This window comes from Shewanella eurypsychrophilus, from assembly GCF_007004545.3.
Classification (GTDB): domain Bacteria; phylum Pseudomonadota; class Gammaproteobacteria; order Enterobacterales; family Shewanellaceae; genus Shewanella; species Shewanella eurypsychrophilus.
Genome location: NZ_CP045503.2, coordinates 4437176 through 4667861 on the forward strand (window position 1 = coordinate 4437176; position 230686 = coordinate 4667861).

Sequence of the window (230686 nt, forward strand, 5' to 3'; positions counted from 1 at the left end):
TTATGAATGCTGTGCTCTAACCAGCTGAGCTATATTGCCACAACAACCAGTGTATACGTTTAACCGTATAAAAATGGCTGGGGTACCAGGATTCGAACCTGGGAATGCCGAGATCAAAACCCGGTGCCTTACCGCTTGGCGATACCCCAAAATCTTTTCAGATTAATGAAGCGTAAGAAATGGCTGGGGTACCAGGATTCGAACCTGGGAATGCCGAGATCAAAACCCGGTGCCTTACCGCTTGGCGATACCCCAATCTTTTCTTAACACTTCGAACATTAGACATAGTCTAACATTCAAAATAAATGGTACGGGAAGAGAGACTTGAACTCTCACACCTTACGGCACCAGAACCTAAATCTGGCGTGTCTACCAATTCCACCACTCCCGCACTGCATCAGTTTTACATCCTGATTAAGATGTTAGTATATGAGAGATAAATCTGGCATGTCTAATATCAACACCACCACTCCCACACTGCATCTAGTTTTACATCCTGATAAAAGATGTCTCGTTTTACATCTAGAGAAAAGATGGTAGCAATAGCGGGACTTGAACCTGCGACCCCAGCATTATGAATGCTGTGCTCTAACCAGCTGAGCTATATTGCCACTGTTTTAAAGTTCCTCTTGGTGAGGAACGGGGCGTATTATGCTTATTCAGCGTGATCAGGTCAACCGCTTTTTTTAGCAAATATAAACTAATTTCACTGTTCGGCTATAACTTCACCAAACTGAGCAGCAGATACGCAATTAAAGCTAATATTTGTTGATTTAGCCACAAAAACAACTGCGAATCTACTCGACTAACAAACAAAAAGGCTCAATGGATCCCATTGAGCCTTTAAGAACGTCATTAAGCTAATGACGTAAATACCACATTAAAGCCATTAAATAACTAAATAGTACGTTTACACGTTGAAAAGGAAATGCATCACATCACCGTCTTTAACGACGTAAGTCTTGCCTTCTACGCGCAGCTTACCGGCTTCTTTAGCGCCAGCTTCGCCTTTATAGGTAATGAAGTCATCATAAGCCATAACTTGAGCTCGAATGAAACCACGCTCAAAATCAGTATGAATAACACCAGCAGCTTGTGGCGCTGACGCCCCAATAGCGACAGTCCAAGCACGCACTTCTTTTACACCAGCAGTGAAGTAAGTTTGAAGTGTAAGCAAATCATAACCAGCACGGATAACGCGATCAAGCCCTGGCTCTTCAAGACCTAAGTCAGCCATGAACTCTTCACGGTCTTCAGCATCCATTTCGGCAAGTTCAGATTCAATCGCTGCACATACTGCAACAACGACCGCATTCTCTTTAGCTGCTATCTCACGCACTGTGTCTAAATGAGGGTTATTTTCGAAACCATCTTCAGCTACGTTTGCGATGTACATAGTAGGTTTGAGCGTAAGGAAGTTAAGGTAAGCAACGGCCGCCTTCTCTTCTACTGACAAGTCTAATGAACGAAGCATAAATCCTTCGTTCAATGGCTCAAGCATTTTCTCAAGAACAGACACCTCAAATTTAGCATCCTGATCACCGCCTTTAGCACGCTTTGCCTGACGCTGAATAGCTCTCTCACATGAGTCGAGATCTGCCAGTGCAAGCTCGGTATTGATCACTTCAATATCAGCAGTAGGACAAACCTTATTAGCAACATGGACAATATTTTCATCTTCAAAACAACGAACAACATGGCCAATCGCATCGGTTTCACGTATGTTCGCGAGGAACTTGTTACCTAAACCTTCACCTTTCGAGGCACCAGCAACCAAACCAGCAATATCAACAAACTCCATTGTTGTTGGTAGCACACGTTCAGGATTAACGATTGCAGCTAATGCATCTAAACGGCTGTCAGGTACAGGAACAATCCCTGTATTAGGCTCAATTGTACAAAACGGGAAGTTTGACGCTTCGATGCCGGCCTTAGTTAACGCATTAAAAAGAGTTGATTTACCTACGTTTGGCAGGCCCACGATGCCACATTTAAAACCCATATTTTTACCTTTAATATCAATAATAAAATTATAATGACGATAAGCATCGCACTATAATTAAGTTCTCTATAAGAGGTGATTCTATCAATCACCTCATCAAATTTTTATGCAATCATTGCAGTTACTCTGCTTTGTATGAGTGCAGCCTATGCATGGCTTTCGCCATATCTTCATTAAATAAAACTTCTGTCGATCTCACAGCTTCATCTATTACATCTTCAATCAGCACCTGCTCCGCAGCAGGGGCTTTGCCAAGTACATAATTACTCACTTGACTTCTATCGCCGGGATGGCCAATACCAATACGCAGTCGATAAAAACCTTTGTCATTCCCAAGACTCGCAATAATATCTTTTAAGCCGTTGTGTCCACCATGACCTCCACCAAGTTTAAACTTAGCAACTCCAGGTACCATATCCAGCTCATCATGGGCCACTAATATTTCATCGGTATCGATACGAAAAAAATTAGCCAGCGCACCGACAGACTTGCCACTTAAATTCATAAAAGTGCTAGGAATAAGCAAACGAACATCTCGGCTATGCAAAGTCACTCTAGCTGTTAAGCCAAAGTATTTACTGTCAGCGACTAACGTCGCACCACAAATCCGAGCCAGTTCTTGAACATACCAAGCACCCGCATTATGACGAGTTTGCGCATATTTCTCACCTGGATTGGCAAGACCTACAATTAGTTTTATATTGCTCATTGAGCCCATTATTTCCTTCAAGGCGCGATCTAGCTATTTATTACAACTAGCAGATAAAGGACGCGCAAAATAAAAACGCGGCATTTTAACACTCTATGGACGAGGCAACAAATTTTAAGCGGAAATGAGTGGAGCCAAATCGAATTATTGGCGCCACTATCTTAACAGAGTGGTCATTTATGAATGATTTTTTCTATAAAAATCAGCGCTATTTAAGACCCATCGCGTATTTCAAGACCTGTTTTTTTATTGGAGTATCAATATTGGCCAGTCTCAGCGCTGCATTACGTATTAGTTTCAGCGGCAGGAGGTCATTACTGAACCCGGCATAAAACAGATCCATCGCTGACATCATCAGTAAGTTTTCTTTATATCGGCTTGATTGATATTTCGCTAATGTCGCGTTATCCCACCAGCGCTCATTTGACGTTATCGCATGAGAAAGTGTTTGAACCAATGCTTCAACATCTTTAAAGCCGATGTTAACCCCTTGGCCAGCAAGTGGGTTTATCGTATGAGCAGCGTCACCAAGAATGACTAAGTTATCACCAAAATAAGTATGTGCATGACGGCGGGTTAATTTAAAACTTCCCTTTTGCAACACCTCAAAGCGCCTGTCTAAACGCTGAGGAAAATGCAGCTTAATCTGCTGTGCTAATGCTTTATTGCTTAACTGAGACAATTGACTTATTCGACTGGCATCATCGTACCAAACCAGCGATGCCTGATTTCCAGGCAAAGGCAATAAAGAGCGTGGCCCCTTAGGAGTAAACTGCTGCCAAGTGACATCTTGCTGCCCAAGCTCTGTCTCAATATTGATCAACATGGCTGATTGCGCATAATCCCAACCGGACAGGCCGATCCCCGCCCATGTTCTTACTTGAGAGTTTGCCCCATCAGCGCCGATAAGTAACTTAGCAGTGAGCTGTTGGCCATCATCTAGCTTCACGATGACGCCATCAACATCTCGCTCAAACTGTTCCACCTTGCTCGGACAAAAAAGCTCAATATTGTCGTAGGACGTAAACTGTCCCCATAAAGCGAGCTGTATAAGACGGTTTTCAACAATATGTCCAAGATGTGAAGCACCGACTTGTTCGCTATGAAAACGGGTGATAAAACCTTCTAACTCCCAAGTTTCTAGACCTAAGTAAGCTGCACGTCGCATATTAGAGATTGCGTCCAAGGCCCCAAAACGTTCCAATAAACTCTCAGAAGCGGCACTGACAGCTGAGACTCTAAGATCGATCGCTTGCTCTTGTTGATAAGCATTAGGTTTAAAAGCCTCGATAACCGCAACGCTCAGACCTAATTGAGCACAACCAATTGCCGTTGCAGCACCCACCATACCGCCACCGACAATGACGATATCTTTCTCTACTCTTTTTACTTGCGACTGACTCACTAAGACTTATCCCATTAAACTATGATGAAATGACCAAAGCACCAATTTACTGGCTCAAATCGGAGCAAAAGATATTACAAGATCCCATGATACGTATGTAAATGTGACTAGATCGGCATTGGCTCATATCCACTTACAAACTGAACACTTTTCACACGACTTTCTACTTTACACTCACTCTTAAAATACAAACCTATGGATTGAGTGAGAACATTATGAAATTATTAACTACAGTTGTCTTAATCTCAGCAAGTTTACTCCCCTTAACCGCTTCTGCCGGAATGTCTGACAACAAGCCGATAGAAAGGATCACTGTAAACTATAAAACACCGTTTGATTATGCCCTATATCAATATACGACGGAACTTTTGGTGCAATTCAGACAAGAAATAGCCAGTGATATATACCTGCAAGCTAAGGCAAGTTCATCTTTAATGGCTCAAGAGCATTCTAGATTAGCCCATTCTGCCAGCATTGCTTCTCGTCAAATGATGAATATAACTGATAGCGATGTGAGCCTGCAATAATCACTCTGAAGTTTACCGATAGGTGGTAAAATGCTGTATTTCATTGAAAGCCATTTAAGGTCAATACCTATTAATGGCTCAATTTCAGCATACCCTGCTAAATGACATGCCCTTTTGTCTTTTCGCACCTAAAGACATGTCAGAAGACTTTGGCAAAAGCTTCATGTTCGAAGATAAGATTAACGTCTGTTTTAACTAATTTATATTCTTCCTTAATGAGTATTTTTTAATATTAACGCCCAAAAGCTGGTCAGTTGCTGCTTCTAGAGGTAAAATGTCGCGCTGTTTTTCCCGTGGTTCCAAGAGTGACATAAACTGATGAGCAAAAAACTCCATATTAAAACCTGGGGCTGTCAAATGAATGAGTATGACTCATCTAAGATGGCCGATCTGATGGATGAGTATAAAGGCTATACGTTAACTGACGAAGCTGAAGAAGCTGACGTATTGTTATTGAATACCTGCTCTATCCGTGAAAAAGCTCAAGAAAAGGTGTTCCACCAACTTGGACGCTGGAAAAAACTCAAAGACAAAAACCCTGATCTGATTATTGGCGTTGGAGGCTGTGTCGCCTCACAAGAAGGCATGGTCATTAAAGAGCGTGCTCAATGTGTTGATATCATTTTTGGCCCTCAAACCTTACATCGCCTTCCTGAAATGATTGACCAAATTAAGCAAGGTGGCAAAGCCGTCATCGATATCAGTTTCCCTGAAATTGAAAAGTTTGATCGATTACCAGAGCCTAGAGCCGATGGTCCAAGTGCCTTCGTTTCGATTATGGAAGGATGCAGTAAATATTGCTCTTTCTGTGTTGTGCCTTATACCCGTGGTGAAGAAGTCAGCAGACCTGTAGACGATGTGATTCTAGAGATCGCGCAACTTGCAGAGCAAGGTGTACGTGAAGTAAACCTTCTAGGCCAGAACGTCAACGCGTTCAGAGGCGCCACCCATGATGATGATATCTGTACTTTCGCTGAATTATTGCGTTATGTAGCCGCTATCGATGGTATAGACAGAGTACGCTATACCACCAGCAACCCTATTGAATTCACTCAAGATATCATCGATGTTTATGAAGACACGCCAGAATTAGTCAGCTTCTTGCATCTACCGGTTCAATCAGGTTCAGACCTTATTTTGACCCAGATGAAGCGTGGTCACATGGCTATCGAATATAAATCAATTATTCGCCGCTTACGTAAAGCGCGTCCGGATATACAGATTAGCTCAGACTTTATCATTGGTTTCCCTGGTGAATCCAAGCAAGACTTTGCAGATACCATGAAACTGATTGAAGATGTAGCATTTGATCATAGCTTTAGCTTTATCTATAGCGCACGTCCTGGTACGCCTGCTGCAGATTTACCTGATGATGTAACGCTTGAAGAGAAGAAAGAGCGCTTAGCTATCTTGCAAGAACGTATCACTATGCAAGCCATGCGTTATAGCCGTCAGATGCTTGGGACCGTTCAACGAATCTTGGTTGAAGGTCCATCGGTTAAGAACCCAATGGAACTTAGAGGCCGCACCGAAACAAGTCGAGTGGTCAATTTCGAAGCCGACCCTAAGCATATTGGTAGCTTCGTTGATGTAGAAATTGTCGACGTGTACGCCAACTCTCTTCGCGGTACGTTTATCCGTGGAGAAGATGAGATGGATCTACGTCGCTCGCTACGTCCATCTGATATTCTGGCTAAACATAAACAAGATGATGACTTAGGTGTTACTCAATATATCCCCTGAGTTCGTTAATACATTGATAAGGCGGCATTTACCGCCGCCTTATTTAATCATTTTTATTTAGACTTTTAATACATAAATACCATTAGCATTTCTGTCTCAGGGCTCGTAAAATGAGACTAATAGCAGCATTATGACAATAGCCATTTGGAGCCATTCTTGTCTAACAAGTTAACGACACTAAATCTTTATCTTGAGCCTTCCGATATTCGCCGCCTAGCTTCGCTTTGTGGACCATTCGATGACAATATCAAACAACTAGAACGACGTATTGGTGTTGAGATCAGCTATCGTAATAATCATTTTCAGATTGTAGGCCAAGCAAGAAACTGTCTTACTGTGAATAACTTGCTCAAAACTCTGTATGTAGAAACAGAAACGGTCAGAGGCAACACTCCTGATCTTGAACCCGATACAGTGCATCTAGCCATTCAGGAAGCTGTATCTTTAGATGCTGAAGCTCCGCGAGATGAGAAAGAGCTGTACATCAAAACCAAACGGGGCGTGATTAAGCCTCGTAACCCAAACCAAAGTGATTACGTTAGCAATATCATGAAACACGATATCACCTTTGGTGTAGGCCCCGCTGGCACAGGGAAAACCTATTTAGCTGTTGCAGCTGCCGTCGATGCACTAGAAAGACAAGAAGTACGCCGCATAATGCTCACCCGTCCTGCAGTGGAAGCCGGTGAAAAATTAGGTTTCTTACCTGGAGACTTGAGTCAGAAAGTCGACCCCTATCTGCGCCCTCTATATGATGCCCTCTTTGAGATGCTTGGCTTTGAAAAAGTTGAACGGTTAATAGAACGTAATATCATCGAAGTAGCACCGCTCGCATACATGCGTGGACGAACACTCAATGATGCCTTTATTATTCTCGATGAAAGTCAAAATACCACGGTTGAACAGATGAAAATGTTCCTAACCCGTATCGGATTTAACTCTCGAGCGGTCATTACTGGTGATATTACACAGATTGACCTTCCCAAGAGCCAAAAATCAGGCCTACGCCACGCCATCGAAGTGCTCAGTGAAGTAGAAGAAATTAGTTTTAACTTCTTCCAAGCAAAAGATGTCGTCCGCCACCCCGTAGTGGCCAGAATAGTTGAAGCCTATGAAGACTATGAACAAAAGCAACAACTTGCAAAAGCAAAACGCGATAGCCAATACAAACTGCAGGAAGTGAAAGGCAATGAGTAATCCAATCTCCACAATTGAACTCGCACTCGATCTGCAAATTGCTATCGAAGATGCCACTTTACCCTCTACAGAAAATTTTGAACTTTGGGTAAAAACAGCACTCAGAAATACCATGAAAGAAGCTGAATTGACCATTCGTATTGTCGATGAAGCCGAAAGTCAGCAGCTTAATAGTGACTATAGAGGAAAAGACAAACCGACCAATGTATTGTCCTTTCCTTTTGAAGCACCCGCTGAAATTGAGATCCCTCTGTTAGGCGATCTGGTGATTTGTGCACCAGTCGTTGAATTAGAGGCGAAACAACAAAACAAAAGCTCACAAGCACACTGGGCTCACATGGTTGTACATGGTTGTCTTCATCTGCTAGGGTATGATCATATTGACGATGAAGAAGCTGAAGAGATGGAGTCATTAGAGATCCAACTCATTGAAAAGTTAGGTTATAACAATCCATATAAGGAAGCGTAAATGATCATTCATCTATCTTTTAAGATAGTTGTTTGGATCGAGAAAAATTATGAGTGATGACATCCCCCCGAGTACCAGCGCCCAAAAGAAGGGCTGGTTTGAAAAAGTAAGTCAGTTATTCCAGGGCGAACCCCAGAGTCGCGATGATCTTGTTGACGTAATACACGATGCAGAGCAACGTGAAGTTATCTCTGAAGATACCCGAGAAATGATAAAAGGTGTTTTAGAAGTCTCAGACTTAAGGGTTAGGGATATCATGATCCCACGAGCTCAAATAGTCGCACTTCAAATTGACAATAGCGTAGAAGAACTCCTCACTACCGTTATTGGATCAGCACATTCACGCTTTCCGGTCGTAAACGAAGACAAAGATCATATCGAAGGCATTTTACTCGCTAAAGATCTACTTCAATACGGCTTTAAAAACAACGAAGAACCTTTCTCTCTCAGGCAAGTTATACGCCCGGCAGTCGTTGTCCCTGAAAGCAAGCGAGTCGATGTTTTACTCAAAGAATTCCGCTCTCAACGTTATCATATGGCTATCGTCGTCGATGAATACGGTGGCGTATCAGGCCTTGTCACCATTGAAGATATCCTCGAAGAGATTGTGGGTGATATCGAAGATGAGTTTGTTCATGTATCGGCGGAAGAGACTGAGATCCGTAAGGTCGGAAAACAGGTCTATATGATCAAAGCTTTGACCCCTATCGAAGACTTCAATGAAGAGTTTAAAACTCAATTTAGTGATGAAGAGTTTGATACTGTGGGTGGCTTAGTTTCTCATGCTTTCGGTCATTTACCAGAGCGAAATGAGAAAGTCACTATCGATGGCATCGAGTTTAAAGTCATCAGTGCCGACACCCGTCGACTGCTGCAACTTAGAGTAAAACTTCCCGATCCAAATGCCGCAGAGAAAATAGCCTAGTTCTAGGCTTATCCACAACGGCTGTTTTATATGATGAGGCTTAAATGCTGAATAAACTTCGGGCATTTGCCCATCATGAAAAAATACGTCTGGTACTGGCATATTTTGCCGGTGCCAGTACGGCCCTCGCTTTTGCCCCTTATGGTTTATGGCCCACTTACCTGCTAGCACTTACATTTGCCCTACATCAAAGTCGCAAATTATCAGCAAAGTCTAGTCTCTACTATTGGCTTAGCTTTGGGTTTGGTTGCTTCTCAGTTGGGATCAGCTGGGTTCACGTCAGTATGGCAACTTATGGCGGAATACCATTAATCGCTTCGATGGGCCTAATGGCTGTCCTCGCCTTGTACCTTGCTTTGTACCCCGCATTAACGGGCTACTTATTACAAAAACTGTCATCAAGATCATCAGCATTAAGAAATCTAATACTCTTTCCGGCTCTATGGACAATAACTGAATGGTTAAGAGGATGGGTGTTAACAGGCTTCCCCTGGCTTTGGGCTGGTTATTCTCAAACCGAAGGGCCACTGAGAGATCTGGCGGCTGTTATCGGTGTCCTAGGACTGAGTTTTGTCCTCGCTTTACTTGCTGGCACGTTAGCTTTGCTGTTACAAAAACGTTGGGTTAGCAGCGCTGTAGCCATTCCATTAGTGGCAATCATGACCTTCTTGTCTCCAACACTTTCAACCGTTACTCCCACTGGTGAAACCCTCAAAGTGGCACTGGTACAAGGTAATATTCCACAGAGCATGAAGTGGGAGCCAGAAGCGCTATGGCCAACCATGAGTAAATATATGGACCTTTCCCGTCCTATGCTCGATGCAGACATCATTATCTGGCCAGAAGCTGCAATCCCAGCACCGGAATATATGGTGTCTGAATTCTTGGATAATGCCAATAAAGTCGCCAATCTAAATAATAGTGCCATCGTCACTGGGATTATTAGCCATCAACAAGACAGTTTCTACAACTCCCTTATCGTGTTGGGAAACCATAATACTAAAGAGCAGCCACAAGCGGATTACACTGGCGATGGGAAAAATGAATTTAAGAAGCACCACTTATTGCCAATTGGCGAATTTGTACCACTAGAATCACTTCTCAGACCGCTTGCACCACTTTTTAATTTACCTATGTCTTCCTTCGCTCGTGGCGAATACCAGCAGGAAAATCTCAATGCATTAGGCCATCAAATAGCACCTGCTATCTGCTATGAAATTGCTTTTCCGGAGCAATTACGTGCAAATGTAAATAGTGGTACAGAGCTATTATTAACCGTGTCTAACGATGCCTGGTTCGGAAGCTCTAATGGCCCACTACAGCATATGGAAATAGCCCAAATGCGTTCAGTTGAAATGGGCAGGCCATTAGTAAGGGCCACCAATAATGGTGTTACAGCCGTTGTTGACGAACACGGCAATATTACTCATCAACTACCTCAATTTGAAACAGGTGTATTAGTCGCGGATATCCCTTTAGTGCAAGGACAGACCTTGTTTGCCAAGTTAGGACAGTGGCCAATATTAATCCTCAGTGCTCTATTACTTATGTTTTCGGTTATCAGGCGTTACTTTTCGGCTAAAGCAGAAGCATAATACCAATCGGTACAAGCCTTTATCCTAGCCAAAAAAATACCCGCTATAGGCGGGTATTTTTCTATTTAGTATGTGAACGTTAGCACATCATACAATAAACTGATTTAACAGCTTTTCTTGCTCTTTTACTTGCTCTAGCTGAGTCCTCATTGCTTCACTAGCCAATTCAGAATTACTGGCAACCTGCATAGATAAATCTCTTATATTGGACGTATTAACATTCATCTCTTCCGCCACCTGGCTCTGTTCTTCTGCAGCACTGGCAATTTGAAGGTTCATATCAGTGATCTCTTCAATGCTATTGCGAATATCATTGAGCGTTGCGTTTGCAGCTTTGGCTTTTTCAACTGTAATTTCAGTTGTGCTACGGCTCTCGGCCATGACATTAACAACCGCAGCAACGCCAAGCTGTAACTTATCTATCTTCTCTTTAATCTCCGACGTTGACTCTTGGGTTCGCGCCGCTAAACTTCTCACTTCATCGGCAACGACAGCAAAGCCTCGACCAGACTCGCCAGCCCTTGCAGCTTCAATGGCAGCATTCAATGCCAGTAGATTTGTCTGACCAGCTATTTCATTGATCACACTCAATATTGATTCGATACTTACGGTATCCGTTTCTAGCTCTTTAACAACGACCACAGCATCTTCAATCTGACTTGCAAGGTGTTCTATCGACTCAGTGGTAGTTTGAACGGCTAACGCTCCCTCACTCACAGCATTATCAGCCTGCTGAACCGCATAGGCAGCACCTTGAGCATTATTGGCAACTTCAGAAGCTGTCGTCGCCATTTCATGCATTGCTGTCGCTAACTGCTCCACTTCTTGTGTCTGAAGTCCCATTGATTCCGTAGCTTCTATTGCACCACGCGCAGTAGCCTCTGTCCCGACACTCACTTCCTTTCCGATTAGCTTAACTTGCTGGATTAAGTTCTGAAGTTTGATAGCAAAATTATTAAAGTTTCCAGCTAACGTCGCAAACTCAATGTCAGAGTCAGTATTTAAACGACGAGTTAGGTCGCCTTCGCCGGTTGCCACATCTCTCATTGCCTCGTTAAGGATTTCTAAGGGCCTCATCAAACGACTGATGATCCAACTCATCACGAGAGTAGCAATAACTAAAGATAAGATGAGATAAAGAATTGCGTCACGTCTCAATTCATCAGCGGCAGCAAATATAATGCTGTCATCTAAAACGATGCCCAAATTCCAGCCTAAACCTGACAATGGACTAAATACTACCGTGTGCATTTTCCCATCGATCTCTAAACGAGTCCTATCGCTATTCGTACTCAAATCCCGACCAAACAGTGTCGCCATAGGCCGTCCATTATTTTCCGCATCGGGATGAGCAATAAAATTACCATTGGCACCAACGATAAATGCATAACCAGCACCAAAAAGACTGACCTGATTACTAATATCAGCTAATCCCTTGAGGCTGATATCTGTAAACAATGCGCCTTTAAATTGGCCATTGATAAAAAGAGGGGCTGCAGTAGAAACTAAGATTTCACCACTTGCCGCATCTGCATACGGTTCAGTAACCAACTGCTTTCCTAGGCTTTTAGCTTCCTTATACCACATTCTCTGTCTAGGATCATAGCTTGAACCTGGATTCCAATTTTGATCATTACCAACAAAATGACCGTCTTCGAGCCCCATCCCAGCTAAAAGAAAGTGCTTTTTAATAACTGCTCGACCCAAGACTTCATGAAAGTGTTCATCTGTCAGATCAGACTGCAATAACGAAACAGCGTATGCGGTTAGATCGGACTTTTCATCAATAACAGCTTGAATATTGCTATTCATAGAGCCAATTAACTCTGACACGCTGCTATTCACTTGCTTTTCGATCTGCTGTTTCACTTGTAGATACTGATAGCCAGATAAAAATCCTAACGACAGCAGCAAAATCAAACTGACAGCAATGACGATCTTATGTACGAACTTCATACCTACTCCAATATGAGAATATTAATCGCTCGGCTATAACCCGTGGCGAATCTCAAAACAAAACACCAAAACATCACGAGATAATCACAACAAAAACCCAAAACTACAACTTTTAATATAGCAAATTTAAAAAAATACGGTTGATAGCACCAAAAGTATCCAAAAAGTAGTGAAAACTTACTTTAACCTCAAGCCTATAGTGACTGCACAGCGTGATAATTCGGGAGAATGGTGTCAGAACAGAGCAAGATTTTGATAACAAACCTTAGGCAACGAATTGCCACGACACTATAAACGGCCATTTAGCACTATATACACTATGCTCTAGCTCATAATGAAAATTATTACCTATTTTAGATATAAAAAAGGCTAAAACATTTCTTTAATACGCAGCTTTTAATTTAACTCCAGCTAATCATCTTTTAAAATATGCTTCCCCCCCATAAAGACTAGGTACTATGCTAAATCAAAGTTGCAAGGCTGCAGTGATATCAAAAAGAATCGAACAAAGGAAAAATCAACTTGGGATCAGTAACTCAGAAATTGCTCATGACTGTGGAGTGACGGTTAGAACAGTGGTCAACTGGACAACAGGGGTATCTGTACCCTCAATAACTAAGCTTGTGCCACTTAGCTTTCTACTAAAGAAGCCAATAAGCTGGATTGTGACAGGAACTGAAGACTTACCTCAATGGTTAAGTATCAGTGTCGCTGAACTTATCGAATTTCATAAACAACTAGCCAAGTACACGCCATCTGAGCGAAAAATGCTATTCAACTCCATTAGTACCTTAATGAATAGTTTTGATTATATATTAGAAAGTAGGGCTAAGTAGTATTCGATATGTTTATCACCACCTCTTACATTTTAGCCTCATACTAGTGCTAGATTGCTTTTAGCTTATATGTTCAGTCGAATCATTTTCACGTTTAAATAATTGGACTAGCTCATCGAGCGGCATAGGCTTGAAGAAATAATATCCTTGAATTAAATCAATCCCATTTTGCTTCATGTATTCCAGCTCTACTTTTGTTTCGACACCTTCCGCAACTATTTGAAGCTTAAATTGTTTTAACATTTCGACCACTGAAGAAAAGTAGGACGAACAATCACCACAATATTCTTTATTGAGGGAAAGCAGCTCTTTATCGAGTTTAACGCAGTCAAAGGGAAGTAAGGCTAAATGCTTAATCGAGGAGTTACCCGTCGAGAAATCATCAAGGGCAATAGTAAAACCTAGCATTTTCAAGAAATTTAAATTTGCAGCAATATCGAACTTATCCTGCAAGAGCTGTGTTTCAGTGACCTCAATTTGAAGGCTAGATGGGCAAACATCATAACGGTTGATGATATCGAGTAAGATGTTTATCGTTGCTGGATCTGCAATAGTATCTAACGAAAAGTTAAAGCTGGCTTGAAAATTTAAAGGTAAGCTTGTAGTACCTTCAAGCACACTTACCGCAGCAATAGTCAACTTCGCAATATGCAGGTCTAATTTTTCTATGAGCCCGAGCGTTTCAGCCACACTGATAAACTCTACGGGACCAATGAGTCCATATTTATCAGTTTGCCACCTTGCCAGAGCTTCGACGCCCACAATTCTCCCTGAACCGTTATCAACTTTTGGCTGTAACACAATTGAGAGATGGTCGTTGTTGATGGCTTGCTCTAAATTAGACTCAATAAATTGATTGCGCATATAACTTGCAGCCACTTTACTATCAAAATAGCTTATCTTGCCTTTACCTAGAGACTTAGAGGCATACATGGCCATATCAGTCTTATCGTACCAGTCAGACTCTATTGCGGGTTTACAGTAAACCCCTGCACTAAAACTGAACTTAGGTAGCCTAGAGTGGCCGCGCGCACCTAATTCACAGTGACCGAGTAACCTCTCTAATTGCCCTTTAACACAGAGGGTTTCTTTCTCAATATAAACAAAGAACTCATCACCAGATAAACGGTATGTACACCCTTGAGTAAAGCTATTGCAAAGTTCCTGAGCAAAGTAGATCAAAACCTCATCCCCCACCTTGTGTCCATGGTTATCATTAAGGGATTTAAAGTCATCAATATCGATGATAATGCAGGTACCAGACATCTGACTAATGAGCTTTTGACGCTGGTAGAAACTTCTTCGGTTTCTAACATTGGTTAAAGGATCGTAAATGGCATGAAGCTTACTTTTACTGTGGAAACGATACAGTACATAACTGAGAGAGAATAGGAGTGATATGATTAATAAATATAAATATCCTTGTAGCTTTAAGCGGTTATTTTCTTCAATAAGATGCCGATCAAGACGACTACTGTTAATGGCAGCCTCCTGAATAAACTCTTCAGAAAACTGTGAGGAGTTATTTCTATAGAGCAATAATTCGTCAATTGCATTAATCAACTTATGATTTGAAGAGGCGAAGTAGATGTAGTCCCTAGCGAGGATTCGGTTAGAGCTACCATAATAAAGCTCATTAAATTTTGAATTATGAATTAATGCATCAATCTCACCATTATCATAAGCGGACTTCAATGCCCTCACACTAGTATAAAGTTTCAGGCTATAGCCAAAATCTTGATAGTTATCGACAAACTCGAGACCGATATCATGGCCAGCATCAGACTCTATCACCCCAATACGTAATGCATCTTCATATGACGTGGATTCATGCTTAAAAAGTGCAATATCTAACGGGGCTAAAGGCCGAGAAATATGTAAATTCGAAGCCCTTACTTTTGCACCACTCACTAAGACTAGATCTGCAGGATTTGATTCAAAGTCATCAATAATTAAGTTCCAGTTCTGCTCGCTCGCTTTACGCTCGATAACATTCAACCCTCCAGTAAAGTAACTGCCTAATTGATGGACAGTTTGTACTAACAGACCTGAATGGTGCTGATTGGTATCGCTCCAAAAACTATACGGTGCATAATCACTGTCGACTAGGATATAGAACTTATCTTGAATCACTTGACGAGATGCTTTACTCAGTTGGCTTAGTACTCTGACTCGCTTAAGATCTGCTAATGATTCACTGCTAAACTTAAAAAGCTCATCCCTTAACTTACCCGTTTTTATTAACCGATTAAGTTGAACTTCTAGATCTGGTCGCTGAAGGGATATTCCAAAAACAACTTCACCTAAAAAACCAAGTTCAAGCGCATAATACTTTTCCGCAAATTGAAATAGCTTACTGCTCGACGCCACAATTAAACAGTCAGGCTCAGAGGTTCCACTCATAAAAAGATCGCCTAAAGAATCTGTCTCCTCTACTTTTGCAGCGATTTTATACGAGCTCAAAAAATGCTCTAAGAATTCTTTGGTCGGGTTCCCCCTCTCCACAAATAGTGTCTTATCAGTTAGTTTAGTTGGCTCTCTAATCGCTTCATGGCTATAAACGTAAGCTGACTTTTCGTAATATGGAATACTGAAATGAATATTATCCTCTCCATTTGGTATCAGATCGGGTACTAAATCAATATCACCACGAGCCAGTGCCTGGGTAGCATCAAGCTTACTTATAAATAGCTCTACTTCAATTTTGTAGGGTAAAGATTCCTCTAGGTGGGTTAATATAAACCGTTCTAATGATGTCCCTTTTTGCCCATGCTCTCCATGACCGATCAATCCAACACGAATAATCGATTCTGCTGCATATACTTGATGATTATGGCTGGCAATGATGACTAGGGTTATAAAACACAAATATAAAAACATACAAGGTAACTTTCTCAACAAAAAACCAAGAGAAACATTATATAAAAACAATACACACTCCAACATAAAGCGATTAAGGTTATAGAGTAATAACAATAACAAGACTCGATTAACTCAACACTAACACTGGATAGAGCACAACAGTATAAATAGCCTCAACAGGGAATTGTTTTACCCATTAACAAACGTATTACAAGAAAACTTTTTCCTTCCCTTTAAAAAATAACCACTATGTGATTAAATAATTTTAACGTGAGAACAAATCCTTATTAGAGTTTAAAGTAAATATGCACCAACACTCTAGCTACCATGATTACATCGATAAATACGTTAGAATTAAATCCTTGTCCTTATCACTATTACTAAGCATGACAATTGTCATTAGCATTTTTTCCTTAGCACTAATAATAAACTTTCAAAGGATATCATCGATTAATGAGATGATAAGTGCGATAGCAGACGAGATTTTAACTAAACCAGATGAAGCTTCGATACCGGATGAGTTAGCGCTGCAGCTGAAACGTAACTACCCACCAATTTATGATGTAACAGTTACAGCAACCCACCCCGACCAGAGTGAGCGTTTTCACTTTGTTATTGAGTATAGCAAGCTAGGAATTGAACTGAACCTCATCATTCAGTCAGACAAAACAGTCAAGATAGGCCTAAAGAATAATTGTGTAATGACTTGGATGCAAAAAAGTTTACTATTTGATATTTACCTTCCTAACAGTCCGCTTGAAACGTCAATTGGAATGTCTCATCGTCTCAGTTTTTTGCTTTCATCGAGTAGCAAGGGGTTTAAATTTTCAAATAGTGGTGGGATTTACTTTAACCAAGATGGAGTCATAAAAGTTTTAGCAATGCTCATTTTTTTATGGCCATCACTATTTATACTAATGAGATTATATTTTAAAAACAGAGTGCCAAATTCAAAACATAAAAAGTTTTCTAATTTATACTTATCAAAAATGATAAGCCAGAAATCAATCAGCATTAAATTCCAGCCAGTTATAAACATTACCAATAACCGACTAACATCTCTAGAATGTCTTTGCAGAGTTAATAATAATGACCGAGCTCCAGAGTGTATACAACATCTGGATAGTAGTATGTGCTTTAAGCTACTTGTCTTCTCCCTAAATACCATACAGCAATATAATAACAAAGGTATTTACCTAAGGAGCAACACATACAGTATTAACGTGCTACCGGAAACAATCATTGAATATGTGACACATAATATCTGGAAGCAGCATGCATCTATGAATAATTTAAATATTATTATTGAAATCTCTGAGTCTAAACTGACGAACAATGTCAGAAGTGCATTAAATGAAGCTATTCTTCAGCTTAAAAAGATAGGTTTTAGATTTATGATAGATAGGTTTGGTAGTGATCAGGCTAGCATTTACGACGTACTAACACTGCCAATTGACTACATAAAAATAGACAGGAGTATAGTTGAAGGCGTGACACTCAAGAAAAACCATGATTTTCTAAAAAGTGTCACTCATTTCTGTAGAAATAATAAGATAGGGATTGTCGCTGAAGGAGTCAGCAAAGAAATCCATCGAGATACTCTTTGCAAGATAGGAATTATTTTTCAGCAGGGCTTCTTGCATGGAAAAGCTCAACCCTTATCAGTGCTGTTCAAAGAAGATAAACGACAAGACTTTTATACCTTACCCTTTACTTAATAACCCCAACGACTTCTCACCTAACCAAAGTAAAAGCAAGCCTAAAGCGCTCCCAAAGGAAGTGTTAAACCACTTCCAAACAGGTGGTGTGGGCTTGATGGCCTATGAAATTAAGGAGCTAATGCCTCACGAGTAAACTCACTTTTATCACATTGAGGGCAATCAGGGATAATGCCAGGAAATTCAATTTTCATCTCATGTCCGCAGTGAGTACACACCATAGTACCTTGATTCACGACCTCACCACTTTGATAAAGTCCTTGATGCTTAAAGTCTTGTAAAACCTCATGCCACTCTATCTGACTTCTGTCAGTAATACTGCTTAACCAGTGCCATAGTGTACTCTCAGCAGTGATCACCGTCGGGCTGTGACTTAAGTCTGTATCATTTTTTTGTTGAAGATATGCCGCAATGTCACGTTTTAAAAATTGTTCGACTAAAGCAAGCTCATTCTCTTTAGCCCGATCTTTAATTGAAAGAAATTCAGCCCTGTTTGTGACTATTGAGAATAACTCCTTTACTGTCATCGAGTTATCGTCAGAATAATCAGATTTAACTTGCGCTAATAGCGCCTCGTAAAGCGATAGTAACTCAGTACTTCTCTTACTCATCTTAAATACTCCTCATCCGAACCTTTTTAATGACTCACTTCTAGTTTATTCTATGCAGATCTAACTCGCGTATAAAGTGCGCAAGATCAAATAATGGGCCCGATGGCCGGGAAATATTGATGCAAGAGCAATATCAACCTTCAGAAATTGAAGCTAAAGTGCAGCAGCACTGGCAAGACAAAAAAACCTTTGAAGTCACCGAAGATGAAAACAAAGAGAAATTCTACTGTCTCTCAATGTTTCCTTACCCTTCAGGCCGTCTACACATGGGTCATGTACGTAATTACACCATAGGCGACGTTGTCGCTCGTTACCAGCGATTACAGGGAAAAAATGTTCTGCAACCTATTGGTTGGGACTCATTTGGTTTGCCTGCTGAAAATGCTGCTATCAAAAATAATACAGCCCCAGCGCCATGGACCTATGAAAATATCGATTACATGAAAAACCAGCTAAAGATGCTGGGATTCGGGTATGACTGGAGCCGTGAAATCGCAACCTGTACCCCAGAATATTACCGTTGGGAGCAATGGTTCTTCACTAAGTTATTCGAAAAAGGCTTAGTCTATAAGAAGACAGCTTCGGTTAACTGGTGTCCTAATGATGAAACTGTATTAGCAAATGAGCAGGTTATCGATGGCTGCTGCTGGCGCTGTGATACCGTAGTTGAGCAAAAAGAGATCCCACAGTGGTTTATTAAGATCACTGAGTATGCCGATGAGCTACTGAAAGATATCGACCAGTTAGATGAATGGCCAGAGCAAGTTAAGACCATGCAACGTAACTGGATTGGCCGCAGCGAAGGTATCGAAATGACCTTCCAAGTTGCCGACAGTGAACAGTCATTTGACATATATACAACGCGCCCAGACACTGTGATGGGGGTTACCTATGTTGCTATTGCTGCCGGTCATCCACTTGCTGAGCAAGCTGCTGCCAATAATCCTGAACTGACTGCATTCATTGAAGAGTGTAAGAACGCTGACACTACCGAAGCTGCTATGGCCGCAATGGAGAAAAAAGGTGTTGATACCGGTCTTAAAGCTATTCACCCTCTTACAGGTGAACTCGTTCCAGTTTGGGCTGCTAACTTCGTATTAATGAACTACGGTACTGGCGCAGTAATGTCTGTACCAGGTCATGATCAGCGCGACTACGAGTTTGCTAATAAGTATGGCCTTGAGATAAAAGGCGTGATCAAGCCTACCGATGCTGAACTAGATATCAGCGAAGAAGCATTCACAGACAAAGGTATAGTGTTTAATTCAGGTGATGCTTTCCCTGAGCTTGATGGCCTTGACTTCCAAGCGGCATTCGATGCTATAGACGCTAGACTAACCGCTGAAGGTAAAGGTAAGCGTCAGGTAAATTTCCGTTTACGTGATTGGGGCGTTTCTCGTCAGAGATACTGGGGAGCTCCTATCCCTATGGTCACCCTTGCCGATGGCACTGTGGTCCCCACTCCAGAAGATCAACTTCCGGTAATCTTGCCTGAAGATGTGGTTATGGATGGAATTCAAAGCCCAATCAAGGCCGACAAAGAATGGGCTAAGACTACATATAACGGTGAAGAGGCCTTTAGAGAGACTGATACCTTCGATACCTTCATGGAGTCATCTTGGTACTACGCACGTTACTGTAGCCCCCACGCAGATGAAATGTTAGATCCGGCCAAAGCAAATTACTGGTTACCAGTGGATCAGTATATTGGTGGTATCGAACATGCCTGTATGCATTTGCTTTACTTCCGCTTCTTCCACAAACTGCTACGTGATATCGGCTTAGTTGACTCAGATGAGCCAGCTAAGCGACTGCTTACTCAAGGTATGGTACTAGCTGATGCTTACTACTATAACAACGAGAAAGGTGCCCGCGTTTGGGTTGCCCCGAGTGATGTAACCGTTACCGAAAGCGATGATAAAGGCCGTCCAGTTAAATCTGTCGATAGCCAAGGTAACGAGCTGATTTACACAGGCATGAGCAAGATGTCTAAATCAAAGAACAACGGCATAGACCCACAAGAGATGGTCAACAAATATGGCGCCGATACTGTGCGTTTATTTATGATGTTTGCTGCGCCTCCAGAGCTCACTCTTGAATGGCAAGAGTCGAGTGTTGAAGGGGCTCACCGCTTCATTAAACGTCTGTGGAAAGTTTCCCATGACCATATAGCTAAAGGCGTCGACTCTTCACAACTGAAGGCTCTCGATGTCAAAGCACTCGATAACAAGCAGAAAGAGCTACGCCGTGAGCTACACAAAACCATAGCTAAAGTCAGTGATGATATTGAGCGTCGTCAGATGTTCAATACTGCTATTGCTTCTATTATGGAATTGATGAATCGTCTTCAGAAAGCACCAACTGAGTCAGAGCAAGATCGCGCTTTGATGCAGGAAGCACTGTGTGCTGTAGTACGTCTGCTCTACCCTATCATTCCGCACACCAGCTTTAACTTGTGGAATGAACTAGGAAATAGTGACGATATCGAAGAGGTTCTGTGGCCAGAAGTTGATAAATCAGCACTTGTTGAAGACAGCAAGTTAATCATAGTCCAAGTTAATGGCAAGCTTCGTGCTAAGATCACTGTTCCAGCTGATGCTAGTAAAGAAGCAGTTGAAGAGCAAGGTCTTGCAGATGAAGGCGTGCAAAAGCACACCGAAGGCAAAACTATTCGCAAGGTCATCTATGTACCGGGCAAGTTGCTCAACATAGTGGCTAACTAAGCACAAAATAAAGGAAACACAGCCTAGCTTATGCTTATTAAACGCATATGTTTCGCAATAGTAGCACTGAGCATCTTGCTCAGTGCTGGTTGCGGCTTTAAACTTCAGGGTAACTACTCAATTCCTGAGCAGCTACAAACCCTAAACCTGTCCAGTAAGGATGAGTATAGTGAGTTAACTCGCTTGGTCCGTGAACGCCTGCGTTTACATAGCATTAAGTTAGTTGATGCTGCCGACGATACGCCCACACTACGTATTTTACATGACTCATTAGAAAGAACGACCTTGTCACTTTACCCCACAGGTAATGTTGCCGAATATGAACTCACTTATCATGTGACGTTTGCCGTTCGCTTACCTCAAGGTGAAGCTCAAGAGTTCGATGTCGATATTCATCGTGATTACCTCGACGATCCTCGCACCGCGTTAGCCAAGAGTCGTGAGATGGAGCTCCTCCTCAAGGAGATGCGAAATCAAGCCGCCGATCAGATGATCCAAACTTTAGCTTCATTAGAGGTCGAGTAATGCCGTATTCAGCCACTAAGCTGTATACCCAGGCAAGCCACCACTTATCAAAAATTGAGATATATTGATGCGGGTCTATCAAGATCAACTCTCTAAACAGCTTTCACCACTGAAGCAGTGCTATATGATCTTCGGTGATGATCCTTGGCTATGTGAAACCAGCCGCAGTCAGATCCTCAAGCATGCTAAGAAACAAGGCTTCGACGAAAAAATACAGTTAATCCAGGAAACTGGCTTCAACTGGAATTCACTCATTGATGAATGGCAGGCAATGAGTTTATTTTCAAGCCGAAGAGTGATTGAATTAACTTTACCTCAGGCAAAGCCTGGAGCCGAAGGTGGCGCCATATTTCAAAGCTTGATGAAAATGGCCAATCCAGATGTGCTATTAATCATCACAGGGCCAAAACTCGCCGCAGAACAGACAAAGAGTAAGTGGTTTAAAACCTTAGATAACCATGGCGTTTACATTCCTTGTGCTACACCAGAGGGCCAACAATTTCAACGCTGGCTAGATACCCGTATTCAGCACTTTGATTTGACGCTAAGCCGAGATGCTAAAGAGATGCTATTCAGCCTCTATGAGGGGAACTTACTCGCGGCGGATCAATCTCTACAACTGCTCCAACTCTTGAGCCCTAACCAGCAGATAAGTAGCCAAGAATTGACACGTTACTTTGAAGATCAGTCTCGCTTTAATGTGTTTCAGCTAACCGATGCGATGCTGAATAACCAACAAGATAATGCGCAGCATATTCTGTCACAGTTAAAAGCCGAAGGCGTTGCTATGCCCATTTTGCTGTGGGGGATCTTTAAAGAGCTAGGTATTTTACTGCAATTGAAATCAGCCCTTGAGTCTCAACAATCTCTGCAATCACTTTGGGGGAAATTAAGGATTTGGGATAAACGTAAGCCACTTTATCAAGCAGCCTTAAATCGCCTTACGTTAACGCAAATAGAAAGCTTACTTGCTAGCGCCTCTGAATTAGAGCTCAATCTCAAACAGCAAGGTATCGAAGATTGGACGGGATTGAGTCACTTAAGCTTACTTTTTGATCCTAAAGCACATTTAGCCCTGTCTCATATAAAACTTAACCATTGGAACTAATTGAGTGAAACGCATAGGTATATTAGGTGGCACCTTTGACCCTATCCATTTTGGCCATATCCGTCCGGCACTTGAGGTCAAGGTTCAGCTCAACCTGGATTCGATTTGGCTTATGCCCAACCATATTCCTCCACACAAATCTTCGACAACGGTGAATACTGAGCAACGCCTTGAAATGGTAAATCTAGTCTGTCAGGAGTATGACTGCTTTCAGTTATGTGATGTTGAAGCTCGTAGAGATGAGCCATCTTATCTGCTCACAACGCTTAAAGAACTTCATGAAAGTCATCCTCATGATGAGTTGTTTTTCTTAATAGGCACTGATTCGCTTGTCTCTTTGCCAACTTGGTATCAATGGCAATCTCTGTTTGATTACTGTCACTTTGCCGTTTCGGCTCGTGACGGCTGGCAAGTCACTCAAGACATGCCTATTTTTGAAGAGTATGAACAAAGATTAACGAGTGCAAGCCAAATAAGCACTCCTAAAACAGGCTGTATATTTGAGGTTGATGTTACGCCTCAACCTTATTCATCGACACAGATCAGGCAACAATTAGCACTGGGGAAAAGCCCAGTTGATGCCGTCCCCAGACAAATTCTACATTTTATAGCTAAAAAAAACCTGTATCAAACACAAGCTTAATCCCAAGTTATCTATTTGCTCTCAGGTTAATTACTTTTGTGCGTCCTCAATAGCTTGATAACCTGTTATACTACTGCGCTGTCAAAATTTATTGAGGTATCACGCGTGGAAAGCGCTAAACTAAAGCAGTTTGTAATCGACAAAGTCGAAGATTTAAAGGCCAAAGACATTGTTACTTTGGAAGTTTCTGAGCTATCAAATCTAACTGATTATATGGTGGTTTGTTCTGGTACATCTAAAACACACGTAAAAGCGATTGCTGAAAATCTTGTGGTTGAATGTAAGCGTGCAAATTTGAAAATAATTGGTGTTGAAGGCCGTGAGGGCAGTGAATGGGTACTGGTTGATCTTGGTGATGTGATCCTTCATGTTATGCAAGACAAGACTCGTGACCTTTATGAGCTAGAAAAGCTCTGGTCAGCCAAACCAGAATAATGAAATTACAGTTAGTTGCTGTTGGCACTCGCATGCCAGATTGGGTTACGACAGGATTTGGGGAATATCAACGACGATTCCCCAGAGATATGGCACTCGAACTGGTTGAGATCCCTGCAGGGAAAAGAGGCAAAAACGCCGATATAGCTCGCATTCTCCATAAAGAAGGCGAACAGATGTTAGCGGCTATCCCTAAGAGCAACCACATTGTAAGCTTGGATCTTCCAGGGAAGACCTGGAAGACGCCAGACTTAGCTTCACAGCTCAGTCGATGGCAACTTGATGGACGGGATGTCAGCCTACTAATAGGTGGACCCGAAGGTCTTTCTCCCGCCTGCAAGCAAGCAGCATCGCAAAGCTGGTGTCTATCTGCTTTGACTCTGCCCCACCCTTTAGTGAGGATAGTGGTTGCCGAAAGCCTATATCGAGCTTGGAGCGTCAATAACAACCACCCTTATCATAGGGAATAGTAAAGTTCGGTCTATCCGAACTTTTTTTCGTTAAGGATCAGGCTAAATGCCTACAGCTATGTCGGAGACCGTGTAAGTGGCGCCAAAAAAGCGAGTAACGATGCATGACCACGCTGCTGAAGCATCGCTTTTTAAACGAAGAGCCTTGTTTACCTTTGCTTGTGTTGTCATGCTATTAAGCATACTGCTAATCAACCTTTATCATCTGCAAATTCTTTCTTATACCGATTACGAAACTCGTTCAAACGATAATCGGATCAGGGTCGTTCCCGTAGCACCTAGTCGTGGCCTGATTTATGACCGACATGGAAAACTACTTGCTGAGAATCAACCTTTTTTCTCACTGGAGCTGATCCCGGAAAAAGTCAAAGATGTCCCAGACTTATTAAACCAATTGAGCAGTCTCATCCCTATAACGGCTGGTGAACAAGAAGACTTCATCGAATCTTTGAAGTATCACAGGCGTTTCAAACCTATCACCTTGAAGAATCGTTTAACCGAAAACCAAGTCGCCCTATTCAGTGTTAATCAACACAGATTCCCAGGTGTATCGGTTGTTGCAGGACTCAAGCGCCATTATCCGCATAACGGATTAATGACCCATGCCTTAGGTTATGTCGGCAGAATAAATGACCGAGATAAAGCTGCATTGCAGAGAAGTGAACAGTGGAAAAATTACGCTGCGACTAATGATATAGGTAAACAAGGCATTGAAAAATTCTACGAAAACCTACTACACGGTAAACCTGGTCATCTAGAGGAGGAGGTCAATAACCGTGGACGTACAATTCGTACCTTAAAATCGGTAGCACCAGAGCCAGGACAAGATATCTATCTCACTCTAGATCTTAAACTGCAGCAAAAAGCAGCTGAATTACTTAAGGGCAGAAGAGGTGCAGTCGTCGCTATAGACCCTCGAGATGGTGGCATTTTAGCGATGTTGTCGAGTCCAAGTTATGATCCAAATTTATTTGTACATGGCATAAGCAGCAAAGCTTATAACGGGTTACTCAACTCACGATCTAGGCCACTCATCAACCGAGCGACTCAAGGGCAATACGCACCCGCATCAACAGTTAAGCCACATCTTGCGCTGCTAGGTTTAGAAGATAAAGCTGTTACAGAAAAAACACGGATTTGGGATCCCGGCTTCTGGCAAATCCCAGGTGTTGAGAGAAAATATCGAGACTGGAAACGCTGGGGGCATGGCTGGGTAGATATAAATAGCGCCCTTATTCATTCATGTGATACCTACTTCTATGATTTAGCATACAAGACTGGCGTAGATAAAATAGCTCAATTCATGGGGCCCTTTGGCTTTGGAGAACGAACTGGCATCGATATTTTCGAAGAATCTGCCGGGATTATGCCCTCAAAGGACTGGAAACGCATGAGGTATAACCAGCCTTGGTACATAGGTGACACTATTTCTGTAGGTATTGGACAAGGCTATTGGACATCGACACCGCTACAATTAGCCAATGCTGTAGCGATAATGGCTAACAAGGGGAGGCGCTTCACTCCGCATCTGCTTAAGTCCATTAAGGACAGCACATCAAGAATAGACACACCTATCGATGAGCGTGCACCAATCGAACTTAACGATCCGAATAACTGGAACATCGTCAATAAAGCAATGCGAGATACTGCTCATAAGAGCCGTTTTAAAGATGCTAAATATACTGCAGCAATGAAGACGGGGACAGCTCAGGTTATTAGTGTTGCTGAAGATGAAAAGTACGATGCAGATGCCATTGAAGAGCGCTTCAGAGATAATGCATTAATCATTGCGTATGCCCCTTATGAAAACCCAACGATAGCCCTTGCTGTCGTATTAGAAAATGCGGGGTGGGGTGGAGCAAATGCTGGCCCAGTAGCCAGAGCCTTGCTTGATGAATATATGCTTAGAGACACCCTGGAGCAACTTCAATGAATTCGCAAAATCATCGTCCCAACATTTGGCAGCGACTTCATATAGACTTACCTCTGTTAATCGGCATTTTAAGCCTTATGGGATTTGGCTTATTTGTTATTTACTCGGCAGGCGGTGAGGATTTAGCCCTGATGGAAAGACAACTCGTTCGTATGGGTTTGTCTTTAGGTATCATGTTCATAGTGGCACAAATCAACCCAGAAGTGTTAAGACGTTGGGCTTTTCCCATATATCTTGCCGGTATAGCATTACTATTAGGTGTGCACTTTTTTGGTGAGATAAATAAAGGGGCTCAACGTTGGCTAAATCTTGGCTTTATGGAGTTTCAACCCTCAGAGCTCATCAAGTTAGCCTTCCCTATCACCATGGCTTGGTACATCAGTAAGTACCCTCTTCCCCCCAAGAAAAGAAATTTAGCCATGGCGGGAGTCATCTTACTGATCCCAACCTTATTGATCGCAAAACAACCGGATCTAGGTACTTCCATTCTCGTTGCTGCCTCGGGAATTTTTGTCCTATTCCTATCGGGTATGAGCTGGGCGATTGTAGGAACATTTGTCGGCGGCATACTCGCTATGCTACCTGCACTCTGGTTCTTCTTAATGCATGATTACCAGAGAACTCGTGTTCTCACCTTGCTCGATCCTGAAAAAGACCCGCTCGGCGCAGGCTATCATATCATCCAATCTAAAATCGCAATCGGTTCTGGTGGCGCCTTTGGTAAAGGCTGGCTCGAAGGTACCCAGTCGCAACTTGAGTTTCTCCCAGAAAGACACACAGATTTCATCTTTGCAGTCATAGGCGAAGAGTTTGGATTGGTAGGGAGTATCCTGTTGTTGCTTATCTATCTATATGTGATCGGCAGAGGCCTCATCATCGCCTCTAGAGCGCAGACTAGTTTTGCCCGCTTGTTAGCTGGCAGTATTACGCTGACTTTCTTCGTCTATATTTTTGTCAATATCGGCATGGTATCAGGCCTGTTACCCGTTGTTGGTGTCCCCCTCCCTTTAATTAGTTATGGCGGCACCTCAATGATGACCCTGATGACGGGGTTCGGTATATTAATGAGCATTCATACCCATAGGCGATTTATCGACAGGTAGCCCTTGTCTACCTTTCCCCTCTGGCAATGCAATGATTGATAGAAGAGGTTTAAGCTTGTAGGCTTAAACCTTGGCATTTTTATAAGCTGGTAGTTTCTTTCACGATATTAATACCTGATTAAAGAAACTAACGTATTTTAGCCATAGCCTAATTGATTTAACCCAGCGCATTATCTAGATACAGGGAATGGAACCAGTGAATATAAAGCAAAAAATACTTGCACCTCTATTTTTCGCAGCTTTCTCCGCGACGGCAAATACATCAATTCTAATTGAAGATTCAGCAGTGGTTCCTCTAAAGACTGAATTCTTGCACACCCAACAAGAGTTAGGTTTTACAAAACAAGAAGTGGAGCAGTTTCTCGGCAAGGCCAATTACGACCAGGCTGTTATAGACGCGATGACCAAACCCTGGGAAGCTAAACCTTGGCATAAGTATCACCCAATTTTTCTGACCGATAAACGCTTAAACGCTGGCTTGGCATTTTGGAATGAGCACCAAGCAACAATAACTAAGGCCTCTGAAAAATTTGGGGTTGCTCCCGAAATCATCATCGCAATTATCGGTATAGAAACCTTTTATGGCGGCTACATGGGCAATTACCCCGTTGTCGATGCTTTATATACTTTAGGCTTCTATTACCCTCCAAGAGCTGACTTTTTCAGAAAAGAGCTAAGTAACCTTCAAACCTTAGTTAAAGAAGAGCAACTCGATATTAATAACCTCAATGGCTCTTATGCTGGCGCCATGGGCTTTGGACAATTCATACCATCAAGTTACCGCCATTATGCCGTCGACTTTGATGATGATGGACGCCGAGACTTACTCAACAACCCAGTAGATGCTATTGGCAGTGTGGCTAATTATTTCCATCAACATGGTTGGAAAGAAAATGCCCCCGTCGTATTACCTTTATCTGTAGACAGTGAGCTTCCTTCACCACTAAAGGTATGGGCTGGAGAAAAGCTGCACTATCGTGCAGCAGATATTTTGTCTCCACAAGTGTCACTTGCAAAGGCCATTGACTTAGATATTTCTCAGCCGGCTATGATTGTTGAACTTGAGCAAGAAAATGGAAACGAATATTGGCTGGGCTTAAATAACTTTTATGTGATCACACGGTATAATCGTAGCCCATTATATGCCATGGCCGTGTATCAATTCAGTCAAGAACTGAAAAACGCATCGATGATGAAAGATGATTAAATACGTTCCTTAGTCATTAGCTTAAGACTCATGATTCTAAATCAAAAGTCTTAAGCTACCTCGCTACACATTAGGCAATAAAAGAAATTTTTATGAATCACAAAATCAAATTTACACGGATAGTTACACTTTGTTTTGCTTTGCTTCTTTCAGCGTGTTCAAGCTCAGATAAGGCTAACAATAGCCGTTATGAATTAGCCAATGATAAAGCCCCCAGTAGCGCACCGGACGTATCAAAAGTTGAAGATGCCCATCCCAGATATGAGCCCTATAGCCGAGGTGGTAATAAGTCTAACTACACTGTTCTCGGCAAATCGTACCAAGTACTGGATTCAGGAAAAAACTTCAAACAAAGTGGTAATGCTTCTTGGTATGGTTCTAAATTCCATGGCCACCTGACATCAAATGGTGAAACTTATGACATGTACTCTATGTCTGCAGCACATAAGTCCCTGCCATTACCCAGTTATGTCAGAGTCACAAATAAAAAGAATGGTAAGCAGGTTATCGTCAGAGTTAATGATAGAGGGCCATTTCACGACGGTAGGATTATTGACCTTTCTTATGCTGCAGCCCATAGGTTAGACATGCTAAAAACAGGTACAGCCAGTGTCGACATTGAAGTGATCTATATTGACAGTCCAGAATCAATTGCCCTAGCAGAACTTAAAGACACTAAGCTTCACTATATTCAAGTGTTAGCATCATCGGACAAGGCAAAATTAACGACGATTTCAAAAGAACTTGAAGGTAAATATCAAATCAAGTCTCGCCTGCTACCTACTAATAATCTATATAAATTACAAATAGGCCCAATTGGCCAGCGACAAATAGCCACCAAATTAAATGAACAATTAAAGGCTGATGGGTACCCTCAGAGTTATCTGATTTCTGAATAGCCCTTCAGCATCTAAACTGCAAATTGGAGCTGATAATTATTCCGATTTACAAAAGATTAATGAACCTTCACTGAATTAGAAAGTCTTCTAGTGATATACTGCGAAGAATTTCGATTTCCGATTTAAACCAAATAAGACGTGCCTTATTGATATGAAATTTTTAAACCCACCTTTAAAAACGTTTATTCTTGCGACCACAGTCGCTTGTTCATCAGCTTTTGCTGCACCAGTCGTTACGCCTAACGCACCAACGGTCGCAGCTAAAGCCTACGTCTTAATGGATTACAACACTGGGCAGATCATCGCAGAAGAAAATGCTTACGAAAGCTTAAACCCTGCGAGTTTAACCAAAATGATGACCAGTTATGTGATTGGTCACGAAATTAAAGTGGGAAATATCTCACTTGATGACCAAGTAACTATTAGTAAGAAAGCTTGGTCTAAAAACTTTCCTGATTCATCAAAAATGTTTATCGAAGTCGGTAAACAGGTTTCTGTGGACGATTTAAACCATGGCATCATCATTCAATCAGGTAACGATGCTTGCGTCGCTATGGCTGAGCATATTGCCGGAACTGAAGATGGTTTTGTCGACTTGATGAACTCTTGGTCTAAGCAATTAGGCATGAATGACAGCTATTTTGAAAACTCTCATGGATTAGATTCAGATAATCATAAGACAACAGCTTATGACATGGCACTACTTGGCGCTGCACTCATTCGCGATGTGCCAGAAGAGTACGATGTCTACAAAAAGAAATCTTTTACCTTCAATGGCATTAAGCAATACAACCGTAACGGTTTGTTATGGGATAAAAGCATGAATGTCGACGGTATTAAAACCGGGCATACTTCTGGAGCAGGATATAACTTAGTCACTTCAGCAACAAAGGACGATATGCGTCTGGTTGCCGTTGTTATGGGGACGAGGAGCGAATCGGCTCGTAAGGCTGAGAGTAAGAAAATTCTCAATTATGGTTTCCGTTTCTTCGAAACTATCACTCCGTATAAGGCTGGTGATAGTTTTGTATCACAAAAAATTTGGTACGGTGATAAAGAGTCTGTCGACTTGGGAGTTATCACTGACACTCCAATTACGATTAATCGCGGTCAAGCTCAAAACTTACAAGCTAATTTTGAGCTCACTAAAGAGCTCACTGCTCCATTAGCAAAAGGGGAAACTGTTGGCCGCATTTACTACCAGTTAAATGGTAAAGATATTGCTCAATTCCCACTTGTCACCCTACAAGAAGTTAATGAAGGCAGCTGGTTCAGTAAATTGATGGACTACTTTAAGCAGATGTTTGCAGGCTGGTTTAGCTGAAACCCTGTTAATAAGCAAATAATGAAGCCACCTTAGGGTGGCTTCATTGTTTCCCGTCCCCCTTGAAAAAACGTATAATGAACGCCATATAGAGCCTATTACATCGGCAAGAGAACTTAGATATGTTAGATACCAAATTTGATGAATTGATGGATTTCCCCAACTCTTTTCCCTTTAAAGTCGTTGGCGATGCTAGTGAAACCTTAGCTGATAGCGTTGTAGCGGTTGTACAACAACATGTGCCTGGAGATTATATCCCAAGCACTAAAGTATCCAGTAAAGGTACTTACAACTCGATAACCATCCGGGTAACAGTTCAAAGTAAAGAACAAGTTGAAACACTATATACAGAACTTGCCGCCATTGAAGGTGTAAAGCGTGTTTTGTAATCGTTTCAAATGAGTAACTTAGAAGTGTAATACCCACTAAAGATAACTGATGCTTCTAAATCGAGCATATATCTTCAATATTACTCATAGCTGATAAATGTGATCTAGCTTACATTTATCAGCTAGAGGAGTATAATGCCGCCATTATTGTTTAAGGGGAGAGGTTGCCCTTGTCTCAAAGCACATTACACGTTAGATATCTTGGTCAGCAAGATTACGAATCCGTATGGCACGCGATGCAGGAATATACCGATACCCGTGATGAATCCAGCCCAGATCAACTTTGGATAGTTGAACACGCACCTGTTTTTACCCAAGGCCAAGCAGGCAAGAGTGAGCATATTCTCAACCCGGGTGACATCCCAGTGATACAAGTCGATCGAGGTGGTCAAGTGACTTACCACGGACCCGGTCAGCTTGTGGCTTATCCTCTTATCAATATAAAACGATTAAAAATTGGTGTCAGAAAACTTGTCACTGATATTGAAAATAGCATAGTGCAGATGCTCGAAGGTTACCAAATAAAAGCCTATGCCAAAGCAGATGCACCAGGCGTTTATGTCGATGAACGCAAAATTGCTTCGCTAGGATTAAGGATCCGTAAGGGCTGCTCTTTTCATGGATTAGCCCTTAATGTCGATATGGATATGAGCCCATTTCAGCGAATTAACCCTTGTGGTTACGCTGGCTTAGAAATGGTGCAATGCAAGCCATTAGGTGGACCAAAAACTGTCGAAGAGGCAGGAGAGCAGCTCGTCAAAACATTTAGCCACAACTTAGGCTATCAGAATCTAGTTCATCATCAAGGGTTGTCACAGTCATATGAGTAGGCCAGAAAGATTACAAGCAGGTGTAAAACTGAGAGACGCTGATAAGGTCGCTCGTATTCCTGTCAAAGTGGTTCCCTCTGAACGCGCTACGATGCTACGCAAGCCAGATTGGCTAAGAGTTAAATTGCCAGCATCTAGCCAGCGTATAGACGATATCAAAAAAGCTTTACGCAAAAATGGCCTACACTCTGTCTGCGAAGAGGCATCATGCCCAAATCTTGCAGAGTGTTTTAACCACGGTACAGCAACCTTTATGATTTTGGGTGCTATTTGTACCCGACGCTGTCCATTTTGTGACGTAGCACATGGTCGCCCACTAAAGCCTGATGCAGAAGAGCCCAAAAAACTAGCTCAAACCATCAGAGATATGAGACTTAAGTATGTGGTTATCACCTCAGTTGATCGTGACGATTTACGTGACGGTGGTGCTCAACATTTCGCGGATTGTATCCGTGAGATCCGTGTGCTAAACCCAGAGATAAAGATCGAAACCTTAGTCCCAGACTTTCGCGGTCGAATCGATGCAGCACTAGATATTCTAGCAACAGAGCCACCAGATGTATTCAACCACAACCTGGAAACGGCTCCTATGCATTATCGTAAGGCAAGACCGGGCGCCAACTACCAGTGGTCTTTAGATCTGCTAAAGAAATTTAAAGACCGCCACCCTGATATTCCGACAAAATCGGGGTTAATGATGGGCTTAGGTGAAACTAACGAAGAGATAGCACAGGTACTTAGAGACCTACGTACTCACAATGTTGAAATGCTTACTCTGGGTCAATATTTGCAACCTTCTAAATTCCACTTACCTGTTGAACGTTACGTTCCACCGGCTGAGTTTGATGAATTAAGAGTTTTTGCTGAAGAGATTGGTTTTACTCATGCAGCTTGTGGCCCAATGGTGAGATCTAGCTACCATGCAGACCTCCAAGCCCAAGGTAAAGAAGTGAAGTAATACTAATTGCTTAATTACCAATTAGTTTGACCCCAAACGAAAAAACGTGCACTGACTTATCAGCGCACGTTTTTTTAGCATTAAAGAATGGAGTTAGAGAAGGTTCAACTCCATCAAAATAGCATCCTCAACACCCTCAGCCGTCCTGTAATACCCTTTTCTACAGCCAGCCCCTACGAACCCATATTGAGAATACAGCGCTCTAGCGGCAATACTGGAAGCTCTAACTTCTAGAAACAGGGTCTCGCCGGAAGCAGAGCGAGCACGGCTTATCACAGCTTCAAGCAAACGGCGGCCAAAACCTCGGCCTTGTTGTGATGGGCATACACAGATATCCATCAGGGTGGCGTCTTCAAAAATCTGGTGCAATATGGCAAAACCACACAACTGATCATCCATTATGCCAAATACTGAATACAAATCGCCAAAACAGCTCTGTATCGTTGCAAGGCTCATTGGATGTGTATGCGCTTGAGTAGCAATTAAGGACATTTTGCCAGCATCTTCAATTTGGAGCGATACTAACTTGCCAGGTTGCTCAGTTTTCATCTGTTTTGTCATTTCCAACACTATCAATATAGCAAGATAATTCATGCCATAGTTTACGCTTATCATCAGCGCTATTAGCAAGCTGAGCTATGGGAGAGGAGCTAAATTTAGAGTCCACGCTCGGGCGTTTAAGGCGGCGCATATCCCATAACACTTGGGTATTACTTCCCGAAACAGAATCTGAAATACTACAGTGAGTTGGCAGACAATCAGCAGAGGCTAAGACTGCACCAATTAACGGATGTACCTCAAGATTAGCATCGAACTTATCAACCAAAATCGTATATGCGCTGACAACTTTATCTGCACCGATCCAGCGAGTGATCCCCATAGCATCTAGATATGCACTTTTATCCACGATTACCAACACCTTTCATCTATTAAGGTGAGTAGGATAACAGTTATCTTTGCTGGGGTTAATCGCGTGATTACAGATATATCAATATCGTAGTGTGTGAAGTATTGAAGTATTGAAGTATTGAAGTATTGAAGTATTGAAGATTTTTATACAGAGCAGAGAGTGTTATACCTACTTGCATGAAGATTAGAAAGAAGCAGCTTAAATGAGTAAACGAAATTCACTTTGCTTGAGATGCAAAAAAGCCGAGCTAATGCTCGGCTTTTTCTTAATGTGGCAGGGGTGGAGGGATTCGAACTCTCAACATCAGGATTTGGAATCCCGCGCTCTGCCAATTGGAGCTACACCCCTATAAAACTTTAATCTTACATCTAAATATTTAACAGCCCCGATACTAAATATCGTGACTCGAAATGTGTGGCAGGGGTGGAGGGATTCGAACTCTCAACATCAGGATTTGGAATCCCGCGCTCTGCCAATTGGAGCTACACCCCTACATAATTTTGAGTATTAATTCTACTCAACCTCTGTCGAGGTCTCAATCCTATAAATCTACGGATTGAATGATATATCGATAAAATCGACATTTGGCAAATTTTATTGAATGGCAATGCCTATCAATTATAACTACAACCCTGTCGACGAAACGCATTATGCGTAAACTCCACTAAAAGGTAAAGTACTTTTATGCACAAATGGTTCAACTGCAGCATTTTCATCCATAACTGATACGGGTTAACTTTTCCAAATTAAATACTCAGTCAATATAATTAATTAACTGTAATCACTGCTGCAGTCATTGATACTTCGAATGCTTTTCCCACTCGAAATTTAAAACAGTTTAACTAGCAAAGCTAAAATTCAAAGCTAATCAATCACTGACAACATACAAAGAAACTAGGCATTAAATGTAAAATAAAGCACTCTCCCTATTCACCAGCGCTTGAGTCTATTATACAGTCTGTGCTAATGAGGGTGAAAAAACTGTACTTTGGATACACTGCAGTTAACTGTGTTGTAGCTTGAGTAACTTGTGACGAAGCTGGAGGCAAGCCACATGGCCCTCCACATGGCCTTTCCTTGGCATCCATGCCATCAGAAATTTGTTATTCCTAAACATCAGATGTAGTGAATATCATGAATACATAGGTGCAATTCATGACCAAGCTGATCAACGGGCAACAGTTATGAATGACGCAAATGTCGATATTGAACGACTATATGGATATAGGAGGTACGAGGCCAAGGAGGACAAAAGTAAAATAATGCGAGCTGTTACCGAGGGCATTCATCGACCGACTCTTTATAAACCAAAGTAAGCATTGCACGTACGTGCTTAAATGGATAAGTCACCTGCATACATTGAAATTGGATAAGCAGTTTTGTAGCCTGCAACTAAGGCGCCTTCCAATGGCATAGCTTTGAATGGACATGATACTTGCCGAAGGCCGAACACATAGGGGCGAAAAAATCAGTTTTTTGGATGCGCAGCATTCAACTGTTTTGTAGCGAGAGGCGACGTAGTCGTCGAACTGAGGGGCTGACCGCCAGAGCCCCTCATTGGCATCCATGCCACTGGGGCATTTGTTAATCCTAAACATCAGATGGCGGAAATGCCCTTAATGCACGACTATATGGATATAAGGAGGTACGAGCCCAAGGATGGGTGAAGGTAGAATAATACCATTCCATCTTAATATTTAGTCATTCTTGCCCAATCCCTTCGACATAGTGACATCACTCTTTTTGTATCACTAATGAAGCTATTCCAGGCAATCGAACAGGCATCGACTATATCTTCGTATCCTTTAAAGCTGCGATTAGCCAGATGACGTTGCCGTAACCAACTCCAAACTTGCTCTACAGGATTTAGCTCTGGTGAGTACGGGGGTAATTTTATAATGCTAAGGTTGATAAACTCATCAGCTATATCATTGGTATGCCAACCAGCACCATCCATTACAACTACAGCGTGCCGACCAGGCTTAGTTCTTTTGGCTATCAGCGACAGGTGCTGACGCATAATGTCTTTACTTAAATAGGGAGCAATTATTGCCTCTGTTTCTCCTGTTTCAGGACAAACTGCACCAAAGAAATGAACATACTCAAATTGCTGCTGACGAACTGCTCTAGGGCGCGTTCCTTTTCTTGCCCATAAGCGTGTCGTGCTGTTTTGTTGTCCGAAACGAGCTTCATCCTGAAACCAAATGTCGACCCGATCGAGGCCTACACTACCAGGGATGTTAAGGATCGTTTCCAGTTGAAACTTTTTTAAAAGCCATTTGGGCCTCAGCTGATTGCTTTGGGTGCATAGAGCGACTGGTTATCCAGCTAAAGTTCAACGTATCCAGTAGCTTATAAATTGCATTCGGATGGTAATCAACATTAAATTGAAGCTGGATATATTTTAAGATCGCATCCCCTGTCAACCGACCTCCAGAGGTTCTCATGCTTTGTGCTTCTATATATTCAATTAATTGCTGCTTTTGCTTTGTAGTGAGGTAGCTATCTCGCCCTTTATTTCTTTTGGCATCCAACCCTTTGAGCCCGTAAGTAAGATATTTCGAGACCCATGCATTTACACTAGCACGGGCTACTTTAAGTCTCTTGGTCACTTCCGTTCGATTATGACCTTCTAGAAATAGAGATACTGCCAGTAATCGGATACGTTTACGGGGATCTTTTTCAGCTCTAGATAAAGCTAAGATCTCTTCTGCTGTGTAGTTTTTCAAAGCAAGGTACAAGTTATTGATGGTGACCATATTAGATCACAACTCATTACTGATTGGTATAATGCACGATTGTATGGATATAGGAGGTAGAGCATTGTCAGGAACAAATGCCGAGGAGCTATTATCGAGAGCGAAGCAGGGCGAAAATCATAAAATGATGGCTTTTAAGCGAGAGACATGGAGGTCGAACTGGCCTTTTAACAAGGATGTTATTGCCAGAGCCGAGGAGCAATTTACGCCACACTGCGTTAGCAGCTTAGGGCTGCATGTGAAGTAGGCATTGCACGTACGTGCTTAAGTAGATAAACCACCTGCCTACATTGAAGTTGGATAAGTGGTTTTGTAGCCTGTAACCAAGGCGCCTTCCAATGATCCTGCTTGGAATGGTCATGATACTTGCCGAAGGCCGAACACATGGGGGCGGAGAAGTCGCGCTTTGGATGCGTAGCATTCAGCTACTTTGTAGCGAGAGGCGACGTAGTCGTCGAACTGAGGGGGCTGACCGCTCAGCGGCGGAATAGCTTCGAAGCAGGAGCTTTTAAAACCTTAACAAAGGCGCCTGTCATGGCCAGCTATGCTAAAGCTTCGCGCTCATAAGCACATCGCTATTGCGATATTCGCCCTACTATCACATGAAATGAATCTCACTGCGTTCGGACTTTCTATTTCCCCATGCTCGAGTGGTCATCTTTCCAGGCTAAAAACGAAAAAAGCCCATTGCGTTAGCAATGGGCTTATTCGTTATTAGGCGCCTGGAAATGACCTACTCTCACATGGGGAGACCCCACACTACCATCGGCGCAATTGCGTTTCACTTCTGAGTTCGGGATGGGATCAGGTGGGGCCACAATGCTATGGTTTCCAGACTAATTTGGCAAAATTTCGAAAGCTGGCTATTCAGATGCATTAACGCGTCTAAATCGCAAAATAATTGGTCTAACTTAAATCAAATACGTATTCTTTTGTGCTTATGAAGTAATACACACACTAACTACACAAACCCATCTGGGTTGTATGGTTAAGCCTCACGAGTCATTAGTACAGGTTAGCTCAACGCCTCACAACGCTTACACACCCTGCCTATCAACGTCCTAGTCTCGAACGGCTCTTTAGAGGAATTAAATTCCTAGGGATGACTCATCTTAGGACTCGCTTCCCGCTTAGATGCTTTCAGCGGTTATCGATTCCGAACGTAGCTACCGGGCAATGCTATTGGCATAACAACCCGAACACCAGCGGTTCGTCCACTCCGGTCCTCTCGTACTAGGAGCAGCTTCCTTCAATCATCCAACGCCCACGGCAGATAGGGACCGAACTGTCTCACGACGTTCTGAACCCAGCTCGCGTACCACTTTAAATGGCGAACAGCCATACCCTTGGGACCGACTTCAGCCCCAGGATGTGATGAGCCGACATCGAGGTGCCAAACACCGCCGTCGATATGAACTCTTGGGCGGTATCAGCCTGTTATCCCCGGCGTACCTTTTATCCGTTGAGCGATGGCCCTTCCATTCAGAACCACCGGATCACTATGACCTACTTTCGTACCTGCTCGACGTGTATGTCTCGCAGTTAAGCTGGCTTATGCCATTGCACTAACCGTACGATGTCCGACCGTACTTAGCCAACCTTCGTGCTCCTCCGTTACTCTTTGGGAGGAGACCGCCCCAGTCAAACTACCCACCAGGCACTGTCCTCAACCCCGATTCAGGGGCCAGAGTTAGAACATCAAAACTACAAGGGTGGTATTTCAAGGTTGACTCCACAAAAACTAGCGTCTCTGCTTCAAAGTCTCCCACCTATCCTACACATGTAGGTTCAATGTTCAGTGCCAAGCTATAGTAAAGGTGCACGGGGTCTTTCCGTCTAGCCGCGGGTATACGGCATCTTCACCGCAATTTCAACTTCACTGAGTCTCGGCTGGAGACAGCGTGGCCGTCATTACGCCATTCGTGCAGGTCGGAACTTACCCGACAAGGAATTTCGCTACCTTAGGACCGTTATAGTTACGGCCGCCGTTTACCGGGGCTTCGATCATGAGCTTCTCCGAAGATAACCCAATCAATTAACCTTCCGGCACCGGGCAGGCGTCATACCGTATACTTCCTCTTGCGAGTTTGCACAGTACTGTGTTTTTGATAAACAGTTGCAGCCACCTGGTATCTGCGACTGCCAGCAGCTTAAGGAGCAAGTCCCATCACCGCCGGCAGCGTACCTTCTCCCGAAGTTACGGTACCATTTTGCCTAGTTCCTTCAGCCGAGTTCTCTCAAGCGCCTTGGTATTCTCTACCCAACCACCTGTGTCGGTTTGGGGTACGATTCCTACTAACCTGAAGCTTAGAAGATTTTCCTGGAAGCATGGCATCAACTACTTCATCCCCTTGGGGACTCGTCATCAACTCTCAGCTTTGCAATTTAATGCGTTCACCCGGATTTGCCTAAGTGAACAGCCTACAGCCTTAAACGCGGACAACCAACGCCGCGCTAGCCTAGCCTTCTCCGTCTCTCCATCGCAGTTAGTAGAAGTACGGGAATATTAACCCGTTTCCCATCGATTACGCCTTTCGGCCTCACCTTAGGGGTCGACTTACCCTGCCCTGATTAACATTGGACAGGAAACCTTGGTCTTTCGGCGAGGGAGTTTTTCACTCCCTTTATCGTTACTCATGTCAGCATTCGCACTTCTGATACCTCCAGCGTGGGTTACCCCTTCGCCTTCAACGGCTTACAGAACGCTCCTCTACCGCTTGCTAGTAAACTAGCAAACCCATAGCTTCGGTGTATTGCTTAGCCCCGTTAAATCTTCCGCGCAGGCCGACTCGACTAGTGAGCTATTACGCTTTCTTTAAATGATGGCTGCTTCTAAGCCAACATCCTAGCTGTCTAAGCCTTCCCACATCGTTTCCCACTTAGCAATAACTTTGGGACCTTAGCTGATGGTCTGGGTTGTTTCCCTTTTCACGACGGACGTTAGCACCCGCCGTGTGTCTCCCGTATAGTACTCATTGGTATTCGGAGTTTGCAAAGGGTTGGTAAGTCGGGATGACCCCCTAGCCTTAACAGTGCTCTACCCCCAATGGTATTCGTACGAGGCGCTACCTAAATAGCTTTCGAGGAGAACCAGATATCTCCGAGTTTGATTGGCCTTTCACCCCCAGCCACAAGTCATCACCGCATTTTTCAACATACGTGTGTTCGGTCCTCCAGTTGATGTTACTCAACCTTCAACCTGCCCATGGCTAGATCACTCGGTTTCGGGTCTACACCTTGCAACTAAACGCGCAGTTAACACTCGGTTTCCCTACGGCTCCGCTATTCGCTTAACCTTGCTACAAAATGTAAGTCGCTGACCCATTATACAAAAGGTACGCAGTCACGGTCTCAAGGACCGCTCCCACTGCTTGTACGTATACGGTTTCAGGTTCTATTTCACTCCCCTCACAGGGGTTCTTTTCGCCTTTCCCTCACGGTACTGGTTCACTATCGGTCAGTCAGGAGTATTTAGCCTTGGAGGATGGTCCCCCCATGTTCAGACAAGATGTCACGTGTCCCGTCCTACTCGTTTTCATCTATAGTTAGTTTTCATGTACGGGGCTATCACCCTGTGCCGCTGAGCTTTCCAACTCATTCCACTAACACCCTATAGACTTAAGGGCTAATCCCCGTTCGCTCGCCGCTACTAGGGGAATCTCGGTTGATTTCTTTTCCTCCGGGTACTTAGATGTTTCAGTTCCCCGGGTTTGCCTCACATACCTATGTATTCAGTATGTGATACTCACTTATGTGAGTGGGTTTCCCCATTCGGATATCGTTAGCTCAAATGCTTGTTACTAGCTCGCCAACGCTTTTCGCAAGTTACTACGTCCTTCATCGCCTCTGACTGCCAAGGCATCCACCGTATACGCTTAGTCACTTAACCATACAACCCACATAGGTCTAAACCAATGTAAATTGTATCGCAACTAATGGTGTTTACTTTCGCCAAAAGAATACTCTTGAAGTGCATTGCTGCACTTCGGCACTTGATTTAAGTGTTTGAGAACTCAATTATTTTATATTTCGCGCTAATGCTATAAACCACTGCAATTACCGAATCTTACGAATCAGCTTTCACAATAGTCCCTTTCACATTAACACTATCAGCTTTCCAAATTTTTAAAGAACAAACATCACCGTAAAGGCATGTTTCTCGCTCTAACAAGAACAAGTTATCTGTGTGAACACTCAGCAAATATTGAGTTAGTCGTATAGGTAAGGAGGTGATCCAGCCCCAGGTTCCCCTAGGGCTACCTTGTTACGACTTCACCCCAGTCATGAACCACACCGTGGTAAACGCCCTCCCCGAAGGGTTAAGCTATCTACTTCTGGTGCAGCCCACTCCCATGGTGTGACGGGCGGTGTGTACAAGGCCCGGGAACGTATTCACCGTAGCATTCTGATCTACGATTACTAGCGATTCCGACTTCACGGAGTCGAGTTGCAGACTCCGATCCGGACTACGACCGGCTTTGTGGGATTAGCTTGACCTCGCGGCTTTGCGACCCTCTGTACCGACCATTGTAGCACGTGTGTAGCCCTACTCGTAAGGGCCATGATGACTTGACGTCGTCCCCACCTTCCTCCGGTTTATCACCGGCAGTCTCCCTAAAGTTCCCACCATTACGTGCTGGCAAATAAGGATAAGGGTTGCGCTCGTTGCGGGACTTAACCCAACATTTCACAACACGAGCTGACGACAGCCATGCAGCACCTGTCTCACAGTTCCCGAAGGCACCAAGCTATCTCTAGCGAGTTCTGTGGATGTCAAGAGTAGGTAAGGTTCTTCGCGTTGCATCGAATTAAACCACATGCTCCACCGCTTGTGCGGGCCCCCGTCAATTCATTTGAGTTTTAACCTTGCGGCCGTACTCCCCAGGCGGTCTACTTAATGCGTTAGCTTGGGAGCCCAGTAACTAAGTTACCAAACTCCGAGTAGACATCGTTTACGGCGTGGACTACCAGGGTATCTAATCCTGTTTGCTCCCCACGCTTTCGTACCTGAGCGTCAGTCTTTGTCCAGGGGGCCGCCTTCGCCACCGGTATTCCTTCAGATCTCTACGCATTTCACCGCTACACCTGAAATTCTACCCCCCTCTACAAGACTCTAGTTTGCCAGTTCAAAATGCAATTCCCAGGTTGAGCCCGGGGCTTTCACATCTTGCTTAACAAACCGCCTGCGTACGCTTTACGCCCAGTAATTCCGATTAACGCTTGCACCCCTCGTATTACCGCGGCTGCTGGCACGAAGTTAGCCGGTGCTTCTTCTGCGAGTAACGTCACAGCTATAGTTTATTAAACTACAACCTTTCCTCCTCGCTGAAAGTGCTTTACAACCCGAAGGCCTTCTTCACACACGCGGCATGGCTGCATCAGGCTTTCGCCCATTGTGCAATATTCCCCACTGCTGCCTCCCGTAGGAGTCTGGGCCGTGTCTCAGTCCCAGTGTGGCTGATCATCCTCTCAGAACAGCTAGGGATCGTCGCCTAGGTGAGCTATTACCTCACCTACTAGCTAATCCCACCTAGACTCATCTAATCGCGAAAGGCCCGAAGGTCCCCTCCTTTCCCCCGTAGGGCGTATGCGGTATTAGCAGTCGTTTCCAACTGTTATCCCCCACGACTAGGCAGATATCTAGGCATTACTCACCCGTCCGCCGCTCGACAGCAAAGGTAGCAAGCTACCTTCCTGTTTCCGCTCGACTTGCATGTGTTAGGCCTGCCGCCAGCGTTCAATCTGAGCCATGATCAAACTCTTCAATTAAAGTTTTTTGTTCTCACCCGATTAAGGATGAAGAACGGCTCAACGAATTATACTGTTTTTCACAAACCCGAAGGTTTATGAAGCTTACATATTTTGCTTCTTAATCATTACTCTCTCGAAAGAAAACAAATCATAAGTTGCTATGGTCACTCAGTAGTTCATTGAGTAAATTTTTGATTGCCTACATTCCGAAGAACAGGAGGCAATTTCGAATAATTCAACACCTGTGAGTGCCCACACAGATTTCTTGTTTTGAATTGTTAAAGAGCGTTAGCATCAATCTTTCAGATGCTGCCGTTAGACGCTAGGTCGTTGGCTTTCACTTACTAACTAAGACGTTTCGTCTTGGCTAGGGAGGCGTATTTTACACGCTCCGTGGTTGGCGTCAAGGGCTTTTAAAAATTTAATTCCAATCGTTTAAAACGAAGAAAAAATCTAGCTTACTTGTTGCCCTGACTGCGTTTCAGCTTTCGTTTAAGAAGACTGGCTTGCCGTGTCAGTGGGTGCGCATTATAGGGATGTCAGCCCAGAGCGCAAGCGCTTATTTTAAAAAAACGACTAACTGGATAATTTTCCGACAATCCAGTTTTAAAAGCCGTAATTAGACACGTTTTCAAAGCTTACTTTGAGATTCATTAGCTAATACTCTTCAGCAAGGAGATTAAGTCTGGCACAATTTTTAGAGGCTGCACTAATACTTTTAGATTTATTTTAACCTTCCATAACTATACATGTAGAAAGTCTCCACCCTACTCTTACTTATCTGTATCTGTCTTTGAGGGAGCTTTCAATTTACGTATTCCACGTACGGTCAATACAGGCCCAGACAAGGCATAACAATAAAAAATCAGACATAAAATAAAGGCTGGCTCTAATGACACAAACACTAAGGCACCGACGATAGATAGGATCACCCAAAAATTAACTCTGCCACGCCAATTTAAATCTTTAAAAGATGAGTATCTGAAGTTACTCACCATTAATAAACCTAAACATAGGGTTATTACCATAGCTAACCAGCTAACGTTTCTACCTTCTATTCCATTTTGCGTTGCTAGCCAGATGCTGGCTGCGATAACAGCAGCAGCAGCGGGGCTTGCTAACCCTTGGAAATACCTCTTATCTGCGACTCCTACCTGAGTATTGAACCGAGCAAGTCTTAGCGCCGCACCAGAACAATATATAAATGCAGCTAACCAGCCTAATTTCCCCAACTCTGACAATCCCCAGTTATAGGCAATTAACGCAGGAGCGACACCGAATGAAACCATGTCGGCCATGCTGTCATACTCAGCACCAAATTGACTTTGGGTATTAGTCATTCTTGCTACCCGACCATCAAGACCATCAAATAACATGGCGACAAAGACAGCGATTGCAGCTGATTCAAATTGACCATTCATAGATGCAATCACTGAATAAAAACCAGCGAAGAGTCCTGCAGTCGTGAACAAGTTAGGCAGTAAAAAAATGCCTTTACGTTTAACCGATTCTTTATCAAACTTATTCATAGTATTCAAAAATAGGTATCGAGTATAAAAAATATACCATACTCTAAGCGTTGAATATTTCACAATGTCTTACTTCTAATCAATTAAGGTAAGCGCATTATGAGCCCATACTCTGATGATTCTCATTTCCAATGGAAGGTAGCATGTACGCAAAAAATTTAATTCTCTGCATATCATTGTTTCTTATCGCGCCTTCTTCGGCTACCGTAATATACAAGTGGGTAGATAAAGATGGTGTGACTCATTATAGCCAACAGATCCCAGAGAATACTGAACATCAGAGCAAATCTAAAAAATTATACAGTGAAGATATAGAGCCAAAACTAATTGGTACTATCGCTCCAAGTGTTCGTACAGAAGATAATCAGCAGAGCCAGGCTCAACAGGATGCTGCTAAGATTAATGAGCAAGATAAAGAACAAGCAAAAGAGATATGCAAGAACGCAGAATACAACCTTAATATTCTCGAAACCCACTCTAGACTGAATAGTAAAGACAATGAGACTGGAGAAGTAACAAGTATTACTGAAGAGCAGCGCCAAGAGAGAATTAAACAGCAGAAACAAAGAATAAAATTATTTTGTAAGTAATTTGGTTTCAAAATGATAAAAAACAGACTTAAGCAAGTCTGTTTTTTATGAAGATAGAATGCTATTACTCTCGCATGACTGTGCACATCAAACCAATTTAAGACAATTAAAACTTCATCTTCAAACGAAGCTTATTGCGTAAATGCTAATTCAGTTCCTGCGCATTCAATTCTGATGGTTTTCCCTGGTACTAAATCACCAGCTAAAATCTTCTGTGCAAGCGGATTTTCAACTTCTTGCTGCAAGGCCCTTTTTAAGGGTCTTGCACCATAAACGGGATCAAATCCAGCCCTAGCTATTAATGCTAATGCATCCTCGCTCAACTCCAAATCATAATCTTTCTCAGCAAGTCGCTTCCTAAGTAGCTCAATTTGAATCGTGGCAATATACGCAATGTGCTTTTCACCCAACGGATGGAAAACCACAGTTTCATCAATTCTATTTAAAAACTCAGGTCTAAAACTATGAACAACTACATTCATTACTTCAGATTTCATCTCCGAATAAGATAACGATGTGAATCTGTCCTGAATAATCTCTGAACCCAAGTTAGAAGTCATGATCACAACTGTATTTCTAAAATCGACAGTGCGCCCCTGACCATCAGTTAGCCTGCCGTCATCTAATACCTGCAATAAAATATTAAAAACATCAGGGTGAGCTTTTTCTACTTCATCTAAAAGGATCACTGAATAGGGCTTTCTTCTAACTGCTTCAGTTAAATAGCCCCCTTCTTCATAACCTACATAACCTGGAGGAGCACCGAGTAAACGTGCTACTGAGTGTTTCTCCATAAATTCTGACATATCGATCCGCACCAAGGAGGATTCAGTATCGAACAAAAACTTAGCCAATGATTTACACAGTTCAGTTTTACCGACTCCCGTCGGCCCCAAAAATAGGAATGAACCTATTGGTCGCTCTGGATCGGAAAGTCCAGCACGGCTTCTACGAATTGCATTGGATACCGCATCGACAGCTTCATCCTGACCAATAACCCGCTTGTGAAGTGCCTCTTCCATATGCAGAAGTTTCTCTTTCTCTCCTTCAAGCATCTTAGAGACCGGAATCCCCGTAGCCCTTGAAAGTACTTCCGCAATTTCAACATCTGTCACTTTGTTACGTAACAAGGTCATATCTTGCATTTCTGCTTGCGTAGCTAAGTCGAGTTGCTTCTCTAAGGCTGGAATTCGACCGTATTGAAGTTCAGACATGCGGGTTAGATCGCTAGCTCGTCTTGCAACATCCAGATCTAATCTAGCCTGCTCGAGGTCGGCTTTAATATGCTGAGTCCCAGCAAGGGATGCTTTTTCTGTGTGCCAAATCTCGTTTAACTCCGCAGCTTTTACATCAACCTCTTTTAGCTCTTTACGTAATATAAACAAGCGTCGAATACTGGACTCATCGATCTCTTTCGCTAATGCCTGTTCTTCTATTTTAAGCTGGATCCCACGACGCTCTAATTTATCGAGCACTTCAGGTTTTGAATCTATTTGTATTCTAATGCTTGAAGCTGCTTCATCAATCAGATCAATTGCCTTATCGGGCAGTTTTCGATCTGATACATAACGATTTGACATGCTTGCCGCTGCGACAATTGCAGGATCAGTTATTTCAACATGGTGATGGAGTTCGTAGCGTTCTTTTAGCCCACGTAAAATGGCGATAGTGTCTTCAACATTGGGCTCTTCCACTAAGACTTTTTGAAAACGTCGCTCCAAGGCTGCATCTTTCTCAATATATTGACGGTATTCATCCAACGTCGTCGCACCGACACAATGTAGATCACCACGAGCAAGTGCAGGTTTAAGCATATTGCCGGCATCCATCGCACCGTCACCTTTACCCGCTCCGACCATAGTATGTAATTCATCAATGAAGAGGATAACTTGACCTTCTTCTTGAGAAAGTTCATTGAGGACAGCTTTTAAACGCTCTTCGAATTCTCCACGATATTTAGCACCAGCCACCAATGAGCCCATGTCCAGAGAGAGAACTCGTTTGTTTTTTATACCTTCTGGTACTTCACCATTTACGATTCTTTGCGCTAAACCTTCAACAATCGCAGTTTTACCTACGCCTGGTTCACCGATTAACACCGGATTATTTTTCCTACGACGCTGCAATACTTGAATCGTTCGTCGTATTTCATCATCACGGCCAATAACAGGATCGAGCTTCCCTTGTTCAGCTCGCTCAGTCAGATCAACGGTAAACTTTTTTAAAGCTTGGCGTTGATCTTCGGCATTTGGGTCGTCCACAGTTTTACCAGCTCTGATCTGTAGAATGGTCTGTTCCATCAGCTCTTTTGTTGCGCCAGATTTCTTTAAGCTCTGTGCAAGTGGATCGTTGCCTTCAAGGGCTGCAAGTACAAATAGTTCACTGGAAATAAATTTGTCTTTGCGTTTCTGCGACAATTTGTCGCAAAAATTAAGCAAACGAATCAATGCTTGTGATAACTGAATATCCCCGCCGGTTCCCTCAACTTGAGGCAAGCGCTCTAACTCTTGGCTGAGCATAGAGCGAAGCGAACTAACCTGCATACCAGCCTGAGTTAGCAGTGGGTGTATAGAACCATTATCTTGATTGAGAAGAGCCATCATCAGATGGATCGGCTCAATAAACTGGTGATCTCGACCCAATGCTAATGATTGAGCATCAGAAATGGCAGTTTGAAACTTATTGGTCATACGATCGAGTCGCATATAGCCTCCAGCACAAAAAAACAGAATGAATCTAAACTAACTATATAGTTACAAGGTTGGGGTGTTTTGGAATAATTTCAAGGTGAGAACTGCATGACTTAGTCTAGGGAAGTAAAATAGTTTAATTTAGCCAGATAAATGATGCCATGCGACCAGTGACCCCATCTCTTCGAAAAGAGAAGTAGTCCGAATTTTGAGTAAAAGTGCACGCGTCAGCTTGATATACTTCATTAACCCCCGCGAGCTGTAACCTAAACTTGGCTAGGCCTTGTAAATCGGCCAGGTATTTACCTGCACGCTCGCCGGAAACGAAAAAGTCTGAACTGGCAGGGTGAAAAGCAATAAACTGCTCTCTTACTTCACGACCGACTTCAAAGGCAATAGGCCCAATAGCGGGACCCAAATAGGCAATGAGTTCTGAATTGTTGGCAGAAAACTGAGTTAAAGCAACCTCAATAATGCCATCACATAATCCCCGCCATCCAGCATGTACAGCTGAAACCTCTTTACCATACTTATCGCAGATAAGTACGGGTAAACAGTCAGCTGTCATGACGGTACAGACTTGTTGTCTCGTCGAAGTAAAACTTCCATCGGCAGTGCAAAGCTGCAGGTTATCAGCCTGAACAACCTTATTACTATGAATCTGTTCTAACCAGCAGGGAGATTGAGGCAAACCTAAGTACTCTTGTATGAGTGCTCGATTTGCCAATACATCTGTTTCTTCATCTCCCACATGCAAGCCTAAGTTCAAGCTTGCAAAAGGCGGCTTGCTGACACCACCTACTCGCGTTGAAAACGCAATATTTACTCCCTGAGGAATATGCCAGCCAGTCATCATAGTAAAGCGTAAGCCAATTTATAACACTGGAGGATTGTCTTCAGTGTCTTTTCTCAATCCCCTTGTCAAAGCCACCATATCTTCCGGCACAGGAGCCTGCCAACTCATCACTTCTAAAGTATATGGATGTGCTAACTCAAGCCTAATCGCATGCAGAGCTTGGCGTTTAAAGCCCATATACAATTCAAAAAACTCAGGAGAAATACCTTTAGGCGGTCTTGGACGGCCGCCATAAACAGGGTCGCCAACTAAGATATTACCAATATGAGCCATATGAACACGGATCTGATGGGTTCTACCCGATTCAAGCCTGAGCCTTAAACGCGTATGAGCTCTGAATTTCTCAGCAACGCGATAATGGGTCATCGCTGGCTTACCATTATGCACAACGGCCATATGAGTACGTTTAGTCGGATGACGATCAATTGGCTCATCAACAGTACCACCAGAAATGAGTCCACCCATCACGATAGCTTCGTATTCACGAACTATCTCACGAGCTTGCAAAGCTGATACTAAGTGAGTTTGAGCTTCAACAGTCTTAGCGACAACCATCAAACCTGTTGTATCTTTATCGAGTCGATGAACAATTCCTGCACGAGGTACTAGCTCTATGCCTGGGCAATGATGCAATAAAGCATTCATCAAAGTGCCATCTTTGTTTCCTGCACCAGGATGAACCACCAGTCCAGCTTGTTTATTGATAACCAAAATATGGTCATCTTCATAAACAATATCAAGATCGATAGCTTGTGCTTTAGCTGTCGTCTCCTCAACTAAGGTTGCACCGACGGCAATTTCTTGCCCTTCAAGTACTTTTTCTCGTGGCTTAATACATGCTTCACCATCGATAGTGACCACACCATCTAAGATCCACTCTTTAATACGCGTACGTGAGTAATCAGGAAACAAATCAGCCAAAGTTTGATCCAATCTTTGCCCGGTTTGTGTTGCTGTTATCTCGCTTTTTAGATTAATCTCTTGTGTCATAGGAACCGTCCCCGTTTTTCGGGGTCCAAAATTGTGAGCTATCTGTTACAATCGAATTGTTTCTATTTTATATCGAAATGGAAAAAATCTTAACTACAACTTTAAAAGAATCGAAATTAAGTATGCATAAATTTGTTAAAGGTGCTCTATTAGCCCTATTTTCAATAGCCATTACGGCTTGTAGTAGTAGCCCAGAAGATGATCTAAAGGTTAATAAATCATCGCCTGATGTATTATATTCTCAAGCTCGGACCTCAATGGAGCTTGGTAATTTCAGCAAGGCTGTACGTTCTTTGGAAGCATTAGACTCTCGCTATCCATTCGGACCACATAAAACTCAGGTTCAGCTAGATCTGATTTATGCTTATTATAAGCTAGATGACCCAGCTTCTGGTATAGCCAACATAGATCGTTTCATCAGACTCAACCCTACTCATAAAGATATTGATTATGTCTATTACATGCGTGGGCTTGTTAATATGCAGTCAGATAGTTACATGTTCCATGACATGCTAAATATCGACAGAACCGACCGAGATCCAAAGGTCGCACAAGATGCATTTAAAGATTTTGATCGCTTAATCAAATCTTACCCAAACAGCAAATATGCTCCTGATGCCGCCCAACGTATGCAATATCTAAAAAATCGTTTAGCTAAGTATTCAATCAATGTTGCCGAATACTATATGAAGATGAATGCTTGGAGTGCCGCAGCAATACGCGCTCAATCAGTTATGGAAACCTACCCAGGTACACCATCAACTGAGCGTGCATTAGAGATCATGGCCGATGCATATTATGAACTAGGTCAAGAAAAACTCAAAGAGAATGTGCTTACTGTAATGAAAGCCAATTACCCAGCGAATAAAAAACTGGTTAAGTAATTACTTTTGTTCTCTAATAAAAGCTCTCGCCTAAGCTAGGTTGGGAGCTTTTTTATTTCTATAAAAGCTAATTCCCCAATAAAACAGCCTAGCATAAAGCGTCTAGCCACCTAGCTAAAATATTAGCTCTAGTCAGGTCTACGCTAACTAATTTAGCTATAAACGGCTACGTAGCCTAAAAGTTATCCAAACAGGTAGCAAAAATCATTATATTGCAAAAAACGGTTGACTCAAATCCTTAAAAGCCTTTTAATGACGCCGTTGCCCGAATAGCTCAGTCGGTAGAGCAGAGGATTGAAAATCCTCGTGTCCCTGGTTCGATTCCGGGTTCGGGCACCATATTTCATTTAGGTGCCTCAAGCGTCTAAAATAAAAAAACCTCGTTTACGAGGTTTTTTTATGTCTGCAATTTGTAAACGCGCTAGTATCTTCCGATACTAGCGCCAGTTATAACGCTTTTAAATCTTAAATAAGCTAACAGCTTGCTGCAATGACTCGGCTCGAGATTTAACTTCACTGGATGCTTGAGCATTTTCATCAGCAGCTGTCGCTGAATCCTGAGCGATATCCCTAATGATCACCACATTTTTATTTACCTCTGATGCCACCATGCTCTGCTCCTCAATTGCCGCAGCTATCTGGGTGCTCATATCCATTATATTAGTCACATCGGTATTGATTTGCTGAAGCAGTGTGCCCGCAGAAGCTGCTTGCTCGGCACTTTCAGCACCTTGTTTTTGAGTCGACTCCATTAGCTGCACAATTGAGCGTGTTCTTGCTTGGAGTGTTTGAATGATACCAGCTATCTCTTCGGTAGACTCCTGGGTTCTCATCGCAAGACTTCGCACCTCGTCAGCGACCACTGCAAAACCACGTCCCTGTTCACCCGCTCTAGCAGCCTCAATAGCTGCGTTAAGGGCTAATAAGTTTGTCTGCTCGGCAATACCTCTAATCACGTCAAGTACGCTACCGATAGTTTCGCTGTCTTTCTCCAAGTCTGATACAACCTGTGCCGAACCATTCAATTGCTCAGCTAAAGACTGAATTTTCTCAATCGTCTGCTCAACACCTAGCTGGCCTTTCTGTGCATTCTCATGGGTATTACTGGCCCTATCGGCAGCAAGTTCTGTATTTTTAGCAATCTCATCAATGGTCGCCCCCATTTCGGTAATTGCGGTTGCAACCATATCAGTCTCATTGAGTTGCTGACTCACACCTTCAGAAGCTTTAGTCGCATTCATCGACAACTCACCACATGAATGGTTCATGATCTGAACCGACTCTATAACTTCATCAATCAGCTTCTGAAAACTTTCTACCATACTGTTAAAGTGCTGAGCAATTTGCCCAAGTTCATCTTCAGCAGTTGCATCACAACGTATGGTTAAATCTTTGTTTTTTTCGATATTAGAGATAGCACGGGTAATTCTTTCAACAGGATCCATGATGCTGCGAATAATATAAAAAGTAACAGCACTTAAAATAATGGCAATTAAAATAAATATCGTGATACCTAATGAAAATGCTGAATCTTCTGCATCTTGAATAGCACTGAGGGCTTGCTCTTTGAGTGTCACTGAATCGGCTTCAGCTGTGGTTATCGCGTCACGTAATGAGGCCATCTGGCCATCATCCTTGGTTAACCCTAGCGCCCTTTCTTTATTAACCAGTGCCATGAAGTCATTTTGATAACTAGACATGAGAGATGAAATTTGACTCTTTGCTGTCGCATCCAGCACTGATTGAGAAAGAATCTGCTGAAACTTTGCAATATTCCCATCAAATTTTTCGATGTAACTCATATTTCTGCGTAACATGAAATCCTTTTCGTTACGTCTCAGTTGTAACATATACACCATTAACTCAGGTTGATCGTGTTTCTTGACTAATGTTTCAACGTCTCGAACAGCTTGCCTCAATGCTCCGTATAAACCTGTTTTAGGTGTTAAACCAATCTCCTGTTGTAATTTTACCACTGACTCAAAAGATTGTTTATAGTGCTGCAGACTTTGCTCAAAACTGTCCAACGCATTCGTCGGTATATTAAAATACACAAACTTTTGTTTGAGCGTATTCATCACTGCTGCCATGTCACTTGAGTTTTGCTTATGCTTATCTAAATAGCCTAAATCAAGACGAGCAAAGAAGTCCTTCTCATCCTTTCTCAAACTTAGCACTTCATTTTCTAACTCGATAACATTATGTGCCGTTAGTGATAACTCACCCTGAACAGCACTTGAATATTGTTGCAAACCAAACATAGCAACTAAGGATATGATAGATACAGCAGCACTGAGCAGCAATTTATGACGAATGAGCATTATAGGGTTTCCTTAAAACAAGCACTCTTATAAAAATAGTCGTAAATCTCTATAAAGGTAAATAAAAATCAAGCCACAACGAAAGCGTTACACTATATTTACCCGCTATCGACCACAAAGCCAGAGATTTTAACTAATTTACATCACTTCAATCAAATTAAACCATTGCTAAATAAAGCTAATTTCAGTTAAAGACCTATTATTGTCATAAACATTACTTTATAAGTATTCAATCAGGGTATACAATATCCAAAAATAACTATGGAAAACAATATGCAGGTTATAGATGCTAAAACAGTTCATGCCATCTTAAACTTTGAGGAGCTCATCTCAGAACTCAAAGAAACATTCTCTAAACCTGCAGGCATGCCGCAACGACAAGTTTTTAATCTTGATGAAGGTTCATCTCATAGTGATGCATTTGCAGTGCTTCCCTCTTGGAATGACAAAACTATTGCAGTGAAAGCCTTTACTTACTTTCCTGATAATCCATCTAAAGATAGCGAACTTGAAAGCTTATATTCAAAAATAATGATCTTTGATCGTGCTACTGGCGCCCCACAGGCCCTTGTTGACGGCACGAGTGTCACCTATTGGCGTACAGCTGCTATCTCAGCATTAGGCAGTGAATTTTTAGCTAGAAAAGATGCCAGTAAACTGCTGGTATTTGGCACCGGTCGACTTGCATCATTTATGGCCCTTGCTCATGCTAGTGTTAGGCCTATCACTGAAATATCAATCTGGGGCAGAGATCCAAGCAAAGCGAATAAAATAGTCGACATGATCAACAAAATAAAACCCGATATAAAAGTGACTGTGTGTGATGATGTTGAAAACGCAGTTAAAGCTGCAGATATCATTAGCTGTGCAACGGGCTCACCAACACCACTTTTTAACAGCGAGTGGGTTCAGGCTGGCACCCATACTGATTTTGTGGGTAATCATAATAATGATAGACGTGAGTGCGACACCAATCTGATTTTAAAAGCATCTGTCTATGTCGATTCAAAAGTTAATGTGTTCGCTGAAGCTGGAGAAATCTTAATTCCCATTTCAGAAGGTGTTTATACGACAGATTCTGTTGTGGGGGAACTTGCTCAACTCTGTAATGGGCAAGTAAAAGGAAGAGTAAGTGATCAAGAGATCACTCTATTTAAGACTGTCGGTACAGCATTAGCAGATCTTGTTGGCGCACAATTAGTCTATTCTAAATTACAATCTTAGCAATTGCAGTCATAGCGCGAGTCAATATCAAACCTTTATACACAAGTTAATGTGGGGCTACTCAGCCCCACAGGCATCCCCCACAGATAAATCTCTTCCTTATCGTTCACTTAATCAGCTAAGTGATATACCTTTGTGGAGATTTTTTCATTTCCTTTTAAACCTTTTGCCAACTTGCCTCTGTCTAACTAGGTATCAATTCATTTTCATCATTACGTAACACAGGGAATGTTCAGTGAGTGTACAGATACAGTTCACCGAAGAGGGCCAACTTTCAGAGCCTGAACTGATAAACAAAGCGAAACTGGGAGATAAGTCGGCCTTTAAGCTGATTTATCAATTGCATCATAAACGTGTCTACGGTCTCTGTTTCAGACTTGCTGGTCAAGCAGAGCTTGCAGAAGAGGCAACTCAGGATACATTCATTCGTTTATGGCAGAAACTCCCCCTGTTTAACGGCGACAGCCAATTCTCAACATGGTTACACAGCCTTACAGTCAATCAGGCATTGACCTGTATCAAGAAGCATAAAAGTTTTTGGGCAAGATTTTTACCCATCACAGAGCATACTGACTTGGGTTATACCAACTTCGAATATGAACTACTGGATAAACTACTGCTAAATCTTCCTGAGCGGGCGAGGCTAGTATATGTATTATTCGAAATCGAAGGTTACAAACACCATGAGATAGCTAAGTTGCTAAACATAGCTTCTGGTACAAGCAAGGCACAGCTTCATCGTGCTAAAAAATTATTGCAGGAGATGATCTAATGAAAAATCAACAACAAGACTTAGAGCATTTGGTTTCACATTTATCAAAAGAACTCTCACCGCAGCAGGATCTCTGGCACAAAATAGAAAGCCGCTTAAATGTGCCTGTGGAAGAAGCCCCAAAATATAGCGAAATACACAACAGTAAACGCACCTTGCAGCTACTCGGTGCTGCCTCTGCAATGCTACTTGCCGTATTAATCGGTACTCAGCTACCTAAATCAGTACTTCCACCTGTAGAGCATCTCGCATTAATCACCACTATGGATGACATTCGATTAGCCCATCAACACCAGGTCTCAGAGCTAAAAAAGATTGACCAACTTATCAACTGGCAAACGAGTCCTTATAGCACTCCGGTAGAAACGGGAATCGAGCAATTAAGGCAAGCAGCACAAATGATATATCAAACATTGAAACAAAATCCTACCAATAGACAATTGTGGCAACTGTGGCTTTGGACACAACAAAGGGAAATTGAACTACTAAGACAAGGCCAAAAACTGCCTATTAAGCAACACTCACAAGGAGAGACCATATGAACAAGATAAAGTTGAGTCATTACTTACTCATTCCATTATTGCTTTTGAGTCATTTAACGTTGGCCGCACAAAGTATCGACAAGCAAATTAAAGTCTCTGGTGAACTTAGACTCAATGTCAAAGTGTTGAGAGGCGAAATCAAAATCAGAAGTTGGGATAAGCAAGAGATCAGCGTTCAAGGCACCTTAGACGAGCTCAGTGAGGGGTTTATTTTAGAACAGCAAGGGAATTCATTCACATTGGAAGATAAGATGCCACGACAATTCAGCGGAAAGAACAAAGATGGCTCATCACTGACCATTTTAGTTCCTAAAAGCCTCACTTTAAATGCTGAAGGAATATCATCGAATTATTATTTGTCCTCATTAGAAGGCGATGTCAGCGTTAATTCCGTCAGCGGTGATATTCAAGCAAAAGATGTAAAACGGTATGTGCTGCTCCACACAATTTCAGGTGATATCAATGTTTCAGAATTATATGGAAAAGTAAAATTAGACACTGTATCTGGCAGTATCAAGGACAAAAATAGTCATGGTGAAGTCAGCTATAAGTCGGTCAGTGGTAACATAGATGCAGAGTCTAATGCCACAAGCGTGTCAATTGAACAGATCTCAGGTGACGGTAAAGTTAAGCTACAACAACTCGATAATTTACAAGTTCGTAGCATCAGCGGCGATATAGAAGTTTCTTTTACAGCACTAAAATCCATGGCTAACTTGGAGAGTGTCAGTGGTGATATAAAAATTAAAATGCCTCAAATAATCAATGCTAGGTTCAATCTAAATGGTGGCCCGGGAGGAAAAATCCACAATCAATATAGTGATGATGTACCGACTAAAGAAAAGTACTCACCCACTTCATATCTAAAATTTCAAAGCGGTGAGCCAGAGGCAGATATCAACATCAACACCATAAGTGGCGATATTAAGCTGGTTAAAAGGATGTAGGCTAAAGATCTTCGATATGCTAGTTAGGGCCTGCAATTGAGGCCCTATTTCATCTGATAATGGTTAAACCGAAGCCACTTCCTCTGCGGTAAGATGGCGCCACTCACCAGGCTCTAGATCATCATCAAGGGTAATTTGACCGACACTTTCTCTGTGCAGTCCCACCACTTTATAGCCCACTGCGGCAAACATACGTTTAACCTGATGATATTTACCTTCAGTGATCGTTAAACGTGCTGTGTGGGAGTCAATAATTTCAAGTATCGCAGGCTTGGTCAGTCCATCTTCACTTTTGAGCTGAATTCCTTGCGCAAACGTGTCAATTAATGCCGCATCAAGTTCATCGTCCAATGTCACTAAGTAGCACTTACCGCAATCTTTCTTAGGTGAAGTAATTTTATGCGACCACTGTCCATCGGTCGTGATCAACACTAGACCCGTGGTATCGATATCGAGTCGCCCAGCGATGTGAAGATCATCTGGCTTTTCGATATCAAGCAAGTCGATCACAGTCGGATGTACTTCATCAAACGTCGCGCAGATAGTTTCAGCAGGTTTATTGAGCATCAAAAAGCGTGGGCCAACCACCGAGATAATATCTCCGGCTAAACGAACAACTTGGCCCTCTTTCACTTTAAAACTTGAGTTTTTAATGACTTCCCCATCACAGGTAACATCACCTTTATGTAACGCTTTCTTTGCTAAAGAGCGAGTTAGCTCGGTCGATTCACAGATAAATTTGTCTAAACGCACTTAGGTTTCTCAAGTTCTAAAATAAAGTGACGCCATTATGAAGATCTCTGCAGTAAAGGGCAAAACTTTAACGACCCTTGTTGATATAAACCCGGCATTATCCCTGATTGTATTAATGATGATCTAGTCAATTTTTAAACTTCTCGCTACAGTTTACGCAAGAGGAAACCTTTACTTACATATGTTGGCCGCTATCTTTGCCTCTATCTTCACTGCGCACCTTGTTTACACTAAGCAATTAGATTTAACATGTGTGTCGATTCGTCATCTATTATCGAAATCGTGATCACTGGGGATTTAGCCGTCAATAGGTAATATTTTCTCGGCAACCAAGGTCAGTGAGCACCGCAATACAGTAAAAAACAACACCAGTTAGTTGTATAAATATAAATGACCCAATAATGGGCAATAAAGGATACAGCATGAAGAAAGTACTCGTTGGAGGCTTATGTGCCTCACTCATTGTAGGCCTTGCGGCATGCAATAATAAGGAAGCAGAAGTAAAAGCTCCGGACACAAGCAAAACTGAAACTGCCGTCGCCGTTGAGAAGGCTTTAACTTCTGGTATTGATTTTGCGAACTTCGATAAATCAGTTCGTCCCCAAGACGACTTCTACGGTTACGTAAACGGTACTTGGCTAAAAGAGACTGTTATTCCAAGTGATAGAACCAGCACTGGCGCATTCTATGATTTACGTGAAAAGTCGCGTGATGATGTAAAAGCAATTATCGAAGAGGTCGCCGCAACGCCTAACCTTACAGCTGGTAGCGATGAGCAAAAAGTGGCTGATCTTTATCGTTCATTTATGGACACAGACACACTCAACCAACTCGGTACGGCTCCTATTCAAGCTGAACTGGATAAAATTGATGCCCTTAAAACTAAGGCCGATCTGGTTAGCTATTTCGCTCACAGCCAAATAATCGGCAGTGGTACGCCACTCGCTTTCTACATTGATGTAGATGCAAAAAACTCAAGCCGCTACGCCACACATATCTGGCAATATGGCTTAAGCCTTCCAGAGAAAGATTACTACTTCAACGATGGTGAGCGTTTCGTTAATATTCGTAAAGCCTATGTTGAACACATAGAGAAAATGTTTGCCCTAGCCGGTTTTAAAAACCCTAAAGCCAGTGCTGAGCATATTTTAGCGCTGGAAACCGCGATAGCCAGCAGACATTGGGATGTGGTAGAAACTCGCGATAGCACTAAAACTTATAACCTTTATCAAGTTAAAGATTTAGCCACTTTAGCGCCAGATATCGACTGGACAGGTTACCTAACAACATTAGGCGTCCAAGATCACAAAGATATCATCATTAACCAGCCAAGCTTTATCGAAGGCTTCAATGAAGTCCTAAAAGCCAACGAGCTTTCGACCTGGCAAACCTATATGAAGTGGCAATTACTAACTCATTTTGCTGGTGAAATGACTGGAAAACTCGATCACGAAAACTTTGAGTTTTTCTCAAAAACACTTAATGGTCAGGCTGAGCAAGAGCCTCGTTGGAAGCGTGGTGTAAGCACAGTCAACAGCGTACTGGGTGAAGTTGTCGGTAAAGTTTACGTTAAGCGTCACTTTGCACCAGAAGCCAAAGATCGCATGCAGATTCTGGTTGAAAATTTACGTGGCGCTTATGGTACCAGTATCGACAACTTAGAGTGGATGAGCGCCGGCACTAAGGTCGCAGCAAAAGACAAGTTGGCCAAATTTGATCCTAAAATTGGTTACCCAGATAGATGGGAAGACTATTCTAAGCTGACAATTAAGGCCGATGACCTTATCGGTAACAACATTCGTGCTAATGAGCTCGGTCATGAAAAAGAGCTTGAAAAGTTAGCAGGAGCAATCCGTAAGTGGGAATGGCACATGACACCACAGACGGTGAATGCCTACTACAACCCAACCATGAACGAGATCGTATTCCCAGCAGCCATTTTGCAGCCTCCATTCTTTAATATGCAAGCCGATGATGCAGTTAACTACGGTGGTATTGGTGCAGTTATCGGACATGAGATGGGCCATGGTTTTGATGACCAAGGGGCTAAGTTTGATGGCGAAGGCAACATGCGTGATTGGTGGACCGAACAAGACCTATCTGAATTTGCTACTCGCGGTAACGCATTAGTTGCACAATATGATGGTTATGCCGTATTTGACGATCTTAATGTAAATGGTGAACTGACCCTAGGTGAGAACATTGGTGATTTATCAGGTGTGACTATCGCTTATAAGGCATACAAGAAATCACTTAACGGTAAAGAAGCACCGGTTATCGATGGCCTGACTGGGGATGAGCGTTTCTTCATCGGTTTCACTCAGATCTGGCGCGCTAAGATCAAAGAAGAGTCTATGCGTAACCGTGTAGCAACCGATCCACATTCACCCGCTAAGTTCCGTTCGCTGGGCGCACTGTCCAACATGCCTCAGTTTTACACCACCTTTGACGTGAAGGAAGGCGATGCTATGTACATAGCGCCCGAAAAACGTGTAAAAATCTGGTAATTTACAAATAGTTTTTTATCTTTAAAAAGAGCGCTTTAAGCGCTCTTTTTTTATGCTTGTAAAATTATGAATGGATAATGAACAAAAGTTAATTTGCCGTTCAGCATAGATTAAGCACTTGGGGCATAGATTGGAGGCATCGTTTAGTTTTACTTCGTTTTTCTTTCAGGTAATGGAGCTAATTTGATGTTGATAAATAGTATGAATCGCTTATTCCGCACCTTCTTTATTTTCCTTCTTCTTCTGTCCACCCGGACAGGCTTTGCTGCCACCAACGACATTCAAACTAGCGTTAAAGAGAAGAGTGATAGCTATGCAGTTCGTCAAGCATTAAGTAAAAATCTTGCAGGCCTCACCTCAATAAGCAGTCAACAATACCAAGTTCCTAGGCAAACTAGCAGTGATTTAGATAGTCTATATAGCCAGGCTCAAGACGCACAACAAGAACTCAGTAACATCCTTAATGCAGTATCCTCTGAAAACTCACTAGAGATTCTGCTTCCCCCAATTAAAAGCTACAATAGAGCCGCAAGCAAGGTAGCCCATAAGCTTAATGGCGATGCCAGTCAGCTAACTGACCTTGCCAGAGCAAGCCTAGTAGCAGATAGCATCTATGATCTCGTTCATGCCTATGAAACATTAAGTACACAAAGCCAAATAATTAAGGTCAAAAACCGTTTCGCATCACCTAAGCAATCAGGTTATCGAGATCTCAATGTACTCATTAAATTGCCAAAATCTCAAATGATTGTAGAGGTGCAACTTCACCTCAGCGAGATTGCCAATATTAAGAATGGTGCTGAACATAAAGTCTATGAACAGATCCAAGCCATAGAAACCTTAGCCAAGAATGAAAGCAGAGACCTCAACGACATAGAGCAAGCCCGGATCACCCAACTTCGCCAAGTGTCCCATAAGCAGTACCACAAAGCCTGGTTACAATATAAACGTATCGATAACGCGGCCCTGATAACAGCGTCGGTGGCCTAACCCCTAACAAAAACCATTCAGAGCATATATAATGCCCCTATAAATAGATAACAGCGAACAGACGATGCACGAAATCATAGAGCAACTTCAGGAATTGAGTGAAACCGTTCCTATCCCTTTAGAACTGCCTACATTTGAACAAATTGTAGTCGTCGAAGAGGAAATTTTAATGCCTCTTCCTGCCGAGCTAAAGGAGTATTTACTCTATGCCAGCAATGTCATTTACGGGACGCTAGAGCCGGTAACCGCCAGTGATCCCTATTCCCACACTTACCTTGCCGAAGTGACGGCTTATGCTTGGTCAATTGGCATGTCACGAGAATATGTGCCGATTTGCCAACAAGGAGACAGCTTCTATTGCATCGATCAGGAGGGGCAAGTCATGCTCTGGAGTGATGATGATGATCCTGAGGGTGAGGGTGAGTTCTGGGAGTCCTTCTGGCAATGGGCTGAAGAGGTCTGGTTAAAGAGTTAACTCCTAGGTTCTAGCACAGCATATTTATCTATTCGAGCACGACTTTCTAAACACTAGTTTCCGAGTACTACATAGTGCGAAAGGTCTCGTATAGACATCCAAATTTGGAACAATCATGTCAAAGAATACCGGCTTAAACGCCATAGAAATGAAGTTTTTACGCCTATCTCTGGGTATCACGCCAGCTCAAGTGGCAGAGTTAAGCAAGTCTACCGAAGCAGATGTTATGGCTTGGGAAACGGGAGAAAAACCTGTATTGGGTCTTGCTGCAAAGAAACTACTAGAGATAGACGAGATCATCGAAATGCAGGTACTTAATACTTGTGATGGCATCGAAGCGTTATTTAGTAAAGAGCCTAAGCGTCAACTTAGTTTTGTCGTCTACTCAAATCAGGCTAGTTACGCCCAATACAACCCTGAATTTGTCGGTTCATTACCCTTGAGCGAGCTATATAACACTGCGGCTTGGCGGATAAAAAAAGAATGTAAATTAGTTCTCGAAGTTGAAGTTAGCTTAGTGGCACTCGATGTCGAAGCATACAAGGCTTACCGTGAAAAAGAAGGCTTGAAAGAAAGCCGTGAGATCCGTGCTAAGTGGGCTGCGACACAGCTTTAAGTTCGAGGTTCGAGGTTCGAGGTTCGAGGTTCGAGGTTCGAGGTTCGAAAAGAATAAATGAAAAAGCATCTACTATTTACTCATTATTGATGCTTTTTTCATTTAAATATTCAACAGTTCTACTCGGCCCCTGCCATCTCTTTCTCAAGCGCTCTGCTCATCGCAGGACGAGCGGTAACTCTATCCCTGTAAGCTGCAAGCTTAGGCGGAATATCTTGCTCAAAACGAGTCGCCCACAGTAAAGTATGCGCTAACAAAATATCGGCAACACTTAACTCATCACCAAGTAAGAAATCACTTTCAGGTAACCAGTTTTCGGCCAGTTCAGCCGCTTTATCAAACTCCCACTTAGCCACTGCAAACATGCTTTGTTGGCGTATCTCTTCGGGCAGTGCAAACTTGTGTTTACCTATGGTCCATAATGGCTGCTCAAGCTCACAAATGATGAAGCTCACCCATTTATGATGCAAAGCAGATGCATCACTAGCTGGGGCAGGCAGTAGTTTTCGATCGCCATACTTTTCAGCTAAAAATAAAATAATCGCCGCCGATTCAGTGAGCACTAAGTCACCATCAACTAATGCAGGTACTTTACCGCAGGGATTCACAGCAAGAAAATCAGGGCTACGGCTATCGCCTTTAGCAAAATTAATATATTGATACTGCCAATCCAGCCCTAGCTCCTCTAAAGTCCATGACACACGCAGTGAACGACTCCGGGGCACTCCATATAACTTAATCATTTTCACTCCCATTAATGACACGCTGATAAAAAGGTTACACCTAATACTCATAGGTATAGAAGATGTAGCCCCTAACAATATACTCAAATTAGCTGAACTTTACAGATTAAAAATTCATCGTTATCTTAATATAAACATATCGACCCAGGGGGTTATGAACCGCCTTCGCATAACCATAGAGATCATAATCGCAGTCACCAATGGCAAATGATGCTTCTTCATCAAACATGTTTTTCATCCCAACACTTATACCTGAACATGTCGTTGAAACGATAAGAGCCAGACATCTTTGACTAGGTCTCCAACTGGAGGAATAGCATGTCAGGTTTGGATCAAATGACCTTATCTTCGACGCTCACCATACTAAAAATGAAAAAGTGAATATTGTTGCGGTTTTATCTAAGCCATTTAACCGCAAAGAATTTAAGCAGCTTCTGTCTACTCATCTTCCTCGACAACTAAATAAGTGATTAAGCTAACCAGTGAAGCTTTCTATTAGCAATTATCATTTAATCTAAAAAACCTTTTAATTTCCATCCTATGCATGTCATATTCTACGGTCGCATATTTGATCGACGCTCATGATAGGGCTCATTAAATATGTAGCATAGCAGCGTAATTTAAAGGTATAGGGAAATGGAGTAGGTGATCAAAATATGAGTGCTGTGAATAAAGTTCAAATAGCTTCAGATGCAGAAAATAATAAAAACTTAGATGGCATTCTACATCGACTTAAACACTTATTCAGTGCTATAGGCCCAGGTCTATTAATGGCCGCTGCGGCCATAGGAGCTTCTCACCTTGTGGCCTCAACACGGGCCGGCGCCGAATTTGGCTGGCAACTTGCCTGGGTTATTTTAGCGGTTAATCTACTGAAGTACCCCTTCTTTGCAGCAGGAGCAAGATACACTGCAGCAACAGGAGAGAGCTTACTTCACGGTTATCAAAGACAGGGAAGAGGCTATCTTTTGCTTTTTACTTGTCTAAATACCATCGCCGCAGTCGCCAGCACAGCCGGTGTTGCTATGCTAACCGCCGCCATGCTGACCCTGTTTGTGCCTCTTTCTATCGATCTTCTCGCACTGATCGTTTTGTTATCTAGCCTCGCCCTACTCATCTTCGGTCATTACGCCCTACTGGATAAGCTCACTAAAGTCATCATGTTGTGCCTAACTACCACAACGCTTATTGCTGTCGCCTTGGCTTTTAATGCTCCGCCAATAGTCAACCCGGACTTCATCTCTCAATCACCCTGGCAATGGAGCTATATCGGCTTTCTTGTCGCTATGATGGGATGGATGCCCGCGCCCATTGAAGTCAGCGCATGGAATTCACTCTGGTTATTAGAGAAGAAAAAGACGGTTCAAGTAACCAAACAACAAGCCATCTTCGATTTTAATTTTGGCTACCTAACCACTGCGATACTGGCTATTGTATTCTTAGCCCTCGGCGCACTGGTGATGCATGGTAGTGGCGAGCATTTTTCAGCTTCTGGAGTCCAGTTTTCCAGTCAGTTGATAAACCTCTACAGCCAAGTATTAGGTAGTGAGGCGCGTTACCTAATCGGGATCGTTGCTCTTTTATGTATCTTCAGCACCACAGTCACTGTCATCGATGGCTATAGCCGTACACTCAATATGGGCTGGCATTTACTCGGCAATAAACAAGCCTCAGAAAAAAGCCTAGTCTTAGTCATGTTAGGTGTCAGTGCGATAGGATTGGCCATTATCTTGTTCTTTAAAGGCACGCTGCTACCGCTACTCGAATTTGTGATGATACTCGCCTTTATGACGACAGTGATTTTTGCCTGGCTTAACTATCGATTAATGACGAGTTCAACTTTAGCTGAGTCTGACCGCTACGGTTGGAAAATGAAGTGCCTGTCCATGGTAGGAATGACATATCTCATAGGCTTTGCTTTGCTCTACTCTTTATCTATTGGATGATGACAAAATAAGGAAATATATTATGACATTAAGAAGCATATTTTCTGCCCGCCGAGTAACCAAGAAGGGTATCGGTATGTTAGCGAGTTTATTACTTAGCCTGCTAGCTAGCCAGAACGCTTTTGCTGAATTTCCCTCCCCAAAGGATGAGCAGGAAAATAAACAAGCAACCACGAATACGAAGTCTGTTGAACAAATTCAGAGCATTGAAGTTGCAATCAAGAATGCCATAGATAAATCACTGCAACCCTTTAGTGGCAGCGTACTATTATTTCAAAATGGCAGACCTTTACTCAGTTTGAATAAAGGTAGAGGGGTTAATCAAAGAACCAGCTTCGTCATCGCCTCACTCTCCAAACAGATAACGGCCACACTCGTTTTACGTGCTGTTGATGCTGGCAACTTAGACTTAAATAACTCTCTCAATAGCTACTTGTTTGCAAACTCAAATGTATATGATCAAAACCAGCAAAATGAGACTGAAGAGAGCGAAGATTTTGATGCGAAATTTGAAACAGTGACACAAGAAGAAGACATCACCGAAACAGTTATAAACCCGGCAACAAATGAAATTAATGAACAAGAATTAACTGAATCTGCGAGTAAACAGCAGACTAACTGCCAACCTAGCCCCTCGACCATCTACGGCATAGATACAGAACTACAACAGACACATAGCCAGTTTAACCCCAAAAGGTACAATGAAAACATCACCCTACACCACCTTCTTAGCCATACATCTGGTGTAGATAAACTGGGTAGACCTAACCTTTTCGAACCAGGCAGTCAATTTTCGTACTCCAATTTAGGTTACTCCCTATTGGCTGAAGTGCTTGAACAGGTTAATCAGCAAAGCTTTGCACAGCAGCTCGCCGTGTTTTCACAGGCTAATGGTTTAGGCGGCCTTTACGCGGAGGTTGGCACCATAGACAATATTCGCCAGCGAGCCCCTTCCCTCGCAATCGGGCTCAATGAAGCGGGCAATACATTAACGCCATCGGGTCTGGAGATAACACCATCTTTACTCCCCGCTGGCGGACTCATTTCGACCGTCAAAGCCTTCGCAACCTTTCAGCAGAAACTGCACTCAGGTAAGTTGATGACCCCTCATAGTTATGAGCTAATGACCCGCTCCCATACCGGCATTAAATTTCTTTGGCCCGACATGAGCTATGGATATGGCTTGAGGATCAACAGAGAAGATAACATCACTGAATATAGCCACACGGGTTATCTCGCTGGTTACATGTCGATGACGCTGCATTATCCTGAATTCAATATGGATCTTGTCATGCTAGAAAATATCTCATTGAGCCTCAATGATCTCGACCGAGTGTTTGAACTGCATAACAAGATACGATCAATCATTAGACAGTCCCTCATTCACAGAAAAAGCCTTGAGAGTAAAAGCTCATAAACAAAATGGCTAGGATCAGGTTTACAAATTAAACCCGGGATCAGAGTAAAACTCAGCTATAATGGCCACCACAAGATCCCGCAGATGCGGAATCAACCAGAGAAAGATAAATAGCTATGATTAACAACGATATTTTACGCCGTATACGTTTCGTGTTTGATTACCAAAATGCCAAGATGATCAAAATCTTTGCCAAGGTAAAACATGAAGTCTCGCAAGAACAACTTATCGACCTGCTAAAAAAAGAAGCAGAAGAGGGCTACCAACCTTGTAACGATAAGATTATGTGTCTGTTCTTAGATGGCTTAATTATCGAAAAACGTGGCTTAAAAGAAGGCGCTGAAATCCCAGAGCCTGTCTCACAGATCAACAACAACCTTATCTTCAAAAAGCTAAGAGTTGCACTAGAAATGCGTGAAGATGACATTATCAGCACATTAGCTCTCGCAGACTTTAATATGTCTAAGTCTGAACTTGGTGCCCTATTTAGAAAGCCGGGTCATAAACATTTTAAAGAGTGTGGCGATCAAGTATTACGTAATTTCCTTGCGGGCCTTTCTCTTAAGCATCGTGGTAAATAATACGTTAGTTTTTTGAATAATTGTTCACTCGAAAAAGCACAGCTCAGGCTGTGCTTTTTGTTTTAAACGCTTCCACATTGTGAAATAAAAAAAAGAGCTAAAAAAGAGCTAAAAACAAGTTTGAAAACAGAACAAAGATCACATTTCATGATAATCTTCCTTCTCTGACAGTATCCATAATTACAATTATCAAAAGGTTACCAATGGACGATCATAAACGCCCCCTCTACCTCCCCTTTGCTGGGCCCGCTATTCTCGAAGCCCCTTTGATCAACAAGGGCAGTGCATTCACCGATGAAGAACGCATCTTCTTTAACCTTGAAGGTCTTCTCCCCCACGTTATTGAAACCATCGAAGAACAGGCATCTCGTGCTTATGATCAGTACACTAATTTTACTAACGACCTAGATAGACACATCTATCTGAGAAACATTCAAGATACCAACGAAACGCTCTATTATCGTTTGGTTCAAAATCATATTACCGAGATGATGCCTATTATCTATACCCCAACAGTGGGTATGGCTTGTGAGCGGTTCTCGAAGAACTATCGCCGTAACCGTGGTCTGTTTATCTCATACCCAAATAAAGACCGTATCGATGATATTCTTAATAACTCGACTCGCCAGAAAGTGAAGATCATCGTTGTTACCGACGGTGAACGTATTCTAGGCCTTGGCGATCAGGGAATTGGTGGTATGGGGATCCCCATTGGTAAGCTGTCTCTCTACACCAGTTGTGGCGGGATCAGTCCAGCTTATACGCTGCCAATCACCTTAGATGTGGGCACTGATAATCCGCACCTACTAGAAGATCCTATGTATATGGGCTGGCGTCATCAGCGGATCGGCGGTGAAGAGTACAACGACTTTGTCGAATCCTTTATGCAAGCAGTCAGTCGTCGCTGGCCTGATGCTTTGATCCAGTTCGAAGATTTCGCGCAGAAAAATGCCATGCCACTGCTTGAGCGCTATAAAGATCAATACTGCTGTTTCAACGATGATATTCAAGGGACAGCTGCAGTCACTGTTGGCTCACTCCTTGCGGCCTGTAAAGCCGCTAAGAGCAAATTGAGTGAACAGCGTGTCGCCTTCTTAGGTGCTGGTTCTGCGGGTTGTGGTATTGCTGAAGCCATCGTAGCTCAAATGATGGCTGAAGGTATTGATGAGACTCAGGCTCGCAGTCAAATTTTCATGGTTGACCGCTGGGGACTGTTACAAGACAACATGCCTAACCAGTTAAACTTCCAGCAAAAGCTAGCCCAAAAATCAGCAACGATTGCCAAGTGGAAGACTGACAACGACAACATAAGCCTGTTAGATGTAATGAATAACGGTAAGCCGACTGTACTTATCGGCGTGTCCGGCGCACCAGGGCTATTTAGTGAAGAGATCATTAAGGCAATGCATAAGCACTGCCCACGTCCAATTGTCTTCCCTCTGTCTAACCCAACCAGTCGCGTCGAAGCCACACCAAAAGATGTGCTTCACTGGACCAATGGCCAAGCTCTAGTCGCGACAGGTAGTCCATTTGAGCCTGTGGTTATTGATGGCGAAACCTTCCAGATTGCTCAGTGTAATAACAGCTACATCTTCCCAGGCATAGGCCTAGGTGTACTGGCCGTAGGTGCTAAACGCGTCAGTGATGAGATGCTGATGGCCTCCAGCCGCGCCCTTGCTGAGTGTTCACCACTGGCTATCAATGGTGAAGGTCCGTTACTGCCGCCACTGGAAGATATTCAGCGTGTGAGTAGGCACATAGCTTTAGCTGTCGGCAAGGTAGCCGTTGCGCAAGGCCATGCCCTACCCTGTACCGATGAGCTACTAGAACAGTCAATCGAAGCGAACTTCTGGACTGCTGAGTATCGACGTTACAAGAGAACGTCATTCTAATTCTTAGCTAAGAGTTAGGTCAGAAATTTGGTCTAATTCGAGGTTCGAGGTTCGAGGTTCGAGGTTCGAGGTTCGAGGTTCGAGGTTCGAGGTTCGAGGTTCGAGGTTCGAGAACAGATTAAAGCTACCAGTTAACCTTGGTAGCTTTTTTTTCCTTAAAATTAGAGCCTTGAAATTGCAGCCTTCGAATGAAGGCTGATGACATTTTCTGATTTAGCTTCTGGCTGAGTTGGTATTGGGAAGTGTGTTTATAACTTTTACCTTCATTGTTATCTATCGCTTGCAGCGGGCTTATATGCAGATGCTTCTGCGAGTCGCTGCAAGTCCATCCATGGAAGCTCTGCCAAATCATCCCTGATTTGGAAGCTCGCAGCCGCATCTACACCTGTTGATTACAAGAAAGTTATCTCTTCGATTTTGATTCACTTTAATGAGTTAATCAAAATTGCACTCTTTTATATTGAGCTCAGCATGAAAGATAAGACAGAAATGCATAACTTTGCCCATGCCTAATATTCCCTTATTCAAAATAGAAGTATCACCACGGAGCGTTTCGCTTACACGGAGAACACGGAGGTAAAGATGAAGAGTTCCAAAGTAGATAATTTATTAAAGTAAACGATTGAAAATCAGCGAACTTAACAGATACTAATAAAGCTCGATGAAGCATAAAGAAAATACTTAGAAAACTTGTGATTAGACAAGAGATAGAATAATGAACTTACTACATCTTCAAGCCTTGTTACTGGCAATTGAGACTGGCTCTATTTCTGCGGCGGCGCGGCAACTGGGTAAACGCCAGTCTCAGGTTAGCCAATGGATCTCCGAGTTAGAGATTGATTTGGGAGTGAGCTTTTTTGATCGCTCGGGCAACAAAACAAGCTTAAGTCAGGATGGCGAAAAGTTATTGCCCTACCTCACCCACAGCTTGAGCCAGCTGGATAAGTTTGTGCAAAGTGCCCAAGTTCTAGCTGAAAGTGAACCAAGCACACTAAGGATCGGCATGGAGAACTACATTCCTGATATCGCTTTTTCTCCTGCCCTGGCGTCTTTATTCGAGACGCCAAACCTGAGTATTGAGGTGTACCGAGAAAAAGTCACCCAACTAGAGAAAGATCTATATGAGGGACGTACAGATATCATTCTGACTCACGAGTCTGACACTCTCCATCACACTCAATTTGACTACTGCCGTTTAGGTTATTATCACGAAGAGCTGGTGTGTAGCCCTCTGCATCCATTGGCAGAACTCTCTAACATAAGCTTGCAAGATTTAAGTCAATACTGTGAATTAGTTTGGGGGGATATTGTTCATAGTGATGAAAATGGATTCAGTCCCCACTACGGACTATTTTCTGATATCAATACCCTCATCGCGATGCTAAAACGAGGAAAAGGCTTCGCGTTTCTCCCCCATGAATATGTGAGTTCGATGATTTCAGATAAGCAACTCATCCCCCTAGATTGCGATTTTGAGCCAGTAGGAATCAAGCGTAAAGTAGAGATCTGTTGGCGCAATGGTTTAACCTTGTCCAACAAGGGAGCCAAAGCAATTGATGCTTTCAAACAGGAACACCTATTGATGTAATGCCAGTTAAAAACACTCATTGCTGGCATAATCCATTGAGACCTCTGCCAGCGATAACTGTCATCTAGGGCACTTACATTAATAGTTATGGCTACAGGTTAGTGATCCTCAGCATCGAACACTGTTTTACCTTGCAACAGCGTCATAATGACCTCAGCGTAAACAATTTCTTCAACTGCTAATTGAGTAATATCACTGTCAATAATCGCAAAATCGGCAGATTTATCGACTTCAATAGAACCCGTTATGTCACTAATCCCAAGACTAGCGGCGGCATTGATGGTGTAAGCATCGATGGCTGTATCTATGTCAGGCAAACCTGTGGTCCCCATCTTAATACTGTTGGCAATGCCGACCAAAGGGTTGATATTGTGTACATTCCAGTCGCTGCTTAGTGTCACATTCGCGCCAGTATCAAAAATAGCCTTTAGGCTCATCAACAGGCTGCTACGCTTTTCACCAAGAAATGGTTCTGCCCAGCTATGATCGTGATGGACGACATAATCCGAGCCCACTTGGAAGTCAGCTGTCACGTCTAACTTAGCAAAACGTGGTACATCTTGAGGATTGACCAGTTCAACATGAGTTAAAGTATAAGGCCTGTTAACACCCTTACTGCGAACATATTCTACCGCATTAAGTGACTCCCTTATTGCCCCATCACCGATAGCATGAATATGGGCACCAAAGCCTATTTGATTCAGTTGATCCAACCAGATTGGCATCTGTTGCGGGGCAATATAGTTAATGCCCAAAGGCTCATCTGCAATATAAGTGTCTATATAGGGCTTGAGTAATTTTGCCGTGCCGTTGATAAAAATGCCATCGCTGTACATCTTCACTTGGTCGACGAGAAGCAAACCGGACTTATCGCTTGAATGTATTGTCTTGAGATATTTCAACTGAGCAGCCATAGAATCGGTGGGATAGATCCAGGGGCGAAGCGATACTCTTGCGGTTAAGTCATCATTTTTCTCCGCCGATCGCCATACCTCATACCAGCCTCGCTTCCAGTACAGTCGGCCATCACCTATGGTAGTAATACCATGAGCCGCGGCCTCTTCCAACCCAGATATAAGGCCCATATAGCTAGCATCAAACAGATTTTCTAAACTGTTCCACGCCATCTCCATCACCAGATCGCCGGCATTATCGAATAAAATACCATTGAGCTCGCCAGTTTCCTCGTCTTTCAGAATTTTACCACCTTGTGGTTCAATCGAATCTTTGGTGATCCCTGCAAGCCTAAGTGCTTGTGAATTCACCCACATTGAATGTGATGTTTGCTCCATGATGACAACGGGATGATCGGGGAATATACGGTCTATCACTTCAAGCGGTGTGCTATCGTTTTGCTCATTTAGCACAGCATCAATAGAGAAACCGTAGCCCATCACCCACTCATTATCATTAGCTTGTTTACGGCAGGCTTTCAGGTAGGGAACTTGCTCTGCCAGCGAGGCATCCATATTCAGCTCGCAGTTGCCACCCGCTGATGATGCAGCTTCAAACACATGATTGTGATTATCGATAAAACCCGGCATCACAAATGCGTGCTCCAAATCCATCATCTGAGTTTGAGCATTACGATAGCTATTCACACCATTTTCATTACCTATATAGATAATATTCCCATCATAGACTGCCAGAGTATCGGCACTCTTATGGCCATAAATCACCGCATTGGTCATGATCAAATCAGCCAGTTCAGTTGGCTCAGTAGACTCGGCTTTACAACTTGTAGCTCCCATGATTAAGCTCGCGATCAGTGCCAGTGAATACACTTTATTCATAAGTTCATCCTATTTCTCCCTGCTCTAAATGAGTATAGGGAATCTTGAGTTCAATTTCAGACAGGCTAGCCCGAAAGAAGAAATAGAGAAAAGTACTCACTATCTAAAATTTGAGATAGTGACATCTGGTATAAGAACTAGATACATTATTGTTCGACTAAATAAGTAGGACATTTAGATATGTCTTTTTACACCCACAACCTATGAGCCACAAAAAAGATACTTTGAACTTGTTATCCGGCAAGTCACCAACCAAAATCAAGGCATAAAAAAGGCCATGGAAACCCATAGCCTAAATCGAATAAACTCGTACACCTAGCGCTTAGCGGACAGGGTTAACATCTCACCCATTGGATGATTTACTTATCGCCGACGATTAACCTTCGACTATTTGTCCTAAACTATTTACCTTCAATGACCGCCTTGATGCTATTGAGCAAGGCTCTGTCGGTGCGAGCTTTCTTGAGCTTTTTGATACTTTCTTTGAGTGATTCGTCTGAAATTTTGGTGAATATACCGTTATATTCCTTCTCATCGATAGCTTCATCACTGTCAGCGGCATCTGAGATGTCTTGTGCGACACGACTCAACTGTAACCAGGCATTAGCGATATAAAAGCCATGAAAGTCAGTTTGAGGCAATAAGGCTCTAGCACTTTTTGGCTGCGCTTCCCAGCCCTTGATGAACTTCTCATCACTGTCTTCGAGTAATTCGTTACACAGGTTGGCATACGCTTCCAACAAGTTTTCAGGGATCTGATCCATTGGCATAACCACATTACAGACATTCAGTGACACTAGTTCGACACGCGCTTTGTACTCAGGAGTTATTTCTATCATGGTTTTGCTCTATAAATGAATAAATTAAAATTTGCTATTAACTATGGCTAAGCTTAAAACCCGCCACTGACAGAGAGGCCAGAGTTACCATTACCCGCTATCGGAGTCATGGTGATGTCTTTATACCTGTCCACTAAAGTAAAAGCAAAAAACATGACAGATAGGCTAGTGACCACACTTATGTGTAAGCCCTAAGATGCAGTATCTTATGCTAAATAATTGAATATATATCTGTACCGACTAGATATTGTTCTATCAAACTTGTGTATGCTACATAGGTAGATACATTTTCAAGGTAACGCAGTCAGATAATGATCCACCGGCAGTTATTTAAGGTCATCCAATTGAAGCAACCTCTTGTCAGGTTAACGCTTATATGGCGGACTTTGACTTGCCTAGCCATTCTCTCTTGTTCCCCATATACCTGGGCCGAAACAGTCGATAGCATTGAAGAGACCTTCGTTTTACTTGAAAGCGGTAAAGTCATTGCCCCGAAAGAATTACAGCAAAGACTGACCTACCTAAAGGCAAACATTACAGCAGATGACATAGTCAAATATCGCAGGTTGCAGCGAGCCTTATGCTGGAGTGCCGATGCGTTCGATCCAGATAAGCGCGCTGAAGGGCTAAAGTTCGTGCAGCAGCAGTTAACATCAGCGCTAATCACTCCTTCAGCAGAAACAATGGCAGATTTAAAGTTGTGTCGTGGCTGGTTTTATCAATTTTCGGGACAAGTAGAGCTCGCTTTAGAGGAGTATAACCAAGTCGTAGCGACAGCCTATCAGCTAGAATCACCAAGATTAATCGCCGATGCTCGAGGACTTAGAGGCGCGATGCACTCTTTTCAGGGTAACTATGCTTCGGCACTAGAAGATCTATTTACTGCTCAACAGCTCTATGAAAGCTTGAACTTGACGATTTGGAGTCAATATAACTTAGCAGAAATTGCCACCAGCTATCGTCGCTTTGGTGATCCGCAAACTGCCTATAAATATTATGAAAAACTAGCACTGCTATTTACTCAATCCGGTGATCTTGAACTAGCGGCAGGTATGACGACAGAAGTGGCCATTGCTTTGGATGAGCTAGGAGAAAATGAAGCGGCATTAGATAAATACCTGCAGAGTTATCATTACTGGCAACAACAAGGCGATGAGCTAGCCATGAGTTTTGTCGCTGTCAACTTAGCCGGAACACTAATCAAATTAGATCAAATAGATGAAGCTATTACTTATCTAGACTTTGCTAAAAACCATGTTGAACCAACCGAAGAAGCTTTTTATAGCTTTATGATGTTGTTCCGTGCCCAGATAAGCTTCTTAGACAAGAAGCCTCAAGCTGCACTTCCTTTCTTGCAACAAGCCAAATCGGCTTTCAAGCGTGTTAAAAATGATCGAGGGCTCTCCCAGCTTTATATCCTCGAAAGCCAGATCCACGCAAATTTAGCCAATTGGAAACAAGCATACTATTCACTTGAGCAATATATCGAGCTTCATAATCAACTCGATATTAAACAACAAAGCCATAGAACCACTGAGATGCGTACTCGTTTCAATACCAAGCAGATTGAAATTGAAAATACTCAGCTTATCGAAAAACAAGAGGTCAAAGAACGAGAGTTACAGATCCTACAGCAGAACCGCTATCTACAATTCACGGTTATTTTTCTGGCTATGATAGTCATCATCAATATCTCCTTCTTCGCTTATAAACAGGCGCAAAAATCTAAGTTGTTGGAAATATTGGCCCTAACGGATCATCTTACTCAACTGCCAAACAGGCGACATGCTTATACCTTAGGCGAACGATATTTTTCAGAATCTGCTTCGCTGTCACTCATCCTTTTTGATGCAGACCACTTCAAAAAAATTAATGACCGATTCGGACATGATGTGGGCGATCAAGCACTCACCTCGTTAGCCAATATTGCCAACGCCATGATGAGGCAGTCAGACCTAGTCGGTCGGGTCGGTGGTGAGGAGTTTTTAGTGCTCTTACCCAATACAAATCTACAACAGGCTAAGGAGATTGCAGAGCGATTAGTCAAGGCCATTGCCAAGTCAGACCTCAGTGAGATAAATACAGAATTATCAATAACGATTAGTGCCGGTGTGGCAAGTAGGGAGCAAGATAAGAGCTTTTCAGAGCTATTTCAACGCGCAGATAATGCACTATACCTAGCAAAATCATCGGGAAGAAACTGTGCTAAATCAGCTTAAAGCCATGACTCACTGAACAGCTAATTCTCAAGCCAAAGGATTTCAACCGAGTCAGAAACAGAGACGGAAATGTCACCAAAGTATTTAGCATGAAGTCGCTTAAACTTCCCTGATCTTTTAAAGACTGTTAATGCTTTGGCCCAGTGCTCTATCACCTGCTTATTGCTGCCTTTTGAGAAAGCTAAATAGAGTACTATTTTGTCGAAAGAAAATACCGACTTTACGCCTAGACTCTGTTTACCGACTTTCTCAAGCAAGCTAGCGACTGCGACATCTGCTTGACACCAAAGACGTATACGCCCTTTGAACAGCTGTTTCACTGAGTGCTCGGGAAAACTTGCTAATTGTAGATTCAAGACTCCGGCTTGTTTTAACAAGGCCTCACCGATAGTGCCCCGATAAACGCCAATAGTGCCAATGCTTTTCAGATCCTCAACGCTATTTATTTGAATCTCATCTTCAGTAAGCGCAAACAGAGATACATTGCTACTCAAGATAGGTCCGACAAAATGAAATTTTGCCCTACGCGCCTCATTGATCGACGTGGCAAATAACAGCACCTTGGGCGTTTTCTCGGCAATGGATATGGCTCTGGCCCAAGGCATGACTTCAATGTTTTCATTACTGCCTACAAAGTGCTGCAATTGATGCACTAGCTCTACTGCAAATCCTTTGGCTACCCCTCTCTCTTCATAGGACACTGGAGCCCAGGGTTCGGTGATAAGACGTAGTTCGGTGCTACTAAGGGAAGTAACGGTTTGATCGGCGCGAATGTCATAAGAGGATAAAATGAAAACACCAGTCACTATCAGTGTTTTCAGGATAAAGACGAACCTCATTAAACACTTTCCCATAACACCTCTTAATATGCTTACAGATAGCAAAGAATTGGGGTTCACTGACCTTAACATATACCAATTTAACTATAGCAAAAGTGACATATTGTATTTCCCCTGCCCCTAAGTTAATTGTCATTATCTTAACTCCCCCTAGACATCACATTCAAAATGAATATTCAGTGATGCTTGTTCATCTAGGAGCTTAGGATTTAAGGAGAAGATATGTTGATAAAAAAAATTAAAACTCACACCACTGCGATGGTGATAGCTGCAGGTTTAACACTGACAAGCTTAGGCTTAGCCAGCTACTCACCTCCTGCATTAGCTGTTGCAGAAGAGAGCTCGATCTACACTATCACGGTTTGGAAAATACACCCTGGTCAGCATATAGCATTTATCGAATATATGCAGGAGTGGGAAGCCGTCTACAAGATCATCAAGCTTCCCCCAATGAAGTGGTACAGAAAAATATCTGGTGACAGCTATGACTTTGTCAGTGTCAGTCCGCCATTTGACCGCACTGCAGAACATGAGATGGAGCGAGTTGGAAAAGAGCGAGGTCTGCCTATTGGTTATAACTACACATTAAAGCTCAACGAATTCGTCGATAGCTATACCAGTACCATAGTCGAAGGACCTCAATCTATGGCTGCACTGCTGAGTCAAATTGATAAATAATTTTAGGTCTCGAGTTCCTAGGTTCTAGATCCGAGGAACTCGGCGCTAGAGCCTTACAATGCCTAAAGAGGATGATATGACAGGCCGATATATGCCTGGCCCTTCCAAGTATCCAATACTAAGCTGACTTTTTCAGTTGCCTGCAACCACTCACTAAATAACTTATATTCCCCAATAGAAGTTAACTCACACAACTTAGTTCTATCTATACTCTCCAAAGGATTAATAGACAGCTCATTGAGCTTAGTTTCACCCAGTTGGGACACCACATCTATTTTTATCTGCTTATACTGGTCGACACAGGTTAATGAGTCTGCATCGACCGAGTGATAGAACAATACGTTTTTCAACTTGCCCTGCTCTGTAAACAAAAACTCTTGATGAAACTCAGCGCCAAACAGCTCACTCTCATAGGTCAATCGATTAACCTGCTCATCGCTTGGTTTTACAGCTTGTTCAGCTTTTATCTGCTCAAGTGAACGGCTCCAATCAATCGAAAGCGGCAGTTCACTATCCACTTTACTTTGGGCCAGTGCTTGAATCGTCATTTGATAAGAAAAGCAGGCTGAAATGGCAATAGCTGCCAAAGATAATCTTGATAACACTCTCATAGAAACTCCAATAACTCAGTTTCATTAAACCTACCATGCAGCAGTTTGTGAGTCTTATAACGGATCTCTGCCGACATAATGGAAAAATGTTATAGCAGTAAAAACTCAGAAGTAGTTACAGTGTTTAAAACTAGCCCCTAATTGCAAGCCCCTGAGATACTAGAAAACTATTTCAGACCCCTCTAGCCCTAGGGGTCATATCAGACCTATAACTTAGTCCCTAGAGCCTAGCTCCTATAACCTTCTCTTAAACCTACAAATTCATACAAAACACTTTAGTTTGGCTCATTTCACGGATGGCAAACTTCACGCCTTCACGCCCTAAACTGCCACGTTTCGCACCACCAAAAGGCATGGCATCGAGACGATAATCGGTTGAGTCATTGACCATCACGCCTGCCACATCTAGCTCTCTGGATACCTTCATCGCCGTATTGATGTTGCTGGTAAAAACTGCGCCGTGGATGGAGAAGTCAATATTGTTGGCTAAAACAATGGTTTCATCCAAATCAGAGAATGCAAACAAACTGACCACAGGGCCAAATGCCTCGTGGCAGACCAAGCTTTCACTTTCATCGACACACTCTAATACCGTTGGGTAGTAGCATGCGCCCTCGCGCTGACCACCAGCAAGTAAGTTTGCCCCATTGTTGATAGCACTATTGACCCAAGACTCGATTCTCCTCGCCTCTTTCTCATTGATCATCGGCCCAACATCGGTGGCATCATTGAGCTGGTTACCAACAGTCAGTTGCTTCGTTTGCCTAGCAAATTCGAGCTTGAAAGCCTCATATATTCCCTCTTGGATATAGATACGCTGCACACCGATACAGTTCTGACCCACGGCCCAGAATGAACCGGATACACACCCTTCGACGGCTTTTTGCAGATCGCAATCATCCATCACAATAACTGGCGAGTTAGCCCCAAGCTCCATGGCTAACTTCTTAATTCCGGCACTCTTGGCAATGATCTCACCCGACACTTCTCCACCGGTGTAAGTCACCATGGCGACATCTTTACTGGCGACCAAAGGCGTAGCAAAATCCCGTGCAGAGCCAGTTAACACATTGATGCGTCCAGCAGGCAAACCAGCCTCTAGTAAAACCTGAACTAACATCAAGGCAGATAATGGCGCCTGCTGCGATGGTTTTAATATCACAGAGTTCCCTGCCGCCAATGCTGGTCCTAGCTTATGTGCCGCCAGATTCAATGGATCGTTAAATGGAGTAATTGCAACCACAACGCCCAGTGGGACAAGATCGTAATGACCGATGCGATTCTCGCCACCAGCGAAGCTATCAAACTTAATCGTTTCACCTGTTAGACGTGTCGCCTCCTCCGCCGATAACATCAGTGTATTGACGCAACGTGTAACCTCTTTCCTCGAGGCGGTTATCGGCTTACCGGTTTCTTTAGCTATGGTCTGAGCAAACAGTTCCAGCCGCTCAGTAATCAAGTCCGCTGCGCCGCGAAGTACAGCCGCTCGTTCACCACTGCCTTGATGCTTGTAAGTCTCGAAGGCACGTTTGGCACTCGCAACAGCCAGCGAGACATGAGCTTCATCGGCGCAGGCCACATTGGCTAAGACTGAGTGATCAAATGGATTAACGATCTGCATGTTCTTATCGCAGCTTAACCACTGACCATCGATAAACAGGGTCGCGTCCGATAAATCGACTGATTTTTTATGAGCAAGTGAATTCATATTATGGTTTGTCCTTTCGAAGCACCAGCTGGTCATATTCACGTGAGTTAAGAATAGCCTCGACGATAACCGGGCCATCTTGTTCAAAGGCTGTATCTAAAGCGCTGGCAAACTCAGTGGTATCGAACGCTTTTATCACAGGAACGCCGAAGATGTTATCGCCGCCGATAGTGCCTCGTTCGCGAATGGGGGTACCGTAAATAGGATTACTCTTCTTTTCCTGCTTAATGCGAATGAGCGCTAAGTCATTATCAGTAAATAGCACAAAAACAATCTTAAGCTTCTCACGTACTGCTACGGCAAGCTCTCCAGCAGTCATCAAAAAACCGCCGTCGCCAATAACAGAACAAACTGGGAGATCTGGATTACACAGCTTAGCCGTGATCGCCGAAGGAATGGCAAAGCCCATAGCAGACCAGCCATTGGTCATGATCTGCTGACCAGACTTAGGCGTCGTCCACTTCTGCCCTATGAGATGAATATGTGCCCCAACATCACAGGTCATGATGCCATCTTGCGGCAACTTATCCCGTAAAATATCCAGCGCTGCACAGGGTCCAAAGGCACTACTATCTGGCGACATTCTATTCAACATATCTTGTTTACGCTCAGCTAGCGCTTGCAGATCCCAATCCTTAGCTTCACACTCGACACCCGCCAAATACTCCACCGAGTGATTGATATTACCAATCACGTCACAGGCTAAGGTGTATTCGCTAATATCTAAGTCCGTCGCGACAATATCGACACTGATCAGCGGCACATTCGGGATCCAATCCTCATAGTTAAACTCAATCTCATCGTAACCTATGCTCAGCACAAGATCGGCCTGCTGGTGAGTTTGCCCAACCACATCACTCAGTGCATGAAACAGCACCCCGACGTAATTGGGATGGGTTTCATTCATGATCCCTTTTGCCATAGGGGTGATAACCACTGGCACATTATGCTTCTCGGCAAAGGCGATAACCTGCTCACCCACATCGCTGGTGACCGCGCGCATACCAAGGGCGATCACTGGTTTCTTTGCATCAGCAAACAGCTTGTTCATCAGAGTTAAATCAGACAACTTCGCGCTTTTTTCACTCTCTATTTGCAGTGGCTTTGCTGAACTGACAGGCGTCACCTGAGTACTCATGCCTGCAGGCAATCCCACATGCACAGGTCCGGGGATGCCAGACAGAGCAACATGGGCTGCATCGAAGATGATCTCACGCACCTTGTCAGCTTCTAAGCGGGTGGTTTTTTTGGTAATAGGGGCAAATAGCGCTTGATGATCGATATTCATCTGTACGTTGCGGCTACGTTTATCGGCAGCGAATTCATCGGTAAGTGCAATCATAGGCGATCTATCTAGATAAGCACTGCCGACGCCCGTGGCTAAGTTAGTCGCCCCAGGGCCAAAGGTACCAAAACAGACACCGGGCACACCGGTAATACGACCGCATACATCGGCCATAAAACCTGCGCCCCCTTCATGGGTCGCCAATACAAAGTCAATTCCCTCTGTGGTACGCATCGCTTCCATATAATCGACCCAACCACCACTTGGCACACCAAATACATGCTTGACGCCAAGTTCGACCAAGGCATCGATCACCTGTTGGGCAACATTTTTACTTTCAATTTCAGTTTCACCGTTTTTGATATCGTTATTCGTAGAATTTGTCATACTGGCTACCATTAGTCTGTTTATATTTCTGCCACATCGAGTCAAGATCAACCGACACTCAAGTTTTATCCTGATATCCTCACGAGGCATTAAGCCTTGGCGTAACCCGCTGAGTTACTATGCGCCGAGCCATTTGTAGGCTCCAAACCTGCCATCTGTAAGAAGCTCAATACACTGTCGTTAAACTCTGTTGGTTTTTCGAAGAAGGCTGAGTGACCGCACTGATCAAACTCGACAATAAATGATCCTTCCACTTGCTCCTGTACCAGCCTTATTGCCTCAATGGGGAACAAGATGTCATCTTGTCCCGCAAGAAACATCGTCAGTACCCCTGTTTGTGCAAGCTGAGATGGGGTGAATTTATCTGTTGAATACTGGCCAGATAACGTCGAACGGTCAGTATTGTTGAAACTATTAAGCTGTTGATAGAGCAAGGCTTCGTCTTGATTTTTTTCAGCAAAGTCTTTCCCAAGTACCCGCTCTACTTGAGTCAAGTTAGCCGTGTCTTCACGGGCCTGACTCATTATGTTTGCCACCTCATCAGACTCAACTAACGCATGGAGAGAGTCAGCAATAATCAGGCCGCTCACACGCTCTGGGTGTTGACAGGTAAACGTAATGGCTGTGCCACCGCCCATAGACTGTCCAAGTAGCGCCGCTTTCTCGATATTGAGATGATCTAGCAGTGCAAGTAGATCATTGGAAAATTCACTACGACCGGCTGCTTCAATATCAGATGAGTTACCAAAACCTCGATGATCGAAAGTGATAACTTGATAGGCTTTTGCCAATACGGCCACCTGCTTATACCAGGTAGCGTGATTACCACCTAAGCCGTGGGCCAATACAATCGGCTCACCCTCACCGTGGATCTCATAATAAAAACTGTTGCCCTTGATATCGATAGTTGCCATCTCAATCACCTTCCATCTAATTTGATATGTATGCTAACTAGCACGCTTGTGAAACATTACTCAGGTAAGATCTCTTTGATACGCTCTGGTGGCTCTACGACAAACTCTTTGAGCTGCCACTGATCGAAGGTATGCAATACCTTGCTATCCCAAACCGATGCTTCATAGGGGGCGCTCTGCGTTATCTGCAGCATGTCTGAATAAAACTCGACATTGTTACCGTCGGGATCTTTAAACACGATAAAGGTATTCTCGCCAGGGCCATGACGACCAAGGCCGCGATCGATCTCAACCCCACGCGCCAGTAGCATCTCAGTGATCTGCTTCATCTCTTCTAGGCTTTCCACCCGATATGAGAAGTGCTCAATACGAGATTGCAGCGGATCTTGCTGCGTCAGCTGATCCGGTGGCAGTTGTAAAAGTGCTAAGTCATGGTGATCGGCACTTGCGCGCATAAATACCATACGGTCATCAATCCAATCTGAGACAGAGAGTCCCACCACCTCTTGGTAGAATTTCACTGAGGCCTGAACATCTTTGACCTTTAAAACCAGGTGACCTAAGCGTGTTGGCTTGGGGGTGTAGTAATTTTCAACAGACATATAAGACTCCTTAGGCTATAAGATTTCAGCTTTAATGGTATTGGTAATACAGCCAACACCCTCAGCCCAAGCTTCAAGTACGTCACCCTCTTTAAGAAACAAACCGATGCCTTTACCCACACCTGCTGGCGTGCCAGTCATGATCACATCACCAGGCTGTAACGTCAGGATGCTAGATAGGTACTCAATCTGCTCGAACGCATCCCAGATAAGCTCGCTGGTGTTACCGTCTTGCATCTGCTTGCCGTTAAGCTTAAGACCAAGAGCAAGCTTATGGGGATCGTCGATACAGCTCTTTGGTACAAATACTGGCCCCATGGGACAGAAGGTGTCCCAACTCTTACCGCGAAACCAATCATGCTTGAAGGGGTAATCGGTTCTATGGTTAAGATCGCGGGCGGAGATATCATTGACTACGGTATAGCCTGCAATGCAATCGAGTGCATCTTCTGCTTTAACGCGGCGAGTTTGCTTACCGATCACCACACCTAACTCCACTTCCCAATCCAGCTTCTGTGTCTCTGGAGGCAATATCACATAGGTGTTGCTGCCAGTAACACTGGTATTGGCCTTCATAAACACATAGGGGGAGCTATCAGGCTTTGCAGCTAAAATAGTATTCATCTCCGCTGCATGCTCATGATAATTTGAGGCTGTACCGAAAATAGTCGAAGGCTTAAAGGGGACTAAGATCTGACAATCAGCATCGACAGGCTCTAACTCATTGAGGGCGACTAATGCTTCTACCTTGATAGCAAAGCTATCAATTTCATCTTTAACACTTTGCCACTGAGCCAGAGCTTCTGTGATGCTGTAAACCCAAACTGGGATATTATCGCTTCCTTCGATGGCTCTATAAGCTGTCAACAGATCATATCTTTGTTCATCTATGATAATAGCCGCATGATTCACGCCCTTATTATCGTATGTGGCTAATCCATATTTACTCATATCTCAACTCTCCTGTGCCACACAGTTCTTATTCAGAATCAGTCGCGGCGCTCTAGATACCCTTCTCGCTCTTGTAAGAGGTTACTCTTATTAGAGGTCACTCTTGTTAGAGGTCACTCTTGTTAGAGGTCACTCTTGTTAGAAATAGTGCTTTAATGGGTATTGGTGAAATTTCTACTGCGTCTGATAGATAACTTGCGGGTTGGGAGAGGAAAAATCGACTAAATTTTTAATACCAAGGTATAACTTTTTTATTATACATATTGAGCTGAAACAAACTTAATCGGTATATCAATAACGCCTACTCTGCTGTTTTCCCCCTAGGAACTAGCGTCTAGTTCCTAGGCGAGCTCTCACTGAATTATGCAAACGTTCTATAAATCATTCTGCAGGAGACGAGAAACAAGAAACCACCAAACAGCATACTCAACTGGCGTTTATCCAGTTTGTGAGCAATCTTAGCGCCTATGGGGGCGGCCCAGACTGTGACAGGTGAGATAAGCAGGAAACCTATGATATTGACATAGCCAAGGCTACCAACCGGCAGGCGGGGATCGCCTAAGCCTGATACCACAAACCCTAAGGTGCCAGGTAGACTGATCAGTAAACCAAAAATAGCGGCGGTGCCCACCGCCTTATGAATAGTTTGATTCATCAAGGTCAGCACGGGCACACTCAAGGTGCCTCCACCAATGCCCATCATGCTCGATAGGCCACCAATGACCAGAGGGGGCACAGGTGCGATGATACCTCTCGGCACATCCTGGCTTAGATTGACATCATCCAAGGGAAGTAACATCTTCAGTGCCACAACCAAGGCTATTCCACCAAACAGCGCCGAAAGAATTTGGCTATCGACATAAGAAGCACCGATCGTACCTAGAATTGAACCAATAAATACCGCTGGACCCCAGACCTTCACGATAGAGAAATCCACCGAACCTTTAGCATGATGTGCTCGAGAAGAGGAGATAGAGGTCACCACAATACAAGCAAGCGAAGTGGCCACCGCCACATGCATTCGTATTGCAGGATCGACACCATACAAACCTAGCGCTGTATCCAGTACCGGCACAATGACGATCCCCCCTCCTACACCCAGCAAGCCAGCGAGCACACCTGCAACAACACCGGTTGCTAACATCATTGCCGCCAACGGAAGCAGATCCAATACCGTATCCATCATGAGTTTACCTTTTCATATAATAGTCAGTGATTTTAGTATACCCAGCGAATAGACATGCTAACAATCCTATAATATGGTGTATTGATATTACATTTTAGTGATAGCCAGTTCTGGCTCAATCGCTATTCTGTCCCTAAGCCTAACAATGATAAGGATGAAATAATGAGTACAGAACAGTTGTCATCAAACCCATTCTCACCACAGCAAATGGACCAAATATCACAGGCGCAACAAGCGGCAATAAAGCTCAAACAAAATGCTGAATTGCTGAGTGACAACGCACTGGACCTGATCATCCGCGAAGCAAGAAGCCACAATGGCTGGCTAGATACTCCTGTCAGTGATGAGATACTGGCTCAAATTTACGACATAGTAAAAATGGGCTCAACCAGCATGAATACCTGCCCGGCACGCTTCATATTTATTCGCACCGATGAAGCCAAACAGCGCCTAAAAACCTGCTTAGCACCACTTAACGTTAATAAGGTTTTGGCAGCTCCTGTCACCGTGATTATCGGTCATGATCTCGAATTTTATAAACATATGCCTAAGTTGTTCGCCCACAATCCTGATGCACAGAATATTTTTAAACATAATGAGATGGCAGCTAAAACCTCAGCCTTTAGAAATGGAACCATTCAGGGGACTTATCTGATGATCGCCGCCCGCGCCTTAGGCCTAGATATCGGTCCCATGTCAGGCTTTAACAATCAGGCTATCGATAATGAATTTTTCAAAGGAACCAGCATCAAGAGTAACTTCCTCTGCTCTCTGGGCTATGGCGACACCAGTAAAATCTTCCAACGTCTGCCGAGGTTCGAGTTCGATGAAGTGTGTGAGATGCTTTAAAAAGCTAAGAAGGTTCTAGGTTCTAAAACAATAAGGAAATTTGATGAGTCCAACAAGCATTTCCATCACCTTTATCGAGCCTGACGGCAGCGAAAAACAGGTTGAAGCCGAGGTAGGATTAAGCCTGATGGTTGCGGCTCAGGACAATCAGATTATGGGAATAGATGCCCTGTGTAATGGCTGTTGCAGCTGCGGTACCTGTCATATTGAATTTGAAGCAGATGCATTTCAATTGGCATCACAGCAATATTCGGGTGAATCACAGGTACTGTCTAATCTGACAAATATAAGTCCATTCTCACGGCTTGCATGTCAGGTAATCGTCACTGATGCGATTGAAAACAGTAGATTAAAAATTAGACCATTCAAGTAAAATCTAATTCTTGTAGTCGAATATAGGGAATGTTATAGTCCGAAAAATCGCTTCGTATAATCCCACTAATATGGTTTGGGAGTTTCTACCAAGAGCCTTAAATTCTTGATTATGAAGTCTGTAACTTTATGCACTATCTCCAATATGGACTATCTGTTAATAGATAGGCTCTGAGTATTTTCAATGCTCTCGCCCCGTCATTAATCAGTATTCATATAGATACTATCCAATAAAGGTAGAGACTCATGAATTATTTAAGCTTACCCAAGATCGATCTACATTGTCACTTAGATGGCAGTGTTCGCCCGCAAACTATTATCGACCTTGCAGCCGAGCAAAGCGTCACTATTCCTAGCCAAGATATTAATGAAATCAGTTCATTAATGATCGCTCCCGAAACCTGTAACAACCTTGAAGAATACCTTTTACGTTTCGACTTACCCCTATCTGTGATGCAAACAGAAGCGGGGATTGAGCGTATCTCCTTCGAAGTTTTTGAAGATGCAGCAAAAGAGAACGTTAAGTACTTTGAAGTACGATTCGGGCCTCAATTGCATCAACAGCAAGGTTTAAGCTTCGATCAAATCATTGGCTCTGTTGTTAAAGGCATGCAGCGCGCTGAAGCCATGTATGACATCAAGGGAAATTACATCCTCTCTATCTTAAGAACCTTCCCTAAAGATAATATCCGCGATGTTATCGATGCGGGTGCAGCTTATCTTAACAAGGGTGTGGTGGCTTTCGACTTAGCTGGCGCTGAACTACCAGGCTTTTGCAGTGAATTTATCCCTTATGTGGATTACGCCATCGAAAAAGGTTACCGAATCACCATACATGCTGGCGAGCAAGGTGTGGGTCAGAACGTATTCGATGCCGTGTCACTGTTACATGCCGAACGCGTCGGCCATGGTATTCATATCACAGGTCATCAAGGAGCCTATGACCTTGTTAAGCAAGAAAATATAGGTCTTGAAACCTGCCCGAGCAGCAACATCCAGACCAAGGCAGTCAATAAGCTGAGTGAGCATCCAGCAAAAGCTTTTTATAAAGACAAGTTGCCTATCACGATTAACACCGATAACCGCACAGTATCTAACACCACAATGACCGACGAAGTGCGAAAAGTTATGGAAGAGTTCGACCTGAGCCGTGAAGATTATTTCAATATATACCGCATCAGCATTGAGCAAGCCTTCGCATCAGATGAAGTGAAACAGCATCTACTGACATTTGCTGAGTAGATCATAACGATAAAAAAGCCCCGCTAGCGTCAACTAGCGGGGCTTTTTTGTTTTTAACCGACCACCACTAAATTGAAAATTTCTTCACTTCTGTCTCCAGATTTTTCGCCAACATCTGAATTTGATCACTGCTCGCATGAGAGGAGTGAGACACAGATGCGGTATTCTCAGCCGTTTCAGAGATGCTCACGATTCGCTTAGCCGAGTCTTCACCCGCCGATAACTGCTCTGATGCCGCCTCAGAGATCTGATGACTCATCTGGGATATCTCTGATAGAGAGGTGGCAATATTCTTAAGCTCATTTGATACCTGCTGGGATTTTTCCACCGTCTCTTCACTGGTTTCGATACTCTCACTCACCGAGGTTTTAGCATCTTTTGTCGCCGACTGAAGCTTAGAGATCATAGTATGTATCTCGCCAGTACTGCTCTGAGTTCGCTGGGCAAGCTGTCTAACCTCATCGGCAACCACGGCAAAGCCTCTGCCCTGCTCTCCTGCTCTCGCCGCTTCAATCGCGGCATTCAGCGCCAGTAAATTAGTTTGCTCGGCGATCCCCTGAATAACCGTGAGCACATTGGCAATATTATTCACCTCATCATCGAGAATTTGAATATTAGCGCCGGCACTCTCAATCTGGCTTTCCAGTAATGCTATCGTCTTAGACGCTTCCTCTGTCAGTTGATGGGCACTTTGACCTTGCTGCTCCGCCGCTTTCACCGAATCCGCCGTTTGCTTAGCATGATCCGCCACAGTCCCCGATGAAGCGGTGAGCTCAGTGATCGCCGAAGCAACCATCTGAGTCTCTTCATTCATCGCCGTCGTCAGACTATCTAACTCGGTGGCCCGATTCTCAGACTCCAACATCTGCTCATTCAGCGTATCTGCGACATTTTTTATTTCCTTAACAACATCTTGCAGACCTTCCTGCATATAATTAATCGAACCGACAACGCTGTCATTATCAGCATATTTAAAATCAGGATTCAGCTTTAAGTCGCCCCTAGAGACTTTAATCACGATATTACGCACATCATCGATTTCAGCGCCTAAGGCATTTCTCATTTTTAAGCCAAACACAAACAGTACCGCCGATAGAGCAAAAGCGATGATCATCGACAGTGTCAGCAGCCATTTCGCCACAGACCAGTATCTGTCATCGGCTTCTGCATAACTAATCCCAGTACCGACATACCAACCCCAACGCGGTGTTTTCTGCACCACAGAGGTAAGGTCGACTACTTTTCCTTCACGCTCAGAGTTCCAATGGTAGGTGATGATCTGCTGGGTCTTATTACCCACTAATCGCTCCACAATCTGACCAATACTATTGCCGCTGGCATCCTTAAAGTCATTAAAACTACTGCCATGCAGCTGAGGATCATGGGGGGTGGCTAGAAAGTCTAATTTATCATCCACAACATAGACATACTCGGAGTCATGGTACTTATTTTCTCTTAACATCTGCGCAGCGAATTGTTTTGCCTGAGCCTCATCAAGTTTCCCAGATGCAGCTAATTGTTCAAACTGTTCGACAATATTAACTGTACTCTTCATTAATTGGTTAATACGGGCAATATTGTCACTTTCACTGGCTTTAGATAAAGCCTGCAGCCCAAGTACTGCAATGCTGATCAAGGCGATAAAAAGTACGCCAACAAATGTCATTATCTTGCTACGAAGTGTCATATTAAAGAAACCTTAGCGAATTGTTGTTTTTATGTACGCCTTATATAACTAACATTGAAGTTGCGCTGAAACTAGCCTCACTGCGCAATAAAAATGTATTTAAGATGAATAACTATTATCTACTCCGTGAACAATTGAGTATAAATCGAGTTAGATGTGGATCTAGATGTGGATGTGGATGTGGATTAGCCGTAGCTGAATCTAACGAGTGTTTGAAGCGCAAGTAAGGTAAGCAGCCATTTTAAACCAGCCATAAACTTTTGATTATCTATGCGTTCTCTTAACCGAGTGCCAATCAAAGATCCTAAAGAGGCACCTATTATTGCCGAAATAATCTGTGGCAGATAATCAAAAAAGATAAATCCAAGACCTGCATAGGTCAACACCTTAGAGATATTGCTTATCCCCATCAACAATGCGGCTGTGGCGATGATCTGGTCTTTATCGGTTAAACGTTTCAAAAGCAGGTTCATGGTCAATGGACCAGGAGCCCCTACTACTAAACCCAGCCCAGTTTGCACAGCCCCCACGATGAAGAAATTTTCTAGTTTCGCCAGTATTTTCTCTATCGGTTTTATCCAAAGGCTCAACAGCAAGTAAATGGCGATAAACAGTGGAATCAATTCGGTGGACAGATTGACCAGAAACACGCTAAACACTGCTATGCCGCTTAGAGAGCCGAATATAAACAGAGGTACGACTGGCCAGTAAACACTGCGAAAGGAAAAACCTAAACGGGTGAAGTTACTCGCCAGCTGTGTCGTACCATGAATAGGGATCACGGCCGCTGCGGGGACAAACCAAGGCAAGGTGATTGCCAAAATCAGCCCACCACCTAAGCCACAAATCCCCGCCACGGTAGAAGTGAATGTGGTTAACAAGAAGAGGGAAACAATTAAAGTTAAATCCATAAAATCCCCTCTTTAAGTTTGCAGTTCCTAGACCCTAGGTCCTCAAACCTAGAACCTAGACTCCTAGAACTTCTTTATAACGTCTTATAAGTTTGCGTGCCGACCCAACCACGCTCAGAGATATCGACCATGACATCTTCAGGACCATTCATCTTATATTCGGCATTGTCTTTCGCAGGGTTCTTACCTAAGCCTTGGGCTAAGTTAACGTCGTGACGAGGTTGATAGCCTTCCTCTTTAAAGCCATCGACCATAGCTTCGATATCATCACACTGAAAGCCAATATGATGCAAGCCCACATACCCTTGAGGAAACTCCTTACCCGCGGCTGGGCCATTTTTAAAATTCAGTATGGCCAGATTAATATTGCCATCGGTCACATAGTAACCATTGGCATTACGGCTAGCGACGACACCGGCAACCGACCAGCCCATAATGTTGACGAAAAAATCTCGACTCTTATCGGGATCGCTTGATGCCATGGCAACATGTTTTAGTGGAATAAGTTTCTTAGTCATTTTTATCTCCTAATACCCGATATTGCATCGCCTATAACTGTTTATTGACGAAAAAATGCAGGTAAACATCTAATTAAAAGTATTTGTTATCTGTTTCAGTGAATATCTAACTGCCCACCCGCAGCGGCGCACAAAGACTTTTTAAGGCGGCAATGACGCTCAGTGCGGTTATCCGCCCAGTCCCCGGGTTTTCAATCGTCGGTACATTTTCTATAGTAAGCTCGAAACTTGCGCTATCGGCATCAACCTTAATGTTATGAGTGTTTCGAGTCTTGGTTGGATCGGCCCAAATCTCAAGCTGTGTCAGATCAGCGCCAACACCGGCTAACCCCAAGGAAGCTGCGACATTGACGTTAGATGGAAACTTCTCAGCCCCTTCCCGAGCGCTACCGTTAAATAGCTGTAACGGCTCGGTTAAACCAGTAAGATCTATATTGTTCTCGAGAACATATTTGGCTTTTGTCAGCGAGGTTGGCGGCTTACGGGTGACCATTTTTACAGAATAAATCGTGCCTTCTGCCGCAGCGCGCACCGCATCGAGTCCAAGCAAGGCCCCTGTTGCCAATACAATTTGTCCGCCATGTTTTCTGGCAACATCTGTGATCTGCGGATTTTCCAAAATGGCAGCACCGCTGACAGTCACTAACACCTTGCCCTGAGTTAATGCTGGCACAGCTACGTCCATAAACGCGCGGGTTGGTGCACACTCAACAATCACATCCACCAGCTCGGCAAGCTCGCCAGCTTCAACCACTTTTGCTGGCTGACGAAAGCCCTGCATATTCTGGCTAGCCTTGTCTAAATTACCTGAAGTCACCGCAATCAGGGTCATGCCATCGATGCCATCATCCAGTGCCTGACCCACGACTTTGCCTATGGTGCCAAAACCTGCAATACCGACTCTGAGCACTTTTTTCTGCTCACCGCTTTCGCTGCTATTGTTCATTTGGTTCTTCATATAAATTACTCTTTCATCACTCACTGATTTATCTGCTAGATTTTTCAACTGGCCTTGACGGTAATTGGGGATATTGACCCATCATCAGAATCAACACACAGGCGATAATCATGGTGGCAGACATACCCCAAAGAACCTCGGTGTAACGACCTAAGCTGTCATAGGCCACCCCCATAATGAGCGGTCCGACACTGGCACCTAGCTTGAAGCCCGAATAGCCATAACCATAGATAGCGCCAAATGAACGCTTACCGAAATACTTAGTGGTAAAGTAGGCCATCACATCAAACTCGGCGCCGATGGCGATACCAATAAGCCCCGTCGACAATGCCGCCATCTCGCCTGTAGCCCCCATGGCAAATACTGCTAAGCCGATGATTGGCCCTAACATAAAGACAACCACCACATAAGGCGCAAAAAACTTATCCATCAAATAGCCGGCAATCAGGCGACCACCAACAATCGACATCCCCAGATAGGCAAAAGTGCCTACCGCTTCTTGCAGGCTTGCCCCCCTATCCATCATCATGGGCACCAGATGTACCAACAAGGTCGAGGTCGTGAGACCGGTAATAACAAACGAGCCAACCATTAACCAGAAGGCCTTTTTCTTCAACGCTTCTTGCGCGGTATATCCCACACGTACATGACTTTGCGCCTGCTCAGTTTCGGCTCTGTGTTTTATCTCTTTATCGGTTAGCACAACGCCATCTGCCACTAAACCTTTATCCTTTGGCTTGTTGACTAACACGAACTTTGTGATTGGCAGTACCACTAGAATGATCAGTGCGCCAATCACTAGATAAGCCTCACGCCAGCTATAATTCTCAATAAAATAGGAAGCAAGAAACGGCACCATAGTGGTGCCTAGTCCCACACCGCTCAAACCTATGCCTAATGCTAAGCCGCGTTTCTTATCGAACCAGCTCACTAGCAGACGGGAATATGTTAAAGGCGCAGTACCCGCCCCTAACAAGGGGATCAAAATACACATGGCATAAAAGTGCCACAGTGACGGAGTTAGCAGCGACATCGACGCCATCACTAAGCCAAATAGGAAAGTGGAAGGAATTAAGATCTTTTTCACGCCATATTTATCGACTAAGACACCTGCATAGGGAAAGAATATAATCGCGGTAATGCCAATCACAGTTGAACCGAACGAGATCTCGCCACGCGTCCAACCAAAGGCCGTTTCAAACTCCTTAATAAATGTGCCAAAAGACATGGCAATCACACTGTAGCCCAGTGATAACCCGATAACAGCGCCCAGCACTATCCACCAGCCATAAAAAATTCCTACTGGCTTAGCAGATATGTTCTCACTGGCGTCGCTTGCTGATGCTGTTTCGGATACTGAATTAGTACCGCCTATCCTTGCCTCTTCATTGCTCATGGCGCTCACTCTTCATCTCTTGAATACCTTCAAGCTAGAGCCTGCTAGGCAAGAGTGTCAAGACGAGCAAATGTCCAAAACAAGCTTGTTAACCAATAGCAAACTCTTGCAGCTCACGCCCTGTAAGGGTTTAAACCATAAGGGCTTTTAGCAAAAAAACTGCTATTTCAATACGCATCAAAGATATAACAAAAAGATAATAACCAGCAGGTTAGGAGTTCACTTTAGGTTATATTTAAAAGAGCAAACAAGGGCTTAGGAATTTGAACTTCACTGGGTGCATATTTTTATGCGATGACAAGACTTGTGACTCTATGAGGCAGGCATCAATCAAAGATAAGGCCAACTTAGCGGTTTACTGTTATCATATTTAGGTATTTCATTGCCTATTAAACCCTATGTCAGACTCAGTTTTCCCCCTAATTAATTCTCATCCTTTCACTCAAGCACAGCTCAGATCGCTAACTGTGAAGATAAAGCAGTGGGGACAAGAGTTAGGCTTCGCTCAAATTGGTATTTGTGATACTGATTTGACAGCCGAAGAGCCTAAATTACAAGAGTGGCTAGACAAGGGTTACCACGGTGACATGAATTACATGCAAGCCCATGGCATGATGCGCGCAAGGCCCCATGAGCTTCATCCTGGTACCATTCGGGTCATCTCCGCAAGAATGAACTACTTGCCGCCTGAAGCTGGCTTTGCCGCTAACTTAAAAGATCCTAATCTGGCGTATATCTCCCGCTATGCCGGCGGCCGTGATTATCACAAGATGATCCGTAACCGACTCAAAAAACTCGGTCAGATGATCCAGGCTGAATTAGACACTATGGATGCAGGCAAGACCAACTTTCGCCCTTTTGTCGACTCGGCACCGATCCTGGAACGCCCATTAGCAGATAAAGCAGGCCTTGGTTGGACGGGAAAACATAGCCTACTACTCAATCAAGAAGCTGGCAGCTGGTTCTTTCTCGGCGAGCTGTTTATTGACCTGCCTTTGCCCGTTGATATTCCTATCGAAGAGGGCTGTAATACCTGCGTCGCCTGCATCAAATCTTGCCCGACCAATGCCATCGTCGAGCCCTATATTGTCGATGGCAGGCGCTGTATTTCTTATCTGACCATTGAGCTACAAGGTGCTATTCCAGAAGAGTTTCGCTCCCTCATCGGTAATCGTATCTATGGCTGCGATGATTGTCAGCTAGTCTGCCCAGTAAACAGTAAAGCACCGCTGACTGTAGAGAGTGACTTTCATACTCGAGATCCACTGAAGCAGCCTGAACTGCTCACATTATTTAGCTGGAATGAAGCCGAATTTTTGAAGATCACCGAAGGCAGTCCAATACGCCGTATCGGTCATAAACGTTGGCTAAGAAATATCGCCGTTGCCCTCGGAAATGCGCCTGCTTCACAGAAGATTATCGACGCTCTCGAGGCAAGAAAAAACTCAGATGAAGTCGATGAACTTGTTATCGAGCATATAGACTGGGCACTGATTCAACAAAATGAGCGATTAATACAGCAAAGCAATAGCATTAGCCGTAAGACGCAAAGAGTGATCCGCAGCGTCGAGAAAGGCTTGCCCAGAGATGCGTAAACAAGTAATGAGCTCAAGACAGTGCAAAGAAAGCTATAAGCTGTAAGTAAAGCTGTCATCTCGTACTTATCACTTACAGCTTAGAACTTAAGGCTTCTCAGCTTATGGGTCTATCGTAAACCCTACCTTGATCGTTACCTGCCAATGGGCGATCAAGCCAGCCTCAATATGACCCCGGGTTTCCACCACCTCAAACCATCTAAGATGCTGCAAACTTTGACCTGCACTGGTCACTGCATTTTTTATCGCTTCATCTGAGCTGATAGGGGAAGATCCGACTAATTCAATCAGTTTGTAAGTATGGCTCATGGCTCACTCCAACGTCTCAGGCTAATGGGTTCAGTAAAGCGTTTTATGAGTATAGTCTAGTTAAAAGAGAGTCATTCCACGCAGAGAATGACGTTATCGTGGCGTTATAACGGTTATCCAAGTGGTAAGCTAATTCGTCTGCTTACCTTCATTCTAATCTATCACCTGCCGTGGACTTATGTGCAAGCACTTATATGGACCCATCCCGTTTGCAAGACATTTGATATCAATTTTGAGAAGAGTTCATTGCACCCATATATTCGGCCTGTTTATGAGGTTAACCTCTGGCCCTGATGGATATTTGCCTCTACTTTCCTTATCATCTGTACGGCTTCTTATAGAGCCTAAGTGTTTGTAAGGTTTTAAGTAGAGCAGTCTGACTGTCTCATCATCAAATCAAGTGTCGTAGCAACTTGCTGGTGTGTTTTTACACTAACTCGGTTCGTCTTACTGTAGGGCTAACTGCTACGCAAATGTCCTATATTCATCTTCCCTTGCAGCAATAGCCCAGGTCATTCTTGCAAGCTTGTTCGCTACTGCAACACAAGCTTTATTGAACCCCTTTCTTTCAGCCAAAGCGTATGCCCAGCGGCTCAGCTTATCTTGCTTCCCTCCGCAGTGCTGCAAGACCGCTCTTGCGCCGTGTATAAATAACGTTCGTAAATAGGCATTGCCTCTTTTACTTATCCCTAGCAGGTTATCAATACCGCCACTGCTATGTTGCTTTGGCACTAAGCCACACCAGGCTGAGAAGTGCCTACCATTGGTGAAGTCTTTTCCATCCCCTACGGCTGCGTAAAAAGCAGTAGAGGTGATAGGGCCTATACCTGGCGATGTCTCTATACGCTGGCAAACTGGGTTTGTATTTCTCTCTTCTACTATCTGCATATCACAGCTTTTTAGACGTTTCTCAATATCGCTAAACTCGTCATGCAACTGACGAAATATGTATCTTCCTTTCACTGTCAGCTCATTGTTTTCATCAGATAAAATGTCAGGAAACGCTTTTCTAAATGCCGCTTTGCTTTTCGCTATTACGATGCCGTATTCTGCCAGCATGCCTCTGACTTGGTTGACTAAAGCTGTAGACTGTTTGTTTAAACGCTGCCTCATTCGGTGAAGCATCTGTACATCCTGCTGTTCAACAGGCTTTGGTTGTACGAAGCGCATGTTCGGCCTTTGGGCAGCCTCAGCAATGGCAAGGGCATCGTTATAATCATTCTTATTCCCTTGTCGATAGGGAATGACAAATTGTGGCGCGATTAACTTCACTTGGTGCCCGAGTTTTTGAAACTCCCTAGCCCAATAGTTTGCGCTACCACAGGCCTCCATGACTATTAGGCATGGCTCTATCTTGGCAACAAAGCACATCACATCTTTTCGCCTGAGCATCTTCTTTTTTACTAGCTTGCCAGCCTGATTTACTGCAACAAAATGAAAAACAGACTTTGCGATATCTAAACCAATTGTAGTAATCTTCATAGTGGACCCGTCCTCTTTCTGATGAGTTTTAGCAACTACATCGTGGCCCATTGCGAGGCCGATTAAAAGGGGATGGGTCCATTCCATTATCTGTGACACGGTGCGAGTATGTCCCTATAAACTCGCCCGTGACATCTGATGTGAATGGATTCACAAATGCCGTGATGATATGGATGTCATAGAGCGCCCATGTCACGGACGGTCACAGCCGCGCTTACATCTGATGCTCTAAAGAAAGAGTATCTCTTCGATTTGTCATTAACTTGTTTCCTCTTCAAGCTCTATATAGCTTCATCCCCTTTACGCTTCTGTATTTCATGCTCTTTCTAAAAATCTGAAATAGATCGCTGTTAATAGCAACAAGAGAGTATGGCTATGTTGTACTGGAGCTTTGTACGAAATTAACCCAAGTTTGTTGAGCGAAATCAAGACCAGCTATAGTGGTGAGAAAGTAAGTTATTTAAATTCAGTAAGATGGTAATGTTAAGCTTTAAAAATAAGATCATAGGCAAGTAAAGTGTCATTGAAAAAAAAGAGATAAATTATGAGTACATTTGAAATAATAGTGATTATTCTACTTAGTGTTTTATGCGTTATCTCATGGTTATCATTATCCCTTAAGAACAGTGCAGATAACAAACTAGAGGGTATACAAACAACTCTAGAAATATTTAATCGACATAACAATGAGCTAACTCATGAGTATCGTTCAGAAGTACGTTTAGCAATTGATGAGCTTTGTGAATTACAAAAGGAAAATAATAAAAGTACTTAACAAAGTAAATAAAGCAGGACGGATTCAATTTACTCAGTTTCACTTTGCAAACTTAGCAAACTAAAAACTCTTATTGTGGCGATAATTATTCCCAGAGGTATGAATGACTATAGGAAAGTGTAATTGTGGTGAGGTGGTGTTTGAGCTCACCAGCGAAATCAAAGATGTTTATTTTTGTCATTGCTCTATTTGCCGGGGGAGCACGGGTGCAAATGGCATTGCGGTTGTGGTAACTGACAACGAAAACTTTCGCTGGGTTCAAGGTGAAGAGTCTATTAAAACTTGGACCAAACCTAACCATGACTGGCAGACTAGTTTTTGTACTCAATGCGGCTCCAGCTTGCCTGGGAAAAATGATGACGCTCGGATGTATATCCCAGCGGGTCTGCTATCTAACGACACTGATACTGACAATCTAAAAGTGGCCCACCATATTTGGGTTGATTCAAAAGCCAATTGGGACGAGATTGCAGGAGGTGGTATTCAACACCCAGAAGCCTTTGGCAGTTACGTCAAACCTGCAGATACCATGAAGAAAGCGCAATACTAAAAAGTTTAGCGACGTCGAGCTCTACTCGATTGAGCTAACCATTACTAGTCCATAACTCAAGCACAAGGATGAATCATGAGTAACTATTCACATAAAGATTTTAAGCTAGATAACAGATTAAAATCGGCTTGGGTCTATTCAACTATTTTCTGTGTGGCTGTATATTTTGGCTGGACTTTCGGACTTAACTACTTCGTATCCTAGGTTTAGTGCTCGCCATTTATAATGGTCGACACAAATTAGAGTTTCAGTTTGTTGGTATTCCTCCAGCCCTCAAAGCTAGGCCCTCTGCTTTCAACGGAAACTTGTTAGTGTGCAGTTTCAGTTCATCTTTACGAGGATGTTGCTTTAGATAATAGGCTCAGCTGAGCTGTAACGTTTTACCTTTAAGATCATAGTAGCTGTTGACCTCTGGCAGCTCAATACGGCTAAGTCCTACTGGCTTTGATGGCAGGCCATTTCTAATAAAAAACACATACTTTGTCCGCTCCTCATTAAACACAAAACCAGGATAAAAATCGATCTCCCCTGACTGTAAGCCACGAAGAATACGGTTTTTTGGTTTTCTGACCACCTGTAAACTGCAATTAATTCTCTTTGCAACTTCTGAGTAAAGCTCCAAATATAAGCCACTACTATCTGGCGCAGCCTATATGTTGGGCTCACGTGCAGTTGTGCGGTACCCCATGACTAATGTACAAGCGGACGAAATAGTACTGAAACAGATTGAAAGTATTATGAAAGTACGTAACAGCAGCATTGGTAAACCTTGTATTTCACACACCTGAAAAGTGTAGCTACTTTATAGTGATAATACTGTGGCGCGTGTTAGCAAGATGCTGAAATCAAGGTAAGCAGGCATTGCATAGGAGGTAAGCGTACATATTGTATGGATCTTGATAGCTAGTTCAGTTTCGGCTAATTTTCGTTTTGTAGACTAGTAAAGAAAGTAACAAAAACCAGTTAAATTCAACCAATTTGTTACCAAGTTACTCCAGCACTGAATTCGCCATACTGATTATTCAACATAGAGAAAATAATGCTAACTAAAAAAACTCTTCTTTCTACCGCCCTTACGACGTCGCTCACTTTCGGTCTATTAAGCGGCTTTGCCGCACAAGCAGAAACATTCAACTTCGTTGGACATAACGACACAAAATCAGCCGAAACCCTTGTAGTCTTTCAAGCCAAGAGCCAAGTATCCAGCGACTTAGCGCGCCTCGATAAGTTATCTAATCAACAGATCTCAAAAGCTTTGGCACTGCAAGATTTCACCGGTGACAGCAAGCAACTAGTTGAGATTTTAATCCCAAGCGGACTCGATGCTAAACGTCTGGTAGTGATAGGCCTAGGTGATGCCAGCAAGATGACCCCAGGCCAAGTCAACACCTTAGGTGCATCTGTGACAGCCTACTTGAACAAACACTCAACTGACAAGATCACGATTTTAACTGCAGGAATCGCTGACGCTAGCAGTAATGCCAGCTTCGCCGCAGAGCTGGCTCACGGCATCAATCTGCGTGCCTACAAGTTTGATAAATACCTTTCAGAGAAAAAGCCTGCCGAGAAAAGTTACACCATACAAGTCGCAGAGCCGATCAAGGCTACAGACAATTATCAGCAGCTAGCGGCTATCGAGCAGGGCGTATTCCTGGCGCGAGATCTTACCTCTGAGGTGCCCACCGAAATGAATCCAGTTCATTTTGCTGCTGCGGCTAAAGAGCTCAAAAAGCTTGGGGTAAAAGTCACTGTCTTAGAGCCTAAGAAGATTAAACAACTTGGCATGGGCGCGCTGCACGCTGTGGGTCGTGGTTCAGAGGAAGGTTCGCGTCTGGTTATCGCTCATTGGCAAGGCAACAATGATGCTCCTATTGCTCTTGTCGGTAAAGGGATCACCTTTGACTCAGGCGGATACAATATCAAGGCTACCGGGGACTCAATATCTCGCATGAAGTCTGACATGGCTGGCGCAGCAGCGGTACTCGGTACCGTGAAAGCCATGGCGATGCAGAAAGCCGACGTCAATGTGGTTGCCGTCATGGCGATGGCAGCAAACATGGTGTCAAAAACCGCCTTTGCCCCTGGTGATGTGGTGATGACAGCCGAAGGGTTGAGCGTCGAAGTACTCAATACAGACGCCGAGGGACGCTTAGTTCTGGCCGATGCTCTCTGGTATGCCCGTGAATTCTATCAGCCTGAGATAATGGTCGATGTGGCGACCTTAACCGGCTCTAAGGTTCGCGCCTTAGGCAAACGTTACACAGGTTTATTCAGCGATGACGATACCTTAGTCAATGAACTTACCGTGTCGGGCCTAGCAGTCGACGAGAAAGTCTGGCGCCTGCCACTCGCTTATGATGATCTGCTCAAGAGTCCGATTGCCGATCTTAAAAATGCGGGCTACGGCGGGCCAGGCGCAACGACTGCTGCAGTATTCTTACAGCAGTTTACCGGCGACACTAAGTGGGTCCATCTGGATATCGCAGGTAGTGCGCTAGCAGCAAAAGATAAAGGTGTAACCCCGGCAGGTGGTACTGGACATGGCGTTCGTCTATTGAGTCACTGGATAGTGAATCAAGAAAAATAGCTTTAATGGAGCCAGAGTTCCTAGGTGTTAGCTCCTAGGAACTCGCTTTATATAACTTACAGCTTACAACTTATAGCTTCTGTAATCGCTCCAATATCCTATCCGCCATCCGAAACACATTTGCATGGATGGTAAATGTGTCAGGCCTACAAAGCATGCATGCAAAACCATATAACCGCCAGCGATGTAAATATTGTCTCATCATCCCTTTGACTGTTGATAAATTAATCACTTTCCTCTAGGTTCGATAGTCATACCAGCTTTTCGCTCTCCGTTATAAAAGGAATTTGTAATGAATAGAACTAAGCTTGCCCTCTTGGTAGCATTTTCTCTGGTTTTACCTCACTCGAGTATTGCTGCTACTCAGTCAAAATCCGCCAGCCAATTTACCAAGGAAGCCAATGCGGCAGTACTTAAGGCCTTGCCCTTCAGTGACAGACAAGATTTTGAAAATGCCCAACGAGGCTTCATCGCCAAACCAGATACGGTCACAATTAAAGATGCTCAGGGCAATGTGGTCTGGGATCTGGAGCAGTACAAGACCTTCATCAGTATCGATAAGGACGCGCCCGATACTGTTAACCCAAGTTTATGGCGTAACTCACAGCTTGTGATCCAACATGGTCTATTCAAAGTCACCGAAAACATCTATCAAATTCGAGGCTTCGATCTCTCCAATATCACCTTTATCAAGGGTAAGACTGGCTGGATTGTCTTCGATCCACTTATCTCACCTGAAACCGCAAAAGCGGCGTTGGACTTTATCAATGAGCAGTTAGGAGAACGTCCAGTTGTTGCTATCATCTACAGCCATAGCCATATCGATCATTATGGCGGAGCGACAGGCATAGCGACTGCAGAACAAATTGCATCGGGAAAGGTACAAATTATCTCACCCGAACACTTTACCGAGCATGCTGTCTCTGAAAATGTGATTGCAGGTAACGCCATGGGTCGCCGGGCAGTGTACATGTATGGCGCTATGCTGCCCCGCAATGCAAAAGGTGGCGTCAATGGTGGTCTGGGAATGACAGTTTCAACCGGACTCGCCGGCCTATTATTACCTAGCCATGAGATCACCAAAACCGGTGAAAAACTCAGTATCGATGGGGTCAACATGGAGTTTCAGCTCACGCCTGGCAGTGAGGCTCCAGCCGAAATGAATACCTGGTTCCCCGATATGAAGGCGCTTTGGATGGCAGAAAACGCCACCAATACCATGCATAACATCTTGACCCTGCGCGGCGCTCAGGTGCGGGATGCATTGATTTGGGCCAGCTTTCTCGACGAAACCATCGACACCTGGGGCAGTCAGGCTGAAGTTAAATTTCAGAGTCATCACTGGCCGGTATGGGACGCTGAAAACATCATTCCCTACTTTAAAAAGCAGCGGGATATCTACAAGTTTACCCATGACCAATCGGTACGCCTGATGAACCAAGGTTATACAGGTGAAGAGATCTCCGAGATGATCACCTTACCTGCCGAGCTGGAACAAAACTGGCCGACTCGCGGTTACTACGGCACCCTTCGCCATAATAGCCGCGCCGTGTATCAAAAGTATATGGGCTGGTATAACGGTAATCCCTCAAACCTCAATAACCTGCCGCCAGAGATGGTAGCGAAAAAGTATATGGAGTTTATGGGCGGCGAAGCCGCAGTGATTAAAAAAGCTCAGGTCTCATTCGATAAAGGAGAGTATCGCTGGGTTGCTGAAGTGATGAAACATGCCGTGTTTGCTAACCCTAAGAGTCAGCCAGCGAAAGAGTTGTTGGCCGATGCTTTCGAGCAACTTGGTTATCAGGCCGAATCAGGTCCATGGCGTTCAGTCTACCTGCAAGGTGCCTATGAGCTGAGAAACGGCGTGCCAACGGCTGGAGGCACTCAGACCGCTACACCAGATACCATTCGTGCCATGACCCCGGACATGCTGTTTGATTTCTTGGCGGTCAGACTCGACTCGGAAAAAGCGGCGGGTAAAGTGTTTGATATCAATATCGACTTTACCGATCTTAAGAGTAAGTACACCTTAACGGTAGAAAATGCCGTTCTGCACCACAGCAAGAACCAAGTTAAAAAACCTGATGTTGCTCTAGTTATGTCGATGAAAACCATGAACAGTATTCAGCTTAAAGAACTCACCTTCGATGAAGCCATCAAAAATGGCTCGGTGAAGATAAGTGGCGACAAGAAACAATTTAAGGAGTTTCTCGGTATGCTGGATGATTTTAACTTCTGGTTTAATGTTGTCACGCCATAATAAAAGGCTCACTAGGTTCGAGTTCCTAGGTTCTAGAACCTAGGAACTCGAACCTAGGAACTCGCCTTTTATTTACAAGTTATCACTTACAGATTTTTTAGCTGTTCCAAAATCTTATCTGCGACCCGAAACGCATTAGCATAAATCGTAAAAGTTGGGGTCACACTGCCTCCCATTTAAGCCATAAATTAACTTACTTGGGCCTTAGAAAGCCTTTCTAGAATCTTGTCCGCCACCCGAAACGCATTGGCGTAGATGGTAAACGTTGGGGTAACGCTGCCACCATTTGGCATAAATGAACCATCGGTTACATAGAGGTTGTCGCAATCATGCACTTTGCAGTTTTTGTCTAGCACAGAAGTTTTAGGATCATTGCCAAAACGGCAGCCACCAGCAACTAAGTTAGAGGTTGGCTGAGTAAACACATTGCCCCACGCTTTGTGAGCGCCCATGGCTTTCATCACTTCCACGCCGCGGTCCACTAAATACTGAGCCACCTTCTCATCATGGGAATGAAAGCCAGCTCTGACTTTGGCAACGCTCTGACCCCACCTGTCTTTCTCATCTTTGTCTAAGCTGACGTAACACTCATCATTAGTGAGCCAGTCACAGAATACCTCAAACTTAAAATCTTTCGATTGGGTAAAGTGAGACTTAATTTTCTGTTTCAGCGGCGTTCCCCAAAGCAGGTTATCTCCCTGCCACTTCAAGCCAGATGTCGCCCCTGTTGGCGATGGCGGGTCGAACACAAAATCAAGCGTGCCACCTTTTATCGGCTTATCAGATACTGACTTATCATCAATCTCATACCAATCTTGCAGTGCCCGATTAAAGAAGGGGCCGCGAACTTTGAGCTGCTTTACTTCAAACTCCTTTAGCTTATCCATCTCAAACACACCGTGACCCGTACCTCCCGCGCAGCAGTGCAGATTTTTACCCACCTGCTGATAGCGATTACCTATGCCATCTGGATGCCTTTTACCTGTGCTCGACAGTAACAAGCGAGCACTCTCTATCGAGTAGCAGGCCACCACAAACAGTTTTGCGCTAACACGTTTTGAGCTATCTTCATCTGCAAGATCGAAATAATCAGCTGAAGTGACCTTGCCTGACTCATCAGTATTAAGTCGATACACCTTAGCCTGAGTGACTATTTTACAATTACCCGTTTTGACTGCTGCATCTAATAGCGCAGCACGAGAGCTGGCTTTTGCGCCAGAGTGACAACCATAACTGCCACAATAACCTGAATATTCACAGCTCAAACGGCCATTGAAAGGAATAGATAAAATCCCCCTTGCCATAGGCAGTGGATGTAGCTTTAAACTCTTACAGGCAATATCAAAACGCTGAGCGACCGGATGCTCAGCGGTTGGAGGAAAGGGATAATCTTTGGTCGAACGAGGTTCTAAATTCGGGTGTTTCACCACTTTTCCAGAAACGCCAACGACCTGCTCAACCTTAGTGTAATAGGGCTCTAGCTCATCATAACTAATGGGCCAGTCGACGTTATTAGCCCCCTCAATGTCACCATACTCAGAAACCAGTCTAAAATCCTGGGGCTTAAGTCGATGAAAGTAAGCGCTCATAAAGTTAGTCGCGCCACCGACGATATTGCCGCCCCAAAATTGCGCTGTGGTATCCGATGACCAACTGCCATCACCATTAGGCTCCTCTAAAATATGGCGCTCATCGTTAAATTGTGAGCGAAATACACTATGGCGACCCAGTTGCTCATCTTTAAAAAAGTCATTTTCTTTAAACCACTTGCCCTTTTCCAACACTGCAACCTTGTAGCCAGCCTTGGCTAACTCATAGGCGATTGGTCCCGCCCCTGCACCGCTGCCAACGATACAGATATCAAACTCTTTATTATTTTTCATTCGATACTCACCCGATGATCCAGCCTAATTAAAATCTAAATAAGTTTTACCTTGAACTGGACGTGGAAAGCCTGGCTGATGCTCGATCCACTGCCAGCCTATGCCATCTGTGTTACCGCCATAAATAGGATCTAAGGTCAGCGCCTCAAGCAGATAATAGAGCAACAAAGAAAGCCAGTTCTCGCCTGCGCGGCTGTTGGCTATCTGTTTAAGCACAGTATCTTGCTCACGACTAGCAAGCGTAATGAAGCTAGCCCCTTGGGTGGTTTTGGCTAAATCTTCGAGCCAGCCTACTCCCCGTAAAATAAACTCTTTGTCGCCGTCGGCTTTATTATCAGGATCTTCAAGCGCCCAGATCAGATAACGAAATGCATTAAGTGTTTTTGCCGATGGGCCATCACCATCATCGGGAAATAGCTGCATCTGCACAGCCTCTATCACAGCTTGTTGATGGGCACTAAAATCGACTTTATCAGTGGCTTTATCAACAAGAGTCTCCTCATCGGCAGCAGTGACGACTAAAGGTTTAGCGCCAATCAAGCCAAGTAATATAGCTGCTGCACCCGTTTTCCTTAAAAAGGCACGACGATTGAGCCCGCTAGAGTAAGCGCTCATCAGTTCAGGTTTGCTAGAGCCCTTTTTTAACGTATCGTTCTGCAGCTTATCTTTACTTAACATAGACTGTCCTTGTTACAAGCCTCTATCGCTAGCAAGCTTGGCTCAGTTTCTGGCTGTGGTGTATTCCACTGAGCGATATTGGCACTCAAGGTATGGGTGATACCGTCAACTTGTCTGATCACCCCATTGATATCCACTAAAAAGCTGGTTGGCGTGCCTATAACACCGTAAAGGTGAGTCACCTCAGCTTCACTGTCGAAGGCGATTGCATAGTTAGTAGAGAAGTGAGATTGAAAGCGGGAAATTTCCGGTAATGAGTCGCTCCAGCTGGTATTGATAGCCAACAGCTTAACCTGTTCACCATACTCATTTTGAATCTCCACCAGCTTAGGCGTCTTCTTCATACAGGGGCCACACCAAGTGTTCCAGAATATGAGATAAACCGAGTGCTCACCGCGGTGTTCACTCAGATTAAACTCAGTGCCATCTAGCTGCTGCATACTAAAGTCGGGCGCTAACTCACCGACGGCTATTGGAGCTGCTATTGCTTGATGGGTAACAGCAACGACTACCAATATCAATACAGCAATAACTCCTTGCTTAAGGGAACTCATAGCTCTATTCATCTTTCACCTAATCCTTGATATCTCTTGATGACTTACAAAAGCGAACTCAATAAATACTAACTTGTACAAGCAGACCGCCTTCATCAATAAAATAATTCAAGTTAAGTTAGTTTCCTATGTTTAATTGATTTAGAACAACTATTAAGCAGTCACTCAGGGTAGCTTGTCATCACTAAGATATGAATTGAGGTGTAATGATGTCGCTATCCGCTATCAACAATAACAAAGATGTCGCCATCATAGGTGGTGGGATTATCTATATATGCAGTGAGGTGTCATGATGTCGTTATCCCTTATTAACAATAACAGAGATGTCGCCATCATAGGTGGTGGGATAATAGGTATATGCAGTGCTTACTACCTTCATCAATCAGGTAAAAAAGTCGTGGTTATTGAGAAAGATGAGATAGGAAAAGCCTGCTCTTTTGGCAATGCTGGCTATATCACTCCAAGCCACTTTATTCCTTTGGCAGCCCCAGGCATGATTCAAAAAGGGCTTAAATGGATGCTTAACCCCAAAAGCCCCTTCTTTGTGCGACCAAGCCTGGATCTTGATTTTATCAAGTGGCTGTTATCATTTGCTAAAAAATGTACTACAGCACATACCCAACAAAGTCAGCAAGCGATTCTCGATATCAACTTAAAATCCCTTGAGCTCTATCAAGCACTGCATAAATGTGACGATCTCGATTTTCAATTTCATCAAAAAGGGCTACTGATGCTCTTTAAGACTCAAGCTGGGTTAGATGAGGAGGCAATCACGGTTTCGCAAGCGAATGCACTGGGGCTCAAAGCAAAAATCCTTGATAGAGAAGCCCTAAGAGCGTTAGAACCTGAGATTGAATTTGATGTTGTAGGCGCCGCGCTTTATCCCGAAGATGCACATATCGAACCTTTCGAGTTCATCTCATCGATGAAGAGCTACCTGCAAACTAATGGAGTGGAGTTCCTAGAGCACACAGAGGTGACCCGCTTTGACACTCAAGCTAAACTTCAGTCTCAACTGATAATAACTGCTATTCACACCACAAAAGGAGCGGTGAAAGCTGACAGCGTCGTACTGGCTAATGGTGCCTGGTCAGCTCAATTAGCTAAAAAGTTAGGTTTAACCGTACCTGTGCTAGCAGGTAAAGGAATTAGCATCACTTTAGAGAACAAGGCTATAGAAAATACCCGCCTATTCTCATGTAAAACCCCCTTTATCTTGAGCGAAGCTAAAGTCGCCGTAAGCCCGTTTAATGATGAGATCCGCTTTGGTGGCACTATGGAGCTAGGTGTATTAGCGGATCAGGAGTCGAGAGGATTAAGTCCAAATAGGATCACTGGTTTATTGCAATCCGTCGGTCAATACTTACCCACATTCGACAGCGAAAAAATAGACCGCAGCCAGTTCTGGTCCGGCTTTCGCCCCTGTACGCCTGACGGTTTGCCCATTATCGGTCCAGCACCCGGTATCGATAACCTCTATATAGCAACAGGCCATGCCATGATGGGACTCAGCCTTGGACCTATAACGGGAAAAATTATTTGTGATCTCATCACAGGCAAGACGCCTGATGTCGACCTCGCTCCCTTTATGCCGATGCGCTTTAAATAGTCATACTCAAAAGAAGCCCTCTCGCGTTTGAGGAAGGGGCTTTGCCGTAGCAGGACAATTCGGTTAATCTGAGTCTAAGGTTCACGACAAAGTAGATATATGAAGCGAACGATTGGACTCATTTTCTGTTTACTCATCATCATGAGTGGTATTGCTTACCACTATCTTTCGCCACAAGTTTTTGTCAAAAATCTCTCTGATAGAAGTTTTTACCAAGCCATTTTTAACCTGCCAAGCAGCCAAATCATCTTCGAACCCGTTAAGGCCAAGAGCCGTCATACCATCTATTTTTCTCCCCAAGAAAAAACAGGCCTAGTCACCTATCAGCTCGTTTCAATTAATGGTGCTCAGGTGGCCCAAGGGCATATCGAGTATCATTTTGACGATGATAACTTCTCTCAGCTAGGCACAAAGCTCAGCTTCATCATAGATAAGCAATATCGAGTCAGCTTTACTAATAACTAAGTGAAAATAATTAGCGCATAAAGCCTAGCTTTAAGCGCTAATCGACACACCCAAGTCGCAACAAACAGTATTAAGACAACAACATGCGCCACCACATGCCCGGTAAGCTGGTAAAACCTGTGGTGTAGTGGATTAACTCACCATCTTTAAACACCATCAAGGTCGGCGTAAGTTGTACCGACCAATCACGAGCAATGTCATTATTACTGTCATTGATGGTTTCAAACTCATAGCCTTTATGGGCCAGATATTTAGTCATCTTATCATCGGGTCCGGAATTCATTGCCACGGAAACCACGGGGTACATGCTGGCCATGGTATCCACCGCTGGACTAACAAAATTACAAACAGGGCACCAGATCCCCCAAAAGTACACAAGTACCGCTTGATCTTGACTCAAAGCCTTAATATCAATATCTGTCCCTTCGAGTGTGAGTCCTATAAGATCAGGTAGGTTATCTCGGGGAATATCCTTGCCGCGCCAGATATCCATGGCGCCAGTGATAACAATGGCAAATAGCATAAACAGAGCGACCTGTTTCACCCAGCTAAAAACTCTCTTCATTGGAGAGGGTGTCGCTTTACCCGAGCTCATATTCTCATGCTTAACAATATCAAGCTTATCCTTTTCAGTCTGATTCATTTACCTTGCGCCTCAATCACTTCTTGCAACTGCTCTTTGAGCACATCATAGGGCACAAGACCTGGGATCACCTTGTCGCCAAAGATCATGCTAGGTGTGCCGCCGATACCTAAATCTCTCATTAGCTTTACATTGTCATGTACCATCTCAGCGACTCTCGCGTCTGTTTTACCTAACCAGTGTTCAGTGTCTGTTAGCTTAGCCACCTTGGCAATTGACGCTGAATCTAATCGACGCGGGCTCGACATCAACATATCTTTTAGTTTGATATATTTTTCAGGTTCATTAAGCCACACCGTTTGTGCTAACTCGACGGCCATCTTAGAGCCTTCACCTTGGAGCGGCACCATCTTGACGATGATTTTAAGCTGAGGAAACTCTTCAATCAGCTTATTAAGAGATGGTTCTATTTTCTTACAATAGGGGCAGTTAAAATCGGTAAAGTACACCATAGTGATCTCAGGGTTTTCAGCGCCCTTCCAAGGATCGCTCTTAGTCTCATACATGGCGCTATGGTTATCATCCAGAGCCGTCTGCTTGGCAGAGCTCGCACCTTGCTGCTCACGAGTCTGCAAAGCTATGATGGCTTCTTTCAAGAGTTCAGGATCATTGAGCAAGGCATCTTTAATAATCGCCCTCACATCTTGTTGCTGCTCAGTGCTTAGACTTGTTACTTCAGCATGGGCCGATGAGATAAAAGTGATTTGAGATGAGATAAATAGAATCGATGCGGTTATTCCTGAGACTGCAAACATCTGCAATTTACGCGATTGAAAAACCCTATTTGTCCAAGATATGCTCTTCGTTTTTGAATTCACACCTGATGTCACTGCTTTACTTGAAAATATCATATTAACTCCAATTTTTGGCCTCGATTAGCTTGCTAGCTAATCGCTGCCTTGTTCTAGTTTGCCTGCTCAGTGTTTGTTTACGCTCTAAACAAATCGGTCTAGAGCAGGCATGTTCTATAATCGACTACCTTGCAGAAGCACGTTCTATGGCTGCTAAGACATCTTTTGTCGATAAGATCACTGGCAGCTCAATACCCTTTGGTGCATTCGGGCCATAAACCACGTTAAATGGCACCCCAAAACGATTATGACTCTGCAAGTAGTTGGTGATCTGCTGGGAAGGAGTGGTCCAATCCCCTTTGATTAACAAGATATGCTCTTGCTTAAGGGCACTGTAAACAGGGTCCTGCAATATCACCCCAACCTTGTTGGCCTTACAGGTAATACACCAATCTGCCGTCACATCGACAAACACTGTTTTCCCCTGCGCAACCTGTTCTCGAATTAAGGTTTCACTCAATGGTGTCCAATCAAGATCCGTCGGTAAGGGCTTAGCCCATTGATCAGAGGTCATAAATGCGCTCACAGCAGCCAACATTAAGGTGACACTGAATGTGGCAATTACGGCTGAAACACCCACAGATTTAGCCATAAAAATGAAGAAGGTGAGCAAGAGTATTCCTGCAGCCACATATAGGTAACTCACAACTAAGAAGCTACTCAACAGGCTAATGAGCCACAAGCTAGTGATCAGCAATAACACCGAAAATATGACCTTAACCACACTCATCCAACGCCCAGGTTTTGGGAAGTAACTCGCCACCTGAGGAAACGCTGCCACCACTAACCAAGGCAGTGCCATACCGACAGCTAAGGCGGTAAATATGACAAACAAACTCAAAGTATCAGCGCCAAGAGCGAACGCCACAGCAGTTCCTAAGAAAGGTGCACTACACGGTGTGGCAAGCAAGGTGGCAAACATACCTTGCAGGAAATGGCCGCGATTATTATTACCGCCGGTCGTAGCAAGCTTAGTCTGAAAACTTGATGGTAGGTTAATCTCGAATGCACCCAACATGTTCAGTGCAAATACCGAAGTTACCAAGGCCATAAAACCGATAAACCAAGGATTTTGGAACTGCACCCCCCAGCCAATGGCCTGCCCTGTCAGCTTCAACATTAATATAAAGCCTGCTAACAACCAGAAAGAGACTAAAATACCCAATGCAGAGGCGATAAATTGCTGACGGATCTGATTTTTCTGTAGATCTGGCGCCGCAACCACCGAACTCAACTTCATCCCAAGCACAGGTAATACGCAAGGCATCACATTAAGGATCAATCCGCCCAGTAAGGCGAACATCAGGATAGTCAGCAATGAGCTGCCAGACTCTATGATTGTCGTCGCGCTAACAGATGCTGAATACTCCATGGCTCGATGACTGTCGACCACAGTGACATTCAAGGAGTTGCCAATTAACTCAGGTTCTCCAAGCCAGCTCTCTCCCTCAAAAATGAACGATAGCTGTTGACTGCCATCTTCATTTTTAATGGTGTTAGTGCTGACTAACTTAAAAATGGTGTCAGGCTCGCCGTCAATAATTATCTCAGGTCTCTGCCATTGCTCGTCATCCAAAACGACTTCAAGTTGTGACTTTGTACTGTCCCAGCCTAGCTGGATAGCAGACGATGAATCCGTTTCCGTTAACTTCTGTGGCACCTTAGAGAGCGCTTTATTATAGGCAAACATGGCGTCTGTATCGGCTCTGAGCGCACTCGGATTAATATCCAGATTTATCTCATAATCGGTGAGCACACAGATGGTGGTACAAGAAGACAAGGTGAACTTGCCATGTAACTGAGTATCCGCATTGATGTCATCTAATCTCAGCAATAACGGGAACACCACTTCACCTTGATAGCCAAACGTTTGCATACCGAGCAATGAAAACTTATCTGGAGCCGGCCATGACCAGTCAACCTGATTAAGGTTGCTAGACTTATCCCATTTTATGCTCGGCGCTATGCCGCCTTCACCGGGAGTGCGCCAATAGGTCTTCCAATCACCGTCTAACTTTACCTCTAACACAGCAGGCAAGGTTTTAGTTTCGGGATCTAGCTCCCCAGTGAGCATAAACCTCAGCTTAACTGGTGGATGATTGTCATTGGTCAGCCACCCAGTGGAAGCTGCAACAACTATCTGGCTGGCACTTAAAGAGATTAAGACACACAAAGCCAAGAATATTGATTTTATAAACTTCAATTGACTCTCCTATTTAACGTTAGCTGCAAACACTTAGGTGTAAATACCTTACTCAATTTCATATTCAATCTCACATTCAACCTATTTCTCGACCTATTATTCAACTTAATATCTACCATCATTTTCACTTTGAGAATCGCTCCATAATACGTTCCTTTGATGCCTGAATTAGCGCGTAATATCCAGGAACAAAGAAGGAGCCAATCAGTAATACGCTCAATAAGCCCCCCACTAAGGTAAACCCGATATTCTGTAATCCTACTGCGCCAGCGCCAGATGCAAATAGCAGAGGTGCGATACCTAGAATGAATGACCATGAAGTCATATTCACCGCTCTGAATCTCATGGCGCCACCTTGCTTGGCAGCCTCTGCAATAGATAAGCCCGCCTCACGTTTGAGCTTGGCAAACTCGACGATCAAGATGGCATTTTTTGCCGCCATGGCAATAAGTAAAACCAGACCAATCTGGGCATACAGACTAAGAGAGAAACCACTCAGTTTGAGCGCCAGCATGCCGCCTAAAATTGCGGTTGGTACCACCAAAATAATCGCAAAGGGCAGCGTCCAGCTTTCATACTGAGCCACCAGCAAGAGATAGATAAATATCAGTGCTAATCCAAAAGCATAGACAGCCATATTGCCAGCAAGCTTCTCTTGGTATGACAGGCCGCTCCATTCATAGGTATAGCCCTGAGGCAGAGACTCGGCGGCTACCCGCTCCATGGCAGACATGGCATCGCCCGTTGAAAAACCTGCCGCAGCCTGCCCTTGAATGATCACCGCGCCATACTTGTTATATCGCCAGATAATATCCGGAGCTAATGTTGGCTTAACGGAGACAAGCGTACTCAGTGGGATCATCTCTCCACTGTCACTTCTCACCTGATACCTGGCAATATCTTTTACTGACTCTCTAAATGCACCATCTGCCTGCAGGGTCACTTTAAATGACTTACCAAACTGAGAGAAATCATTGATATACAAAGAGCCCAGGTTAACTTGCAAGGTTAAGAACACCTCAGATAAAGGTACTCCGAGTTGTTTGGCTTTCAGTCTGTCTATATCCAAATAGTAATGTGGCACATTCGCCCGAAACGCACTAAACACCCCTTGTAATTCAGGCTCTTGATTAGCACGATTGATCAACTCTTGCATCACAGCACCAAGCTCGGCCTTATCCCGGCCTAAAGTGTCTTGCAGTGCAAACTCAAACCCTGTACCTGAGCCAATTCCAGGAATAGTAGGCGGTCCATAACTTATCACTTGTGCTTCAGGTAATTCAGCTTTGGCCCACTGTCCTACCCGATAAATGATCTCCTCGACGCCATTTTTACCTTCCATTGCAGCTCGCTTATCCCAATGGGCTAAGCTGACGAACATGCTAGCCGCATTTGACTGCATTGAACCCGATAAACCTGAATACCCTGATGATGAGGCAATATTCAACACTCCAGGCTCAGATTTGAGAAACGTTTCGACTTTGGTTATTACCTGCTCAGTACGACTCAGACTCGCCCCATCAGGCAAGATAACATTGACGAAAAATATGCCTTTATCTTCTTTGGGGACAAAGCTAGTGGAAGTCGACTGAACTAAATAACCCAATGCGGCTAATGCACCGAGGGACAGCACGACTAAAACAAAGCTTTTTCTGATCAATACCGAGGCTGTCTTGCTATAACTCGCCGTGACATTGTCAAAGAAGCGGTTAAAGCTTATATACCATTTCGGATAGTGTTGATCGCCCGGCTTTAATAACAAGGAACACAAGACAGGGCTCAAACTCAAGGCCACCACAGCCGACAGGATCAGTGAGAATATCAAAGTCATGGCAAATTGTTGATACATGATACCGGTGACGCCGGGCAGCAAGGTCACTGGAATAAACACGGCTAGCAAGACGAGCGTTGAGGTGATGATAGGGCCAGTAACCTGCTTCATTGCCTGCTCTGTTGCGGCTTTAGCGCTAAGCTTTCTATCCTGAGCCAGATTAGCTTCGACATTCTCAATCACCAAGATGGCATTATCCACCACGATCCCTATGGCAAGTATGAGTCCAAATAGAGTCACGGTATTGATGCCAAATCCCGCCGCTAACATTAGCGCAAAACTGCCGACTATCGAAATAGGAATGGCGATTAACGGCACTAATGTGGCTCTGATAGAGCCAAGAAACAGATAGGTCACTAACACCACTAAAATGACTGCCAGAACCAGTGTCCACAGCATGCCTTTAATCGACTCTTTAACAAACAGCGTAGTATCGACTTGAGTGTTATAGATCATGCCCTCAGGCATCAAGGCTTCCATCTCCTTAAGCACGACTTTTACCGCATCTGCCACTTCTATGGCATTAGCACCCGGCAAAGTGGTGACCTGGATTTGTGCCGACGGCTTACCGTCACTGATCCCCGCACCGACATAGTCCTGCTGCCCAAGTTCCACACTCGCTACATCTTTGAGATAAACCGTATTACCCGACTTATCCGCCCGCAAAATAACGTCTTCAAATTCCGCGACTGTCGATAGACGCCCCTGAGTCAGCAACGAATATTGTAATTCGAGCGGCTTATCGTTTGGCCTTGCGCCGACACTGCCTAGTGGCGCTTGAATATTTTGCTCAAGCAACGCCTGCTGCACATCAGAAGCGGTAATATTCAGGTGAGCCATCTTATCTGGGTTTAACCACATACGCATACTGAGAAAACGATTACCGTACAATATCGACTCAGAAACCCCCTTAATTCGGGTCAGCTTATCTGTGACCTGCAACGCCACAAAGCTAGACAAAACCTGCTCACTTAATTGGCCATCAGTCGATGTAAAATCGATCATGATAAGGATATCAGGCGAGTATTTTTTCACACTTAAGCCATTGGCCAATACTTCTGAAGGAAGCAGTGGTTCGGCTAAGGCGAGACGGTTTTGCAAATTAACCTGAGCAATGTTGGGATCAGTACCGACCTCAAAAGTCACAGATAAACGATAAGTACCATCGTTACTGCTTTTAGAACTCATGTAGATCATATCTTCGACGCCATTGATGGCATCTTCGATCGGTCTGGCAATCGTCTCCTCAACCACAGCAGAACTCGCCCCACGCATCGACGCCGTCACCTGTACTTGTGGCGGTGTGATAACAGGAAATTGTGACACAGCCAAATTAGGTATCGCGATGATCCCAGCTAAGGTAATAATCAAAGACAGAACGATGGCAAACTTTGGCCTATCGAGAAAAAATTGACTGTTCATGCGCCAGCCACCATCAGTTGTGAATTAACGGCATCGACCAGCTTAGCATTAACCAATGATCCCGTTTTTATCTGCTGTAGCCCATGAGTGATCACCACCTCATCTGCCATCACCCCAGTGTTAACGATAATCAGGTTACCGACTAGCTCACCGATATCTATGTTTCTGCGCTCAACTAATGCATCTTCGCCCACGACAAAAACATAGAAGCCGCTTAAATCTTGCAGCAAGGCTCGTTGTGGCACCAAGAGCACAGACTCAGCAAGACTCTCTTTCACAGTAAGCTCAACATATTGCCCAGGTAATAACAGCTGCTTTTGATTATCAAATTCGGCGCGAACAGCAACTGTGCCCATCGATTTATCGACACGGTTGCCTAGATACGTGATCTCACCGATTTCGGAAAACGCTTCACCTGAATCAAAGAACAATGAGACGGAAGGCAAATCTGCCCCTGTGGCCCGTATCTTCTTTTTGGCTTGGTGGAAAACCCTTTCACTCACCTGAAAACTGACATCAATTGGCGACACAGTCACCAAGTCAGCAAGTGCTTCACTCGACGGGGAGACCAATTCACCAAGCGCAACTTTACTGTTACTGATCCGCCCCGAAAACGGTGCTCTTATTTGGGTATAATCCAGTTCTGTTTGCGCCAACTGAATTTGTGCTTTTGCCGACGTAATCTGCGCTTGAGCCAACTGCTCAGCAGCCAATAATCCATCGACTTCTGCTGCACTTATCGAAGAACCAGGCAATAAAGATATCCCACGTTTATAGTCGAGCTTAGCCACATTCAAGTTAGCATCGGCGCTAGCTAACAGAGATTTTGCCTGTGCCAGTTTTGCCAAGTAACGGCTATCATCGAGTGAAAATAAAAGCTCACCTTGGGCAACTATATCGCCCTCTTTAAAATGCTTTGACATCAGATACCCTGTGGCTTGAGCTTGCAGAGCCACATCTTCTTGGGCCGCGACCCTACCTTTAATTTGAAAGTTGTGATGATGTTCATGTGCTATGACTCTGACCGCCTTCACGGCGACAGCTGTGGCCTCTAGACTTTTGCTTGCGTCAGCATAAACGCTGCTAGGAAAAGCCAAGCTAACCAAAGGCGCCGTCATACATGTGCTAACTAACAAAATTTTATTTAATTTCAAAACAACCTCAACTCCCGTCAATGACGAGCTAGCCTGCTAAGGCCTCACCTTGGGTGATGGCTCTTATGCAGTAAATATCTGCAGAGTAGAAATACCTTGCGTGTGCTACGTGTGCTGAGATAGTTCTCTAATAACACTGGCAATAGTCAAATTAGTCATTATTTAATGACTGGAAACTTAACACTCAGGCCAATGTTGAAGCCTAAGTCCAGATACAGTCATGTTTAAAGAGGGACTAACTTGACTCAATAACTGCTAATAAGCGTCATTTCAGTGAGCTATCTCTTATACCAATCGGTATGAGTACAACAGGTGAGTTTTTATTCTTGAAAGCGGCACAGTGAGAGATGTATCCGCCTGGGTTTAGCATGGTTGCTAGGCGTTGGAGATCGTGTAATAACACGATAAGCGAGGGGAAGTAGTGGCAGTAAAAACAGTAAAACTAAAAACGGTAGGCTACTCGGAGCATCCATGCATACTCGCATAGACTTTTCTGACAGTTCGCAGGTTTTAAATTCAAATGCCTTAAGTTCATTGCCTTGAGCTAACTCGTTAGCATTAGCGCTAACATGCATACTGGCAAGTGATTCTTGAGTAACATTTGCTGCGAGTGAAGTAGCCGTTGTCCCATGCGTACTCTGTTGCTTGAGTAGCAAGTTAAGAATTCCACTATTTTGAGTCAAACAGAACAAGGTCAGTATGGTAAACACCAATACTGTCCAACGATTTCCGGTTTGATTAGCAAAAAACTGATTAATGAATAAAATCCTTTCTGAAAACTTGAATTTAAAATCTGGCTCATAAATGCAACACCAGAGCATGGGCTAGGCAATAGACCCAAAGCACACACGATGGATAAGACCGGACAAAGTCAAAAATAGTTCATAAAAATTGAAATTATTTTCTCAAGCGATTTTCATTCTCACTAAATGAATAAAAAACAATCTATTGCATAACAGGAATGCATATTTTAAGTTATCTTTATAAGGTCAAATATTCGTCAGACTTATCATTAAAATAATGAGGTGGTTCTTTAAAGCCAATAAAACAGACCTTTAAAGCCAAAGTGCTTCAGCCGTAGATCGTCACCATCCTAAGTCGTTCAGTAAGCACCCTGACAGTTCCTAAGGAGAAGGCATGAATAAACCTATCATTGCAGACAATAAACCTAAAAAAGTTGAACTTAGCAAAGGACAAGAATATTATTTTTGCGCCTGTGGCCAATCCAAAAAACAACCATTTTGCGACGGTTCCCACGCTGGCACCTCTTTTAAGCCTAAGGCTTTTACCGCCGAACAAGATGGTGATGCCTTTTTATGCGCCTGTAAACACACGGCAAACGCGCCCTTTTGCGATGGCAGCCATAAGCAGTTCACCGCTAAACAAGTCGGCAAAGAGGGCCCCGGTCTGAATAGCACTTCAGCAGGTAATACCGTTCCTGTCGCCAAAGCCACACTCGAAGAGCCTACGGTAGAGTTTATTCATCAGCTAGCCCGCGATGGTTTATCTAAACTGGGTCACCATGGCCCCATGACTTCCATGGGCGTCCCCCGTCATCTACTGCCTCACTGGGATGACATACAGATAATGACCGCCCAGATGGCTACTAAGCCTCTACAAGAAGACCAAGAGGTATCAACCGAACTTATTATCGGCCCCCAAGCTCGCAAACCGCTCAAACTTAAGATCCCATTGTTTGTTTCAGATATGAGTTTTGGTGCTCTATCTGAAGAAGCAAAAACCTCACTCGCCATCGGAGCCGAACTAGCCGGCACGGGTATATGCTCAGGCGAAGGCGGCATGTTACCCGAAGAGCAGGCACAAAATTCACGCTACTTCTATGAACTCGCCAGTGCTCAGTTTGGTTATAAAGAAGAGTTACTCCACTCGATACAGGCCTTTCACTTCAAAGGCGGTCAAGGCGCCAAAACAGGCACAGGCGGACATCTCCCTGGTATCAAGAATCAGGGCAAGATATCCCAAGTTCGTGGTATCCCCGAAGGCCAGCCCGCTATTTCTCCACCCACCTTTCAAACACTGAGCAGTTCATGTGAATTTAAACGCTTTGCCGATCGCGTACGTGAAGTTAGCGGCGGCGTTCCCATCGGCTTTAAACTCAGTGCCAATCATATCGAGCGCGATATTCAATTTGCCTTAGATGCCACCGCCGACTACATCATTCTCGATGGGCGAGGCGGCGGCACAGGCGCTGCGCCTGAGATGTTTCGCGATCATATCAGTGTGCCAACCATTCCTGCGCTAGCTCGTGCACGTCGCTACTTGGATGAAAAAGGTGCCAGCGGAAAAGTCACCTTAATCATCACTGGTGGAATACGGGTGCCCATGGATTTTGTTAAAGCCATGGCTCTGGGTGCTGATGGGGTGGCGATCTCCAATAGCGCTATGCAAGCCATCGGCTGCGTTGCCGCTCGGATGTGTAACACCAACAACTGTCCGGCAGGCATTGCCACCCAAAACGCGGATCTGCGTCAGCGCCTCAATATAGACAAGTCTTCACAGCAATTAGCCAACTTTTTCAATGCATCGGTCGAGTTAATGCAAGTGATGGCCCGCGCCTGCGGCCATCATAAACTGAGTGATTTTAACAAGGATGATTTAGCCACCTGGCACAGAGAGATGGCACTATTATCAGGCATTAATTATGCAGGATTTACGTCACTGGATTAAATGGTTTTCCCGCCTAAGTTAACCCACTTGAACCCACCTAAGAATAAAGGTGGGTTTTCATTTTCAGCATTGGTTCATTTGGTATTGGCTGGTATTTTTGAAGTTAGTCACTTCATAGTTAGTCACTTAATCGTTATCTAACGCTTCCCATCGCACCTCACTCTTAAAAATTAGTGACGGCAGTCGAAAATTCGATAATTAATAGGTAAACCGAACAGGAAAATAAATATCACTCACTACTAGCTACAGCTCCCGACCATTCAGGGATAATTAGGCAGGTGACTAGACATGAGCTGATACATAAAACACCTTGATAACGAAACGCCTACACAACTAACTAAACCCTCCATATTTTTACATCTTCACACATATAAACCGTACTCCGCTTGGTTTAATATCTGTCCAAGTTTAACTGAGCAACCTATTGAGAAATGAACTATAAAATTGTAATCCCTGCGCGTATGGACTCAACTCGCTTACCGGGTAAACCCCTTAAGTTAATTGCCGGTAAGCCTATGATCTGGCATGTCTATCAACGAGCTCTAGAAACAGGGGTGGGCAGGGACAATATTATCATTGCAACTGACAACAAAACGATATTCAACATTGCCAGTGAGTTCGGTGCTCAAGCAGTAATGACATCGGTTCATCACTCTAGCGGAACCGACCGCTGTACTGAAGTTGCGGAGATCTTAGCTTGGAACGAAAAGCAGATAGTAGTGAACTTGCAAGGGGATGAACCACTGGTTCCTGCACAGCATATCGAGCTAGTTGCCTCTACACTATTTAACTCCACTTTGGCGGGAATGGCGACACTTGGCTGCCCAATAAAAAATCAAACTGAGTTGGATGATCCAAACTGTGTAAAGTTGCTTTCTGATCATAGTGATAAAGCGATAATCTTCACTCGCTCACCCATGTCATCCCACTCAACAGCACATAAACTCGACCAGCAAGCGAGTAACGATGAGTTTACTACACCCTGGAAGAGACATATCGGCATGTACGCTTACCATGTAGGGACATTGAAAAACTTAAAGTTGCTACCTAGCACTCATATTGAGCAGTTAGAGCGCCTTGAGCAACTAAAAGCCCTCTGGCATGGTATCCATATTCAGGTGGCAAATATTCAACAAGCCCCGGGTCATGGCGTGGATACTCCCGAGGATCTCAATAGAGTAAGAGCAGTCTTAGAGATGGCTGTTTAGAAGCAGCGATGTAAAATAGCAGGAAGCGATTCCTGCTATTTTAGTTATTTTAGTTATTTGAGCTAAGAGCTGGATCCTGAAACAAGTTCAGGATGACAGCTCAAACTTACCGCTTTCTAAACTCAGACTTGAACTCGAGACTCGTCACATCTCAGTCCTAGCCTGACCTTATCACTTACAGCTTTCTCAGCCCTAGCTTGACCTTATCACTTACAACTTTCTCAGCCCTGTCTTGAGCTTATGGCTGCTTTACCCCAACCTTCTTCTGAGCACCTTTGTCGCTTGTACTAGATTCTTAAGGGCTGGCTCTACTTCATCCCATGTACGTGTCTTCAATCCACAATCTGGGTTTACCCATAACTGGCGTACGGCAATTTTATCGGCTGCTTTTTCGATTAGCTCTACAATTTCATCAACTGTTGGTGTGTTAGGCGAGTGAATATCGTAAACACCTGGACCAATTTCATTCGGGTATTCGAAGTCTTCAAAGGCTGACAGTAACTCCATGCGTGAGCGTGAGGTCTCAATGGTGATCACATCGGCGTCCATAGCCGCTATCGCTGCGATAGTTTCATTGAACTCGCTGTAACACATATGAGTATGGATCTGCGTCTCATCGGTGACACCTGCGGCGCTAAGCTTAAAAGCGTCCACCGCCCACTTGAGGTAAGCATCCCAATCACTCTTTTTCAAAGGCAGACCTTCACGGAAAGCTGGCTCATCGATTTGAATGATACCGATACCTGCATTTTGCAAATCGACGACTTCATCACGAATGGCCAAACCGATTTGAGTCGCTATCTGCTCACGGCTAATATCTTCACGAGCAAATGACCAATGCAGAATAGTTACCGGACCCGTTAGCATGCCCTTAACTGGCTTATCGGTTAGGCTCTGTGCATACTCAGCCCACTCAACAGTCATAGGCGTTGGACGTGATACATCTCCATAAATCAGTGGCGGTTTAACACAACGAGAGCCGTAACTCTGAACCCAGCCGAACTGAGTGAATGCGAAACCTTGTAACTGCTCACCGAAATACTCGACCATGTCGTTACGCTCAGCTTCACCATGAACCAGTACATCTATCCCTAGTTTAAGCTGACGCTCAACAGTGTCTCTAGTCACCTGACGTAGTTGATCATTGTAAAAGTCTTCGCTGATCTCACCTTTACGCCAGCGACTACGCAAGCCTCGAATAGCGGGAGTCTGCGGGAATGAGCCTATGGTTGTTGTTGGTAATAAAGGCAGTTGGTATTTTTGCTGCTGAACGCTCTGACGATTAACGAACTGAGTATCACGTTCATAGTCATCACTGTTAAGCGCGACAACACGGTCAATAACTTGCTTGTCTGCCGATGCTTCACGGGCATCACGCCTTGCAACACACGTTGCCACAATCGCATCAATTTCGGCTTTATCACTGCTGCTTTTTGGCGTGCTAAGCAGCGCTTTTAACTGAGTCAGCTCGGTAAGTTTCTGCTTAGCGAATGAAAGCTGTTGTTTAAGGGCTGGAGCCAGCTCAGTTTCAACATCGAGATCCACTGGGCTATGAAGCAATGAACAAGAAGGTGCTATCCAGACTCGTCCCTGAAGATCGTTGACTACAGAGCCGATACGCTCGGCAATCAAGTCAATATCTGCAGCCCAAACATTACGGCCATTGATAACGCCTAAAGAGAGTACCTGCTCAGGCTGCAGGTTTGCTGCAAATTCGCTAAGTTGCTCAGGAGCAGTAACCAAATCTAAGTGCAGACCAGCAACAGGCAGAGAAGAAACTAAGGCTTGATGATGAGCAATAGTGCCGTAGTAGCTCGCAAGTAAGACGTTTACTGGCGCATCTTTAAGTGCTTCATAGGTCGATGTTATAGCAGCTTGCCAATCGGCTTCTAGCTCAAGGGCTAGAATAGGCTCTTCGAGTTGCACCCACTCCACACCTTGCTCACTGAAACGGGCCAAGAGTTCTGCATAGGTCTTAATGAGCTTAGGCAGTAGTGAAAGTTTATCGAAATCGCTACCAACCGCTTTGGATAAAAACAGGTAAGACACCGGGCCTAACAGTACAGGTTTGGCGGCATAGCCTAATGCTTTTGCTTCTTCAACCTCTTCAAAAAACTGCTCATAGGCCAGGCTAAACTCCTGATCTACAGTCAGCTCTGGCACTATGTAGTGATAGTTAGTATTGAAATACTTGGTCATTTCACCGGCGGGGGCATCCTTACCCGATGGCGCACGGCCTCGAGCGACTCGAAACAAGGTATCTAAGTCGACCTTGTTAGCGTCAATGCCTTCATTGCGGTGACGCAATGGAATCGCGTTTAACGTCGCGCTTAATGTCAAAACCTGATCATAGAAAGCGAAATCACCAACAGGTAACAAAGAAACACCAGCCTGTGCCTGCCACTCCCAGTGAGTGCGACGCAACTCTTTAGCCACCAGCTTAAGCTCAGCCTGACTGATCTCGCCACGCCAGTATTTCTCCTGAGCAAATTTAAGCTCGCGCTGGCGACCGATTCTTGGAAAACCTAAGTTCGCTATCTGTATCGCTTTCGAAGTTTGCATATTGTATACCTTTTTGCTTTAATATGAGCAGAATTCAGAGTAAACGCGTAAAAGTGTTATCTGCAATCTTGGTGATTTAACATCTATCGATGCAAACACAAATGGGCGTCTGGACGTCTAGAAGTTTATTGTGATAGGCTATCTTCTGACAAACGAATTGATTTCAAGCGCAACATGAGCAAAATTCATGTTATGACAAAGTGGGTATATTATGATTGAGCTTAGACACTTACGAACACTAGTAGCCTTAAAGGAGACGGGAAGTCTTGCTGGTGCAGCCAAAAAACGCTTCGTCACTCAGTCAGCACTTTCTCATCAGATTAAAGAGTTAGAGACCCGAATTAACTCATCAATTTTTATCAGAAAGAGTAAACCTCTCTCTTTTACCCAAGAAGGTGCCAGACTGCTTAATCTGGCAGAAGAGATACTGCCCAAGGTGGTCGAAACAGAATATGACCTTAAGCAAGGCCTTAATGACGAGCTCAATCGGTTAGGCGTTGGTATCGAGTGTCATAGTTGCTTTCGTTGGCTAATGCCGGTTATGGAGCAATTCAGAGACGCTCACCCAGGCGTAAATTTAGACCTGTCCAGTCGTCACCTGTTTGACTCACTCAACGCCTTGGAAGTGGGTGAATTGGATGTGGTGCTGACTTCAGACCCGGTACCGGGGCAGTCTATCGCCTATCAACATCTTTTTGATTTTGAGGTTAAGCTGGTTGTCGCCAATGATCACCCGTTAGCGCAACAGGAATATGTCACCCCTAAGCAGCTTGAGAGACAGTCAATTATCAGCTATCCAGTACCCTTACAACGTTTGGATCTCTATCGTCACTTTCTTGAACCTGCCGGAGTTGAAGCGGGCGAACAGATCAGCTGTGATCTCACCATGATGCTTCTACAGCGTATCGCTTGCAAAGATGGTGTCGCCGCCCTGCCAACCTGGTCAATCAGCGAATCTTATGGCCTAAATTTAACGTCAGTAAAACTTGGCCCTGAAGGCTTAAAGCGACCACTGTTTGGTGCATACCGAAGGGATAGTTCTAGCGCAAGAATGGCACAACAATGGTTAAAGCTGGTCGCAAAAGAGGGCTTAGCGAAACAGCATAAGTTAAATTAAATGAAGTCACGAAATCCTAGGCTCTAGTATTGAGTTGCTAGGATCTTGCTATAAAGACAGGGCTAAGAGAGTTGCGAGCTACAGCCTGATGCTCGTAACTCGCGTCTCGATACTCGAACCTTCTCTTACAAAGGCTTCAGTAGTTGATTTCTCATTGATAGCACTCGTCTTAGCACTAAACCTGGAGAGTTTGGATTTCTGGTCTGACGCAAATTATGCGCAACCATAAACTCATCTTTTAGCTCATCATCTAAGCCTAAAGATTCAAATGCTTCTATGGTCAGAGTCTGCTTCTGATTGTCAATCAGTGACTTAATGATACTCAGTGGGAAAGACTCTTCAGATTCAGCGTTTAAGAAGGCAAATGCAGTTAGCGCTATAATCTCACCGAAAACACTAAATAACGCCAAGGTTTGCACTTCATCCGGGTTGATATCGACCCCTTCCATATTATGCAGACTATCAACCGCACCAGCCGCAATACTCTCGGTCAATGACCAATAACCTTGTACTAACTTTTTATACGGCTGCGGCAGTTCATCCAGACGCTCTTTCAAATAGAAGGTAAACGCATAACGGTATATGTTCACTTGGCCTAAACGTATCAAGGCGTCTTTTAATGAGCGGTTCTTCGTTGTGACACCGGCACCGCTAATCGCCGAGTTACTGCGCCAAAGCATATGAGCCGCAAGTGCGGGATCTGAGGAGACAATATCGATGACATTGCGGATATCACCATCGGCAATAATTGCTTTTTTTAATGGGATCAATATTCCGCGGCGACCGATCACCTGCTCTTCATTGCTAATAATTGCACGTACTTGAGTGAATACTTGGTGCTCAAGATCTGTCATGGGGAGTTTTAACCTACATTTAATATTTTGGTACAACACCAATTGTTATCAGGGGAATTTACCCATAAAAAGGCCACTATGGTCAAGTTGATTTCACTAAAATGAAAACTTTAACTCTATTTATCTGCTCAAGGTCAGATAACCAAGAGAGATCCACCGAGTTTGTAACAGAACTGAGCGATATCAACCATTTTATAAGAAGCAAAATTCAATCTAAAATCAGAAATTGTTCAACACTATTACTGAAAATCATAGATTCAATGCTTTCAAACCCTACATGGATCTATTATAACGCACCAGACTCACCGAGTCGTTGGTAAATAGACTCAGCTAATGAGCGATAACCCGCATTATTAAGGTGAATCGTATCAGACTTCATCGATGGACTTTTTAACAAGTCAGTCAAGGCGTCTTCAATGAGAATCACATCATAAGTTTCTGCTAACTCAGAGTAGAAATCTGCAGCAGAAAGAAAGATACTTTTTTTCGGTACAGCAATGAGCACTACGGGTATTGACTTAGCCTGTGCCAGTTTAATCATCTTTGCCAAATTAGATTTGGTCTTAGCTGGATCGTGATTTCGCAGAAAATCATTGCCGCCTTCGAGTAAAATGAGTAACTCAGGTGTTCCTTGATCAAGTAAGCCTTCCAACCTAAGTAAACCCTGAGTCGTGGTCTCTCCTGATACGCCAGCATTGATCACAGTCAAGCCAGTCAGCTTTGACAACACTGCAGGATAATCACCACCATCACTTGCCCCTTTGCCGTAGGTGAGGCTGTCACCAAAAGCTAAAATCCGAGCATTATCTGATAACGCAGGAATACTCACTTTCGAGCAAGCTTGCAAAAATAGCAGCAAAAAAAGAACGAGTATTCGAGTCGAAATACGACATATCAACTGACGTTTCATCAATAAACCTCAAACATAAAGGGTTTCGAATTAATAATACCAGTTCTATTAAATAAGTAATCATTCAGCGGGAATTAAAAATGCTGTAGGCAAGTAAGGGGATCGAAGCTAATAGTTATTCTATATCGAGAGCCACTTACGCGGCATAAAGCGCTTTAAACCCGCACTACGTGAGCTTCTCAGAACTTTTACTTCTGCGTTGCACTGCCTTTAAAGGGAATCACCATTTCTTCAGCAATGCGCCTTGAATTTAAAGCTCTGAGAAAGCTCTGAATAGATCATACATTTAATGGAATTGGTATAAAATAAAAAGCCAGACACAAGGTCTGGCTTTAGATGCAATCTAATGACACTAATTAAAATGAATGGCTAGAACGCTTGGTAGCTGACGCTCAGGAAGAACTCTCTACCTGGGCTAAAATAGTTCTGCGCCGAAATAATCTCTTCATCAAACAAATTGTTTGCCTTTAAACGCAAGCTCCATGCATCATCAAGCTGATAACCGATACTCAAGTCAACTTTATGAGTGGCATCAAAAAACTCATCATTGCCAGCATAACGCTTGCCTTGGTAATGGTAATTAGCAAGCAGATCAAACTGCTCCCAGCTATAGCTCAACATATAGTTAAACTCATTTTCACTGCGGCCAACAAGTTGCTCACCCGTTTGCACGTTTTCCGCATCAAGGTAGGTATAGCCCAGCTGATGATCTAGGTTAAATAACTGGTAGTTAGCCGACAGTTCAACGCCTCGGATTTCAGCTTCATTGATGTTAGCTGGTTTCCAGATATCCCAGCCATAATCATCTTTTTCACCCGTTGGAGCCCAAGCAATGAGGTTATCAATCTTGTTCTGAAACACGCTGATATAAGCACGGACATCTTTAGCAGTAAAGTTCAGCGTTAAGTCATAACTTTCTGCAGTTTCTGAGATCAGATCTGGGTTGCCCGAACCAGGCCAATACAGGTCATTAAAGGTAGGGGCTTTAAACGCCGTACCCGTTGTTGCAGCGAGGCGCCATTGCTCATTAAATTGATACGCTAAGCTGGCATTGTAAGACACTTCACTATCGATATTCTCTACATCATCATAACGAACAGCGACTTCAGCAAGTAATTTGCTCCACTGCTTTTGAACTAAGGCATATGCGCCAAAAAGATCACGTTCATCTTGCGCATAGTCGCCCTGAACGGATTCATTTGACCAGTCAATACCACCGGTAAACGTAAGCTCGTTAGCAGCTAAATACTGGTTACTCCAGTTAACTTGATTACGCTTAGTTTCAAATATAGATACAGGTACACTCGCATCATCACCACGGAAGTTTTCGTTGTGATCGCGAGATTGGCTTACTGCTAACTTACTGATGAATTGGTCTCTGCTATATTGCGTAGCAAGGTTCCAAAGATAGTTCTCATAATCGGATTCATCAGCCGAACCTGAAGCATAGATATCGTCGTATTGCGTATTACCCTTATCGTACTGACCGTTCCATAGCGCCTGCCAGTTCGAATTGATTTGCTGTGAGCCTTTTAATGAAATCGCACTGCGCTTGTAACCATCGTCATCATTTTCTACTTCAGCCCCGTTATAGACATCATAGCCTTCTGACTGTTCGTGATTGACAGAAAGGGTTGTGCTGCCCTCGCCATGAGTCAACCCTGCGCCAAATGAGCCACGAATGTAATCATTGTTGCCATATTCTGCACCGGCAAACCACTCACCACCTTTAAGCTGGCGAGTAAAAATTTGAATTACCCCGCCAATAGCATCACTGCCCCAAACCGAGGCTCTTGGGCCTTTAAGGACTTCGATACGCTCGATATTTTCAGGCGATAAGGTGTTGAAACTCACCGTACCTAGCGTGGCCGAGCCGACTTTTACGCCATCGACTAGGACTAACACATGATTTGAATTACTACCACGAAGGCTAATAGACGTTGACTGACCCGCGCCGCCGTTACGCGATACGCTCACACCTGGCAGTATTTCTAATACGTCTGCAACAGATTTAGGATTAAGGCGTGCTATCTCTTCACGCTCAATGGTATTAATAACCGTTAATTGCTGCTCAGCGGTTCTATCAAAACGTGAACCCGTTACAGTGATCTTTTCATCGACAACTTCAGCCGCTACAGCTGAAAATGCAGACAAGCCTAATACACTGCTGATTAGCATGGCTATTTTTGATAGTTTGTTTGACTTTTTATATGAGAATGTACCCATTTTACCTTTAACTCCTGAAAGGAAAACGGGGCAAAAATGTCACGATGTGAAGCTGCAGAGCCTATATCAAGTGATATAGCTACAGTTCATAACGCATCTCGAGATCTGCCCGCCGAAATCTCAAAATCATCTAATGGGCCGGTCTCCGGACTTAGGTTCTGCAATGTCTAATCAAAAATTCTAATTATGAACACTGCGCGAGTTTAGGATTTTTTAACGCTCCCTTCTGCCTTTCTATATCACTAGAAAGTTAGATAGGCGCGCCCAACTCTTACCTTTTACCGTTGCGGGGGCAGTGCCTGATTCTCACAGACTTCCCGATTATCCCTTACCTAGAATGTCTAGCGCTTAGTAAGCAACTAGCAATCAACACAGGTTTAGGCACCACAAAAGATTGACTAAAATAGTTTTATATTTAGTTCCAAGAACGCACTCAGTTTGTACTCTTTATTCAGTACCCTGTTAGCACCGAGCGACGATCCGCCGCATTATAGACGTCTATACGTATAAATGTCTAACTTTTGAATGACATTCTGCTTACCTGAATATCTAACTCTATTCACCCAGACATCGAATTCAACCAAGGTTGAATGAATCGTTTCGGTTAAAACCCGTACAAGCCCATGATTCATAATAGAAAGAAACTTAAGCCCTATCGCCTCAAAACAAACTCACAACCTTTAATACATTTTATCTACAAAACGACTTGCTAAATTAGATTACAAGTGTAATCTTAAACTTATCGATTACACTTGTAATCCATTTTATACATTCGATAACTAACGCTAGAACCCACACTTTGACAATAGGATCAGCCAATGAAAGAGATCAGTAATTCAGAGCTTGCCGTGCTCAATATCCTATGGGAGTCATCGCCAATAAGCTCCAGTGAAGTGGTGGATAAACTGGCAGATTCTAACGAATGGCATGAAAAAACGGTCAAAACCCTATTAAACCGTTTAGTAAAAAAACAGGCGATCGGGTTTCAAAAAAGGGGCCGAGGCTATCTCTATTCACCGCTGATCAATCAAGGCGAATACCAAATTAAAGAGAGCCAGTCTTTCGTTGAACGAATGTTTTCAGGCCGTGTAGCGCCGCTAGTAGCAGGCTTTGCCAAGGAGAATAAACTCAGCGCAGAAGATGTTGCTGAATTGAAAACGCTGATCGATAACTGGCAAGAAGATGACACCAAGCACAAAGACACTAACCAGAATGATGCAAACACTGACTCACATACTGAGGAGACAAAGTCATGATTAATTGGCTCATGGAACAGAGCATACTAATAAGCTTAGTCAGCGCCTTTATACTGGTTTTTCATAAACCCCTGCTTAAACAGCTGGGTGCTCATCACATGTATAGCTTATGGCTAGCGATTCCATTAATGCTACTAGGATCTGTGGTACTGCGATTTGTACCAAACTTATTGGCCGAATCTAAGATTGCGACATTTGAGCATTATAGAGTGCTGACATCCCTCGCCGTAAAAGACAGTGAAACATTTATCCCAACCCCCTTAGTCGCCGCTTTATGGCTATCAGGCATTTGCGTCATGGCTGCGCTCTTGCTACTGCAGCGACGTTACTTGGATAAGTTGCTGCGCAAGAGCAAACCTTATACTCAAAACCAGAGCGGCGAACTCAAAAATAACGGGCTTATGCTAGCCGACACTTTACCTATCTTACAGAGTCCAGAAATCACCTCCCCCATGCTAACGGGCGTAATTAAGCCAATGATCATAGTCCCAGCTGATTTCCATAAGCTCACGGTCAAACAACAGCAAGCCGTACTCGAACATGAGCAATACCATCACGAACGCGGAGATATCATCACCAACCTACTGGCCTATAGCTTGCTTGCCATGTTCTGGTTTAATCCCTTGTGCTGGCTGGCCTACAAACGTTTTCGAGATGATCAAGAACTCGCCTGTGATGCTCAAATTACTTCATCGATGAATACCGATGACAAAATTGCCTATAGTCATGCGCTACTGGCTTACTCTCAGCACGCTCAAATGGGCATGTTGCATACCCACTATGGAAATAAAAACATCTTAAAGGAAAGGATCATGCAAATGAAAAAATATCATGGAAAGAGTACCGTCGCCATTATTGCAATGACATTGGGGTTAAGTTTTGCCAGCTTAATGCTTAACCAACAAGTGCAGGCGGGTGATCATCAAAGCTCATCGAAAGAGTCATCAACTAGTTCTTCAAAAGAGTCATCTAAAGAGTCCGCTAAAAGTCATAAGCAAAATGTTCATCCACTGACTCGCGTCGAGCCTAAATACCCAAAAGCAGCAGTAGAAGCTAAACAAAATGGTTACGTTAAGCTCAAGTTCGATATCAGCAAGAAAGGCATGGTCTCTAACGTCAAAGTGATTAAGTCATCACCCAAAGGTGTATTCGATAAATCAGCAGTCAAAGCCCTAAAGCAGTGGGTGTATAAAGAGTCTAAGAAAGGGGCTAAGGGTGCTAAGGTTCAGCTCGATTTTGTTATCGATGAGCCTGCAGCCAATGTTGAGCGAATCAAGGTCACAGCCAATAAGTAATCGCTATTACTTATAGCTAATAGTTAATCGCTATAGTTAACAGCAATAAATCAACTGACTTAGAGCCATGTTACATAGGTTGATGAGTGAGTTTTTTGAAAAGGGGCCGCGGAGCTCTTTTTCCACATCTGTAGAAAGCCGATGAGAAATGGAAGTGGTAAGTTAAACAATAAAGAACAGGAAGGATAAACACCTCATCCTCCCTCACGCACTGTAATCGATTAAGCGGTTACAGCCTTAGGATTTGAACCGTATTGGTTCTCACCAATGCTATCTTGCACGTAAAAGATAAGCAGAACGATTGCACCAATAAGTGGGATTAAGCCTATTAACTGCCACCAGCCAGAGCGACCAGTGTCATGTAGACGGCGAGCCGAGATAGCGATTGTTGGGATCAATAAGCCTAATGCAAATACCGTTGAAAATATCATAGTGCCTAGGGCGACATCGATAACTGCAGCTAGCATATAAAAAATCAAATAAAACAGGGTATACATCCAAAATTCTTTACGACGAGCTCTGCCTGTAAAGTCAATCAGCAACCTCTTCGCTGGTATTGGCTTCTCTGTAAGCTTGTAACTCTTGATTAAATTCAACAGAAAGCGACTGCATCTTTATCATCATAGGTTGAGCCAAAGCTTGGGTCATTATCATAGACTCCTGCATTACAAGCGGCATCTTCTCAACCATAGAGCGGCCAGACTCACTGCGGTAAAACGCTATCATATCGGCAAGCTCTTTCTCCGAATAATGCTTAGCATAGAGATCTATCATCGGCTGCTTCAACTGAGCCCATCCTAGCTCTTGACGCATGATCTCTGTGCTCTTAAGCATGAATGTCTCAAACATCTCCTGCTCAGACTCCTTAACCTTCAGCTGCTGTTTCATTCCTAACATCATCTGAGTTACCTGATCGTACATAGTGTCGATCATCGACTCCGTTTTCATCTCGATAAGCAGTTGCTCAACATCATAACGTCGTGAATCTTCATCCGCAGACACAGTGAAGTTAACCAACAGAGCACTCGCAATAAGCAGTAACGAAAGGAAGTATCGCAGTGGTTTCAAAGGGTTTTGCAGCTTTATAAAAGTGGTAAACGGTAAGCCTAGGGTAAGTTGCTTCATATATAGCCTCCATGCAATTGTAAATTATCATCCATTGGACCTTCTCACAAACTTAGATTCAAGTCACTAATATCATTGTAAATAACCACAGTGAAAATATTCAAATGTGTAATAGTTAAATACATTTAGCACTGACAACTTAATGGTAACGGTTCTTATTAAGATTTAAACTCATTAAGATAGCACAGTGTTTCTGCCTATTCGGGGTAGCACACTTAATAATCAAAAAAGGATTTCAAAAAATGAAAATCTCAATCAGTCGTCTCAAGACGATTAGCGCAGTGGCTTTACTCGGTTTCACCAGCCTATTTGGCTTTACCTCACAGGCTCATGCCAATGAATGTGAACTCACCATCAGCGCTAACGACGCGATGCAGTTCGACACTAAAGAGCTCAGCGTTCCGGCTAGCTGTAAAGAGGTTACTCTGACGCTAACTCATGCCGGGCAGCTACCAAAAGCCGCTATGGGTCATAACTGGGTACTGACAACAGCAGCCGATATGCAGCCAGTGGCTAATGACGGCATGGCAGCAGGCGCTGATAAAAACTATGTTAAGGACGGCGACACACGTGTTATTGCTCACACAGATGTCGTCGGCGGTGGCAGTTCAAGCTCCATTACCTTCAGCACAGAAGCCATGAGCGCTACAGAAACTTACAAATTCTTCTGCTCATTCCCTGGCCATTGGGCAATCATGCAGGGCAGTTTTATTATCAAATAAGGTCCTAGATTATAGTTCCTAGGATCTAGATTATTGATTCTAGGAGCTCGTCGCTGATTTATTCTTATCACCCCTGCCGCCTTTCATCACAAATCCCATATCTAATAAAGCTTACATCTATCCCTGTTAAAGCCGGTCCTACAATCTGTTTTCGGAGAGTTAAAAACTTAGGGAAATATTAAACTATAAGTGCTAAGTTTTAAGTTAGTTACCTAGCGTCTAGGTCTAATCCCTAGATAATCGCTCCTGGAAACTTCCCTAAAAATAAAAGGAATTTCTATGCAAAGCTTGTGGCATGAGCACACCGCCAATCAATTCACTACCCCGCTTGAGTTACGTGTGTATAGCTCACGTCTGCTCGGCCAAGAACCAGCATTAGTGCTGCACGGTGGTGGCAATACCTCGGTAAAAACCCAAGTTAACAACCTGTTTGGTGAGGCTGAAGAGATACTTTTTGTAAAAGGCAGCGGCTGGGATTTAGAGACCATAGAAGCGGCTGGTTTTGCGCCCGTTAAGATGGACGTGTTACTGAGTATGGCCAAGTTGCCAGAGTTAAACGACAGCGATATGGTTAAGTATCAACGTGCAGCCATGATTGACCCAAACGCACCTAATCCCTCAGTAGAAGCCATTCTGCACGCTATTATCCCTTTCGCTTTTGTCGACCATACCCATGCAGATGCCATAGTGACACTAACCAATACTGGCTCAAGTTCAGGCTCACAGGGTGCAGCGAATATACTGCAGCTGTTTGGCAAACGAGTCTTAGTCATCCCCTATGTGATGCCCGGCTTTGCACTGGCTAAACAGATCTATGAGATGACCCAAGACATCGACTGGGCCACGATTGAGGGGCTGGTATTAATGAACCATGGACTGTTTACCTTTAGTGACGATGCTAAAACGGCTTATGAGAACACCATTAAGCTAGTTACTGAGGCCGAAGCGTTTATCGAAGCGAGTCTGTGCATTACCGCTGAAGCACGGGAAGAGGCCGATGAAAAACCCCTCGAGTACTGCGATGATGAGATCAATATCGATCTGATTGAACTCGCCCAAATTCGCAAGTTAGTTTCGGCACAAAAAGGCTCAGCTCAAGTTGCACTACTCAATAGCAGCAAGGGTTCATGTCATATCGCCTCACACCCTATGCTTCACAGTATCGCTAGCCGTGGGCCACTGACACCTGATCATGTCATTCGTACTAAGCGTATTCCCGCCATTTTAAATGATGATTTCGATACAGAGCTTGGCCATTATGCCCGAGAGTATATCGAATATTTTGACCGCTATCAGAGTGGCCAGACCATGCTCAACTACGCACCCAACTTTGCTATCTGGCAAGGTAAAGCCGCCATCTCTTTCGGCAAGACCGTCGACCAAGCCTTGATCATCGAAGATATCACCAGCCACACCTTCGATGCGATATTAACTGCCGAGGCCCTTGGGGGTTATCAAGCGCTGAGCCCAGCTGATATCTTTGCCGTCGAATACTGGGAACTTGAGCAGGCCAAGTTGAAGAAAGCTGCAAGCGTTAGCCATAAGCCTTTACAAGGAAAAATTGCCATGGTCACCTGCGCCGCCACACCTGTGGGTCAGGCCGTGGTCTCTCACATGGAAGCATTAGGCGCTAATGTGGTCGAGCTCGGTGAACATTTAGAATTTGATAATTTAGATAAATGTCAGGAAGCTGCCGAAACCGCCATTATCGATTATGGCGGATTAGATATCGTCTGCTGCCTTGGGGATGACCCATCTAACCTTATGTTACTCAGAGCCTGTGAACCCTTTTTAGCTCATGGTATCAATCCCACAGTATTGTGCGTTAACCATGGCGCACTCCCCGTCATGAATCATGACAGCATCAAGGTGCTACACCTCAACTGCTCATCGAGTCAGATATTAGTCTCAGCGGATGGCACAAAATTATTAGTGCGAAAAACCAATGGTGAGTATCCGCAAACTGGCATTTTTAACTTGCTCAGCGCGATAACTATGATGCTGTCGAGCGAATATGTACCTCACGAAGAAGGGGTAACGGTTTAGGGCTGAGAAGTAACGAGTTCAAGACAGAGCCAAGACAGTTACGAGTTACGAGTTACGAGGAAAAGATTAAAACAAAGAAGTGTCGAGGATAAGACAGAGCAAAGAAAGGCTCGAGTAGCGAGGAAGAATAAGGCTGAGAAGTTGCGAGGATGAGCTAGGGCTAATTGTAGGACCGGCTTAAGCCGGGAAAGATGCAACAGACAAGGATTCGCAGCTAAATCAGCTCCTACATAAATCCTCGAACCTGGGAATAAGCATAAGGAAATGATGATGGAAAACTATCTGTTAGCCATAGATGCGGGGACGGGCAGCGGCCGTGCTGTGTTGTTTGATTTGCAGGGAAAACAAATCTCCGTCGGCCAAGAGGAGTGGCAACATCTCGCCGAAGCGGGCGTCGACAACTCCATGGGTTTCGATTACGACAGTGACTGGCCACTGCTATGTCGCTGTATCAAACAAGCCATCCATAAGGCGCAAATATCCCCCGAGCAGATCATCGCCGTATCAGCGACTAGTATGCGTGAAGGCATAGTGGTATTTGATCAACATGGCACGGAGATCTGGGCGGTAGCCAATGTCGATGCTCGCGCATCGAAACAGGTCATGGCATTGAAAGAATCTTCGCCTGATATCGAATATCGAGATTATCAGCAATCGGGACAAACCTTTGCTCTGGGTGCACTACCCCGCTTGTTATGGCTCAAGGAGCATCATCCAGAACTCTATGACAGAGCGAACTGCGTTGCCATGCTCAGCGACTGGGTATTAGCCAAACTGAGCGGCGTCATTGCCACCGATCCCTCCAATGCTGGCACTACAGGTATATTCTCCCTCGCATCACGTAACTGGGTACCAGAGATGGCCGAAGAAGTCGGCCTTAACCCTGCAATATTTCCACCCGTGGTTGAAACAGGCACCAAGATAGGCGAAGTGACAGAGCAAGCGGCTAGAGAATCTGGCCTAAGTGCTGGCACTGCTGTGGTGATGGGCGGCGGAGATGTACAGCTTGGTGCAGCAGGGCTCGGGGTCGTTAACCTAGGTGACATCGCAGTCTTAGGTGGCAGTTTTTGGCAGCAAGTGGTTAATATCGATGCCCAAATGCCACCACCAAAAGATATGTCGATCCGAGTCAATCCTCATGTGATAACAGGGCTATCTCAGGCCGAAGGGATCACCTTTTTCAGCGGCTTAGTGATGCGCTGGTTTGTCGACGCCTTCTGTCATCTAGAGAAGCAACTCGCTATCGAATCTGGAATCGATCCCTATGCCTATATGGAGAAGCTAGCGCAACAAGTCCCTGTGGGCAGCTATGACATTTTGCCAATTTTTTCCGATGCCATGCATTATGACCATTGGTATCACGCCGCGCCTTCGTTTATCAATCTGTCACTGGATGCCGACAAGAGCAACCCGGCTTGCCTGTTTCGTAGCCTGCAGGAAAATGCCTGTATTGTCTCGGCGATTAACCTTGAAAATATTCAGGCATTCAGTCAACCCCATGCAAACAAAGCAGATCAGCCTATCGTCTTTGCTGGCGGTGCGAGTAAAGGTTTTCTATGGCCACAGATCCTCGCCGATGTCACCGGCAGAAAAGTCAAAATCCCTCAAGTCAAAGAGGCGACCTCTTTGGGCTGCGCCATGGCCGCAGGGGTAGGAATAGGCGTCTACGCCAGTATTAAATCCGCCGCCGATTCGATTGTCTGCTGGGAAAAAGAATATCTACCGAACATGGACAACTACCAGCATTATCAAGCACTAAAAGAGCGCTGGATACTTGTATACGAACAGCAACTCAAGCTGGTCGATAAGGGACTCACCCACTCAATGTGGCAAGCACCGGGACTTTAAAAAATTGTAGGACCGGCTTTAGCCGGGAGAGATGAAACAAACAAAGCATCGCAGCTAAAGCAGCTCCTACATGAGAGCTGGATGCTCCTAGGAACTCGTTCCTAGGTTCTAAAAACTAGTAAACAGGAACCGCTATGTACTTAACCAATGAATCTGAACATGACTATCGCTTCGGCGACTATGGTCCTAAATACCTCACCAATGGCCCAAGAGTTGATTTTGGCATTGTGGTGATAACTCCCGGCGAGGCGCATCCCTGTCATAAACATGTCACTCAGGAGGAGTCATTTCTGGTGCTTGAGGGGGAATGTACAGTTTATGTTGATGGCGAGCCAGTTCTGATAAAAGAGGGCGACTATCTACGCTGTGAGCCCGGAGAGTCTCACCAGTTTAGCAACGAAAGTGACAGCAACTTTAAGGCGGTATTTGTTAAAGCGGCCCATTGCGAAATCAAAGACAGTGTCTATATTGATTGGCAGCCGGGCCAGCCCTTCTTAAAAGAGGAGTGAAAGAGGTCCTAGGACCTAGGTTCTAGGTTCTATAAACCTAAACAACTTCTTGATGTAGCTTAAATACAGCCTCGGTAAGCGCTTGCTTTAGCTCATCGTTTTTAAGCTCGCCCTTTTCCATATCGAAGTTATCGAAGAAGCTTGGGATAGACAGGCTGGCTTTCACATCGGCAGCAAAATAGGGAGCTGAACCTGCGGCTGCAGCTAATACGGTTTTCGCTCCGCCAGGTCCAGGCGAAGTCGCTAGCAGTACCATAGGCTTATTCTGAAATACCTTCATGTCGATGCGTGATGTCCAATCGAACAGGTTCTTGTAAGCTGCCGTGTATGAGCCGTTATGCTCGGCAAATGAGATGATGATGCCATCAGCCTGACCCAGTTTGGCAAAGAACTTCTGTGCCAGCTCATGTTGACCTAACTCCTCTTCTCTATCTTGGCTAAAGATAGGCATCTCATAGTCATTGATATCGAGTATCTCGACATCGGCACCTTCAACCAGTGAAGCTGCATAAGTCGCTAGCTGCTTATTGATAGATTTACTGCTGTTACTTGCTGCAAAGGCTAATAGTTTCATAATAATTCTCTCTTTCACTGATTTTAGGAGCCGCTTAGGGCTGGTTTTATTCACAAGCCGCTCGAGGCTGACTTTCTTCACAAGCTGCTCAAGGCTGATTTTTAGAGCCGCTTAGGGCTATAGTGATCTGCAAGGCTCTATAGCATTGCTTTCGGTCGATAATTCTGAATTTTCGCTACAAGAGCGAGTATATAAATAGGTGCTACACATGGCTGCACTGGCACACGCTAGCCCCATAAAAGACAGTAATACTGCAGGGGACTGTGCATGGGACAAGCTGATCGCACCACTAAAAGCTGCACCTAACGCGAACTGACATAAGCCAAATACGCCCGAAATAGCACCGCCTTGAGTCGGATAAAATGACATAGCAGCTGAAATAGCATTAGCCGAAATCATTCCTAGCAAGATATTGAAAATAAACACTGCAATCACGATAGCCGTTAACGGTGCCTGCATCTGTGCGAGTACGAAGAACAAGAAGCTGAGTGGCCCGAGTAACAAACCGGCGATAATGGCTTTCTTATTTGGGGCTATCTTGGCTAATACCTTAGCGCTTAGCAGGCTGCCAGATATCATCGCCAGCGCATTTAACCCTAACAGATAACTGTAGTTTTCTGGACTGACCTTAAAAAAGTCGATATAGACAAAAGCAGAGCCTGCAACAAAGGAAAACAACGCCGCAAAACCAAAGCCACCGAGGAAGATAAAAGCAATCGGCAATGGCTGTTTGAATATAGCGATAAAGTCGGCGAGTGATGAACTGCTAGTCACTTGTTCTCGCTTATCATTTTTAACCTTGTCACTCTTAGTCACTTCTGAACTATTTACACTTTCAAGCTTTTCACTGTGGGTAAATAAGCTCAACACAAAAGCAAAGACACCGACACCAGCGAGCACGTAAAAGATCTCCTCCCAGCTACCATGCTTAAGTATTTGACCACCTATCATAGGTGCGACTAACGGCGCGATAACCACTGTAGCCATCACATAAGTGATGATTTGTGAGCCTTTTTGAATATCGAACTTTTGCTGGATCATAGCAAAACACACCACAGAACTTGCACCACCAATAGCTTGGAATATACGAGCAAGGTAGAGGCCTTCACTGCTCTCAACAAGAGGAACAGCCAAACTTGAAAGAGTAAAAATAACTAAGCCTGACAGTAATAGATTCAGCTTGTTGAATCGGTCAGCCAACAAACCAAACACAGGCTGGGCCAAAGCAAAAGCGAGCAAAAATACCGCCACTGACATCTCCATATCATTAATAGACACAGATAATGAGCTCGCCATTGTAGGCAGCGCTGGCAGATACATATCAATGGCTAATGGAGACAGTCCAAATAATAGGGCGGTGACTAGAATGTAGAGTTTTATGTTGTGCTGCATAGCATCTCCTTATGCCCTTTTGCTTTGCAGAACTCGAAGGTTCCAAATCCAGCCTCAGACACGAATCACAATGGTTGGTCACAAGCCTTAATGGCAAAGCTTGTTACATTCAATAGTGATAAGTGTATATTGATAGTTATTCAAGATTAATAACCCTAATTGATAAAGACTATTTCCATATGACTATGAATAAGCTTTTTGATGGTGTCATGGTGTTCACCCAAGTGGTGAAAACTGGCGGTTTCTCAGCCGCGGCTGAGCTGATGGGGCATTCCACATCTTATATCAGTAAGGAAGTAAACAAGCTTGAAGAGAGGCTTGGCGTGCGCTTACTAAATCGTACCACCCGCTCCATCGGTCTGACACCTGAGGGCAAAGCTTACTATCAAGAGTGCCAGCAGCTAGTCGCCGATGCTGAGCAAGCGGTCAATATGCTGACCCAACATGAGGTTGCACCTAAAGGCACCCTGAGACTCAGCACGCCCGTTGGTTTTGGTAATAACTATTTACAGCCCATTCTAGCTGAATATATGCGTCTCTATCCTAACGTATCTTTAGAGCTCGACCTCAATGACCGCAAGGTTGATGTGGTTGCAGAAGGTTACGATCTGGCCATACGCGCTTCGCTGCAGCTCGAAGAATCCAGTCTTATCTGCCGCAAGGTGTTTAGCTGTAAAGGCTATATTGTTGCCAGCCCTGGTTACCTATCTAAGCATGGCCGCCCCCACCATCCACAAGAATTAAGCCGTCATAATTGCTTCTGTTACAGCAATCATAAATCACCGAATAAGTGGCAGTTTAATGATAAAGAAGGCAAGTCTTACTCCGTCGATGTCAGGCAAAAACTGGTCTGTAACAGCGCCGAAATGGAGCTGGCACTGGTTTTAGATGATCTGGGGATCTGCCGATTACCTATGTTCTATATGGAAGAAGAAATAAAGTCAGGCAAGCTTGAGATCCTATTTGAAGATCTACCCGCTCCAGAAATTGATGTATTTGTGGTCTACCCGAGTCGCAAACATCTATCCCCTAAAGTACGGGCTTTTATCGATTTAACTGTTGATTACCTTTCCAGCAGATAAAGCCTGTTTAATACAGCTAAGCCGCTATACAAGTGACCTAAAAGTTCTTAGCAAAATATCTTTAAACACATGTTAGAATATTGAGCTGTTTTCATTTAATTTGTTAAATTTTCATTAGGTTGCACCTTCCCTTTCAATGTGAAAGCTATTTCAGAGTGCGCCTGTAGCCTTTATATGGATGTTATTCGTGGTAAAAAAAATACTCTCTATGACCAGCTCCTCTCAGATGCTGGTTGCCATGTTTATCGGCTTTGGCGTCGGTATCTTCTTCGGTGAGTCTGTTGGCTGGCTCAGTACCATAGGCAATGCGGTTATCTTGCTGATGCAGATGACGGTACTGCCCTATATTCTCGTTTCCTTGATCGGCGGTATCGGCAAACTACAAAAGAGCACGGCTACCCTTATTTTCAGCCGAGCTGGGGTGATCATGTTACTGCTATGGTTATTAGCACTGGCTGTTATCGCCCTGATGCCATTGTCATTTCCCTTTGTTGAATCAGCCTCCTTTTTTAGTACTAGCAGCATAGAACCCGCCGCGGCCATAGACTATTTCAAGCTGTATATTCCCTCTAATCCATTCGAGTCGATGGCGGCAGGTTATGTGCCTGCCATGGTGGTATTCAGTATCGCCATGGGCTTAGCCCTTATCGGTATGGAGGGGGAGCATAAGCAGCAGATATTGACATTTATGCACACCAGCAGCGAGATTTTCTCTCGCATCACCCGCGGCCTGATAAAAATATTACCTATCGGTATTTTTGCCATGTCGGCCTCGGCGGCGGGTACTATGGGCGTGGAGGAGTTTGCCAGTATGCAGGTCTATCTGATCAGCTACTTCGTACTCTGCCTGCTATTAACCTTCTGGGTACTGCCTTGGATTGTGGCCTCACTAACACCAATCACTTTTCATCAAGCCTTGAGTATCTCCAAAGCCAGCTTAGTCACCGCCTTTGCTACCGGTAATATCTTTATCGTGATCCCGGTGATTATCGAAGAGTGTAAGCAGATAATGAGGGAGCATGACAATCTAAGTGAAGATGGTGCGACCTTGATTGAGATCTTGGTGCCTATTGCCTTCACCTTCCCCAATATCGGCAAGTTAACGGTCATATTATTTGTATTCTTTGCAGGCTGGTTTAACGGTACGCCCGTTGACTTAAGCGCCATTCCCTCGCTATCAATTAGTGGTCTGTTATCGCTATTTGGCAGCGTCTATGTGGCGATTCCATTTATGTTAGATCTGGTCCACCTGCCTTCAGATCTATTCCAGCTATTTGTAATGTCAGGCTTTATCACAGGTAAATTTAATTCTATCGCCGCAGTAATGAATCTTTTTGTACTGACGATTTTAACGGCAGCCCTGTTTCAAAAATGCCTAAAGCTGAGTCCTCCAAGGCTTATCAAGATGGGGGTAGGTATCAGCGCGAGTGTCGTATTAACCATACTGGTGCTGCGTGTCGGCATGGGAATGTTTATCCATAGTCCAGAGATAACCAGTGGTGTCATTGCCAATATGCAGGTGGCCGATAAAGTCCCCACTAAGGTCAAGAGACAGTTTCCTGAGCTTGGGGTAACACCCAGAGCCCCTATTGCTAACCTAGATATAATACGCACTCGGGGAACATTAAGAGTGGGTTATATCCCTAGTAACGTGCCTTTTAGCTATTACAATAATGCCGGGCAACTCGTAGGATTTGATAGTGCTATGGCCTCTAAACTGGCCGAAGATTTAGATGTAAAGATTGAGTTTATCCCCTTTAAGAAAGACAAGTTAGCAGAATCGTTAAAGGCGGGATTCTTCGATATTGCCATGTCGGGGCTGGCCATGGATATTGAGCAGATGGATAAGCTCAGTTACGCCGAGCCAGTGCTTGAGCTTAACCTTGCCATCGCCACTCGTGACCATATGGTGAATCAGTTTAAAGATTCTGAGAGTATCTTAGAGATGGAGAACGTCACCATTGCCTATGTTGAACATGGGGATATCATCGAAGAAGCGCAGAAAAAATATCCCAACCTTAAATTTGTCAAAATAGCGGGCTACAAAAACTTCTTTAGACAGAAGCAACCTAAGTATGATGCGGTAGTGATCAGCGCTCAAGCAGGCTCAGCATGGACACTGTTCTTCCCGGGTTACGGTATTGCAATCCCACCGACGACCTCTCGCTATCCAGTTGCTTATGCCGTCGCTCAAAACAACCAATCACTACTGAATTATGTCAATAACTGGCAGAAACTGCGCAAGGTCGATGGTCATCAAGAGCGGATCTATAACTACTGGATGCTTGGACAAGGGGCAAGCGAGGTGAAACCTCGCTGGTCTATCATACGTGACGTATTGCACTGGGTAGATTAGCGCCCCTTATCGAAATATGGTTCGAGTTATCACGATCAAAAAAGGAGAGCTAATGCTCTCCTTTAGTTTTCAGTAGCTGTTTACTAACAGTCTTCGGTCTCAACTATCACCACTGGCCCTGTTGCAGATTCCAAGTTGGTGTAGCGAATATGACAGTTAAAGCTTACTTTCTTTTGTGAAAGGTCTTCTGAGAAAAAGATATAGATCCTATTTAAGCCCGTCGACTTATCGATAAAGAAGGGGGCTGCGTCATTATCGGCTTCAATTGCAGTGAGCGAGACTGAGTCTATCTCTAACCAAGCTTGCACTTGCTCATTGAGCTTATCAAAACTATCAGTCCCCTCAACCGAAGGATGACCGTTAAAAAGTGGTACAGCAACGCCATTAATCTCAATCTGACCATCACCCGTTTCTTGACCTTCTATTGCAGCCTTACTGTGTACCAGATCTAGGCCGCTCTCCATCGCGCCAGCTATGCTCTCGAGCACAGCAGCTTTTGAGTCGCTAGTCAGACTGATAAATTTAGGCGCAGCCACTACCGCTAATATCCCTAGGATAATAATCACTACAACTAACTCGATAAGCGTAAAGCCAGCCGTTCTAGTTTTTTTACTACTCATACAAACTTCTTAACCTCAAGTAATCACTTAGCCGATTAACAGCCAAAAATGTTACAGCCACTCGGCTAGCATATTCTGTACTACAGGCGCGACATTGATACCTATCATCCAATCTGGACCGAATGAATCGGCCTGATCGACATAGTAGTTTACTTCTACGGCAAACTTCCATGGACGACCATTAAGCTTTACGGTTTTGCCAACGGCAAAGTTTACAGGAATGGTTGCGCCTCCCACTTCATGATCGTATGTCATAATGGGCGATGTTGCCACGCTCCAGCCGCCTCCCGGCAGGTAGACGCCAAACAGTTGTAGCGTCGAGAGACTAATATCTTTCTCGCCAGAGCCAGCCACACTCCACTGATGATTAAAGAAACCACCAGCCACATAACTGTCACTCACCTTGCCTAGTTGAAGACCTGGGCCTAAGGTCCACTTATCGGCGCCCAGTTTATCCTCTGTCGCCGTTGGCAAAGTGGACGTTGCGCCATAAGACCAAAGAAAACCATTCTCCTCAGTATCACCATATTGCAGATCGATAGTGATATCACCAAAGCCAGTCTCACTGGAAAAAGGAGACTCGGAATCGTTGCCACTCAGCGTTGGAGAGCTAATTAACAGCGGCAGAGCAGGCCTGACATAAAGAGTATTATCATTGGCCATAGGAAAGGGTAGCGTCGGCTGGAACATAATTGTAGTGCCAGATTGCTCAGAAGCATGATCAAGGCTGCCGGTGTAGGTTCGATACTGGGTCTTAAATTTAAGGCTAGTAAGCGGCGTATTTGGATTCGCCAGCTCTCTAGCAAGTTCAGCGTTCGACTTGCCTTCATAATCAGCAGCTAACGCTGAAAAACTAACAAGGGAAATGGATAATAATGCGATCAGTCTGCTCAACACAGTCTCCTACAGCCAGATAGCTCTGACAATGTCTGCTTTTGTTATTATTCCGCTATCTTACAGAAAAAGCACACATTTTTACAACTAACTGCTCACCATTTGCCAACAAGCGAATATTTACCTGTAAGTTAACCTTAGGTATTAAGACTCTCGACTTAAGGCTTCACCTAATGGTTCAAAATAGCCGATAAGCGCATTGAAGATCTGATTGCGATGTTCAAGTTCAGGGTAACCGCCTGCATCAGCAAGTTTTGAGTCTAAGGTTTCATTAACAAGATAGGTATTACTGATCTCGGGATGTGATTCGATACACGCCTCGAATGCACGCGCCATCAGCTCAGTAGGCTTTGAAAAGTATTGCCGGCCATATTGCTTATCCAAGGCTACCGCTCGGTCGACATATTCATGACTATCTTGACCATCTGGGGTCAAAAATGTTGTCGCAAAAACCAGTTCTAATCGCTGATTTAATGGGTGTTTAATACTCGGAACATCTGTAAGCCAGCAGTTAGAAGCAAAAGCAGTTCCTCCCGAACGTTCACGAGTTTTAAATGCTTTAGCGGCGATGTAATGATCATAAGCATGCCAAAACTCATGTGCCAGAGCCCCTGCTCCTGCATTCTTGGCAAGAGCCAGTTCACGTCCCGCTGGCATATAATGGGCCTGAACGCCTTGCTGACCTCCACTACCAAAAGCCAGGTTAAGGGTTTGTCTGAGCCCGATAGCGATGGGAGGAAGTTTCAAAATAAATGCCAGATCAGCAAGTGAGTCAAAAATAAGATTAGCCGCCTTGTGCTTCTCGTCTTCTTCCACCCAACTCCCCAAGCGAATGTGATTTAGGCCGAAGGTCTCTTTAATATCATGAAAACTCACCTGCTCTCCGAAACGATAATCGGGGCCAACTCGCCTGTACGTTTTACGCTTTAACACTCACTATTCCATTCGCTGTAATTAGCCACATTATACCTTATTAGTCTAAACCTCATATCAATTGATATGAGTGCTGCATTCTTTTGGGGTACGCCGTTCAGTAAACATTCAGGCCATTAACGCTATTATCTAGCCGAACTTATAGAGCGAAATGAAAAGGAAGATATTGATGAGATTAGTCACATTATGGTTAGCTATAATCGTTATGAGTACTGTTGTAGTAGCCTTGTCAGGCACTATTCACTGGCCAATGCTAGCCACTATGTTCACCGCTATGAGTATTTCCTTATTCATCATGGTTAATATTGGCAAGGTTGCCGATAAACACTTTGTTGGCCTCTGCTCACCTAAGTGAGCTCGCTTTAAAGCAGTCCTTTCAGCTTGTATTTACAAATTGGCAGACTGAACATTAACAGTGTGCACCGCAGCAAAGGCTTTGGCATAGTTATCTGAACCTAGATGATTGCTTAAAATAGTAATATTAATCAGCAGTCCATCACTGACCAAAGCCCCTGCCGTGACATAAGCATACTCGCCCTTAGTGAGCTTTTTTCGGCTAGCAATGACGGGATCAACATAATTGGTCAGCCTCACTTTTCCATCAAGAAACAGCGGAGTCAGTTCATGGCTATTCAATTTTGAATCGCGACTGAACATATACTTCATGTCCGTTTCTAACATCACCCTATCTAGCAATCCCGTCTGACTAAATTCCCTAGAGTCGATCTTAATAAACGTCATTAAAAGAGTCATATCACTGCCCGAGTATGGCTTAACCCTAAGGGTTGAGGCATCACCGGATGGTGAGTGATTAATTCGGCTTTTCCAGCTTTTTGGCACACCTACGAGATACACTTTACTCTGATGAAGCACTGAAATAACTTGAACCTGATTATCTTGCACTCGGGCATTTTGCTCTTTTACAACAATAACATCTGACTGTGATGCCTCGGGGCAAGGCATATCTTGATAGCCCACTTTGCCGCTGTCTGAAACACATTTATTAATCGCTAAACTGGGCAAACTCAATAGTAAACTAGTCAATAAAACTGCTATAGATACTAGAGTTAGCCTTTGATTGCTCTGATTTATACTGAATAACATCAAATCGCCCTCCTTCCCTGTTGGTTAAAGGTTAAGAAACAAATGATAATTAAACGAATTAAATATGTAACAGGATCTCTCGCTGAGTAATATAGAGCCTGTCACCACACTCTCGTCATCGCTACTCATAAAAATATGACCAGCTTAAGTCATCGACACTCCAATCTCAGCTATCAAAAAAAGGGGATTTCAGGCATAATATTGCGCATAAAAAGCTTGTAAATGCTTGTCGTAACGCTTAGGAACCCCACAATGACGCAGATCACCCTACTTACACCCGATGATTGGCACCTTCACTTCCGTGATGGTGATATGTTGCAAGAAACTGTCCCGGCTACCGCCAGACTTTTCCAACGTGCCATCGTCATGCCTAACCTGCTACCACCAATCACTGATGCAAAATTGGTTAACGCCTATCGCGAACGTATTTTGGCTGCGCGTCCACAAGGTTCTACTTTTGAGCCTTTAATGACCATCTTCCTAACTAACGACACGACAGAGCAAGATATCCTCGACGCCAAAGCGGCTGGCGTTGTTGCGGCTAAGCTCTACCCAGCTGGCGCGACCACTAACTCGGATGCTGCAGTAAAAGCACTCGATAGCCTGTTTCCTATCTTTGAAAAGATGGCAGAGATCGGCATGTTATTACTGGTTCACGGTGAAGTCACCGAGTCACATATCGATATTTTCGACCGTGAAGCCATTTTCATTGAGCGTAATCTGACTCGCATCGTCGATGCTTTCCCAAGCCTTAAAGTGGTATTTGAACATATCACCACTAAAGAAGCCGCAGAGTTTGTTGCCAGTGCTTCTGACAATGTGGCCGCAACGATCACGCCACAGCATCTACTGCTAAACCGTAACGATCTGCTCGTTGGCGGCGTACGTCCACATAACTTCTGTCTACCAGTGCTTAAGCGTAATACTCACCAAGAAGCATTGCGCGCTGCAGTGGCTACTGGTTCTAGCAAGTTCTTCTTAGGTACAGATTCTGCGCCACATGAGAAGCATCGTAAAGAATCGGCTTGTGGTTGCGCAGGTTGTTACAGCGCTTGGAGTGCACTCGAGCTTTATGCACAAGTATTTGATGACCTAGGGGTTATCGACAAGCTTGAAGGTTTTGCCAGTACTCACGGCCCTGACTTCTACGGCCTACCAAGAAACACCAGCACTGTGACATTAGTAAAGGAAACTTGGACGGTACCGAGCGAGATTATCTTGCCAAACGGCAGTCCAATCGTGCCTTTCTTCGCTGGCGAAGAGGTAAATTGGAAAGTGAAAGCTTAGCGCTAAAGCTAAACCTCTATGAATAACTCGTTTTAAAACGCCCGCATTTTGTGGGCGTTTTTATATGCTGATGAAAAACTATCAACTACCTGTAATAAATAATCCTCTGCGGCCAGTAATAAAAAGTTACCTACAGCTTTCACAAACTCCACTTCCAAGACCACTGTCTAGTTTCAATTCACCATGCCCAGAACCGACATTAACAGCAGAGTTAGTATTGAACTCAGGAGCATACTGAAACTCATACTCTGACTCCGATAGGCTCGCCCCTTCGTGATGACTACAATCATGATGGCTCACAGTGGTAATAGAAAAAACAAAGACAATGAAAAAGAGAAAATTACCAAATAACAGATAAGGTAAATTACCACGGGTTTTAATGGCAATGACGATCCCCCCCAGGACATTTACCACTAAGACAAACAACATCATATTTATCACTATGCTGGCGCTTTCGATAATATGAAAATAGTGAAAAATGGAAAACAACACACTCGCACATGTACAAAATGCCGGAATAAAGATCAGCAACCAAGCCAAGTTTTTCAAGAGAGACCTCAGAGGTAAATGATAACTAACTCATACTGAGTGCTTTGCTAACAAATGGTTCAACTTGTATCGGTTAAGCTTAAAATAAACTTAACAGCCTTTGAGCTAGATCACATGCCATTCAATACTTAAGCAAATACCAATCGGTATAAAGCACTCACAAAAAAGCCTGCTCTTGCAGGCTTCTCATTAGCTATCGGTATCTAACAACAATCAGAGGCCTCTAGCCTTCACCCACGTCAGTTTTGCATTGAAGCAGTATCGCCTGAAAATGGCCACCTAGGTCTTGGCTAGCATACTCTTTTCCGGTCTGCGCCATCAGCTGTAGACTCTCTAGCCCCTTCTCTAATCCTTGTTGATCGATCAAGGTTTTCGCATAGGCTGCTGCATCGGCGCCCTTCTGTAAAAGACTGCTCACCTGCTCAAAACTGATCTCTTGCTCCATCAATGACTCAATGCTGGCTAACAGTTCAGAGACTTTAGCTGACTCGACTAAAGCCCCTTCCACTTGTACAAGGTCAGCAAAGGGGTCGTCACTTAATTGCTGCGCAACACAGGCTGATACACTGCCAACTTGCGCACTCTTGGCGACCGCATCAATTCCCCGTGTTCTAATTTGCTCTACAACCTCTTTAAGTTGCTGATCTTTATCGAGCCAAGCCTGCTCAAGCCGTTGCTTGTCATCAGACTCAAAAAATCCACAGCCCGATAAGCTAGTGATTAACGCAAGGGCTACGAGGTGACGAGCAGTTATCATCTGTTAACTTCCTTCATGTATGGAGTTCATTGGCATCCTAATGATAACAAGGTTATCAATTGAGCCTTAAGTGAAATTTAATTCACTTAAGGGGAAAGAAGGGAAGGTGACGAGGAGCTAGGAATGAAGACGGAATGAGGGGGGCAAGAAAGTAACGAGTCTTGAGTAAAAAAAGGGCAAAGACAGTTGCGAAGAAATCCATAAGCAGAGACAAACTAGATTCCGGCCTACAAATACACCACAATGACTGCAATGAGCTAGATTCCGGCCAACAAGCATACCGGAATGACAGCAATGAACTAGATTCCAGCCTAAAAGCACTCCGGAATGACAGAAATGAGCTAGATTCCAGCCTAAAAGCATACCGGAATGACGAAGTCGGTCATGCTGAACTCGTTTCAGCATCCAGCTTTTAGCTTTTAAATCCTAGAGCCTAGAGCCTAGAGCCTAGAGCCTAGAGCCTAGAGCCTAGAGCCTAGAGCCTAGAGCCTAGAGCCTAGAGCCTAGAGCCTAGAGCCTAGAGCCTAGAGCCTAGAGCCTAGAGCCTAGAGCCTAGCAATCTATAACTCGAGACTCGTAGCTGAAAGTCACTTCCCCTCAACAACTTAAATTAATTCTATTTCTGCCATCGGCCTTGGCGCGATAGAGTGCAGTATCAGCCGCGCACAACAGGGCTGTGCCCGTCCTGAACTGACCATTAACTTCGGCCGCGATTCCTTGACTGACACTCACAGTAACGCTTTCATCTAAGCCCAAGTCCGTGTACTTGAGCCCATTGATCTCCAGTTGAATATACTCGGCCATCAGCTGCGCTTGCTTAGCATCGAATCCCGGCAGGATCAGGGCAAACTCCTCACCGCCATACCTTGCTGCCACACAATCATCCGATGGCAGTGAATGTGCAATCACATTGGCAATTTTCTGCAGGCAATAATCCCCCTGAACGTGGCCATACTTATCGTTAAACTGCTTAAAATGGTCGATATCAATAATCACCACGCTAATAGGCCTAGAAGATATGGTACATGCCTGCCACTGGGACCGCAGAGACGCATCGAAGACTCTTCGGTTGGCCAATTTAGTCAAGCAATCTGTCGATGCCCATTGATAGAGCTGCCTATATTCAGCCTTATGCTTAGTGAGATCTCGGATAACGATGGCAAATAGCGGCGTGCTTAATCCTAAATAGCTAATTGAAAACTCAACATCTAGACTATCGCCTTGCTCTAATGTCAGAGAAGCTTCAATAGGCGTATGTTCAAGCTGGCACTGGTTTATAAGTTGTTCATCGAGCATCTGCTGGTAACGTGTCTTTTGTGGCTCCTTTAAATATTCTTGCCAACACTGGCCTAAAATATCGGTAGATTTAACGCCTCGTCCAGCAGACAGTAGATCAACGGCTTTACTGCTTATCATCTGTATCGTACCCATTGCATCAACCACTAACACCGCTTCCATCAGCTGTTGCACCAATAAATTCAATGCACTCCGATAGCAATCATCAAACAACAGATCGTCACTCGCCGTAGCAAATGGTGACGGCATAGGCAGAGATGATAAAGCAGCTTGTTCAGGTATTGTTTGCGCTAAACAATCTTGCGATGAAAAAGCCATTACTTGAGCTTCAGATATATCAACATTATCTTGTTGAACATTCGCTCTTGCCTGCCTCATAAACTGATGAAATTCATCAGCAGGTGAGGTGAACTTGTCCTCTAACCTAGGCTTAGCATCTGGGCTGTCAGCTCTAGAAACAGTGCCTGAGTCTACGGGACAAATATCCGAAAACGATCGCTGCCTATTGTCTTCATAGGGCTTAGGAGGGAGTGTTAACATTAGAGTATCCTTACCAGAATTTACTAACCCGACGCTTCAAGTGCATCAATATGGTAGATACTTTACCTAATTACTTCCCTGGGAACCTTTCGGTAACCTTCTAATTTAAACTGCTGTTATATAACAAGATTTACCTCTTCACAGAGAGCCGCATTTAGCATGTCCCAAGAAGATACAAGCGCCTCCCTAAATAGAGCCACCCATAATAAATCAACAATAAGACAGTAACCCTTGTTTAAAGTAGAAGTGAGGCATAGGAGTAACAGAGGGACACTCGCCCTTTTAAAAAGAGCGAGTAAATATTGAGCCATACCGCTGAGTTAATGGATATCACGCTCCGTCTCTTTCTTCTGTTTTGCATTGCTCACGCACTCCTTTGCATCCTTAACATGTCCATTGGCATTGCCACAAACATCAGCATACCACTGTACCCTGACGCCTCTTATCGCCGTATGTTGCGGACCGGCATGACCATTCCAGGTCGCTTCGAGTTGAGCCTTACTAATAGCATTAAAACCACCAAAACCTTGGCCGCCACCTCTGGCCGAGACGTAAGTGCTGGTCAACGCAATGACCACAGCTACCAATAGATACCGTTTGCTTATAAGACTGCTCATGAGAATCTTCATTATTGTATCCTTATAGATCGTTGGCGCCATAAGAGGACGCCCACTCTTCGAAGGTAGGGTATCGCCCGCCTTCTGTGCCCGCAGCCCAAATGGGATAGGAGCATGCCCTACCACAGGTAACCGGAGCACATTTTCCTCAAACATTGAGGCTTAGCCGTACTGATAGTGACAGTTAAATAGAAAGCCTGAGGGTTAGGTTTATTACACTTAGTTTCATTCAATTTGTAACAAAAAGAGTTAGCAGTAATGGTGCAATAGCATATTGAGCGAGGCTTGAACGCGGCGGTGATATTTTCAGTAAATAGAGCCACCCATAATAAATCATCAATTTGCCTAGTTAGTTATTCATTTTCGTCGTTCGATTGATTAATAAAATCAGTAGCCAGATTTTCGATACATTCTTATAGCTAAGATGCAGATTATTGCTCGAACTGAAAGGAAATGATGAATTTTAGGCAGGACTAGATAACCAAGGAGTTGGTTGCTCAGTTTACAGATATCAAAAGATTCGCTATCAGTTTACCTGAAGGTACTGACAACAATGTGAGAAGTGCCGTCGCCGTTTTTCAAGGTGGTCACAATAGCTGGTGAGCTCTTGCAGAGTACCCACTGGACCATGAAATAGTTTCCCAAAATCACTCGTGATTTTTATCCAGTTATCGCTAGAAATATTTAGCCTAGTTAATATCTTAGAAGTATTTTCAGAAATAGCCCCACGCTTATCTTGGCGAATGACCCTGCCGGTCTCATCTACCAACACAAGGTAGTCTTTTAAAGAAAAGCCGATCCCTTTAGATTGACTAAGCTGCTCATTACCCATAAAGGGCAAAAGTTTCGCAGGCTGCTCTCCATTTAAGGCAGCCTTGATTCTAAGCTGAATGCTTGTGAAATCAGAGCTCTCTGGGGTATTAACCATTTTTGCGCGGAGCGGATTAAGATCAACATAGGCCATGCAGGCTAAAATAGCGGTTTCATCAAGCAAAGCCTGACTTTTAAAGCGTCCCTCCCAAAATCTCCCAGTACACTTATCTTCTTTGTTAGCCATTCGTGCGATAGGTTCATTAAGACAGCGCATAAACCAAGATATATCACTAAAACGACTGCGATATAGGGCTATTGAATGCTTTAAGCTATTAATTTCAAAACTTTCAACCACTTCACCTTTAGCAAACTTTTGAGTAATGTCTGTCCCATTGAATATTTGATGCCAATGCTCAACGACGTCTCTGTCGGTCCAGTTATTAGACTCATAAATATCAACACTAAGCACTAGGTGCAGGTGATTAGACATCACTGCATAGGCTGCTACATCGATTGCAAACACACTGGCTAATGTCAGCAGTTGCGATTCAATCCAATCACGCCTGTGATCATAGTTTTTTCCAGTAAACTTATCATCTCCCATCAACATAGCGCGCCGGCAAACACGCGAGCAGCAGTGATACCAAGATGTGTCTTCAATACTAACTTGAGTTCTTCTTGGACGAGGCATAACAGCCCTCCTACTTTAACCAATAATTAAAGCTTAGTAGGAGAGCAAATGTTTAGCCATTTCGAATGGGTGGCTCTATTTAATGTTTGGGTCCTTCTAGGTCGCGGCATAACGACTCTCCTACTGTTACCAATAATTCAAGCTTAGTAGGAGAGCAAATGTTTAGCCATTTCGAATGGGTGGCTCTATTAATTTTTTATTTCGAATGGGTGGCTCTATTAATTTTTTGGTGGCTCTATTAATTTTTTCTTACATGTTGAAAGCGGCTACAACTTTGGAGAATTATTAATTTGTGGATCCTGCGATTTATAGCAAGCTCCATCTTTAGTGCAAAGAAGGAGGTTAAATCCGATTAGTCCATGTTTTTTATTTTTATTCTTAATAACTAACTTATCTCCAACCCCCTTAATTTTAACACTTTTAATGTCCTCAAGAATGCCATTGATATTGATAAGTTTAGCTTCGTATTCTTGAGTTTGCGGGAAGACTGCGCCAGCAAACATCAAACCAAATGTATTACTCTTATCGAATTTATATACGACTCTACATTCCTTCTCATGCACCTCTACCAGCTCAGGTGTAAAGCTAAATTTAAAGTCGGCTCCCTCTTTAACAACACTGACCATTACTTCGTGTGTATCTAACTCATTGCTACTTCCCATTTCTAACTCCTATTTATTAATGGATATAACTAAACACAATCCTCTCCCTAGCTAGTAACTTTTGCACACTTGGATAGAACTCTATCTCTCCTAAGCACCGCAAAGAGTCAGCAAAAGGAATCAAGTATTTAGCTGACTGATTAAACTTATTAATTTGAACTAAATTATTCTTTGAAATGTTACAGGACTCCCTCATTCCAACAAGATCATCAGCTTCTCTTTTTACTCTAGCATCTAACAATGAAATTTCAGCAAAGAGATATTTATATTCAAGAGCATTAGGAAAATCATTCATCAGGAGCCCTACCTCTTTATTAGCTAGCTCAATATGCACCATACTCTTTTGCCATAATGATGCTCTTTGATACAAATAAGCTGAATTTCTATGAAACAAAACGATAAATTCTCGAAATTGAGGGCTCAATTTTAATGGATCACTTTGCTTGCTTAATTCTAGCTCCAGAGAACTATGAAGATTAGTCAATTTAATCTCCCCACTATCATCATGAGGGAGTATGTGTAACATAAATAATTTGAGCTTAAGCAATTCTGTTTGCCACATTTGATTGCTAGGATCGACTTCTACCATACTAAGTAAAATGTTATAGCTTTTTACAGCACTATCACGAGCTTGATTATGCTTACCTACAGCTAAAAACTGTCTAGATAAAAAGTGATTACTTAATGCTAATATTTTTTGTAAATAAGCGTTGTTCTGATTGAACTCAAGGCTTTCTAACATATCTAAATTAGCTATATGAGTCTCTATACTAGCTTGTAACTCACCATTAGAAAGTTCTGCACTTGCGATCCAAGAACGAGTGTCGGCTACCTCAACTTTCAGGAGAATATTTTGAGGTTGTTTTTGAACAGCCAACAACTTAAGTCGCAATGATTCTTTAAATTCTCCCCTCGCATCTTTAAACTTTTGTTGCTCCATATAAAGCGAGCCCAAGGTATTATGGGCATAAGACAGTTCCATCAAGGCATCGGCATCATCAGGGGCTATACGATACATAGTTTGGCTATAGCTAAGATACCGTTCATACCAAGGCTGAGCAGCAGTCCAGTCACTTTTATCGTATTCCAACTGCCCTAGCCAAAACGCATTGGCTCCAGCGGTTTTTAGTAGCTCGAGGTTCTCAGATTGCTCGGCTAACAAGGCTTCGAGTTTAGTTTTTGCTCCTAGTAAGCCTGCGTTAGCTTCTTCTAGCTTGCCACGGGAATAAGCTACTTCACCTATGGCCTCTAAGGTCTGAGCGTGCTGAAAACGGGCTTCAAAGCTGTAGTTGCTGGCATCATGGGTATTCGATTCATCGCTGAAATACTCCAGCGCCTTATTACTGATGCCATCGAGCAGATCCATACGGCCGATACCGCGCAGCTTGTCGGCAAAATCTCCCACCATAAATCCAAGTAGGTTCTCTGCCGCGAGGCGCTTGTCTAATGCGCGCTGCTCGGCCTCGATACTGCGAAAACTCATCAACACAGATAGCATGGTGAGGGCGACGAGTGCACCTGTGGTCAGTCGTCGACGCCAACGACGGGAATTGACACGCTTTGCCGATGCCGAAATCAAGGCTTGCTCTGCGGATTCCAAAGTAAACAGTGGATTTTGAGAGAGAAGCTGCGCTTCCTGTAGCGGCTTACCTTCTGAAAGCAGATAAGCTTGGGTTTTAGACTCGGCTAACCAGCGACGGGATTGATTGAGTAGGCGACTCTTAATGCCTAAGCTTTCGCTGTGTGCTTCTATCCACTTGGTCGCTCTGGGCCAACGCCTGAGCAGAGCTTCGTGGGCAATACTGAAACAGGCTTCATCATTTTGCAGGTGGGAGACAAATAGACGGCTATCCACCATGGCTTTTACAAGGTTGGTTTCAGATTCTGAGCTAGAGCTTAGCTGTGACCAGCGCGCTGTGCGGCTGGTAATGGATTTATCATCCTCTTTTAGGGTAACTAACAGTGATAAAATCTTAGGCACAGCCGCTGTTTCTGCATCTGTCAGGCTAGTGAGTACCTCTTCGGCATTTTTACCTATCGCGCCCTCGAGCCCACCAAGTTTTTGATACTCTGAGACTAACAGCTGGTCTTTGTCATCTCTATTTAAGTACAGCGCTTGCAAGGTATATTGCAGCATTGGCAAGGCATCGGGGTTGGACGCGGCATCGGCGCAGAGCATCTCATCGAGCGGTACTGCGGTTTCACTGTCTAGCTGCCAGGTTAATTTGGCAGCGACAGCAGGCAAGCGGATCATCTGCAATAGCTCTTGGCGCGTAGGCGGTGACAAATCAAAATGTGCCCCCCGAGATTTACCTGACATCAAGTTAGGGTATTGCACTAGGTCTGGATAAAAATCATTGCGACAAGCAGATAAAATAAGAATATGACCAGATTGTGCCAGACACTCGATAACATCGAAAAATTCTTGTCTCTGCGCATCCGTAAACTGAGGTGAGGACAGTAGCACCTCTAATCTATCGACAAACAGCGTGAAAAAGGCATGCTGCGCCTTATGGCCTTTTAACGCTAATTTGCAGCATTGAATCGCCTTTTCTGGCGCTTCAGTGAGCGTATTTGCCAGCTGTTCTGCACTGTAACCATCGAATACAGGTTTATCCTGATACTCCCAATCCAACATGGCACTAGCCAGATCCACTAATGGCGGGTTATCAACCACATCGGCCAAGTCGATATCACTGTATGAGATAACCTCAATGCCATTGTATCCCTTGGCGGACATGAGGTTTGGCATCACACCCGCATTGATTAAAGAGGTTTTACCGCTACCGCTGGGGCCTAAAATAAGACAGAAAGCGCGGCCATATTTAACTTGCAGGGTAATACGATTCAGTAAGGTGGAGACTTGCTCACTGCGGCCAAAGAACACATCGGCATGCTCGGCACTATAAGCTTGTAAACCAGGAAAAGGTGAGCCAGATTGCCATTGTTGTGATTCGGCCGCTGCAGCATGACCTTTGGGAAAACTTATCTTAGCTAAGGTGCGGTAACCGCGTTTACGAATGGTTTCGATATATTGGGGTGAGGTCGCGCTATCGCCCAAGGCGCGGCGCAATTGATTGATGACTTTGTGCAGCGGATTGTCACCCATAAACATATCGGGCCAACAATGGCTGACTATCTCTTCGGTGCTCACCACATCACCGTCACGTTCACATAAGAGTGACAGCACATCCATCGCCTTAGGCTCAAGTTGTTTAACTTTGCTACCTAAACGCAGGGAGTTGGAGCTGGGCTCAATCTGCCAATCACCAAAATAAAATGTGCTAAAACTCATTCTTCTTTCTTCCAATCAAGAGAACGTAAACGAACCTACACCAGTACAGCAATTCACATATGTAGAGTAGAACTGTCCATTCGACTCAGGCTTAAGGCAAACAACACCAACATGAATTATTCTACGCACGAGCATGATGCATCATAAGTGCAACAAATTGCTACTTATTTACTACAACTTAGGATGTATTTTGCAAAGGAGCACAAAGGCTTGGGTTATATGCAGGCTAAATATAAATGCACAGTAAAAACAAACCACTAAGCAGGACAAGATATCTGCTCGATAGGGCTGGAAAACTAACAATGACCAGTTTGAACCACTATTAGCGCTAGGTAAGAGACAGTAAGGTATGCAGATACGAAAAGTTCATCAATACGCTTCTGTCATAAAACATATAGATGAAAAACTAAGTCCGCTAATGCGGACCTAGTATTTATAGAATTAGCCTTTATGAAGTACAACATAAAGGCTTAACGTTAAAAACTAAAACAGATAGCTATAGAGGTAACCGGCACCAATCGCCATACCTAATATCACCACTAAAAAGGCGGCAATCATCTGGTTCTTGAAGATAGACTTTAGCAAGATAACTTCAGTTAAACTCGCTCCAGCACTACCGATAATCAGCGCCATCACAGAGCCAAGAGCCATGCCTTTTTGTACTAGTGCAGCGCTGAGTGGGATCACGGCTTCGGCTCGGATATACAGAGGAATACCGATAATTGCAGCCACTGGGATCGCATACCACATGCCCTCACCGGCATACTTAGCAATAAGCTCTGTTGGGATAAAGCCATAGATAAATGCACCCACTGAGATACCTAACATCAGGTATGGGAACACCTGCTTAAAGTCTTTCCAGGTTGACCGCCAGATCCGCATCCAACGGCTCTCACTCTTTGGTGTTTTGCTCGCATTGCCAGAAGCACTACATGATGATGAAGCTGTTGCAGTAGCACCGCAGCCAGTTTCTACGGCAAGTGTGGGCGTAGCTAGCGAATCACAACATACAGCCTGAACAGGCTCTAGCACTTGTGACTGACTTGCTTGTGACTGAGTTGCGCAGCAAGTCGATTTAGTTTCAGCTTTTGCAGGGCTTGCCTGTTCATCACCACACGACGTGCCACAGCTTGATGCATCAGCCGCTTCATAGGCTTCTGGTCGTACATATCGCTCAAAACCAAGCTTTTCCAACACAAAGCCTGCTGTCACAGCAACCACTAGCGCCACAGTAAAGTAGAACACAGCCACTTTAATGCCGAAGGTCACCACAAACAGGCCGATAATAATCGGGTTTAGCAGTGGGCTCGAGAAGAGGAACACCATCATAGGGCCAAAACCCGCTCTCGCTCTAAGCAGCCCCTTCAAAAACGGGATGGTCGAGCATGAGCAAAATGGTGTGATAGCGCCCAAGAGTGCGGCAATCACGTAGCCTTTACCGTTACGTGAACTTAATATCGATTGGATCTTCTCAGGGGTAATAAACTCCTGCAGTACACCAACCAAGTAACTGATCACCAGAAACAGGATAATTAGTTCGGTTGCCAAGAAGGCGAACATGTTTGCGGCCTCTCGGGCCATGGCTAAAATTTCAGGACTCATAATAATTTCCACAATACTTAAAATATAAAATCGTTTTGAAATTTTCTCAGCTACCGAAATTCATATTCGGCATCTGCTTTGAAAAAAACATTTCGAAGAATGTGGAAATAATATACTCATAAAAAACCATGTCAACTATATTTCTAGAATATTCGAAATGAGTATTTGTGAATACCAGCTTTTAGAAGTGAAACCTAGTTATAATCAAGCACTAACACTGAACTAAAAATTTGATGCTTAGGGCTTTTGAATCGACGCTTGTTGATTAGGCTGTTTATTGGCCAGCTAATTTTGAGTAGACAGCTTTTGGGTAAACTACTTTTGAGTAGAAAGCTTAGGCGCACACTCTTCTTCGATGCAGCATTCATCTTGCAGAAAGCCGATCACTCCTTCGAGTTTTTCGAACTCAGCAACACAAAATAGGGTACGACCTTCACGCCTTTGTGACAATAAGCCCGCAGACACTAGACTAGAGATATGATGTGAAAGTGTTGAACCGGGGATCTGCAGTTGCTCTTGCAAGCTACCGACCGCTACGCCTTGAAATCCCGCCCGCACCACTCGCTTAAAAATGGTTAATCGTGTTGTATGGCCTAGCTCTTTTAATGCCTTGGCGACCACTTCGATATCCATCATGTTTCTACTCCCTCACCCTGCTAACTTTAATCAAACCACAACTAAACAAAAGTATTTCGATTTTAGCAGAAATATTAATGACAAAACAAGACTAGCGCTAACAGTGACAGATATGAAAAAGCCCACTTATCTCAAAGCGGGCTTTATTGAATTTAACGGCTAACTAGCAACAGGCCGCCTTGGAAGAGTCCCCCTTACAGCAAGCGTCATCTTTGTGGCTAGTACATTGACAGGTGCAGCCATCCGAATCACAACGTTCACATACGCAGGTACATTTGCACTCATCAGACTTACAATTACAGGTGCACTTTCCGTCGCCACTGGCCTCATCAGGCGTGCAGGTGCAATCACACTGACTTTTACAACAAGTATTTTCGCTATCGGCACAACACTGGGTATCAGAAGGGCAGCAAGATGCCACGTCACCCACTGTGCTACAACAAGTACTCTCTGTAACACAGCACACGCTTTTACTATTAGTGCAACATGGTTGAGTTTTATCGCTCATACATTCTCCGGGTAAAATAGTCGGTGCAACAGGCACCTTTATGACTCATATACCTGAAAAGACGAATGCTTTAAAAAAAGGATGCAAAAGCTTTAACTATTTTAAGAGAAAATGATGAAATTTAGATACTGACCATCTTGCTACTAGCATTCAGACTAGCACTTACCACAAGATTTTTTAGGCGGAAGAAAATCATCAACTTTGCCCTTGGCATTAATCACAGGAGCACAACAAGTCACTAAGCTGGCAGCCAACAACTCTCTACCTCTCAGCACTCGAGACTTCACAGCTGGAAGGCTCAAGTTAAGTCGCTCGGCAACCGCTTTTTGCTTCATCCCCTCTATTTCGCTAAGCAGGAGCACATCTCGATACTTCTCATCTAAGGTCATCACCATAGGTTTCATACACACGCTCATCTCAGAAAAAGCACTCTCTTCCCTTGACTCAGCGATAAGGTCTTGGGGTAATTCCTCATTAGGGCGACGGGTGCGGTAATAATCTATGATGGCATTTTTAGTCACTTGATAAAGCCAAGCAATGGGAGAGTCCGGTGCATCAGTCTGCTGTAATAGCTTAATAAAAACGGCACTGAGAATATCTTGCGCATCCTCTTTATGGCTGATTTTACGATTGATAAATGCCAATAACTCACTCTGGTATTGCGAAAACGCCTGCGCCGCAACTTGCTGCATGAAAACTCCTAACAACGACTAAAGCTCTTGTCTAAAAGAGCAAGGATTCTAGCCTAAATGAACGACTATTTTTAGAGTAGACGAACAACAACTCAAAAGGATGCAAAATTGTCTACAAAAGTAATAAAAGAAGTGACATGAGCAATCCAGACCTGTCAATGCGATAGATTTAATGCAAAAGACAAGTGCGCCTTTTGGCGCTGGAATATGCCAATAAGTAAATAATTTACACTCCAGATAAACTAAAAGGTTTCAACAATTAAACCCGCGTCAACTATTATGACGTAGGGAGGCGCAGGTCAAGCTATTACTATTTTATTTGCTATATCCTCCACATAAGAAAAATTGAAATATAATTTACAGAACTAAGTCGATACATTCCTGTCTATTTGCGCAATCACATGCATCTCTACAGCAAGGCTTACTTTACATATGCTAAACAGGATCCCTTCCATGATTGAAAACAAAAAGCGCCTACTGATCCCTGGTGTTGCTCTCGGCATTCTGGCCCTTATCTTAGCTGTGCTATTAAAGCCTGCTCCTCCTGTGGTCAGTGAGCACAGTAATGCAAGACTCGTTGATATAGTGTCGCTAAATAAAATGACAATAGCACCGAAAGTCACTGGTTTTGGAAGAGTTTCTCCTAAGCATATTTGGCAAGGTGTCGCTCAGGTCAGCGGTAAGCTTACCTATCGAAACCCGCAACTAGAAAGCGGTCGTTTACTTCCCAAAGGGACACTACTGCTTACGATAGACCCCCTCGAGTATCAACTCAAGCTTGCCCAAGCTCAGGCTAATATCAGTGCGACCAAAGCTAAATTAAGCCGCAGTACTCAGGAGGAGCTCAATCTAAAGATGAGCTTAGAGATTGAGGACCAAAAACTACTACTGGTCGATCAAGAATATCAAAGAAAGCAGACGCTGAAAAAACGTAACTTGGTCTCAAGCTCAGATGTCGAGGGACAAAAGCAGGCGCTTTTGGTACAGCGAAAACTGGTACAAGATCTACAGAGTTCACTCAGACTTCTACCAGAAGACCGCTTGGTAACCGAAGCCCAGCTTCAAGTTGATATTGCACAAGAGCAAGATGCACAGCGCCATCTGGATAATACCCGAGTGATCTTGCCCTATGATGCACGTATTGCTGAGGTCAATATCGAAGTCGATCAAGTAGTCACAACCGGTGAAATGATGCTAGCAGCCCATAGGCTAGGTAAGGTTGAGATAAAAGCTGAGCTGTCACTCACGGACATGAGCATACTGATGCGCAGTATTGGCCGAGTCACCACCAGCGACAAGCTGCCAAATATCGAGCGGCTCTCTCTGCAAGCCAATATTAGGCTGAACGCGTCGGGACTTAACTTTGACTGGCCAGGAAGTGTCACTCGCGTCTCTGAAACTGTCGACCCTGAACAGGCTACTGTGGGTGTTTATGTTGAAGTGGACCAAGGGGTTAAACAGTTAAAACTGCCTCTAAAACCACCATTAACTAATGGAATGTTTGTCTCAACCACCATTGAAGGTGCTGGTTCAGAGCAGTTTGTGGTGACAGAAAAAGCCCTTCATGGCGATAAGATCTATCTGATGACCAAGGAAAATGCCTTAAAAATTGTTGCCGTAGAGGTGCTGTTCAGACGTGACGAAATGGTCGCTGTTGCGGGTGATATACATCAAGGCGATCGATTAATTCTCAATGATCTGATCCCTGCGGTTGCCGGTATGGCCTTAATCACACCTGAGCAGCTAACCGCCACCGCTGTGGAGAATGCCAAGTGATAGAATATTTCACTCGTCACCCCACTATTGCCAATCTGATGATGCTCACCCTGCTATTGATGGGGATCACCAGCGTTGGCCAGATAAAACGTGAAACCTTTCCTGAATTTGCTCCCCCTTATATCACTGCATCAGTGGTCTACCCTGGGGCATCTCCTTTGGAAGTTGAGGAGAGTCTCTGCCTAAGAATGGAAGACGCTGTCGATGGGCTCGATAATGTTGAAGAGGTAAAATGTGATGCCCAGGAGGGAATAGGCACACTGACACTGAAGATGACCTCAGAAGCCGATATGGGCCGTAGCTTGGTCGATGTTCAGACTCAGATTAATGCAATCAAAGACTTTCCAGCTCAGATTGAACCTCCCATAGTTAAGGAGTTAGATTGGGCCGAACGTGTGGTTGATATCGCCATTTCAGCCGATGCCAGCATGCCAGATCTGAAAGCCTATGCCGAAGATCTAAAACGCCGTTTAAAAATTGATTATGGTGTAGGTTTAGTCGAAGTATCTGGTTTCTCAGCTCATCAAATTCGTATTGAGCTTAACCAAGTCGATATGAGACGCATGGGGCTCACCGCAGGTGATATCGCCGATAAAGTGGGTCGACAGAACGTAAAAATGCCAGCGGGTAATATTGAGCTTAAAGATAAAAACCTGCTGATACGATTCGATGAACGTAAAGTCACACCAACAGAACTCGCCTCAACTATTATCTCGTCTAACAGTAATGGCAGCCAGGTCAGGCTCGGTGATATCGCGACCATCACCGACCGCTTTGCTCTGGATGAGGAGAAGATCAGCTTCGACGGTACCAGCGCAGCCATATTAAACATCAAGAAAAACAAGGCCGAAGATGCCTTAAGAATTAAGGACCGCGTAAAGGCTTTTGTTGAAGCTGAACGCTTAGTCGCGCCACTAGGGGTAACGCTAACCTTAACCAATGATATGTCTTCTCTGCTAAAAGACAGGCTCAACATGATGCTGAGCAATGGCGCTCAAGGTATCGTTTTGGTCTTCTTTACCATGTGGTTATTTTTCTCCCTAAGATACTCATTTTGGGTGTCTGCCGGTCTTCCTGTCGCCTTTATGGGCGGCTTATTCCTGATGAGCCTGTTTGGCGTTTCTATCAATATCATGAGTCTAGTCGGTTTATTGATGGCGATTGGCATCATGATGGATGATGCCATCGTCATTGCTGAGTCGATTGCGGCCCATGTTGATAAAGGGCTGCCTCCCCACAAGGCTGTGTCCGAAGGGGTAAAAAAGGTCGCGCCTGGGGTCATCTCCTCTTTTATCACTACCGTACTCATTTTCGGTAATCTACTTTTCCTCGATGGCCAGATGGGCGCGGTACTCGCAGCAGTGCCAACTGTGCTTATCATGGTGCTTATTATCAGCCTGGTAGAAGCGTTTTTAATTCTACCCAACCACCTTAATCACTCCCTGTCTAAACACCATAAGGAGCGCGAAGCACTGCAATTTAAACAGAAGTTTCTCGCCCGTTTTGATCATTTTAAAAACAATGAGTTAGTCCGCGCTGTCAGCTTCACCGTTAAGTGGCGCTACGCCACGGTCGGCATCACCTTCGGTGTTTTGCTTCTCTCCATTGCGCTGCTGGTCGGCGGTATGGTTAAATTTGTGCCCTTCCCTGAACTCGATGGTAATGTTGCCGAAGCCAGATTGATATTGCCTCCAGGTTCTAGCTTAAGTGAGACGCAAAAGCTGGTCGATGAACTGATTGAAACAGCGAAACAAACCGCTGAGCAGTTTACCCAAGACAATGATGAGCCAGCGCCTCTGCTCAATCATGTTACCGCACGATTTAACTTTAATGCCGATGCGGGCGAATCCGGCCCTCACGTTGCAACAGTGCGGTTAGATCTGCTCACAGCCGAAGTGCGCAACTCATTAATCGAAGAGTTTATCAGTGCATGGCGTAACAATATGGGCAAGCATGCCGCGCCTTTGTCAATGGTATTTACTCAACCTCAAATGGGCCCAGGTGGACGAGATATTGAGATCCGCCTGCAAAGTGATGATATCGACTCCCTTAAGATGGCATCGGTTGAGCTGCAAAGCTATCTGGGTGAGTTTGCAGGGGTCAATGGCATCATGGATGATATGCGCCCCGGTAAAGAGGAGATATTGGTCAGCCTTAAGCCCGGTGCTGAGACCTATGGCGTCGATGGCCAGACGATTGCTAACCAGCTTCGAAGCGCCTTTTATGGTCAAACTGCCGATGAGATCCAAGTAGGCCCTGAAAATATCAAGATTGAGGTGAGGCTTAACATGCGGGAGGCGGGCGATCTTCAAGCTCTGTCCAACTTCCCCATCATGTTAGCCGATGGCAAACAGTTACCTTTATCAGCCATTGCTAACCTCTCCTTTGAGCGCTCTTTTGTGCGGATTCAGCGTATAGATAGCCTGAGAACCGTTACTGTGTTTGGCCAAGTTGATAATCGCACTGCTAATGGCAATGAGATCTTGGCTAAGACCAATAACGAGTTTCTGCCTAAGCTGGCACAAGATTATCCTAATCTGCGCATCAACTTCGAGGGCTCAGCCAAAGAGAGTGCTAAAACTGGCTCATCGATGGCGCAAGGATTTATCATCGGCATGTTTGGTCTATTCGCCATCCTAAGCTTTCAGTTCCGCAGTTATATCGAGCCATTTGTGGTCATGTTAGCGATCCCTCTGGCGTTAATTGGGGTGATCTGGGGACACTATCTACTGGGTTATAGCATGTCTATGCCCTCGGTCATGGGCTTTGTCTCCTTGGCGGGCATAGTGGTGAATGATTCGATACTGCTGGTGCAATATATACGGCACCATATCAATGAGGGCGACAGCGTACATGAAGCTGTGGTCAATGCCAGTAGAGAGCGGTTTAGGGCGGTATTTTTAACTTCGCTCACTACGGCTGCGGGTCTGCTGCCACTGCTATTAGAGACCAGTTTACAAGCACAGGTCGTCAAACCCCTGGTTATCTCAATCGTGTTTGGTATTTTCGCATCTACGCTACTGGTACTGTTCGCCATTCCTTGTGCTTACGCCATCTTGGCCGACTTTGGCTTGATACGTAAGCATCAAGAGTTAAGGGATGAAGAAGCTGTGACGGGCTAGGAAGCGAGGAAGCGAGGAAGCGAGGAAGCGAGGAAGCGAGGAAGCGAGGAAGCGAGGAAGCGAGGAAGCGAGGAAGCGAGGAAGCGAGGAAGCGAGGAAGCGAGGAAGCGAGGGCGGCTGAAGAGCGCCTTCGAGTACGCAGCAAAGCTGCTTCGAGGAACGAGGAAGGAACTTCGTTCCTTCGAGAATGTCCTTGATTCGCAGCTAAAGCAGCTCCTACATAAAAAATTGAGATACGGGAAGCTCATTTGTAGGACCGGCTTTAGCCGGGAGAATCATGCCCCTGCATAAAAGCTAAAAAATATAAAACTCATACTCACTACGGAGCGCTGCGCTACACGAAGATCACGGAGGTAAAGATAATAACTAGCTTTGTCTTTCTTCGTGTTCTCTGGACGATATCCATATCTACAAGCCAGATCGCAATCCTTTGCTCTCGTTCGTAAGATTATGACTCGCGTCATACTCACCCTCGTGGTGAATCGTTTTTGCTTCGCAGCCTTTATTCGCAGCTAAAGCAGCTCCTACATACTTTCCTCGCAGCGGAGCTGATCTCGTAGCTCGTAGCTAAAAACCTTGGCTCGATGGTATAATAATCCTTTAACTCTCGACACAAAGACAGACACCATGGCAAGAACCGCTGCAGCATTACATATTTTGGTCAAGCACAAAGAACAAGCCGAAGACATCATCAAGCAACTTCAAAAAGGTGCCAAATTTGATGTGCTAGCCAAGAAGCACTCTAACTGCCCGTCAGGCAAGAAAGGCGGCAGCTTAGGCGAGTTCAAGAAAGGCTCGATGGTACCGCCATTCGATAAGGTCTGCTTTACCGGTGAGTTGATAACCCCGCACCTAGTTAAGACCAAGTTCGGTTGGCATGTGATCAAGGTTTTATACAGGACTTAAAAGAGAGAACGTCGCTGCGCGACTGCGAGAGCGACCTTCGGTCTTCGAGTCCGTGACTTCGTCACTACGAGTTCGCAACTCCGTTGCTTCGAGAAAGCGAGAAAGCGAGAACAAGCTTTTGCTCTTTCCTCGCAGCCAACTTGTTGGCGCTCTCGTAGTGAGCTTGCAAACGTTCTCGTCACTCGAAGCTTTAGGAGAAAGAGCGTCGCTGCGTGACTGTGAGTACCATCTTCAAGCCAAAAAAAAGGGCGACACTGAGTATCGCCCTTTTTTTATCAGATTAAGAAGCTAGCTTAATTTTCTGACTCAGCTTCAGGCTTTGCTGCACCTTTACGCTTTAGATGGGCCAAGATAAGGCCAATCAGAGAAACTATAGCCACCCCGATACCGACAGGTTGGCTCAGAGATTGAGGCAAACCGAGTCCAATACCAGCTGTCATAATGTAAGAGACTGTGATACTCGTCCCTATGATTGCGGGTAAACTCACGATCCAATGGAAGGTGCCTCTATCAAACAAATACTTAGTCGCTAACCAGAGTACACTGGTTGAAAGCAGCATATTGGAGAAGGCAAAGTAGCGCCAAATAAGCGTGAAATCGATTTTAGTCATAAAGTAGGCGATGACTAAAATAGGCACAGCCACTAGCAAGCGATTTCGAATACTTTGAGGGATCTTAAAAGCATCGATAACCGTTAAGCGTAATGATCTAAAGGCCGTATCCCCTGATGTGATAGGGAAGATAGCCACAGCGATAATTGCCATAATACCACCAGCAACACCTAGGTAAGTGGTAGCGACTTGGTTAACCACCATGCCCGGCCCACCTTGATCAAGCAGTTCTTTTAGCTCGATGTAGCCACCTGGGAAGGCCGCGATACCCGCCATTGCCCATACACAAGCAACAATACCTTCAGACATCATAGCGCCGTAGTAAACGGGACGAACATACTTCTCGTTAGTCAGGCAGCGTGCCATGATTGGTGCTTGAGTCGAGTGGAAACCACTGATAGCACCACAGGTAATGGTCACAAATAGCAATGGCCATACGGGCAAGCCATCAGGATTTGGCGCCAACAGGTCATTGTTGTAATGACTATGGTCAAAGTAGGCAAAAATATCTCCCATCTCAGGCAGCTGAGGCGCACTGACCATCAAGGCAACCGCGATAGACACTGTCATCACTATCATCAACAGACCAAAGAGTGGATACAACTTGGTGATGATTTTATCGATTGGCAGCATAGTTGCGAAGAAGTAGTAGGCTAAAATCGCCAACACCCAGAAGGTGTTATTCGCAAAGATGGTGCCTTCAAAGTAATCTAAGTTACTCAACAAGCCCGCTGGGCTCATGATGAAGACTACGCCAACAAAAAACAGCAGCATGGCGGTGAAAACCAGCATCACGCCTTTAAAGTAGACATTGAAATAGTGCCCAGCGATCTCAGGTAAACTCTTACCATCCTCTTTGATGCTCAACACACCAGAGAAGTAATCGTGAACGGCGCCACCTATGATGTTACCCAGCACAATCCAAACCAGCGCAATAGGGCCATACAAGGCGCCAAGGATTGGACCGAATATTGGGCCAACACCGGCAACGTTTAGAAACTGAATAAGGTAAGCTTTAACCGGATGAACTTTGACATAGTCAACACCATCTTCGAAGCGAGCTTGTGGGGTTTTCGCATTGGGATCGATTCCCGCCTGACGTTCTACAAAGGGACTGTAAAACTTGTAGGCGAGTACCAAGAGCGCAATACAGATAAAGAATATTAGCATTTTTATTATCATCCATACTTTTATAGGGTAAATACATGGTACAAGTTCGGTTACGAGTGTCTGCCAGTTGAGACACTAGGTCAAGTTACAATATGTTATACCAAGGTCGGGCTTGAAGTAGGCTACACCTTAGTGCAGGTGGGGTTCTGAGCAATTGTAAATACTTTAAAACATCGTAGCCGTTATACCTTTTCACACCTAAAAACAACAAAGGCGCAAACCTAGCGCCTTTGATTATTTACGATTAACATTAACAGCAAAATAATCTCGACTGAGTAACCTTTGCTTTTATCTAAGTCAGTTCTCTTTAAGTCGATTCTATCTATTTAAAGGCTCGCTAATGCCTGCATAAACCTCTGCTGAACGGATGGCTGCTTATCAAATTTATCAAAGCGATGGTTCATCTCGTTGTCTAAACGTAACAGCCTGTCGTCAAATGAGGGATGGGTTTTGAACATCATACTAATACCCGCATCATCGGGGTTTATCACCTGCAAGCTTTGCAAGACCGCTGGCAAACCATAAGGGTCATAACCCGCCCTCGCCGCGAGTACAACGCCCATGACATCTGACTCAAACTCATCACCTTTATCTAACCCTCGGGTATATATCTCCGTACCCGCAGTGATAAGTTTAACCGATTGTGTGTCTTCCTCTTTCGCTGTTAAGACAACACTGGTGATGTCAGACAGTGCATTCATACCACTGGCCTTTTTTAGCGCATTGAGATGGTGCTTACGCAACACATGGGATATTTCATGCCCCAGCACGCCAGCTAGTTCAGCCTCGTTATTGAGCCTAAGTAACAAGCCTTTGGTGATCACTACATAGCCACCGGGCACTGCAAAGGCGTTGATGCTCATGTCATCGAGTACGGCGAAGGTCCAGGGCAACTCTGGACGCTCCGAATGCATACTCACCCAACGGCCGACACGATTAACATATCCTTGTACCTCTTGGTTTTGTAGCAAGGGCGCCACGCCCAGTAAGTTAGTGGCTATCTGTTGCCCTAGCAGGATCTCCGCTTTTTCATCCACCTCAGTCAAGGCATCAGAAGTATGACCTATGGCTGACAGGCTCTTACCTATATCGATATTATTTATCACTAGACCTTGAGTCGAGCAGCCCGTGCACACAGCAAAGGAGAGCAGAATGGGTAAACAGTAATTAAAACGTTTCATGACTTATCTCCCGCAGCATTTACTGAATCACTTACATACTCTTGCTGCTGCTGTTTCAAACTTTTCTCTTGAGCAAATGACTTGGCATCATCTTGGGAAACATTAAAGGTTTGCATCATCTCAAACGCTCTGGGATTGGGATTGGGGTTTAAAAAACTGTTCTCATCGAGGCCACGAGATGCCGTAGTGACTGTACTGCCGCTACTTCCCGTAGTGATTAAGTTAAATACCTGTTTAGTACCGGAAAACGCGTCTTCTGTCTGCAAGACCTGTCCCGTGTAACGGACGCTAAACATCTTCACCCAACCTGTGAGCGATTCAACCTGCACCTCAAGCCAACTCGATTGCCTAGATATCACATCAAGATTTATCGACTCCTCTAACACTTTGAGTGTAACAGCATCGGAAAAGGGCTTATTTTTCAGTTCAGTATCACGCACGACACTGGCCTTATGTTGACTCATTACAGCGCTACTTATTGTCATTAACAACAGCAGTAACCAAAGTGACTTTACCTTCCTCTTTATCAATACTCGCTTCATTTGACCCTCTCTGTGCCGGACTGAAAAGCTCAACCTCCTGCGCCCGGCCTTTGACTTTATAGGAGCCGAAAGGCGTGAAATCAAAGTGGTCAGCACAAAGGTTCATGGTGTCTCTCGAAATTAAGATTCGAGAAACCCCTTTAGTTAACCCTTCTATTCTGCTGGCTAAATTAACTGTATCGCCAATGGCGGTGTATTCTTTACGCTGATCAGAGCCAATCAAGCCCACGACAGCTGGACCCGAATGGATCCCTATGCCCACATCAAAGTCGGCATCGCGATCACCTGACTCTTGCTTAAGTTCTTTCTTAAAATCTTGCAGTACCTCCGCCATTTCCAACGCCGCACTCACGGCATGTTCGGCATGCTTGGCGTCATCTAATGGCGCTCCCCAAAAAGCCATAATGCAATCACCGATAAACTTATCTAACGAGCCGCCATGCTTAAACACCACTGCAACTTGCAGGGTGAAATAACGGTTCAATAAACTCACTACCTCTTGGGGAGAGCGGTTTTCTGACAAACTAGTAAAACCACGAATATCAGAAAACAGTACCGAGACTTCACGGCTCTCTCCCTCACGGCTCAAGCCCTCGGTGGTGATGAGCTCCTTCACAACCTGAGGATCGACGAAGCGACTGAATAGCCTCACCGCTTTTTTTCTCGACTGTCGCTCAAGAAAATATTCTCGCAGGGCTAATGAAAAGTAATACGACCAAACGAATAACAGAGGAGTCAGCAGGTAGAGCAAGACAAGCTGACTTAAGAAAATGTAACTGGAGAATAAGGCAATCGCTGTGACACCTATGAGCGTTACCCCAACAGAGACGGCATTAAGCCTGACGAGAAAACAGAGGTAAACACAGGCAATCGCACCCACACTTATCAACAGATATCCCCATTGTGGCACTAGCGTCATATAGGTCTGATTTTTTAGGTTCTCTATCGCTGTAGCAAGAATATCTAACCCAGAGTAGAGGCTATCGATAGGCGTCACCCTAATATCATGCAGCGCCGATGCATCAGTTCCTATTATAACGATTTTGCCTGCTAACTCAGTGGGATCTCGCAAGGGGAATTGTCGATTAAAATCATCATAGAGGTCGGCATAAGCGATACGCCGATAAGGATTTTTCGCCCCACGCCACGACAGGGTAATATGATCGAGATCAGGTACTGGATAACCTAAGTCACCGACCACTTTTGCTGGCAGCGAAGGTAATAACCAGCCATGCAAATTATTGATCACATGATATTTGCGGCCAACGCCATCACTGTCATTAAGAAAATTAACCGTGCCTAGTCGCCAGTATTGAGTATCGACCGCTAAAGGCGGCATTAGGGCAGCCCTCGCACTGAGATTAGCTTGCGCTGTTTTTGTAAGCCCGAGTAGTTCCGCAACCTGAGTCAACTCTGGGCCATTACCATCTTGCTCTGGTGGGAGCCTGACTAAGGCAAAAAATATATTATCCTTACCTTCCAAGGCCTGATTAAACATGACATCACTCTGTGGGCGGTAGAGATCTCGCTCAACAAATGAAAGATCAAACACTATAGCCTTGGGCTGCTGCTTGCTGATCCCCTCAATCATCTCTCCATGTACAGATCTAGGCCAAAACCAACTGCCGACCTTATCTTCCATTCGCGCCAAACTGGCATCATCTATATTAACGATAACAATATCTGGATCTGGTAGCCTATTTTGCGCGTGAATTTTAACGAAAAGATCAGACAGCCCAAGCTCCAAAGGCATAAACACCTGCAACCAAAGACTTTCTAAGCAAACTAGTAGTAAGAAAAATAGGCTGAACCCGTTGAGGAAATGGCTAATTTTAATCATCTCACTCGCTTTTACTGAATTAGGTAACCTGGGATCTGCGACTCATCGACATCATCTATTTGGGCACTGTCCATAAACTCGTGCGCATATTTTAGGTAGACTTTTTCACTGACAAAAATGCGAAATAGATCCGGATCGATATGACCATTTAAGCTAAAGCGGCCAAGAATCCTCAACGACTCTGTCAGCGTTTTACCGGTTTTATAAGGCCTATCTTTTGCTGTTAATGCCTCAAAAATATCTGCGATGGCCATCACTCTCGCCTGCACCGACATCTGCTCTTTACACAATCCTCTGGGATAACCTTTGCCATCCATGCGTTCATGGTGACCGCCAGCATATTCAGGAATATCCTGCAGATTTTTTGGCCAAGGTAAGGCTTCGAGCATGCGGATGGTGACAGAGATATGGTTATTGATAATTTTACGTTCTTCCCCCGTTAAGGTACCTGCACGTATCATCAAGTTTTCAACTTCATTCTCAGTCAGTAGTGGCTGTGTTTCTCCTAGGTAGTCGATCCAAGACTCGTTCGCGATCGTCATCACACGCTCTAGATCTTCATCTTGCATGCGTTCACAACCAATATTGGCATGAGCTAAAAAGGCGCGATCACAGTTAAATCTCTCCAGCTCATCTTGCAGAGCTTGAACGAGTTGAGATGACTTTCCAGCTTCAATCACCTGTTTTAAATATCGAATTTCTGCATCTCGACCCAAAATTTCGAAGCGGCTATCGATCAAGTCAATACGGTCAAAAATGGTTTGTAACTTGGTCGCCTTTTCTATGACATGCACGGGCGTGGTGATCTTACCGCAATCATGCAGCATCCCTGCAAGCCAAAGTTCATACCTTTCATTTTCAGACATAGAGAAGTCTTTAAGAGGTCCTTCTTTGCTTGCTTGAACCGCATCGGCCAACATCATGGTGAGCTTTGGTACCTGCTGACAATGCCGCCCCGTGTTGGCAGACTTTTCATCAATACCGATATTGATTAAATTGACCAATGACTCTAAAAGGTTTTCTAACTGTAAAATCAAATCTTGATTGGTGATAGCAATAGCAGCTTGTGAAGAGAGCGCCTCTATAAATAACTGATCAGTCATATCAAAAGCCTGGATCTGCCCATTATTACAATCTACAGAGTTGATCAATTGCAGAACCCCGACCAATTCAGAGTTATGATCTAGCATGGGAACCGCGAGCAATGACTGACAATGATAATCATGCACCTCATCGAAGCGGCGCATACCTGAAAAATTAAAAATGGGCGTGTCGTAAACATGCTCAATATTGACGGACTCTTTACGGTTTGCTGCGAAGGCGACTACGGCGTCCAAGTTAGGCTCACCATTATCGAAGGAAAGAGGGATAGCTCGCATTTTATCTGACTTATCTTTACTGCCGCCGTAATGAAGACTCAGAGAGCTATTGATCAAAATATCGAATTCGAGACACGTTTTATCGGCGCTAACACGATAAAACGTACCGCCATCGGCATTAGTGATGTTTTTTGCCGTTTGTAAAATTCTCTCCAGCAAGAGTTTTACATTTTTGATGTCATTGAGCGCAATACTTAACGTCGTAAGATGCTGTAACCGCTCTGCAATTTGTGTATTACTGAGTTCAGACATATTGAAGCCATATTTACTAATAAATTCTAAAAGTTAAACTCGTGTTTTCAACGTTATTCCCCTCCTTACTTGATATAGTCGTGATCCCAGACACAGTCAAACTTACACTGGGTTCAACGGCAATAAATATAGCGAAAGAATGAAACATAATATGACTGGAAAATTGAAGAGAATGATACGAAAAATATTGAGTAAAACGAAAGAAATCGACTAATCATAGCTCCATAACATAGCTCCATAAAAAAGCCCTTAGTATTAATTAAGGGCATTTAGGCTAAGCCGTATTAGAGGCTATCTCTCTAGCCTAGGAATGTCTTCAACACATTAATAAATGCCTATGCAGAAATTCAGGTGATTAACTCAGTTCAAATGCCGACTGGCTTTGATTCTTGGCAGTCATTAATTGCAACTTTAGCTCTTCATTCGACTTGTTTAACAAGGCAATGTCTGCTGCCATATCATCAATTTTAGACTGTAAACTGAGTTGCTTATTAATGGCAGTTTTTCTGTCATTATTGGCTTTATCTTCTCTATCTTGAGAGTCGGCCAATTTAGCCTTTAGCGTCGAAATCATGGTCATCAAACGCTGAACATCATCGGCTTTGGCGAAACGTTGATCGCTACCACCTTGTAAATCGGCTTCGCTGTCTTTCTCCAGCATCTCATCCGCTTTATGTTTTAAAACGAAGTAAGCTATTCGTCCAGCAAAGAAGAGGCAAGTGAGGAACAACACCAAGATGTACTGGTTACTTTCCATAGCAAGCATTGCTGCATCAGAACGAGTGAAAAAATCACCGTTTGTCATGATAAACGTGGTAAAGATTTGACTGTGCCAGAGGCACCAAATGATAAGGTAGGTCAATAGAAAACGCGGGGCTAAGCGTTCGCTTTCATTAAAATCCATGATTGACTTTAAAACTTTAGTAAACATAAAAATTCCTTTTTCCAGATAGTGCCATTATTCATCCCCCCTTTCAAGAAAGCTGTAACAATGGTTTGAAAAATAATTACTTATGCCATTTAGAGTAAATATCAGAACATTCAACTCAAACACAGTGAATGGCTGCCATTATAGAAACTCTGCAGTCAATTGAAGAAAAAAATCCATCCATCGAACTTCGATGAATGGATTTTTTATTTCGCACGATTAACCAATACTGACACTCTGCTTACTTGAATCGGGGATTATTCATTGCTCAGCAGAAACATCTCGTTAATTAAATTGGCCATGCACTTTGTCAACGCCAGAGATACTACCGATTGAGTGACATACAGCACATGATTCACTGCCTGAGGCAGCTTCTTGGGAGCTTGCACCAAACACCGCACCGCCGTTAATGATCATGTGATTAATCATGCTCTTCTCTTCAGCAGTTATGCTCACAGCAACTTGCGGAAACTCACCATTATCATATCCCAGCCCATTACTGCTTAAGTCACGAGTCAACAAGGTGCTGCCGTCAGCATCGGTCACTATGTTGCCGTCACTGCCTATTAAGCCTGGTCCCACACTGAGGTGACAAGAAGTACACACTATCGCTATTGGGCTGGTGTATACCGCACCGTCGCGGACTAAGTTATTACCATCGCTCAGTGACGTAGTTGGCGCTCTCGTTATCGATGCACGTGAGTTTTGTGCCAGTGGAAGATCTATCTGCGCATCATCATGACATTGAGCACAATCGCTGATGGGTGCCGAGTAGAACTCATTACGGCCCACCATAACAAAGGCATTCTCAGCATCGACAAATCTGTGGTTAGAATGGATCTTATGTACTTCAAATTTCAAGTCACTCGAACCACCATCTCTTGGTGAATCAGCTGGCGAACGAGTGAAACGGTTCGCGTTATGACACGCCTTACACTGCGTAGGATCATCAGAGCGACGACTGTCATGCTGAATAACCTGCTCATGACATGAATCACACTTATCAAAATTTGCAGCTAACTTAAGTTCAAAATCTGGGTTATAGCTTAAGGTCGCAGCATCGAAGAAGTTATTCATCACAGTCGAAGGTGCTGAGATCTTCTCCTGAGCATTATTCTCTTCGCAACTTACCCTTTCATTGCTGCTATTAACACACACACCGGATGAGATAAATGTCGTTAAGATATCGCCACTGATCAATGGCTCTGCGTTATTGATATTAATATCAAGAGCGGTATCCCAATGACAGATGATGTCACCAACAGATGCGCCGTTACGACAATTAGGGTTCTTATCTAATTCAAATGAGTTGGGGGTATTTTTGGCCACATGAGTTTCAAACCCAACACCATTGTCCCAATTCAGCAGCAAACGTACGCTATTTTTAAACTGCAGGTAGGGATCTGTTAGCGCTATCCCCTTACCGTCTTGTGTCACAAGAACATGCACGTCATAGGCGGTGCTGCTGGTCGCGACGAGTTGAGTCACCTCAAATTTAACACCGTAATCTATGCCTGCCGACTTCTTACCTAACGCCGCTACGGTATGCATATTCTCTACTGAATTACCGAAGCCGTCACCATGACAAGAGAGACAGGTATCATCTGCGGCCGGAAACATTATATGCTCGATGCTATTTGGCTTAGCCGCCATCATGGCATCATTAAATGCAATATTGTCATGACATGATGAGCAAGTCGCTACGCTTGGAATAGACTTCCAATTACCGCCTTCAGGGGTAATTGTGCCACTAAGGTTGGGATTAAGGGCTAGATCAGCCTCATCGGCATGACAACTCGTGCAGTTACGTATGTCTTGAGGATAGTTAATACCATCTATAGTGCCCTTGTTATTGAGTACCCATATCCCATCATTTTCGGCGAAAACCTTTTCCTTCTGACCATCGCGTAAGAACAGGCTGTATTTATTACCCTCATGCGCCAAAGTCGGCAGATCAATCCCTTGATGCAGTTTATGCACCATGATCTTAAAATCTAAACTCTCTCCACTGATAGGATCGAATGCATCAGGATTATGGCAGGTCACACAGTTGTCAGTATCGACGCGATTACCGCCATGAAAAGCCAGCTCGGTATGGCAGTTATTACAACTTTCCACTGCGACTATCTGACGAAAATGACTCACTTCACCACCAGCTGGTACCCAGTCAAAGCTAGTATTGGCCACGGGGTAGTTAGATGACTTTCTAATTTCTAGCCCCAACCTATGCGTTAATGACTCATCCCAAACAATAGGAGCGCCAGAGATAGGATCGACACTATTGAGCAAGTCAGCCTCGAAGGTGTACTGATAACTGCCATCTAAGTTGTCCACCAGCGTGCCGCCTTTCTCGCTCGTTGGCAGGCTGACATTGGCAACATCTGGGTATTGGTCCTGAGAAATATCCGTAGCTTTACGCAGATAACTACTCCAATCGGCCCCACTTGTCTGCGCATCAGGCACTAATTTCGCGACGGTCGTTCTCACATCTAAGATCCCCACTAAAGGGTTGCCAAGTTGATCTTCAGCATTAAATGTCACGCTAAGCTTGCTATCAACAAAGGCGGCTTCTGATACAGCCACTGTCAGTACAGAAGCCGATATCACTGTGTCATCTCCCGTTCCTGGAGTGCCATCTTCACCGGGCTTGCCATCCTTACCGTCACTACAGCCAACTAGCGCCATGGCTGTGACAAGGGAGGCAAATAATTTACTCTTGTTTAACTTCATGATCATCATCTTGAGCCTACTGTTATTATTTTTTCAGTTCCGTTATTGCATCGACTCAAAATAATAACCAATTGAAATTATTGACCTATAAATGAGTTCAAATGCAACACATGGGCAATATTTTCAAAGAAACTGACATTAATTTACAGATGACTGAAGTTCACAAAAAGCGTAATCCTGATAACTATATTTATCTTTACTTTACCAAGCACTTAATTAATAAGGCCTATTTTAAGAATGTTTGATATTGATGATTTAATAAAACTTCAATAAAATCACAAAATTGCCAACTGGCGCACGATTTTAATAAGGAGTAGAGAGTAGAACGTAGAGAGATATGATGAAATTGAAACAGGCCACAAGCTGAAGCTAGAGCCTAAAAAAGGGCTAAGCCATGTCAGCTTAACCCTTTGTGCTATTCCCATATCTTAGAGAGCGTATAACGATTGGTATTATATTAATCGATTTAAGCTCTACTTACCCCAAGGGTTATTAGGGTCTTGAGAAGGTGCTGGTCTATTGGCGTTAGCACCCTTATTTTGTGCATAACCGTCTTGAGTTCTAGGCTTATCTTTAGCATAACGAGGTTTGCCTTGGTCCTTATTACGCTTCATCTCCTCATAATCGGCGGTGGCCTTGACTCGCATCTCATCAACCAATTCGACGGTTAACTCTTCAGGCTTACGCGGCACGATACCATCGGCAAAACCACGCTCACGAGGCTTAAGCTCGAATTGTGCAGAATCTCCCTTAGGCATACGCTTGAAGCGATAAAGATAAAAGCTTTCTACTCGCTCTCGAGCCCACTCAGTCTTTTTCAAAAACTTCAGGCATGCGGCCATATTGGGGTTACTGTTGAAGCACTCTAAACGCAGCGAGGCGTAAAGAATTTTCCAATCGTAAAACGCCACCAACTCGGTGACCATAGTTTCTAAGCCTAAGCCGTGTAATGGGTTGTTCTGCTGCTGTTCAATCATGGGATATTCAACTCGTGTAAACGCATATATGTTCTATGGGCTAATAATAACAAGAAATGCTATCAAACACCCATAACAGGATGGCTTTCTTTTCATTAATACCTTGCCTACAATTTTGAATCATTAGCGGTATTCGTTGTGAAATGAGTCTGCATACAAGATCAACCTATGGCATTGCCCCCTATAAATGAAGCTACAGCCCTAATATTACTAGGGGCATATTTAGATAAAATAGTCTCAATCACACCGCGGTCTTGAAGGTGTTTCAGGGCCAAATTTAGCGCTTCGATACTCACAGGAGCATGGGTGGATAATAACCAAACATGCAGCTTATTCGATTATATAGACCGGACTAATATAGCAAAGCACTATATTGCCCTGTATCATGCCTGCCAGAATTTTGATTATGAAGACCGACAAGATGAGCAATGCCAACAAACCAGTCACCAACGCGCTGTTAAAACAGGCCCATAACAACATGCCTATGGGTGTGGCCGATAGTTACCGTTACTGGGGTGAAGAAAACACCGTATTTGTTAAGAGCAGCTTGGGCTGCACCATTACCGATGCAGACGATCAAGAGTTTATTGATTTCCGTCTCGCTTACGGACCTATCATCTTGGGCTATCGTGATAGCCGGGTCGATCAAGAAGTGGTTACAGCAATCACCGAACGTGGCACCATTTCAGGCTTTTCCACCGATCTAGACTCTCAAGTGGTCGAATTAATTAAGCAGATGTGCCCGAACATTGAGAAGATGCGTTTCGCTAATTCAGGCACAGAAGCCGTAATTGGTGCGGTTCGCACCGCCCGTGGCTTTACCGGTCGCAACAAGATTGTAGTTGTAGAAGGCGGTTTTCATGGTCTATACGATGAAATGATGTGGAAATCAGATGTCGATAATTGGAACAGCGAAACTGAAGCGGCGCCAAAAATTGCCGCTTTTGGTGGCGGTATTCCTGAAGCAAGTCGAGAGCATCTGGAAACAGTCCCCCTCAATGACTTCGCTGCCATTGATGAAGTCTTTGCACGTGTTGGAAATGATATCGCTGCCATAGTGATAGAGCCGATTCTAGGCAACTGCGGCAGCATCGCATCATCACAAGAGTACATGCAGAAATTGCGTGATATCTGTGATGCCAATGGCACACTTTTGATCATGGATGAAGTTAAAACAGGCTTCCGCGTGGCTAAAGGTGGCGCACAAGAGCTCTATGGTATTCACGCCGATCTAACTACCTATGCAAAAGCTATGGGCAACGGTTACCCTGTCGCTGCCTTCGGTGGCCGCAAAGACGTTATGGACATGATCAGCTTCGGCAAGAATGGTGTCACCCATGGCGGCACGTATACCGCCAACATGATCGCCCTTAGCGCGGCCAAAGCGACACTGACAATTTTGAATGAAACTGATGCCTACGATAGCATCAACAAAGCTGGCGCCGATATTCAACAGGTGTTATCACGGGTATTTACCAAGCACGGTATCGAACATAAGTTCGCTGGCCCTGATGCCATGTTCGGCATTCACTTTGGTAATAAAGTCCCGCACAACTATCGTGACTGGAAGAAGACAGATAGCGAGCTGTATACCGAGTTTGCCCATAACTTGATTGCAAGTGGCATCATGCTGGAGCCAGACTCCCGCGAGCCTTGGTTTATCTGTGAATCTCACAAGAACATAGACCTTGCCAAGCTAGAACTGATTGCCGATGCCGCCATGGCAAAAGCTATCGCCGAACGCAAGTAAGAGAACTCATAGAAACGGCCAATGAACCCTAGCGAGTCTTACTATCAATATGTCAGCCTGTAAATAAGTAGCGGACTAATTAGCACTGATACCAATTGGTATTAAAGGCTTCGGAAATTTTCCGAAGCCTTTTTTTTCCATACAAACCTTCTCTAATCCTCGTACCAATCTTCATACCATTCCTCATACCAATCTGTATCAGGCCTAGCCAAATAGCGAGCTTGTAGAGTTCACCTATACTTAGCGGCGCTAAGCGAAAGCTGGGTTAAAGCCGTGAAAATTCAAAAAAAGAATTAGGATTTATTAAAGACTGGAAAATATATGGCAGTGATCTATCTGTTAGTGGTGACTTCAATATGCTATTCGTCGTCACATTTGATAATGCCTCAGATCTGGAGCCAAATCAGAAGAAATATGCCGCCTTTATGAAAAAGTGGAGTGATGAGGATGAAAAGCAGTCCAACCAAATTTCGGCTAAATATCCAGAGGTCAGAACCCTGACCGGAGAGTACAGAATGCGCGAAATCATCTTAAAGTAAGCGAACACTGGTATAGGCCTGATGCCCTAGGAGATAGCATCAGGCACTCTAGCTCGCAATGCGCTTGGTATCACTATTAGCCAAAAAGCCATCAGTCAGATAAAAGTTGTTAAATAGCGGCTCAAAGTCTTCCGAAACCGTTGTGTCTATAGCTAAACTCGCTAGCACATTCTGTTGCCATGATTGTGCCTTAGGTAAACCGCAGAGAAAATCATAGTCAGTGTACTTTTTTACTAACGCAGCGCGATGTAACAATGGCACCCAGGCAATATCAACATTACTTAGCTCATCAGATTTAAAGAATTGTGTCTTACCGGAAAGCTGAGCTTCAACCTTAGCGAAAGCTGTAATCAAGTTTTCTGAACGCTTGATAAAGGTTTCTCTGTCTTTGCTTCTCATGGTGCCACATTGAACCAGATAGTGTTTAGACCCTAGATAGCTCCAGGCTCTATCTTTAGCGCGTTGTTCATTGCTCACCCCTTTCTCCAAAGGACCATACTCATCTTCGATATACTCAATGATGGCATCAGACTCAAACAAGGCTGTCCCCGATTGCGTTACCATCACTGGCACCTGACCGTTTGGGGCTAAGTCTAAAAACCATTCAGGCTTATCTTTGAGGTTTATATATTCAACCTCGAAAGGGATCTTCTTGGCGACTAACACAGCTGTAACGCGCTGAACAAAAGGACAAATTTTAAAGCTAATTAGTTTGATCATCTTCTCATCTCTCATCTTTTACTTTCAAAATAAAATGGTCTCTATATTGAGTAAGACGAGAGTAATTCGAAAAGGATGGAAATATTTACAATATAATAATTACAAACGTTTCGTAGCGTTCACATAACAGGTATCTTTGCTGCGCATATTAAGAAAGAATACTCAAATGCCGGAACAAAAATTAAAACCTCTGCAATTCATTAAATCACTTTCAATCGTAAAATCTCTGCCAATTTTGTAAAATTGACTGAAGCGGAAGACTGCCTTCAACCATGATGGGAGATGGTGTAATGCCAATCATGGGTATTAGAGCACCTGCAGAAAATAGCTCATTGATGGCTTTTCTCTATTCACGCTTACATTTCCTTACACATAAGTACTAATGGATATTATATATTCAGCCCCAAGTTAAATTGTTAGAGAAATGTAAACGTGAAATCTAAAATACTTATAGCAGCTTTGCTTACCTTACCAGTGCAAGTTATTGCCAAAGACAATACTACTCAGCCCCCAAAGACTCATACTCTTTTTTATGCTGCGGCAATTTCGGATGTTGAATTATCGTCCAGCAATAAAGTTAGCGACTATGATGAAGGTATGGCCCATGAACTTGGCTACAGATACCAGGTAAATCAATATCTTGCAGCAGAGAGTCGCTTTATAAAATCATCATCTATTGGTGCCAAACAAGTTATGAGCCTAGGGCTTATTGATGGTTCATTAAGCTACTCAGTACTCGTAGCGTCTGGACAAGCTAGAATATCATTAACGAATAATAGCTATTTATATGGAAATCTAGGCATTACTAGCTATCAATGGGAATATGAGAAAAATGGCCCTTGGACACCTAAAGATGAAATGAAAAGTCTAGAAGATTCAGGTATTGGTAGCTATCTATCAGTAGGAGCAAAATACCAATGGTCACGAGTCGAATTAGCTATTGAAAACCAGTGGTTAAAAATGGGTGATGTTAATGCCAGTAATATTACGGTTTCTGTTGGCTATCGTTTCTAATAAACACCTCACTGCCTAACCTAAGTAAACAGATATTCAACATGTTAGGATTTAATAAGTGGGATCATCATTAGATCCCACTTGCTGTATTGGCTTAATTACAGAACCTGAATAACCTGTTCCATGGCTAGGCGCGATTTAGGTAATTTGGCATTATAGTCTTCCTCACTATGATGATAGCCAATAGCCAGTGCGACCTCACAGACGTAACCATCAAGCTCATCGCTAAACATTTCAGTAATTAGCGAACTATCAACACCTTCCATCGTGGTCGAGTCTATGCCTAAACGCGCTAACGTATGCAAGGTGTTGCCCAGCGCTAGATAAGTTTGTGACTTAGTCCAAGTCGCATTGTTACCTTTGTCGTCGGTGTTTAATTCAACAAACGCAAAACCGCCAAACGCTTGCTCTCTCTCTTCTTGCTTAGTGCGGCCATCTTCAATGCCCTTATCGACAACCTTAGCGTAATCTTCGCGGGTATAAGCTGGGTTATGAGCAAACAAAATAACATGTGATGCTGATTTAATATGCGGCTGATTAAACTGAAAATTATTGGCAAATGTCTCATGCATACGCTGTTTAGCTTCATCGCTCTCAATCACGATAAACTTCCAAGGCTGTGAGTTAATAGAAGAAGCAGATAAACGCATTGCTTCATAAATCACTGCAAGATCATCAGCTGAGACCCGCTTAGAGGCGTCATATTTTTTCGCTGTGTAACGGTTTTCTAAATCAGCAATAATTGGGTTTGTCATAATTGTCTCTACATTCTTTGGGGCTGCCATTGACTGGCTAACCGAGGTAATTGGGTCTTTTACATTGATGGTGAGGATATTAAGCTTACTTCCGCACAATTTACACCGGGCAAGCCTTGAATCATTATCAAATATTTTTTGTTAATGCTTCTAACATTGACATTTTTTGTCAGTTCTAGATGATGGAATGGTTTTTACAGCAACTCCCCATCCAAGGAAGAATATAAAAAAATGAAAAAATCCTTAATCGCTATCGCATTAGCCAGCACATTTTTAGCTGGCTGTGGCACCTCAGATATCAATAATAAACAAGACGAAACTCAAGTCAGCGCGGCGACTAGCACCAAAGCAGAACTCGGTAGTTTCGGTGTTGATTTAGCAGCCCGTAACGAAGCTGTTAAACCCGGTGATGACTTCTTTATGTATGCCAGTGGTACTTGGTATGATAACTACATCATGCCAGCCGATAAGACTCGTTATGGTGCATTTACTGGCCTGGCTGAGCGCAGTGAAAAGCAAGTCAAAGAGATCATCGATGATATTGCTAGCCGTAGTGATCTGAACGCCGAAGAGCAACTGATAGCCGATTTCTATCAGTCTTACATGGATACTGAGACTATCAACAAGCTGGGGATCACTCCAATCCAGCCTATCTTAAATCAAATCGCTGCAATCAAGTCTACCGACGATTTAACTAAGGTCTTTGGTCATGCTTGGCTTACTGGCGCGACATCACCCATTTCTGGTGGCATGTGGTTTAACCGTCTTGACCCAAACCAATATGAGATGTCTATCGGCGCTAGCGGTTTAGGTTTACCGGATCGCTCTTACTACCTAGAAGACAGCGATCGCTTCATTAACATCCGTAGCGCCTATGTTGAACATATCGCCGCAATGCTCACTTTTGCAGGTGTTAAAGACACAAAAGCCAAGGCCGAAGCTATTTTAGTCCTGGAAACCAAGATTGCCCAAGGCCAGTGGCCTAGAGAGAAACGCCGTAATCGAGATCTAACCTTAAACCAGGTCAAACGTACTGATATAGCTAAACAGTACCCAGGTTTTAACTGGGATCTTTTCTTCAATGAAACCGGCTACCAGGTGCCTCAACTCAATATCACTCAGCCTGAGCCGATTAAAGCCATGATTGAGCTAGTGAATCAAGAGTCACTCAATGTATGGCAGGATTATCTTACCTTCCATACCATCAGCAATAACTCAGAGCTCTTATCTGAAGATATCAATGCCGAAAACTTTGCTTTCTATGGCAAAACTCTAAAGGGACAGGAAGAGCCTCGTCCACGCTGGAAACGTGCAGTCGCAGAGATGTCGGGCACTCAGTCACTTGGTTTTGCCATCGGCAAGGTCTATGTGGCGCGCTACTTCCCAGAATCATCCAAAGCGCAGATGGCTGAGTTAGTAGAAAACTTACGTACCGCCTTAGGTCAGCGTATCGATGGTCTAGATTGGATGGGCGATGAGACTAAGGTCAATGCTCACGCTAAGCTTGCCGCATTTACCCCAAAAATTGGTTATCCTGATGTATGGCAGGAATTTGATGGCCTGACAATGACCAAAACAGACTTAGTCAGTAATGTTCATGATCTGCGCCAATTCTTTAAGGCGGAAAGTGTCGCTAAAGAGCTTAAGAAAACCGACCGTAATCGCTGGGGCATGACGCCGCAGCGCGTTAATGCTTACTACAACAGCTCATTTAATGAGATTGTGTTCCCAGCAGCTATCTTACAACCGCCATTCTTCGATCCAAACGCCGACCCAGCCGTCAATTATGGTGGTATTGGTGCAGTGATCGGCCATGAGATGGGCCACGGCTTCGATGACCAAGGCTCAAAGTCAGATGCCAATGGTATACAACGCAACTGGTGGACAGACGCTGACCGTAAAGCCTTTGATGCCAAGGCCGATCAACTTGCTGCCCAGTACAGTAAGTACGAACCCATCCCAGATAACTTCGTCAATGGCCGTAACAGCTTGGGTGAGAACATAGGTGATGTGGGCGGTTTGTCCATGGCTTACCATGCTTATAAACTCAGCCTCAACGGCAAAGAAGCCCCTGTGATCGACGGGGTTACCGGTGATCAACGTTTCTTCCTTGCCTGGGCTCAGGTATGGAAAGAGAAACGTACCGAGCAGAGCATGCTCAACCAACTTCGTGGTGGTACCCATGCACCGGGACGTTACCGTGCTCAAGCACCGCGTAACCATGATGCTTGGTACAAGGCATTTGATGTGAAGCCTGGTGATGAGCTTTACCTGGCTGAAGACGAGCGTGTTCGGATCTGGTAATGGTTCGAGGTTCGAGGTTCGAGGTTCGAGCAATAGCTTGAAGACATAAGTCATAAGCGGTTAGCAATAACACTTAAGTAAAAATGCCAGTCATCTGACTGGCATTTTTGTGTTTATCACAAACTAAAAATTAGTGCTTTTTCTGTACGCCATTACGGACCATCTCTTTGCCCGTCTCGAAGACTTCCTGAGTGATCCAACGTGCATGAAGCAGCTTATTATTGTCATCGAATACCGCGACAAAATGGCGTCCATCGGCGTTATTGGTCGCCATACCGACACCAGCCACACCTTCCAGTCCTAAACCACCATTTTCTACAGACAACAAAAAACGCTCTAATTCGGCTAAGTTATCGATAACATCAAGTTCATTATTCATCTACATATACTCTTTTATCTATATCTGACTGCACTCTGTATATGACAGCTTACCGTGCAGCCTAGGTTTCAATATGCGGCGTACTTTACAGATCATAGTAAAAAATTGGAACACTGCCTAAACCCGTTCATTACAGAAACACGCATTTTAAAAACCACTGTTAGCTGATCGGCCTATAAAACCGACACTTTAACAATGCCTAGTATTGAATAGCCACGAAGAAGTTACTGTCGACTTAAGCTACGCCATATTTTATAAAATAATCTCTTCACCATTTTTAACTAGATGCACATTTTCAAAATGCTCTACAAATTTATCACCGTTAAGAGTGTGCACAGGTACTAAACGTTTAGCTGCTATGTTGTTTGAAAAATTAATTAAATGCTCCAAATATGCATGACCACTGGTATGCATATATTGCCATGACTGCCGATATTGCTCAGTCATTTCAGCAAATTTAGCTTGCTTACTCTGGTAGCCTAACCACATGGAATAGATAAATTTCGGCTTAACTTCTTGCCCAACGAACGCATCTAAGTAAGGAGTCATCGCATAAGGAGACACCCTAAATACGTAGTTTGTACCTTGCAACTTGCTAAGATTCACATGCCGATGACTATATTTCAGAAAGTCATTACCATACTTTTCTTTAATAACGGCTAACTGAGATTTAGGAAATATGACTCTGAGGTGATCACCGTCATGAGGAGGCAGCCCAGGAGCATGTTTCTTCAATGCTTCGAGTAAATACAGCTGGTACAGATCGATAACCAGCTTTTTTCCTGTCCGCTTGGTGGCGTTATAGAGGCTTACTATCCTATCTATATTACTCCCAGAGGCCACGACAAACGCTGGTCTGCCTTGCTCACTAAAGGCTTCTGTCATGGCTGTTTCAACTGAAGCTTCAGTGGGAAACTCTTGCGGATGACCACCATCGAGGGTCGTGCCCTCGATGAGCATAAGATCAGGCTGCTTGATATGGGAGTAGATATAATCACTGACCTTAGTTTTTCGTCCATGACCACGAAAATCTCCCGTATAGAACACCTGCTTGCCTTCGACTTCGATTAATAAACTGCAGGCACCAAAGGCTGAGTGATCCATCAAAAAAGCTTTTACTGTAAATGGGCCGATCTGAAACGGCTTACCTGGTGAAAACTGCTGACATAGCTCCAGTGAATTAAACCGTAATGGCTCAGGATAAAATAAATTACCGATAGTCATCATAGAGTAACTGCTATCAGACAGGTATATGTTAGCGCCTTTAGGGAGTGTAGCGAGTAGGCCATAATGATCTGGATGTGCGTGAGATAAAAGATAAGCTAAAGGAGGATTAGCATCTTGTTGTTGAATATCCAGCAAAATACCATTCGCAATTGTTGGATTTGCAACGACTTCAGCAGCGAGAGATGTACCACAGCTATCCATCAGTGGAGCACCGTAATCCAATACGATACTATCCTCACCATGACGAATCTTAATGCAACTACCACCTATGGTATCTGCGCCGCGTAGTATTGTGACGGAAGTTTGTGCCATTAACACATCTCTTTGCTGAATAACTGACGATCTGTTTTATCTGTCATCACCTGCAAAACCACTTTATTTTCTCTTAACTTTTCTTCGTGACGAGACCAGCTATTACGCACATCAGCTTCGGAGTTATGGTAAAGCAGTAACCTAGGCTCATGATCGATGACCAAAGGATACACTTCTTTAGCAACGTCTCTAATGATGGGAGCTACTGATTTTCCTGCTAACTCAGTTATCTTTACCAATACCTGACAAGCGACAACATAGGCATGCTTTAACTCTTGTGGGCGGTTTTTACCCGTTAAAAACTCTCGATAATTTGCTAACTGTTCTATGACTTCCGGGGTTTCACTGTTTGTTCTGCAGCGGCTATCCGTCGTAAGCTTAGCCTCCCAAAATACTAACCGTACTTCCTCTCCATGTTGCTCCAAAGCGACTAAGTCTATACGGTACCCATCCCCAGGCAATCCCATCTCCATATCGATCACATTACTATTTTCAGCAGCCACTTGCTCTACAAATGTCTTTTCATCGCCTTTATGTTGTTTAGATCGCTCAATCCATAGGTCTAATGTTTCACCGCCAAGGTAGCGCTCAGTCTCCTCTGGTCTCTCAGGATTTGTAAGTGTACGGTTTTCTGCCGTTAACCTTAGGTACTTCTGTGTTCTGGCTCCCTCAAAAACGTATTTTATATGCTGTTCACAATACAATTGTTTCTTCTGATTGAAGCCCACTTTGGCTATCGCCTGCCCCTTATGGTAAAAATTTAAGTAATTTTCACGTACAGCCAGACGAAGTCCATTAGAGGACAACTCTTCACCTGTAGGATTTAGTCGTAGCAGTAATTCCTGCCACCATAGGGGGGATTGCTCAGCAAGTTGTTGAAAAGAGAATTTTCGTGTGAATTGTTGTGCCATGGCTATTTCTCACCTAATTTATTTAGCTGTATAACGTTGAAATTCGGAATTTCGGCTCTCTGGTTATTACCAGGATTAGAAATAAACTTATTTTTAAACTTACTAAAGCGAGCCAAAGGTCGATGGACATGACCGCATAACAGGAATTTAGCTTTTAGCTCTCCAAACTCGATTGCAGTTCGAATATTCGCACAGCCCCAATTATTCCCCTCTTGCCTAGCGACTTTTAATTTTGATGGCGGCACATGATGAAGTAACACATCACAATCTCTAAAAAGATAAAATTCTGGACTGTCATATGGGATACATCCAAATTTGTGCCCAAAAATGTCGACAATGTCATTATCAACACTGACTCGTTGGCTCTTTAAAGTTGTGAGCCAATGGGCAGATGCTTGAATATCATCTTGAAGTGGTAATAGATCATGGTTACCTGAACAGATAAACGTAGGCAGTGGTAGGGTTGATGTCCACTGCCTAATCCACTCTACTTGTTCATCACTGCTAAATGATTGCTGCCAAGATCCATCGAGTAGATCACCGCTAATACACAGTAAATCGTAATGACGGGCCTGCTCCCTAACCCACTCAAATTGAGCTCGGTTAAAGTGAAGATCTGAGACATGCAATAACTTCATTGAATCTGACTCTTTCAACTTTTCATACCTTTACCATGTTAAATATCCTATATATTCAAACCAAGTCCCGAGAAGTTAAGCGTCAAGAGGTAAAAGTTTTATTTTTGCTATCCAGATCGGAAATCTGGCGATATTTATCACTAGGTAATGACTGGCACACAGGAGATTAGATGGTGGTAGTTAGGGATGGGGATAGGAGATAGCAATGTAAGCTCACATTGTAGTAGCCAAGTTTGCTAAAGAGAGCTCTTGTACATAAGCACTCTCTTTAGCAAACAGCGAGAAAGCAATGAAAACTGAAAGTAACAGGCCTATAAAAATGCTAAATGATTAACCACCAATAGCATTTAGATCATTGGAACTAGGAGCCGTTAAGACATGAACTAGGTAAACATAACTAAGTTAAAACATATTATTGAGCGCGATACCTACGCCTACACGCGTTTGGCTGTGATTATAATCAATCAAACTATCGCCATAGCCGTTAAAGAAAGTAACATAGCCTTTTAGCTTGCCATAAAGCGGTGTGGTGAGATTAACTTGTACCGCGCCATTACTGGTGGAAAAATTCTGGCGTAATTTGACGCTCAGCTCATAATCACCAAAATCATAGCCCATACCGTATTCAGCATTCCCCATGTAATCAGCAATATCCGGGTTGTCATCGCCACCGGGATCTAAAGGATCCGTTTTAGTATCCTCGGGCAAACGATACCAAGGCCTGACAAACCAGACCCAATTTTCTTTCTCAAAAATGAGTTCAGCGAATACTCGGTTCCATGAACGGGAAAGCGGTACTGAGCGGCCATTAGATTGATGCTCGATGCCAAACATAAAGCCAGTGTTGCTCTCATAGGGGTGCCAATCTAATGGCATCACATAGAACAGCTCTGGATTGTAATTAGTTTCTCTAAAAGGGCTGGAAATGTCATCGGCATAAACCTGCCACCAAGCTTCGATAGTAAATGCGCCATAAATTCGATCGCCTTCCACAAATAAAGAGTTATAGGTAAGCGGGAACTTAAGGCTCAATTGAAATTTGGATTCAATGTTTTTTAGGCCGTCATCAAAGGCAGGATCATCGATATACACATCAGGATTAATCTCATTACTGGTATAAATCGGTAAAATATAATTCATTTTGTGGGGCGTTAGCACAAACTCAGACTGTTCACTTTGGCGCTCTTGAATAATCCGCTTAGTCAGGGCCCCTGCTTTAGTTTCTTTACCGAACATGGTCACAGTATTATCGCGATCTATCGATACTTCAGCCTCGCAAATTCCACGGATCTCACCGAGCGTCATTTCATCGGTACCAATTTCGACTTGGTGGCTAATACACTCGCTCATCGGAGAAGCTTGCACTTGGCTCATGGCCCCAAACACTAACGATGCGATGCCTAGAGACTTATGATTTAAACGTAGCAAAATAAATTCCATATCATTGTTGATGACGACTGTGAATTAATACCTATTGGTATAATTCCCTGCAAGCCATAATAAGCGGTGATGACTGCACGTCACTCTATCCTAGAGAGGCATTAAAAGACCATATCACCTTAGTATGCATAATAAATTAAGTTGTAACACATGCCAATGATTTAACTAAGCTCTAACCTCCAACCTCCAACCTCCAACCCCAAACCTCTAGCCAGATGCCTTAACCTCATGTTGCGCAGGAATTAATTTCATATTTATATAGGACATGAGAAAACAGAAATCACTTTTATCAAAATGTAAAAGTGGCTGAATGAAAGGGATAAAAAAGGAGAGGAAAACCTCTCCGAAGGGGAGTTGATGGTCAATCGTTACAGGGCTTGCTAAAGGCAAGAGTCAATACTTATGCGGACGACATATAGAACCCGAATGACAAATCTATATGTCGTCCGCTTAACTCTCACCTTCTCAACATTGACAGCCCTCACTTCGAGGAATTTTGTCTATGTAACCCATTAAATAGAACAGATGAAAATAGCGGCTTTACAACGGTGGCGGAAGAAGCTCTAACTCACTGCTGCTTAAGGCGCCTTTTATCTCAATGGCAACCTTATAGACTTGTACAGTTCCATCAGGTGCTCCCTCACTCCAATCTAATCCTGGAGCCTCAAAGGTATAGCTGCCTTTGGTTTCAGTTTCTGTCAGCAAGCCTTCACACGTATCTGCTTCACTATCACAAACGTATGACTTACTTAGGTGCCATCGCTTCCATGCCTTTGCATTTGCTGATTTCTCATCGGGGTCAGGAAAACCAAAGTAGACCACGCGATAATCTTTAGCATTAGTGATAGCCATTTGTTCGGCATCGCTAAGGTTAAAACTCAAGGCACCACTGGCACCATCAAAACTCGCGAGTTGTAGTCCTATGCTTGCAGCTTTATCAACGTCAATCGTTGTCACTACTGGTGGCGGTACGATTGGATCCACTGGGTCTACAATATCGTTATCATTATCATCACTACCACAGGCTGTGACCATTAGTGCCCCAGTTAAGAGTACACCGAATAATTTATAATTCATGACGCGCTCCTTTAGTTGAAGTGGCCAGTATGACAAGTGGTACATTCCATATCAGCTTTAACACTAGCAGCTGAGCCCATAGTTTCACTCACACCATGACAGCTCTGACACGCCTGCGCTTCAGCCGAAGGCTTAGCCTCAGGTAGAAGACTAAGATCTTCACCACCATGGGCACGATTTAACAGCTCTACAAGATGGAAGGCAATGGATGCAGACAGACGCTTACAACGCTCACCCTTTTCGGAGAACATTTTACCCGATGCCTTTGACCAGTTACTGATCGAAGAGTGACACAGAATACTGTTCGCTACAGATGAGGTGACAACTTCATCTGTAGTCTTTTCTGCGGTGGAACCTATGCCTGCAACAAATGCATCTGAAGAGAGTGGAAGCTCAGTATTCTCGTAATATCTAAACGCAGCACCGATAACGGCTGAATTTTGACCATTGATATCATCAAGAATATTCACCAACATACCGGTTGCATTTACATTGCCACAAACAGTACCTTGACCTACGATCCCAGCCCAACCATATCCAGCCAATGCCGTAGGAATAGTCGCAAAGTTGGCGGCATCGACACTATCTGATGCGGCTAACATAGCAATAATAGAGTGGAATACCTGATGCATACAACCACCACCAGTTTCATAAGCGAGTTTAGCCGTTGCCATTGCATCGAGTGGAACATACTTAAGCTTATCGCCTAATTCTAACTTATAGTTTCCATCTGCATCTGTTGCCGCGAATGCCGAAGTTCCCATAAGCGTTGCACCTGCCGCCGCAGTACTGATACCTATGATCTTGGTTAATGCTTGTCGTCTGTTAATCGTCATAATCATTCCCTACTTAATAAGCGTTATTGTTATCTGGCTAACTGTAAAGTGGCTCGGGCAGCATTAATTTTGCCGCCGTTTGACTTGAGTTAAGTTTGCGGGGATAGGTTTATAAATAGTGTGATCTTCGGCAGGTGAATATTCGGATTAAGCAAAGGAGACTTTTGAATCAGGTAAGTGTGTCAGTGATGTAATTTACAGATTGAATATACTCACAAGTATCGATTTTACTGCATTAAAACATTCACAGATCACCTTATTTGTAAAATTCATGTTAATTCAATAATTGTGAAGATAAAGTTCAAACCTAATTCATATCTTCAACAGTGTGATTTTGTTCTCAAAAACGTTATCTAATCGCCACTTACAGCCATTTTTATTAACAAGTTAATAGGAGGTAGAAAGGATCACAGAAATCATTAGATTTATTGAATATGATACAAAAGTTACCTATATGAGGAAGCTAGATTGATGCAATTAGGCAGTTGTCAGTTTGATATTCAGCGAGCGCAACTAAAAAACCTAGAAAATGGCAATATTTGGCAGCTCCCTCGGGCGGAGTTACAGGTATTAAAGCTGCTTATAGCTAGCCGTAATAGGGTTGTAGCTAAACACAAATTAGGGGCTGCCGACGAAAATCACCCACCTTTGAGTGACTCTTCAGTAACCCGCGCTGTGTTTATGTTACGTTCCTTCTTAGGACCCGAACATGAACAGTTGATTGAAACAGTAAAGAGTAAGGGATATCGACTAAGGGGCGAAGCGATACATAAACAATCACCACATATAGCCAAGCTAAAGCCTTGGCTCATTTCAGCCTTGATAATAGCCATACTTCTCATCGCCATCGGACTGATTAGCCAGTTTTCAAAGAGTGGCTCGAGTACAAAACCCTATAATGTCACCCCGCTAACCCTCTTATCTGGCCAACAGATAAACTTGATTAGCTATTCAAAATCTAAAACCAATACAGAGTCATTAATGAGTGTTATCAATCAATTTTCTGCCGGGTTCAGAGGCTGCTACTCGGCGCCATGGCAAGATATTTATCTGTCTTTATCCCATGACGAACAGGTATTTAATATCACCATGAGAGGAGAGAAATTAGGCCAGTCGGTTGTCAGGAACCTTAAATTATCTGACTTTAGACAAGAGAAACAATTTATCTCTGAAGCTTGGTTAGATAAGGTAGCACTCTGTGAATAGAAAATTACTTTGGGGCATCAACGCCATAGTCTTGATCGCGCTGCTGATCAGTGTCTCCATCAGCTATCGATATCTTAATCCAAGCGAGACCTTGATGTTAAATTGTAGCTCAGAGCTATTCGATAGACATAAAGGAGATAGCGATAAGGGACGTCATTACCTACTCGTCGATGTGATCGCTAAGGGTAAGCAGGCACAGTTTAATTATCGATACTTCAACTTAGATGGCAGCCCCGCCGGAAATATCAGCATGAAAGGCAGCTTGTTAAATTTCGATAGTGATGCCCACAAGTACGCTTTTTCAGTGAAGACCAAAGAGGAATCACAGGATGACGAGCAAGGTCGACCAGAACATATGCAATACCTCTCCTATGTCAGTTCATTTAACCTGGATAATAAAGGCATGCATAACCTGACGATAGAAACATTAGATCTCGATGAACAGAAAGACTACGCGATCGTACTATTTCAACCGAGCAATACGGTCTGCGGTTGCCGCTTAGTGCACTAGCTAGGCGCTTTAACCTTGATCTGGGCTTAGCTAAAAATTATAGCGGACAACAATAGATAGGAAAAATAAAATAAACCTGTACAAAATATAATTATCCGGTATTATTCGCCTCGCTCTGTTGTTTAGAGTTATTAAAGACATTAAGTAAAAAGTTAAATCTAAGAATTTCTACGTTACAGTTGTGATCCTCAGTTTTCCCTTATCTTCATCGTCGCATTAAATAATTCGATTTTTGAGCACATCGCATACTGCGGTAATTTTATGAATTTAACTATAAGGGACACATCATGTCTAATTCAACAACTGGTCTAGTAAAATGGTTTAACGAAGAGAAAGGTTTTGGTTTCATTACTCAAGACAATGGCGGCGCTGACGTATTTGTTCACTTCCGTGCAATCGCTTCTGACGGTTTCAAGACTTTGGCTGAAGGCCAGAAAGTATCTTTCGAAGTAGAGCAAGGTCAAAAAGGCCTTCAAGCAGCTAACGTAGTTGCTATCTAACTTTGTAAGTTGACGTAAATGGTTTTATGACCATTTACGTCATATTTTATTCTCAACTTATTGATTTATACCGGTTCTACGAAAATATTAACATTTCAATCATCTGCTTTATGTACATGTCGTTACGTTTCTCACTTTCTTCGTTATATCATTATAAATAAACACTAAAAAATTAAGCCTGCTGTTAATACCCTCTTATCACCTTGATCATAAAATACGCCGACTAATGTCTAGCTCATCAGATCAAAACGATTTTGGGATCAACCAAGCAAACCAATCTCAAAGGTAATCAATGAAAGTAAATTTCAATATTTTTAAAAATAACACTTCTTGGAATGCATTAATCCACCAGTTAAACGGTGATGTATTACTGCGTCATATCTTCATGAAAGGCAACATAGATAGCAGAGATATTGAGCTATCCTATTGTGATGAAACTTGCCAGGGTAAGATCATTAATAGTGAAAATCAGCTGATCGGTAACTTCTCAATCTCCTGCTAGCAGCATAATCCTACTTTTGCTTTTCTACTTCCCGCTGCACAAGAATAAAAGTCAGGTACATTTTGGTGGGTAAAGACAATGCCATACCGAAGGCCACACAAACAGCGCTAATGATGATCCCGGTGACACCCATCTCTTCCATCATTTCGCTAAAGTTATGCAAGTAAATACCGAGGGAGATTAAACAAATACCAACACAAATACTGCACTTTAAAATTAAGACCAGCTTGTCATCTGTCACTATTCCCCCTCAATGCTCAGCATCATTTTAGACTAATACAAGCAATCCTTTTACCTGACTATATTGGTTCAAACAGCCCTATTGCACCTTGATTAATACCTATCGGTAAAATGATGAGTCATTTAACACTCAATGCATATTGCTTGGAGAGTCTATACCAATTCCATTAAATGTATGACCTATTCAGAGCTTTCTCAGGGCTTTAAATTCAAGGCGCATTGTTGAAGAAATGGTTATTCCCTTTTAAGGCAATGCAACGCAGAAGTGGAAGTCCTGAGAAGCTCACATAGTGCGGGTTTAAAAACACTCTATGCTGCGCAAGCGGCTTTCGACATAGAATAACTATTAGCTTCAATCCCCTTACTTGCTTACAGCGTTTTTAACTCCCGCTGAATGATCACTTATTTAATGGAACTGGTATTAATATAAAGGAACAGTGATAGAAAGATCATACAAGCACCCAGCGCCTTTTGTAATTCCAGTGTCTCATTCAACATAGTGACACTGAGTATCATGGTCCATATCGGTTCCAAGATCATGATCAAGGCGGCGGTTTCCATCTTGATACTATACTGCCCCATTGTTTGCAGTAAGTAGCGTATCGAGGTAGCTAAAATAGTAGAGATAACAAACCAAAACAGCAAAGTGTGGCTATATTCAAAGGCATATTCTTGGGTAAAACCCACATACACGAGACCCACAATGCCGACCGTGAATAGCTGTAAACATATTGAAACTAACGGAGTGATCTGACTGCTTATTTTTTTGTTCAACACAAAATGAATAGAGAGAAGTATTGCGGCAAGCAGAAAATAAACTTGGCTTTTATCGACTTGCCAGCCATTGCCTAACATCAGCAACAACATACCCATAGTGCTTACCGGCAAGGCTAGCCAAAATGCTCTGTTTGGCTTTAGCTGAAACAGGACCCATGAGGTCACGGGGGCAATGATCATGGCTAAGCTCATGATAAATGCTCCTTCAGACAGGCTGCTGCTAATTGACACTGCATAAACCCAAACTTGCAATGCGAGCCCGAGAAAGACACCCACACCACAAGCCAACATCACGTGTTTAACCTGTAATTTCAATAATTGCTTATAGCAAAATGGCAGTAAAACTAGGCTCGCAAGCAGGAACCTTATCGCAATAAACGCCTCTCCAGGCATCTCGATAACCACTAGTTTAGACGCAATCCAACCCAGTGCAGCCAGTAAAGTGGCTATAAGTAGGTACAACTCAGCACGCATCGACGACTCTCTCTTTGTATTGTTTAATACTTAAAATTGACGAACTCAGCCCTTTGACCTCAGATCCCATCAAACAAAATGAAACGGACTCAAGTCAGGCTAAAATTCTGTACTAAAAAACAAAAAGCAACCACACGCGATAGTGAGGTTGCTCTCTTTAATATCACACGAATTTTAACCTACCTTTACAGGCATAACTACAAAGAAGCTCACAGTAAATGTTCAACCCAGTTCCAATATTTCACGACTCTTTTGTAGCCAAGCAGTTAATATAATGTGAAACTATCAAGCGGTATAAGTTCACATTATAAAAACAATGCGTTATAGATTTACAGAGTTTGAATTTGACAGTAAAAGCTTAGTTTTATTAAAAAATGATCAGGCAGTGCCGATTCGTCATAATGAAGCTAAGGTATTAACGCTCTTGCTTGAGCAAGCCAAGCATGTAATGAGCAAAGAGGATATCCTGTCTCATGTCTGGCAAGACAAGGTGGTGTCTGAACAAGCAATTTTCCAAAACATTAGCCACTTAAGAGCGCTTTTTGGCAACGTAGCCATAAAGACCTTCCCCAAGCGAGGCTACCAGTGGCAACTGGATTTTGAGATCGTAGCCCCGGCTCCACTTGACATTGCACTCCACAGTGAACAAGAGTCACCCGTTTCCGCCATCCCCCAAACTCAGCCCTATTGGCTATATGTAGCATTAGTTGCTTTAGTTATCTGCATTATTGGGATAATAAATTGGCCAAGTGAGCCTATTCATTTAAATGACGAGTCGGCGATAAAAATAGCTTACATTCCATTTTCTAACATTTCTGACAACACTCAGGAGCAGGCTCAGCTTGTACTGCAAGACAGTGAACTCTTCGATTTCACGCCTCTGGCTCATTTAGAAACAACCCAATTTTTAACCTCTGCAGAGCTTGAATACCCGCACTTATCGCAATCAAACCCGTTTATCTTGACCGGTAATATTCGAGTTCATCAGCAGCTAACCCATTTGGATTTTTCAATAAAAGGCCCATTTGATGAGTGGCAGGGGCAACTCGCTGGGTCATCAACTAAGGATGTGCTCGAACAATTAAGACAGCATTTAGCACAGACACTTATTTATGATCTGCTGAGTAAACCTCAGGCGCCAGAGCTTAAACAGGCCAAACTATCAATTGCCTATCAACAAGCTCCTGATGACCTGATAATCTTAGGTAAACTGATCCTCAGTTACCTGAGGACTCAAGAACTCGAAAAAGCCATGGTAATGGCAGATAAACTTGCAGAGCAGGCCCAATCCCAAGAGGATCCTCAGCAGATAGGTAACGCCTATCTGTTTCAGAGTCAAATATTAACCAGTAAGAAACTGTACGATTTAAGCGCGCATAAACTGGCTTTAGCCATTGAACAATTTGAAAAGATTAATGACCTAAATCGTCAGGCAGATGCCTGGCATTCAAAATCTTGGCTGCACTACCAACAAGATGATTATGCAGCAATCAAAATCACTTTATTAAGATCAGCTCAGTTGGCATTGGACGCTCAAGACATCCCCCGAGAGCTAGATGCGCTCACCTATTTATCTGTGCTAGCTCATAAAAAGCATCAAGAAGACGATAAATATCTGTATTTACAGCAAGCTGAAAATAAGATGCGGGAGTACCAATTACCTATTTATCACTTTGCTAAAGTCCCCTTTCATTATGCTATTTTTGCCGAAAATCCAGCGGATAAAGAACCACATTTACAGCGAGTACTCGAATTTACTGCGTTAACGCCAGATCATTGGGTCGCCCAATCGAGTCGAAGGCAACTTATGACCCATTACATCAACTTCAATCGACTCGGTGAAGCTCAAGGCTTGGTCGACGATCTCACTGCTGATAATGTTTATAACTCTTATCTTAAAACAGTGCTAGCTCAAGCTAAGCAGCAAACAGAGGCATTTATTAATCATGCCAAACGTACCTTCGAGCAAGCTCAGCTTTCGGGTGAGTTATCGATCGGCTTAGATATCGCTTTACTGTTATGCAGCGCATCTAATCAACAAGTTAACTATGACTTTTATTCACAGTATATTAGTGAAAACGCCCCATCATATTGGCGACAAGCGAATGAGACCGAGTTATTGGCGCTAAAAATTTAAGAGCCGGCGGCCACCAATAAGTATAATCGCCGCCCGAACTTATGGATTTTATATACACCTTTCGGTTAACTAAATGGCTTTAACATCCAGCCAGTTAACCGCAAACATTGGCTGCTCACCCTCAACGGTTAAGGTATGAATGCCTTGGGGCAATTCGATAACGATATTATTAACCGTTTTCCAGCCCCTCTCCCCCTCAAGTTTTGGCGCTGCTAGTTTTTGATCTCCAAGCCATAACTCAAATTTTTGAGCTTCACCGGAGTGAAATACCCTCGCATCCAATTGAAACTTACCACCACGGGCTACTCGAATTTGATAAGACGCTTTTTTGTCTCCTAAAGAGCTGAAAATCTTATCATTGTCAGGCTCCATGGTTGAATCCCTCACATCTGCACCATGGGCAAAGTTAAACGCCTCCCCCTGAATTTTAATGGGTAAGGTATGCACCATGCTAGATCCACTATCGACAGCTTCGCTGCTTTGGCTCTGCGTTGTGCCGTTAAGCGCCACAACAGAATAACGAGCGTTATGCGCTAAAGGCGAAGTATCAATAAAGTGTGTGTCTTTGATGACTGTTGAAATGGCCATCTTTTTATTGGTGAGCGGATCCTGTCTATAGACAGTGTAACCACTCAAGAATACTTCACTGTTTCCTTGCCAACTGAGTGTCACCTTGCTCCTTTTAGCTTCAACGACTTCTAGTCCCTGAGGCTTATTAGGATATGCTGGATTCTTTGCATGCTTAAGCTTCACTTTATCCTGAGCTAGAGTTAGTTTTTGTACAAACTCTGTATCACCCTTTTGCGAAGGTAATTCTTTTCCTTCAGTATCAAGCACCAACCTAAAGCCTTCGATAGCCCCCAAAAAGTCATTGGTGATATAGCTGCGCTCACTTGAGTGCCAAGGGAACCAATGCCAACTGCCACCGCGTGCCACAAAGGAATCACAAGCATCGATGATCACCTGACTGCCATCTACTGGCGCATCCTTATAGCTATCGACATAACAATCCGCCAAATACTCCATGGCGTTACCCATTAAGTCGTGTACACCAAATGGATTGGCTTGATAGAGGCCAACCATTGCTAAAGTGGCTTCATTGTCACTGCATTGTTCGATATCTCTCACATAGGCCCCAGGAAAGATTTCCGCTGACTTATCCGCCGCATACCAGTCGGATACATTACCGTATTGGCAGGCTTTTGAAGCAGCTTGCTCATCACCAAAAAAGTATCGGGTACTTGTGCCGGCACGTAAGGTATATTCCCATTCAGCTTCTGAAGGCAGTCGATAATGCTTACCCGTTTGATCTGTCAGCCAAGTGGCATAGTCAACCGCAGCCTGCTGAGGTAAACACACCACAGGATGATAATCACTGAAGTTATAAACATTGGTATCCCATGCAGCTAATTCCTCTGTTGGGCCACCTAATACATGCTGATAGCAGTTACTTGGCATCTCATAGTTCGTCGCTTTAATGAACTTTTTAAACTCAGCAACCGTGACCTCATACTTGCCCATTTGAAAGGCTGATATAGATACTCTTCGAATGGGCCTTGCATTTTCCTCACCGCGATCACTGCCCATGGAGAATTCACCTGCTGGAATACTCACCATAGGCGGTTCTATAAAGTCGGACTCTGCGGCGAAAGTAGCTGTTGATGTCAATGTGATGCCTGCAAAGGCGATAACGAATGGTTTAAGTTTAAATACTTGGCTCATATCAATTTCCTTTTGTTGATAGGAAAAACAATATTAGTTTCAACTCGTTGGATCTTATGAAATATCTATTTTTCACATAAAAATGGATAAAATAGAAAAATCCTAGATTTTTACTATGGCTATACGCTAAAGATCTACAGCCTCCTCAGTCAGCTTCTAGTGCTCTGTTTCACTCAAAGCAATAATGCAAGAGAAGTAGAGGGCCGTTCCCCCCAAAAAAATGGCCGCGCCTTTAACATCTAGAGTTAGTGAGAAAGATCTCACTTTCATGATTAAAACTGAACCAAAGCACAACTTACCACTCGAATTATTTCAACATTTCATGTGTTCTGAATAGAATAATTATCAATAAAAGGAAACAATGAATGAAGTTATCTAGCCTTTCTTTAGCCGTTATCTTATCGATAACGAGCATGCATTCTGTATCAGCGGCAGATCGTGAAGATAATCAGAAAACGATGACCGAGATGCTAACAGGTAAGAGAGTATCTGAAGGCTTATTCAACTTTTATCAAGATAACAAAAGTGGTGAGACTTTCATGTTAATCAAAGAGTCTCAGCTCAATACCCCGATATTATATGCGGCTCATAATGTCGATGGCTTAGCCGATATCTGGGAATTCAGAGGCTTGAAGCGTGACGAGAAGTTAATAGAATTCAAACGTTATTTTGATCGTATCGATATTATCGCAAAATCGTCTCGATTTATTTATGATGAAAATAGCCCATTGAGTCGCTCTAAGGATGCCAACCTCAGTGAACCCGTGCTCGCGAGTCTAAAAATTGAAAGCGAACAAGATGGCAAAGTGCTCGTGAATGTCGATCCGCTTTTTTTAAGCGAGTCTTTACATAGAGTGTCTCAATGGCCTGATGGTAACAACCAAGGAAATAAAAAGCAGTTTAAACTGGGTAAGTTAGATGAAACTAAATCACGTATAATCAAAAATCGTACCTACGAAAATAATGTCGATGTGATCGTCGAGTACGTGTTTAACAATGACAACCCTAGGGGCGTTGGTTCAATAGCATTGACCGATCCTAGAGTGGCATCACTTAGAATTCAGCACTCTTTTTTTGAGCTGCCCCAGAACAATTTTAAGCCCCGTCGTGACGATGCAAGAGTCGGATACTTTCCTCACCAATTAGATAATAAAACCTCCGCCGATTGGGCTCCTTATGAGGATGTTATTGTACGCTGGAACTTGCAAAAACAGGACCCATCAGCCCCGCTATCCGAACCCGTTAAGCCTATAACTTGGTGGATTGAAAATACCACCCCTTATGAGTGGCGTGACACGATTAAGGAGGCGGTATTAACCTGGAATAAAGCGTTTGAAGAGCTAGGCTTTAAGAATGCCATACAGGTCAAGGTTCAACCCGATGATGCCAACTGGGATGCAGGAGACATTAACTATAACGTATTACGATGGGTGTCATCCCCCAAGCCATTAAGTAACGGTTATGGTGACGCTGTATCTAACCCCTTTACAGGGGAGATCTTGGGCGCTGATCTGATACTGGAATATCGCTTCATGAAAAATACCTGGGCACTTGACCAGATGTATAGTCAAGGCGACAACAACTTAGCGAGTGACACAAGCCAGTCGTATCAAGGTGGACGAGCTGCACATTTAAATTGCAGTTTAGGTCATCAACTGCAACAGAGTCAGTTATTGGCAGAAACTATAGCCGCAGGAGAGATGACTCAAAAATCCATCTTAGATGAAGGGCTACGAATGCTGGTGATGCATGAGGTAGGTCATACTCTTGGGTTAAGCCATAACATGAAGGCTTCAACCCTATGGGATGAAAACGAGGTACACAATAAGGCCATAACCCAAGGAGTACTTACAGGCTCTGTGATGGAGTATGCACCAGTAAACCTAGCACCTATCGGCGCCCAGCAGGGAGATTATTTTCAGACTCAACTTGGCCCCTATGATTATTGGGCAATAGAGTATGGTTACTCAACAGCATTAAACGATAGCGATGCCGAACAAAAGAGGCTCGATGCAATATTACGCCGTTCGGGAGAGCATGGGCTAGCCTTCGGCAATGATGCTGATGATATGCGCCGCGCAGGTATACACATAGATCCACTGATGATGACTGGAGATATGTCATCTAATCCCGTGGCGTATGCTGTTGATAGAATGATTCTGATTGACCAGACTCTGGGGGGGATTAAAAGAAGAACCTTAGTAAAAGGTGAGTCCTATCAACAATTACTCACCTCAGTGAATGTTCTCTATGGTGAATATAAAAAACAAGCCGTGGTGATCTCCCGCCAAATAGGTGGTGTTAACATCGAGCGAAGCTTTGTCGGTGACCATGACGAAAACAATGCAGCAGCGGCTCCATATTCGCCAGTTTCAGCCGAAAAACAACAACAAGCCATGAAGGCCTTGGCAAAATATGTATTTTCTGAGGATGCATTAGTGTCTTTAGAGCCCCTTTATAGCCATATGCAACATCAACGTAGGGGCTGGGAACATTCAGGGAAAAATGAAGATCCCAAAGCACATAAGATGGTACTCAACATGCAAACATCAGTGCTTAATCATTTGCTGCATATCAATGTACTAGAGCGTATATCAGATACCGCGTTATACGGTAATGAATACAAGCTCACCACGTATATGAATGAGTTAACTTCAGCTATTTTTGTTGATACTAAGGCAATCAAGTCAACCAGTCAGAACCTGCAGATAGAATATGTACAACAGCTAATCAAAATAGCTGGGATTGGAGCTGACTCAAAATACAATCACTTGGCCAAGTCTGCAGTCGTATACCAGCTGCGCTTTATCGCAGAGCGTAGCAGCCCTTGGGGAGCCGATGAAGCAACAAAGGCCCATAAGAATTATGTTGACCTATTGATTAGTAAAGCCTTTAAAGCCTGAGAGCTGGACGGTTTAAACATTATTTAGCGATGTCAGCACAGCTTAATTACCAGGAGTCGGCGTGGAAACGTGCTGTTCTGGCTTCAGCCAAACTGCAATCGGTAATATGTATTAATTCGGACAAGGTGATGTTGGGGCTCTCATTGATCAGACGGGCAAGCTTGGCCTCTAAAGGCTCTAGCTTGTCAGTATGCTCAAGCAAAGCTGTTTCAATCTTTAGAATAAGGTAGCGAAACCCGCCACGTTCTCTTTGCAATGGTGCTGTTTTTAAGTGAAGGGTGAAAGATTGAATCTTGATAGCTTCACCAGAAAGCCGCCAATGCCTGGAGCGACGAACTCGCTTAAGCTCGCAATGATATTGCAATGCAATGACCTTGGCTTGTTTAACCTCTTCCCTGCCGATCCGATGGATCAGTGAGGGAAGTGAGATGGTGATAACGTCTTTCATCGCTATATTTCATTCATGGCAAATTTGCGAAAGTAACGAATCAAAGTCTCACTCAGTAACAACCCAAGGTTCATTCGTTTACAAGTCATCTAGCCCCCCCAGTAGCCGTGTTGAACTCACTATTATGGAGGGCTATTCGATGATTAACTATTCAGGGTTCTGATAGCTAATATGTTGGTGGAAGCGCACTATGAGTTCTTCGCGTGATTTGTCTAACGCTAATTCAGACGTAAAACTCTTTAATGCCTCTTCAACTCGATTCAAATAACGGCCAAGGCCACCATCTTTAGAATCTTTTTCTCCTGCTGCGATAGTAAAGTTCACCGTTTCGACTAAGCGGTTGCCGTCCCAATGGCGAATAAATTGTTGCTCTTCTATATTGGGGTTAAAGCCGAGCATTTGCACTTCGTCAGTCCCCTCAACTTGATCATATTTACTGTTACGAACAAGAGGAGTTAGCCCATTCGCAACCATAGCAATCCGCTTAAGTTGTTTGGCTGAAGTAGCCTGGATAAATGCATCCTCTAACTTCTGATATAGAGGGGTGAAGTCATTGGTGTTTTCTGGTAATAACGCTTGTTTAAGCTTACGACTTAAGGGCAGTTTTACCGTGACATAGCACAACGAACCGTGTCCTTCTGGAAGCGGACACAGTCTTGCTTTATATCTGTCACTGATTGAACGCAGCTTAAATCCATAACTCTCTTTATTGCCTTTGGCTTTAGCGAACAGATCATATGAGAGATGTTGATGATCACGGATTTTTATTGTGAGATCTTTTTCTGGCAATTGCGGCAGCAATTTCGAGAGAAAAGACTGCACTTTTATATGAAAATTAGCAGAGTTACTGCGAATGTCTTCACCAGTCGCTAAGAGCACAATCCTTATTTTTCGAGCTCGGTAATCCTCTTTACTATGAAGACTTTGCGCTTCATGGTACTCAGGGTTATAGAAAAATATAATCTGTTCTGCAGTTGGGAAACAATACGCTTCAGTGTGAAAACGCACTACGGGTAGCTTATCGTTAGTGATCACATGAATGTTATATAACTCTTCTTGCTCTGCAAGATTGAAAATAGTGCAGCTAAGCGTCTGATAACATGTTTTATAATCGGAGTAATGGGCCAACAAAGCATCCGTTACTTTGATTTCTGCTGTGATGAATTGATTGCTTCGAACGTCCTTGGGAATGTACACTTTTTGCTGATGGCTAAGGGCCATAAATACTCCTGAGATAAGTTAACCATATGTAGTTTGGTGTCAATGGCAGCAATAAACCCTTACGGTATGCTGTTGCGAGAGCCCTGCGATAAAACAAGCCTCTATCTGTTAGTTATATGCCAATCTACATTAGTATTTGATCAATTTTCCTGTGCAATGTAGTGCACACTAACTTACCTAGCTTGGCATAACAATAATACACTTCGAATATGATTTAATTATTAAAATCAATCTACACTTCCTCATCGAGCAGGGCTCATATAATTGAGTCCCGCACTGTGACTTTCAGCAAGGAGGGCGTATCTTCAAAATGGATAACAATGAGTGTCACCGTTACTTTTAACTCGTCCTGCCCTGTATCGGGAAAGTCGCTAAAAGCTCCATCGCTTGCAAATTACAATATTCAAGCGATTGATTTAACTCATCTAAACTAATACCCAGATCATCCAGAATAACCTGATTAATTAACTCTTCCTTGGTATATATCCCAGGTTCGGCATTAATCACGGCTAACCGAGAAGCAATATAAAGCAATTGACTATTGGCAGACAGAGAGGTTGGCTCTGTATGATTGAACTCTGCGATGGGCTGTATGATGGTGTCCGGTAAGTTCCATAGCTTTAACAACTCGTTGGTGCAATCTGCAAAGGTAAAACCAAACATCTCGTTCTGGCGAAGCCAAGGTGTTTCATCGCTATCATAGTCCTCACAATAACTGACTTTACCAGGCTCGCTGTGGACAATGGCTAACATCCCCAAGTTATGAAATAGCCCAGACAAAAAGATATTTTCAGTATTGGGAATTTGCTTACTTTTTGAAAAATACTGGCATATCAAAGCGCAATCTACGCTTATTTCCCAAAATTTATCCATATCTGCGACTTTAGGATCTATGCTAGAAAATGCCGCGGTAACACCATAAGCATTAACCAGATTCTTTACCTGCTTTATACCAAGTAAGACTAACGCTTTAGCAAGGCTGTCTATCTTTCTTGGCATACTGAACATAGCACTATTAGCGATTTTTAAAATCGATGCGGCAATAGCAGGCTCATAGGCAATGGCATCGGCCAACTCCTCCATGCTGCAACTATCACTGGATAACATTCGGTTCAATGTCATATAAACATCAGATAGCACGCATAATTCTTGCGCTTGCTTGGCGTAATCAAGCGGTGACTTTGACATTAGATTCAACCAGTTCGAATAGGGTAATACTAATGATAGTTAACGAGTTGATTTGTTCAATACTAATAACAAGGGAGACAAGGTTAATTCTTCATAAATGCTCATTAATCACTCCCTTTTGATGATCCAATAACCATGCTCCACAATTAATCCTAGCTCAGCCTCTCCAACTTAATTTCATCTCCCCCTCACCAAGCGCTTACACACGCTTACTCAGGGCTTGCATCTGCTTACACCCCGTAGCAGACGCGGCTGCTATGATTTCTGCGCTTAGGGATGAGCATCAAAACCGTCACACTCCTCTCTATCGTAAGGCTTTAAATCATGTCATCTTTACTTAATTATTTCTCAAAATACCCATTGAGCACCAATCAACTCATCATGTTGGTCGCACTCTACTTTACTCTGGTATTTAACTTTCCTTTTCTGCAAGAGGTGACAAGCACTGTACTGGCCTTAGAGAACTATAATCTGCTATTTCTCGCCACCGTCCCGGTTCTGGCATTTAACTTATGTACGCTGCTGTTCTGCTTCTTTTCAGCACGGCCTATTCTTAAGCCCAGCCTAATCTGTTTAACGCTCATCTCCTCATTAGTCTTCTATGCCAAGGTGAGCTATGGCGTCATATTCGATTACGGTATGATCCAAAACTCGGCTGAAACCCATACGGCCGAGGCATTGTCTTACCTAAACTGGCATGTTACAGCCTTCTTTGTGTTTACCGGCGTATTACCGGCGGCCTTTATTCTGTTGGTAAAAATTAAGCATTACCCGAGACTAATGTCTTTGTTATCGAGAATAAAATTGATCGCTATCTCAATAGCGTCAATCATCATCATCGCCGCTATTTTTTACCCAAACTACGCCTCTGTCGGGCGTAACCACAGGCAACTACAAAAATCATCTATCCCCTTTCAATACCTGGTAGATAGTATTAAATACACAAGAGATCAATACTTTACCGAGCCAAGAAGTTTTAATACTCTGGACAGCGCCCCCAGATTGATTACCTCTGATGGTGCGCAGAAAAAAGTGATTGTCATGGTGATAGGTGAAACGGCCAGGGCGCAAAACTTCGCCTATAACGGCTATGACAAGCCAACGAATAAAGCCACGGAGAAATACGGGCTCATCTCATTTGAGAAGATGTTTTCATGCGGCACTGCAACCGCTGTATCCGTACCTTGTATGTTCTCTTCCTTGACCAGAAGTAACTTCGATAAAATTGACGCTGAAAATGAACAAAATTTACTGGATCTAGTATCACTTGCCGGAGTCGATGTGCTTTGGGTAGATAACAACGGCTGCAAAGGTGTCTGTAAGCGCGTGCCCACCATTAATATCGATGTAAAATCTAATAACCCTCTTTGTGATGGTGATTACTGTTTCGATGAGGTACTGATAGAGCCACTTCAAAATAAACTTGCAGCGCTAAGCGCACCCACCACCCTAATAGTGCTCCATATGATAGGTTCTCATGGACCCACCTATTTCAGACGTTATCCCAGTGAAACTCGCCCTTTCAAGGACGACTGCCAAAGAAGTGATATACAAAACTGCTCTCCAGAGACTCTGCTCAATACCTACGACAACACGATTGCCTATACCGATCTGGTACTTTCTAAGATCATTGAGAGCTTAAATACCCTACCAGAGGATGTACAACCTTCTATGTTATACGTCTCAGATCATGGTGAGTCACTCGGTGAATCCGGCGCCTACCTACACGGTTTCCCCTATGCATTCGCCCCAGATGAGCAGAAACATATCCCCTTGTTAGCCTGGTTTCCCGAGCAACGAAGTCCGTATATAGATACCACTTGCCTTCAACGTCACGCTAAGAGGGATACTTTCAGCCATGATAATATTTTCCATAGCATGTTGGGGATTTTGAATGTTGACTCGACGCAATATGATAGGGAGCTGGATTTGTTTGCAAGCTGTATGTCTCCTCAAACTCGAGACGGTACTAGGCTTACTAGCAATAACATGAGTGGTGTCGTTAATTACAGCACCAAGTAGATTCAAACATAAGAGGGTATTTAGCAATGGCTGGTAACGTTAACGCTTTTTGACGGGCAGAATATCTGAATACCTTGGAATACTTTGAAATAACTGAAAATACAGGGTTATATGAAAAAGACCTTGTCTCTTAAAACATTCGGAATCGAATGTTTTAAGTGTAGACAAGGCTCAAAACCTCAAGCCACTCTTATCAGCGGTCGATGAGTTACTTATAAAAAACTTCAACAGTGCCTTTTACTGTCATCACCAAAGGTTGGCCGCGGCGATCCAATGCTTTGTGCGATGGCGCTTTTACCCAACCTTCACTGATGCAGTACTCTTCAACATCAAAACGCTCTTTGCCGTTGATTTTTATGCCAATCTCATGCTCGAAAATAGCTTCCACATAATGCTGGCTACGTGGATTTACAGAAAGGCGATCTGGTAAGGCTGGTTGTGATGTAGTGTCGGTCATGGTCGTGGCCCCTATTATAAAAAAGTTGAAAAATAGCAGTAAAAAATCGTGCGCCATTGTAGGCAATACAGGCCTTATGCTCAATAGCGGCAGTGATAAATGTTATCCACGCTCTCTACACATTTACCAGATATTTTATAACCACACCCTAATACAAATACACTCATTGTGACTAGTCGTGTTATTACCGCATTGCCTTCATGGCGATGGACCGACCATATATGGCCCTATCTCAATAATAACATTAGAAGTACACCATAAAATTAATCACCATAGCGTTAACGATATCGATAAAGAAACCGCATACCAATGGCACCACTATAAATGCCTGACGTGCAGCACCATATTGTTGTGTTACCGCCTGCATGTTTACAATTGCAGTTGCTGTAGACCCTAGTGTGACACCACCAAAACCAGCACAGATAACTGCAGCACCATAGTCTTTTCCCATCATTCGAAACACAACAAAAGTAGTAAACAATGCCGACATTAAGATCTGCAAACCTACAATGGTACAAATATAAACAAAGCTGCCTTCGAGTTTCCAAATCTGCAAGCCCATCAATGCCATGGTTAAAAACATCCCTAAACAGAGATCAGAAATGAGTGTTAACCCTTGTTCAGCCTCTTCTGCATAGTTATGTAATGTGGGCTTATTCAAGTAACCTAATGCCCAGCGACCAAAGTTACCCACTAAAATACCTGCCAGTAGACAAGCCACAAATAGCGGTAATTTAACACCCGCCGCTTGTAAGGTTTCATTAATACTATAGCCAATCATCATAGAGACGTTTAACCACAACCACGCACGTAAAACACCAAAGTAAGTCACCCTTATCCCAGCGGCTTCCTCGTGACGAGCGCCAATGGTGAGATCATCACTAGCGCTGGTTTCAAGCTTATGGCGCTTAATCAAATAGGCGGAAATTGGACCACCAATACAGCAAGCGCCAATAAGCCCTAAGGTATTAGACGCGACTCCTAGCTCTGTCGCATTGGCAATACCAAGCTCGTTCACAAAGGTGGGCGCCCAAGCCATGGTCGTACCAACCCCTCCCGTTAACGCAACCGAACCAGACATCAAGCCAGCCTTTGGATCGAGTCCAAATAAGCTGGCGATAGTCACTCCTAGAATATTTTGCATTACAATATAGCTGGAAGCTAGTAAGAGCAGTAATAACAGAGGTTTGCCGCCTTTTAATAAGGTTTTTATATCCGCCCGCAAGCCAATACCCGTGAAAAAATAGATCAACAGCCAGTCCATGACTTCCAATTTAAAAGTCAGTTGGTAGCCAAAAAAGTAATACAGAACTCCCACTAATACCGCACAAGCAAAACCCCCTACCACAGGCTCTGGAATACTGTATTTACGCAATAGCTCGTATTTAGTCGTAAGATATTTTCCGTAAAACAGCACCATAATCGCTACAGTAAAAGCAACAAATGGGGGGACATCAACTATTTCAATCTGCATTTATGTTTCCTTTTTCGTGCTTTTTTTAGTTACATATCGTGTGCGAATAGCCATAGATTTGACGAAACTTTATCTATGCGAGTGATTAACGCCATTTAAGCGCTAATAGCTCAGGGGAGATCTATATGGGGAAGTGTAAATGTTTAATCTGTCGAGATAATCAGCCAAAACTACATAACATTGTCATGAATATCATTACAAGCAAGGTAACCACTGTAAGGTCATTGAATTTGGGTTCTTATGAGCTGATTTATCGCCACGCAAGGGTGAACATGCCTAGATCTGTTTCACGCTCACAGGAGGGCTATGCTGTGATGCAGATGTCGCCCAAAATAGTGCTATTTGTACTTACAAACTTCCTAACCTACACTCAATGTCATCTATGTAGAATCTATTAATAAAGCGTGCTTAAAGGAATGGTGAAACAGGAGAAAATATGAATATGAAACGCTGGATATCACTCATTGTGCTCCTTGTTTCCTCATTTTTTATTGTGTATTTTACAGATGATAGTTCAGTACTCGGAACTCCGAATATCATTTCAATTTTACCTCCTCTTATCGCCATTTCAGCAGCATTTATTCTTCGGCAAGTCATTATTGCTTTATTTCTAGGTATTTGGTTTGGTGCATGGGTAATCGCAGGTAAAGGTCTTAATGGCCTATTTAAAGGCTTGCTTGATGTACCACAAAAATATGCACTAAATGTGATTAATGATACTGACCATATTTCAATTATTCTAATTACTTTATTTATCGGTGGTATGGTGGGAGTCATCTCTACCAACGGTGGTTTATTAGGCTTAGTTGAACAAATTAAACGCTGGGCAAACAGTCGAAAAAGCGTCCAGCTGAGTACTGTTTTTATGGGCTTTGTTATTTTCTTTGATGACTATGCAAATACGCTGATTATTGGCAACACCATGCGTTCTCTAACCGATAAAGTAAATATATCTCGCGAGAAGTTAGCTTACTTAGTGGATGCTACCGCAGCGCCTCTGGCATCTATAGCCTTGATCTCCCTCTGGATAGGATATGAGGTGGGATTGATTGGAACAGCTATCGAAAGCATTGATGGCTTAAGCGAACCCTATGTTATTTTTCTCAACTCCATTGCCTATAGTTTTTATCCTGTATTGACACTTATCTTTGTTATTTTTATAGCGTATACAGGTAAAGATTTCGGTCCAATGTTAACAGCAGAAAAAAGGGCGTTCTCGGGTAAATTGTCTGCAAATGCGTCAGGGACATTGGTAGAAAAATCTAATGTTCAACAGTCTAGTTGTTTAAATGCATTACTCCCCATAATCACCTTAATTGCCACTGTTATCTTTGGTATTTTATTAACGGGTCAAGGTAATACCATTACAGAAATACTGGGCAGTGCTGACTCACTGGTTGCATTGTTATTTGGTGGTTTTTTAGGTTCTATTGTAGCTATTATTATGACTGTTGCTCAAAATATTCAGTCTTTGGAAAATACTATCAACTCATGGACAAATGGATTAAGTCGCGTGACTTCTGCGCTTGTGATACTTGTTTTGAGTTGGGCGCTCGCTGAAATTACCAAAGAGTTGAACACGGCAAATTATCTAGCAACTATAATAGGAGATGGAATTTATCCTGCTTTATTTCCAGCTGTTATTTTTCTGTTGGCTGGGGTCATATCTTTGGGAACTGGAACGAGTTGGGGCACGATGGGAATATTAATGCCCTTGGTTGTTCCTGTGAGTTGGAGCTTAGTTTCAACCAGCAATGGTTTTGTTAACCCTTCGGACATGCACATTATCTATTCTTCCATTTCTTGTGTACTCGCAGGCGCAGTTTGGGGTGACCATTGCTCACCAATTTCAGACACTACGATTTTGTCGTCCATGGCTTCTCAATGTAATCATATAGAACACGTTAGAACACAAATGCCATACGCGCTTGTTGTTGGAGTCATTGCACTATTAGGCACTATCGCTACAGGGTTTGGGCTTTCATGGTGGAGCGTATTTATCACAGCGACTGTATTGTTGTGGTTTGGCTTAAATCAATTTGGTCAGTCTTGCCAAAAATCACCAGCTTCTGAAGCTCCAGCATTATCGGTTGATATCAGACAGCCTTGAAGGAAACAGGTGAGAAAAATGCCAGTCGACTTACATCGACTGGCGTTGGATTTGAGAGGTAATAGTGGAGAGGCTATTTATTTCAAATCAACAGGCCATTCTTTTTCAACGCGCTGCTCGATAAACAACTCTTTCGAGGTTTTCATCGCTTCAAAATTAAGACCAGCTAAAGGTTGAACCTTAGCCTTGGTATCGTATTTACTGCCATCATAAACATAGCTAGGCGCATACTTAGTTAATAATGCATCAGCTTCTGCAATCGCTTCATCTAAAATCGCATTCGATTTTTCTAGCAAACGAACAGCTTCTTCAGGGTTGTGAGCATGAATACCGTGAGAGGCTGTTGCACTATCCCAGAACCACTGTGCATGTCTGATTTTAGATAATAAGCTATCCATTTCTGCCGCTAGCTGTGTACCAGCTTTTAATGCCGCTTCGTAGCTACCTTTTGCTTCACCAATACTCTTACCAGCTTCTAGACCCTTAATTCCATTCGCAGACCAAATCGCCTGGGCTTTAAAGTGTGCTTCAGTTAAACGAGGATCTGTACCATTGGCAGCAAAACGCAGCGTTTTTATTTCGGCTTTACGCTCATCAAATATCTCTTTAAAGTCTGCACCATCATGACAACTTAAACAGCTTTCCGGTAGTTTTTCTGCTTCGAACGTCACTTTATGATTTGAATACTCAACCCCTTTATCATTGGTGGTCTTAGGCATATGACAAGTGGTACATCCAAACTCTAAGTGGTTATCCATCGCATGTTCAGTTCGATCTGACATATTTTCGAACTCAGGATGTTGAGCCTTTAGTGATGGTGCACCTGAAATGGCATTGGTCCAGTCTTTGAAGTTACGCTGATCGTAGTACGCAAGCTGTGCTTCAGCCGCAAAACCTTCATAAAGGCCATCTGTACCTGTGTAGTTCACCACGTCTTTATAATCGGTTTTCACACCTGGCACCCAATGATCCCAAGGGTAGCGTACTTTCTTACTGTCAGAACCGTCAAAATAGTATTCAACATGACATTGAGCACAAGTTTGGCTGGCTTGCATCGTATGTGTTTGATCGGCAAAGTCTTTGCCTATTGTTTTCATTGCGCGGTCGGCATATGGACGGCTAACCCTAATGTCTTCAGTGCCTAACTCATGACAATCGGCACAACCGATCGCATTAGATATTTCGTGGCCCCAAGTTGACCAAGTATTTTTAGAGAAGTTAGCTTCACCGACTTTGTCATACATGCGAACAATATCAGGTGATTTACAAGACCAGCAGTTAGCAGCCATTGCTTCACCGACGACTTCACCATCATGACCCACTAGCGGATGACCAACACGCAGAGTTTTTGTTATGTCAGTTAACGCAAATTGATGACCACGAGCACGATTGTAATCTTTTGCAAAACCGTAACCAGCCCAGGCGCTGACAAGGTTTGGGTTAGACGCTAATAAGTCTTCCAACTTACCTGATTCAGGGGTGGTCTGTTCTGTTTCAGCCCAAGTAGTGTATTGCTCAGGGAACTGTTTTTTCCAATTCTCGCTTTTATATAAATCGACTTCGTTTGCTACGCTATAACCAGTAAACATAGTTGACAGCATGACAGCGATTGCCAGCTTTTTAACTTTCATATTCATTCCTCATCGGCATTCATTATTTTTATTAATCACTAACCAATCAGCGAATAATTCAATACTTTAATTAATCGCTGATTAAATTCAAAACAATTAATATCACATCAAAAAATACTGGACAGATATTTAAAGTGTTAATGTGACAGAATGCAAAACAAGTATAATAACCTTGTCACATATCAAAAATTGAACACCAAAATAATACTCACTTATGAGTATGCAAAATGAATTGATCACACGTAAATAATGACGAAATATCGTGACTTTTATAATAAACCTTATTTAAATGAAAATAACCAGCTTAAGCAATGATAACAAAGCGATTAAAAACAACTAGTTAGGATATCTATAATTTTAAAAATAAAAACATAAATAAAATCCCCTCTATAAATAATCAATGCTTTTTCACTTCACAGAACAACAACGAAACCAAGACCAGATCCAAATTAACATCCTATGAAACCTTCATTTAGCATCAATAAAAAACCATCAAACACACAAACCTTAATTAAACATTAAACCACAACCGATCGAAAAATCAATTACCACATAGAAATAACATGATGAAATATTAACTATCCAAAACGTATTCGAGCACTAACCAAAGCTAGAAGTTAAATAGCATCTTAATTAGCTTGCGCGGATGTAGCCATTACTAAATTAGACTGGATTGTATAATACAAAAGTAAACAAACTTACATTCACTATTAAATAAGATTAACCGTTGGGTTTGAAACCAACACAAAACAGCTCTTTTTAGAATCGACTAATGTTAGAAAGTTAGACTTTCTAACAAACCCAATAAATGAGGAATAATCAGGAGGGTCAGAATAAAATAAATTCGCACAGCTACAAGGCATAGCTTAAACACTAGATAGATCCCCAGCAGTTCATCCAAATAGCAAAGTAATCAACACATGCTGCCTACTGCTAACAAGCCACCAGTTCACAAGCCATCCATTCTTATCTCTAAAGCGAGTTGGCTAGAGGTTGATTTATCACTGTTCTCCATAGAGAATAGCAGCCAGTTAGACTAGTTTATTCAGCAGTATAGAATTGGAGTTCTTATAAGATGATGACAAAATGGCCGACACGTTTTCTACAGATGGCAGAGCTCGTTGCATCTTGGAGTAAAGACCCCTCCACTCAAGTTGGTGCGGTGATCACCGAAGATAATCGTATTGTCTCTCTAGGTTTCAACGGCTACCCCCATGGGATCTCCGATAGTGCCGAAACCGATAACCGGGAGATGAAGCTCCTAAAAACCCTCCATGCAGAAGAGAATGCCATTCTCTATGCTAAGCGTGATCTCAGCGGCTGCGAGATCTGGGTTACCCACTTCCCCTGCCCTAACTGCGCTGCAAAGATAATCCAAACGGGTTTGAGTACAGTACATAGCCCACAACCGAGCGAAGATTTCCAGTCACGCTGGGGAGAGAAGATTAAAATAAGCCAAGATATGCTCGACCAAGCCGGCGTTACAGTCGATTGGATGCAGGTAGAGCCGTCAGAGACTGTTTGATATGTTATAAGCTGAAGCAGCGCAGCTTATATCATTGGCCACATCGTCCATCGCTTTAGCAAAGCTTGATATGCCAGATGACGGGATGAACAGATGACGCTTATTATGTTGCTTACAAAAACGTTTCAATCTGTAGTAGGCGTCGTGACTGATGCAGTCGGAGGCACAAATAACCGCATCGGCAGACCATAACATGGCATCCAAACGCTTGCTACGGTCTTCGACGCCGCCATCGTGATGGCTAAATTCGCCATTACAGCGAGACACCAGCTCCCTGTATTGCTCAGTCATTCTCTGCTGGCCACCAACACATAAAATCTTCAGCCCCTTAAGGTCTGGACAGTCAATGCAGGAAGCCGCGCTGCAGCCATTACAGGGAGGAAGACTCTGCTTTACGAACCCTTCTAGGGCTCGAGTTTCCTGCTGCTGTTGCTGCAATTTCTGAGTTAAACCCAAAATATTGTCTTCACTGTTTTGCAGTTTTTGCTGCCACTGCAGTTTCTGTTTATCCAAAATCTCGAGCGAGATATTCTTACTCGCCAGTTCGTTGTGTAGCTGCTGCAGTTGCGACGCTGCAGCATTATTATCCCCTTCCCGCTCTAGCCGCTTGCAGTGCTCTTTGAGGTGCTGATTTTCCGCCTTGATTTCAGCCAGCAGCTGTTGCTGTTCACTTAGCTGCCGCTCTTTACTAGAGATAGTCTGATGGGCTTTTTGCTGACTTTTATCTAAGGCTCTCTTCAGTTCTAACAGCTCCTTTTCAACAGTGTGTAGCCGTTTCAGATCAGCACGCTGGCCAGCCCCAATCTGGTGGGACAACATATGAATGGTTTCATAGGCCATCTCCTGAATAGTCAGATCACACAAGGGGTGTGTTAGCAGTGCCCATAAGGCTTCGGCGCTGGCTCCTCGATCAATATGTTGCTGCCAGGCATGGTTGAGCTCATCGCGACATTTAATCTGACCAAAACGCTTGATGGCGGCTGCAAATTTTTTATCCAGATGCTTTTGTACCGTCAAAGACAGGTGATGTTTATCGTCACAGTTAGAAACGATCCAAGTGTGTAGCCAGTAATCACTTTTTCGAGCCTGTTCTTTGTCGGCAATCTTCTCTGCTAGCTTACGGATCTCAGATGTCGTCAAACAGGTACCTATGACCGGACATAGCAGTTTAGTGCTTAACTCCCACAGCTTGCGTTTACCTTTAAAGCGATTAAATACCTGTGTTCCAGTGGCTGGGGTATCGCACATGCAGTCCTCCTTAATCCTGTCGCAGTTAAACTTGCCTTAAGCAATGATTGAGTCGTCAGTAGCATCAGTGTAATGATACACTGCAAATGATAATAGTTATCATTTGCGTGTTTGGGAAGTGTTACTTGAAAATATTTCCGCGAAACAACCAATCTGTTAAATATTAATCAGGCCGTTTATGACCTGATTTACAACCATATGGGACAGATCTTTTTATTAATTAAGAAAAGTGTGAGATTAATCTGAGATTTCGATGATACATTCATTAGAATATCCTCATTGAAATAAATCTAATGGAGCAACATGGATATGGCGAACAAAATGATAGAAGTAAATACTCGAATGGGAGAGGGCTGGAAAATCAGTGCTCAGATCCGAGAGCATCTACTAGTAATTGATCAACCTACCGCAGGAAATGAAGGAGCTAATCCACTGGAAACCTTTATATTCTCATTGGCAGGATGTATCTCAACCATAGCTAAAATGGTTGCAAGAGAGCAAAAAATTGATCTTCAACAGTTCGATATTTCGATGAAAGCACAGCTAAATACAGCAGGATTACAAGGCAAGCCTTCAGATGACCCCGTTGGTTTTAAAGTGATAGATATCATCGCCGTTATGGATGCAACGGTTGATGATATTCAACTTAACCAAGAGCAAAAAAGTGCTTTTTTAGACACGGTTTGTCACCGCTGCCCGGTTCACGATAATTTACTTAAACCAACATTGGTAACCCACAGCGTTGTATAGCCCTTTTGGCAAATGATACAAAGTGAAACATACAAATCATTGAAGTAAAAAAGGAATAACTTTAGGGTTTAACTTCGATTTTAAAAGGAATTTTAATCATGAAGAAAAGCCTTTTTTTCCTCACAGCCTTATCCTTGATATCCACTTCTGTTTTAGCTAATAAAAATAGTGTTCACAACTGCTACAGTACTGAGCAAACTTATATAAGCAATGAGCAGAGTATTTATGATTCAGTAGATAGTAGTGAGCTACCCAATGAACTTGATAGTCATTTTCCAGTAGAAGTTATATACAAGTCAAAGGTATGTATCACTTCCTCAATCGAGATTTTGGCAGAAGGCGATCTACCCGATATACCTGCCACACCTCAAGAGGGTGATACACGAACGGTGACACAAACTAGAGGTCATATTCGATCCACTTATAGCCAAAATTATAACGGTGGACGATGGGAAACAAAGTCATTAGTAAGAGATATTGTTGATATTCCAATAGAAGCAGTTTAATCGAGACTCAGTAATCAAGAGTCCCATCAAGCGCATATATGGGGCTAATGATTTATTGGGATTTATCGATTTATTGGTGCCATCCATAATCAATTTCATAATGTTACCAGCCACCGATAATGAACAAACATCAACTGGCTACTAGATTCAAGCCTCACCTATCGACTCTAAATGACAAGTACGAATAAATTGAGGTGAAATTTAAAGAATATTTTTATTATTTCTTGAATCACAAGCAGATGAAAGCGCCCGTTTAAAGGTTAAGCGGTGAGGAGGAAGCAGCTTGATCTAACTGCTACTTAAGTGCCAACAACATATGTGACATCGTTTATTGCTCTTCAATCTAGCTTCCTACATACAAAGCCTTACATTCGCTTACCCTAAACACATTTTAAATACCAGATAATCGCTTACCAATAAACTGCTCACTACACCACTAAAACAGTATTTGTGAGGCAGTGAAAATATATCTTTTGATTTTAAATAGAGGAAGCGAGCAATGATAAAGGTTAATTTGTCTTTTGTTGCATCAACAATAATTGCTACTAGCATGCTAAGTGCGTGTGGAGGTTCAAGTTCGAAACCAGATACGACAAAAACAGACGGAAGCGTTACCCCCGCGAGCTCGTATAAATCAATTGAATGTAAAGAGATGTTATCTGCAGGTCAGTTAACTCAGCTTACACCTGGCTCAAGCTGCGGCTATCTTAGTGTGCCGGAAAAGCATGCTTTATACGGTCAATCGGCATCGGAAAAAAAGATAGAGATAGCAGTGATAAAACTGGCCTCGCTCTCATCTGATAAAAAAGCCGATCCCATAGTGTATTTACAAGGCGGCCCAGGTGGAAGCGCTAATGAGAGTATGGGTGAAATAATCAAAAGCAAGACCTTCATCAAAGACCGAGATGTTTATTTAGTCGACCAGCGGGGCACTGGCTATTCAAAACCAGCACTGTTCTGTACTGAATATAATGGCGAAGCAGGTACGCCTGAGCAGCTTCAAGCCTGTAAAGCAAGACTGGAAAAGTCAGGGATTGATTTAGATGCTTATCACAGCGTACATAATGCCTTGGACTTTATTCAACTCAGACAAGCCCTACAAATACCCGAGTGGAACCTATATGGCATCTCTTATGGAACCCGTCTTGCCACAACCATAATGCGAGAAAATAGCGAAGGTATTCGTAGTGTTATTTTAGATGGTATGTTCCCGATAGAAGTGAATGGTATATCTGATACACCATGGGCAAACTATGAAACCTTGAATCAAATTGTCAGAAACTGCATTAACACTGAAAGCTGTCCTGATGATGAGTTTAAAACGGTTATTCAAGATATTATAGCCCGTATGCATAATGAGGGCATGGTGGCAGAGAGCCGAGAATTCATCCAAATCTTACTTGAACTCGCCACAGAGCCCGTGATTATTAACTACTTAATGGCAGTTGATGAAGACATCAATAAGTATGCGTCAGCCTTTGAGGTGTTACAGGCTGAGCAAGACGACAGTGATGAACAAACAGGTAATTCAGGATCTGGCGATGATGAAACTCTCGATGCAGAAGATATCTTTTATAGCGCCATGGGGTTATCCACGATTTGTGCTGAGGAGTATCCATTTCTTGGTACCACTGCCTTATCGGGTGCAAACAGTCAGGGATGGTCAGCGAGCACACAGCTAGCGGTAGATGGCATGTTCCATATGGGCTTTGATAAAGCGTCTTGCCAAGTATGGAGTGTTGCACCGGCGAATAACATTGAAACCCAAGCGGTAACCAGCAATCTTCCAGTGTTAATACTCAATGGGCAAAATGATAGCCAAACGCCAGCAGCATGGGGAGCGCTAGTGGCTAATAATTTACCCAATGCACAAAACATCACCAACCCCCAAGGTGGTCACGGCCAATTGCTTGCAGGTTTTAGTTGCTTTGATGCTCTAGCCGATGAGTTTTTTACTAGCCCCAATAAAATGCTGGATACCTCCTGTGTCTCGGCTATTGCTCAAATAAGCTATGACAATGAAGGTCATAACGAAGAGGCCGCCAACTTTACCTTTAAAGATAATGATACCAGTTCAACAAGCGTTTATATGAATGGTGTTATCGGATCAGATACCTTAGCGGTAATGCAGACCTTGTTTAGCAAGTATCCACAAATAAAAACCATAGTAATGCAAGATGTACCTGGCTCGATGGATGATGACACCAACTTACTGGCTTCTATGGAAATTAGAAATCGTGGTATAGCAACACACATTCCCGCCGATGGCATGGTGGCATCCGGTGGTACAGATATGTTCTTAGCTGGCGTAAAACGTACTATTGAAGCGGGCGCTAAGCTTGGCGTACATTCTTGGAGCGATGGCAGCGGTAAAGTAGCCCTAGATTACCCTCGAGAGCATCAAGAGCATATGAAGTACCTAGAATATTATAAAGCGATAGGTATCGATGCTGACTTTTACTGGTACACCTTAGAAGCAGCAACAGCTGATAGTATCCATTGGATGACAACGCAAGAGATTACTCAATATAGTGTACTAGCGGAGTAATCATTAAGGCTCATTTATCCATAGCAACACTAATCATAATGAATAAATGAGCCTTGATTTTAACAATAAAAGATAATAAATGGGGGGGATGGTTCACAGTGGTTTTACTGGTTACAGTGCAGGGTTTATCAGTGCCATCCATAACAAACTTCATAATGCCACCAGCTACTGAAAATGAACCAGCATCAGGAGACTCCTCGATGCAGGTCTCACCTATCGACTCTAAATGACAAGTACTAATGAATTGATGTGAAATTTAAAGAATATTTTTACAATTTATTGAATGACAAGCAGATGAAATCACCCGCTTAAAGGTTAATCGATGAGGAGGAGGAAGCTGCTTGTTCTAACTGTTACTTAAGTACTTGCAGGACTGACTGTAATGTCGCCTTCGCTTATCTAAGTGTTCACAATAGGATGTAAGCTCTTGCAAAGTGCCTACAGGCCCTTTAAATAACACCCCAAATTCATTGGTGATTTTGATCCAGTTATCGGTAGGAATATTTAATCTAAATAGAATTTGTTGGCTTTCGACACTGATAGCACCACGCTTATCACCTCTTATAATACGGCCAGTATCATCAACTAGTTGTAGGTAATCTTTAGTGCTGAACATCAGCCCTTTTGGCACATCCTTTCTCTCATTACCCACAAAGGGCAGCAAAACTTGTGGTTGTTCACCATTAATCACAGCTTTAATACGCCGTTGAATGCTGGTGAAATCAGAGGTCTCAGGTGTTTGGGCCATCTTCGCTCGAATTGGGTTGAGGTCGACATAAGCCATACAAGCAAGGACTGCCACTTCATCGAGTAGGGCTTGGCTTTTAAAGCCAAGCCCTCCCAAAAGCGACCTGTACAGTTATCTTCTTTATTCGCCATACGAGCAATGGGCTCATTTAACGCCCTCATAAACCAACTGATATCACTGAGTCGACTTCGATACTGTGCAACAGCATATTTGAGCCTGGTAACTTCATGACTTTCAATTACCTCACCATTTACAAACTTCTGCGTGATATCCGTCCCTTTAAATAGCCGATGCCAACGCTCAACGACTTCTCTATCTGACCAACTATTCGCTTGATAGATATCTATCTGAAGTACAAGGTGAAGATGGTTAGACATTACAGCATAAGCTGCTATATCAATGGCAAAAATATCACCGAGCTTAAGAAGTTGAGATTCAACCCAACCCCGTCTGTGGTCATAATTTTTACCGGTGAATTTATCGTCGCCAAAGAGATAGGCTCGACGAGTTACGCGACTGCAGCAATGGTACATTGGCGTATCTTCGATACTGACTTGCGTTCTTCTTGGGCGTGGCATAGCAGCCCCCTCACTAAACAACCCTCTTTTTAGCTTAGTTGCGAACTCCTAGAACAGCAAAACATTATGGGTGGCACTGTTAATTCTCGCAAAACATTATGGGTGGCACTGTTAATTCTCTCCATACCAATCCGCTTTAGCGTTTGAAAATTGATCCACATCTCCAGCTTGCTTAACAACGTCTTGCCATTAACGCTGGGGCACTATTTCCTCCTCCCCTATTTTAAGCATGATAAAAGCACACACATTTATAACGTTTATTCAGTCAAACATATGTTTTCAGCTTGATGACGTTCAGTTTAAAAAGTGTTGTGTTACTTTTTAAATAATATGTTTGCAACACCTGAATATCTTCTTTGTATAATTTAATAAAACCCATTAATAGCAAGAAGAATAGACACGTTATTACTTAAGCTAGATACCAATAAATTTATAAATCAAGCCAGCACCAAGCTTAAAATAAACTTAAAAATAGCCTTAAACAAGATTAACTTAACATAAATCAAAACTTAATTATTCTTGTAATTACATTAAACAAGCATTAACCACAAAGTACAAATGCTTATAAAACAAATAGATAAAGACACACCTCGTGATTTCCGATGAATAAAGTAGCAATTTTCGAGTTTACACTAACTAGCCATTTGCTCTTAACTATCAAGGTCAACGAGTGACTATGCATAACAATTAAAATATACACCCTAAGTAGGAATGAACATTTAACTTAAATAACGCGGGACTCTACAAGCTGGTAATAACAGCAATATAGACTGATTAAAACCAGGATAAATAAACACCTGGGCAACACAAAGCGTATTAAGTGTTGATATTGGCGTTCAAGACATTAACCATGTCAATAACATATAACTTTTCCTGCTTACTATGCATTTATGACACTCGAATTACTTACACTCGAATAAGTAAACATATAAACAAGGAATTTAAATGAAGAACAGCCAGTTATTAGTGCTAATAACATTAGCATTGACATCAACTTTATCCTTCTCGGTATTTGCAGGCTCAAATGATCCTACAGATAAGGAGCGAGTGGTACTTGAATCTTGTATGTCACTTAAGAGTGCCCCAGAAGAGCACTCTGCAAACTCCTGCGTTCACTATATTCAGGGATTTCTGGCTGGTTCATTAACCACTAAATCAGATTACGTATTGCGTGAAACATCAGGAGAATTTTTCGATAGGGCCTATCAAACTCGAGTAGGAAAACGGACATCGAAGGAGCAACCGACCCAATTATGCCTACCTAAAAATGTAAATGTTGAGCACTTAGCAGAGCGCCTCGTTGGACATCTGTCCTACCCAATCGAATCGATGCAGTTACTACACACGCAAATTTTCGATGCGCTTGCGTTGGAGTCTTCATGCTCATAAATCTCTGCATGTCTCTGATAAAACTGCATGCCACAAGTAAAAATGAGTAGCAAATCTATCTATTGACCCTCAACCCAATGAACTTATTGGTAACGGTGAAAAACGACCATGAATAACAGCAAAATTTTAGACAAATTAGCATTAGATGAAACAAGCAGGTATTCGCCGAGCCACAAACTGTGCCTCTGCTTGAGCCTGTCTCTTTTTTGGTGGATTAACTCAAACTACAGCAACGCACTCCTGCTGTCATTGGGGGCCGCTTCTATCCTGCTCGTGCTCTTTATTGCGCACCGGATGGATGTGATCGACCATGAATCTCAGCCAGTTCACCTTTCACTGAAAATGCCTAGCTACCTGCTATGGCTAACCAAAGAGATCATTGTCTCCAACATCTCTGTGGTCAAACATATCTGGCTTGGCAATAGCAGCATCTCCCCCACCCTTGTCACGATAGATGCCAGTCAACGCACAGATCTCGGCAAGGTTATTTACGCCAACTCCATTACCTTGACGCCGGGCACGGTGGCGGTCGACATAGTCGGTGATCGCATGACCATCCACGCATTGATCAAGGAAAATATCGATACCTTAAAAGCCGGTGAGATGGATCGCCGAGTCACTGAATTGGAAAACAAATGTTAACTGCAGCCACTATCGCAATTCTTGTTGTCATGCTCCTCGCGATTATTCGCTGCGTCGTGGGGCCAACGCTATACGATCGCATCCTCGCATTTAATATGTTTGGCACTAAAACGGTGCTACTGATCTCGATACTGGGCTTTTTGATGGGACGACCCGAGTTTCTCGATATTGCCCTAGTATACGCCCTAATCAACTTTATCAGTGTTATCGGCGTACTGCGCTTTTCTGACTCTATTGAGTTCAAGCACCCGCTTCAACAGCAGGCCTCACCTAAAGAGGATAAACAATGAATCTCATACTCGAGATCGGCAGTGGTTTGTGTTTGCTGCTCGGCAGCTTTCTATGCCTATCCGGTGGTGTTGGCATCTTGCGCTTCCCAGATTTTTTTACCCGTATGCACGCGGTAGGTGTCACCGATACCTTAGGTGCAGGGATGATACTTATCGGCCTAATGCTACAAGCCCCTGACGGGTTAGTACTGCTTAAGTTGATGATGGTTCTACTGTTCACCCTATTTATCAACCCTACAGCAAGTCATGCACTGGCCAAGGCAGCACTGCGTAACAACGTACAGCCCGTGCTTGACGAATCAACTAACAAGGGAGGGGACAAGCCATCGAAACTTTAGTTAATGTCGTTCTATTAAGCTTTCTCGTCGTTATTGCTATCGCCATAGTTCGAACAAAAGATCTGTTGGCCGTCGTAATGTTAACCGGGATCTACGGCTTACTATCAGCAAGCTTCTTTGTGGTGCTAGATGCTGTAGATGTGGCCTTTACCGAAGCCGCTGTTGGCGCTGGTATATCTGGCTTACTGATGCTGGCAGCCATTACCATGACTGGCCGCACCGAGGCCCCTAAACGTCATAAGCCTCTGCTGGCTCTGCTGGTGGTATTTATCACAGGTGGAATGCTGATCTACGGCACCTTAGATATGCCCTATTTTGGCAGTTTCGACGCCCCGGTTCATCAACATGTCGCCCCTCGCTATATTAATGATTCTATGCAGGAGGTCGGTGTACCCAATATTGTCACCTCAGTACTGGCCAGCTACCGTGCTTTTGACACCTTAGGTGAGGTCGCCGTTATCTTTACTGCCGGTATTGGTGTGCTGTCACTGCTGTCACTGCCCCGACGCCGCAAGTCACTTCAATTAGATAAGAGCAGCGATGAGAGTAAAAAAGATCAGATGCATGAGCAGCATATGGTGCTGCGGATCGTTAGCAAAATATTGATCCCCTTTATTCTGTTGTTTGCCCTCTATGTGCAGTTCCACGGCGACTTTGGCCCCGGAGGTGGTTTTCAAGCGGGTGTGATTTTTGCCGCTGCGATCATCCTCTATGCCATGTTATTTGGACTAGACACCGCAAGGCGTGTCTTTAATCAGTCCTTGATCCAACTGATCGCTGCTATCGGCTTGTTGCTATACGCCAGCGTTGGCGTGGTCTCGCTATTTAACGGCGGCAACTTCTTAGATTACAACGTACTCGCTGCCGACCCTATTGCTGGTCAGCACTTAGGCATTCTGCTGATCGAACTGGGTGTTGGCTTCACCGTCACTGCGGTGATGATCATTATCTTTTTCAACTTTGCAGGCCGCAGAGAAGCACAACAGCACGCTACTGAGCAGAGCAGCCTTGAGCTAATAAACAGCCCTGAGCTAATAAACAGTCCTGAGCTAATAAACAGTCCTGAACTAGACGCTACTGAACTCAACAGCACTGAACAAAAAGGGGAGAGTAATGCTACTAGGACTCTATAACTACTGGATAGTGGTACTGCTGATGATGATCGGTTTCTATATCGTTATCGCCCATGGCAACCTGATCAAAAAATTGGTTGGTTTAACGATTTTTCAGACTTCGGTTTTTATCTTTTACATCAGTATGGGCAATGTCGATAGCGGTAGCGCCCCCATCTTGGCTGAAGGTGTGGCTCGCTACTCTAACCCCCTCCCTCATGTACTTATTCTCACCGCGATTGTGGTTGGTATTGCAACGACGGCGCTCGGTCTCGCACTGGTCGTAAGAATCAAAGAGTCATATGGCTCAATCGAGGAGGATGAGATTCAAATTCAAGATCAGCTCACTGAGGATAAAACATCGTGCTAGCCCATCTGCCTATTTTACAAGTTATTGTGCCGCTGATGGCAGCGCCTTTATGCTGGTTCCTAAACCGCTCTAAGCTAGTGTGGCTATTTGCCCTATTGGTTTGCGCTTTTACCTGCCTCAATAGCATATTTCTACTGCAAGAGGTGATGTCCTCTGGCACCATTATCTATCAACTCGGCGGGTGGGATGCCCCTTGGGGGATCGAGTATCGCATCGATGAGCTCAACGCCCTTCTGCTGCTGATCATCTCAGCTGTCGGTACGGTAGTGCTGTTTGCAGCCCATACCAGTATTCAAAAAGAGCTACCAGCAGATCGCCACACGCTCTTTTATAGCCTGTATCTACTATCAATAACGGGTATGTTTGGCATCGTCTCCACTGGAGATCTGTTCAATGTATTCGTATTTCTTGAGATCTCCTCACTATCAGCCTACGCCCTGATTGCTTTGGGCAAAGATAGACGCGCCCTTTGGGCCGCCTATCAGTATCTGATCATGGGCACTATCGGCGCCACCTTCATTCTGATCGGCATCGGCTTGCTGTACCAGATGACAGGTACCCTGAATATGGCAGATCTCGCCAATCGGCTTGAAGAGGTTAACCAAACGCGCACTGTATTTGCCGCATTTGCCTTCTTAATCATCGGCGTCTGTCTGAAGCTGGCACTGTTCCCACTGCATCTGTGGTTACCAAATGCCTACGCCTACGCCCCCTCAATAGTGACCGCATTCCTCGCTGCTACAGCGACTAAAGTGGCAGTTTACCTACTGATCCGCCTTAGCTTTACGGTATTTGGTATCGAGTTTTCCTTCTCCACCCTGCCGCTGCAGAGCATATTTATGGTGCTTGGGTTGGTCGGAATATTCGCGGCCTCAACGGCGGCGATATACAAAACCAATGTCAAACATATCTTCGCCTATTCGAGCATCGCTCAGGTTGGCTACATGATTATTGGCTTCGCGATAAACACCAGCACTGGGCTTATGGCTACCCTGCTACATCTGTTTAACCACGCCCTGATGAAGAGCGCCCTGTTTTTGGCGTTAGGCGCTGTGATGTACCGCATCGGCAGCGTACAGCTTAGCCAGTTCCAAGGCTTGGGACGACAGATGCCGCTCACAATGGCAGCCATCGTTGTCGCTGGGTTGAGTTTGATTGGCGTGCCTTTGACTGTCGGGTTTGTCAGCAAATGGTACCTGCTTGTTGCCGCCGTAGAGGTGGGAATGTGGCCGGTAGCAGTACTGGTGTTACTGGGCTCACTACTGGCTGTGCTTTATATCTGGCGCATCGTTGAGATTGCCTACTTTAAGCCCCCTCTACCGGGTCGTGAAGCGGTGCAGGAAGCGCCTTGGACCTTCCTTGCCCCAATCTGGGCATTGGTACTGGCCAATATCTATTTTGGCATCGATACCCGTCTTAGTGTGCAGGTGGCACAGGCGGCTTCTCAAAGCTTGTTTGGAATTACCCCATGAATCTATCTTTGGAGCTGTTACTGCAGCTAACCATTATCTTGCCTCTGCTTGCCACTCTGGCGATCGTGGCAACGGGAAAACATCCCAACCTTCGTGAGGCTGTCACCATAAGTTTCAGCCTTGCGGTGCTCTTTTGTGTGATAAACCTATATCAAGGGCTAAGCGCTGGAGCCTCTATCGAGGTGTTTTGGTGGCAATTGATGCCAGGCCTAGAGGTCAGCTTTGCGGTTGAGCCACTAGGCATGCTATTCGCCCTCATTGCCAGCTTTCTCTGGCTCATCACCACCCTTTACGCCATCGGCTATATGCGTGGCCACGGGGAGGATAACCAAACCCGTTTCTACCTCTGCTTCGCATTAGCCATAAGCGCGGTGATGGGGCTGGCATTTTCGGCCAACCTATTTACCCTGTTTATCTTCTATGAAGTATTAACCCTGTCCACCTATCCTTTAGTGACCCATGCAGGTACCGAAAAGGCCAAGCAGGGCGGGCGAGTTTATTTAGGTATCTTGCTCGGCACCTCTATCGCCTTTTTCCTACTGGCGATAATCTTAACCTGGTTTGTGGCCGGCACCCTGGACTTCACCCCTGGCGGTGTATTTGGTGACAATGTCGATACCAGCTTAGTGGGCGCAATACTGGTGTTGTTTGTATTTGGTATCGGTAAAGCGGCGATCATGCCGTTCCATCGCTGGCTACCCGCCGCTATGGTCGCGCCAACACCGGTGAGCGCCCTGCTTCACGCGGTTGCAGTCGTTAAGGCTGGGGTATTTACCATATTAAAGGTCTGTGTGTTTATCTTTGGTATCGAGCTACTGCCAACCCTGCCGACAACCGAGTTCCTGCTCTATCTAGCGGGCGCATCTGTGCTGCTCGCCTCGATAGTTGCGATGCGTCAAGACAACCTGAAAGCACGGCTTGCTTACTCTACGATAAGCCAGCTGGGCTATATCACCATAGGCGCACTGCTAGCCACCTCATCAGGGGTTATCGGTAGCTCAATGCACATCGCTACCCACGCTTTTGGCAAGATCACCCTGTTCTTCTGTGCTGGCGCTATTTTGGTGGCAACCCATAAATCGAAAGTCAGCGAAATGCGCGGTCTGGGCTTTACTATGCCAGTCACCATGGCAGCCTTTTTTATCGCTAGTTTGAGTATTATTGGCGTGCCACCAGCAGGCGGTACTTGGAGTAAGTGGTTCCTGTTGATGGGCACCATTGAGACAGGTTACTGGGTCATTATGATGGTGCTGATGGTGAGCTCACTGCTCAATATCGCCTACCTACTGCCTATTCCCTACCATGCATTTTTCCCAGGCAAGGGACACCCAGCAGAAAAGGCTGGGGTCAAGGAAGCGCCGCTAATCTCATTAGTCGCGATAGCTGTCACCACCTTAGGTTGCCTTATCTTGTTCATCTATCCACAGCCCCTCTATGAGTTGGCCAAAACCATCTTAACTGTACCTGGAGTCAGCCATGGACATTAACAAGAGCAATAACGAGAAAAGTGACGAGAAAGATGACAAGCAGTACTTCTTTGATAATCCCAAAAATACCAAGTGGGTTATGAATATTTTCTATGCCTGCTGTGTTCTCGTCGTGGTGCTTGATTTTGTTATCAATCGCCATGTCTATCATAGCTGGGAAAACCTACCCGCCTTCTACCCCATCTATGGCTTTGTCGGCTGTGTAGTCTTGGTGGTCATCGCTAGCTGGATGCGAACCTTTCTGATGCGCTCAGAGGACTATTACGACAAGAGTGATGACAAAGGTTGCGACCATCCTGATGACGATCATGACCAAGAGCATTTAGAAAAAAACAATGATGAAAACACCCACAAGGGTGCAAGCAATCAGACTGAAAACAAAAAAATAGGTGATCACAATGTGGATGCTTGAGATACCGCCCTTTACCCTGTTCTTTATAGGCGGGCTTATTGCTGCACTGACCCGGGGCAAAATACGCGGTGCAATAATGGTGGCCATTCCAGTCATTAGCGCAATGCACCTGTGGACTGTGCCTGAAGGCATTCATCTGCAGATAGCATTTTTAGATTATGAGTTGGTACCCTATCGCGCTGACAAACTGAGCCTGATGTTTGGCTATGTATTTCATATAGCCGCATTCATCTCCATTATCTACTCGCTGCATGTCAAAGATACCGTACAACAGGTCGCTGCCATGCTCTATGCAGGTAGTGCACTGGGCGCGGTATTTGCCGGCGATCTGCTGACGCTATTTGTATTCTGGGAGTTACTGGCATTTACCTCGGTATTTTTGATCTGGGCGCGCAGAACCTCCCGCGCTTATCATGCCGGTATGCGCTACCTGATCATTCAAGTGCTATCAGGCGTCATCTTATTGGTAGGCGCACTGTTTTATGCCGCTGACACAGGCTCTCTGGCCTTTGGCTATATTGGTCTAGACAGCATTGCTGGCTGGCTAATATTGATCGCCTTTGGCATTAAATGTGCGTTTCCCTTTGCCCATAACTGGCTCACCGATGCCTATCCAGAAGCAACGCCAACCGGGACAGTTCTGCTTAGTGCATTTACCACTAAGGTAGCCGTATATGCACTGGCGCGCGCCTACCCAGGCACCGAGCTTTTAGTGTACATTGGCGCAGCCATGACCTGCTTCCCAATCTTCTTTGCAGTAATCGAAAATGATCTCCGTAGAGTATTGGCCTACAGCCTGATAAACCAGGTGGGCTTTATGGTGGTCGGTATTGGTATCGGTACTGCTCTGGCCATAAACGGCGCGATTGCACATGCATTTAACGATGTGATCTTTAAAGGCCTGCTGTTTATGAGCATGGGCGCAGTATTACATATGACGGGCAGAATTAACGGCTCAGATCTGGGCGGCCTGTATAAAACCATGCCCAAAACCACGATACTCTGTATCGTAGGCGCGGCCTCTATCTCAGCCTTCCCGCTGTTCAGTGGTTTTGTCAGCAAATCTATGGTGATGTCTGCAGCCCTTGAAAACGGTTATGACTGGATCTGGTTGATGCTACTGTTCGCCTCTGCGGGCGTGTTCCATCATGCTGGGATTAAGATCCCCTACTTTGCCTTCTTCGCCCACGACTCAGGCCTACGCGCCAGCGATCCACCTCGCAATATGTTGTTCGCGATGTTTATCGCCGCCAGCCTCTGTATTGCCATCGGTATCTACCCTGCGGCGCTATACTCGCTGCTGCCATACGATACGGGTTACAACCCATATGATGCGACCCACGTATTAGCACAAACTCAGTTGCTGCTGTTCTCAGCCTTAGCGTTCGTTTGGTTAAATATCAGAGGGATGTATCCGCCAGAGCTGCGCTCGACCAACTTAGATGTGGATTGGATCTACAGGCGCGCCATTCCCAATGTGCTTGCCAGAGTGTTTGCGGCCATTTGGAAAGCAGACGGCGCACTTCGCAACGCGGTACTTGGAAAATGGAGCCAATGCCAACGCTTTATTGCTAGCAAGCATAAAGGGCTAGGTGGCCTGCTGTCAGGCTCATACCCTGCAGGCAATATGGTGCTCTGGGTAGGCGTGCTGCTAGCGTCTTATCTGTTTATCGGGTTTGTGAATAAGTTGATGGCTTAGGTTTTTAGATAGGGCTTGAGTAAAGGGCTCTTGTAGAAAGCATTGAATTAGGGCGACTTGCATTGGGGGATGTGGGTCGTTTTTTTTAATGGGGCAGACTCTTATCCAGAGAGATCCCATTCAGAAGCCAAAATGACGTTACTGCCGATGGTAACTCTCTATTACAAGAAAGAAGCCGATGACTTTCGCCGCGGAGTTGACTGTTGTCAATGAGCAGCGAAAAACTGAGGCTGAAGCAGTATTACCTAGGCCAAGTAGTCATTTATTCCAAAGCCAACAACCCATGCTGCACTGCAATAGTATTGGCTACAGCAGTCAATCTGGCTTTTATCTCCTGTTCAATACCAGCGCCATCCCGTACCAAATCATCAATCGCAATAAAAGCTATCGTCGTCAAATTACTGCTTTCATAATGATACGCGTAGCCTGTCTCCACCACCCAACTATCAGCCGTCAGTTGTTTCTCCTCCAATGACCTGACCAGAGTAAAATCAAAAGAGAGGATAAAATTGTCATCACCATACCAATCCGCTTTGAGCGCCTGAAAGTTGATCCACATCTCCAACTGACGCAACAGTGGCTTGAGTGATTTTGAGAAGCGAGGATCTGCCCCAATCGTGATCGGCAAGCTCTGCTGTAACTGCTCTACAGTCAGTCCCTCAATATCTTCTAGCATGGAAAGATCCCGTTGCTCATTACGATTACTAAGGTGATTCTGCTCGCTAACGATCTGAGATGCAATAAAAAATAAAAGGACTAGATCCCGGCCAACAAGCATTGCTGGGATGACAGAATAAAAGAATAAGGCGCTAGGCTCCAGCCCACAAGCATTGCTGAAGTGATGGCTAAACCCCCTTTCCTGTCCATCGCAATCCCTGCGATCGGGGATAACTACCTCTGACCTACAGTGACGCAGAAGATGTATCTAGAACACTTCCTGCTATGTACAAAAAAGCGAACCACTTAGGGTTCGCTTTGATCACTTCGCAGCTAAAGCCGCTCCTACATCAAAAGCCGCTCCTACATCAAAAGCCCGTCGATGATGTTCCATACATCATTCGACATTTCCTCCATACTTGGAGGTCAGGTTCCAGCCAACAAGCACACCGGAATGATGGTCGTGGCCAGCCTGAATTGCAAACGAGATAAAAGGGTCGTAGTCCATCCGTTCCAAATACCGCCGCAGGTTACAATATTCCCCGTTGGAAGTTGCCGAAGTTCTTCGCAGAAAATAGCGTAAGCCCCACACGGATGTGGGCTAGTTTTCGGGGGGCATGGACACCCCATCGGAAGCGTTAGCTATTTTCAAAAAAGACCAGAGGAAGACAACTTCGCCGGGGCGTTAGGGTGGATGCAAGGAGGGCGAGGACGAGCAGTCCTCCTTGCCCTGGTGTGGAATGGAATTTCACGACGTTAGTGGCCGACAGGCCATAAGAAAAAAGCATAGATCCCGGCTAAAAGCATCACCGGGATGACGGGTTAAAGAGCATAAAAAAACGAACCACTAGGGGTTCGCTTTAATCACTTCGCGGCTAAAGCCGCTCCTACATAAAAAGAATAGATTCCGGCCAACAAGCATGCCGAAAAGACGGACCTAAAAGCCCTACCAGAATGACGTAACTGCCGACGATAACTCTTTACTACAAGAATGGAAGCCGATAGTTTTCGCCGCATTACCCCGCCCAATAAATCCCACTCCATCGCTTTCCCTGCGATCGGGGATAACTACCTCCATGTACAAAAAACGCACCACTAAGGGTGCGTTTCATCATAATTGCGTCGCTGGCGATGATAAGACAATGAAGTTTGACGCTTTCGCCGCGGAGTTGACTCCAGTCAAACTCCTTATTACGAGATGTGCGAAAACGTTAAACTAAGGCAGTATTATCAAGCCCAAGCAGCAATAAATGACGTTACTGCCGATGGTAAGACAAGGAAGCCAATGGTTTTCGCCGCGGAGTTGACTATTGTCAATGAGCAGCGAAAACCTGAGGCTGAAGCAGTATTACCGAGGTTAAGTAGTCATTTACTCGTAGTCGGCGATTGGGATGCAGGCACAGAAAAGATTTCTGTCACCATACACATCATCGATACGGTTAACCGTTGGCCAGAACTTATTAAGCTTAACCGCCGCCGTTGGGAACACAGCAGTCTCACGGCTGTATGGACGAGAGTCAAACTCTGGGTCCATGATATCAGCCAGTGTATGCGGCGCATTGTGTAGCGGGTTGTTGTCCGCTGGCCACTCACCTGATTCAACGCGGGCTGCTTCGCCGCGAATTGAGATCATCGCTTCGATAAATCTATCTAGCTCAACTTTTGACTCAGATTCAGTAGGCTCAATCATCAGCGTACCTGCAACTGGGAAGCTCATGGTTGGCGCGTGGAAACCGTAATCGTTCAGACGCTTAGCAATATCCATCTCAGTCACACCTGAAGATTCCTTCAACGGACGTAGATCGATAATGCACTCATGTGCGACACGGTTATTACGGCCGGTGTAAAGGATTGGGTAATGCTCAGAGAGTTTCTTCATCATGTAGTTGGCGTTAAGCAGTGCCATCTGAGTCGACTCTTTAAGCCCCTGCTTACCTAGTAACTTGATATACATCCAAGTGATAGCCAAGATACTTGCGCTGCCGTATGGCGCTGCAGAAACTGCACCATTGTTGTCAGACTCAAGACCATGCTTAACCACTGCATGACCCGATAGGAATGGCGCAAGATGCTTTTTAACACCGATTGGGCCCATACCTGGTCCGCCACCACCGTGTGGGATAGCAAAGGTCTTGTGTAGGTTAAGGTGTGATACATCTGCACCGATAAAGCCAGGTGAAGTTAACGCTACCTGAGCGTTCATGTTGGCACCATCAAGGTAAACCTGACCGCCATACTGATGGATAACTTCACAGATCTCACCGATAGTCTCTTCGTATACGCCGTGAGTCGATGGGTAGGTCACCATGATGCAAGATAGGTTATCAGCAACTTCAGCTGCCTTCGCCTTCAGATCTTCCATATCGATGTTACCCTCTTTATCACAAGCGGTAACGACGATCTTCATGCCTGCAAGCTGCGCAGAAGCTGGGTTAGTCCCATGGGCAGATTGTGGGATCAAACAAATATTTCGGTGAGCATCACCACGAGACTCGTGGTACTGCTTAATGGCTAGCAGGCCAGCATACTCGCCTTGCGCACCAGAGTTTGGCTGCAGTGATACCGCATCATAACCTGTGATATCCACTAACCACTCAGACAGCTCGCTTACCAGCTGAGCATAACCCAGAGCTTGGTCT

187 protein-coding genes, 8 tRNA genes, 3 rRNA genes, 2 pseudogenes and 2 riboswitches (2 of these 202 cut by a window edge) are annotated in these 230686 nt (G+C 43.8%); of the genes and pseudogenes, 94 read left to right on the forward strand and 106 right to left on the reverse strand.

All coding sequences use genetic code 11. The annotated features are described in order from the left end of the window. From FM038_RS18955 to FM038_RS18990, 8 genes are all read right to left on the reverse strand, one after another. Positions 1-39, reverse strand: a tRNA-Met gene (locus FM038_RS18955); it reaches 38 nt to the left of the window's first position. 35 nt (positions 40-74) lie between these two features. After that, positions 75-149 (reverse strand) — tRNA-Gln (locus FM038_RS18960). A 31-nt stretch (positions 150-180) separates the two neighbouring features. Further along, positions 181-255, reverse strand: a tRNA-Gln gene (locus FM038_RS18965). 51 nt (positions 256-306) lie between these two features. Continuing rightward, positions 307-391: transfer RNA gene (locus FM038_RS18970), tRNA-Leu, on the reverse strand. 143 nt (positions 392-534) lie between these two features. Beyond that, positions 535-611 (reverse strand) — tRNA-Met (locus FM038_RS18975). 299 nt (positions 612-910) lie between these two features. Beyond that, complete coding sequence (gene ychF, locus FM038_RS18980) at positions 911-2002, reverse strand: redox-regulated ATPase YchF (RefSeq protein ID WP_142870581.1); 1092 nt, start codon at positions 2000-2002, stop codon at positions 911-913. Positions 2003-2123: 121 nt separating this feature from the next. Next, positions 2124-2711 (reverse strand): aminoacyl-tRNA hydrolase, encoded by a 588-nt coding sequence (gene pth, locus FM038_RS18985; protein ID WP_142870582.1) that lies wholly within the window; start codon positions 2709-2711, stop codon positions 2124-2126. 208 nt (positions 2712-2919) lie between these two features. After that, positions 2920-4116, reverse strand: coding sequence for an FAD-dependent monooxygenase (locus FM038_RS18990; protein ID WP_142870583.1), 1197 nt, complete (start codon positions 4114-4116; stop codon positions 2920-2922). A gap of 215 nt (positions 4117-4331) precedes the next feature. Between FM038_RS18990 and FM038_RS18995 the strand changes: the two genes are divergently transcribed. The 6 genes from FM038_RS18995 (at position 4332) to lnt (ending at position 10572) form a co-directional block, all read left to right on the forward strand. Continuing rightward, positions 4332-4643: a hypothetical protein gene (locus tag FM038_RS18995; RefSeq protein WP_142870584.1), complete on the forward strand. Its 312-nt coding sequence runs from the start codon at positions 4332-4334 to the stop codon at positions 4641-4643. Positions 4644-4961: 318 nt separating this feature from the next. After that, entirely contained in the window at positions 4962-6386 is a 1425-nt protein-coding gene (miaB, locus tag FM038_RS19000) for a tRNA (N6-isopentenyl adenosine(37)-C2)-methylthiotransferase MiaB (RefSeq protein ID WP_142870585.1), read from the forward strand. 156 nt (positions 6387-6542) lie between these two features. After that, on the forward strand, positions 6543-7583 hold the full coding sequence (locus FM038_RS19005) for a PhoH family protein (protein WP_142870586.1): 1041 nt from the start codon (positions 6543-6545) through the stop codon (positions 7581-7583). Continuing rightward, positions 7576-8052 carry an rRNA maturation RNase YbeY gene (ybeY, locus tag FM038_RS19010; protein WP_142870587.1) on the forward strand — a complete coding sequence of 159 codons (477 nt, stop codon included), beginning with the start codon at positions 7576-7578 and terminating at the stop codon, positions 8050-8052. Before FM038_RS19005 ends, ybeY begins: the two co-directional genes overlap by 8 nt. 49 nt (positions 8053-8101) lie before the next feature. Beyond that, on the forward strand, positions 8102-8977 hold the full coding sequence (gene corC, locus FM038_RS19015; protein ID WP_142870588.1) for a CNNM family magnesium/cobalt transport protein CorC: 876 nt from the start codon (positions 8102-8104) through the stop codon (positions 8975-8977). Between the two features lie 44 nt (positions 8978-9021). Then, positions 9022-10572, forward strand: a complete 1551-nt coding sequence (lnt, locus tag FM038_RS19020; protein ID WP_142870589.1) for an apolipoprotein N-acyltransferase — start codon at positions 9022-9024, stop codon at positions 10570-10572. Between the two features lie 87 nt (positions 10573-10659). Here the strand turns inward: lnt and FM038_RS19025 are convergent, their stop codons facing one another. Beyond that, a complete protein-coding gene (locus tag FM038_RS19025; RefSeq protein WP_142870590.1) occupies positions 10660-12528 on the reverse strand; it encodes a methyl-accepting chemotaxis protein in 1869 nt (622 codons plus the stop codon). A 458-nt stretch (positions 12529-12986) separates the two neighbouring features. Here FM038_RS19025 and FM038_RS19030 point away from each other — a divergent pair, with 458 nt between their 5' ends. After that, positions 12987-13364, forward strand: a complete 378-nt coding sequence (locus tag FM038_RS19030) for a helix-turn-helix domain-containing protein (protein ID WP_142870591.1) — start codon at positions 12987-12989, stop codon at positions 13362-13364. A gap of 60 nt (positions 13365-13424) precedes the next feature. Here the strand turns inward: FM038_RS19030 and FM038_RS19035 are convergent, their stop codons facing one another. Further along, on the reverse strand, positions 13425-16244 hold the full coding sequence (locus tag FM038_RS19035; protein WP_185965663.1) for an EAL domain-containing protein: 2820 nt from the start codon (positions 16242-16244) through the stop codon (positions 13425-13427). 440 nt (positions 16245-16684) lie between these two features. On the opposite strand from FM038_RS19035, the gene FM038_RS19040 reads away from it, so the two are divergent. Further along, positions 16685-17944, forward strand: coding sequence for an EAL domain-containing protein (locus FM038_RS19040; protein WP_195873124.1), 1260 nt, complete (start codon positions 16685-16687; stop codon positions 17942-17944). 110 nt (positions 17945-18054) lie between these two features. Here FM038_RS19040 and FM038_RS19045 read toward each other — a convergent pair whose 3' ends face one another. Next, complete coding sequence (locus tag FM038_RS19045; protein ID WP_142870594.1) at positions 18055-18555, reverse strand: zinc ribbon-containing protein; 501 nt, start codon at positions 18553-18555, stop codon at positions 18055-18057. A 119-nt stretch (positions 18556-18674) separates the two neighbouring features. Here FM038_RS19045 and leuS point away from each other — a divergent pair, with 119 nt between their 5' ends. The 14 genes from leuS to lipA all read left to right on the forward strand — a co-directional run bounded on the left by leuS (position 18675) and on the right by lipA (position 33102). Then, positions 18675-21278 carry a leucine--tRNA ligase gene (gene leuS, locus FM038_RS19050; protein WP_142870595.1) on the forward strand — a complete coding sequence of 868 codons (2604 nt, stop codon included), beginning with the start codon at positions 18675-18677 and terminating at the stop codon, positions 21276-21278. A gap of 30 nt (positions 21279-21308) precedes the next feature. After that, complete coding sequence (locus FM038_RS19055) at positions 21309-21803, forward strand: LPS-assembly lipoprotein LptE (protein WP_142870596.1); 495 nt, start codon at positions 21309-21311, stop codon at positions 21801-21803. 67 nt (positions 21804-21870) lie between these two features. Beyond that, positions 21871-22911: a DNA polymerase III subunit delta gene (holA, locus tag FM038_RS19060; protein WP_142870597.1), complete on the forward strand. Its 1041-nt coding sequence runs from the start codon at positions 21871-21873 to the stop codon at positions 22909-22911. A gap of 4 nt (positions 22912-22915) precedes the next feature. Further along, positions 22916-23554, forward strand: coding sequence for a nicotinate-nucleotide adenylyltransferase (gene nadD, locus FM038_RS19065; protein WP_142870598.1), 639 nt, complete (start codon positions 22916-22918; stop codon positions 23552-23554). A gap of 105 nt (positions 23555-23659) precedes the next feature. Further along, positions 23660-23989 carry a ribosome silencing factor gene (rsfS, locus tag FM038_RS19070; protein ID WP_142870599.1) on the forward strand — a complete coding sequence of 110 codons (330 nt, stop codon included), beginning with the start codon at positions 23660-23662 and terminating at the stop codon, positions 23987-23989. Then, positions 23989-24459: a 23S rRNA (pseudouridine(1915)-N(3))-methyltransferase RlmH gene (gene rlmH, locus FM038_RS19075; protein WP_142870600.1), complete on the forward strand. Its 471-nt coding sequence runs from the start codon at positions 23989-23991 to the stop codon at positions 24457-24459. Before rsfS ends, rlmH begins: the two co-directional genes overlap by 1 nt. A gap of 76 nt (positions 24460-24535) precedes the next feature. After that, positions 24536-26392 (forward strand): penicillin-binding protein 2, encoded by a 1857-nt coding sequence (gene mrdA, locus FM038_RS19080; protein WP_142870601.1) that lies wholly within the window; start codon positions 24536-24538, stop codon positions 26390-26392. Then, positions 26389-27495 carry a rod shape-determining protein RodA gene (gene rodA / locus FM038_RS19085; protein ID WP_195873125.1) on the forward strand — a complete coding sequence of 369 codons (1107 nt, stop codon included), beginning with the start codon at positions 26389-26391 and terminating at the stop codon, positions 27493-27495. Before mrdA ends, rodA begins: the two co-directional genes overlap by 4 nt. A gap of 196 nt (positions 27496-27691) precedes the next feature. After that, a complete protein-coding gene (gene mltB / locus FM038_RS19090; protein WP_223292906.1) occupies positions 27692-28702 on the forward strand; it encodes a lytic murein transglycosylase B in 1011 nt (336 codons plus the stop codon). Between the two features lie 92 nt (positions 28703-28794). Continuing rightward, the gene (locus FM038_RS19095) at positions 28795-29601 is read left to right on the forward strand and encodes a septal ring lytic transglycosylase RlpA family protein (protein WP_142870603.1); all 807 of its coding nucleotides are present in this window, start codon (positions 28795-28797) and stop codon (positions 29599-29601) included. A 151-nt stretch (positions 29602-29752) separates the two neighbouring features. Continuing rightward, positions 29753-30925: a serine hydrolase gene (locus FM038_RS19100; RefSeq protein WP_142870604.1), complete on the forward strand. Its 1173-nt coding sequence runs from the start codon at positions 29753-29755 to the stop codon at positions 30923-30925. Positions 30926-31047: 122 nt separating this feature from the next. Continuing rightward, positions 31048-31314, forward strand: a complete 267-nt coding sequence (gene ybeD, locus FM038_RS19105) for a DUF493 family protein YbeD (protein ID WP_142870605.1) — start codon at positions 31048-31050, stop codon at positions 31312-31314. A gap of 170 nt (positions 31315-31484) precedes the next feature. Continuing rightward, positions 31485-32144: a lipoyl(octanoyl) transferase LipB gene (gene lipB, locus FM038_RS19110; protein WP_142870606.1), complete on the forward strand. Its 660-nt coding sequence runs from the start codon at positions 31485-31487 to the stop codon at positions 32142-32144. Further along, on the forward strand, positions 32137-33102 hold the full coding sequence (gene lipA / locus FM038_RS19115) for a lipoyl synthase (RefSeq protein ID WP_142870607.1): 966 nt from the start codon (positions 32137-32139) through the stop codon (positions 33100-33102). The genes lipB and lipA overlap by 8 nt, the downstream gene beginning before the upstream one ends. Before the next feature lie 93 nt (positions 33103-33195). On the opposite strand, the gene rimI is transcribed toward lipA, so the two are convergent. The 5 genes from rimI to FM038_RS19140 form a co-directional block, all read right to left on the reverse strand. Continuing rightward, positions 33196-33663, reverse strand: a complete 468-nt coding sequence (rimI, locus tag FM038_RS19120; RefSeq protein ID WP_223292907.1) for a ribosomal protein S18-alanine N-acetyltransferase — start codon at positions 33661-33663, stop codon at positions 33196-33198. Then, entirely contained in the window at positions 33641-34009 is a 369-nt protein-coding gene (locus FM038_RS19125) for a hypothetical protein (protein ID WP_142870608.1), read from the reverse strand. Before FM038_RS19125 ends, rimI begins: the two co-directional genes overlap by 23 nt. A 274-nt stretch (positions 34010-34283) precedes the next feature. Continuing rightward, a tRNA-Trp gene (locus tag FM038_RS19130) sits at positions 34284-34360 on the reverse strand. A gap of 67 nt (positions 34361-34427) precedes the next feature. Continuing rightward, positions 34428-34504: transfer RNA gene (locus tag FM038_RS19135), tRNA-Trp, on the reverse strand. Between the two features lie 1198 nt (positions 34505-35702). Next, a protein-coding gene (locus tag FM038_RS19140; RefSeq protein WP_142870609.1) for an IS630 family transposase occupies positions 35703-36771 on the reverse strand; the annotation gives its coding sequence in 2 pieces (ribosomal slippage) (positions 35703-36281 and positions 36283-36771; 1068 coding nt in all). Positions 36772-37109: 338 nt separating this feature from the next. On the opposite strand from FM038_RS19140, the gene FM038_RS19145 reads away from it, so the two are divergent. Then, entirely contained in the window at positions 37110-37262 is a 153-nt protein-coding gene (locus FM038_RS19145) for a hypothetical protein (RefSeq protein ID WP_185965666.1), read from the forward strand. 229 nt (positions 37263-37491) lie between these two features. Here the strand turns inward: FM038_RS19145 and rrf are convergent. The 4 genes from rrf to pssA all read right to left on the reverse strand — a co-directional run bounded on the left by rrf (position 37492) and on the right by pssA (position 44051). Beyond that, a 5S ribosomal RNA gene (gene rrf, locus FM038_RS19150) occupies positions 37492-37607 on the reverse strand. Between the two features lie 148 nt (positions 37608-37755). Continuing rightward, positions 37756-40660: ribosomal RNA gene (locus tag FM038_RS19155) — 23S ribosomal RNA — on the reverse strand. Between the two features lie 333 nt (positions 40661-40993). Beyond that, positions 40994-42540 (reverse strand): 16S ribosomal RNA (locus FM038_RS19160). Together the 16S, 23S and 5S rRNA genes form the textbook arrangement of a ribosomal RNA operon. Before the next feature lie 755 nt (positions 42541-43295). Next, complete coding sequence (pssA, locus tag FM038_RS19165; protein ID WP_142871658.1) at positions 43296-44051, reverse strand: CDP-diacylglycerol--serine O-phosphatidyltransferase; 756 nt, start codon at positions 44049-44051, stop codon at positions 43296-43298. Positions 44052-44194: 143 nt separating this feature from the next. Here pssA and FM038_RS19170 point away from each other — a divergent pair, with 143 nt between their 5' ends. Beyond that, entirely contained in the window at positions 44195-44641 is a 447-nt protein-coding gene (locus tag FM038_RS19170) for a DUF4124 domain-containing protein (protein ID WP_142871657.1), read from the forward strand. 131 nt (positions 44642-44772) lie between these two features. Here FM038_RS19170 and clpB read toward each other — a convergent pair whose 3' ends face one another. The 3 genes from clpB to rluD form a co-directional block, all read right to left on the reverse strand. Beyond that, positions 44773-47346, reverse strand: a complete 2574-nt coding sequence (clpB, locus tag FM038_RS19175) for an ATP-dependent chaperone ClpB (protein WP_142871656.1) — start codon at positions 47344-47346, stop codon at positions 44773-44775. A 121-nt stretch (positions 47347-47467) separates the two neighbouring features. Continuing rightward, positions 47468-48187: a peptidoglycan editing factor PgeF gene (gene pgeF / locus FM038_RS19180; RefSeq protein WP_142871655.1), complete on the reverse strand. Its 720-nt coding sequence runs from the start codon at positions 48185-48187 to the stop codon at positions 47468-47470. Positions 48188-48205: 18 nt separating this feature from the next. After that, entirely contained in the window at positions 48206-49177 is a 972-nt protein-coding gene (gene rluD, locus FM038_RS19185) for a 23S rRNA pseudouridine(1911/1915/1917) synthase RluD (RefSeq protein WP_142871654.1), read from the reverse strand. Positions 49178-49299: 122 nt separating this feature from the next. On the opposite strand from rluD, the gene FM038_RS19190 reads away from it, so the two are divergent. Together FM038_RS19190 and FM038_RS19195 are read left to right on the forward strand one after the other, a co-directional pair. Then, the gene (locus tag FM038_RS19190) at positions 49300-50061 is read left to right on the forward strand and encodes an outer membrane protein assembly factor BamD (protein ID WP_142871653.1); all 762 of its coding nucleotides are present in this window, start codon (positions 49300-49302) and stop codon (positions 50059-50061) included. Between the two features lie 263 nt (positions 50062-50324). Next, a tRNA-Phe gene (locus tag FM038_RS19195) sits at positions 50325-50400 on the forward strand. 119 nt (positions 50401-50519) lie between these two features. On the opposite strand, the gene FM038_RS19200 is transcribed toward FM038_RS19195, so the two are convergent. After that, positions 50520-52382 (reverse strand): methyl-accepting chemotaxis protein, encoded by a 1863-nt coding sequence (locus FM038_RS19200; protein ID WP_142871652.1) that lies wholly within the window; start codon positions 52380-52382, stop codon positions 50520-50522. Positions 52383-52655: 273 nt separating this feature from the next. Between FM038_RS19200 and lhpI the strand changes: the two genes are divergently transcribed. The 4 genes from lhpI (at position 52656) to FM038_RS19220 (ending at position 55867) form a co-directional block, all read left to right on the forward strand. Next, positions 52656-53606 (forward strand): bifunctional Delta(1)-pyrroline-2-carboxylate/Delta(1)-piperideine-2-carboxylate reductase, encoded by a 951-nt coding sequence (lhpI, locus tag FM038_RS19205; protein ID WP_142871651.1) that lies wholly within the window; start codon positions 52656-52658, stop codon positions 53604-53606. A gap of 235 nt (positions 53607-53841) precedes the next feature. Continuing rightward, positions 53842-54378 (forward strand): RNA polymerase sigma factor, encoded by a 537-nt coding sequence (locus FM038_RS19210; protein ID WP_142871650.1) that lies wholly within the window; start codon positions 53842-53844, stop codon positions 54376-54378. Further along, on the forward strand, positions 54378-54920 hold the full coding sequence (locus tag FM038_RS19215) for a hypothetical protein (RefSeq protein ID WP_142871649.1): 543 nt from the start codon (positions 54378-54380) through the stop codon (positions 54918-54920). The genes FM038_RS19210 and FM038_RS19215 overlap by 1 nt, the downstream gene beginning before the upstream one ends. Further along, positions 54917-55867, forward strand: a complete 951-nt coding sequence (locus FM038_RS19220) for a DUF4097 family beta strand repeat-containing protein (RefSeq protein WP_142871648.1) — start codon at positions 54917-54919, stop codon at positions 55865-55867. Before FM038_RS19215 ends, FM038_RS19220 begins: the two co-directional genes overlap by 4 nt. 63 nt (positions 55868-55930) lie before the next feature. On the opposite strand, the gene rsuA is transcribed toward FM038_RS19220, so the two are convergent. After that, entirely contained in the window at positions 55931-56620 is a 690-nt protein-coding gene (gene rsuA / locus FM038_RS19225) for a 16S rRNA pseudouridine(516) synthase RsuA (protein ID WP_142871647.1), read from the reverse strand. 422 nt (positions 56621-57042) lie between these two features. Here rsuA and FM038_RS19230 point away from each other — a divergent pair, with 422 nt between their 5' ends. The 4 genes from FM038_RS19230 to FM038_RS19245 all read left to right on the forward strand — a co-directional run bounded on the left by FM038_RS19230 (position 57043) and on the right by FM038_RS19245 (position 61208). Beyond that, on the forward strand, positions 57043-59127 hold the full coding sequence (locus FM038_RS19230) for a M13 family metallopeptidase (protein WP_142871646.1): 2085 nt from the start codon (positions 57043-57045) through the stop codon (positions 59125-59127). A gap of 201 nt (positions 59128-59328) precedes the next feature. Continuing rightward, the gene (locus tag FM038_RS19235; protein WP_185965733.1) at positions 59329-60117 is read left to right on the forward strand and encodes a RelA/SpoT domain-containing protein; all 789 of its coding nucleotides are present in this window, start codon (positions 59329-59331) and stop codon (positions 60115-60117) included. Between the two features lie 64 nt (positions 60118-60181). Further along, the gene (locus tag FM038_RS19240; protein WP_142871644.1) at positions 60182-60592 is read left to right on the forward strand and encodes an SMI1/KNR4 family protein; all 411 of its coding nucleotides are present in this window, start codon (positions 60182-60184) and stop codon (positions 60590-60592) included. A gap of 115 nt (positions 60593-60707) precedes the next feature. Beyond that, positions 60708-61208: a DUF4447 family protein gene (locus FM038_RS19245; protein WP_142871643.1), complete on the forward strand. Its 501-nt coding sequence runs from the start codon at positions 60708-60710 to the stop codon at positions 61206-61208. Between the two features lie 119 nt (positions 61209-61327). Here FM038_RS19245 and FM038_RS19250 read toward each other — a convergent pair whose 3' ends face one another. Together FM038_RS19250 and FM038_RS19255 are read right to left on the reverse strand one after the other, a co-directional pair. Continuing rightward, positions 61328-61951: a glutathione S-transferase family protein gene (locus FM038_RS19250; protein WP_142871642.1), complete on the reverse strand. Its 624-nt coding sequence runs from the start codon at positions 61949-61951 to the stop codon at positions 61328-61330. Positions 61952-62057: 106 nt separating this feature from the next. Continuing rightward, positions 62058-62238 (reverse strand): annotated as a pseudogene (locus FM038_RS19255) (hypothetical protein); the annotation flags it as partial. A gap of 483 nt (positions 62239-62721) precedes the next feature. Here FM038_RS19255 and FM038_RS19260 point away from each other — a divergent pair. The 5 genes from FM038_RS19260 (at position 62722) to FM038_RS19280 (ending at position 69375) form a co-directional block, all read left to right on the forward strand. After that, positions 62722-63897: an NRAMP family divalent metal transporter gene (locus FM038_RS19260; protein WP_419555652.1), complete on the forward strand. Its 1176-nt coding sequence runs from the start codon at positions 62722-62724 to the stop codon at positions 63895-63897. 22 nt (positions 63898-63919) lie between these two features. Then, on the forward strand, positions 63920-65314 hold the full coding sequence (locus FM038_RS19265; protein WP_223292908.1) for a serine hydrolase domain-containing protein: 1395 nt from the start codon (positions 63920-63922) through the stop codon (positions 65312-65314). Between the two features lie 116 nt (positions 65315-65430). Then, entirely contained in the window at positions 65431-65895 is a 465-nt protein-coding gene (locus tag FM038_RS19270) for a YehS family protein (RefSeq protein ID WP_142870897.1), read from the forward strand. Between the two features lie 203 nt (positions 65896-66098). Continuing rightward, entirely contained in the window at positions 66099-67787 is a 1689-nt protein-coding gene (locus tag FM038_RS19275; RefSeq protein WP_142871641.1) for an NAD-dependent malic enzyme, read from the forward strand. Between the two features lie 715 nt (positions 67788-68502). Next, complete coding sequence (locus FM038_RS19280) at positions 68503-69375, forward strand: LysR family transcriptional regulator (RefSeq protein WP_142871640.1); 873 nt, start codon at positions 68503-68505, stop codon at positions 69373-69375. A gap of 98 nt (positions 69376-69473) precedes the next feature. Here the strand turns inward: FM038_RS19280 and FM038_RS19285 are convergent, their stop codons facing one another. Both FM038_RS19285 and FM038_RS19290 read right to left on the reverse strand, forming a co-directional pair. After that, positions 69474-71168, reverse strand: coding sequence for an amidohydrolase (locus tag FM038_RS19285; protein WP_142871639.1), 1695 nt, complete (start codon positions 71166-71168; stop codon positions 69474-69476). 401 nt (positions 71169-71569) lie between these two features. Beyond that, positions 71570-72007, reverse strand: a complete 438-nt coding sequence (locus FM038_RS19290; protein ID WP_142871638.1) for a DUF3069 domain-containing protein — start codon at positions 72005-72007, stop codon at positions 71570-71572. A 344-nt stretch (positions 72008-72351) separates the two neighbouring features. Between FM038_RS19290 and FM038_RS19295 the strand changes: the two genes are divergently transcribed. Beyond that, on the forward strand, positions 72352-74226 hold the full coding sequence (locus FM038_RS19295) for a tetratricopeptide repeat-containing diguanylate cyclase (protein ID WP_223292909.1): 1875 nt from the start codon (positions 72352-72354) through the stop codon (positions 74224-74226). Positions 74227-74246: 20 nt separating this feature from the next. Here the strand turns inward: FM038_RS19295 and FM038_RS19300 are convergent, their stop codons facing one another. Then, complete coding sequence (locus tag FM038_RS19300) at positions 74247-75065, reverse strand: substrate-binding periplasmic protein (RefSeq protein WP_185965728.1); 819 nt, start codon at positions 75063-75065, stop codon at positions 74247-74249. 222 nt (positions 75066-75287) lie between these two features. Between FM038_RS19300 and FM038_RS19305 the strand changes: the two genes are divergently transcribed. Next, a complete protein-coding gene (locus FM038_RS19305) occupies positions 75288-75743 on the forward strand; it encodes a hypothetical protein (protein ID WP_142871635.1) in 456 nt (151 codons plus the stop codon). A 62-nt stretch (positions 75744-75805) separates the two neighbouring features. On the opposite strand, the gene FM038_RS19310 is transcribed toward FM038_RS19305, so the two are convergent. From FM038_RS19310 to FM038_RS19340, 7 genes are all read right to left on the reverse strand, one after another. Then, positions 75806-76354 (reverse strand): hypothetical protein, encoded by a 549-nt coding sequence (locus tag FM038_RS19310; RefSeq protein WP_142871634.1) that lies wholly within the window; start codon positions 76352-76354, stop codon positions 75806-75808. A gap of 253 nt (positions 76355-76607) precedes the next feature. Next, positions 76608-78062, reverse strand: coding sequence for an aldehyde dehydrogenase family protein (locus tag FM038_RS19315; RefSeq protein WP_185965727.1), 1455 nt, complete (start codon positions 78060-78062; stop codon positions 76608-76610). Between the two features lies 1 nt (position 78063). Continuing rightward, entirely contained in the window at positions 78064-79734 is a 1671-nt protein-coding gene (locus FM038_RS19320; protein ID WP_142871633.1) for a thiamine pyrophosphate-binding protein, read from the reverse strand. Positions 79735-79823: 89 nt separating this feature from the next. After that, on the reverse strand, positions 79824-80648 hold the full coding sequence (locus FM038_RS19325) for an alpha/beta fold hydrolase (RefSeq protein WP_142871632.1): 825 nt from the start codon (positions 80646-80648) through the stop codon (positions 79824-79826). 56 nt (positions 80649-80704) lie between these two features. After that, a complete protein-coding gene (locus FM038_RS19330; protein ID WP_142871631.1) occupies positions 80705-81250 on the reverse strand; it encodes a VOC family protein in 546 nt (181 codons plus the stop codon). A 15-nt stretch (positions 81251-81265) separates the two neighbouring features. Next, positions 81266-82201 carry a fumarylacetoacetate hydrolase family protein gene (locus tag FM038_RS19335; RefSeq protein WP_142871630.1) on the reverse strand — a complete coding sequence of 312 codons (936 nt, stop codon included), beginning with the start codon at positions 82199-82201 and terminating at the stop codon, positions 81266-81268. A gap of 361 nt (positions 82202-82562) precedes the next feature. Further along, complete coding sequence (locus FM038_RS19340; protein WP_142871629.1) at positions 82563-83387, reverse strand: sulfite exporter TauE/SafE family protein; 825 nt, start codon at positions 83385-83387, stop codon at positions 82563-82565. A 162-nt stretch (positions 83388-83549) separates the two neighbouring features. Here FM038_RS19340 and FM038_RS19345 point away from each other — a divergent pair, with 162 nt between their 5' ends. From FM038_RS19345 to add, 3 genes are all read left to right on the forward strand, one after another. Further along, entirely contained in the window at positions 83550-84236 is a 687-nt protein-coding gene (locus tag FM038_RS19345; protein ID WP_199242705.1) for a malonic semialdehyde reductase, read from the forward strand. Positions 84237-84279: 43 nt separating this feature from the next. Continuing rightward, complete coding sequence (locus FM038_RS19350) at positions 84280-84609, forward strand: 2Fe-2S iron-sulfur cluster-binding protein (protein WP_142871628.1); 330 nt, start codon at positions 84280-84282, stop codon at positions 84607-84609. 32 nt (positions 84610-84641) lie between these two features. Continuing rightward, positions 84642-84741: riboswitch (purine riboswitch) on the forward strand. A gap of 113 nt (positions 84742-84854) precedes the next feature. Next, on the forward strand, positions 84855-85850 hold the full coding sequence (gene add / locus FM038_RS19355) for an adenosine deaminase (RefSeq protein ID WP_142871627.1): 996 nt from the start codon (positions 84855-84857) through the stop codon (positions 85848-85850). 67 nt (positions 85851-85917) lie between these two features. On the opposite strand, the gene FM038_RS19360 is transcribed toward add, so the two are convergent. The 5 genes from FM038_RS19360 to FM038_RS19380 form a co-directional block, all read right to left on the reverse strand. Continuing rightward, complete coding sequence (locus FM038_RS19360; RefSeq protein WP_142871626.1) at positions 85918-87537, reverse strand: methyl-accepting chemotaxis protein; 1620 nt, start codon at positions 87535-87537, stop codon at positions 85918-85920. 185 nt (positions 87538-87722) lie between these two features. Continuing rightward, positions 87723-88448: a sulfite exporter TauE/SafE family protein gene (locus tag FM038_RS19365; protein ID WP_142871625.1), complete on the reverse strand. Its 726-nt coding sequence runs from the start codon at positions 88446-88448 to the stop codon at positions 87723-87725. Positions 88449-88522: 74 nt separating this feature from the next. Continuing rightward, a complete protein-coding gene (locus tag FM038_RS19370; RefSeq protein ID WP_142871624.1) occupies positions 88523-88966 on the reverse strand; it encodes a VOC family protein in 444 nt (147 codons plus the stop codon). Between the two features lie 106 nt (positions 88967-89072). Continuing rightward, a complete protein-coding gene (locus FM038_RS19375; RefSeq protein ID WP_199242706.1) occupies positions 89073-89924 on the reverse strand; it encodes an aspartate dehydrogenase in 852 nt (283 codons plus the stop codon). Between the two features lie 28 nt (positions 89925-89952). Next, positions 89953-91320: an MFS transporter gene (locus FM038_RS19380; RefSeq protein WP_142871623.1), complete on the reverse strand. Its 1368-nt coding sequence runs from the start codon at positions 91318-91320 to the stop codon at positions 89953-89955. A 398-nt stretch (positions 91321-91718) separates the two neighbouring features. Between FM038_RS19380 and queG the strand changes: the two genes are divergently transcribed. After that, positions 91719-92915 carry a tRNA epoxyqueuosine(34) reductase QueG gene (gene queG / locus FM038_RS19385; RefSeq protein ID WP_142871622.1) on the forward strand — a complete coding sequence of 399 codons (1197 nt, stop codon included), beginning with the start codon at positions 91719-91721 and terminating at the stop codon, positions 92913-92915. Positions 92916-93017: 102 nt separating this feature from the next. Here the strand turns inward: queG and FM038_RS19390 are convergent, their stop codons facing one another. Both FM038_RS19390 and FM038_RS19395 read right to left on the reverse strand, forming a co-directional pair. After that, positions 93018-93224 carry a dodecin gene (locus FM038_RS19390; protein ID WP_142871621.1) on the reverse strand — a complete coding sequence of 69 codons (207 nt, stop codon included), beginning with the start codon at positions 93222-93224 and terminating at the stop codon, positions 93018-93020. 465 nt (positions 93225-93689) lie between these two features. After that, positions 93690-94706, reverse strand: a complete 1017-nt coding sequence (locus FM038_RS19395; RefSeq protein WP_142871492.1) for an IS110 family RNA-guided transposase — start codon at positions 94704-94706, stop codon at positions 93690-93692. A 544-nt stretch (positions 94707-95250) separates the two neighbouring features. Here FM038_RS19395 and FM038_RS19400 point away from each other — a divergent pair. The 3 genes from FM038_RS19400 (at position 95251) to FM038_RS25330 (ending at position 96235) form a co-directional block, all read left to right on the forward strand. Then, positions 95251-95481: a hypothetical protein gene (locus FM038_RS19400; protein WP_142871620.1), complete on the forward strand. Its 231-nt coding sequence runs from the start codon at positions 95251-95253 to the stop codon at positions 95479-95481. 103 nt (positions 95482-95584) lie between these two features. Beyond that, positions 95585-96031 carry a GFA family protein gene (locus FM038_RS19405; protein ID WP_142871619.1) on the forward strand — a complete coding sequence of 149 codons (447 nt, stop codon included), beginning with the start codon at positions 95585-95587 and terminating at the stop codon, positions 96029-96031. A gap of 75 nt (positions 96032-96106) precedes the next feature. Beyond that, positions 96107-96235: a hypothetical protein gene (locus tag FM038_RS25330; RefSeq protein WP_272877518.1), complete on the forward strand. Its 129-nt coding sequence runs from the start codon at positions 96107-96109 to the stop codon at positions 96233-96235. Positions 96236-96392: 157 nt separating this feature from the next. Here the strand turns inward: FM038_RS25330 and FM038_RS19410 are convergent, their stop codons facing one another. Beyond that, entirely contained in the window at positions 96393-96653 is a 261-nt protein-coding gene (locus tag FM038_RS19410; protein ID WP_142871618.1) for a type 2 periplasmic-binding domain-containing protein, read from the reverse strand. A gap of 417 nt (positions 96654-97070) precedes the next feature. Here FM038_RS19410 and FM038_RS19415 point away from each other — a divergent pair, with 417 nt between their 5' ends. Together FM038_RS19415 and FM038_RS19420 are read left to right on the forward strand one after the other, a co-directional pair. Beyond that, the gene (locus FM038_RS19415; RefSeq protein ID WP_142871617.1) at positions 97071-98618 is read left to right on the forward strand and encodes a leucyl aminopeptidase; all 1548 of its coding nucleotides are present in this window, start codon (positions 97071-97073) and stop codon (positions 98616-98618) included. Positions 98619-98910: 292 nt separating this feature from the next. Continuing rightward, entirely contained in the window at positions 98911-100878 is a 1968-nt protein-coding gene (locus tag FM038_RS19420) for an alkyl/aryl-sulfatase (protein WP_195873130.1), read from the forward strand. 188 nt (positions 100879-101066) lie between these two features. On the opposite strand, the gene FM038_RS19425 is transcribed toward FM038_RS19420, so the two are convergent. The 3 genes from FM038_RS19425 to FM038_RS19435 are packed head-to-tail and all read right to left on the reverse strand — an operon-like array spanning position 101067 to position 104005. Then, positions 101067-102761, reverse strand: a complete 1695-nt coding sequence (locus FM038_RS19425) for a GMC family oxidoreductase (RefSeq protein ID WP_142871616.1) — start codon at positions 102759-102761, stop codon at positions 101067-101069. 24 nt (positions 102762-102785) lie between these two features. Beyond that, positions 102786-103439: a gluconate 2-dehydrogenase subunit 3 family protein gene (locus tag FM038_RS19430; RefSeq protein ID WP_142871615.1), complete on the reverse strand. Its 654-nt coding sequence runs from the start codon at positions 103437-103439 to the stop codon at positions 102786-102788. Further along, positions 103433-104005: a peroxiredoxin family protein gene (locus FM038_RS19435; protein WP_142871614.1), complete on the reverse strand. Its 573-nt coding sequence runs from the start codon at positions 104003-104005 to the stop codon at positions 103433-103435. The genes FM038_RS19430 and FM038_RS19435 overlap by 7 nt, the downstream gene beginning before the upstream one ends. Positions 104006-104285: 280 nt before the next feature. On the opposite strand from FM038_RS19435, the gene FM038_RS19440 reads away from it, so the two are divergent. Beyond that, positions 104286-105602, forward strand: coding sequence for an NAD(P)/FAD-dependent oxidoreductase (locus tag FM038_RS19440; protein WP_223292910.1), 1317 nt, complete (start codon positions 104286-104288; stop codon positions 105600-105602). Positions 105603-105701: 99 nt separating this feature from the next. Beyond that, positions 105702-106067, forward strand: coding sequence for a hypothetical protein (locus FM038_RS19445; RefSeq protein ID WP_142871612.1), 366 nt, complete (start codon positions 105702-105704; stop codon positions 106065-106067). Positions 106068-106137: 70 nt separating this feature from the next. Here FM038_RS19445 and FM038_RS19450 read toward each other — a convergent pair whose 3' ends face one another. From FM038_RS19450 to FM038_RS19475, 6 genes are all read right to left on the reverse strand, one after another. Next, complete coding sequence (locus FM038_RS19450) at positions 106138-106662, reverse strand: protein disulfide oxidoreductase (protein ID WP_142871688.1); 525 nt, start codon at positions 106660-106662, stop codon at positions 106138-106140. Positions 106663-106706: 44 nt separating this feature from the next. After that, positions 106707-107465 carry a DsbA family protein gene (locus FM038_RS19455; RefSeq protein WP_223293101.1) on the reverse strand — a complete coding sequence of 253 codons (759 nt, stop codon included), beginning with the start codon at positions 107463-107465 and terminating at the stop codon, positions 106707-106709. A gap of 220 nt (positions 107466-107685) precedes the next feature. Then, entirely contained in the window at positions 107686-109764 is a 2079-nt protein-coding gene (locus FM038_RS19460; protein ID WP_419555601.1) for a protein-disulfide reductase DsbD family protein, read from the reverse strand. Between the two features lie 124 nt (positions 109765-109888). Beyond that, positions 109889-113017: an efflux RND transporter permease subunit gene (locus tag FM038_RS19465; protein ID WP_142871610.1), complete on the reverse strand. Its 3129-nt coding sequence runs from the start codon at positions 113015-113017 to the stop codon at positions 109889-109891. Continuing rightward, on the reverse strand, positions 113014-114171 hold the full coding sequence (locus FM038_RS19470) for an efflux RND transporter periplasmic adaptor subunit (RefSeq protein WP_142871609.1): 1158 nt from the start codon (positions 114169-114171) through the stop codon (positions 113014-113016). Before FM038_RS19470 ends, FM038_RS19465 begins: the two co-directional genes overlap by 4 nt. 320 nt (positions 114172-114491) lie before the next feature. Next, entirely contained in the window at positions 114492-114884 is a 393-nt protein-coding gene (locus tag FM038_RS19475) for a hypothetical protein (protein ID WP_142871608.1), read from the reverse strand. Positions 114885-115308: 424 nt separating this feature from the next. Here FM038_RS19475 and FM038_RS19480 point away from each other — a divergent pair, with 424 nt between their 5' ends. After that, a complete protein-coding gene (locus tag FM038_RS19480) occupies positions 115309-116859 on the forward strand; it encodes a glutamate synthase-related protein (protein ID WP_142871607.1) in 1551 nt (516 codons plus the stop codon). A 431-nt stretch (positions 116860-117290) separates the two neighbouring features. Further along, positions 117291-118067 carry a 3-deoxy-manno-octulosonate cytidylyltransferase gene (kdsB, locus tag FM038_RS19485; RefSeq protein WP_142871606.1) on the forward strand — a complete coding sequence of 259 codons (777 nt, stop codon included), beginning with the start codon at positions 117291-117293 and terminating at the stop codon, positions 118065-118067. 249 nt (positions 118068-118316) lie between these two features. On the opposite strand, the gene metE is transcribed toward kdsB, so the two are convergent. After that, the gene (gene metE / locus FM038_RS19490) at positions 118317-120611 is read right to left on the reverse strand and encodes a 5-methyltetrahydropteroyltriglutamate--homocysteine S-methyltransferase (protein ID WP_185965732.1); all 2295 of its coding nucleotides are present in this window, start codon (positions 120609-120611) and stop codon (positions 118317-118319) included. A gap of 229 nt (positions 120612-120840) precedes the next feature. Between metE and FM038_RS19495 the strand changes: the two genes are divergently transcribed. Continuing rightward, the gene (locus FM038_RS19495; protein WP_142871604.1) at positions 120841-121746 is read left to right on the forward strand and encodes a LysR family transcriptional regulator; all 906 of its coding nucleotides are present in this window, start codon (positions 120841-120843) and stop codon (positions 121744-121746) included. Between the two features lie 125 nt (positions 121747-121871). On the opposite strand, the gene FM038_RS19500 is transcribed toward FM038_RS19495, so the two are convergent. The 3 genes from FM038_RS19500 to FM038_RS19510 all read right to left on the reverse strand — a co-directional run bounded on the left by FM038_RS19500 (position 121872) and on the right by FM038_RS19510 (position 125736). Next, a complete protein-coding gene (locus tag FM038_RS19500) occupies positions 121872-122600 on the reverse strand; it encodes an HDOD domain-containing protein (RefSeq protein ID WP_142871603.1) in 729 nt (242 codons plus the stop codon). A gap of 286 nt (positions 122601-122886) precedes the next feature. Continuing rightward, the gene (locus tag FM038_RS19505; RefSeq protein ID WP_142871602.1) at positions 122887-123510 is read right to left on the reverse strand and encodes an arylesterase; all 624 of its coding nucleotides are present in this window, start codon (positions 123508-123510) and stop codon (positions 122887-122889) included. A gap of 369 nt (positions 123511-123879) precedes the next feature. Further along, the gene (locus FM038_RS19510) at positions 123880-125736 is read right to left on the reverse strand and encodes a TonB-dependent receptor domain-containing protein (RefSeq protein WP_142871601.1); all 1857 of its coding nucleotides are present in this window, start codon (positions 125734-125736) and stop codon (positions 123880-123882) included. Positions 125737-125855: 119 nt separating this feature from the next. Further along, a riboswitch (cobalamin riboswitch) is annotated at positions 125856-126087 on the reverse strand. A gap of 467 nt (positions 126088-126554) precedes the next feature. Here FM038_RS19510 and FM038_RS19515 point away from each other — a divergent pair. Both FM038_RS19515 and FM038_RS19520 read left to right on the forward strand, forming a co-directional pair. Further along, positions 126555-126992 carry a BlaI/MecI/CopY family transcriptional regulator gene (locus FM038_RS19515; RefSeq protein WP_142871600.1) on the forward strand — a complete coding sequence of 146 codons (438 nt, stop codon included), beginning with the start codon at positions 126555-126557 and terminating at the stop codon, positions 126990-126992. Beyond that, on the forward strand, positions 126989-128287 hold the full coding sequence (locus tag FM038_RS19520; protein ID WP_142871599.1) for a M56 family metallopeptidase: 1299 nt from the start codon (positions 126989-126991) through the stop codon (positions 128285-128287). Before FM038_RS19515 ends, FM038_RS19520 begins: the two co-directional genes overlap by 4 nt. Positions 128288-128508: 221 nt before the next feature. Here FM038_RS19520 and FM038_RS19525 read toward each other — a convergent pair whose 3' ends face one another. Beyond that, entirely contained in the window at positions 128509-128844 is a 336-nt protein-coding gene (locus FM038_RS19525; RefSeq protein WP_223293103.1) for a DUF805 domain-containing protein, read from the reverse strand. Further along, positions 128819-129412, reverse strand: coding sequence for a DUF2059 domain-containing protein (locus tag FM038_RS19530; protein ID WP_142871597.1), 594 nt, complete (start codon positions 129410-129412; stop codon positions 128819-128821). The genes FM038_RS19525 and FM038_RS19530 overlap by 26 nt, the downstream gene beginning before the upstream one ends. 242 nt (positions 129413-129654) lie before the next feature. Between FM038_RS19530 and azu the strand changes: the two genes are divergently transcribed. The 4 genes from azu (at position 129655) to FM038_RS19550 (ending at position 134537) form a co-directional block, all read left to right on the forward strand. Beyond that, positions 129655-130134, forward strand: coding sequence for an azurin (gene azu, locus FM038_RS19535; protein WP_142871596.1), 480 nt, complete (start codon positions 129655-129657; stop codon positions 130132-130134). 279 nt (positions 130135-130413) lie between these two features. Next, positions 130414-132180, forward strand: coding sequence for a bifunctional aldolase/short-chain dehydrogenase (locus FM038_RS19540; RefSeq protein ID WP_142871595.1), 1767 nt, complete (start codon positions 130414-130416; stop codon positions 132178-132180). 270 nt (positions 132181-132450) lie between these two features. Then, positions 132451-134028, forward strand: a complete 1578-nt coding sequence (gene lsrK / locus FM038_RS19545; RefSeq protein WP_223292912.1) for an autoinducer-2 kinase — start codon at positions 132451-132453, stop codon at positions 134026-134028. Between the two features lie 134 nt (positions 134029-134162). Next, positions 134163-134537: a cupin domain-containing protein gene (locus FM038_RS19550; RefSeq protein WP_142871594.1), complete on the forward strand. Its 375-nt coding sequence runs from the start codon at positions 134163-134165 to the stop codon at positions 134535-134537. 37 nt (positions 134538-134574) lie between these two features. Here the strand turns inward: FM038_RS19550 and FM038_RS19555 are convergent, their stop codons facing one another. Both FM038_RS19555 and FM038_RS19560 read right to left on the reverse strand, forming a co-directional pair. Beyond that, complete coding sequence (locus tag FM038_RS19555) at positions 134575-135111, reverse strand: NADPH-dependent FMN reductase (protein ID WP_142871593.1); 537 nt, start codon at positions 135109-135111, stop codon at positions 134575-134577. A 117-nt stretch (positions 135112-135228) separates the two neighbouring features. Next, complete coding sequence (locus FM038_RS19560) at positions 135229-136503, reverse strand: multidrug effflux MFS transporter (protein ID WP_142871592.1); 1275 nt, start codon at positions 136501-136503, stop codon at positions 135229-135231. A 179-nt stretch (positions 136504-136682) separates the two neighbouring features. Between FM038_RS19560 and FM038_RS19565 the strand changes: the two genes are divergently transcribed. Next, positions 136683-137585, forward strand: coding sequence for a LysR family transcriptional regulator (locus tag FM038_RS19565; RefSeq protein ID WP_142871591.1), 903 nt, complete (start codon positions 136683-136685; stop codon positions 137583-137585). 178 nt (positions 137586-137763) lie between these two features. Further along, positions 137764-139941, forward strand: coding sequence for a cation:dicarboxylate symporter family transporter (locus tag FM038_RS19570; protein ID WP_223292913.1), 2178 nt, complete (start codon positions 137764-137766; stop codon positions 139939-139941). A gap of 83 nt (positions 139942-140024) precedes the next feature. On the opposite strand, the gene FM038_RS19575 is transcribed toward FM038_RS19570, so the two are convergent. The 3 genes from FM038_RS19575 to FM038_RS19585 all read right to left on the reverse strand — a co-directional run bounded on the left by FM038_RS19575 (position 140025) and on the right by FM038_RS19585 (position 142388). Next, complete coding sequence (locus FM038_RS19575) at positions 140025-140561, reverse strand: type II secretion system protein (protein ID WP_142871589.1); 537 nt, start codon at positions 140559-140561, stop codon at positions 140025-140027. Positions 140562-140612: 51 nt separating this feature from the next. Then, positions 140613-141455, reverse strand: a complete 843-nt coding sequence (locus FM038_RS19580; RefSeq protein ID WP_142871588.1) for a transporter — start codon at positions 141453-141455, stop codon at positions 140613-140615. A gap of 144 nt (positions 141456-141599) precedes the next feature. Next, positions 141600-142388, reverse strand: coding sequence for a CLCA_X family protein (locus tag FM038_RS19585; RefSeq protein ID WP_142871587.1), 789 nt, complete (start codon positions 142386-142388; stop codon positions 141600-141602). A 169-nt stretch (positions 142389-142557) separates the two neighbouring features. On the opposite strand from FM038_RS19585, the gene FM038_RS19590 reads away from it, so the two are divergent. Further along, positions 142558-142743, forward strand: a complete 186-nt coding sequence (locus tag FM038_RS19590; protein WP_142871586.1) for a hypothetical protein — start codon at positions 142558-142560, stop codon at positions 142741-142743. A 32-nt stretch (positions 142744-142775) separates the two neighbouring features. Here FM038_RS19590 and FM038_RS19595 read toward each other — a convergent pair whose 3' ends face one another. Beyond that, positions 142776-143492 carry a hypothetical protein gene (locus tag FM038_RS19595; RefSeq protein ID WP_223292914.1) on the reverse strand — a complete coding sequence of 239 codons (717 nt, stop codon included), beginning with the start codon at positions 143490-143492 and terminating at the stop codon, positions 142776-142778. A gap of 252 nt (positions 143493-143744) precedes the next feature. On the opposite strand from FM038_RS19595, the gene pyrC reads away from it, so the two are divergent. Then, complete coding sequence (gene pyrC, locus FM038_RS19600; protein ID WP_142871584.1) at positions 143745-144779, forward strand: dihydroorotase; 1035 nt, start codon at positions 143745-143747, stop codon at positions 144777-144779. A 126-nt stretch (positions 144780-144905) separates the two neighbouring features. On the opposite strand, the gene FM038_RS19605 is transcribed toward pyrC, so the two are convergent. The 10 genes from FM038_RS19605 to FM038_RS19650 all read right to left on the reverse strand — a co-directional run bounded on the left by FM038_RS19605 (position 144906) and on the right by FM038_RS19650 (position 157437). After that, positions 144906-145211: a hypothetical protein gene (locus FM038_RS19605; RefSeq protein ID WP_142871583.1), complete on the reverse strand. Its 306-nt coding sequence runs from the start codon at positions 145209-145211 to the stop codon at positions 144906-144908. A gap of 340 nt (positions 145212-145551) precedes the next feature. Beyond that, positions 145552-146085: a hypothetical protein gene (locus FM038_RS19610; protein ID WP_142871582.1), complete on the reverse strand. Its 534-nt coding sequence runs from the start codon at positions 146083-146085 to the stop codon at positions 145552-145554. 597 nt (positions 146086-146682) lie between these two features. After that, positions 146683-147921 carry a sensor domain-containing diguanylate cyclase gene (locus FM038_RS19615; protein ID WP_142871581.1) on the reverse strand — a complete coding sequence of 413 codons (1239 nt, stop codon included), beginning with the start codon at positions 147919-147921 and terminating at the stop codon, positions 146683-146685. 320 nt (positions 147922-148241) lie between these two features. Then, positions 148242-148550 (reverse strand): hypothetical protein, encoded by a 309-nt coding sequence (locus FM038_RS19620; protein WP_223292915.1) that lies wholly within the window; start codon positions 148548-148550, stop codon positions 148242-148244. 514 nt (positions 148551-149064) lie between these two features. After that, the gene (locus tag FM038_RS19625; protein WP_142871580.1) at positions 149065-150042 is read right to left on the reverse strand and encodes a transposase; all 978 of its coding nucleotides are present in this window, start codon (positions 150040-150042) and stop codon (positions 149065-149067) included. Between the two features lie 266 nt (positions 150043-150308). Beyond that, entirely contained in the window at positions 150309-150704 is a 396-nt protein-coding gene (locus tag FM038_RS19630) for a DP-EP family protein (RefSeq protein ID WP_142871579.1), read from the reverse strand. Positions 150705-150720: 16 nt separating this feature from the next. After that, complete coding sequence (locus FM038_RS19635) at positions 150721-153999, reverse strand: nSTAND1 domain-containing NTPase (protein WP_142871578.1); 3279 nt, start codon at positions 153997-153999, stop codon at positions 150721-150723. 483 nt (positions 154000-154482) lie between these two features. Beyond that, positions 154483-155601 carry a permease gene (locus FM038_RS19640; RefSeq protein WP_142871577.1) on the reverse strand — a complete coding sequence of 373 codons (1119 nt, stop codon included), beginning with the start codon at positions 155599-155601 and terminating at the stop codon, positions 154483-154485. A 315-nt stretch (positions 155602-155916) separates the two neighbouring features. Next, positions 155917-156234: an ArsR/SmtB family transcription factor gene (locus tag FM038_RS19645; protein ID WP_142871685.1), complete on the reverse strand. Its 318-nt coding sequence runs from the start codon at positions 156232-156234 to the stop codon at positions 155917-155919. A 666-nt stretch (positions 156235-156900) separates the two neighbouring features. Continuing rightward, a complete protein-coding gene (locus FM038_RS19650) occupies positions 156901-157437 on the reverse strand; it encodes a sigma-70 family RNA polymerase sigma factor (protein WP_142871576.1) in 537 nt (178 codons plus the stop codon). 453 nt (positions 157438-157890) lie between these two features. Between FM038_RS19650 and FM038_RS19655 the strand changes: the two genes are divergently transcribed. The 3 genes from FM038_RS19655 (at position 157891) to FM038_RS19665 (ending at position 163241) form a co-directional block, all read left to right on the forward strand. Beyond that, entirely contained in the window at positions 157891-159213 is a 1323-nt protein-coding gene (locus FM038_RS19655; RefSeq protein ID WP_142871575.1) for an efflux RND transporter periplasmic adaptor subunit, read from the forward strand. Beyond that, positions 159210-162335 (forward strand): efflux RND transporter permease subunit, encoded by a 3126-nt coding sequence (locus FM038_RS19660; RefSeq protein ID WP_142871574.1) that lies wholly within the window; start codon positions 159210-159212, stop codon positions 162333-162335. The genes FM038_RS19655 and FM038_RS19660 overlap by 4 nt, the downstream gene beginning before the upstream one ends. 627 nt (positions 162336-162962) lie before the next feature. Then, positions 162963-163241 carry a peptidylprolyl isomerase gene (locus FM038_RS19665; protein WP_142871573.1) on the forward strand — a complete coding sequence of 93 codons (279 nt, stop codon included), beginning with the start codon at positions 162963-162965 and terminating at the stop codon, positions 163239-163241. 293 nt (positions 163242-163534) lie between these two features. Here FM038_RS19665 and FM038_RS19670 read toward each other — a convergent pair whose 3' ends face one another. From FM038_RS19670 to FM038_RS19705, 8 genes are all read right to left on the reverse strand, one after another. Beyond that, the gene (locus FM038_RS19670; RefSeq protein WP_142871572.1) at positions 163535-165022 is read right to left on the reverse strand and encodes a carbon starvation CstA family protein; all 1488 of its coding nucleotides are present in this window, start codon (positions 165020-165022) and stop codon (positions 163535-163537) included. A 326-nt stretch (positions 165023-165348) separates the two neighbouring features. Beyond that, the gene (locus FM038_RS19675) at positions 165349-166203 is read right to left on the reverse strand and encodes a M48 family metalloprotease (protein ID WP_142871571.1); all 855 of its coding nucleotides are present in this window, start codon (positions 166201-166203) and stop codon (positions 165349-165351) included. Then, positions 166200-166667, reverse strand: a complete 468-nt coding sequence (locus tag FM038_RS19680; RefSeq protein ID WP_223292916.1) for a hypothetical protein — start codon at positions 166665-166667, stop codon at positions 166200-166202. The genes FM038_RS19675 and FM038_RS19680 overlap by 4 nt, the downstream gene beginning before the upstream one ends. Positions 166668-166674: 7 nt before the next feature. Then, a complete protein-coding gene (locus FM038_RS19685; RefSeq protein WP_142871569.1) occupies positions 166675-168585 on the reverse strand; it encodes an adenylate/guanylate cyclase domain-containing protein in 1911 nt (636 codons plus the stop codon). A gap of 11 nt (positions 168586-168596) precedes the next feature. Then, positions 168597-170216, reverse strand: coding sequence for an HD family phosphohydrolase (locus tag FM038_RS19690; protein ID WP_142871568.1), 1620 nt, complete (start codon positions 170214-170216; stop codon positions 168597-168599). A gap of 355 nt (positions 170217-170571) precedes the next feature. Continuing rightward, entirely contained in the window at positions 170572-171147 is a 576-nt protein-coding gene (locus tag FM038_RS19695; protein WP_142871567.1) for a hypothetical protein, read from the reverse strand. A 282-nt stretch (positions 171148-171429) separates the two neighbouring features. Then, entirely contained in the window at positions 171430-173874 is a 2445-nt protein-coding gene (locus tag FM038_RS19700) for an OmcA/MtrC family decaheme c-type cytochrome (RefSeq protein WP_185965726.1), read from the reverse strand. Between the two features lie 473 nt (positions 173875-174347). Next, positions 174348-174851, reverse strand: a complete 504-nt coding sequence (locus tag FM038_RS19705; protein WP_142871565.1) for a VF530 family protein — start codon at positions 174849-174851, stop codon at positions 174348-174350. Between the two features lie 406 nt (positions 174852-175257). On the opposite strand from FM038_RS19705, the gene FM038_RS19710 reads away from it, so the two are divergent. After that, a complete protein-coding gene (locus tag FM038_RS19710; protein ID WP_223292917.1) occupies positions 175258-176601 on the forward strand; it encodes an aspartate aminotransferase family protein in 1344 nt (447 codons plus the stop codon). Between the two features lie 356 nt (positions 176602-176957). Continuing rightward, positions 176958-177140 carry a hypothetical protein gene (locus FM038_RS19715; RefSeq protein WP_142871564.1) on the forward strand — a complete coding sequence of 61 codons (183 nt, stop codon included), beginning with the start codon at positions 176958-176960 and terminating at the stop codon, positions 177138-177140. Positions 177141-177188: 48 nt separating this feature from the next. Here FM038_RS19715 and FM038_RS19720 read toward each other — a convergent pair whose 3' ends face one another. Beyond that, positions 177189-177860, reverse strand: coding sequence for a glutathione S-transferase family protein (locus tag FM038_RS19720; RefSeq protein ID WP_142871563.1), 672 nt, complete (start codon positions 177858-177860; stop codon positions 177189-177191). Positions 177861-178292: 432 nt separating this feature from the next. Here FM038_RS19720 and FM038_RS19725 point away from each other — a divergent pair, with 432 nt between their 5' ends. Continuing rightward, entirely contained in the window at positions 178293-178874 is a 582-nt protein-coding gene (locus FM038_RS19725; RefSeq protein ID WP_142871562.1) for an outer membrane beta-barrel protein, read from the forward strand. A gap of 98 nt (positions 178875-178972) precedes the next feature. Here FM038_RS19725 and FM038_RS19730 read toward each other — a convergent pair whose 3' ends face one another. Then, a complete protein-coding gene (locus FM038_RS19730; protein ID WP_142871561.1) occupies positions 178973-179629 on the reverse strand; it encodes a nitroreductase family protein in 657 nt (218 codons plus the stop codon). A 231-nt stretch (positions 179630-179860) separates the two neighbouring features. On the opposite strand from FM038_RS19730, the gene FM038_RS19735 reads away from it, so the two are divergent. Beyond that, complete coding sequence (locus FM038_RS19735) at positions 179861-181933, forward strand: M13 family metallopeptidase (protein ID WP_142871560.1); 2073 nt, start codon at positions 179861-179863, stop codon at positions 181931-181933. A gap of 130 nt (positions 181934-182063) precedes the next feature. Here the strand turns inward: FM038_RS19735 and FM038_RS19740 are convergent, their stop codons facing one another. From FM038_RS19740 to FM038_RS19770, 7 genes are all read right to left on the reverse strand, one after another. Further along, positions 182064-182312: a hypothetical protein gene (locus tag FM038_RS19740; RefSeq protein ID WP_142871559.1), complete on the reverse strand. Its 249-nt coding sequence runs from the start codon at positions 182310-182312 to the stop codon at positions 182064-182066. Positions 182313-182564: 252 nt separating this feature from the next. Beyond that, positions 182565-183851 carry an MBL fold metallo-hydrolase gene (locus FM038_RS19745; protein WP_142871558.1) on the reverse strand — a complete coding sequence of 429 codons (1287 nt, stop codon included), beginning with the start codon at positions 183849-183851 and terminating at the stop codon, positions 182565-182567. Beyond that, complete coding sequence (locus tag FM038_RS19750; RefSeq protein WP_142871557.1) at positions 183851-184762, reverse strand: hypothetical protein; 912 nt, start codon at positions 184760-184762, stop codon at positions 183851-183853. Before FM038_RS19750 ends, FM038_RS19745 begins: the two co-directional genes overlap by 1 nt. A gap of 2 nt (positions 184763-184764) precedes the next feature. Then, positions 184765-185400 carry a metallophosphoesterase family protein gene (locus FM038_RS19755; RefSeq protein ID WP_223292918.1) on the reverse strand — a complete coding sequence of 212 codons (636 nt, stop codon included), beginning with the start codon at positions 185398-185400 and terminating at the stop codon, positions 184765-184767. Positions 185401-185802: 402 nt separating this feature from the next. Continuing rightward, positions 185803-186828, reverse strand: a complete 1026-nt coding sequence (locus FM038_RS19760; RefSeq protein ID WP_223292919.1) for a phospholipase A — start codon at positions 186826-186828, stop codon at positions 185803-185805. A 552-nt stretch (positions 186829-187380) separates the two neighbouring features. Continuing rightward, entirely contained in the window at positions 187381-187917 is a 537-nt protein-coding gene (locus tag FM038_RS19765) for a hypothetical protein (protein WP_142871554.1), read from the reverse strand. An 11-nt stretch (positions 187918-187928) separates the two neighbouring features. After that, entirely contained in the window at positions 187929-188753 is an 825-nt protein-coding gene (locus tag FM038_RS19770) for a cytochrome c3 family protein (protein ID WP_185965725.1), read from the reverse strand. A 471-nt stretch (positions 188754-189224) separates the two neighbouring features. Here FM038_RS19770 and FM038_RS19775 point away from each other — a divergent pair, with 471 nt between their 5' ends. From FM038_RS19775 to FM038_RS19790, 4 genes are all read left to right on the forward strand, one after another. Then, positions 189225-189959 (forward strand): winged helix-turn-helix domain-containing protein, encoded by a 735-nt coding sequence (locus tag FM038_RS19775; RefSeq protein WP_142871553.1) that lies wholly within the window; start codon positions 189225-189227, stop codon positions 189957-189959. Further along, positions 189952-190470, forward strand: coding sequence for a hypothetical protein (locus tag FM038_RS19780; RefSeq protein ID WP_142871552.1), 519 nt, complete (start codon positions 189952-189954; stop codon positions 190468-190470). Before FM038_RS19775 ends, FM038_RS19780 begins: the two co-directional genes overlap by 8 nt. A gap of 287 nt (positions 190471-190757) precedes the next feature. Continuing rightward, positions 190758-190970, forward strand: coding sequence for a transcription antiterminator/RNA stability regulator CspE (gene cspE / locus FM038_RS19785; protein ID WP_142871551.1), 213 nt, complete (start codon positions 190758-190760; stop codon positions 190968-190970). A gap of 292 nt (positions 190971-191262) precedes the next feature. Next, positions 191263-191472, forward strand: a complete 210-nt coding sequence (locus tag FM038_RS19790) for a hypothetical protein (protein WP_142871550.1) — start codon at positions 191263-191265, stop codon at positions 191470-191472. A gap of 10 nt (positions 191473-191482) precedes the next feature. On the opposite strand, the gene FM038_RS19795 is transcribed toward FM038_RS19790, so the two are convergent. Further along, positions 191483-191713: a hypothetical protein gene (locus tag FM038_RS19795; RefSeq protein WP_142871549.1), complete on the reverse strand. Its 231-nt coding sequence runs from the start codon at positions 191711-191713 to the stop codon at positions 191483-191485. A 401-nt stretch (positions 191714-192114) separates the two neighbouring features. After that, positions 192115-192963: a DMT family transporter gene (locus FM038_RS19800; RefSeq protein WP_142871548.1), complete on the reverse strand. Its 849-nt coding sequence runs from the start codon at positions 192961-192963 to the stop codon at positions 192115-192117. A gap of 385 nt (positions 192964-193348) precedes the next feature. On the opposite strand from FM038_RS19800, the gene FM038_RS19805 reads away from it, so the two are divergent. Then, positions 193349-195100, forward strand: coding sequence for a winged helix-turn-helix domain-containing protein (locus tag FM038_RS19805; protein ID WP_229601089.1), 1752 nt, complete (start codon positions 193349-193351; stop codon positions 195098-195100). A gap of 69 nt (positions 195101-195169) precedes the next feature. On the opposite strand, the gene FM038_RS19810 is transcribed toward FM038_RS19805, so the two are convergent. After that, positions 195170-196822 carry an SUMF1/EgtB/PvdO family nonheme iron enzyme gene (locus tag FM038_RS19810; protein ID WP_142871546.1) on the reverse strand — a complete coding sequence of 551 codons (1653 nt, stop codon included), beginning with the start codon at positions 196820-196822 and terminating at the stop codon, positions 195170-195172. Between the two features lie 365 nt (positions 196823-197187). Here FM038_RS19810 and FM038_RS19815 point away from each other — a divergent pair, with 365 nt between their 5' ends. Beyond that, a complete protein-coding gene (locus FM038_RS19815) occupies positions 197188-199725 on the forward strand; it encodes a zinc-dependent metalloprotease (protein ID WP_142871545.1) in 2538 nt (845 codons plus the stop codon). A gap of 46 nt (positions 199726-199771) precedes the next feature. On the opposite strand, the gene FM038_RS19820 is transcribed toward FM038_RS19815, so the two are convergent. The 3 genes from FM038_RS19820 to FM038_RS19830 all read right to left on the reverse strand — a co-directional run bounded on the left by FM038_RS19820 (position 199772) and on the right by FM038_RS19830 (position 202582). Further along, on the reverse strand, positions 199772-200173 hold the full coding sequence (locus FM038_RS19820) for a ribosome recycling factor family protein (RefSeq protein ID WP_142871544.1): 402 nt from the start codon (positions 200171-200173) through the stop codon (positions 199772-199774). 147 nt (positions 200174-200320) lie between these two features. Continuing rightward, positions 200321-201394, reverse strand: a complete 1074-nt coding sequence (locus FM038_RS19825; protein ID WP_142871543.1) for a DUF3083 family protein — start codon at positions 201392-201394, stop codon at positions 200321-200323. A gap of 339 nt (positions 201395-201733) precedes the next feature. Continuing rightward, positions 201734-202582 (reverse strand): HDOD domain-containing protein, encoded by an 849-nt coding sequence (locus FM038_RS19830; protein ID WP_142871542.1) that lies wholly within the window; start codon positions 202580-202582, stop codon positions 201734-201736. A gap of 324 nt (positions 202583-202906) precedes the next feature. On the opposite strand from FM038_RS19830, the gene FM038_RS19835 reads away from it, so the two are divergent. Next, a complete protein-coding gene (locus tag FM038_RS19835; protein WP_142871541.1) occupies positions 202907-204604 on the forward strand; it encodes a phosphoethanolamine transferase in 1698 nt (565 codons plus the stop codon). A gap of 208 nt (positions 204605-204812) precedes the next feature. On the opposite strand, the gene FM038_RS19840 is transcribed toward FM038_RS19835, so the two are convergent. Both FM038_RS19840 and gltS read right to left on the reverse strand, forming a co-directional pair. Continuing rightward, the gene (locus FM038_RS19840; protein WP_142871540.1) at positions 204813-205061 is read right to left on the reverse strand and encodes a DUF3297 family protein; all 249 of its coding nucleotides are present in this window, start codon (positions 205059-205061) and stop codon (positions 204813-204815) included. A gap of 244 nt (positions 205062-205305) precedes the next feature. Then, entirely contained in the window at positions 205306-206535 is a 1230-nt protein-coding gene (gltS, locus tag FM038_RS19845; RefSeq protein ID WP_142871539.1) for a sodium/glutamate symporter, read from the reverse strand. Positions 206536-206971: 436 nt separating this feature from the next. On the opposite strand from gltS, the gene FM038_RS19850 reads away from it, so the two are divergent. Continuing rightward, positions 206972-208645 (forward strand): Na+/H+ antiporter NhaC family protein, encoded by a 1674-nt coding sequence (locus tag FM038_RS19850; protein ID WP_142871538.1) that lies wholly within the window; start codon positions 206972-206974, stop codon positions 208643-208645. 77 nt (positions 208646-208722) lie between these two features. On the opposite strand, the gene FM038_RS19855 is transcribed toward FM038_RS19850, so the two are convergent. Then, positions 208723-210276 (reverse strand): ammonia-forming cytochrome c nitrite reductase subunit c552, encoded by a 1554-nt coding sequence (locus FM038_RS19855; protein ID WP_142871537.1) that lies wholly within the window; start codon positions 210274-210276, stop codon positions 208723-208725. A gap of 1075 nt (positions 210277-211351) precedes the next feature. Here FM038_RS19855 and FM038_RS19860 point away from each other — a divergent pair. Then, entirely contained in the window at positions 211352-211801 is a 450-nt protein-coding gene (locus tag FM038_RS19860; RefSeq protein WP_142871536.1) for a dCMP deaminase family protein, read from the forward strand. Here the strand turns inward: FM038_RS19860 and FM038_RS19865 are convergent. Further along, entirely contained in the window at positions 211787-213049 is a 1263-nt protein-coding gene (locus FM038_RS19865; RefSeq protein ID WP_142871535.1) for a DUF2325 domain-containing protein, read from the reverse strand. The two genes, FM038_RS19860 and FM038_RS19865, sit on opposite strands and share 15 nt — an antisense overlap. A 309-nt stretch (positions 213050-213358) precedes the next feature. On the opposite strand from FM038_RS19865, the gene FM038_RS19870 reads away from it, so the two are divergent. The 3 genes from FM038_RS19870 to FM038_RS19880 all read left to right on the forward strand — a co-directional run bounded on the left by FM038_RS19870 (position 213359) and on the right by FM038_RS19880 (position 216853). Further along, complete coding sequence (locus FM038_RS19870) at positions 213359-213799, forward strand: OsmC family protein (protein ID WP_142871534.1); 441 nt, start codon at positions 213359-213361, stop codon at positions 213797-213799. A 98-nt stretch (positions 213800-213897) separates the two neighbouring features. After that, a complete protein-coding gene (locus FM038_RS19875) occupies positions 213898-214305 on the forward strand; it encodes a hypothetical protein (RefSeq protein WP_142871533.1) in 408 nt (135 codons plus the stop codon). A gap of 499 nt (positions 214306-214804) precedes the next feature. After that, a complete protein-coding gene (locus tag FM038_RS19880; RefSeq protein ID WP_142871532.1) occupies positions 214805-216853 on the forward strand; it encodes an alpha/beta fold hydrolase in 2049 nt (682 codons plus the stop codon). Between the two features lie 346 nt (positions 216854-217199). Here the strand turns inward: FM038_RS19880 and FM038_RS19885 are convergent. Then, positions 217200-218179: pseudogene (locus FM038_RS19885) on the reverse strand (transposase). Positions 218180-219124: 945 nt separating this feature from the next. Between FM038_RS19885 and FM038_RS19890 the strand changes: the two are divergent. The 10 genes from FM038_RS19890 to FM038_RS19935 all read left to right on the forward strand — a co-directional run bounded on the left by FM038_RS19890 (position 219125) and on the right by FM038_RS19935 (position 227390). Continuing rightward, complete coding sequence (locus tag FM038_RS19890) at positions 219125-219568, forward strand: hypothetical protein (RefSeq protein ID WP_142871531.1); 444 nt, start codon at positions 219125-219127, stop codon at positions 219566-219568. Positions 219569-219676: 108 nt separating this feature from the next. Next, the gene (locus FM038_RS19895) at positions 219677-220210 is read left to right on the forward strand and encodes a Na+/H+ antiporter subunit E (RefSeq protein ID WP_142871530.1); all 534 of its coding nucleotides are present in this window, start codon (positions 219677-219679) and stop codon (positions 220208-220210) included. After that, positions 220204-220500, forward strand: coding sequence for an MrpF/PhaF family protein (locus FM038_RS19900; protein ID WP_142871529.1), 297 nt, complete (start codon positions 220204-220206; stop codon positions 220498-220500). The genes FM038_RS19895 and FM038_RS19900 overlap by 7 nt, the downstream gene beginning before the upstream one ends. Continuing rightward, a complete protein-coding gene (gene mnhG, locus FM038_RS19905; protein ID WP_142871528.1) occupies positions 220497-220838 on the forward strand; it encodes a monovalent cation/H(+) antiporter subunit G in 342 nt (113 codons plus the stop codon). Before FM038_RS19900 ends, mnhG begins: the two co-directional genes overlap by 4 nt. Positions 220839-220870: 32 nt before the next feature. Further along, a complete protein-coding gene (locus tag FM038_RS19910; RefSeq protein ID WP_142871527.1) occupies positions 220871-221971 on the forward strand; it encodes a Na(+)/H(+) antiporter subunit B in 1101 nt (366 codons plus the stop codon). Continuing rightward, positions 221952-222320, forward strand: a complete 369-nt coding sequence (locus FM038_RS19915; RefSeq protein WP_126507455.1) for a cation:proton antiporter subunit C — start codon at positions 221952-221954, stop codon at positions 222318-222320. Before FM038_RS19910 ends, FM038_RS19915 begins: the two co-directional genes overlap by 20 nt. Next, positions 222314-223792, forward strand: a complete 1479-nt coding sequence (locus FM038_RS19920) for a monovalent cation/H+ antiporter subunit D family protein (protein WP_142871526.1) — start codon at positions 222314-222316, stop codon at positions 223790-223792. Before FM038_RS19915 ends, FM038_RS19920 begins: the two co-directional genes overlap by 7 nt. Then, positions 223789-225279: a monovalent cation/H+ antiporter subunit D family protein gene (locus FM038_RS19925; RefSeq protein ID WP_142871525.1), complete on the forward strand. Its 1491-nt coding sequence runs from the start codon at positions 223789-223791 to the stop codon at positions 225277-225279. The genes FM038_RS19920 and FM038_RS19925 overlap by 4 nt, the downstream gene beginning before the upstream one ends. Continuing rightward, the gene (locus tag FM038_RS19930) at positions 225269-225691 is read left to right on the forward strand and encodes a hypothetical protein (RefSeq protein ID WP_142871524.1); all 423 of its coding nucleotides are present in this window, start codon (positions 225269-225271) and stop codon (positions 225689-225691) included. The genes FM038_RS19925 and FM038_RS19930 overlap by 11 nt, the downstream gene beginning before the upstream one ends. Then, positions 225678-227390: a Na(+)/H(+) antiporter subunit D gene (locus tag FM038_RS19935; protein WP_142871523.1), complete on the forward strand. Its 1713-nt coding sequence runs from the start codon at positions 225678-225680 to the stop codon at positions 227388-227390. Before FM038_RS19930 ends, FM038_RS19935 begins: the two co-directional genes overlap by 14 nt. 262 nt (positions 227391-227652) lie before the next feature. Here FM038_RS19935 and FM038_RS19940 read toward each other — a convergent pair whose 3' ends face one another. Both FM038_RS19940 and gcvP read right to left on the reverse strand, forming a co-directional pair. Further along, positions 227653-228066 (reverse strand): hypothetical protein, encoded by a 414-nt coding sequence (locus FM038_RS19940; protein ID WP_142871522.1) that lies wholly within the window; start codon positions 228064-228066, stop codon positions 227653-227655. Between the two features lie 1350 nt (positions 228067-229416). After that, on the reverse strand, positions 229417-230686 hold the final stretch of the coding sequence (gcvP, locus tag FM038_RS19945; protein ID WP_142871521.1) for an aminomethyl-transferring glycine dehydrogenase. It continues 1631 nt past the right edge of the window; 1270 of the gene's 2901 nt are visible here — the last part of the coding sequence; the start codon falls outside the window, past its right edge — the gene reads right to left on this strand; the stop codon is at positions 229417-229419.

Excerpts from the sequence above, each read along its gene's own strand:
- ychF (WP_142870581.1), bottom strand. The coding sequence starts at position 2,002 with ATGGGTTTTAAATGTGGCATCGTGGGCCTGCCAAACGTAGGTAAATCA.
- pth (WP_142870582.1), bottom strand. The coding sequence starts at position 2,711 with ATGAGCAATATAAAACTAATTGTAGGTCTTGCCAATCCAGGTGAGAAA.
- FM038_RS18995 (WP_142870584.1), top strand. The coding sequence starts at position 4,332 with ATGAAATTATTAACTACAGTTGTCTTAATCTCAGCAAGTTTACTCCCC.
- miaB (WP_142870585.1), top strand. The coding sequence starts at position 4,962 with ATGAGCAAAAAACTCCATATTAAAACCTGGGGCTGTCAAATGAATGAG.
- ybeY (WP_142870587.1), top strand. The coding sequence starts at position 7,576 with ATGAGTAATCCAATCTCCACAATTGAACTCGCACTCGATCTGCAAATT.
- corC (WP_142870588.1), top strand. The coding sequence starts at position 8,102 with ATGAGTGATGACATCCCCCCGAGTACCAGCGCCCAAAAGAAGGGCTGG.
- lnt (WP_142870589.1), top strand. The coding sequence starts at position 9,022 with ATGCTGAATAAACTTCGGGCATTTGCCCATCATGAAAAAATACGTCTG.
- FM038_RS19025 (WP_142870590.1), bottom strand. The coding sequence starts at position 12,528 with ATGAAGTTCGTACATAAGATCGTCATTGCTGTCAGTTTGATTTTGCTG.
- FM038_RS19030 (WP_142870591.1), top strand. The coding sequence starts at position 12,987 with ATGCTAAATCAAAGTTGCAAGGCTGCAGTGATATCAAAAAGAATCGAA.
- FM038_RS19035 (WP_185965663.1), bottom strand. The coding sequence starts at position 16,244 with ATGTTTTTATATTTGTGTTTTATAACCCTAGTCATCATTGCCAGCCAT.
- FM038_RS19040 (WP_195873124.1), top strand. The coding sequence starts at position 16,685 with ATGATAAGTGCGATAGCAGACGAGATTTTAACTAAACCAGATGAAGCT.
- FM038_RS19045 (WP_142870594.1), bottom strand. The coding sequence starts at position 18,555 with ATGAGTAAGAGAAGTACTGAGTTACTATCGCTTTACGAGGCGCTATTA.
- leuS (WP_142870595.1), top strand. The coding sequence starts at position 18,675 with ATGCAAGAGCAATATCAACCTTCAGAAATTGAAGCTAAAGTGCAGCAG.
- FM038_RS19055 (WP_142870596.1), top strand. The coding sequence starts at position 21,309 with ATGCTTATTAAACGCATATGTTTCGCAATAGTAGCACTGAGCATCTTG.
- holA (WP_142870597.1), top strand. The coding sequence starts at position 21,871 with ATGCGGGTCTATCAAGATCAACTCTCTAAACAGCTTTCACCACTGAAG.
- rlmH (WP_142870600.1), top strand. The coding sequence starts at position 23,989 with ATGAAATTACAGTTAGTTGCTGTTGGCACTCGCATGCCAGATTGGGTT.
- rodA (WP_195873125.1), top strand. The coding sequence starts at position 26,389 with ATGAATTCGCAAAATCATCGTCCCAACATTTGGCAGCGACTTCATATA.
- FM038_RS19095 (WP_142870603.1), top strand. The coding sequence starts at position 28,795 with ATGAATCACAAAATCAAATTTACACGGATAGTTACACTTTGTTTTGCT.
- FM038_RS19100 (WP_142870604.1), top strand. The coding sequence starts at position 29,753 with ATGAAATTTTTAAACCCACCTTTAAAAACGTTTATTCTTGCGACCACA.
- ybeD (WP_142870605.1), top strand. The coding sequence starts at position 31,048 with ATGTTAGATACCAAATTTGATGAATTGATGGATTTCCCCAACTCTTTT.
- lipA (WP_142870607.1), top strand. The coding sequence starts at position 32,137 with ATGAGTAGGCCAGAAAGATTACAAGCAGGTGTAAAACTGAGAGACGCT.
- rimI (WP_223292907.1), bottom strand. The coding sequence starts at position 33,663 with ATGACAAAACAGATGAAAACTGAGCAACCTGGCAAGTTAGTATCGCTC.
- FM038_RS19145 (WP_185965666.1), top strand. The coding sequence starts at position 37,110 with ATGATCCTGCTTGGAATGGTCATGATACTTGCCGAAGGCCGAACACAT.
- pssA (WP_142871658.1), bottom strand. The coding sequence starts at position 44,051 with ATGAATAAGTTTGATAAAGAATCGGTTAAACGTAAAGGCATTTTTTTA.
- FM038_RS19170 (WP_142871657.1), top strand. The coding sequence starts at position 44,195 with ATGTACGCAAAAAATTTAATTCTCTGCATATCATTGTTTCTTATCGCG.
- clpB (WP_142871656.1), bottom strand. The coding sequence starts at position 47,346 with ATGCGACTCGATCGTATGACCAATAAGTTTCAAACTGCCATTTCTGAT.
- pgeF (WP_142871655.1), bottom strand. The coding sequence starts at position 48,187 with ATGATGACTGGCTGGCATATTCCTCAGGGAGTAAATATTGCGTTTTCA.
- rluD (WP_142871654.1), bottom strand. The coding sequence starts at position 49,177 with ATGACACAAGAGATTAATCTAAAAAGCGAGATAACAGCAACACAAACC.
- FM038_RS19190 (WP_142871653.1), top strand. The coding sequence starts at position 49,300 with ATGCATAAATTTGTTAAAGGTGCTCTATTAGCCCTATTTTCAATAGCC.
- FM038_RS19200 (WP_142871652.1), bottom strand. The coding sequence starts at position 52,382 with ATGCTCATTCGTCATAAATTGCTGCTCAGTGCTGCTGTATCTATCATA.
- lhpI (WP_142871651.1), top strand. The coding sequence starts at position 52,656 with ATGCAGGTTATAGATGCTAAAACAGTTCATGCCATCTTAAACTTTGAG.
- FM038_RS19215 (WP_142871649.1), top strand. The coding sequence starts at position 54,378 with ATGAAAAATCAACAACAAGACTTAGAGCATTTGGTTTCACATTTATCA.
- FM038_RS19220 (WP_142871648.1), top strand. The coding sequence starts at position 54,917 with ATGAACAAGATAAAGTTGAGTCATTACTTACTCATTCCATTATTGCTT.
- FM038_RS19230 (WP_142871646.1), top strand. The coding sequence starts at position 57,043 with ATGAAGAAAGTACTCGTTGGAGGCTTATGTGCCTCACTCATTGTAGGC.
- FM038_RS19235 (WP_185965733.1), top strand. The coding sequence starts at position 59,329 with ATGAATCGCTTATTCCGCACCTTCTTTATTTTCCTTCTTCTTCTGTCC.
- FM038_RS19240 (WP_142871644.1), top strand. The coding sequence starts at position 60,182 with ATGCACGAAATCATAGAGCAACTTCAGGAATTGAGTGAAACCGTTCCT.
- FM038_RS19245 (WP_142871643.1), top strand. The coding sequence starts at position 60,708 with ATGTCAAAGAATACCGGCTTAAACGCCATAGAAATGAAGTTTTTACGC.
- FM038_RS19250 (WP_142871642.1), bottom strand. The coding sequence starts at position 61,951 with ATGATTAAGTTATATGGAGTGCCCCGGAGTCGTTCACTGCGTGTGTCA.
- FM038_RS19260 (WP_419555652.1), top strand. The coding sequence starts at position 62,722 with ATGGCCGCTGCGGCCATAGGAGCTTCTCACCTTGTGGCCTCAACACGG.
- FM038_RS19265 (WP_223292908.1), top strand. The coding sequence starts at position 63,920 with ATGACATTAAGAAGCATATTTTCTGCCCGCCGAGTAACCAAGAAGGGT.
- FM038_RS19270 (WP_142870897.1), top strand. The coding sequence starts at position 65,431 with ATGATTAACAACGATATTTTACGCCGTATACGTTTCGTGTTTGATTAC.
- FM038_RS19275 (WP_142871641.1), top strand. The coding sequence starts at position 66,099 with ATGGACGATCATAAACGCCCCCTCTACCTCCCCTTTGCTGGGCCCGCT.
- FM038_RS19280 (WP_142871640.1), top strand. The coding sequence starts at position 68,503 with ATGAACTTACTACATCTTCAAGCCTTGTTACTGGCAATTGAGACTGGC.
- FM038_RS19285 (WP_142871639.1), bottom strand. The coding sequence starts at position 71,168 with ATGAATAAAGTGTATTCACTGGCACTGATCGCGAGCTTAATCATGGGA.
- FM038_RS19290 (WP_142871638.1), bottom strand. The coding sequence starts at position 72,007 with ATGATAGAAATAACTCCTGAGTACAAAGCGCGTGTCGAACTAGTGTCA.
- FM038_RS19300 (WP_185965728.1), bottom strand. The coding sequence starts at position 75,065 with ATGAGGTTCGTCTTTATCCTGAAAACACTGATAGTGACTGGTGTTTTC.
- FM038_RS19305 (WP_142871635.1), top strand. The coding sequence starts at position 75,288 with ATGTTGATAAAAAAAATTAAAACTCACACCACTGCGATGGTGATAGCT.
- FM038_RS19310 (WP_142871634.1), bottom strand. The coding sequence starts at position 76,354 with ATGAGAGTGTTATCAAGATTATCTTTGGCAGCTATTGCCATTTCAGCC.
- FM038_RS19315 (WP_185965727.1), bottom strand. The coding sequence starts at position 78,062 with ATGAATTCACTTGCTCATAAAAAATCAGTCGATTTATCGGACGCGACC.
- FM038_RS19320 (WP_142871633.1), bottom strand. The coding sequence starts at position 79,734 with ATGACAAATTCTACGAATAACGATATCAAAAACGGTGAAACTGAAATT.
- FM038_RS19325 (WP_142871632.1), bottom strand. The coding sequence starts at position 80,648 with ATGGCAACTATCGATATCAAGGGCAACAGTTTTTATTATGAGATCCAC.
- FM038_RS19330 (WP_142871631.1), bottom strand. The coding sequence starts at position 81,250 with ATGTCTGTTGAAAATTACTACACCCCCAAGCCAACACGCTTAGGTCAC.
- FM038_RS19335 (WP_142871630.1), bottom strand. The coding sequence starts at position 82,201 with ATGAGTAAATATGGATTAGCCACATACGATAATAAGGGCGTGAATCAT.
- FM038_RS19340 (WP_142871629.1), bottom strand. The coding sequence starts at position 83,387 with ATGATGGATACGGTATTGGATCTGCTTCCGTTGGCGGCAATGATGTTA.
- FM038_RS19345 (WP_199242705.1), top strand. The coding sequence starts at position 83,550 with ATGAGTACAGAACAGTTGTCATCAAACCCATTCTCACCACAGCAAATG.
- FM038_RS19350 (WP_142871628.1), top strand. The coding sequence starts at position 84,280 with ATGAGTCCAACAAGCATTTCCATCACCTTTATCGAGCCTGACGGCAGC.
- add (WP_142871627.1), top strand. The coding sequence starts at position 84,855 with ATGAATTATTTAAGCTTACCCAAGATCGATCTACATTGTCACTTAGAT.
- FM038_RS19360 (WP_142871626.1), bottom strand. The coding sequence starts at position 87,537 with ATGACACTTCGTAGCAAGATAATGACATTTGTTGGCGTACTTTTTATC.
- FM038_RS19365 (WP_142871625.1), bottom strand. The coding sequence starts at position 88,448 with ATGGATTTAACTTTAATTGTTTCCCTCTTCTTGTTAACCACATTCACT.
- FM038_RS19370 (WP_142871624.1), bottom strand. The coding sequence starts at position 88,966 with ATGACTAAGAAACTTATTCCACTAAAACATGTTGCCATGGCATCAAGC.
- FM038_RS19375 (WP_199242706.1), bottom strand. The coding sequence starts at position 89,924 with ATGAAGAACCAAATGAACAATAGCAGCGAAAGCGGTGAGCAGAAAAAA.
- FM038_RS19380 (WP_142871623.1), bottom strand. The coding sequence starts at position 91,320 with ATGAGCAATGAAGAGGCAAGGATAGGCGGTACTAATTCAGTATCCGAA.
- queG (WP_142871622.1), top strand. The coding sequence starts at position 91,719 with ATGTCAGACTCAGTTTTCCCCCTAATTAATTCTCATCCTTTCACTCAA.
- FM038_RS19390 (WP_142871621.1), bottom strand. The coding sequence starts at position 93,224 with ATGAGCCATACTTACAAACTGATTGAATTAGTCGGATCTTCCCCTATC.
- FM038_RS19395 (WP_142871492.1), bottom strand. The coding sequence starts at position 94,706 with ATGAAGATTACTACAATTGGTTTAGATATCGCAAAGTCTGTTTTTCAT.
- FM038_RS19400 (WP_142871620.1), top strand. The coding sequence starts at position 95,251 with ATGAGTACATTTGAAATAATAGTGATTATTCTACTTAGTGTTTTATGC.
- FM038_RS19405 (WP_142871619.1), top strand. The coding sequence starts at position 95,585 with ATGACTATAGGAAAGTGTAATTGTGGTGAGGTGGTGTTTGAGCTCACC.
- FM038_RS25330 (WP_272877518.1), top strand. The coding sequence starts at position 96,107 with ATGAGTAACTATTCACATAAAGATTTTAAGCTAGATAACAGATTAAAA.
- FM038_RS19415 (WP_142871617.1), top strand. The coding sequence starts at position 97,071 with ATGCTAACTAAAAAAACTCTTCTTTCTACCGCCCTTACGACGTCGCTC.
- FM038_RS19420 (WP_195873130.1), top strand. The coding sequence starts at position 98,911 with ATGAATAGAACTAAGCTTGCCCTCTTGGTAGCATTTTCTCTGGTTTTA.
- FM038_RS19425 (WP_142871616.1), bottom strand. The coding sequence starts at position 102,761 with ATGAAAAATAATAAAGAGTTTGATATCTGTATCGTTGGCAGCGGTGCA.
- FM038_RS19430 (WP_142871615.1), bottom strand. The coding sequence starts at position 103,439 with ATGTTAAGTAAAGATAAGCTGCAGAACGATACGTTAAAAAAGGGCTCT.
- FM038_RS19435 (WP_142871614.1), bottom strand. The coding sequence starts at position 104,005 with ATGAATAGAGCTATGAGTTCCCTTAAGCAAGGAGTTATTGCTGTATTG.
- FM038_RS19440 (WP_223292910.1), top strand. The coding sequence starts at position 104,286 with ATGTCGTTATCCCTTATTAACAATAACAGAGATGTCGCCATCATAGGT.
- FM038_RS19445 (WP_142871612.1), top strand. The coding sequence starts at position 105,702 with ATGAAGCGAACGATTGGACTCATTTTCTGTTTACTCATCATCATGAGT.
- FM038_RS19450 (WP_142871688.1), bottom strand. The coding sequence starts at position 106,662 with ATGAGCTCGGGTAAAGCGACACCCTCTCCAATGAAGAGAGTTTTTAGC.
- FM038_RS19455 (WP_223293101.1), bottom strand. The coding sequence starts at position 107,465 with ATGTTTGCAGTCTCAGGAATAACCGCATCGATTCTATTTATCTCATCT.
- FM038_RS19465 (WP_142871610.1), bottom strand. The coding sequence starts at position 113,017 with ATGAACAGTCAATTTTTTCTCGATAGGCCAAAGTTTGCCATCGTTCTG.
- FM038_RS19480 (WP_142871607.1), top strand. The coding sequence starts at position 115,309 with ATGAATAAACCTATCATTGCAGACAATAAACCTAAAAAAGTTGAACTT.
- kdsB (WP_142871606.1), top strand. The coding sequence starts at position 117,291 with ATGAACTATAAAATTGTAATCCCTGCGCGTATGGACTCAACTCGCTTA.
- FM038_RS19495 (WP_142871604.1), top strand. The coding sequence starts at position 120,841 with ATGATTGAGCTTAGACACTTACGAACACTAGTAGCCTTAAAGGAGACG.
- FM038_RS19500 (WP_142871603.1), bottom strand. The coding sequence starts at position 122,600 with ATGACAGATCTTGAGCACCAAGTATTCACTCAAGTACGTGCAATTATT.
- FM038_RS19505 (WP_142871602.1), bottom strand. The coding sequence starts at position 123,510 with ATGAAACGTCAGTTGATATGTCGTATTTCGACTCGAATACTCGTTCTT.
- FM038_RS19510 (WP_142871601.1), bottom strand. The coding sequence starts at position 125,736 with ATGGGTACATTCTCATATAAAAAGTCAAACAAACTATCAAAAATAGCC.
- FM038_RS19515 (WP_142871600.1), top strand. The coding sequence starts at position 126,555 with ATGAAAGAGATCAGTAATTCAGAGCTTGCCGTGCTCAATATCCTATGG.
- FM038_RS19520 (WP_142871599.1), top strand. The coding sequence starts at position 126,989 with ATGATTAATTGGCTCATGGAACAGAGCATACTAATAAGCTTAGTCAGC.
- FM038_RS19530 (WP_142871597.1), bottom strand. The coding sequence starts at position 129,412 with ATGAAGCAACTTACCCTAGGCTTACCGTTTACCACTTTTATAAAGCTG.
- azu (WP_142871596.1), top strand. The coding sequence starts at position 129,655 with ATGAAAATCTCAATCAGTCGTCTCAAGACGATTAGCGCAGTGGCTTTA.
- FM038_RS19540 (WP_142871595.1), top strand. The coding sequence starts at position 130,414 with ATGCAAAGCTTGTGGCATGAGCACACCGCCAATCAATTCACTACCCCG.
- lsrK (WP_223292912.1), top strand. The coding sequence starts at position 132,451 with ATGGAAAACTATCTGTTAGCCATAGATGCGGGGACGGGCAGCGGCCGT.
- FM038_RS19550 (WP_142871594.1), top strand. The coding sequence starts at position 134,163 with ATGTACTTAACCAATGAATCTGAACATGACTATCGCTTCGGCGACTAT.
- FM038_RS19555 (WP_142871593.1), bottom strand. The coding sequence starts at position 135,111 with ATGAAACTATTAGCCTTTGCAGCAAGTAACAGCAGTAAATCTATCAAT.
- FM038_RS19560 (WP_142871592.1), bottom strand. The coding sequence starts at position 136,503 with ATGCAGCACAACATAAAACTCTACATTCTAGTCACCGCCCTATTATTT.
- FM038_RS19565 (WP_142871591.1), top strand. The coding sequence starts at position 136,683 with ATGACTATGAATAAGCTTTTTGATGGTGTCATGGTGTTCACCCAAGTG.
- FM038_RS19570 (WP_223292913.1), top strand. The coding sequence starts at position 137,764 with ATGTTATTCGTGGTAAAAAAAATACTCTCTATGACCAGCTCCTCTCAG.
- FM038_RS19575 (WP_142871589.1), bottom strand. The coding sequence starts at position 140,561 with ATGAGTAGTAAAAAAACTAGAACGGCTGGCTTTACGCTTATCGAGTTA.
- FM038_RS19590 (WP_142871586.1), top strand. The coding sequence starts at position 142,558 with ATGAGATTAGTCACATTATGGTTAGCTATAATCGTTATGAGTACTGTT.
- FM038_RS19595 (WP_223292914.1), bottom strand. The coding sequence starts at position 143,492 with ATGTTATTCAGTATAAATCAGAGCAATCAAAGGCTAACTCTAGTATCT.
- pyrC (WP_142871584.1), top strand. The coding sequence starts at position 143,745 with ATGACGCAGATCACCCTACTTACACCCGATGATTGGCACCTTCACTTC.
- FM038_RS19605 (WP_142871583.1), bottom strand. The coding sequence starts at position 145,211 with ATGATGTTGTTTGTCTTAGTGGTAAATGTCCTGGGGGGGATCGTCATT.
- FM038_RS19610 (WP_142871582.1), bottom strand. The coding sequence starts at position 146,085 with ATGATAACTGCTCGTCACCTCGTAGCCCTTGCGTTAATCACTAGCTTA.
- FM038_RS19615 (WP_142871581.1), bottom strand. The coding sequence starts at position 147,921 with ATGTTAACACTCCCTCCTAAGCCCTATGAAGACAATAGGCAGCGATCG.
- FM038_RS19620 (WP_223292915.1), bottom strand. The coding sequence starts at position 148,550 with ATGAAGATTCTCATGAGCAGTCTTATAAGCAAACGGTATCTATTGGTA.
- FM038_RS19625 (WP_142871580.1), bottom strand. The coding sequence starts at position 150,042 with ATGCCTCGTCCAAGAAGAACTCAAGTTAGTATTGAAGACACATCTTGG.
- FM038_RS19630 (WP_142871579.1), bottom strand. The coding sequence starts at position 150,704 with ATGGGAAGTAGCAATGAGTTAGATACACACGAAGTAATGGTCAGTGTT.
- FM038_RS19635 (WP_142871578.1), bottom strand. The coding sequence starts at position 153,999 with ATGAGTTTTAGCACATTTTATTTTGGTGATTGGCAGATTGAGCCCAGC.
- FM038_RS19640 (WP_142871577.1), bottom strand. The coding sequence starts at position 155,601 with ATGAGTCCTGAAATTTTAGCCATGGCCCGAGAGGCCGCAAACATGTTC.
- FM038_RS19645 (WP_142871685.1), bottom strand. The coding sequence starts at position 156,234 with ATGGATATCGAAGTGGTCGCCAAGGCATTAAAAGAGCTAGGCCATACA.
- FM038_RS19650 (WP_142871576.1), bottom strand. The coding sequence starts at position 157,437 with ATGCAGCAAGTTGCGGCGCAGGCGTTTTCGCAATACCAGAGTGAGTTA.
- FM038_RS19655 (WP_142871575.1), top strand. The coding sequence starts at position 157,891 with ATGATTGAAAACAAAAAGCGCCTACTGATCCCTGGTGTTGCTCTCGGC.
- FM038_RS19665 (WP_142871573.1), top strand. The coding sequence starts at position 162,963 with ATGGCAAGAACCGCTGCAGCATTACATATTTTGGTCAAGCACAAAGAA.
- FM038_RS19670 (WP_142871572.1), bottom strand. The coding sequence starts at position 165,022 with ATGCTAATATTCTTTATCTGTATTGCGCTCTTGGTACTCGCCTACAAG.
- FM038_RS19675 (WP_142871571.1), bottom strand. The coding sequence starts at position 166,203 with ATGAAACGTTTTAATTACTGTTTACCCATTCTGCTCTCCTTTGCTGTG.
- FM038_RS19680 (WP_223292916.1), bottom strand. The coding sequence starts at position 166,667 with ATGAGTCAACATAAGGCCAGTGTCGTGCGTGATACTGAACTGAAAAAT.
- FM038_RS19685 (WP_142871569.1), bottom strand. The coding sequence starts at position 168,585 with ATGATTAAAATTAGCCATTTCCTCAACGGGTTCAGCCTATTTTTCTTA.
- FM038_RS19690 (WP_142871568.1), bottom strand. The coding sequence starts at position 170,216 with ATGTCTGAACTCAGTAATACACAAATTGCAGAGCGGTTACAGCATCTT.
- FM038_RS19695 (WP_142871567.1), bottom strand. The coding sequence starts at position 171,147 with ATGTTTACTAAAGTTTTAAAGTCAATCATGGATTTTAATGAAAGCGAA.
- FM038_RS19700 (WP_185965726.1), bottom strand. The coding sequence starts at position 173,874 with ATGAAGTTAAACAAGAGTAAATTATTTGCCTCCCTTGTCACAGCCATG.
- FM038_RS19705 (WP_142871565.1), bottom strand. The coding sequence starts at position 174,851 with ATGATTGAACAGCAGCAGAACAACCCATTACACGGCTTAGGCTTAGAA.
- FM038_RS19710 (WP_223292917.1), top strand. The coding sequence starts at position 175,258 with ATGAAGACCGACAAGATGAGCAATGCCAACAAACCAGTCACCAACGCG.
- FM038_RS19715 (WP_142871564.1), top strand. The coding sequence starts at position 176,958 with ATGCTATTCGTCGTCACATTTGATAATGCCTCAGATCTGGAGCCAAAT.
- FM038_RS19720 (WP_142871563.1), bottom strand. The coding sequence starts at position 177,860 with ATGATCAAACTAATTAGCTTTAAAATTTGTCCTTTTGTTCAGCGCGTT.
- FM038_RS19730 (WP_142871561.1), bottom strand. The coding sequence starts at position 179,629 with ATGACAAACCCAATTATTGCTGATTTAGAAAACCGTTACACAGCGAAA.
- FM038_RS19735 (WP_142871560.1), top strand. The coding sequence starts at position 179,861 with ATGAAAAAATCCTTAATCGCTATCGCATTAGCCAGCACATTTTTAGCT.
- FM038_RS19740 (WP_142871559.1), bottom strand. The coding sequence starts at position 182,312 with ATGAATAATGAACTTGATGTTATCGATAACTTAGCCGAATTAGAGCGT.
- FM038_RS19745 (WP_142871558.1), bottom strand. The coding sequence starts at position 183,851 with ATGGCACAAACTTCCGTCACAATACTACGCGGCGCAGATACCATAGGT.
- FM038_RS19750 (WP_142871557.1), bottom strand. The coding sequence starts at position 184,762 with ATGGCACAACAATTCACACGAAAATTCTCTTTTCAACAACTTGCTGAG.
- FM038_RS19755 (WP_223292918.1), bottom strand. The coding sequence starts at position 185,400 with ATGAAGTTATTGCATGTCTCAGATCTTCACTTTAACCGAGCTCAATTT.
- FM038_RS19765 (WP_142871554.1), bottom strand. The coding sequence starts at position 187,917 with ATGAATTATAAATTATTCGGTGTACTCTTAACTGGGGCACTAATGGTC.
- FM038_RS19770 (WP_185965725.1), bottom strand. The coding sequence starts at position 188,753 with ATGACGATTAACAGACGACAAGCATTAACCAAGATCATAGGTATCAGT.
- FM038_RS19775 (WP_142871553.1), top strand. The coding sequence starts at position 189,225 with ATGCAATTAGGCAGTTGTCAGTTTGATATTCAGCGAGCGCAACTAAAA.
- cspE (WP_142871551.1), top strand. The coding sequence starts at position 190,758 with ATGTCTAATTCAACAACTGGTCTAGTAAAATGGTTTAACGAAGAGAAA.
- FM038_RS19790 (WP_142871550.1), top strand. The coding sequence starts at position 191,263 with ATGAAAGTAAATTTCAATATTTTTAAAAATAACACTTCTTGGAATGCA.
- FM038_RS19800 (WP_142871548.1), bottom strand. The coding sequence starts at position 192,963 with ATGCGTGCTGAGTTGTACCTACTTATAGCCACTTTACTGGCTGCACTG.
- FM038_RS19810 (WP_142871546.1), bottom strand. The coding sequence starts at position 196,822 with ATGAGCCAAGTATTTAAACTTAAACCATTCGTTATCGCCTTTGCAGGC.
- FM038_RS19815 (WP_142871545.1), top strand. The coding sequence starts at position 197,188 with ATGAAGTTATCTAGCCTTTCTTTAGCCGTTATCTTATCGATAACGAGC.
- FM038_RS19820 (WP_142871544.1), bottom strand. The coding sequence starts at position 200,173 with ATGAAAGACGTTATCACCATCTCACTTCCCTCACTGATCCATCGGATC.
- FM038_RS19825 (WP_142871543.1), bottom strand. The coding sequence starts at position 201,394 with ATGGCCCTTAGCCATCAGCAAAAAGTGTACATTCCCAAGGACGTTCGA.
- FM038_RS19830 (WP_142871542.1), bottom strand. The coding sequence starts at position 202,582 with ATGTCAAAGTCACCGCTTGATTACGCCAAGCAAGCGCAAGAATTATGC.
- FM038_RS19835 (WP_142871541.1), top strand. The coding sequence starts at position 202,907 with ATGTCATCTTTACTTAATTATTTCTCAAAATACCCATTGAGCACCAAT.
- FM038_RS19840 (WP_142871540.1), bottom strand. The coding sequence starts at position 205,061 with ATGACCGACACTACATCACAACCAGCCTTACCAGATCGCCTTTCTGTA.
- gltS (WP_142871539.1), bottom strand. The coding sequence starts at position 206,535 with ATGCAGATTGAAATAGTTGATGTCCCCCCATTTGTTGCTTTTACTGTA.
- FM038_RS19850 (WP_142871538.1), top strand. The coding sequence starts at position 206,972 with ATGAATATGAAACGCTGGATATCACTCATTGTGCTCCTTGTTTCCTCA.
- FM038_RS19855 (WP_142871537.1), bottom strand. The coding sequence starts at position 210,276 with ATGAAAGTTAAAAAGCTGGCAATCGCTGTCATGCTGTCAACTATGTTT.
- FM038_RS19860 (WP_142871536.1), top strand. The coding sequence starts at position 211,352 with ATGATGACAAAATGGCCGACACGTTTTCTACAGATGGCAGAGCTCGTT.
- FM038_RS19865 (WP_142871535.1), bottom strand. The coding sequence starts at position 213,049 with ATGTGCGATACCCCAGCCACTGGAACACAGGTATTTAATCGCTTTAAA.
- FM038_RS19870 (WP_142871534.1), top strand. The coding sequence starts at position 213,359 with ATGGCGAACAAAATGATAGAAGTAAATACTCGAATGGGAGAGGGCTGG.
- FM038_RS19875 (WP_142871533.1), top strand. The coding sequence starts at position 213,898 with ATGAAGAAAAGCCTTTTTTTCCTCACAGCCTTATCCTTGATATCCACT.
- FM038_RS19880 (WP_142871532.1), top strand. The coding sequence starts at position 214,805 with ATGATAAAGGTTAATTTGTCTTTTGTTGCATCAACAATAATTGCTACT.
- FM038_RS19890 (WP_142871531.1), top strand. The coding sequence starts at position 219,125 with ATGAAGAACAGCCAGTTATTAGTGCTAATAACATTAGCATTGACATCA.
- FM038_RS19895 (WP_142871530.1), top strand. The coding sequence starts at position 219,677 with ATGAATAACAGCAAAATTTTAGACAAATTAGCATTAGATGAAACAAGC.
- FM038_RS19900 (WP_142871529.1), top strand. The coding sequence starts at position 220,204 with ATGTTAACTGCAGCCACTATCGCAATTCTTGTTGTCATGCTCCTCGCG.
- mnhG (WP_142871528.1), top strand. The coding sequence starts at position 220,497 with ATGAATCTCATACTCGAGATCGGCAGTGGTTTGTGTTTGCTGCTCGGC.
- FM038_RS19915 (WP_126507455.1), top strand. The coding sequence starts at position 221,952 with ATGCTACTAGGACTCTATAACTACTGGATAGTGGTACTGCTGATGATG.
- FM038_RS19925 (WP_142871525.1), top strand. The coding sequence starts at position 223,789 with ATGAATCTATCTTTGGAGCTGTTACTGCAGCTAACCATTATCTTGCCT.
- FM038_RS19930 (WP_142871524.1), top strand. The coding sequence starts at position 225,269 with ATGGACATTAACAAGAGCAATAACGAGAAAAGTGACGAGAAAGATGAC.
- FM038_RS19935 (WP_142871523.1), top strand. The coding sequence starts at position 225,678 with ATGTGGATGCTTGAGATACCGCCCTTTACCCTGTTCTTTATAGGCGGG.
- FM038_RS19940 (WP_142871522.1), bottom strand. The coding sequence starts at position 228,066 with ATGCTAGAAGATATTGAGGGACTGACTGTAGAGCAGTTACAGCAGAGC.